At 71.9% G+C, this 192,962-nt stretch carries 190 protein-coding genes, 1 tRNA gene, 2 pseudogenes and 1 riboswitch; of the genes and pseudogenes, 101 read left to right on the forward strand and 92 right to left on the reverse strand.

The window, feature by feature from the left end:
• Nucleotides 1-122: 122 nt before the first annotated feature.
• Genes ACF07V_RS31650 through ACF07V_RS31665 form a run of 4 tightly spaced genes read right to left on the reverse strand, consistent with a single transcriptional unit; the run spans nucleotide 123 to nucleotide 3,670 of the window.
• Nucleotides 123-800, reverse strand: a complete 678-nt coding sequence (locus tag ACF07V_RS31650) for a response regulator (RefSeq protein WP_392159131.1) — start codon at nucleotides 798-800, stop codon at nucleotides 123-125.
• Complete coding sequence (locus ACF07V_RS31655) at nucleotides 797-1,969, reverse strand: sensor histidine kinase (protein WP_392159132.1); 1,173 nt, start codon at nucleotides 1,967-1,969, stop codon at nucleotides 797-799. Before ACF07V_RS31655 ends, ACF07V_RS31650 begins: the two co-directional genes overlap by 4 nt.
• Nucleotides 1,970-1,982: 13 nt before the next feature.
• On the reverse strand, nucleotides 1,983-2,771 hold the full coding sequence (locus ACF07V_RS31660) for an ABC transporter permease (RefSeq protein ID WP_392159133.1): 789 nt from the start codon (nucleotides 2,769-2,771) through the stop codon (nucleotides 1,983-1,985).
• The gene (locus ACF07V_RS31665) at nucleotides 2,768-3,670 is read right to left on the reverse strand and encodes an ABC transporter ATP-binding protein (protein WP_392159134.1); all 903 of its coding nucleotides are present in this window, start codon (nucleotides 3,668-3,670) and stop codon (nucleotides 2,768-2,770) included. The genes ACF07V_RS31660 and ACF07V_RS31665 overlap by 4 nt, the downstream gene beginning before the upstream one ends.
• A gap of 150 nt (nucleotides 3,671-3,820) precedes the next feature.
• Between ACF07V_RS31665 and ACF07V_RS31670 the strand changes: the two genes are divergently transcribed.
• On the forward strand, nucleotides 3,821-4,387 hold the full coding sequence (locus ACF07V_RS31670; protein WP_392159135.1) for a GNAT family N-acetyltransferase: 567 nt from the start codon (nucleotides 3,821-3,823) through the stop codon (nucleotides 4,385-4,387).
• 38 nt (nucleotides 4,388-4,425) lie between these two features.
• Here ACF07V_RS31670 and ACF07V_RS31675 read toward each other — a convergent pair whose 3' ends face one another.
• The 6 genes from ACF07V_RS31675 to ACF07V_RS31700 all read right to left on the reverse strand — a co-directional run bounded on the left by ACF07V_RS31675 (nucleotide 4,426) and on the right by ACF07V_RS31700 (nucleotide 11,579).
• A complete protein-coding gene (locus ACF07V_RS31675; protein WP_392159136.1) occupies nucleotides 4,426-6,054 on the reverse strand; it encodes a type VI secretion protein in 1,629 nt (542 codons plus the stop codon).
• Entirely contained in the window at nucleotides 6,055-7,449 is a 1,395-nt protein-coding gene (locus tag ACF07V_RS31680) for an ATP-binding protein (RefSeq protein ID WP_351193516.1), read from the reverse strand. It abuts the gene before it with no gap.
• 20 nt (nucleotides 7,450-7,469) lie between these two features.
• Entirely contained in the window at nucleotides 7,470-9,023 is a 1,554-nt protein-coding gene (locus tag ACF07V_RS31685) for an SCO6880 family protein (protein WP_392159137.1), read from the reverse strand.
• On the reverse strand, nucleotides 9,020-10,342 hold the full coding sequence (locus ACF07V_RS31690; protein ID WP_392159138.1) for a hypothetical protein: 1,323 nt from the start codon (nucleotides 10,340-10,342) through the stop codon (nucleotides 9,020-9,022). Before ACF07V_RS31690 ends, ACF07V_RS31685 begins: the two co-directional genes overlap by 4 nt.
• Nucleotides 10,332-11,171 (reverse strand): hypothetical protein, encoded by an 840-nt coding sequence (locus tag ACF07V_RS31695; RefSeq protein ID WP_392159139.1) that lies wholly within the window; start codon nucleotides 11,169-11,171, stop codon nucleotides 10,332-10,334. Before ACF07V_RS31695 ends, ACF07V_RS31690 begins: the two co-directional genes overlap by 11 nt.
• A 99-nt stretch (nucleotides 11,172-11,270) precedes the next feature.
• Nucleotides 11,271-11,579, reverse strand: a complete 309-nt coding sequence (locus tag ACF07V_RS31700; RefSeq protein WP_024757447.1) for a hypothetical protein — start codon at nucleotides 11,577-11,579, stop codon at nucleotides 11,271-11,273.
• A gap of 345 nt (nucleotides 11,580-11,924) precedes the next feature.
• On the opposite strand from ACF07V_RS31700, the gene ACF07V_RS31705 reads away from it, so the two are divergent.
• The 4 genes from ACF07V_RS31705 (at nucleotide 11,925) to ACF07V_RS31720 (ending at nucleotide 15,303) form a co-directional block, all read left to right on the forward strand.
• Nucleotides 11,925-12,923, forward strand: coding sequence for an NlpC/P60 family protein (locus tag ACF07V_RS31705; protein ID WP_392159140.1), 999 nt, complete (start codon nucleotides 11,925-11,927; stop codon nucleotides 12,921-12,923).
• A gap of 223 nt (nucleotides 12,924-13,146) precedes the next feature.
• On the forward strand, nucleotides 13,147-13,869 hold the full coding sequence (locus ACF07V_RS31710) for a phosphatase PAP2 family protein (protein ID WP_392159141.1): 723 nt from the start codon (nucleotides 13,147-13,149) through the stop codon (nucleotides 13,867-13,869).
• Between the two features lie 281 nt (nucleotides 13,870-14,150).
• Nucleotides 14,151-14,993 carry a hypothetical protein gene (locus tag ACF07V_RS31715; RefSeq protein WP_392159142.1) on the forward strand — a complete coding sequence of 281 codons (843 nt, stop codon included), beginning with the start codon at nucleotides 14,151-14,153 and terminating at the stop codon, nucleotides 14,991-14,993.
• Between the two features lie 118 nt (nucleotides 14,994-15,111).
• Nucleotides 15,112-15,303, forward strand: a complete 192-nt coding sequence (locus tag ACF07V_RS31720; protein WP_392159143.1) for a hypothetical protein — start codon at nucleotides 15,112-15,114, stop codon at nucleotides 15,301-15,303.
• Between the two features lie 90 nt (nucleotides 15,304-15,393).
• Here the strand turns inward: ACF07V_RS31720 and ACF07V_RS31725 are convergent, their stop codons facing one another.
• Complete coding sequence (locus ACF07V_RS31725; protein ID WP_392159144.1) at nucleotides 15,394-15,756, reverse strand: metal-sensitive transcriptional regulator; 363 nt, start codon at nucleotides 15,754-15,756, stop codon at nucleotides 15,394-15,396.
• 192 nt (nucleotides 15,757-15,948) lie between these two features.
• Here ACF07V_RS31725 and ACF07V_RS31730 point away from each other — a divergent pair, with 192 nt between their 5' ends.
• Together ACF07V_RS31730 and ACF07V_RS31735 are read left to right on the forward strand one after the other, a co-directional pair.
• Nucleotides 15,949-16,569, forward strand: coding sequence for a DUF47 domain-containing protein (locus ACF07V_RS31730; protein WP_116159771.1), 621 nt, complete (start codon nucleotides 15,949-15,951; stop codon nucleotides 16,567-16,569).
• A 5-nt stretch (nucleotides 16,570-16,574) separates the two neighbouring features.
• Nucleotides 16,575-17,573, forward strand: coding sequence for an anion permease (locus ACF07V_RS31735; RefSeq protein WP_392159145.1), 999 nt, complete (start codon nucleotides 16,575-16,577; stop codon nucleotides 17,571-17,573).
• 94 nt (nucleotides 17,574-17,667) lie between these two features.
• Here the strand turns inward: ACF07V_RS31735 and pstB are convergent, their stop codons facing one another.
• The 11 genes from pstB to mshD all read right to left on the reverse strand — a co-directional run bounded on the left by pstB (nucleotide 17,668) and on the right by mshD (nucleotide 29,367).
• A complete protein-coding gene (gene pstB / locus ACF07V_RS31740; protein WP_189806743.1) occupies nucleotides 17,668-18,444 on the reverse strand; it encodes a phosphate ABC transporter ATP-binding protein PstB in 777 nt (258 codons plus the stop codon).
• Between the two features lie 25 nt (nucleotides 18,445-18,469).
• Complete coding sequence (gene pstA / locus ACF07V_RS31745) at nucleotides 18,470-19,546, reverse strand: phosphate ABC transporter permease PstA (protein WP_392159146.1); 1,077 nt, start codon at nucleotides 19,544-19,546, stop codon at nucleotides 18,470-18,472.
• The gene (pstC, locus tag ACF07V_RS31750; RefSeq protein ID WP_392159147.1) at nucleotides 19,543-20,517 is read right to left on the reverse strand and encodes a phosphate ABC transporter permease subunit PstC; all 975 of its coding nucleotides are present in this window, start codon (nucleotides 20,515-20,517) and stop codon (nucleotides 19,543-19,545) included. The genes pstA and pstC overlap by 4 nt, the downstream gene beginning before the upstream one ends.
• Before the next feature lie 114 nt (nucleotides 20,518-20,631).
• Nucleotides 20,632-21,774: a phosphate ABC transporter substrate-binding protein PstS gene (gene pstS / locus ACF07V_RS31755; RefSeq protein WP_392159148.1), complete on the reverse strand. Its 1,143-nt coding sequence runs from the start codon at nucleotides 21,772-21,774 to the stop codon at nucleotides 20,632-20,634.
• A gap of 535 nt (nucleotides 21,775-22,309) precedes the next feature.
• Nucleotides 22,310-22,717 (reverse strand): NUDIX hydrolase, encoded by a 408-nt coding sequence (locus ACF07V_RS31760; RefSeq protein WP_392159149.1) that lies wholly within the window; start codon nucleotides 22,715-22,717, stop codon nucleotides 22,310-22,312.
• Nucleotides 22,714-23,700: a CHAD domain-containing protein gene (locus tag ACF07V_RS31765; RefSeq protein WP_392159150.1), complete on the reverse strand. Its 987-nt coding sequence runs from the start codon at nucleotides 23,698-23,700 to the stop codon at nucleotides 22,714-22,716. Before ACF07V_RS31765 ends, ACF07V_RS31760 begins: the two co-directional genes overlap by 4 nt.
• Nucleotides 23,687-25,942, reverse strand: coding sequence for an RNA degradosome polyphosphate kinase (locus tag ACF07V_RS31770; RefSeq protein ID WP_392159151.1), 2,256 nt, complete (start codon nucleotides 25,940-25,942; stop codon nucleotides 23,687-23,689). Before ACF07V_RS31770 ends, ACF07V_RS31765 begins: the two co-directional genes overlap by 14 nt.
• Nucleotides 25,943-26,157: 215 nt before the next feature.
• Nucleotides 26,158-27,126, reverse strand: coding sequence for a hypothetical protein (locus ACF07V_RS31775; RefSeq protein WP_392159152.1), 969 nt, complete (start codon nucleotides 27,124-27,126; stop codon nucleotides 26,158-26,160).
• Entirely contained in the window at nucleotides 27,123-27,971 is an 849-nt protein-coding gene (locus tag ACF07V_RS31780; RefSeq protein ID WP_392159153.1) for an ABC transporter ATP-binding protein, read from the reverse strand. The genes ACF07V_RS31775 and ACF07V_RS31780 overlap by 4 nt, the downstream gene beginning before the upstream one ends.
• Nucleotides 27,968-28,351 carry a GntR family transcriptional regulator gene (locus tag ACF07V_RS31785; RefSeq protein ID WP_030693659.1) on the reverse strand — a complete coding sequence of 128 codons (384 nt, stop codon included), beginning with the start codon at nucleotides 28,349-28,351 and terminating at the stop codon, nucleotides 27,968-27,970. Before ACF07V_RS31785 ends, ACF07V_RS31780 begins: the two co-directional genes overlap by 4 nt.
• 89 nt (nucleotides 28,352-28,440) lie before the next feature.
• Nucleotides 28,441-29,367 carry a mycothiol synthase gene (gene mshD / locus ACF07V_RS31790; RefSeq protein WP_392159154.1) on the reverse strand — a complete coding sequence of 309 codons (927 nt, stop codon included), beginning with the start codon at nucleotides 29,365-29,367 and terminating at the stop codon, nucleotides 28,441-28,443.
• Nucleotides 29,368-29,519: 152 nt separating this feature from the next.
• On the opposite strand from mshD, the gene ACF07V_RS31795 reads away from it, so the two are divergent.
• From ACF07V_RS31795 to ACF07V_RS31810, 4 genes are all read left to right on the forward strand, one after another.
• The gene (locus ACF07V_RS31795) at nucleotides 29,520-31,364 is read left to right on the forward strand and encodes a bifunctional metallophosphatase/5'-nucleotidase (protein ID WP_392159155.1); all 1,845 of its coding nucleotides are present in this window, start codon (nucleotides 29,520-29,522) and stop codon (nucleotides 31,362-31,364) included.
• Between the two features lie 210 nt (nucleotides 31,365-31,574).
• Nucleotides 31,575-33,200, forward strand: coding sequence for a vanadium-dependent haloperoxidase (locus ACF07V_RS31800; protein WP_392159156.1), 1,626 nt, complete (start codon nucleotides 31,575-31,577; stop codon nucleotides 33,198-33,200).
• Nucleotides 33,201-33,222: 22 nt separating this feature from the next.
• Nucleotides 33,223-33,702 (forward strand): hypothetical protein, encoded by a 480-nt coding sequence (locus ACF07V_RS31805; protein ID WP_392159157.1) that lies wholly within the window; start codon nucleotides 33,223-33,225, stop codon nucleotides 33,700-33,702.
• A gap of 108 nt (nucleotides 33,703-33,810) precedes the next feature.
• The gene (locus ACF07V_RS31810) at nucleotides 33,811-34,665 is read left to right on the forward strand and encodes a phosphatidylinositol-specific phospholipase C (protein ID WP_392159158.1); all 855 of its coding nucleotides are present in this window, start codon (nucleotides 33,811-33,813) and stop codon (nucleotides 34,663-34,665) included.
• On the opposite strand, the gene ACF07V_RS31815 is transcribed toward ACF07V_RS31810, so the two are convergent.
• From ACF07V_RS31815 to ACF07V_RS31840, 6 genes are all read right to left on the reverse strand, one after another.
• Nucleotides 34,662-35,456 carry a nucleotidyltransferase gene (locus ACF07V_RS31815; protein ID WP_392159159.1) on the reverse strand — a complete coding sequence of 265 codons (795 nt, stop codon included), beginning with the start codon at nucleotides 35,454-35,456 and terminating at the stop codon, nucleotides 34,662-34,664. The genes ACF07V_RS31810 and ACF07V_RS31815 overlap by 4 nt on opposite strands.
• A gap of 43 nt (nucleotides 35,457-35,499) precedes the next feature.
• Nucleotides 35,500-36,900: a sensor histidine kinase gene (locus ACF07V_RS31820; RefSeq protein WP_392159160.1), complete on the reverse strand. Its 1,401-nt coding sequence runs from the start codon at nucleotides 36,898-36,900 to the stop codon at nucleotides 35,500-35,502.
• On the reverse strand, nucleotides 36,897-37,622 hold the full coding sequence (locus ACF07V_RS31825) for a response regulator transcription factor (protein WP_392159293.1): 726 nt from the start codon (nucleotides 37,620-37,622) through the stop codon (nucleotides 36,897-36,899). The genes ACF07V_RS31820 and ACF07V_RS31825 overlap by 4 nt, the downstream gene beginning before the upstream one ends.
• A 35-nt stretch (nucleotides 37,623-37,657) precedes the next feature.
• Complete coding sequence (locus tag ACF07V_RS31830) at nucleotides 37,658-38,827, reverse strand: S1C family serine protease (protein ID WP_392159161.1); 1,170 nt, start codon at nucleotides 38,825-38,827, stop codon at nucleotides 37,658-37,660.
• Nucleotides 38,828-38,939: 112 nt separating this feature from the next.
• Nucleotides 38,940-39,965, reverse strand: coding sequence for a LacI family DNA-binding transcriptional regulator (locus ACF07V_RS31835; protein ID WP_392159162.1), 1,026 nt, complete (start codon nucleotides 39,963-39,965; stop codon nucleotides 38,940-38,942).
• A gap of 24 nt (nucleotides 39,966-39,989) precedes the next feature.
• On the reverse strand, nucleotides 39,990-40,796 hold the full coding sequence (locus ACF07V_RS31840; RefSeq protein WP_392159163.1) for a response regulator transcription factor: 807 nt from the start codon (nucleotides 40,794-40,796) through the stop codon (nucleotides 39,990-39,992).
• 240 nt (nucleotides 40,797-41,036) lie between these two features.
• Between ACF07V_RS31840 and ACF07V_RS31845 the strand changes: the two genes are divergently transcribed.
• The 8 genes from ACF07V_RS31845 to ACF07V_RS31880 all read left to right on the forward strand — a co-directional run bounded on the left by ACF07V_RS31845 (nucleotide 41,037) and on the right by ACF07V_RS31880 (nucleotide 46,266).
• Nucleotides 41,037-41,843, forward strand: coding sequence for an alpha/beta hydrolase (locus ACF07V_RS31845; RefSeq protein WP_392159164.1), 807 nt, complete (start codon nucleotides 41,037-41,039; stop codon nucleotides 41,841-41,843).
• A 194-nt stretch (nucleotides 41,844-42,037) separates the two neighbouring features.
• Nucleotides 42,038-42,292, forward strand: coding sequence for a MoaD/ThiS family protein (locus ACF07V_RS31850; RefSeq protein WP_389236980.1), 255 nt, complete (start codon nucleotides 42,038-42,040; stop codon nucleotides 42,290-42,292).
• Nucleotides 42,293-42,302: 10 nt separating this feature from the next.
• Nucleotides 42,303-43,403, forward strand: coding sequence for a hypothetical protein (locus tag ACF07V_RS31855; RefSeq protein WP_392159165.1), 1,101 nt, complete (start codon nucleotides 42,303-42,305; stop codon nucleotides 43,401-43,403).
• Between the two features lie 131 nt (nucleotides 43,404-43,534).
• Nucleotides 43,535-44,221 carry a DUF2993 domain-containing protein gene (locus ACF07V_RS31860; protein WP_392159166.1) on the forward strand — a complete coding sequence of 229 codons (687 nt, stop codon included), beginning with the start codon at nucleotides 43,535-43,537 and terminating at the stop codon, nucleotides 44,219-44,221.
• 196 nt (nucleotides 44,222-44,417) lie between these two features.
• On the forward strand, nucleotides 44,418-44,498 hold the full coding sequence (locus tag ACF07V_RS31865; RefSeq protein ID WP_350497993.1) for a putative leader peptide: 81 nt from the start codon (nucleotides 44,418-44,420) through the stop codon (nucleotides 44,496-44,498).
• A 164-nt stretch (nucleotides 44,499-44,662) separates the two neighbouring features.
• Complete coding sequence (locus ACF07V_RS31870) at nucleotides 44,663-45,502, forward strand: sulfurtransferase (protein WP_189806763.1); 840 nt, start codon at nucleotides 44,663-44,665, stop codon at nucleotides 45,500-45,502.
• Nucleotides 45,503-45,554: 52 nt separating this feature from the next.
• On the forward strand, nucleotides 45,555-45,842 hold the full coding sequence (locus ACF07V_RS31875) for a DUF1416 domain-containing protein (RefSeq protein WP_030220952.1): 288 nt from the start codon (nucleotides 45,555-45,557) through the stop codon (nucleotides 45,840-45,842).
• Nucleotides 45,843-46,002: 160 nt separating this feature from the next.
• The gene (locus tag ACF07V_RS31880) at nucleotides 46,003-46,266 is read left to right on the forward strand and encodes a DUF3099 domain-containing protein (protein ID WP_392159167.1); all 264 of its coding nucleotides are present in this window, start codon (nucleotides 46,003-46,005) and stop codon (nucleotides 46,264-46,266) included.
• Between the two features lie 86 nt (nucleotides 46,267-46,352).
• On the opposite strand, the gene ACF07V_RS31885 is transcribed toward ACF07V_RS31880, so the two are convergent.
• Complete coding sequence (locus ACF07V_RS31885) at nucleotides 46,353-46,715, reverse strand: DsrE family protein (protein ID WP_392159168.1); 363 nt, start codon at nucleotides 46,713-46,715, stop codon at nucleotides 46,353-46,355.
• Between the two features lie 157 nt (nucleotides 46,716-46,872).
• Between ACF07V_RS31885 and ACF07V_RS31890 the strand changes: the two genes are divergently transcribed.
• The 6 genes from ACF07V_RS31890 (at nucleotide 46,873) to ACF07V_RS31915 (ending at nucleotide 51,709) form a co-directional block, all read left to right on the forward strand.
• Complete coding sequence (locus ACF07V_RS31890) at nucleotides 46,873-47,634, forward strand: hypothetical protein (protein ID WP_392159169.1); 762 nt, start codon at nucleotides 46,873-46,875, stop codon at nucleotides 47,632-47,634.
• 17 nt (nucleotides 47,635-47,651) lie between these two features.
• Nucleotides 47,652-48,452, forward strand: coding sequence for a hypothetical protein (locus tag ACF07V_RS31895; RefSeq protein ID WP_392159170.1), 801 nt, complete (start codon nucleotides 47,652-47,654; stop codon nucleotides 48,450-48,452).
• Nucleotides 48,449-49,453: a hypothetical protein gene (locus ACF07V_RS31900; protein ID WP_392159171.1), complete on the forward strand. Its 1,005-nt coding sequence runs from the start codon at nucleotides 48,449-48,451 to the stop codon at nucleotides 49,451-49,453. Before ACF07V_RS31895 ends, ACF07V_RS31900 begins: the two co-directional genes overlap by 4 nt.
• Before the next feature lie 228 nt (nucleotides 49,454-49,681).
• Nucleotides 49,682-50,254: an FABP family protein gene (locus ACF07V_RS31905; RefSeq protein WP_392159172.1), complete on the forward strand. Its 573-nt coding sequence runs from the start codon at nucleotides 49,682-49,684 to the stop codon at nucleotides 50,252-50,254.
• Nucleotides 50,255-50,295: 41 nt separating this feature from the next.
• Nucleotides 50,296-50,733: a Fur family transcriptional regulator gene (locus tag ACF07V_RS31910; protein WP_392159173.1), complete on the forward strand. Its 438-nt coding sequence runs from the start codon at nucleotides 50,296-50,298 to the stop codon at nucleotides 50,731-50,733.
• Between the two features lie 10 nt (nucleotides 50,734-50,743).
• Entirely contained in the window at nucleotides 50,744-51,709 is a 966-nt protein-coding gene (locus ACF07V_RS31915) for a YgfZ/GcvT domain-containing protein (protein ID WP_392159174.1), read from the forward strand.
• Here the strand turns inward: ACF07V_RS31915 and dtd are convergent, their stop codons facing one another.
• The gene (gene dtd / locus ACF07V_RS31920; protein WP_392159175.1) at nucleotides 51,710-52,135 is read right to left on the reverse strand and encodes a D-aminoacyl-tRNA deacylase; all 426 of its coding nucleotides are present in this window, start codon (nucleotides 52,133-52,135) and stop codon (nucleotides 51,710-51,712) included.
• 128 nt (nucleotides 52,136-52,263) lie between these two features.
• Here dtd and ACF07V_RS31925 point away from each other — a divergent pair, with 128 nt between their 5' ends.
• Genes ACF07V_RS31925 through ACF07V_RS31940 form a run of 4 tightly spaced genes read left to right on the forward strand, consistent with a single transcriptional unit; the run spans nucleotide 52,264 to nucleotide 56,943 of the window.
• Nucleotides 52,264-52,878, forward strand: coding sequence for an ABC transporter substrate-binding protein (locus ACF07V_RS31925; protein ID WP_392159176.1), 615 nt, complete (start codon nucleotides 52,264-52,266; stop codon nucleotides 52,876-52,878).
• A gap of 52 nt (nucleotides 52,879-52,930) precedes the next feature.
• The gene (locus ACF07V_RS31930; RefSeq protein WP_392159177.1) at nucleotides 52,931-54,175 is read left to right on the forward strand and encodes a GNAT family N-acetyltransferase; all 1,245 of its coding nucleotides are present in this window, start codon (nucleotides 52,931-52,933) and stop codon (nucleotides 54,173-54,175) included.
• Between the two features lie 27 nt (nucleotides 54,176-54,202).
• Nucleotides 54,203-54,853 carry a TetR/AcrR family transcriptional regulator gene (locus ACF07V_RS31935; RefSeq protein ID WP_392159178.1) on the forward strand — a complete coding sequence of 217 codons (651 nt, stop codon included), beginning with the start codon at nucleotides 54,203-54,205 and terminating at the stop codon, nucleotides 54,851-54,853.
• Between the two features lie 59 nt (nucleotides 54,854-54,912).
• Nucleotides 54,913-56,943, forward strand: coding sequence for a HelD family protein (locus tag ACF07V_RS31940; RefSeq protein ID WP_392159179.1), 2,031 nt, complete (start codon nucleotides 54,913-54,915; stop codon nucleotides 56,941-56,943).
• Here the strand turns inward: ACF07V_RS31940 and ACF07V_RS31945 are convergent.
• The 3 genes from ACF07V_RS31945 to ACF07V_RS31955 all read right to left on the reverse strand — a co-directional run bounded on the left by ACF07V_RS31945 (nucleotide 56,870) and on the right by ACF07V_RS31955 (nucleotide 59,903).
• Nucleotides 56,870-57,865, reverse strand: a complete 996-nt coding sequence (locus ACF07V_RS31945; RefSeq protein WP_392159180.1) for a helix-turn-helix transcriptional regulator — start codon at nucleotides 57,863-57,865, stop codon at nucleotides 56,870-56,872. The two genes, ACF07V_RS31940 and ACF07V_RS31945, sit on opposite strands and share 74 nt — an antisense overlap.
• The gene (locus tag ACF07V_RS31950) at nucleotides 57,862-59,286 is read right to left on the reverse strand and encodes an MFS transporter (RefSeq protein ID WP_392159181.1); all 1,425 of its coding nucleotides are present in this window, start codon (nucleotides 59,284-59,286) and stop codon (nucleotides 57,862-57,864) included. Before ACF07V_RS31950 ends, ACF07V_RS31945 begins: the two co-directional genes overlap by 4 nt.
• Nucleotides 59,287-59,417: 131 nt before the next feature.
• A complete protein-coding gene (locus ACF07V_RS31955) occupies nucleotides 59,418-59,903 on the reverse strand; it encodes a MarR family winged helix-turn-helix transcriptional regulator (RefSeq protein WP_392159182.1) in 486 nt (161 codons plus the stop codon).
• A gap of 79 nt (nucleotides 59,904-59,982) precedes the next feature.
• On the opposite strand from ACF07V_RS31955, the gene ACF07V_RS31960 reads away from it, so the two are divergent.
• A complete protein-coding gene (locus ACF07V_RS31960; protein WP_392159183.1) occupies nucleotides 59,983-60,489 on the forward strand; it encodes a hypothetical protein in 507 nt (168 codons plus the stop codon).
• Here the strand turns inward: ACF07V_RS31960 and ACF07V_RS31965 are convergent, their stop codons facing one another.
• The 4 genes from ACF07V_RS31965 to ACF07V_RS31980 are packed head-to-tail and all read right to left on the reverse strand — an operon-like array spanning nucleotide 60,490 to nucleotide 62,781.
• The gene (locus ACF07V_RS31965; RefSeq protein ID WP_392159184.1) at nucleotides 60,490-61,074 is read right to left on the reverse strand and encodes a DinB family protein; all 585 of its coding nucleotides are present in this window, start codon (nucleotides 61,072-61,074) and stop codon (nucleotides 60,490-60,492) included. It lies immediately after the preceding gene.
• Nucleotides 61,075-61,109: 35 nt separating this feature from the next.
• Complete coding sequence (locus tag ACF07V_RS31970; protein ID WP_392159185.1) at nucleotides 61,110-61,526, reverse strand: VOC family protein; 417 nt, start codon at nucleotides 61,524-61,526, stop codon at nucleotides 61,110-61,112.
• Nucleotides 61,527-61,536: 10 nt separating this feature from the next.
• Complete coding sequence (locus tag ACF07V_RS31975; protein ID WP_392159186.1) at nucleotides 61,537-61,992, reverse strand: helix-turn-helix transcriptional regulator; 456 nt, start codon at nucleotides 61,990-61,992, stop codon at nucleotides 61,537-61,539.
• A 57-nt stretch (nucleotides 61,993-62,049) separates the two neighbouring features.
• Nucleotides 62,050-62,781, reverse strand: coding sequence for a Clp protease N-terminal domain-containing protein (locus ACF07V_RS31980; RefSeq protein ID WP_392159187.1), 732 nt, complete (start codon nucleotides 62,779-62,781; stop codon nucleotides 62,050-62,052).
• Between the two features lie 134 nt (nucleotides 62,782-62,915).
• Between ACF07V_RS31980 and ACF07V_RS31985 the strand changes: the two genes are divergently transcribed.
• The 3 genes from ACF07V_RS31985 (at nucleotide 62,916) to ACF07V_RS31995 (ending at nucleotide 64,411) form a co-directional block, all read left to right on the forward strand.
• Nucleotides 62,916-63,323 carry a helix-turn-helix domain-containing protein gene (locus ACF07V_RS31985; RefSeq protein WP_392159188.1) on the forward strand — a complete coding sequence of 136 codons (408 nt, stop codon included), beginning with the start codon at nucleotides 62,916-62,918 and terminating at the stop codon, nucleotides 63,321-63,323.
• 68 nt (nucleotides 63,324-63,391) lie between these two features.
• A complete protein-coding gene (locus ACF07V_RS31990; RefSeq protein ID WP_392159189.1) occupies nucleotides 63,392-63,973 on the forward strand; it encodes a hypothetical protein in 582 nt (193 codons plus the stop codon).
• 90 nt (nucleotides 63,974-64,063) lie between these two features.
• Nucleotides 64,064-64,411 carry a DUF2516 family protein gene (locus tag ACF07V_RS31995; protein WP_351180359.1) on the forward strand — a complete coding sequence of 116 codons (348 nt, stop codon included), beginning with the start codon at nucleotides 64,064-64,066 and terminating at the stop codon, nucleotides 64,409-64,411.
• Between the two features lie 16 nt (nucleotides 64,412-64,427).
• Here ACF07V_RS31995 and ACF07V_RS32000 read toward each other — a convergent pair whose 3' ends face one another.
• The 3 genes from ACF07V_RS32000 to ACF07V_RS32010 all read right to left on the reverse strand — a co-directional run bounded on the left by ACF07V_RS32000 (nucleotide 64,428) and on the right by ACF07V_RS32010 (nucleotide 68,255).
• On the reverse strand, nucleotides 64,428-65,681 hold the full coding sequence (locus tag ACF07V_RS32000; protein ID WP_392159190.1) for a PP2C family protein-serine/threonine phosphatase: 1,254 nt from the start codon (nucleotides 65,679-65,681) through the stop codon (nucleotides 64,428-64,430).
• Nucleotides 65,682-66,165: 484 nt separating this feature from the next.
• Nucleotides 66,166-67,215 carry an NlpC/P60 family protein gene (locus ACF07V_RS32005; RefSeq protein WP_392159191.1) on the reverse strand — a complete coding sequence of 350 codons (1,050 nt, stop codon included), beginning with the start codon at nucleotides 67,213-67,215 and terminating at the stop codon, nucleotides 66,166-66,168.
• Between the two features lie 245 nt (nucleotides 67,216-67,460).
• Nucleotides 67,461-68,255, reverse strand: coding sequence for a class I SAM-dependent methyltransferase (locus ACF07V_RS32010; protein WP_392159192.1), 795 nt, complete (start codon nucleotides 68,253-68,255; stop codon nucleotides 67,461-67,463).
• A gap of 414 nt (nucleotides 68,256-68,669) precedes the next feature.
• On the opposite strand from ACF07V_RS32010, the gene mshA reads away from it, so the two are divergent.
• The 3 genes from mshA to ACF07V_RS32025 all read left to right on the forward strand — a co-directional run bounded on the left by mshA (nucleotide 68,670) and on the right by ACF07V_RS32025 (nucleotide 72,268).
• A complete protein-coding gene (gene mshA, locus ACF07V_RS32015) occupies nucleotides 68,670-70,037 on the forward strand; it encodes a D-inositol-3-phosphate glycosyltransferase (RefSeq protein WP_392159193.1) in 1,368 nt (455 codons plus the stop codon).
• A complete protein-coding gene (locus ACF07V_RS32020; RefSeq protein ID WP_392159194.1) occupies nucleotides 70,030-70,530 on the forward strand; it encodes a YbjN domain-containing protein in 501 nt (166 codons plus the stop codon). Before mshA ends, ACF07V_RS32020 begins: the two co-directional genes overlap by 8 nt.
• Nucleotides 70,531-70,627: 97 nt before the next feature.
• The gene (locus ACF07V_RS32025; protein ID WP_392159195.1) at nucleotides 70,628-72,268 is read left to right on the forward strand and encodes a glycosyl hydrolase family 28-related protein; all 1,641 of its coding nucleotides are present in this window, start codon (nucleotides 70,628-70,630) and stop codon (nucleotides 72,266-72,268) included.
• Here the strand turns inward: ACF07V_RS32025 and ACF07V_RS32030 are convergent.
• Nucleotides 72,255-73,181 carry an AraC family transcriptional regulator gene (locus tag ACF07V_RS32030; protein ID WP_392159196.1) on the reverse strand — a complete coding sequence of 309 codons (927 nt, stop codon included), beginning with the start codon at nucleotides 73,179-73,181 and terminating at the stop codon, nucleotides 72,255-72,257. The genes ACF07V_RS32025 and ACF07V_RS32030 overlap by 14 nt on opposite strands.
• A gap of 98 nt (nucleotides 73,182-73,279) precedes the next feature.
• On the opposite strand from ACF07V_RS32030, the gene ACF07V_RS32035 reads away from it, so the two are divergent.
• On the forward strand, nucleotides 73,280-74,209 hold the full coding sequence (locus ACF07V_RS32035; protein WP_392159197.1) for an MBL fold metallo-hydrolase: 930 nt from the start codon (nucleotides 73,280-73,282) through the stop codon (nucleotides 74,207-74,209).
• On the opposite strand, the gene ACF07V_RS32040 is transcribed toward ACF07V_RS32035, so the two are convergent.
• Nucleotides 74,199-75,554, reverse strand: a complete 1,356-nt coding sequence (locus ACF07V_RS32040; protein WP_392159198.1) for an MDR family MFS transporter — start codon at nucleotides 75,552-75,554, stop codon at nucleotides 74,199-74,201. The genes ACF07V_RS32035 and ACF07V_RS32040 overlap by 11 nt on opposite strands.
• 125 nt (nucleotides 75,555-75,679) lie before the next feature.
• On the opposite strand from ACF07V_RS32040, the gene ACF07V_RS32045 reads away from it, so the two are divergent.
• The 3 genes from ACF07V_RS32045 (at nucleotide 75,680) to ACF07V_RS32055 (ending at nucleotide 77,819) form a co-directional block, all read left to right on the forward strand.
• Nucleotides 75,680-76,438 (forward strand): phosphoglyceromutase, encoded by a 759-nt coding sequence (locus ACF07V_RS32045; protein WP_392159199.1) that lies wholly within the window; start codon nucleotides 75,680-75,682, stop codon nucleotides 76,436-76,438.
• Between the two features lie 239 nt (nucleotides 76,439-76,677).
• Nucleotides 76,678-77,346 (forward strand): hypothetical protein, encoded by a 669-nt coding sequence (locus ACF07V_RS32050; RefSeq protein WP_392159200.1) that lies wholly within the window; start codon nucleotides 76,678-76,680, stop codon nucleotides 77,344-77,346.
• 119 nt (nucleotides 77,347-77,465) lie between these two features.
• Complete coding sequence (locus ACF07V_RS32055; protein WP_392159201.1) at nucleotides 77,466-77,819, forward strand: hypothetical protein; 354 nt, start codon at nucleotides 77,466-77,468, stop codon at nucleotides 77,817-77,819.
• 20 nt (nucleotides 77,820-77,839) lie between these two features.
• Here the strand turns inward: ACF07V_RS32055 and ACF07V_RS32060 are convergent, their stop codons facing one another.
• Complete coding sequence (locus ACF07V_RS32060; RefSeq protein ID WP_392159202.1) at nucleotides 77,840-78,403, reverse strand: hypothetical protein; 564 nt, start codon at nucleotides 78,401-78,403, stop codon at nucleotides 77,840-77,842.
• A 67-nt stretch (nucleotides 78,404-78,470) separates the two neighbouring features.
• Here ACF07V_RS32060 and ACF07V_RS32065 point away from each other — a divergent pair, with 67 nt between their 5' ends.
• Entirely contained in the window at nucleotides 78,471-78,938 is a 468-nt protein-coding gene (locus tag ACF07V_RS32065) for a GNAT family N-acetyltransferase (protein WP_392159203.1), read from the forward strand.
• 57 nt (nucleotides 78,939-78,995) lie between these two features.
• Here ACF07V_RS32065 and ACF07V_RS32070 read toward each other — a convergent pair whose 3' ends face one another.
• Both ACF07V_RS32070 and phoU read right to left on the reverse strand, forming a co-directional pair.
• The gene (locus tag ACF07V_RS32070; RefSeq protein ID WP_352028959.1) at nucleotides 78,996-79,148 is read right to left on the reverse strand and encodes a hypothetical protein; all 153 of its coding nucleotides are present in this window, start codon (nucleotides 79,146-79,148) and stop codon (nucleotides 78,996-78,998) included.
• A gap of 90 nt (nucleotides 79,149-79,238) precedes the next feature.
• The gene (gene phoU / locus ACF07V_RS32075) at nucleotides 79,239-79,919 is read right to left on the reverse strand and encodes a phosphate signaling complex protein PhoU (protein WP_093874867.1); all 681 of its coding nucleotides are present in this window, start codon (nucleotides 79,917-79,919) and stop codon (nucleotides 79,239-79,241) included.
• Nucleotides 79,920-80,183: 264 nt separating this feature from the next.
• Here phoU and ACF07V_RS32080 point away from each other — a divergent pair, with 264 nt between their 5' ends.
• Nucleotides 80,184-81,413 (forward strand): sensor histidine kinase, encoded by a 1,230-nt coding sequence (locus ACF07V_RS32080; RefSeq protein ID WP_392159204.1) that lies wholly within the window; start codon nucleotides 80,184-80,186, stop codon nucleotides 81,411-81,413.
• Nucleotides 81,410-82,090 (forward strand): response regulator transcription factor, encoded by a 681-nt coding sequence (locus ACF07V_RS32085; RefSeq protein ID WP_017242433.1) that lies wholly within the window; start codon nucleotides 81,410-81,412, stop codon nucleotides 82,088-82,090. Before ACF07V_RS32080 ends, ACF07V_RS32085 begins: the two co-directional genes overlap by 4 nt.
• 123 nt (nucleotides 82,091-82,213) lie before the next feature.
• Here ACF07V_RS32085 and ACF07V_RS32090 read toward each other — a convergent pair whose 3' ends face one another.
• Nucleotides 82,214-82,849 (reverse strand): DUF461 domain-containing protein, encoded by a 636-nt coding sequence (locus ACF07V_RS32090; protein WP_392159205.1) that lies wholly within the window; start codon nucleotides 82,847-82,849, stop codon nucleotides 82,214-82,216.
• Nucleotides 82,850-83,488: 639 nt separating this feature from the next.
• On the opposite strand from ACF07V_RS32090, the gene ACF07V_RS32095 reads away from it, so the two are divergent.
• From ACF07V_RS32095 to ACF07V_RS32120, 6 genes are all read left to right on the forward strand, one after another.
• On the forward strand, nucleotides 83,489-83,971 hold the full coding sequence (locus ACF07V_RS32095; protein WP_003953493.1) for a CarD family transcriptional regulator: 483 nt from the start codon (nucleotides 83,489-83,491) through the stop codon (nucleotides 83,969-83,971).
• Nucleotides 83,972-84,283: 312 nt separating this feature from the next.
• The gene (gene ispD / locus ACF07V_RS32100; protein WP_392159206.1) at nucleotides 84,284-85,033 is read left to right on the forward strand and encodes a 2-C-methyl-D-erythritol 4-phosphate cytidylyltransferase; all 750 of its coding nucleotides are present in this window, start codon (nucleotides 84,284-84,286) and stop codon (nucleotides 85,031-85,033) included.
• Complete coding sequence (gene ispF / locus ACF07V_RS32105) at nucleotides 85,023-85,577, forward strand: 2-C-methyl-D-erythritol 2,4-cyclodiphosphate synthase (RefSeq protein WP_392159207.1); 555 nt, start codon at nucleotides 85,023-85,025, stop codon at nucleotides 85,575-85,577. The genes ispD and ispF overlap by 11 nt, the downstream gene beginning before the upstream one ends.
• A gap of 64 nt (nucleotides 85,578-85,641) precedes the next feature.
• Entirely contained in the window at nucleotides 85,642-87,042 is a 1,401-nt protein-coding gene (gene cysS / locus ACF07V_RS32110; protein WP_392159208.1) for a cysteine--tRNA ligase, read from the forward strand.
• A 98-nt stretch (nucleotides 87,043-87,140) separates the two neighbouring features.
• The gene (gene rlmB / locus ACF07V_RS32115; RefSeq protein WP_392159209.1) at nucleotides 87,141-88,100 is read left to right on the forward strand and encodes a 23S rRNA (guanosine(2251)-2'-O)-methyltransferase RlmB; all 960 of its coding nucleotides are present in this window, start codon (nucleotides 87,141-87,143) and stop codon (nucleotides 88,098-88,100) included.
• A 95-nt stretch (nucleotides 88,101-88,195) separates the two neighbouring features.
• Entirely contained in the window at nucleotides 88,196-89,740 is a 1,545-nt protein-coding gene (locus ACF07V_RS32120) for a DoxX family membrane protein (protein WP_392159210.1), read from the forward strand.
• Nucleotides 89,741-89,813: 73 nt separating this feature from the next.
• Here the strand turns inward: ACF07V_RS32120 and ACF07V_RS32125 are convergent, their stop codons facing one another.
• The 3 genes from ACF07V_RS32125 to ACF07V_RS32135 form a co-directional block, all read right to left on the reverse strand.
• On the reverse strand, nucleotides 89,814-90,530 hold the full coding sequence (locus ACF07V_RS32125) for an NDP-sugar synthase (protein ID WP_392159211.1): 717 nt from the start codon (nucleotides 90,528-90,530) through the stop codon (nucleotides 89,814-89,816).
• Between the two features lie 46 nt (nucleotides 90,531-90,576).
• Nucleotides 90,577-90,987, reverse strand: a complete 411-nt coding sequence (locus ACF07V_RS32130; protein WP_392159212.1) for a hypothetical protein — start codon at nucleotides 90,985-90,987, stop codon at nucleotides 90,577-90,579.
• Nucleotides 90,988-91,216: 229 nt separating this feature from the next.
• Entirely contained in the window at nucleotides 91,217-92,314 is a 1,098-nt protein-coding gene (locus ACF07V_RS32135; protein WP_352021573.1) for a sn-glycerol-3-phosphate ABC transporter ATP-binding protein UgpC, read from the reverse strand.
• 182 nt (nucleotides 92,315-92,496) lie between these two features.
• Between ACF07V_RS32135 and ACF07V_RS32140 the strand changes: the two genes are divergently transcribed.
• The 3 genes from ACF07V_RS32140 (at nucleotide 92,497) to ACF07V_RS32150 (ending at nucleotide 96,780) form a co-directional block, all read left to right on the forward strand.
• A tRNA-Thr gene (locus ACF07V_RS32140) sits at nucleotides 92,497-92,570 on the forward strand.
• A 223-nt stretch (nucleotides 92,571-92,793) separates the two neighbouring features.
• Nucleotides 92,794-94,521 carry an FG-GAP repeat domain-containing protein gene (locus ACF07V_RS32145; protein WP_392159213.1) on the forward strand — a complete coding sequence of 576 codons (1,728 nt, stop codon included), beginning with the start codon at nucleotides 92,794-92,796 and terminating at the stop codon, nucleotides 94,519-94,521.
• A gap of 165 nt (nucleotides 94,522-94,686) precedes the next feature.
• Nucleotides 94,687-96,780 carry a restriction endonuclease gene (locus ACF07V_RS32150; RefSeq protein WP_392159214.1) on the forward strand — a complete coding sequence of 698 codons (2,094 nt, stop codon included), beginning with the start codon at nucleotides 94,687-94,689 and terminating at the stop codon, nucleotides 96,778-96,780.
• A gap of 48 nt (nucleotides 96,781-96,828) precedes the next feature.
• On the opposite strand, the gene ACF07V_RS32155 is transcribed toward ACF07V_RS32150, so the two are convergent.
• A complete protein-coding gene (locus ACF07V_RS32155; protein WP_392159215.1) occupies nucleotides 96,829-98,229 on the reverse strand; it encodes an NAD(P)/FAD-dependent oxidoreductase in 1,401 nt (466 codons plus the stop codon).
• A gap of 107 nt (nucleotides 98,230-98,336) precedes the next feature.
• Between ACF07V_RS32155 and ACF07V_RS32160 the strand changes: the two genes are divergently transcribed.
• From ACF07V_RS32160 to ACF07V_RS32170, 3 genes are read left to right on the forward strand one after another with little or no spacing between them, the layout of a single operon-like run.
• Nucleotides 98,337-99,218, forward strand: a complete 882-nt coding sequence (locus ACF07V_RS32160; protein WP_392159216.1) for an aminoglycoside phosphotransferase family protein — start codon at nucleotides 98,337-98,339, stop codon at nucleotides 99,216-99,218.
• 20 nt (nucleotides 99,219-99,238) lie between these two features.
• Nucleotides 99,239-99,718: a GNAT family N-acetyltransferase gene (locus ACF07V_RS32165; RefSeq protein WP_392159217.1), complete on the forward strand. Its 480-nt coding sequence runs from the start codon at nucleotides 99,239-99,241 to the stop codon at nucleotides 99,716-99,718.
• Between the two features lie 9 nt (nucleotides 99,719-99,727).
• The gene (locus ACF07V_RS32170; protein ID WP_030691147.1) at nucleotides 99,728-100,057 is read left to right on the forward strand and encodes a hypothetical protein; all 330 of its coding nucleotides are present in this window, start codon (nucleotides 99,728-99,730) and stop codon (nucleotides 100,055-100,057) included.
• Between the two features lie 4 nt (nucleotides 100,058-100,061).
• Here the strand turns inward: ACF07V_RS32170 and ACF07V_RS32175 are convergent, their stop codons facing one another.
• Nucleotides 100,062-101,060 (reverse strand): zinc-binding dehydrogenase, encoded by a 999-nt coding sequence (locus ACF07V_RS32175; protein WP_392159218.1) that lies wholly within the window; start codon nucleotides 101,058-101,060, stop codon nucleotides 100,062-100,064.
• 51 nt (nucleotides 101,061-101,111) lie between these two features.
• Nucleotides 101,112-102,290, reverse strand: coding sequence for an FAD-dependent oxidoreductase (locus tag ACF07V_RS32180; RefSeq protein WP_392159219.1), 1,179 nt, complete (start codon nucleotides 102,288-102,290; stop codon nucleotides 101,112-101,114).
• A gap of 108 nt (nucleotides 102,291-102,398) precedes the next feature.
• On the opposite strand from ACF07V_RS32180, the gene ACF07V_RS32185 reads away from it, so the two are divergent.
• Nucleotides 102,399-103,070, forward strand: a complete 672-nt coding sequence (locus tag ACF07V_RS32185) for a pentapeptide repeat-containing protein (RefSeq protein WP_392159220.1) — start codon at nucleotides 102,399-102,401, stop codon at nucleotides 103,068-103,070.
• Between the two features lie 203 nt (nucleotides 103,071-103,273).
• Here the strand turns inward: ACF07V_RS32185 and ACF07V_RS32190 are convergent, their stop codons facing one another.
• From ACF07V_RS32190 to ACF07V_RS32200, 3 genes are all read right to left on the reverse strand, one after another.
• The gene (locus ACF07V_RS32190; protein ID WP_392159221.1) at nucleotides 103,274-103,774 is read right to left on the reverse strand and encodes a hypothetical protein; all 501 of its coding nucleotides are present in this window, start codon (nucleotides 103,772-103,774) and stop codon (nucleotides 103,274-103,276) included.
• Nucleotides 103,775-103,914: 140 nt separating this feature from the next.
• Nucleotides 103,915-104,571, reverse strand: a complete 657-nt coding sequence (locus ACF07V_RS32195; RefSeq protein ID WP_392159222.1) for a response regulator — start codon at nucleotides 104,569-104,571, stop codon at nucleotides 103,915-103,917.
• On the reverse strand, nucleotides 104,568-105,749 hold the full coding sequence (locus tag ACF07V_RS32200; protein WP_392159223.1) for a sensor histidine kinase: 1,182 nt from the start codon (nucleotides 105,747-105,749) through the stop codon (nucleotides 104,568-104,570). Before ACF07V_RS32200 ends, ACF07V_RS32195 begins: the two co-directional genes overlap by 4 nt.
• Before the next feature lie 133 nt (nucleotides 105,750-105,882).
• Here ACF07V_RS32200 and ACF07V_RS32205 point away from each other — a divergent pair, with 133 nt between their 5' ends.
• The 5 genes from ACF07V_RS32205 (at nucleotide 105,883) to ACF07V_RS32225 (ending at nucleotide 111,468) form a co-directional block, all read left to right on the forward strand.
• A complete protein-coding gene (locus ACF07V_RS32205) occupies nucleotides 105,883-106,971 on the forward strand; it encodes an ATP-binding cassette domain-containing protein (protein WP_392159224.1) in 1,089 nt (362 codons plus the stop codon).
• Nucleotides 106,971-107,777, forward strand: a complete 807-nt coding sequence (locus ACF07V_RS32210; RefSeq protein WP_392159225.1) for an ABC transporter permease subunit — start codon at nucleotides 106,971-106,973, stop codon at nucleotides 107,775-107,777. Before ACF07V_RS32205 ends, ACF07V_RS32210 begins: the two co-directional genes overlap by 1 nt.
• A 158-nt stretch (nucleotides 107,778-107,935) precedes the next feature.
• Nucleotides 107,936-110,176, forward strand: a complete 2,241-nt coding sequence (locus tag ACF07V_RS32215; RefSeq protein WP_392159226.1) for a glycoside hydrolase domain-containing protein — start codon at nucleotides 107,936-107,938, stop codon at nucleotides 110,174-110,176.
• A 6-nt stretch (nucleotides 110,177-110,182) separates the two neighbouring features.
• A complete protein-coding gene (locus tag ACF07V_RS32220) occupies nucleotides 110,183-110,695 on the forward strand; it encodes a hypothetical protein (RefSeq protein WP_392159227.1) in 513 nt (170 codons plus the stop codon).
• A complete protein-coding gene (locus ACF07V_RS32225) occupies nucleotides 110,692-111,468 on the forward strand; it encodes a hypothetical protein (protein WP_392159228.1) in 777 nt (258 codons plus the stop codon). The genes ACF07V_RS32220 and ACF07V_RS32225 overlap by 4 nt, the downstream gene beginning before the upstream one ends.
• Before the next feature lie 61 nt (nucleotides 111,469-111,529).
• Here ACF07V_RS32225 and ACF07V_RS32230 read toward each other — a convergent pair whose 3' ends face one another.
• The 3 genes from ACF07V_RS32230 to ACF07V_RS32240 all read right to left on the reverse strand — a co-directional run bounded on the left by ACF07V_RS32230 (nucleotide 111,530) and on the right by ACF07V_RS32240 (nucleotide 114,678).
• Complete coding sequence (locus ACF07V_RS32230) at nucleotides 111,530-112,735, reverse strand: FAD-dependent monooxygenase (RefSeq protein ID WP_392159229.1); 1,206 nt, start codon at nucleotides 112,733-112,735, stop codon at nucleotides 111,530-111,532.
• 156 nt (nucleotides 112,736-112,891) lie between these two features.
• On the reverse strand, nucleotides 112,892-113,512 hold the full coding sequence (locus tag ACF07V_RS32235; protein WP_392159230.1) for a response regulator: 621 nt from the start codon (nucleotides 113,510-113,512) through the stop codon (nucleotides 112,892-112,894).
• Complete coding sequence (locus ACF07V_RS32240) at nucleotides 113,512-114,678, reverse strand: sensor histidine kinase (RefSeq protein WP_392159231.1); 1,167 nt, start codon at nucleotides 114,676-114,678, stop codon at nucleotides 113,512-113,514. The genes ACF07V_RS32235 and ACF07V_RS32240 overlap by 1 nt, the downstream gene beginning before the upstream one ends.
• Before the next feature lie 251 nt (nucleotides 114,679-114,929).
• On the opposite strand from ACF07V_RS32240, the gene ACF07V_RS32245 reads away from it, so the two are divergent.
• Nucleotides 114,930-115,466: a heme-binding protein gene (locus tag ACF07V_RS32245; RefSeq protein ID WP_392159232.1), complete on the forward strand. Its 537-nt coding sequence runs from the start codon at nucleotides 114,930-114,932 to the stop codon at nucleotides 115,464-115,466.
• 83 nt (nucleotides 115,467-115,549) lie between these two features.
• On the forward strand, nucleotides 115,550-116,941 hold the full coding sequence (locus tag ACF07V_RS32250) for a M1 family metallopeptidase (protein WP_392159233.1): 1,392 nt from the start codon (nucleotides 115,550-115,552) through the stop codon (nucleotides 116,939-116,941).
• Between the two features lie 14 nt (nucleotides 116,942-116,955).
• Here ACF07V_RS32250 and ACF07V_RS32255 read toward each other — a convergent pair whose 3' ends face one another.
• Both ACF07V_RS32255 and ACF07V_RS32260 read right to left on the reverse strand, forming a co-directional pair.
• Nucleotides 116,956-117,492, reverse strand: coding sequence for a GNAT family N-acetyltransferase (locus ACF07V_RS32255; RefSeq protein WP_392159234.1), 537 nt, complete (start codon nucleotides 117,490-117,492; stop codon nucleotides 116,956-116,958).
• 62 nt (nucleotides 117,493-117,554) lie between these two features.
• Complete coding sequence (locus tag ACF07V_RS32260) at nucleotides 117,555-118,130, reverse strand: TerD family protein (RefSeq protein WP_351180223.1); 576 nt, start codon at nucleotides 118,128-118,130, stop codon at nucleotides 117,555-117,557.
• Between the two features lie 120 nt (nucleotides 118,131-118,250).
• On the opposite strand from ACF07V_RS32260, the gene arfB reads away from it, so the two are divergent.
• On the forward strand, nucleotides 118,251-118,688 hold the full coding sequence (gene arfB, locus ACF07V_RS32265) for an alternative ribosome rescue aminoacyl-tRNA hydrolase ArfB (protein WP_382869558.1): 438 nt from the start codon (nucleotides 118,251-118,253) through the stop codon (nucleotides 118,686-118,688).
• 6 nt (nucleotides 118,689-118,694) lie between these two features.
• On the opposite strand, the gene ACF07V_RS32270 is transcribed toward arfB, so the two are convergent.
• Entirely contained in the window at nucleotides 118,695-119,249 is a 555-nt protein-coding gene (locus tag ACF07V_RS32270; protein WP_392159294.1) for a flavin reductase family protein, read from the reverse strand.
• A gap of 270 nt (nucleotides 119,250-119,519) precedes the next feature.
• On the opposite strand from ACF07V_RS32270, the gene cdgB reads away from it, so the two are divergent.
• Complete coding sequence (cdgB, locus tag ACF07V_RS32275) at nucleotides 119,520-121,247, forward strand: diguanylate cyclase CdgB (protein WP_392159235.1); 1,728 nt, start codon at nucleotides 119,520-119,522, stop codon at nucleotides 121,245-121,247.
• Between the two features lie 73 nt (nucleotides 121,248-121,320).
• Complete coding sequence (locus ACF07V_RS32280; RefSeq protein WP_392159236.1) at nucleotides 121,321-122,286, forward strand: carbohydrate-binding protein; 966 nt, start codon at nucleotides 121,321-121,323, stop codon at nucleotides 122,284-122,286.
• 22 nt (nucleotides 122,287-122,308) lie between these two features.
• Here ACF07V_RS32280 and ACF07V_RS32285 read toward each other — a convergent pair whose 3' ends face one another.
• The 3 genes from ACF07V_RS32285 to ACF07V_RS32295 all read right to left on the reverse strand — a co-directional run bounded on the left by ACF07V_RS32285 (nucleotide 122,309) and on the right by ACF07V_RS32295 (nucleotide 125,455).
• Nucleotides 122,309-123,235, reverse strand: coding sequence for a 1-phosphofructokinase family hexose kinase (locus tag ACF07V_RS32285; RefSeq protein WP_392159237.1), 927 nt, complete (start codon nucleotides 123,233-123,235; stop codon nucleotides 122,309-122,311).
• 127 nt (nucleotides 123,236-123,362) lie between these two features.
• Nucleotides 123,363-124,517, reverse strand: a complete 1,155-nt coding sequence (nagA, locus tag ACF07V_RS32290; RefSeq protein ID WP_392159238.1) for an N-acetylglucosamine-6-phosphate deacetylase — start codon at nucleotides 124,515-124,517, stop codon at nucleotides 123,363-123,365.
• Nucleotides 124,517-125,455 carry an ROK family protein gene (locus tag ACF07V_RS32295; RefSeq protein WP_392159239.1) on the reverse strand — a complete coding sequence of 313 codons (939 nt, stop codon included), beginning with the start codon at nucleotides 125,453-125,455 and terminating at the stop codon, nucleotides 124,517-124,519. The genes nagA and ACF07V_RS32295 overlap by 1 nt, the downstream gene beginning before the upstream one ends.
• 230 nt (nucleotides 125,456-125,685) lie before the next feature.
• Between ACF07V_RS32295 and ACF07V_RS32300 the strand changes: the two genes are divergently transcribed.
• Genes ACF07V_RS32300 through otsB form a run of 3 tightly spaced genes read left to right on the forward strand, consistent with a single transcriptional unit; the run spans nucleotide 125,686 to nucleotide 128,142 of the window.
• Nucleotides 125,686-126,969 carry an extracellular solute-binding protein gene (locus tag ACF07V_RS32300; RefSeq protein ID WP_392159240.1) on the forward strand — a complete coding sequence of 428 codons (1,284 nt, stop codon included), beginning with the start codon at nucleotides 125,686-125,688 and terminating at the stop codon, nucleotides 126,967-126,969.
• Between the two features lie 12 nt (nucleotides 126,970-126,981).
• Nucleotides 126,982-127,239, forward strand: a complete 258-nt coding sequence (locus ACF07V_RS32305) for a DUF3263 domain-containing protein (protein WP_392159241.1) — start codon at nucleotides 126,982-126,984, stop codon at nucleotides 127,237-127,239.
• Nucleotides 127,240-127,299: 60 nt separating this feature from the next.
• A complete protein-coding gene (gene otsB, locus ACF07V_RS32310; protein WP_392159242.1) occupies nucleotides 127,300-128,142 on the forward strand; it encodes a trehalose-phosphatase in 843 nt (280 codons plus the stop codon).
• Nucleotides 128,143-128,221: 79 nt separating this feature from the next.
• On the opposite strand, the gene ACF07V_RS32315 is transcribed toward otsB, so the two are convergent.
• Together ACF07V_RS32315 and ACF07V_RS32320 are read right to left on the reverse strand one after the other, a co-directional pair.
• Nucleotides 128,222-130,528 carry an immune inhibitor A domain-containing protein gene (locus ACF07V_RS32315; RefSeq protein ID WP_392159243.1) on the reverse strand — a complete coding sequence of 769 codons (2,307 nt, stop codon included), beginning with the start codon at nucleotides 130,526-130,528 and terminating at the stop codon, nucleotides 128,222-128,224.
• Nucleotides 130,529-130,663: 135 nt separating this feature from the next.
• A pseudogene (locus tag ACF07V_RS32320) lies at nucleotides 130,664-131,062 on the reverse strand (NAD(P)-dependent oxidoreductase); the annotation flags it as partial.
• On the opposite strand from ACF07V_RS32320, the gene ACF07V_RS32325 reads away from it, so the two are divergent.
• Nucleotides 131,004-131,477 (forward strand): hypothetical protein, encoded by a 474-nt coding sequence (locus ACF07V_RS32325; protein ID WP_392159244.1) that lies wholly within the window; start codon nucleotides 131,004-131,006, stop codon nucleotides 131,475-131,477. The pseudogene ACF07V_RS32320 and the gene ACF07V_RS32325 overlap by 59 nt on opposite strands.
• Here ACF07V_RS32325 and ACF07V_RS32330 read toward each other — a convergent pair.
• Nucleotides 131,440-132,351 (reverse strand): serine/threonine-protein kinase, encoded by a 912-nt coding sequence (locus ACF07V_RS32330; protein WP_392159245.1) that lies wholly within the window; start codon nucleotides 132,349-132,351, stop codon nucleotides 131,440-131,442. The genes ACF07V_RS32325 and ACF07V_RS32330 overlap by 38 nt on opposite strands.
• Before the next feature lie 88 nt (nucleotides 132,352-132,439).
• Between ACF07V_RS32330 and ACF07V_RS32335 the strand changes: the two genes are divergently transcribed.
• The 3 genes from ACF07V_RS32335 (at nucleotide 132,440) to ACF07V_RS32345 (ending at nucleotide 134,618) form a co-directional block, all read left to right on the forward strand.
• Nucleotides 132,440-132,985 (forward strand): RNA polymerase sigma factor, encoded by a 546-nt coding sequence (locus ACF07V_RS32335; protein WP_392159246.1) that lies wholly within the window; start codon nucleotides 132,440-132,442, stop codon nucleotides 132,983-132,985.
• A 182-nt stretch (nucleotides 132,986-133,167) separates the two neighbouring features.
• Nucleotides 133,168-133,830, forward strand: a complete 663-nt coding sequence (locus ACF07V_RS32340; protein ID WP_392159247.1) for a hypothetical protein — start codon at nucleotides 133,168-133,170, stop codon at nucleotides 133,828-133,830.
• A gap of 95 nt (nucleotides 133,831-133,925) precedes the next feature.
• Nucleotides 133,926-134,618 (forward strand): hypothetical protein, encoded by a 693-nt coding sequence (locus tag ACF07V_RS32345; RefSeq protein ID WP_392159248.1) that lies wholly within the window; start codon nucleotides 133,926-133,928, stop codon nucleotides 134,616-134,618.
• Between the two features lie 186 nt (nucleotides 134,619-134,804).
• On the opposite strand, the gene ACF07V_RS32350 is transcribed toward ACF07V_RS32345, so the two are convergent.
• From ACF07V_RS32350 to ACF07V_RS32360, 3 genes are all read right to left on the reverse strand, one after another.
• Entirely contained in the window at nucleotides 134,805-136,160 is a 1,356-nt protein-coding gene (locus ACF07V_RS32350; RefSeq protein WP_392159249.1) for a trehalose-6-phosphate synthase, read from the reverse strand.
• 82 nt (nucleotides 136,161-136,242) lie between these two features.
• On the reverse strand, nucleotides 136,243-136,965 hold the full coding sequence (locus ACF07V_RS32355; protein ID WP_392159250.1) for a hypothetical protein: 723 nt from the start codon (nucleotides 136,963-136,965) through the stop codon (nucleotides 136,243-136,245).
• A 68-nt stretch (nucleotides 136,966-137,033) separates the two neighbouring features.
• On the reverse strand, nucleotides 137,034-137,975 hold the full coding sequence (locus ACF07V_RS32360; protein ID WP_392159251.1) for a glucosyl-3-phosphoglycerate synthase: 942 nt from the start codon (nucleotides 137,973-137,975) through the stop codon (nucleotides 137,034-137,036).
• 153 nt (nucleotides 137,976-138,128) lie between these two features.
• A riboswitch (SAM riboswitch) is annotated at nucleotides 138,129-138,273 on the forward strand.
• On the opposite strand from ACF07V_RS32360, the gene thrC reads away from it, so the two are divergent.
• From thrC to groL, 4 genes are all read left to right on the forward strand, one after another.
• Nucleotides 138,267-139,574, forward strand: coding sequence for a threonine synthase (gene thrC / locus ACF07V_RS32365; RefSeq protein ID WP_392159295.1), 1,308 nt, complete (start codon nucleotides 138,267-138,269; stop codon nucleotides 139,572-139,574). (Overlaps the previous riboswitch by 7 nt.)
• Before the next feature lie 41 nt (nucleotides 139,575-139,615).
• Nucleotides 139,616-139,894 (forward strand): MoaD/ThiS family protein, encoded by a 279-nt coding sequence (locus tag ACF07V_RS32370; RefSeq protein ID WP_017238235.1) that lies wholly within the window; start codon nucleotides 139,616-139,618, stop codon nucleotides 139,892-139,894.
• 406 nt (nucleotides 139,895-140,300) lie between these two features.
• Entirely contained in the window at nucleotides 140,301-140,504 is a 204-nt protein-coding gene (locus ACF07V_RS32375) for a cold-shock protein (RefSeq protein WP_015035246.1), read from the forward strand.
• 315 nt (nucleotides 140,505-140,819) lie between these two features.
• Nucleotides 140,820-142,448 (forward strand): chaperonin GroEL, encoded by a 1,629-nt coding sequence (gene groL, locus ACF07V_RS32380; RefSeq protein ID WP_351180160.1) that lies wholly within the window; start codon nucleotides 140,820-140,822, stop codon nucleotides 142,446-142,448.
• A gap of 107 nt (nucleotides 142,449-142,555) precedes the next feature.
• On the opposite strand, the gene ACF07V_RS32385 is transcribed toward groL, so the two are convergent.
• Entirely contained in the window at nucleotides 142,556-143,947 is a 1,392-nt protein-coding gene (locus ACF07V_RS32385) for a hypothetical protein (RefSeq protein WP_392159252.1), read from the reverse strand.
• Between the two features lie 314 nt (nucleotides 143,948-144,261).
• Entirely contained in the window at nucleotides 144,262-144,606 is a 345-nt protein-coding gene (locus tag ACF07V_RS32390) for a hypothetical protein (RefSeq protein WP_392159253.1), read from the reverse strand.
• 176 nt (nucleotides 144,607-144,782) lie between these two features.
• Here ACF07V_RS32390 and ACF07V_RS32395 point away from each other — a divergent pair, with 176 nt between their 5' ends.
• Nucleotides 144,783-145,256, forward strand: coding sequence for an SRPBCC domain-containing protein (locus tag ACF07V_RS32395; protein WP_392159254.1), 474 nt, complete (start codon nucleotides 144,783-144,785; stop codon nucleotides 145,254-145,256).
• A 10-nt stretch (nucleotides 145,257-145,266) separates the two neighbouring features.
• Here the strand turns inward: ACF07V_RS32395 and ACF07V_RS32400 are convergent, their stop codons facing one another.
• Nucleotides 145,267-146,007 (reverse strand): class I SAM-dependent methyltransferase, encoded by a 741-nt coding sequence (locus ACF07V_RS32400; protein WP_392159255.1) that lies wholly within the window; start codon nucleotides 146,005-146,007, stop codon nucleotides 145,267-145,269.
• Nucleotides 146,008-146,372: 365 nt separating this feature from the next.
• Here ACF07V_RS32400 and ACF07V_RS32405 point away from each other — a divergent pair, with 365 nt between their 5' ends.
• The gene (locus tag ACF07V_RS32405) at nucleotides 146,373-149,462 is read left to right on the forward strand and encodes an FG-GAP-like repeat-containing protein (protein WP_392159256.1); all 3,090 of its coding nucleotides are present in this window, start codon (nucleotides 146,373-146,375) and stop codon (nucleotides 149,460-149,462) included.
• Nucleotides 149,463-149,526: 64 nt separating this feature from the next.
• Here ACF07V_RS32405 and ACF07V_RS32410 read toward each other — a convergent pair whose 3' ends face one another.
• From ACF07V_RS32410 to ACF07V_RS32430, 5 genes are all read right to left on the reverse strand, one after another.
• Nucleotides 149,527-150,243: a transporter substrate-binding domain-containing protein gene (locus ACF07V_RS32410; protein ID WP_392159257.1), complete on the reverse strand. Its 717-nt coding sequence runs from the start codon at nucleotides 150,241-150,243 to the stop codon at nucleotides 149,527-149,529.
• Between the two features lie 11 nt (nucleotides 150,244-150,254).
• A complete protein-coding gene (locus ACF07V_RS32415; protein ID WP_392159258.1) occupies nucleotides 150,255-151,001 on the reverse strand; it encodes an ABC transporter ATP-binding protein in 747 nt (248 codons plus the stop codon).
• Between the two features lie 10 nt (nucleotides 151,002-151,011).
• Nucleotides 151,012-151,596, reverse strand: a complete 585-nt coding sequence (locus tag ACF07V_RS32420) for a hypothetical protein (RefSeq protein ID WP_392159259.1) — start codon at nucleotides 151,594-151,596, stop codon at nucleotides 151,012-151,014.
• The gene (locus ACF07V_RS32425) at nucleotides 151,593-152,981 is read right to left on the reverse strand and encodes a hypothetical protein (RefSeq protein ID WP_392159260.1); all 1,389 of its coding nucleotides are present in this window, start codon (nucleotides 152,979-152,981) and stop codon (nucleotides 151,593-151,595) included. Before ACF07V_RS32425 ends, ACF07V_RS32420 begins: the two co-directional genes overlap by 4 nt.
• An 81-nt stretch (nucleotides 152,982-153,062) precedes the next feature.
• Entirely contained in the window at nucleotides 153,063-153,611 is a 549-nt protein-coding gene (locus ACF07V_RS32430; protein ID WP_392159261.1) for a hypothetical protein, read from the reverse strand.
• 570 nt (nucleotides 153,612-154,181) lie between these two features.
• On the opposite strand from ACF07V_RS32430, the gene ACF07V_RS32435 reads away from it, so the two are divergent.
• Nucleotides 154,182-155,681: an alpha/beta hydrolase gene (locus tag ACF07V_RS32435; RefSeq protein WP_392159262.1), complete on the forward strand. Its 1,500-nt coding sequence runs from the start codon at nucleotides 154,182-154,184 to the stop codon at nucleotides 155,679-155,681.
• Nucleotides 155,682-155,752: 71 nt separating this feature from the next.
• On the opposite strand, the gene murQ is transcribed toward ACF07V_RS32435, so the two are convergent.
• Both murQ and ACF07V_RS32445 read right to left on the reverse strand, forming a co-directional pair.
• Nucleotides 155,753-156,673, reverse strand: a complete 921-nt coding sequence (gene murQ / locus ACF07V_RS32440) for an N-acetylmuramic acid 6-phosphate etherase (protein WP_392159263.1) — start codon at nucleotides 156,671-156,673, stop codon at nucleotides 155,753-155,755.
• 53 nt (nucleotides 156,674-156,726) lie between these two features.
• Complete coding sequence (locus tag ACF07V_RS32445; protein WP_392159264.1) at nucleotides 156,727-157,644, reverse strand: MurR/RpiR family transcriptional regulator; 918 nt, start codon at nucleotides 157,642-157,644, stop codon at nucleotides 156,727-156,729.
• A gap of 124 nt (nucleotides 157,645-157,768) precedes the next feature.
• On the opposite strand from ACF07V_RS32445, the gene ACF07V_RS32450 reads away from it, so the two are divergent.
• Both ACF07V_RS32450 and ACF07V_RS32455 read left to right on the forward strand, forming a co-directional pair.
• A complete protein-coding gene (locus tag ACF07V_RS32450) occupies nucleotides 157,769-158,125 on the forward strand; it encodes a hypothetical protein (RefSeq protein ID WP_041130492.1) in 357 nt (118 codons plus the stop codon).
• A 13-nt stretch (nucleotides 158,126-158,138) separates the two neighbouring features.
• Entirely contained in the window at nucleotides 158,139-158,408 is a 270-nt protein-coding gene (locus ACF07V_RS32455) for a DUF4031 domain-containing protein (protein WP_392159265.1), read from the forward strand.
• A gap of 19 nt (nucleotides 158,409-158,427) precedes the next feature.
• Here ACF07V_RS32455 and ACF07V_RS32460 read toward each other — a convergent pair whose 3' ends face one another.
• From ACF07V_RS32460 to ACF07V_RS32485, 6 genes are all read right to left on the reverse strand, one after another.
• The gene (locus ACF07V_RS32460) at nucleotides 158,428-159,777 is read right to left on the reverse strand and encodes a hemopexin repeat-containing protein (RefSeq protein WP_392159266.1); all 1,350 of its coding nucleotides are present in this window, start codon (nucleotides 159,775-159,777) and stop codon (nucleotides 158,428-158,430) included.
• Nucleotides 159,778-159,863: 86 nt separating this feature from the next.
• The gene (locus tag ACF07V_RS32465) at nucleotides 159,864-160,100 is read right to left on the reverse strand and encodes a hypothetical protein (RefSeq protein WP_392159267.1); all 237 of its coding nucleotides are present in this window, start codon (nucleotides 160,098-160,100) and stop codon (nucleotides 159,864-159,866) included.
• 75 nt (nucleotides 160,101-160,175) lie between these two features.
• Nucleotides 160,176-160,376, reverse strand: coding sequence for a hypothetical protein (locus ACF07V_RS32470; protein WP_392159268.1), 201 nt, complete (start codon nucleotides 160,374-160,376; stop codon nucleotides 160,176-160,178).
• Nucleotides 160,377-160,434: 58 nt separating this feature from the next.
• Nucleotides 160,435-160,635, reverse strand: a complete 201-nt coding sequence (locus ACF07V_RS32475; protein WP_392159269.1) for a hypothetical protein — start codon at nucleotides 160,633-160,635, stop codon at nucleotides 160,435-160,437.
• A 47-nt stretch (nucleotides 160,636-160,682) separates the two neighbouring features.
• Nucleotides 160,683-160,865, reverse strand: a complete 183-nt coding sequence (locus ACF07V_RS32480; RefSeq protein WP_392159270.1) for a hypothetical protein — start codon at nucleotides 160,863-160,865, stop codon at nucleotides 160,683-160,685.
• 45 nt (nucleotides 160,866-160,910) lie between these two features.
• Nucleotides 160,911-163,199, reverse strand: coding sequence for a S8 family serine peptidase (locus tag ACF07V_RS32485; RefSeq protein WP_392159271.1), 2,289 nt, complete (start codon nucleotides 163,197-163,199; stop codon nucleotides 160,911-160,913).
• A gap of 622 nt (nucleotides 163,200-163,821) precedes the next feature.
• On the opposite strand from ACF07V_RS32485, the gene ACF07V_RS32490 reads away from it, so the two are divergent.
• Complete coding sequence (locus tag ACF07V_RS32490; protein ID WP_392159272.1) at nucleotides 163,822-164,283, forward strand: BTAD domain-containing putative transcriptional regulator; 462 nt, start codon at nucleotides 163,822-163,824, stop codon at nucleotides 164,281-164,283.
• Between the two features lie 3 nt (nucleotides 164,284-164,286).
• On the opposite strand, the gene cpt is transcribed toward ACF07V_RS32490, so the two are convergent.
• The 5 genes from cpt to ACF07V_RS32515 all read right to left on the reverse strand — a co-directional run bounded on the left by cpt (nucleotide 164,287) and on the right by ACF07V_RS32515 (nucleotide 169,517).
• Nucleotides 164,287-164,808 (reverse strand): chloramphenicol phosphotransferase CPT, encoded by a 522-nt coding sequence (cpt, locus tag ACF07V_RS32495; protein ID WP_392159296.1) that lies wholly within the window; start codon nucleotides 164,806-164,808, stop codon nucleotides 164,287-164,289.
• Between the two features lie 53 nt (nucleotides 164,809-164,861).
• On the reverse strand, nucleotides 164,862-165,170 hold the full coding sequence (locus ACF07V_RS32500; RefSeq protein WP_392159273.1) for a putative quinol monooxygenase: 309 nt from the start codon (nucleotides 165,168-165,170) through the stop codon (nucleotides 164,862-164,864).
• A gap of 32 nt (nucleotides 165,171-165,202) precedes the next feature.
• Nucleotides 165,203-166,405 carry a Cmx/CmrA family chloramphenicol efflux MFS transporter gene (locus ACF07V_RS32505; RefSeq protein WP_392159274.1) on the reverse strand — a complete coding sequence of 401 codons (1,203 nt, stop codon included), beginning with the start codon at nucleotides 166,403-166,405 and terminating at the stop codon, nucleotides 165,203-165,205.
• Nucleotides 166,406-166,578: 173 nt separating this feature from the next.
• The gene (locus ACF07V_RS32510) at nucleotides 166,579-168,690 is read right to left on the reverse strand and encodes a LamG-like jellyroll fold domain-containing protein (RefSeq protein WP_392159297.1); all 2,112 of its coding nucleotides are present in this window, start codon (nucleotides 168,688-168,690) and stop codon (nucleotides 166,579-166,581) included.
• A 128-nt stretch (nucleotides 168,691-168,818) separates the two neighbouring features.
• Nucleotides 168,819-169,517, reverse strand: coding sequence for a hypothetical protein (locus ACF07V_RS32515; protein WP_392159275.1), 699 nt, complete (start codon nucleotides 169,515-169,517; stop codon nucleotides 168,819-168,821).
• 145 nt (nucleotides 169,518-169,662) lie between these two features.
• Between ACF07V_RS32515 and ACF07V_RS32520 the strand changes: the two genes are divergently transcribed.
• The 16 genes from ACF07V_RS32520 to ACF07V_RS32595 all read left to right on the forward strand — a co-directional run bounded on the left by ACF07V_RS32520 (nucleotide 169,663) and on the right by ACF07V_RS32595 (nucleotide 190,308).
• Complete coding sequence (locus ACF07V_RS32520; protein ID WP_392159276.1) at nucleotides 169,663-171,099, forward strand: MFS transporter; 1,437 nt, start codon at nucleotides 169,663-169,665, stop codon at nucleotides 171,097-171,099.
• Nucleotides 171,100-171,211: 112 nt separating this feature from the next.
• Complete coding sequence (locus ACF07V_RS32525; RefSeq protein WP_392159277.1) at nucleotides 171,212-172,378, forward strand: trans-sulfuration enzyme family protein; 1,167 nt, start codon at nucleotides 171,212-171,214, stop codon at nucleotides 172,376-172,378.
• A 105-nt stretch (nucleotides 172,379-172,483) separates the two neighbouring features.
• A complete protein-coding gene (locus ACF07V_RS32530; RefSeq protein ID WP_041130499.1) occupies nucleotides 172,484-173,023 on the forward strand; it encodes a MaoC family dehydratase in 540 nt (179 codons plus the stop codon).
• Between the two features lie 96 nt (nucleotides 173,024-173,119).
• Nucleotides 173,120-173,962 carry a class I SAM-dependent methyltransferase gene (locus ACF07V_RS32535; RefSeq protein WP_392159278.1) on the forward strand — a complete coding sequence of 281 codons (843 nt, stop codon included), beginning with the start codon at nucleotides 173,120-173,122 and terminating at the stop codon, nucleotides 173,960-173,962.
• Nucleotides 173,959-175,002, forward strand: a complete 1,044-nt coding sequence (locus ACF07V_RS32540; RefSeq protein ID WP_392159279.1) for a methyltransferase domain-containing protein — start codon at nucleotides 173,959-173,961, stop codon at nucleotides 175,000-175,002. Before ACF07V_RS32535 ends, ACF07V_RS32540 begins: the two co-directional genes overlap by 4 nt.
• Nucleotides 175,003-175,029: 27 nt before the next feature.
• Nucleotides 175,030-175,920, forward strand: a complete 891-nt coding sequence (locus ACF07V_RS32545) for a diiron oxygenase (protein ID WP_392159280.1) — start codon at nucleotides 175,030-175,032, stop codon at nucleotides 175,918-175,920.
• A 52-nt stretch (nucleotides 175,921-175,972) separates the two neighbouring features.
• Nucleotides 175,973-176,845, forward strand: coding sequence for a hypothetical protein (locus tag ACF07V_RS32550; RefSeq protein ID WP_392159281.1), 873 nt, complete (start codon nucleotides 175,973-175,975; stop codon nucleotides 176,843-176,845).
• Nucleotide 176,846: 1 nt separating this feature from the next.
• Nucleotides 176,847-177,302, forward strand: a complete 456-nt coding sequence (gene acpS / locus ACF07V_RS32555) for a holo-ACP synthase (RefSeq protein WP_392159282.1) — start codon at nucleotides 176,847-176,849, stop codon at nucleotides 177,300-177,302.
• Nucleotides 177,303-177,320: 18 nt separating this feature from the next.
• Entirely contained in the window at nucleotides 177,321-177,572 is a 252-nt protein-coding gene (locus ACF07V_RS32560; RefSeq protein WP_392159283.1) for a phosphopantetheine-binding protein, read from the forward strand.
• Nucleotides 177,569-178,777, forward strand: coding sequence for a methionine adenosyltransferase (metK, locus tag ACF07V_RS32565; RefSeq protein ID WP_392159284.1), 1,209 nt, complete (start codon nucleotides 177,569-177,571; stop codon nucleotides 178,775-178,777). Before ACF07V_RS32560 ends, metK begins: the two co-directional genes overlap by 4 nt.
• 5 nt (nucleotides 178,778-178,782) lie before the next feature.
• Nucleotides 178,783-179,766 (forward strand): carbohydrate kinase family protein, encoded by a 984-nt coding sequence (locus ACF07V_RS32570; protein WP_392159285.1) that lies wholly within the window; start codon nucleotides 178,783-178,785, stop codon nucleotides 179,764-179,766.
• Between the two features lie 10 nt (nucleotides 179,767-179,776).
• On the forward strand, nucleotides 179,777-183,232 hold the full coding sequence (gene metH / locus ACF07V_RS32575; protein ID WP_392159286.1) for a methionine synthase: 3,456 nt from the start codon (nucleotides 179,777-179,779) through the stop codon (nucleotides 183,230-183,232).
• Complete coding sequence (metF, locus tag ACF07V_RS32580) at nucleotides 183,229-184,092, forward strand: methylenetetrahydrofolate reductase [NAD(P)H] (RefSeq protein ID WP_392159287.1); 864 nt, start codon at nucleotides 183,229-183,231, stop codon at nucleotides 184,090-184,092. Before metH ends, metF begins: the two co-directional genes overlap by 4 nt.
• A complete protein-coding gene (gene ahcY, locus ACF07V_RS32585; RefSeq protein WP_392159288.1) occupies nucleotides 184,085-185,494 on the forward strand; it encodes an adenosylhomocysteinase in 1,410 nt (469 codons plus the stop codon). Before metF ends, ahcY begins: the two co-directional genes overlap by 8 nt.
• Complete coding sequence (locus tag ACF07V_RS32590; protein WP_392159289.1) at nucleotides 185,494-186,153, forward strand: maleylpyruvate isomerase family mycothiol-dependent enzyme; 660 nt, start codon at nucleotides 185,494-185,496, stop codon at nucleotides 186,151-186,153. Before ahcY ends, ACF07V_RS32590 begins: the two co-directional genes overlap by 1 nt.
• Nucleotides 186,154-186,636: 483 nt before the next feature.
• Nucleotides 186,637-190,308 carry an amino acid adenylation domain-containing protein gene (locus ACF07V_RS32595; protein WP_392159290.1) on the forward strand — a complete coding sequence of 1,224 codons (3,672 nt, stop codon included), beginning with the start codon at nucleotides 186,637-186,639 and terminating at the stop codon, nucleotides 190,306-190,308.
• Here the strand turns inward: ACF07V_RS32595 and ACF07V_RS32600 are convergent.
• A complete protein-coding gene (locus tag ACF07V_RS32600; protein ID WP_392159291.1) occupies nucleotides 190,277-191,047 on the reverse strand; it encodes a helix-turn-helix domain-containing protein in 771 nt (256 codons plus the stop codon). The two genes, ACF07V_RS32595 and ACF07V_RS32600, sit on opposite strands and share 32 nt — an antisense overlap.
• Before the next feature lie 253 nt (nucleotides 191,048-191,300).
• Between ACF07V_RS32600 and ACF07V_RS32605 the strand changes: the two genes are divergently transcribed.
• Together ACF07V_RS32605 and ACF07V_RS32610 are read left to right on the forward strand one after the other, a co-directional pair.
• Entirely contained in the window at nucleotides 191,301-191,966 is a 666-nt protein-coding gene (locus ACF07V_RS32605; RefSeq protein WP_392159292.1) for a DUF4097 family beta strand repeat-containing protein, read from the forward strand.
• A gap of 30 nt (nucleotides 191,967-191,996) precedes the next feature.
• Nucleotides 191,997-192,954, forward strand: a pseudogene (locus tag ACF07V_RS32610) (ATP-binding cassette domain-containing protein).
• The last annotated feature ends 8 nt before the right edge of the window (nucleotides 192,955-192,962 follow it).

Here is a 192,962-nt window from a genome sequence, read left to right on the forward strand (position 1 = left end):
TGGTACTGCAGGGGGGACCCTGTGGGAGAGTAGGACGCCGCCGAACAATCATTGTGGGAAAGCCCCGCACCTCTGGTGCGGGGCTTTTCTGCGTTCCGGACCCATTCCAGGCCGGCGCGTCCTCAGGTCGGGGTGACCAGGTGGGTGTCGTAGGCCAGGATCACTGCCTGGACGCGGTCTCGGGCGCCCGTTTTCGCGAGGATGCGGCCCACGTGGGTTTTGACCGTGGATTCCGCCACGTGAAGGCGTTCCGCGATTTCCGTGTTGCTCCAGCCCTGCCCGATGACCGTGAGGATTTCGCGTTCCCGGTCCGTGAGGGGGGCGAGGCGGGGGTCTTCCTCCGGGGCCGGGGCTGCGGCCTTGGCTTTTGCCGGCGGGAGGTGGTGGATGTACGCGTCCAGGAGACGGCGGGTCAGGCTCGGGGCCACGACCGCGTCGCCGGCGGCCACCGCGCGGATGCCCGCGAGGAGTTCCTCCGGCTGGGCGTCCTTCACCAGGAAGCCGCTCGCGCCGGCGCGAAGCCCGTCGTACGCGTACTCGTCGAGGTCGAAGGTCGTGACGATGAGGATCCGGGTGCGGGCGCCCGCCGCGATGATCCGGCGCGTGGCCTCGATGCCGTCCAGGCCGGGCATCCGGATGTCCATCAGGACGACGTCGGGGTGGTGCCGGTCGACCAGGCGGATCGCCTCGGTGCCGTTCGACGCCTCGCCGACGACCGTCATGTCGTCCTGGCTCTCCAGCAGCATGCGGAAGCCGAAGCGCTGCATCGGCTGGTCGTCCGCGATGAGAACGGTCGTCACGAGGGGGAGTCCTCCAGGGGAAGTCGGAGCCGTACGCGCCAGCCGCCGCCGGTCGGCAGCGGGCCGGTTTCGAGTGTGCCGTCGTAGCGGGCCGCGCGCTCGTGCATTCCGGTGAGGCCGTGGCCCCGGTCGGCGGCCGGCGACGTCGTGCCCGTGTCGGTGACGACCAGCTCCAGGGCCGCGGGGCCGTACGCGAGGCGCACGGTCGCCTCCGCGCCGGGGCCCGCGTGCTTCAGGGTGTTCGTCAGGGCCTCCTGGAGCACGCGGTAGACCGTCAGTTGTGCGCCGGCCGAGAGCGCCGGGTCGGTGGCGGGCAGGTCGGCCCGGACCGGCAGACCTGCTCTCCGTACGCCCTCGATGAGGGGCTCCAGGTCGGTCAGCGACGGCTGGGGCGCGCGGTCCGCCGTGCCCTCGTCCTCGTGCAGGACGCTCAGGAGACGGCGGAGTTCGGCGAGGGCCTGGCGGCTCGTCGTCCCGATGGCGTCGAGGGCCTGGGCGGCGCGCTCCGGGTTCTTGGCCGCCGCGTACCGGCCGCCGTCCGCCAGGCCGGTGATGACGGACAGGTTGTGGCCGATGATGTCGTGCATCTCCCGGGCGATCCTCGCGCGTTCGGCGGTGGCGGCGAGCCGGACCTCGTGGGCGCGGTCGTCCCTGCGGGAGCGGACCGCGATGCCGAGGAGGGCGACCAGTGCGTATGCCCACAGGGTGGGGACAACGCGCTGGTCCCAGGACTCCGACTGGAAGCGGAGGGCGCCGGTGACCAGGGGCGGGGTGATCAGGGCCAGGGACCACAGGAGTGCGCGGGGCGGGCGGCTGAGTGCCAGGTGGTAGACCGGGAGCATCTGGAGGTACGAGGCCTGGAGGAAGGCGCCCGAGGCGTCGCTGACGAGGGCCGCGGCGGCCATCACCGCCAGGGCTGTCAGGGGGTGGCGGCGGCGCCAGTAGAGGGGGACGGAGAGCGCCAGGGTCAGGGTGACCACGAGCCAGACGGGGACGGACGGGTCCCGGGCGGTGTTCCGCCAGCCGCCGGCCGCGTCCACCAGTGCCGCGGCCGTCCACACGGTGGTGAGTGTGGCGTCCCAGACCCAGGGGCGGGCCGCGTCGAAGGCCCGGACCCGGGCCATGAGCTGCCGGGTGTATCGGCTGGGGCCTGTCGTCTCCGTCGTCACTCCGTCATCATCCCTATACGTCGCGGCGCTTGAGCAGCAGCGCGGGGACGGCGAGTGCCGCGGCCGCCCACAGGAGCAGGGCCAGGAGGGCCGCGCCGGGCGAGGCCGCGCCGGGGAGCGGGGTCGCGGAGCCGAGGGCGCCGGCCGCCTGCGTGGGGAAGTACCGGACGACCGTGTCCATCACCTCGTACGGGAGCATCCCGAGGATCTCGGGGACGATCAGGACCCCGCCGACGAAGGCGCCGATCGCGCCCGGCACCGAGCGGAGGGCGCCGCCGAGGCCGAGGGCGATCAGGCCGAGGAGGGTGACGCCGGCGGCGTTGCCCGCGACGGCGGCGAGGACGCCGTCGTCGGTGAGGGAGGCGGCCTGGTCGGTGTCGGAGAGGAAGACCTGGGCGGTGAGGAAGGTCAGCAGGGCGGTGAGGAACGAGAGCGTGAAGACCGTGGCCGTGTAGACCGTCGCCTTCGCCCACAGGACCGGGAGCCGGCTCGGGACGGCGGTGAGGGTCGCGCGGATCAGGCCCGTCGCGTACTCGCCGGCGGTGACCAGGATGCCGAGGACGGCGAGGGCGATGCCGCCGAGCTGGGAGCCGTACAGGGTGAGGACGACGGTGTCGACGTCGGAGTCGCCGCCGTCGGAGGTGTACGTGGCGCCCATGAGGATGCCGACGCCGAGGAGGAGCGCGGCGGAGGTGAGGCCGGTGATCCAGGTGGAGCGGACCGTCCACAGCTTGTGCCACTCCGAGCGGAGGACCCGGGACGGGGTGATCGTGGTCCCGGGGGTGGTCGTGGGCGTGGTCATGCGGGGGCTCCCTGGTATTCGACGGAGTCGCGGGTGAGGTCCATGAACGCCTGCTCCAGGGACGGGGCCTGTGGGGTGAGTTCGTGGAGGGGGACGGCGTGGGCCGCCGCCGCGCGGCCGATCTCCGGTGCTTCCAGGCCGGTGACGAGGAGGGTGTCCGGGGCCTGCGTGGTGATGCGGGCGTCGGGGAGGAGCGTGCGCAGGCGGTCCGCCTCCGGGGTGACGACCTTGACGCTCGCGCCGCCCGAGGCCCGTACGAGTTCGTCGACCGTGGTGTCCGCGAGGAGCCGGCCCTTGCCGATGACGATCAGGTGGTCGGCGGTGAGTGCCATCTCGCTCATCAGGTGCGAGGAGACGAGGACGGTGCGGCCCTCGGCCGCCAGGTTTCTGAGGAGGGTGCGGATCCAGAGGACGCCCTCCGGGTCGAGGCCGTTGACCGGTTCGTCGAGGACGACGGTCGCCGGGTCGCCGAGGAGCGCGGCGGCGATGCCGAGGCGCTGGCCCATGCCGAGGGAGAAGCCCTTCACCCGCTTGTGGGCGACGTGGGTGAGGCCCGTGAGGGCGAGAACCCGGTCCACGCGGGCGCGTGGGATGCCGTGCGTGTGGGCCAGTGCCATGAGGTGGTGGTGGGCGGAGCGGCCGGGGTGCACGGAGCCGGCTTCCAGGAGGGCGCCGACGTGGGTGAGCGGGGCGCGGTGGGCGGCGTAGGGGCGGCCGTCGACGGTGGCGTGGCCGCGGGTGGGGGCGTCGAGACCGAGGATCATGCGGAGGGTGGTGGACTTTCCGGCGCCGTTGGGGCCGAGGAAGCCGGTGACGGAGCCCGGGTGGACGGTGAAGCTGAGGTCCTGGACGACGGTGGTGTCCCCGTACCGCTTGGTGAGGTTCTCTGCTCGGATCATGCCTTCGACGCTAGGGAGCGGGCGGGGGACGGGCGTCGGACCCGGGGTGGGTGTGCCGGGGCACCCGTCGTACCGGGGTACGACGGGGTGGCCATGGTCTCGGGGAAATGCCCTTGTCAGAGGGGGTCGTGGGTCGTCAGGATCGGCGGCATGGACTATTCGATACGCACCATCCGCGCCGACGAGTGGGAGAAGACCCGCGAGATCCGGCTGGCCGCTCTCCAGGACCCGGTCGCGCACCTGGCGTTCCTCGACACGTATGAGGACGCGGTCGAGCGGCCCGACGCCTTCTGGAAGGACCGGGCGGAGGGCGCGTCCGAGACGGGCGAGGGGAAGGTGCGGCAGTTCGTGGCCGAGGGCCCGGACGGGAGCTGGGCGGGCACGATCTCGCTGCTCGTGGAGCGGCCGTCGGACGAGGTGCGGTTCGGCGAGGCGGCGAAGGTCGACCAGACGCACATCGTCGGCGTGTACGTACGTCCCGAGGCGCGGGGGACCGGTGTGATCGACGCGCTGTTCCGGGCCGGCGTGGAGTGGTCCTGGACGCTGCCGGAGCCGGCGGTGGCGCGGGTGCGGCTGTACGTGCACGAGGAGAACGCGCGGGCCGCGGCGTTCTATCGGCGGTTCGGGTTCGCGGCGACGGGTGAGCGGGTGGCGGTGCCGGGGGACGACTCGGCCCAGGAGCTGGAGTACGAGTTGGTGCGGCCGACCGGTCGCTAGCAGCGGCGCCCTTGTGGTGCGGGTCAGGGCGCGGGAGCCTAGGCCCGGCCAGGGGCGCCGTCCGTTGTGCCCACCCGTCCCGCTCCGGCAGGACGATTGCCCACAACGGGGTTCGGCCAGCGGGACTTGAACTGTTCCTCCGAGCGCAGCAGGGCCAGCGTCGGGAGGCCCTGGTGGTGGCCGGTGGCCAGGAGGTCCGGGAGTTGGGGGAGCGGGGCCACTGCGGCTACGTCTTCGAGGACGAGGGTCAGTGGTGGGTCGAGCCGACCGTCGGATGACCGTGCGGCCATGCGGCGGCCGTGCTCGACCACGCTTGCGGCGAGGGCCGTGAGGAGCGGCATCGCGCCGGGGTGGGTGCGGGGATCCTCGATCGCCTCGCCCACCACGTAGAGCGTGCCCTGTTCGGCCGGGAAAGATGCGAGTGCCAGCGAATCAGTTCGATTCGGTACGCACGCCTCCCGGATGTGGATCGAGGAGAGCGACGCCAGCGCACGGGCCGTCACTTCCTGCGCCAGGCGGCGGGTTTCCGGGTGCGCCGTCAGTGCCGACTCCAGGAGGCCGGCCAGGCCCGAGGCGGCCTTCGGGTGGCTGCGGAGGATGCGTACGGGCTCGTGGGCGCCCGCGCCCTGCGCCCAGCGGTGCACCTGCCGGAAGGGGCGGCCGTCGACGGCGGCGGCGTGCAGCCAGCAGCGCAGGAGCGTCTCCGCGGTGTCGGCGGTGGCCGCGTCGAGGCGGGACTGCGGGCGTACGGGGGCGAGCAGGGCGGTCGCGCGTTCCTGCGCCACCGCCGGGTCCTCGCAGCGCTCGGAGGGCGACCAGTGGAGCCGGGCGGGGGTGTCGCAGAGGTGGCCGGGGTCGTGGACCAGGACCGGGCCGAGTTTGCCGCGGGCGTCCTTGGTCGAGGACCAGACGTCGGGGTCGGAGGTGACGACCAGGACGGGGCCTTCCGCGTCCCGGATCGCCTGGATCGCTGCCGGGCGGCGGGTTTCCGGGGGGCCGTAGAGCGTGCGGGGGGTGGTTATGGGGGTGGGCGTGGAGGCGGTGGGGGTCGGGGTGACCGGTGGTGCCTCCGGTGCGGGCGTCCGTGCCGGGGGCGGTGGGCGCTCCTCCGTCGGGCGGCGCGGGGGCGGGGGCGCGGTGCGTTCCTCCCGTACCTCCGAGTCTGCCCGTACCTCCGAGCCTCCCCGTACCTCCGAGTCTGCCCGTACTTCCGAGCCTCCCCGTACCTCCGAGTCCCCTCGTACCTCCGCGTCCTTCCGTCCTTCCGAGTTCTTCCGTACCCGTGCCGGAGTCGTCCGGTACGCACCCGCCTTCCGGTGCGCGCGGACCGCGCGCCAGCGGGTCACCGTGCCGAGGACGAAGATCGCGAGGACCATCAGGATCATCGCCTCACCGATCAGCAGGCCCCAGAAGAGGCCGTACCCGGAGAGCTGGGTCGGCGGGGTGGCCGGCCAGGCGGACGGGAGGTCCGTCGGGGCCGTCGCCAGGGCGCGCATGGCCGAGGGGGTGGCCGTGAAGGCGACCCCCTGCGGCCAGGCGCCGTGGGCGAACAGGCCCGCCAGGCCCGTCGCCGTCCACACCAGGACCGTGAGGCAGAGGAGGAGGGCGAACAGGCTGAGGAGCAGCCCGTCGGAGATCCCTCCGCCTCCCTTCCGTGCCGGTTCCATCTAGGCCACCGTCGACTGCGAAGTGCCGTTCATCTGCTGCTCGATGAGGATCGCCCGCTGCTCGGTCTCCCACTCCAGCTCCGGGTCCGTGACGGAGGACTCCGTCATGGCGCGGTCGGTGTAGACGAGGGGGCGTTCCTTCTCGGTGATGAGGTGTTTGACCACCTGCACGTTGCCGTTGACGTCCCAGACCGCGATGCCGGGGGTGAGGGTCGGGATGATCTCGACTGCCCAGCGGGGCAGGCCGAGGACGCGGCCCGTGTTGCGTGCCTCGTCGGCTTTCTGGGCGTAGATGGTCCGGGTGGAGGCCATCTTGAGGATCGCCGCCGCTTCCTTCGCCGCCGCTCCGTCGACGACGTCGGAGAGGTGGTGGACGACGGCGACGAAGGACAGGCCGAGGCGGCGGCCGAACTTGAGGAGGCGCTGGAACAGCTGGGCCACGAAGGGGCTGTTGATGATGTGCCAGGCCTCCTCGACCAGGAAGATGCGCTTCTTCCGGTCGGGGCGGATCCAGGTGTGTTCCAGCCAGACGCCGACGATCGCCATGAGGATCGGCATGGCGATGGAGTTGCGGTCGATGTGGGACAGGTCGAACACGATGAGCGGGGCGTCCAGGTCGATGCCGACCGTGGTCGGGCCGTCGAACATGCCGCGCAGGTCGCCGTCGACGAGGCGGTCCAGGACGAGGGCGACGTCCAGGCCCCAGGCCCGTACATCGTCTATGTCGACGTTCATCGCCTCCGCCGATTCGGCCTCCGGGTGGCGGAGGCGTTCGACGATGTCGGTGAGGATCGGCTGCCGGTCGGTGGTGTGCTCGGTGACGTAGGCGTGGGCGACCTTGAGCGCGAAGCCGGAGCGCTCGTCGAGGCCGTGGCCCATCGCCACCTCGATGATCGTGCGGAGCAGCGCGAGCTGGCCCGTCGTGGTGATCGAGGGGTCGAGGGGGTTGAGGCGGATCCCGGCGTCGTTGGCGACCATCGGGTCCAGGCGGATGGGAGTTATCCCCAGCTCCTGGGCGATGAGGTTCCATTCGCCGACGCCGTCCTCGCCCTGGGCGTCGAGGACGACGACCTGCCGGTCGCGGAAGCGGAGCTGGCGGAGCACGTACGTCTTCTCCAGCGCCGACTTGCCGTTGCCGGACTCGCCCAGGACCAGCCAGTGCGGGGCGGGGAGCTGCTGCCCGTACAGCTGGAAGGGGTCGTAGATGTAGCCCTTGCCGCTGTAGACCTCGCGGCCGATGATGACGCCGGAGTCGCCGAGGCCGGGTGCGGCGGTCGGCAGGTAGACGGCCTGGGCCTGCCCGGTGGAGGTGCGGACGGGCAGGCGGGTCGTCTCCACCTTCCCGAAGAGGAAGGCGGTGAAGGCTTCGGTGAGGACGGACAGCGGATCTCGCATGGGTCTGTGCCCCTTCGGCCCTAGCGGCGGATGCCGGTCGCGAACGGCAGGGTGTTCACAAAGGCCCGGTGGTGCTCGCGGTCGCACCACTCCAGCTTCAGATACGACTTGCCGGCGGAGGCCCTGATCGTGCGCTTGTCCCGGGCGAGGGCCTCGGGCGAACGCGACGACACCGTGATGTACCCGACGAGGTTCACTCCTGCCGCGCCGCTGGCGAGATCTTCACCCCGCTGGTCGAGCCGGCCGTGGGCGGCGATGTCGCGGGGGTCGACCGTGCGGTTCATCTTGGCCTGGCGGGACGCCTCGGCCTCGTCGTTGGTCTTCTCGGTGAGCATGCGCTCGATGGCGACCTCGGTGGGCTCCAGGTCCATGGTGACGGCGACCGTGCGGATGACGTCCGGGGTGTGGACGAGGAGCGGGGCGAGGAAGTTCACGCCGACCGGGGTCATCGGCCACTCCTTCACCCAGGCCGTGGCGTGGCACCAGGGGGCGCGGGTGGAGGACTCGCGGGTCTTGGCCTGGAGGTAGGTCGGTTCCATCGCGTCGAGTTCGGCCGGCCAAGCGTTTCGTTTCGTCATGGCCTGGATGTGGTCGATGGGGTGGTCCGGGTCGTACATGGAGTGCACGAGGGACGCGAGCCGGGACTGGCCGAGGGGCTGGCGGACGCGGATGTCGGCCTCGGCGAGGCGGGCGCAGATGTCGGTGAGCTCGCGGGCCATGACGACGGCGAGGCCGGCGTCGCGGTCGAGCTTGCGGGCGCCGGAGGCGTGGCGGGCGGCGCGGGCCATGGTGTTGGCCTCGGCGGCGAGCTCGCGGGTGTAGTGCATGCAGGCGACGAGGTAGGCGCGGTGCTGCTCGCTGGAGGTGGAGACCATCGACTGGAGCTGGTCGTACGACTCCTGGAGCCACGCGGGCGCGTGCGGGTCGCCGCGCTGGCCGACGTCCTTGGCGTGCGCGTCGGGGTCGGCCGGGAGCGTACGGGCGAGCATCTGCAGGCGGGTCACGAAGCCGTCGCCGTTGGCGACGTGCTTGAGGAGGGTGCCGAAGCGGTCGACCAGGGCCTCCTGGTCCTCGCTGTCGCGCAGGCCGACGCCGGGGCCCTCGATCTCGATGGCGGCGGTGACGGTGCGGCGGTCGGCGTGCAGGAGGACGGCGATCTCGTCCGGGCCGAAGGGGGCGGCGAGCCAGCCGACGCGGCCGATGCCGGGGGGCGGGCCGACCTCGACCTCGCGGCCGTCGAGGCGGGTGCCGGCCTCGTAGGCGACGGAACGGTAGGCGGTGCCGCGCTTGAGCATCCGCTTGTAGCTGCGGTTGATCTCGAACCACTTGTAGAACGTGCGGTGCTTGTACGGGAGGTACACGGCGGCGATCGCGAGCATGGGCAGACCCGCGAGGAGCGCGATCCGCAGGGGGAGGGCGGGGACGAGGAGTCCGCTCATCATGCCGAGGAAGGCGCCGACGATGATCAGGGCGATCTCGCCGGTCTCGCGGTTCTTGCCGACGATCGCGTTCGGCCGGGCACGGCCGACGAGATACGTGCGACGGGGCGCGACCGGCTGGGACTGGGTCGTCAACGCCCTGCACCTCCAGAGTTCTTGCGGTTGCTGTGCGGGGTACCCGCGGTGGGACTGCTGCTACGGGGCGGGGGCGTCGAGCCGCCGGTGGAACCGCCTCCGCCGCCTCCGCCGCGGCTGCTGTGCGCGGCCATGCCGCCGGACACGGCGTTGGCGGGGCGGGGCGCGGAGCCCTGGGAGCCGCCTCCGCCGCTGTCGCGGGTGCTGTGGGTCTTGATGCCCTGGGAGACGAGGGACGCGGGGGAGGAGATGACGGCCGCGGCCGCGTTCTCGCCGGCGCGGTGGAGGCGGTTGTTGCGGGAGGCGGCGATCTCGTCGCCGAAGCCGGGGACGAAGCGGTAGATCATCGCGGAGGCGAAGATGGCGAGCAGGATGATCGAGAGGCCGGAGACGACGGCGGAGACGGAGTTGGGGCCGTCGTCGGAGGAGAGCGCGCCGGCCAGGCCGAGGACGATCACGATGACCGGTTTGACCAGGATGATCGCGATCATGATGCCGGCCCAGCGGCGGACGTGGCCCCACATGTTCTTGTCGACGAGGCCGGAGTAGACGACGACGCCGAGGAGGGCGCCGACGTACAGCAGGACGGCGCGGAGGAACAGCTCCAGGTAGAGCACGCCGGCCGCGAGGACGGTCACCAGGGACACGATGATCAGCATGATGGGGCCGCCACCGATGCTGTCGCCCTTCTGCAGGGCCTCCTTGAAGCTGCCGAAGAAGATGTCGGTCTGCTTGCCGGTGCCGGAGGCGATGACCTCGGTGATGGCGTCGGTGGCGTTGACGACGGTGTAGAGGATCAGGGGCGTGAACGCGGAGGCGAGGACCGTCAGCCAGAGGAAGCCGATGGCCTCGGAGAGGGCCGTGGTGAGGGGGACGCCACGGACGGCCCGCTTGGCGACGGCGAGGAGCCAGAGGAGGAGGGTGAGGAAGGTGGCGGCGGCGAAGACGATGGCGTAGCGGCCGAGGAACTGCATGTTGGTGAAGTCGACGTCGGCGGTGGCCTTGACGGCCTTGGAGAGCTCGTCGATGACCTTGATGGCGGCGTCGGCGAAGCCGCGGGCGAGGGAGGAGAGGGGGTCGAGGGCGGTGGGGTCGGCGACGGGAGCCTTGTCGGCTGCGCCTCCGGTTCCGGCACGGCCGTTCTCGCAGTACTCCCGTGCGGGGCCGCGGATCAGGTCGCAGGGGTTGTTGCTGCCGTTCGGGCTGGGCGTGGGCGTGGGTGCGGCGAGGGCACGGCCGGCGAAGAGCACGACGGCCGTCTGTGCCGCGCCGAGTGCGGCGGCGATCCTGGTGCCGCGCGGGAGGCGCTTACCGGGCATAGGTGAAGCCTCCGAACTGACCGACCGCGTCGCTCATCTCCTCCGCCGTGGACGCCTGCTGGTCCCGGCCGACGGGCACCGGGCCGTCCTTCTGGTCGAAGCCGGTGACCTTCCAGTCGCCGTCGACCCACTGCAGTTCGTACGATCCGGTGTACCAGGCTTCGGAGACGGGGTTCTTGGATCCCTCGCCGGCCATGCCGAACAGGGACGAGTACCAGACCGACACCGTGGCCCTGTCGTCCGCGTAGCTCTCGACCTTCGAGCCCACGGGGACGATGCGGGAGATGAACGTCATGCCCTGCGGGGCGGTGCCGTCCTCCTGGAGACCGATCCGGGCGAGGAAGCCCTTGTCGGCGTAGACCTTGTCGAGGTCGCCCTGGCGTGCGGCGGCGACGGCCGGCGCGTAGACGGCGTGGACGATCTCGCTCCGTGCCACGCTCGAGAACATGTCCGCCGACCCCAGCGCCACCGCGTAGTTCGTCGCCGCGCTCTGTGCGCCCTGGTCGTCGTGGGCGTAGCCCGTGGGGATCTGGCCGTTTTTGCCGGTGACCGGGCGGACGCCCGTCGCCGAGGTGGGGGCCGTTCTGCCCGGGGTGCCGGCGCGGGCGCCGGACGCGTCGGCCGGTTCGCCGCCGCCGCGGTTGGCGAAGGCGATGGCGGCGACGAGGAGGACCACCACGCCCACGACCGTGATGAGGGATCGGGAGCTGCGGACGGGGCGGCGGGCGCCGCCGTAGACGTCGCCGCTGTTGCCCTCGGGCAGGCGGGTCCGGGTCTGGCCCGAGCCGCCCACGCCGCCGAAGCTGTCGTGCTCGTCGCCGGGACTCATGCCGGGTACGCCCCCTCACTCGTTCGCGGGTACGGCCGTGCTTCAACATGACTGGGCATCAGGGAACGCATTCTCAGGAGGGTCGGGTCCGACGGGAGATCAGACGGCCATCCCGTACACGATGGTGAACAGCGTCCCCAGCGATCCGATGATGAAGACGCCGGTCAGACCGGCGACGATCAGGCCCTTGCCCTGTTCCGCGCTGAACGTGTCACGGAGGGCGGTCGCGCCGATGCGCTGCTTGGCCGCTCCCCAGATGGCGATGCCGAGGCAGAGCAGGATGGCCACGGCCATCACGACCTCGATCATCACCTTGGCCTCGTTGCCCAGGCTCCCGAAAGGTCCCCAGTTGGGGGCGATTCCACCGATGATGGTGGTGATGTCGCCCTTTTCGGCCGCCAGGTACATGTAACTCACCGCCCCTGTTGGGTACTTGGTTCCCCCTGCCGGACGGCATGGGTCATCGCCCTATCTTCGCTGATGAAACCGCTCACGTGTGACGGCTTGGCGGCTCTCTTTACCCGATCCCCGCACACTTGACCGATCTGACCGTCTTGACCTGCGGCGGTATGGCCGGTTTCCATGCGAAGAAGCGTATGGTCACTCTGTGTATCACGGAGAGTGACTCCGGGCAATGATTGTCGTTGTTGCACTCTTGGGGCGGCGTCGGCCGCCACCTAGACTGGCGGCCCTGGCGTACTGCCATGAGCCGAGGGGTGGTTGACGGTGCGTAGGGCTGGCAAGGCGTGGCTGATGGCCGGTGGGGCCCTCGGGGTCTGTCTCGGCTTCGTCGCGCTGCTCGTCATCGGCACGTACTCCGCCGCCGCCGGGATCGCCGGCGCGAGCGGCGCCAAGGGCGGTGCCGTCGCCCTCGCCAAGGGATCCGTCCCCGCCCTCTACCAGGGGCTCGTGCAGCGGTGGGGGAATCTGTGCCCCGCCATCAACCCGGCCCTGCTCGCCGCCCAGCTCTACCAGGAGAGCGGCTGGAACCCACGGGCGATCTCCCCGGCCGATGCCCGCGGCATCGCCCAGTTCATCCCCGGCACCTGGGCCGGACACGGCATCGACGGCGACGGGGACGGCGACCGGGACATCTGGGACCCGCAGGACGCGATTCCGTCCGCCGCCTCGTACGACTGCGAGCTCGCCGGATACGTGAAGGACGTGCCCGGCGACCCGGCGAACAACATGCTGGCCGCGTACAACGCGGGCGCGTACCGGGTGATCAAGCACGGCGGGGTGCCGCCCATCAGCGAGACGCAGAACTACGTGCGCATCATCCGGTCCCTGGAGAAGAGCTTCGCGCGGCCGGTGGGCCGCGTCGCGCCCTCGCAGCAGGCCGCCGCCGCCATCCACTACGCGCAGCAGAAGCTGGGCACCCCGTACCTCTGGGGCGGTACGGGCACGGCCGCGCAGAACGGCCGCTTCGACTGCTCCGGGCTCACCCAGGCCGCGTACGACAGCGTCGGCGTGCAGCTGCCGCGCGTCGCCAACGACCAGTACAACGCCGGACCGCACCCGAGCCGGAGCGAGCTGCTGCCGGGCGACCTCGTGTTCTTCTCGGACGACCTGACCAACTCCCGGGCGATCCGGCACGTCGGCATCTACGTCGGCGGCGGCTACATGATCGACGCCCCGCGCACCGGTGCGGTGATCCGCTTCGACCGGATCGACACCCCCGACTACTTCGGTGCCACCCGGGTCACCAAGGAGGGCGCGGCGGCGCTGCCCACCCATCTTCCGCAGTCCTGAGCGAAGCAGACGGGCTGTCGGGTCGTCTTCGGGGCGTATCGGGCATGGCTGGAACTCTCCGTCATGCACAGGCCCTGAGCTGCGGTGAACCGTCACTCTTCGATAACGTCGTCATGATCCACCGGAGAGAGCGGAACGTGCGCCTCAGGCGGTTCGTTCCCTGATCCGACCACTCTGACCACGGGGGTTGGAAACCAGACACGAGAGCAAGGGGCCGCAGCAGATGGCTGGACTCGCATCGGACGGCGTGAACCCCGATGTCGGCCTGCTCTACGACATCAACGGACTGGCCAAGGCCGCGCCGCCGTGGTTCGACCGCGTCATGGAGTTCGTCGGCGAGTACGGCATCGTCCTCGCGATGGTCCTCGTCGTGCTCTGGTGCTGGTGGAGCGTCCGCCGGCGCGGCAGCCTCAACGACTCCGTCTCGGCCGTCGCCGGACTCGTCTGGGCCCCGCTGGCCGCCGGCATCGCCCTGCTGGTCAACATTCCCATTCGCGGCTTCGTCGAGCGCCCCAGACCCTTCAAGGACCACGAGGGCCTCGAAGTCCTCGTCGACGGGAAGACCGACTTCTCCTTCGTCAGCGACCACGCCACCCTCGCGATGGCGCTCGGCGTCGGACTCTTCGTCGCCCACCGCAAGTTCGGCCTCGCCGCCATCGCCCTCGCCCTCGCCGAGGGCTTCGCCCGCGTCTACATGGGCGTCCACTACCCGACCGACGTCATCGGCGGCTTCGCCCTCGGCACGGCCGTGGCGCTGCTCCTCGCCCCCGTCGCGCTCGCCCTGCTCACGCCCGTCGTCTCCGCCGTCGCCCGCTCCGGCCGCGGCGCCCGGCTCGTCCGCTCCCGCCGGGCCGACGCGGCGCGCCACCCCGAGGCCGTCGGCATCCCCGAGTCCCGCCTCGGTGGCCCCGCCGCCGGTGGCGGCCAGAACGACCTGGCCGCCTAGGCGCCGTTCGTACGGAGGTGCTCCGCCGCGTCCGTACGGGCCCTGTCGCGGGATCTGCGGGCCGGGCCCGCCCAGCCACAGCTGCACCGTGCCAGCGCGAACGAACCGCGCTCCGTCGTCGTCGTGGTGTGAGTGGATCCCTGCGCCTGCACCCCACCACCGTACTGCGCGTGACGGCACGCCCCGACCGTCGTTATGCGGATCGGGTGTCCCCGGGCCCGAGGGCCCGGGGAAGGGCGGGTCCCGGGCAAACAGCGGTGAGGCGTTGGGGGTTGGCGGCGATGATGGTGCAGCGGTACGGGCGTCCGCACGGTCTCGGTCGCGGGGCGGTCACCGTCACCGCCGTCCTGGTCGGGTCCCTCGTCGGGGCGGCCGCGCTCTCCGGGTGCGCCGCCCCCGACGACGCGAAGCCGGCGGCCGACCCCGCCCTCGCCGTACGGAACGCCGCCGACGTCCTCGCGAAGGCCGGCACCTCCAAGGCGAGCACCTCCATGGAGATGGCCGCCGGCGGGACCCGGGTCACCATCCGGGGTGAGGGCGGCTACGACTTCCGGCGCCGCACCGGACGCCTCCAGGTCATGCTGCCGAAGGACCCGGCGGGGGCGAGCGAACACCGGCCGATCACCGAGCTCCTCACGCCCGGCGCGCTCTACATGAAGAACCGGGGCGCCGGTGTCCCCGCCGACAAGTGGGTGCGGGTCGACACGACGACCCTCGACGACGGGAACCTCGTCACCAACGGCGCCACCGATCCGGCCGCCGCGGCCGAGCTGCTGCGGGGCGCCCGCGAGGTCACGTACCTCGGCGAGGTCGAGCTCGCAGGGGTGAAAGTCGGCCACTACCGGGGGGTCGCCGACATCGCCCGCGCCGCCCGCGCCGCCTCGCCGCAGCTGCGCGGGGCACTCGCCGCCGCGGCGAAAGGGTTCGCCAAGGACACCGTGCCCTTCGACGCGTACCTCGACGCGGAGGGGCGGCTGCGGAAGGTGCGCCACCAGTTCAGCTTCAGCAACCAGGGCCGGACGGTCGCGGTCGCCTCGACGACCCTGCTGTACGGCTTCGGGATCCCCGTCGAGGTGACGCTCCCGGACCGCCGGGACATCTACGCCGGGAAGATCAAGGCCTGACCCGGCCCGGTGGCGGCGCGGACCATCGGCAAATGGTCCGGACGTGTCATGCGCGACGCGTGGCCCCGTCCCTACGCTGGGAGACCGCTGGGAGACCGACGCCGGCAGGAAGAGGTGGATGCGCGTGGCCCCGCCCGGTACAGCAACCGTGCCCGCAGACCCGGACTGCGTCGCCCTCGCCGAGATCGAGCTCTGCGGCGAACTGATCATCGCGGCGTCGGCCGCGGACGGGGAACGTCTCAGCGCCGACCGGATCGACGAGGTACTGCGGGTGGCGGGGGAAAGGGCCGCGTCCGGACACGAGGCCTGAGGGGCCGGGCCGTGCGGGGCGCCTCGCGGGCGGGCCGTACGGGATCCTCCGTACAACGGCCCCGGAGGCACGGCCCCGCACCGGGCCCGCTCAGGTGCGCATCATGCGGGCGATGGCCTTCGTGGCCTCCTCGACCTTCTCGTCGATGCCCGCGCCCGTCGCCGCCGCGTCCGCGACACAGTGCCGCAGGTGCTCCTCCAGGAGCTGGAGGGCGAAGGACTGCAGCGCCTTCGTCGAGGCGGAGACCTGCGTGAGTATGTCGATGCAGTAGACGTCCTCGTCGACCATCCGCTGCAGACCCCGGATCTGGCCCTCGATCCGGCGGAGCCGCTTGAGGTGCTCGTCCTTCTGCTTGTGGTAGCCGTGCACGCCGTGCCCGTGGTCGGCCGCCTCGACGGCCTCGACGGTCTCGACGGCCTGGGGGGTGACCTGGTCCGCCTCGGTGGTCGTCATCGCGTCCTCCCGTTGTCCATTAAGGGGGTGTATACCCCTCGTGGGTATATGGTACCGATCCCCGCCGATCCGGGCGGGGGCCCGTGCAGTTCACTGTGCCTGATGGGCGACACTGAGATACGCCGGTTAGCCGTGGCCGGATGATGCGCCTAGCATCAGCCTGACCGAAACCCAGCACCCCGAGGACCTCACGTGCGATTTCGTCTGACCCCCAGGGAGACGAGCTTCTACGACATGTTTGCCGCGTCCGCGGACAACATCGTCACGGGCTCCAAGCTCCTGATGGAACTGCTCGGAGCGGAGCCTTCCGCCCGGGCCGAGATCGCGGAGCGGATGCGGGCAGCGGAGCACGCCGGTGACGACGCCACCCACGCGATCTTCCACCAGCTCAACTCCTCCTTCATCACGCCGTTCGACCGCGAGGACATCTACTCCCTCGCTTCGTCCCTCGACGACATCATGGACTTCATGGAAGAGGCCGTCGACCTGGTCGTCCTCTACAACATCGAAGAGCTCCCCAAGGGTGTCGAGCAGCAGATCGAGGTCCTGGCCCGGGCGGCCGAGCTGACCGCCGAGGCCATGCCGAACCTGCGGACGATGGCGAACCTCACGGAGTACTGGATCGAGGTCAACCGACTCGAGAACCAGGCGGACCAGATCCACCGCAAGCTGCTCGCCCACCTCTTCAACGGCAAGTACGACGCCATCGAGGTGCTGAAGCTCAAGCAGGTCGTGGATGTGCTGGAAGAGGCGGCCGACGCCTTCGAGCACGTGGCCAACACCGTGGAGACCATCGCGGTCAAGGAGTCCTGAGCTTCGTGGACACCTTCGCTCTGATCGTGACCATCGGTGTCGCGCTCGGCTTCACGTATACGAACGGCTTCCACGATTCCGCCAACGCCATCGCCACCTCGGTGTCCACCCGCGCGCTGACCCCCCGGGCGGCGCTCGCTATGGCGGCGGTCATGAACCTCGCCGGTGCCTTCCTCGGCCAGGGGGTCGCGCACACCGTCAGCAGCGGCCTCATCGAGACGCCCACCGGTGAGAAGGGGATGGGCATCCTCTTCGCCGCCCTGCTCGGCGCGATCGTCTGGAACCTGGTCACCTGGTACTTCGGTCTTCCCTCGTCCTCCTCGCACGCGCTGTTCGGCGGCATGGTGGGCGCGGCGCTCGCGGGCGGCACGGAGGTCATCTGGTCGGGCGTGCTCGACAAGGTCGTCATCCCGATGTTCGTCTCGCCGGTCATCGGCCTGATCGCCGGTTACCTGGTGATGACCGCGATCCTGTGGATGTTCCGCAGGTCCAACCCGCACAAGGCCAAGCGGGGCTTCCGTATCGCGCAGACCGTGTCGGCCGCCGGCATGGCGCTCGGCCACGGTCTCCAGGACGCCCAGAAGACGATGGGCATCGTCGTGATGGCCCTGGTCATCGCGGACGTCCAGGGTGCCGACGACCCGATCCCGGTGTGGGTGAAGATCGTCTGTGCCGTGATGCTCTCCCTCGGCACGTACGCGGGTGGCTGGCGGATCATGCGGACCCTCGGCCGCAAGATCATCGAGCTGGACCCGCCGCAGGGCTTCGCCGCCGAGACCACCGGCGCTTCGATCATGTTCGGCGCGGGCCTGATGTTCGGCGCGCCGATCTCCACGACCCACGTCATCACCTCCGCGATCATGGGTGTGGGCGCCACCAAGCGCGTCAACGCGGTCCGCTGGGGCGTCGCCAAGAACATCGTCCTCGGCTGGTTCATCACCATGCCGGCGGCGGCGCTGGTCGCCGCCGGGAGCTACTACGTGGTGCAGCTGATCTTCGGCTGAGAGTCCCGGAACGTGGTTGGGCCCGGCTCCCCTGTGGGGGAGCCGGGCCCTTCGTCATTACGGTGGCACCGCCATGCAGCACCGTAAGACGGCTTTATCCGAAGCGGCCGGAGATGTAGTCCTCGGTCGCCTGGACGCTCGGGTTGGAGAAGATGCGCTCGGTGTCGTCCAGCTCGATCAGCTTGCCGGGCTGGCCGACGGCCGCCAGGTTGAAGAAGGCCGTACGGTCCGAGACGCGGGCGGCCTGCTGCATGTTGTGCGTCACGATGACGATGGTGAAGCGCTCCTTCAGCTCGCCGATCAGGTCCTCGATGGCGAGGGTGGAGATCGGGTCGAGGGCGGAGCAGGGCTCGTCCATGAGGAGGACGTCGGGCTCGACGGCGATGGCTCGGGCGATGCACAGACGCTGCTGCTGGCCGCCGGAGAGGCCGGAGCCCGGCTTGTTCAGGCGGTCCTTGACCTCGTTCCAGAGGTTGGCGCCCTTGAGGGACCGCTCGACGATGTCGCTCAGCTGGGACTTCTTGTAGCTGCCGTTGAGGCGCAGGCCCGCCGCCACGTTGTCGAAGATCGACATGGTGGGGAAGGGGTTCGGGCGCTGGAAGACCATGCCGACGGTGCGGCGGACGGCGACCGGGTCGACGTTCGTCCCGTACAGGTTCTCGTCGTCCAGCATCACCTTGCCCTCGACGCGGCCGCCGGGGGTGACCTCGTGCATGCGGTTCAGGGTGCGCAGGAAGGTGGACTTGCCGCAGCCGGAGGGGCCGATGAAGGCCGTCACGGAGCGGGGCTCGACGGTCATCGAGATGTCGTCGATCGCCTTGTGGGCGCCGTAGTAGGCGGAGAGGCCGCTGACGTCGATTCGCTTGGCCATGTGAATCACTTCCAATTGCCGCTGGTCAGCGGCCGGTCTTCGGGGCCTTCCAGCGGGCGATGCCGCGGGCCACCAGGTTGAGGATCATGACGAAGGCGATCAGGACGAGCGCGGCGGCCCAGGCGCGGGCCACGGCGGCGTCGGTGCCGACCGCGTACTGCTCGTACACGTAGAGCGGCAGGGAGGACTGGGCGCCTTCGAAGGGGTTCGGGTTGATGAGCTTCGTACCGAACACGAGGAGCAGGACCGGGGCCGTCTCACCGGTGATGCGGGCGACCGCGAGCATGACGCCCGTGGTGATGCCGCCGATCGCGGTGGGCAGGACCACCTTCAGGATGGTGCGCCACTTGGGGATGCCGAGGGCGAGGGAGGCCTCGCGGAGCTCGTTCGGGACGAGCTTGAGCATCTCCTCGGTGGAGCGGACCACGACCGGCATCATCAGGATGGCGAGGGCCATCGCGCCGGCGAAACCGGAGGGGCCGAAGCCGAGGATCAGGTTCCAGGTGGCGAGGATGAAGAGGCCGGCGACGATCGACGGGATGCCCGTCATGACGTCGACGAAGAAGGTGACGGCCTGGGCGAGCTTGCTGCCGCTGCCGTACTCGACGAGGTAGACGGCGGTCAGCAGACCGATCGGCGCGGCGATCAGGGTCGCGATGCCGACCTGCTCGATGGTGCCGAGCAGCGCGTGGTAGACGCCGCCGCCGGCCTCGGCGTCGAGGACGCCGTTCATCGAGTGGGTCAGGAAGTAGAGGTCGAGGACTTCCATTCCCTTGCTGATCGTGACCCAGGCGAGGGAGAGCAGCGGGATGACGGCGAGGACGAAGCAGACCCAGACGAGGCTGGTGGCGACGCGGTCCTTGGCCTGGCGGCGCCCCTCGACCTTGGTGGTCACGGCGAAGGTGACGAGGACGAAGAGCAGCGCGGCGATCAGGCCCCACTGGACCTTGCTGTGCCAGCCGGCGGCGAGGCCGATGCCGATGCCTCCGGCGATCGAGCCGGCGGCGACGGCGGCCGGGGTCCAGCGCGGGAGCCGGGCGTGGGAGAGGGGCTGGCGGCGCGGGGTGGCCGCGACCGGACGATCCTGTATGGCGTGGCTCATGCCGCGGCCCCCGAGTACTCCTTGCGGCGGCCGATGATCCAGCGGGCGGCGCCGTTGACCAGCAGGGTGATGACGAAGAGGACGAGACCGGAGGCGATCAGGGCGTCGCGGCCGAACTCGTTGGCCTCGTTGAACTTGGCGGCGATGTTCTGCGCGAAGGTGCCGCCGCCCGGGTCGAGCAGGTGGCCCGAGAGGACGAAGCTGGGGGAGAGGACGACGGCGACGGCCATCGTCTCGCCGAGTGCGCGGCCGAGGCCCAGCATGGAGGCGGAGATGATGCCGGAGCGGCCGAAGGGCAGCACCGACATGCGGATGACCTCCCAGCGCGTGGCGCCGAGGGCGAGGGCGGCTTCCTCGTGCATCTTCGGGACCTGGAGGAAGACCTCGCGGGTCACGTTGGTGATGATCGGAAGGATCATGATCGCCAGCAGGATGCCCACGGTGAAGAGGTTGCGGGCGACGCCGTCGCTGGACTTGTCGAAGATGTACGTCCAGCCCAGGTACTGGTCGAGCCACTTGTTGAGGCCGTCCAGGTACGGGACGAGGAAGATCGCGCCCCACAGGCCGTAGATGATGCTGGGCACGGCGGCGAGCAGGTCGACGACGTACGCGAGCGGCTTGGCCAGCTTGCGCGGGGCGTAGTGCGAGATGAAGAGCGCGATGCCGATCGCGACGGGCACCGCGATGAGCATCGCGATGATCGAGGAGACGATCGTGCCGAAGGCGAGGACGGCGATGCCGAAGACCGGCGGGGTGTTCGCCGGCATCCACTCGAAGGTGGTGAAGAAGTTCGTGCTGTCCTTCGAGATGGCGAGGGCGGCACGGTAGGTGAGGAAGACCGCGATCGCGGCCATGATCACGAGGAGGGTGATGCCGGAGCCGCGGGACAGACCGCTGAAGATGCGGTCCCCGGGGCGGGTCGCGCTCTTGGCGCGCCGGCTCCTCTGTATGTCGGGTGAGGTGGTAGCCATCGGTTTTCTCCGGTCTGCGGGTCCTGTACGGGGAGTACGGGGCCCTGGCGGCGGTGCACCGGATGCCGGGGCCGGCCCCTCCACGGGAAGTGAGGGGCCGGGCCCGGCCGGGGGTCAGGACAGGGTGGGAACGATCTCGCGGACCTTGGCCGCGATCTCGGCCGGGAGCGGGGCGTAGCCGGCGTCGGAGAGGACCTTCTGGCCCTCCTCGCTGGCGGTGTAGGTGAGGAAGGCCTTCAGGGTCGGCAGGGTCTCCGCCTTGTTGCCCTTGTCGCAGGCGATCTCGTACGTGACCAGGGTGATCGGGTAGGCGCCCTCGGCCTTGGTCGTGTAGTCGAGGGAGAGGGCCAGGTCGCTGCCGGTGCCCTTGACCTTGGCGGCGGCGATGGCCTTGGAGGCGTTCTCGGTGGTGGCGGCGACCGGGGCGGAGGCGCCGGTGTTGATGCTGACCGTGGAGATCTTGTTGGCCGTCGCGTAGGAGAGCTCGAAGTAGCCGATGGAGCCCTCGGCGTCCTTGACCGCGGTGGCGACACCGGAGGAGCCGTTGGCGGCCTGGCCGCCCGGGGCGGGCCACGACTTCGTCTTCGGGTCGTACTTCCAGTCGGCCTTCGCGGTGGCCGAGAGGTACTTGCCGAGGTTCTGGGTGGTGCCCGACTCGTCCGAGCGGTGGAAGGCCTGGATCGTGGTGTCGGGGAGCTTGGCGCCCGGGTTCAGCTTGACGATGGCCGGGTCGTTCCACTTGGTGATCTTCGTGTCGAAGATCTTGGCCAGCGTGGGGGCGTCCAGGACCAGATTGTCCACGCCGTCCAGCTTATAGCCGATGGCGATCGGGCCCCCGACCATGGGCAGGTTGACGCCCTTGCCGCCCTTGCAGATCTTCTGCGACTCGGCGACCTCTTCGTCCTTGAGGGCGGAGTCGGAGCCGGCGAAGGTCACCTGGCCCTGGTTGAACTTGGTGATGCCGCCGCCGGAACCGATGGCCTGGTAGTTGACCTCGACGCCGGAGCACGCGGCCTGGAAGTTCTTGACCCACAGGTCCATCGCGTTCTTCTGGGCGCTGGAGCCGGCGGCCAGGAGCTGGCCCTTCGCACCGTCACACGCGATGTTCGACGCGGCGGCGGAGGTCTTGGTGCCGCCGTCCTTGGTCGGGGTCTCCGTGTTGTTGTCCGAGCCACACGCCGAGAGGACGAGCGCACCGGAGACGACGAGGGCACCGATCGCGGAGGCGCGAAGCCCGTTCTTGCGCGAAAGCTTCACTTTCGGGTGTTCCTTCCAGAAGCCGCCCTGTCGCGGACCTTGCGTGTCCTGACTGTTCTACGGCGGCGTGTGTCGGTTGGTGGGTGCGCGCTGTGCTCCGTGCACCGTGTACGGCCGAAATTAGGCAGAACAGGTGAAGCCGTCGGCGGGGGAGGGTGAACGGGAAGTGAACCGTGCCGGAAGGGCGGGTGCGGGGGGCTCGGGCGGTGCCCGCCCTCGTTGTGGGCAGGCGTTCCGCAAGGGGCGATGGGGGCCCCTGCTCGAGCGGAGCCGAGAGATTGGGGGAGGGTGGGCACAACGGACCCGCGCCCTGCCGGCGCCAGAGGCTTCTGTGCCTGGACCCGCACCACGTTGTGCGCCGCCGCTGGGGGTGCGGGTCGGGGCGCGGAGCGCGGAGGCGCCGCTGGGGGCGCCGTCCCGTGTGCCCACCCGTCCCGCCCCAGCGGGACGATTGCCCACACGGGGGTGGGCGAGGGGTGCCGTCCCGTGGGTCCGTGGCCACACGGGGGTGGGGCCCGGCGGTGTGCGGGGGTCGTCAGGGGTGGGTGGTTGTCATTGCTGCGTCCAGGAGGTCGCGGTCTCTTGGTTGGGTCAGGCGGTGGCGGGCCGCGGACGGCGGCAGCCAGACCAGGGCGTCGATCTCCCGCGTGGGGACGAAGCCGCCCTCCAGCGCCCGGGCCGACCAGTACGCGACCTCCTTGGGACGGCCGTCCACCGTGTAGTGGGCGGTCGGCAGGCGGGGGCCGAGTGCGCAGCGGCGGCCCGTCTCCTCCAGGACCTCGCGCAGCGCGCACGCCTCCGCCGTCTCGCCGCGCTTCCGCTTGCCCTTCGGGTGCGACCAGTCGTCCCACTTCGGCCGGTGGACCAGGGCGATCTCGATGCCATGGCCGGAAATCGCCGGACGCCACAGGACGCAGCCCGCGGCCAGGATCGGGGTGGTCATGGGACCGGGGCCGTCGTGCACCGCCACGCGTGCTGGAAGGCGAAGCGTGCCGCCTCCACCTCGTGGCGCTGGTCGGCGTGGAGGACGCCCAGGGCGTAGGCGGTGGCCGGGGCGATCCGGGGGGTGCGGGCGGCGGTGGCGGCGGCCGCCGCGGCCTCGGCCGCGTCGCGGTGCCGGTCCAGGGCCCTGGCCGCCTCGTACAGGACGGAGTCCGGTTCGCCGCCGGTGTGCAGGGCCTCGGTGGCGTACCGGTGCAGCCGCAGCAGGAGCCGGGTCTGGTGCCAGGGCGCGTCCTGGCTCTCGGCGGCGGCGAGCGCGAGGGCGTCCGCGTTGTACGGGTGGGCCGCCCGGGTGAGGGGGAGCGCCGCGACCGCTTCCTGGAGGCGCCGCTCGGCGAGCTCGGCGGGCGCGTCGATGACCTCGACGGCCGGGGCCGCGCCCGCCGGCCCGAGCGGCACCTCGGAGGCCAGCAGCGCCACGGCGTCCGCGACCGCGTGGAAGCGGGCGGAGCCGAGCGCCTGGAGGGAGGCCGAGTGGGCGCGCGTACGGGCCAGGGTCAGCTGGCGTTCGAGGAGGGCGCCCGCCCGGGCCGCGCCCACCGTGAGGCCGGTGCCGCCCTCCGTACCCCTGGCCGCGGGCACCGGCCCCCCGCCGCTCGACAGGCGGGACAGCGCGTCCACCAGGCGGACGAGCCGGGACGTACAGGCCTGCTCCAGGGCCAGCGTTCCGGAGAGCCAGGCGAGCTCGGTGCGCAGCTGGTCGGCCCAGGCCGTGTCGAGCAGCGGCCGGAAGGTGTGGAGGGTGCCGCTGATCCGGCGGGCCGCGCCCCGCAGCGTACGGGCTGCCTCCTCCGCCCCGGCGGTGTCGGAGCCGCTCTCGCGGTGCAGCCGCAGGCCGCGGAGGAAGTCCGAGGCCCGGGCGTGCAGGTAGGGGGCCAGGACCTCGCCCGCCGTGACGTCCTGCGAGTGGTCAGGGTTGTGCACGCCGGCGCCTCCGCGCGTCGATGAGCATCTCCTGGACGTGCCGCAGGGGCCGGCCCTCGGGGTCGGTCGCGTGCCGCGTCCAGTTCCCGTCGGGGCCGAGGTGCCAGGAGGAGGTGGTGTCGGACATCCCGGTCTCCAGGAGCCGGGTGAGAGCGGCCCGGTGCGCCGGGTCGGAGACCCGTACGAGGGCCTCGATCCGGCGGTCCAGGTTGCGGTGCATCATGTCGGCGCTGCCGAGCCAGACCTCGGGTTCGCCGCCGTTGCCGAAGGCGAAGACCCGGGAGTGCTCCAGGAAGCGGCCGAGGATCGAGCGGACCCGGATGTTCTCCGAGAGGCCGGTGACCCCGGGGCGTACGGCGCAGATGCCGCGGACCCAGATGTCGACCGGGACGCCGGCCCGCGAGGCCTGGTAGCAGGCGTCGATGACGGCCTCGTCGACCATCGAGTTGACCTTGATGCGGACGTACGCGGGCCGCCCGGCGCGGTGGTGCGCGATCTCCTTGGTGATCCGGGAGACCAGCCCGTCGCGCAGCGACTTCGGGGCGGTGAGCAGGCGGCGGTACGTCTCGCGGCGGGAGTAGCCGGAGAGCCGGTTGAACAGGTCGGAGAGGTCCGCGCCGACCTGCGGGTCTGCGGTGAGCAGGCCCAGGTCCTCGTAGAGCCGGGCCGTCTTCGGGTGGTAGTTGCCGGTGCCGACGTGCGAGTAGCGGCGGAGGAGTTCGCCTTCCTGGCGGACGACGAGGCTCAGCTTGCAGTGCGTCTTGAGGCCGACGAGGCCGTACACGACGTGGCAGCCGGCCTCCTCCAGCTTGCGCGCCCACTTGATGTTGGCCTGCTCGTCGAAGCGGGCCTTGATCTCGACGAGGACGAGGACCTGCTTGCCGGACTCGGCGGCGTCGATGAGGGCGTCGACTATCGGGGAGTCGCCGGAGGTGCGGTACAGCGTCTGCTTGATCGCGAGGACGTCCGGGTCGGCGGCCGCCTGCTCCAGGAAGGCCTGGACGGAGGTGGAGAAGCTGTCGTACGGGTGGTGGAGGAGGACGTCGCGTTCGCGCAGCGCCGCGAAGATGTCCGGCGCGGACGCCGACTCGACCTCCGCGAGGTCACGGTGGGTGCCGGCGACGAACTTCGGGTACTTCAGCTCGGGCCGGTCCTGCCCGGCGATGCCGAAGAGCCCGGTGAGGTCGAGCGGGCCGGGCAGCGGGTACACCTCGGCGTCGGAGATCTTCAGCTCGCGGACGAGCAGGTCGAGGACGTACGGGTCGATGGACTCCTCGACCTCCAGGCGCACCGGCGGCCCGAAGCGGCGCCGCATGAGCTCCTTCTCCAGGGCCTGGAGCAGGTTCTCGGCGTCGTCCTCCTCGACCTCCAGGTCCTCGTTCCTGGTCACCCGGAACATGTGGTGCGCGAGCACCTCCATGCCGGGGAACAGCTCCTCCAGGTGCGCCGCGATGACGTCCTCCAGCGGGACGTACCGCTGCGGGGAGGCCTCGAGGAAGCGGGAGAGCAGCGGCGGCACCTTGACGCGGGCGAAGTGGCGGTGGCCGCTGACCGGGTTGCGTACGACCACGGCGAGGTTGAGGCTCAGGCCGGAGATGTACGGGAAGGGGTGCGCCGGGTCCACGGCCAGCGGGGTGAGGACCGGGAAGATCTGCTGGCGGAACAGGGTGAAGAGGCGGGCCTGCTCCTTCTCCGTGAGCTCGGGCCAGCGGATGAGGTGGATGCCCTCGTCGGCGAGGGCCGGGGCGACGTCCTGCTGGTAGCAGGCGGCGTGCCGGGCCATGAGCTCGCGCGAGCGCGTCCAGATCAGGTCCAGGACCTCGCGGGGCTGGAGGCCGGAGGCGGAGCGGGTGGCGACGCCGGTGGCGATGCGGCGCTTGAGGCCGGCGACCCGGACCATGAAGAACTCGTCGAGGTTCGAGGCGAAGATCGCGAGGAAGTTCGCCCGTTCGAGGAGGGGGGTCGTCGGGTCCTCGGCGAGTTCGAGGACCCGCTCGTTGAAGGCGAGCCAGCTGCGCTCGCGGTCGAGGAAGCGCCCCTGCGGCAGCTCGTCGCCGAGCGAGCCGTCGTCCTTGTAGGTGTCGGGATCCGCGTCGAGATCGGCTTCGATGTCGGTGACGACGGCCCCGTTGACCACGTGCGCGCGGTGCGCGGTTATGGAACCGAAGGACGACGTTCCGGACGTCGGGGCGGACGGCGTGGCGGAGGACTGGACCGGGACCTCGGCGGGCTGCTGGCTCATGGCCCCATTCTTCCGCGCGAAGGGGTGGTCGGGCGCGTCGGAGCGGGCCGTGGGGGAGGGAAGTCTCCCTTTGGGGAGGACCACCCTGCCGGGTGTGGGCACGGAGCGCTTCATTGCGTGAGCGTCGCAAGCGCGTCTGAATGGCCGGTAACGACGACATGTCGTACGGGAATCGGGGGCGGGGCCCTTGTCGGGCCCCTGCCCCCGGTTCGTCCTTACGGGTGTCGGGTGCGCAGGACGCGGAAGGCGGCGAAGAGGGCGAGGGCGGCGAGGGCGAGGCAGATGCCGGTCTCGACGAGCTGGAGAGGCCAGTAGTGCGCGTGGGGGTGGACGTCGATGAAGTCGACGACCCCGCCCCGGTCGGTCATGCACTGTCCGGCGTTCTGCGGCTGGGTCACGAAGCAGTCGGACCAGGACAGGCGCTCGCCGGATGCCGTGAGCATGCCATGGTCCAGCTGCCAGACGACACCTCGGGGCGACAGATCCTTGCCGGTCAGGGTCTGGATCGGCCAGAGGCCGTCGCGCAGCCTGGCGAGGGCCGCCAGGGCCACCCCGATGACCAGAGCGGCGACGCCCATCGCGACGACGGTGCGCCGGACGAGGAGGCCGACGACCGTACCCAGGGCCAGCCCCAGGAGGGCGTGCGCCACCGGCACGGTGCCGAACGACACGAACATCGTCGGCTCGTACCAGTACGTGGGGAAGTCGTTGGTGGGGCCTGTCGACCAGGACCAGTAGAAGACCAGGCTGAGCAGGGTGACGACCACGAGGGTGAGGGCGGCCGGGACGGCGACCTTGGCAGCCAGCCAGCGCGCCGGGCTGACGGCTTGCGTCCACGCCAGCTTGTACGTTCCGGATTCCAGTTCGCGGGCGAGCATCGGGCCCGCGACGAATGCCCCGAGCAGGCCGGGGAGGACGAGCATGCCCAGGGCGGCGTACGTGAGGAGGTTGCGGGCGAACCACTGGTCGTCCGCGTAGTCGCGAGAGCTCTGGAAGCAGGACCTGTCCACGCTGTCGGCGGCGCAGCCTGCCGCCCGCAGCGCGGCCACGGCGCTGTCGGACCACATGCGTGAGGTGACCATCACCACCGCCGCGACGGCCGCGAGGGCGAGCGACCACCACAGCGCCCGTCGGTGCTGGCGGGTCGTCACCCAGTGCGGGCCCTTGAGGGCGAGGGCGGTCATGCGGAGGCTCCTTCCGGGGTGCGGGATGCGCGGAGGTGGGCGAGGAGGAGCTCCTCCAGGGAGGGCTCGGCCGCTTGCCATGGGCCTTCGACCGGGCCCTCCTTGCGTACCAGCGCCGTGAGCTGACGACCCGTCGTGCGGGAGTCGACGACGGTGTGCGGTGCGAGATCGGCGACGGGGCCGGTCAGCAGGGTGTGCGAGGCGAGCAGGTCGTCTATCGCGCCGTCGAGGCGGATCCGGCCGTTCTGCACCAGGAGCAGGTGGTCGCAGGCGCCTTCCAGCTCGGTGAGGATGTGCGACGACATGACGACGGTCGTGCCGTGTTCGGCGGCGTCAGCCATGAGGGCGCCCATGAGTTCGTGCCGGGCGAGCGGGTCGAGGTCCGCCATCGGTTCGTCGAGGAGCAGGACCTCGGGCCGCTTGCCGAGGGCCAGGGCGAGCGCGAGGCGCGTGCGCTGCCCGCCGGAGAGGGAGCGGACCCGGGCGTTCCCGGGCAGGGGGCCGGCTGCGACGACGCTCTCGGCGACGGCCGGGTCCCAGCGGTCCGGGTTGAGCTCGCGTCCCAGTCGCAGCGTCTCGGCGACGGTGAGCTGCCCGTACAAGGGCTTGTCCTGGGCGACGTACGCGAGCCGGTCCCGTGCGGGTGCCGTGATCCGGCCCTCCGTGGGCCGCAACAGGCCTGCGGCCAGCGTGAGGAGAGTCGATTTGCCCGCCCCGTTGGGGCCGACGACGGCGACGACCCGGCCGGCAGGCAGGGCGAATGTGCAGTCCTTCAGGGCCCAGGCCCCGCCACGCCGTCGGTAATGCAGGCCGAGGTCCTCGGCCTCGATGACCGGGTCGGTCATTCGTCCCCCTCGAAGTGTTCCTTCAGTACGGATGTGAAGAGCGCGGCCACGTCCTCCCTCTCCAGGCCCGCGGCGCGTGCGCGGCGGGCCCAGTCGGTGAGTTCGCCGCGGAGCGGTGAGTCGGCGGGGCCGGTGCCGAGGGTGGCGCGGACGAAGGTGCCGAGGCCTCGGCGGGCCTCGACGAGGCCTTCGCGTTCGAGCTCTCGGTAGGCCTTGAGGACCGTGTTGGGGTTGATGGCCGTCGCTTCGACGACCTCGCGTGCGGTGGGCAGTCGGTCGCCCGGCTCCAGGAGGCCCATCCGGAGGGCCTGTTTCGTCTGCTGGACGATCTGGAGGTAGGTGGCGACGCCACTGCGCCGGTCGATGCGGTACTCGACCACGATCCCTTCCACCACCCTTTCACTAATCAAGTAGTGAAAGGGTGGTGGAAAGAAGGGGGCGGTGTCAACCGCCCCCTTCCCGGAGGGACTTAGGACTCCGTGCGGTACATCAGGTCCACCTCGTGCGTCGTGAACCCGAGCCGCTCGTACACCGTCACCGCCGCCGTGTTGTCCGCGTCCACGTACAGCATCGCCGTCGGCAGTCCCTGCGCCGCCAGGTGCCGCAGGCCGATCGCGGTCAGCGCCTTGCCGAGGCCGCCGCCCTGGGCGTCCGGCAGGATGCCCACCACGTACACCTCGCCGAGCTGCTCCTCGGCGTGCGTCTTCGTCCAGTGGAAGCCGATCAGGCGACCGTCCTTCTCCGCCAGGAAGAAGCCCTTCGGGTCGAACCACGGCTCGGCGATCCGGTCGTCCAGGTCCCGCTGCGTGAGCGAGCCCTGCTCCGGGTGGTGCGCGAACGCGGCGGCGTTGACGGCGAGCCAGGCCGCGTCGTCGACTCCGGGCGTGAAGGTCCGGACGGTGACGCCCTCGGGCAGCACCGGCTCCGGGATGTCGAGCGGCACCAGGGGCCGGCGCAGCTGGCGCAGCTCGCGGAAGAGCGTCAGGCCGAGGACCTGGGCGAGGTGCCGGGCCGCCGACTTGCCGCCGTGCGCCCAGACCCGCAGCCGCTTGCCGGAGGCGGAGAGCAGGGCGGTGCCGAGCGCCCGGCCGTGGCCGCGCCCCCGGTGGGAGGGGTGGACGACCAGCTCGGCGGCCGGGGCCTCGATCGGGTCGGTCTCCTCCAGCTGGGCGTAGCCGTAGAGGTGGGAGCCGACGGTGAGGAGGAAGTGGCGCACGCCCTCGCGCCGGCCGTGGCGCAGGTACAGCCGTCCCTGCTCGGACACGGCGTGCAGGCCGTCGGCGTGGTCGGCGGCCTCGAGCAGCTCCAGTACGTCCTGGATCTGCTCGGGCGTGAGCTCGTCATACGTGTGGATCTGCCGTCCCGGTTCGAGGGCCGGTGCCGTGTCGGAAGTCATGGTTACGAGCCTACGGCGACACCTCGTCAGCCATCGGCAACTGTCTTGTAACCAGCCACCCCCTGTTGCGCTACGCGCGTTGACTCTAGGCTGCACGCGCAACGGGGGAGTAGATCAAGGCCGCGAAACGGGGCAAGGGGACTAGGGGAGAGATGGCAGCGACACCGAGGAAGAACAAGACGGCACGGCGAATTCTCGCCGCCGGGGCGGGACTTGTGACCGTCGGGGCGCTCGTCGCCGCGATGCCGTCGGCCGGTGCGGCCGGGGACGAGTACGCCGCCGGGCAGGGGACGAACGGCAAGGGATGGGGCCGGATGGTCGACGTCCAGCTGCTGTCCTTCAACGACCTGCACGGCAACCTGGAGCCGCCGGCCGGTTCGTCCGGGCAGGTCATCCGGGTCAAGGAGGACGGCACCACCGAGAAGATCGACGCGGGCGGCGTCGAGTACCTGGCCACGCACCTGCGCCAGGCCCGTCAGGGGAACCGTTACTCCATCACCGCCGCCGCCGGTGACATGATCGGCGCCTCGCCGCTCCTGTCCGGTCTCTTCCACGACGAGCCCACCATCGAGGCGCTCAACGAGCTGGACCTCGACGTCACCTCGGTCGGCAACCACGAGTTCGACGAGGGCGCGCGCGAGCTGGCCCGGATGCAGAACGGCGGCTGTCACCCGACCGACGGCTGCTACGTCGACGGCAAGACCTTCCAGGGCGCGGACTTCCCGTACCTCGCGGCCAACGTGACGGACGAGAAGACGGGCAAGCCGATCCTCGACCCCACCTTCATCTGGGAGAAGGACGGCGTCCGGATCGGCTTCATCGGTGTGACCCTGGAAGGCACCCCGAACGTCGTCACCGCCGCGGGCGTCAAGGGCCTCAAGTTCGGTGACGAGGTCGAGACGATCAACAAGTACACCAAGATCCTGGAGCGCAAGGGCGTCAAGTCCATCGTCGCCCTGGTCCACGAGGGCGGCATGCCGGCCTCGGACGCGTTCAACTACAACTGTGACGGGGACGGCGACGGGGACGGCGAGGGCGTGTCCGGCGCGATCGTCGACATCGCCAAGAACGTCTCGCCGCAGGTCGACGCGCTGGTCACCGGCCACACCCACCAGGCGTACGTGTGCAGCATCCCGGACCCGGCGGGCAACCCGCGCCTGGTCACCTCGGCGTCCTCGATCGGCAAGCTGTACACGGACACCACGCTGACCTACGACCGCGCCACCAAGGACATCGTGCGCACCGCGGTCGCCTCGGCCAACCACGTCGTCTCGCGCGACGTGCCGAAGGCCGACGACATGACCGAGCTCATCCAGGACTGGAACACGCTGGCGGCCCCGATCGCCAACCGTCCGCAGGGCTGGATCGCCGCCGACATCAACGGCCGCGGCTCCACGGCGTACGAGAAGCCGCTCGGCGACGTGATCGCCGACGCACAGCTGGAGGGCCTCGCGCCGGCCGACAAGGGCGGCGCGCAGCTGGCCCTGATGAATCCGGGCGGCATCCGCAGCGACCTCGTCTACAAGGCGTCCGGCGCCGAGGGTGACGGCGTGGTGACCTATCGTGAGTCCTTCACGGTCCAGCCCTTCACCAACATGATGAACGTGGTCGACCTGACCGGCGCGAACCTCATCACCGCGCTCAAGCAGCAGGTCAGCGGCTCGAACCTGAAGTCGGTGAAGATTCTCCAGGTCTCCAGGGGTCTGACCTACACCCTCGACATGACCAAGACGGGCGCGGACCGCGTCGTCGACGGCACGATCAAGCTGAACGGCGAGGCGATCGACCCGTCGAAGACCTACCGCGTCGCGATGAACGAGTTCCTCGCGGGCGGCGGCGACGGTTTCGCGGCCCTGGCGACCGGCACCAACAAGCTGGTCGGCGCCTCGGACCTCGACCTCTTCAACGGCTACCTGGCGGCCCACTCCTCGGCGGCGGCCCCGCTCCAGGTGCCGGCGGCGGACCGCATCACCGTGGTGAACCCCCCCAAGCCGTAACCGGCCTCCGGGCGCAGCGCAGGGACCCCGCCGGGCCGTCAGGGCCGGCGGGGTCCCGTGCGTCCTGCACGAAAGCCGACCCCCGGAGCGGGCCGCATGGTTCACGGGCATTTCACTCCGAACCCGGGACCCGGGCGGAGGACGCCCCTATGCTGCTGGTGATCTTGTCAGTGCACGATCAACTTATGTGATCTCTGGAGGGGCAAGACCGTGAGACATCCCGTCGGACGCTCCATCGTCGTCGTCCTGGCCCTGTTACTGGCATCCGCGGGCGTATCGACTCCCGCGTACGCCAGTTCGACCGTGGGCGACCGGGCCCTGTACTGGAACGACGTGCTGCTCGACGCCTACGTCGCCGTGGGCGGCTCCCCTGGCCCCCTCGCACGGGCCGGGGCCATGATGCATCTGGCCATGTACGACGCCGCGAACGCAAGCCGATGTCACAGCAGCGGCGGATTCAAGCCGGAGAACTGCATCGGGGCGCTCTACACCCCCGGCATCAGCGTGAAGGCCGGCGTCGCCCCCAACGTCGACGCGGCCCTGGACCACGCCGCCTACAACGTCCTCAAGTCCACCTTCCCCGCGCTGGACTTCACTCCGTACCTCACGGCGGCCCGCACGGGCGAGCCGGTCGACGCCACCACCACCGAGGGCAAGAGCGTCGGCGAGAAGGCCGCCGCGGCGATGATCGCCCGCCGCACCGGTGACGGATCGCAGGACACCACGCCGTACACCCCGAGCACCGCACCCGGCCAGTGGCGGCCGACGGGCTCCGGTCCCGCGGCGGATCCGAACTGGGGCAAGGTCAAGAAGTTCGTCGACTACGGCGACTACCCGTGGACGCACACCAAGACCACGGCGGCCGACCTGCGTCCGCAGCCGCCCGCCGGGATCGCGACGATGCCCGAGCTGCTGAAGAGCCCGGCCTACACGGCCCAGTTCAAGGAGGTCGCCGAGCTCGGCGCCGCCAACAGCACGACGCGGACCCCGGAGCAGACGCAGATCGCATGGTTCTGGGCCAACGACCTGAACGGCACCTACAAGCCGCCGGGTCAGCTCTTCACCCACACCCGGATCGTCTCCACGCAGCGCGGACTCGACCAGATCGCCAACGTCCAGCTCTTCGCGCTGATCGCGGGCGCGATGGCGGACGCGGGGATCTCCGCCTGGGACCAGAAGTACCAGACCGCCATCGATCTGTGGCGGCCCGAGAGCGCCGTCAGGCTGGCGGATTCGGACGGCAACCCGGACACCGTGCAGAACAGCTCCTGGCAGCCGCTCTCGGCCGACGCGGCCGGGAACCACTTCAGCCCGCCGTTCCCCGCGTACGTCTCCGGGCACGCGACCTTCGCCGGAGCCTGGGCCGAGTCGATGAAGCAGTTCTTCGGCACGGACGACATCTCCTTCACCGGCACCACCGAGGACCCGCACGCGGTCGGGGTCACCCGTACCTTCGCCAACTTCAGCGCGGCGGCCACCGAGAACGCCCGGAGCCGGGTCTACCTCGGGGTGCACTACCAGTGGGACGGCGACCTCGGCGTCGCGACGGGCCGAAAGGCCGCCGGCCAGATCCTCAACAACTCGTACGGCCCCACGAGTTACAGCGACAAGACACCCGTGTACGGCAGCACCAGCGTCGCCACGGTGGGCAAGCAGTGGCTGATCAAGCCCATGGGTGCCACGTCCGTCGGGAACTTCTACGACGGCGCCCACGCCTCCTGGTACTACTGCGACGACTACGGGGCGGAGAACGTCTACAACCAGCTCATCTGGAACTCCTACGGATGCGCGAACGGCTACGACGGCTCCACGCACCTCTACTACGCCCCGCGCTAGTCCCGGAAAGGATGGTCCTCCCGTGAACAGAAAGCACCTCCGACGCATCGGCGCGACCGCCGGTGTGGTCGCCGCGCTCGTCTCCGTCGCGGTCGTCAGCGCGACGAACGCGACGGGATCGCAGGTCGAGCCCACCGTGCCGGGAACCCTCCGGGTCTTCGCCGGACCCTACGAGCAGGCACAGTTCTGCGAGAACGGCCCGGCACCGGTGATCTCGGGCGCGAGCGGCGGGGCGCTCGCCGCCTCGCCCGTGAAGTTCGGCAAGGACGCGGGCAAGAACAGGAGCTACCACTCCCTGAAGGCCACGTTCGAGGTCGGCAGGCCCGGCGAGGCCGCGCTCATCACCAAGACCGAGAAGATCTGGCCGAACGGCATGGTCTTCAACCTCGCTCTCGGCGCGGATGAACTGAAGCCGGGCGCGTACCAGTTCCGGCTGCGCACCATCGGCGGCAACCAGGCCTCGGACTGGACGCCGTGGTGTGGATTCACCGTGACCAAGTGACCCCGTAGGGTCCACAGGGGGCGGCGGTACCGCTTCGGCGGACCGCCGCCCCTTCTGTCGTGTTCGCGCTCTGGTGGTGTTGTTGTGGACCTGTCATAGTCCGGGTTCATGGACCGACGACGATTCCTCGTGGGGGCCGCGGGCGCCGGAGCCGCTCTGTTCGTGGGAGCGCCCGCCGCCTCGGCCGTGGACGCGCGCGCGTGGATGGGGGTGCACGGGGACGGGACCGATCTGCGGCGGCTGACCATCCCAGGGACCCATGACTCCGGGGCCCGGTTCGGCGGGGCCTGGAGCGAGTGCCAGAACACCACCATCGCCCAGCAGCTGGACAGCGGTGTCCGGTTCCTGGACGTGCGGTGCCGGGTGACCGGCGGGTCGTTCGCCATCCACCACGGCGCCTCCTACCAGAACATGATGTTCGGGGACGTCCTCGTCGCCTGCCGCGACTTCCTCGCCGCACACCCCTCCGAGACCGTCCTCATGCGGGTCAAGCAGGAGTACTCCGAGGAGTCCGACGCCGTCTTCCGCTCCGTCTTCGACGACTACCTCGACCGGCGGGGCTGGCGGTCCCTCTTCCGGATCGGGGACGCTCTGCCGCTGCTCGGCGAGGCCCGCGGGCGGGTCGTGCTCCTCGCCGACAACGGCGGGCTGCCCGGACTCCGGTGGGCCGACCCCGCCGTCTTCGCCGTCCAGGACGACTGGAACGCCCTCCCCGACGCCAAGTACCCCAAGATCCAGGCCCACTTCCGCGCCGCCGTCTCCCAGCCCGGCCGGCTCTACGTGAACTTCGTCAGCACCTCCGCCTACCTCCCGCCCCGCTGGAACTCCGACCGGCTGAACCCCTGGGTGCACGGCTTCCTCGACAGCGCCGAGCTCGCCGGGAAGACCGGGCTCGGGATCGTGCCCATGGACTTCCCCAACACCCGGGCCGGGCTCGTCGAGGCCCTCCTCCGGCACAACTAACGCGGAGCCTTCACGCCGTGCACGGCGGTGTACTCGGCCGCCAGCCACGGGGCCAGGTCCCCGATGAGCAGATCCAGGACCTCCGGATCCGGGGAGGGTGACCTGCCGGCCGTCACCGCCAGGCGCATCTGCTCCGCCCGCTCCGGGTAGAAGCCGCCGAAGACCGCCGCCGAACGGTCCAGGTCGCTCGTCCAGCCGCCCCACCGCGGCATGACCAGGGTGAAGCCCGTACGGACCAGGCGGCGGCCGACGTTCCGGCCGAGCAGCCGGAGGTCCGTGCCCTCGGCCGCGCGGGCCCGCCAGCCCGGCAGGAGCAGCGCCAGGTCGCCGTTCGTCTCGCGCGCGACGAGGGACGTGGGGCGGTACGGGGGCAGCTCGGCGGCCAGGTCGGGGCCCAGGAGCGGGGTGCACAGGCAGGCCACGAAGAAGCCCAGGTCGTGGCGTTCCAGCGCGCTGAGGAGCGTCCCGGTGCTGCTCAGCAGGATCCCGGCCCCGTCGATCTGCGGCAGCTCCCGGTCGAGCGCCGCCTCCGCCTCCCGCGCGGCGGCGCGGTCCGCCTCCGTGGGCTCCCCGTGCAGCGCCAGCTGCACGTCCAGGTCGGAGACGCCGGCCACCGCCGTGCCCCGGGGCACGCTCCCGTACAGGTACGCGCTGTGCAGCCGGTCCGGGCCGAACGCCTCCGAGATCCGGGCCCGCGCCGCCTCGACGACCGGCGCGAACTCCGCCGGCACGCGGTCCAGGGCGCCCTCGCGCGCAATCGTTCCGTCGGGGTTCAGACCGTGGTCGTCCATGCGCCCACTCTGGACCGCGGGCCGCCCGACGGCGAACCCGTTTTCACAGCTCCGGCGGCGGCGTCGGGGCCCCCGGCAGCCGGAGCGTGGCCACCGTGCCGCCGCCCTCCGCCGCGGCGAGCGACACCGTGCCGCCCGCCTGCTGCACCGTACGCGCCACGATCGACAGGCCGAGGCCCGAGCCCGGCAGGCTGCGGGCCGACGGGGAGCGCCAGAAGCGGTCGAAGACGTGCGGGAGTTCCTCCGGGGCGATGCCGGGGCCCTGGTCGCGGACGGTCAGCTCGCCCCGCATCAGGGTCACCTCGACCGTGCCCCGGGGCGGCGAGAACTTCACCGCGTTGTCCAGGACGTTCACCAGGGCCCGTTCGAGCGCCGGCGTCTCCGCCCGTACGTACCAGGGCGCCAGGTCCGTGACGAACGTGAGTTCCGGGCCCCGCAGCCGCGCCCGGTCCAGGGCGTTCCGCAGGATCGTGTGCAGCGGCACCACTTCCAGCGGACCCGGCTGCACCGCGTCCGGGCGGGCCAGCTCCTGGAGGTCGCCGATGAGCGCGGCCAGCTCCGTCATCTGCGCCTTCACCGAGGCCATCAGGGCCCGCCGGTCGTCCGGCGGGATCGCCCGGCCGGTCTCCTCGCTGCGCGCGAGCAGTTCGACGTTGGTACGGAGGGAGGTCAGCGGCGTCCGCAGCTCGTGACCCGCGTCCGCGATGAGCTGCGCCTGCCGGTCCCGGGAGCTCGCGAGCGCCGCCGTCATCGCGTTGAACGAGCGGGACAGGCGGGCGATCTCGTCCTCGCCCTCCACCGGGATGCGGACGGTCAGGTCCTCGGTCGCGGCGACGTGCTCGACCGCGTCCGTCAGTCGGTTCACCGGCTCCAGACCGGTCCGCGCGACCCACAGACCGGCCGCGCCCGCGCCGACGACACCGATCCCGGAGACCAGGAGCAGCACCCAGCGGAGCGTGGACATCGAGTTGTCGATCTCGGAGAGGGGGCGGGCGAGGGAGACGGCGAGCCCGATCGGCCCGTCCTGCCGGTACGTGTAGACCCGCATCTCGCGCCCGGAGTCGTCCTTCACCGTGTGCAGGGCGTCGTCCAGCTGGTTCCGGGCCACCGCGAGGTCGGCGGCGCCGACCGGGATCGCGGCCTGGCCGGAGGTGCACACGCTGCCGTCGGCGAGGATCACCTGCACCGTGTACGAGCCCACCGGCGGCGGCGTCGTGCCCTGGCGGCACATCGTGAGCAGTTGCTGCACGCCGTTCTCGTTCAGCCGCGTGCTCCGCAGCGAGGAGTCCAGCTCGGCCTCCAGCTGCGCCCGCGTCACGAACCAGCACGCCAGCGACACGGCCGCCACCGCGAACGCCACCGCGGCCGCGGTCAGCAGCGCGAGCCGCGAGCGCAGCGGCCGCGAGCGGAACCAGGCCAGCGGTTTCCTCAGGGGGCCCGTCACTCCCCGCCTCCTCCCCGCAGCGCGTAGCCCACGCCCCGTACGGTGTGGACGAGGCGCGGTTCGCCGCCGGCCTCGGTCTTGCGCCGCAGATACATCACGTACACGTCCAGCGAGTTGGAACTGGGTTCGAAGTCGAAGCCCCACACGGCCTTCAGGATCTGCTCCCGGGTCAGGACCTGGCGCGGGTGCGCGAGGAACATCTCCAGGAGGGTGAACTCGGTCCGGGTCAGCTCCACGGTCCGCCCGCCCCGGGTCACCTCGCGGGTGGCCAGGTTCATCCGCAGGTCCTCGAAGGCCAGGACGTCGTCCTCGGCGGGGGCGGCGGCGGTCGCGGCGGCGTAGGAGCTGCGGCGGAGCAGGGCCCGGATGCGGGCGAACAGCTCGTCCAGCTCGAAGGGCTTCACCAGGTAGTCGTCCGCGCCGGCGTCGAGGCCGGTGACCCGGTCGCCGACCGTGTCGCGGGCGGTGAGCATGAGGATCGGCACGGTCGAGCCGGCGGCCCGGATCCGGCGGGCCGCCGTGAGCCCGTCCATGCGGGGCATCTGGACGTCGAGGACGACGAGATCGGGGGCGTACGACTCCATCGCGGCGAGCGCGTCGAGGCCGTCGACGGCGTCCTTCGTCGCGTACCCCTCGAAGGCGAGGCTGCGGCGCAGGGCCTCCCGCACGGCGGGCTCGTCGTCGACGATGAGGATGCGCTCGGCTTCGTTCTGCTGTCCCATGGGCTGTCTCGTCATGGGGGCAGCGTCCCACGTGTTCAGTTGTCGCCGCCCGAGCGGAGGCTGTCCAGGTCGGCCTTCACGGTGTCGACCGGGATCGCGAATCCGAGGCCGACGCTTCCGGCGGTGGAGCCGCTCGAAGAACTGGGCGAATACATGGCCGAATTGATTCCGATGATCTCGCCGTTCATATTGATCAACGCGCCGCCGGAATTCCCGGGATTGAGCGAGGCGTCGGTCTGGATCGCCTTGTACGTGGTCTTCGACGAGCCGGTGTCGCCGTTGAACTGCTGTCCGCCGAACTCGAACGGCCAGCCCTGCCGGGGGTCGTACTGCTGCTGTTCCTGCTGCTGGTCCTGGCCGCTGTCGTCCTTGGCGACGGTCACGTCCCGGTCGAGCGCGGAGACGATGCCGCTGGTGACGGTGCCGGTCAGGCCCTCGGGGGAGCCGATCGCGACGACCTCCTCGCCGACCTTCACCTTCGAGGAGTCGCCGAGCGTGGCGGCCTTGAGCCCGGAGGCGCCCTTGAGCTTGATCAGGGCGAGGTCCTTGTCGGGGTCCGTGCCGACGACCTCGGCCTCGTACGTCTTGCCGTCGCTGAGCTGGACGGTGACAGAGGAGGCGCCGGAGATCACGTGGTTGTTGGTGACGATCTCGCCGTCGGAGGTGATGATCACGCCCGAGCCGGTGGACTTGCCGGAGGTCGAGGTCGCGGCGATCTCCACGATGGAGGGGGAGACCGCCTCGGCGACCCCGGCGACCGTGCCCTTGCTTCCGGTGGAGACGTTGGTGCCGCTCACGACGGGGGAGGAGGCGGTCGCGACCGGGTCGGAGGTGAGCTGCTGCACGAGCGTCGCCGTGCCGCCGCCGACCGCCGCGGCCGCGATGGCGACGGCCGCCATGAGCCCGACCCCGCGCTTGGCGCGGCGGCGCGGCGAGGGGACGGGGGCGGGGACGGTGGCGACGAGGGGCGGGTCCACCGGCGGCGGCACGTGACCGCCCGAGGGCCAGATGGTCGTGCCCGGCTCGGTGGTGATCGGCCGGGTCGACTCGTACGGGGCGTGCGTCTGCTGCGTCTGCTCGTAGGCCCGCGTCGGCTGCGTCTGCTGCGTCTGCTCGTACGGGGCCCGCGTCGGCTGCGTCGGCTCGTACGGCGGCCTCGGCGGGTAGTACGGCTGCTGCGGCTGCTGCTCCTGGAAGTCCGTCATGGCAATGACTCTCGGAGCCGTACATGAAAACCGTCTGAGGAGCGGCTGAGAAGCCCGACAGAACCCTGTATGTCCCGTATAAAGACGGGTCTCGAAGGGCGGTCTCGCGGGCCTACTCGTGGCAGCCGCAGGAGCGGCGGACGACCAGGGCCGACGGGAAGAGCTTCACCCGCTCGCGGCGCGAGCCCGCCACGCGGATCGAGTCGTCGAGGACCAGGTCCACGGCCGCCCGGGCCATCGCGGGGCGGTCAGAGGAGACCGTGGTCAGCGGCGGATCGGTGAGCGCCGCCTCCTTCACGTCGTCGAAGCCCGCGACCGCCAGCTCCGTCGGCACCTCGATGCGCAGCTCGCGGGCGGCGCGGAGGACACCGAAGGCCTGGTCGTCGGTGGAGCAGAAGATGGCCGGCGGCCGGTCGGGTCCGGACAGCAGCTTCAGCGCGACCTGGTAGGCGTCGTAGCGGTTGTACGGCGCCTGGAAGAGCCGGCCCTCGATCGAGAGGCCCGCTTCCAGCATGGCCCGCCGCCAGCCCTCCTCGTGGTCCGCGACGGGGTCGCCGACGGCCGGGGTGTTCGGGATGCCGCCGAGGCACGCCACGTACGGGTGGCCGTGCTCCAGGAGGTGCCGGGTGGCGAGCTGGGCGCCGCCGATGTCGTCGGTCACGACGGCCACGTCGTCGATCGCCTCGGGCCGCTCGTGCAGCAGCACCACGCGCGCGTCCCAGGCCTCGATCTCGCTCGCGGCCTGCTCGCTCATGCCCTGGCTGACCAGGATCAGCCCGGAGACCCGCATCCCGAGGAAGGCCCGCAGATAGTGGACCTCGCGCTCGGTCCGGTAGTCGGAGTTCCCGACGAGGACCATCTTTCCGCGCTCGGCGGCGGCCTGCTCGACCGCGTGCGCCATCTCGGCGAAGAACGGCTGCCGGGCGTCCGGGACGATCATGCCTATGAGGTCGGTGCGCCGCGAGGCCATCGCCTGGGCCACCCGGTCGGGCCGGTAGCCCAGCTCCTTGATGGCGGCGAGGACACGCTCGCGCGTGGCCGGGGCGACCGGCCTGGGTCCGTTGTTGATGACGTAGCTCACGACCGCGGTAGAAGTACCTGCAAGTCGCGCTACGTCATCCCGCGTCACCTTGGCCACGCGCGGCAGTCTACGCGGGGGGACCTACCTACCGGCAGGTCGCACTGTGGCATCTGCCACGTTCCTGTCCTCCGACAGGGTGACGGCCTCCGTGGCTCCCTTGACGCGGGCGCTCGTACGGGCCTCCTCCTTGCGGGCCTCCTCGGCCGCCCGCTCCACCTTCTCGGGCGTGACGAAGCGGTAGCCGACGTTCCGGACGGTGCCGATGAGCGACTCGTGCTCGGGGCCGAGCTTGGCCCGCAGCCGCCGTACGTGGACGTCGACCGTACGGGTGCCGCCGAAGTAGTCGTACCCCCACACCTCCTGCAGGAGCTGCGCGCGGGTGAAGACCCGGCCCGGATGCTGGGCCAGGTACTTGAGCAGCTCGAACTCCTTGAAGGTCAGGTCCAGGACCCGGCCCTTCAGCTTCGCGCTGTACGTCGCCTCGTCGACCGACAGGTCGCCGTTGCGGATCTCCATCGGGGAGTCGTCCGAGACGATCTGCTGGCGGCCCATCGCCAGCCGGAGCCGCGCCTCGACCTCGGCGGGCCCCGCCGTGTCGAGGAGGACGTCGTCGATGCCCCAGTCGGCGGTGACGGCCGCGAGACCGCCCTCCGTGACGACGAGGATCAGCGGACAGCCGGGCCCCGTGGAGCGCAGCAGCTGGCAGAGCGAGCGGACCTGCGGGAGGTCCCGCCGGCCGTCGACGAGGATCACGTCCGCGCCGGGGGTGTCGACGAGCGCGGGGCCCTCGGCGGGGGCCACGCGCACGTTGTGCAGCAGCAGGCCGAGTGCCGGAAGCACCTCGGTCGACGGCTGGAGGGCGTTGGTCAGGAGCAGCAGTGAACTCATCGCGCCGCACCTTCTTCGGTCGTCGGTACGCCGTGCGTCGTCGGTCCGTCGTGCGTCGTCGTCGTTCGCTCGTCCATGACGTCGGTTCCTCCTCGGTCCCTGCGAGGACGTCTATGTGTGCTCACGTGTCGCTCTCGCGCCCTGAGAGCTTTTGTTCATCCGTCCGTAACAACGGTCGGAAAACACAAAAGGACCCGGGGGCTGCGTTGCCCGGATCCTCTGGCAAGCAGAATAGCCCACATGAGTTCCGAGGCAGAGGGTCGATTTCACATCCTGGATGTTTCCTCGCTCACTTCCCGTCCCATACGGTCAATGCTGCGTACCGATGACGGTGTCCGGATCGAGGCGGTTTACGAACCCTCACGGGCAAGTGTCACCGATACGGCGGTCGTCCTCGCCCACGGCTTCACCGGGTCGGCCGACCGGCCCGCCGTCCGGCGCGCCGCCCACGCCCTCGCGGAGCGCGGCGCGGCCGTCGTCACCTTCTCCTTCCGCGGGCACGGCCGCTCGGGTGGCCGCTCCACCGTCGGCGACCGGGAGGTCCTCGATCTGACCGCGGCCGTCCGCTGGGCCCGTGAGCTCGGCCACGCGCGCGTGGCGACGGTCGGCTTCTCCATGGGCGGCTCCGTCGTCCTGCGCCACGCGGCCCTGGAGCGGGGGACGGAGGGCCGCGCCGAAGCGGTCGCCGCCGTGTCCGCGCCCGCCCGCTGGTACTACCGGGGTACGGCCCCGATGCGCCGCGTCCACTGGGTGGTCACCCGGCCGGCGGGCCGGCTCGTCGGGCGGTACGGACTCGGCACCCGGATCGACAGCAGGGCCTGGGACCCCGTGCCCCTGTCTCCCGTGGAGGCGGTCCCGCTGATCGCGCCGACCCCGCTCCTCATCGTGCACGGCGACCGGGACCCGTACTTCCCGCTCGACCACCCGCGGATGCTGGCCGCCGCGGGTGCGGCGGAACTCTGGCTGGAGCCCGGCATGGGCCACGCCGAGAACGCCGCCGACGAGAAGCTGCTCGCCCGCCTCGGCGACTGGCTCACGCGCGCGTAGGGCAGGACCGGCTCACGCGCGTAGGGCAGGACCGGCTCACGCGCGTAGGGCAGGACCGGCTCACGCGCGTAGGGCAGGACCGGCTCACGCGCGCGGGGACGGGGCGGCTCACGCGCACCCCGCCCTGGAACGGGCCCACGCGCGCATAGCCCATGATGGGGGGCGGCGCGCACACGAACGAAGGGAGCGCCGCTATGGCAGCGGGAACCATCCGCTACTGGGCCGCGGCCAAGGCCGCCGCCGGTGTCGCCGAGGAGCCGTACACCGCCGGGACCCTGGCCGAGGCCCTCGACGCCGCCCGCGCGAAGCACCCGGGCGAGCTCGTCCAGGTGCTCAAGCGGTGCTCGTTCCTGGTCGACGGCGACCCCGTCGGGACCCGGAGCCATGAGACGGTACGGCTTGCCGAGGGCGGCACGGTCGAGGTGCTCCCCCCGTTCGCAGGAGGGTGAACCCCAGAGCATGAGCAACGACCAGTACTACGGCGGGCAGCAGTACGACCCGTACGCCGACGCCAACGCGAACGGGCCCCAGAACCCCGCCGACGTCACGCAGACGTGGGAGGGCCAGACCTGGGACACCTCGTACCAGCCGGCCGTCTCGTACGAGCAGATCCGGGCCGCCCAGGCGCAGGCCCCCGTGAGCCACGGGGCTCAGGAGGCGTACCAGCAGCAGCCGTACCAGCAGCCGCACGAGCAGGCGTACTACGTGGAGCCCGTGGCCGCGCCCCCGGCCGCGCCGGTCCCCGCTCCGGCTCCGGAGGCCGGGCCCGTCTACTCCTCGCCCACCACCTCGGGGAACGCCCGCATCACCGACGCCCAGCGCGCCCGCGCCGAAGGCCGCTCGCCGATCATCGAGCCCGGGATGCAGCCGGCCGCCCTCACCGCCGTCCTCGGCCTGCTGCTCGCCGGCGGCGCCTCCCTCGGCTCGTACGGGCTGCTCGTCCCGCTCGTCCTGCTCCAGGGCCTCACCGCCGCCGGCTGGTTCCGGCTCAACGGCATGTGGCCCGCCCGGCAGGGCATCGCCCTGGCCTTCCTCGGCGGCCTCGTCGCCGACGCCGCCCTCCTCGCCACCGGCCGCGAGCACGCGGCCGCCGCGATCCTGGGCACGCTCGGCGTCTGGGTGCTGCTCTGCCTCGTCCTCCAGCTGCGCAGCCACGCCGACCCCGACGAGCGCATGTACGGCCTGATGGCCACCATCGCCTCCGCCGCCCTGACCGTCGTCGCCACCGGGCATCTCGGCGCCGCCCCGGACGCGGTGGTCGTCGGCGGGATCGCGGTCGCCGCCACCGTCCTCGCCCGGGCGCTGCCGCTGCCCGGACCGGTCTCCCTGATCGCCGCGCTGCTCGCCGCGGCGGGCGCCGGGATCGCGGCGGGCGGCCTCACCGAGCTGGGCACCTCCGGGGCGCTCCTCGGCCTCGGCGTCGGGGTCTGTGCGCTGGTCGGCCTGCGGGCCGCCAGCTACGACTACCCCTCGCGCTTCGTGCACATGACCGCGGGCGTCGCGCTGCCGCTCACCGCCGCCGCGCCCGCCGTCTACCTGCTGGGCCGCGCCCTGGCCTGACCTGCGGCCCGTACCTCTGTCCGTACCGCCGCCGGTTCGGGCACGGGAACCAACCGGCCCCCCGACACGTCGATCTTCGTGTCGGGGGGCCGGAACTTTTGGTGGAACGAAAACGGGGGGACGCTCAGCCCATGCGAGCACTGCGGATTCTGTTGATCGTGGCCGTCGTGCTGGGCGGGGTCCTCGTCGGGATCGACCGGCTGGCCGTGTCGTACGCCGAGTCGGAGGCGTCGAGCCGGGTGAAGCTCTCGGCCGCGAAGAGCGACTCCATCGAGGTCGACATCAAGGGCTTCCCGTTCCTCACCCAGGTCGCCGACAAGCGGTTCGACGAGGTCGACGTGAAGGCGACCGGCGTCACGGCGACGGCGGGCGACAAGGACATCCGGGTCGGCGAGCTGACCGTGGCCCTGCGGGACGTGGCCGTGACCGGCGACTGGGCGGGCGCGAAGGCGGGTTCCGCGAGCGGCACGGCCCTCATCTCGTACGCGGACCTCACCGCCGCCTCCGACCGCGAGGCCACCGTCGCCTACGGCGGGAACGGCAAGGTGAAGGTCACCGGCAGCGTGAAGATCATGGGCCGCAGCCTGACCCGCTCGGTCCTCTCCACGGTCACCGTCGTGAACGGGGACACCATCAAGGTCCGCGCCGACGAGGTGCCGGGCGGCGGCATCCCGGGCCTGGAGGACCTGGTCCGGGCCCGCACCGACTTCGAGCGCCCGATCGGCCTGATCGCCGGCATGAAGGTGGAGAAGGTCGAGCCGCGCCCGGACGGCCTGGCGGTCATGGTGACCGGCAAGGACGTCGTCCTGGCGGGCTGAGCACCGCCCGTTCCGGGGCCGTTTTTCACATGCTGAGACACGGCCGTCCGATCCGCAGATGGCGAAGCGGACACCTCGTCCCGGAGGCGTCCGCAGCCGACTCGTACCGAGATCACGTCTCGCATCTCGGACGATCGCGTCTCAAAATACGACACACCGGTGACACGGCCGCCTGTCCGTCCCTACGATCGAGGGCATGAAGCGACAGGCGGATCTCACGAAGCGGCGGGCAGTAGACCTGTGCCGCGTCGCCGCCATGCTCTGTCGCTCAGTCTGAGCGGGACGCCAACTCCCGTATCCCTGAGGCCCGTTGACTGACGTCGGGGCCGCCCTGTGCAGAGCCGTACGCACGTCCGCTGTCCGTACGCCGCGACGACGCGTACCGCACCACACCCGCACCACCGCAGCACACCCCCGCACACTGCCCCGGAGGAGAACAGCATGGCTCGCAGCGACGTCCTGGTCGACGCGGACTGGGTCGAGGCCAACCTCGACAACCCGCAGGTGGCCATCGTCGAGGTCGACGAGGACACCTCGGCCTACGAGAAGAACCACATCCGCAACGCCATCCGCATCGACTGGACCAAGGACCTGCAGGACCCGGTCCGCCGCGACTTCATCGACCAGGAGGGCTTCGAGAAGCTCCTCTCGGCCAAGGGCATCGCGAACGACACCACGGTCGTCCTCTACGGCGGCAACAACAACTGGTTCGCCTCCTACGCCTACTGGTACTTCAAGCTCTACGGTCACCAGGACGTCAAGCTCCTCGACGGCGGCCGCAAGAAGTGGGAGCTCGACTCCCGCGACCTCGTCGCCGAGGTGCCGGCCCGCCCGGCCACCGAGTACAAGGCCAAGGCCCAGGACGCCTCGATCCGCGCCTTCCGCGACGACGTCGTGGCCGCGATCGGCGCCCAGAACCTGGTCGACGTCCGCTCGCCCGACGAGTTCTCCGGCAAGCTGCTCGCCCCGGCGCACCTCCCGCAGGAGCAGTCGCAGCGCCCCGGTCACGTGCCGAGCGCCCGCAACATCCCGTGGTCGAAGAACGCCAACGACGACGGCACCTTCAAGTCGGACGACGAGCTCAAGGCCCTCTACGAGGACGAGCAGGTCGACCTGGCGAAGGACACCATCGCGTACTGCCGCATCGGCGAGCGCTCCGCGCTGACCTGGTTCGTCCTGCACGAGCTGCTCGAGGTCCCGAACGTCAAGAACTACGACGGCTCCTGGACCGAGTACGGCTCCCTCGTCGGCGTGCCGATCGAGCTCGGCGCCAACAAGTAATCCTCCGGACCCTCCCCTTCTCCGGACCCCTCGACCGTAAGGACAGAACGACATGTGTGGAGCGCAGCCCGGCGGCCCCGACGCCTCGACGATCAAGCCCGGTGAGACCACGATCCAGGGCTTCGTGACCAAGGACGGCGAGCCCGTCACCGGTTACGTCCGCCTCCTGGACTCGACCGGCGAGTTCACGGCCGAGGTTCCGACCTCCGCCACCGGCCAGTTCCGCTTCTACGCGGCCGAGGGCACCTGGACCGTCCGCGCCCTGGTCCCCGGCGGCACCGCCGACCGCAAGGTCGTCGCCCAGAAGGGCGGCCTGGCGGAGGTCGCCATCGCGGTCTGATCCGCGACGAATGAACGGCCGGAGGGCCGTGCCTCCTGGGGGGTTGGACGCCTATTCCAGGACTTGAGGCACGGCCCTCCGGCTCCTTTTCCTTCCGCGCTCCCCGCACCGCGCCGCGCAGGCCGGTGACGGGCGGCGGGCCCGGCCGTACGCTGAAGGTGTGTACGCGCGACGTCGGCACGTCTACTTCTGGATGATGGGCGTCTGCCTGGTGCTTTTCGTGGGCGCCTGGGCCGTCGTGCGGCTGTTCTCGATGCCGGTCGCCATCGGCATGTGCGTCGTCGCCATGGTCATTCCCCCGCTCGCCGCGATGGTCGCGAACCGCCGGGGTCCGGAGGACCGCTGGTGGGACGCCCCTTCGGGCGACCCGAAGTCCGACGAGTGGTGGGACGAGCTGGACGGCAAGAAGCGCCGCGAGCCCTGAGGGCACGGGTGCGCCCGGAGCCGACGGACGCCCGCCGCGGTGCGGCTGATGTCAGTACACGAGTGCCTGCGTCTCGTGGGCTGATGTCAGTACACGAGTGCCTGGGTCTCGTCGGACATGGCTTCCTGGACGAAGACCTGTGCGCCGGCGATGCGGACGCCTTCCAGGACGTCCTTCTCCGTGATCTCACGGCGGGCGGCGCACTGCGTGCAGAGCGTGACGCGCCCGGCCGCCAGGATCGAGTCGATCAGATCCGGCAGCGGCGCGGCGTGCGGGAGTTCGAACTCCGCCGCGCGGCCGGGGAGGGCGAACCAGGACGACTCGCCGGTCAGCCAGAGCGAGACCTCGACGCCGCTGGCGACGGCGACGGCGGCCACCGTGAAGGCCTGGGAGCAGCGTTCGGGGGCGTCGGCCCCTGCGGTCACCTTGATCACGAGCTTCTTCGCCATATACCGAACTGTAATGCGAGGCGGTGCAACCTCATGCACCTCTCACGTGTCAGCTGTGTGCGCGGATGACGGAATCCGCGCTTCAGGTCTCGTGGGGGGACTCTTGAGTATCGAAGAAAGTATCCAAAATACGGATACAGCATCACCGCCCGAACCAGTGCAGGCCACGGAAACCGCCCCTCCGGTAGATAAGCCGCGCCGCCGCGTCCTCCGTACCGTCGGGCTGATCACCGTCGCCGCCGTCATCGGCCTCGTCGGCGGCACCGCCGTCGGCTACGGCATCCAGGCCGACCGCGAGCCCACCGCGCTCCCGCCGCTGAACCAGCCGGGCCTCGCGTACCCGGCGAAGCCGCTGCCCAAGGGGCAGACGCCGAAGCCGCTCGCGGCGTCCGAGGACCGCCAGGCCAAGGCCCAGGGCGACCTGCGGAAGCTGCTGCTGCCGAAGCCCGCCGGAGCGAAGAAGGCCGCGTTCGGCCCCAGCGACGGCTGGATGCCGGTGTACGAGTTCGCCGGGCAGTTCAACGAGCCCGGCAACGCCCTCGACAACCAGCTGGACCTGGGCATCCGCCGGGTCGCGGCCGCGTCGTGGACGGCCGGCAAGTTCAAGACGACCGAGATCCGACTGGTCCAGTACCGCGCGAACGACACCCTCGGCGCGCAGGAGTACATCGAGAACCAGCAGCGCTACATGCCGGACGAGGACTACGCCGACAACGGGGGCAAGGAGCTCAAGGGCTCCACCGACGGCCGCTACTACCTCTTCCCCGCGCAGCGGAAGGCCGGCTACCTGGACATCTACGAGGCCAGGGCCTACTTCCACCGCGGTGACATCGCCGTCGAGATCTTCGTCGTCGACACCAAGAAGATCTCCGAGAAGGAGATCCGTTCGCTGGCCGAGCGACAGCTGGGGCGCCTGTGAGTGAGGACCGGAACGACGTGACCGAGCCCGTGGTGGACCAGGAGCCGAAGAAGCGGGGTGCGCGGCGGGTCCTGCTCGGCGTCGTCCTCCCCTCCGTGCTCGTCCTCGGCCTGATCGGCGGCGGCGTCACGTACACCGCCGTCACCGTCTCCTCCGCCGACCGCACCGCGGCGACGCAGGTGTGGGGCGAGACGGACGAGAACGCGCGCGACGACGAGGACCCGGCCGCCGCCCTGGCCCGCGGCAAGGCCGGCACGCCCCTGAGCAAGCTGCTGCTGCCGCTGCCCGAGGGGTACGAGTTCGGCCCCGACGAGGAGCTGTACGGGAACGACGGCGAGCTCGGCGCCGCGCAGGCCACCGCGCTGATGAAGCAGGCGGGCGAGAGGCTCTCCGGGAAGAAGCGGCGCGCGTTCGAGAAGGACGTCGAGAAGCTCGGCATCCAGGGCATCGGGGTCCGCTCCTTCGCCGACCTGAACAGCGACGTCGTCGTCACCTTCGAGCTCGCGAGCATGAAGGACAAGAAGCAGATCAGGAACAGCTACCGGATCCGCAAGGAGGTCATGGACGTCCTGGAGTTCCCGAAGGGACCCAAGGTGAAGGACCACAAGAACGCCGTCTGCTACCTGGCGCCCGAGGACGACTCCCTCGACAAGAAGGAGCGGGCCGCGGCGCTGGACGAGATGATCTGCCTCGCGTACGACTCCGAGGTCCTCGTCACGATGAAGGCGGCGGGCGCCAAGCCGTTCGACAAGGCGGCCGTGGCCAAGCTGCTGACGCAGCAGCTCGACCACATCGCATCCCCGGGGGAGTACGTATGACCGAGCAGACGGAAACGCAGACGGAGGCGCTGATCCCGGCGCCGACGCAGCCGGTGGATGCAGAGCCGGTGGCCGCGCAGCCGGTGGCCGCGCAGCCGGTGGCCGCGCAGCCGGCGGCCGCGCAGCCGGCGGCCGCGCAGCCCGTGGCCGCACCGGCGCTGGACGCGCCCTCCCCGGCCGAGCCCTCCCCGGCCGCGCCCTCCCCGGCCGAGCCCTCCCCGGCCGCGCCCCCCGCCCCCAGGAAGTCCCGGAAGCCGCTGCTCTGGGGCATCGCCCGCTGGACCGCGGCCGTCCTCGTCTGCGGCGGGGTCGGCGCCGGTACGGCCATGGGGATCACCGCCATGGAGCGCACCGACGTGCCGGGGCTCGCGACCGAGTCCGACGGGCGCTGGGAGTACCCGAAGCTCGCGCTCCCGGCGCTGCCGGAGGGGGCCCCGCGTCCGTACAGCGACGGCAACGCCGGCGAGATCCACCACGCCGACCTGCGGAAACTGCTGCTGCCCGCCCCGGCGGGCGCGACGGTCGACCCGAAGCTGAACGGCGGCTGGGTCGGGCTCGACTCCTACCTCGCGCTCCTCAAGGAGAAGGACCGGGGCGAGGTGAAGACGGAGCTGACCGACTCGGCGCTCCGGCACGTCGCCGCCCGCGGCTGGACCATGCCGGACGGCACGACCACCCGGATCCACCTGCTGCGGTTCTCGTCGGTGGCGTTCTCCGAGGCGTTCAAGGACAAGACGATGGAGGAGGTCTCGTCGCAGCTCGGCCGGCTGCCCGTCGGGGTCGACACGTCGGAGATCGACACCTCCGTGCAGAACATCGACGTGCCGAACCAGGCGCTCTACGCCTACGTGGAGGACGAGCCGTACGGCCCCGAGCAGACCCGTTGGGCCTACATCCAGGCCGGGGACACCTTCGCGGTGGTCACCCAGACGCGGAAGGGCGGGGCGCTCACGGTGCCGTTCCAGCAGACGGTCGCGCTCCAGGCGCAGCTGCTCGGCTAGTCACCCACCGCTAGACCCACCTCACAGGGTGGGCCGGACCCCCGCCCACTAAGCTGGGGTCCGGCCCGTTCCGCCTTCACCGCTCAGTCGAGGAGCACCCCGTGATCGTTTTCTTCGAAACTCTCCTGGTCCTGGTCGCCGTCGGCGTGATCGCCTTCGCCGGTCTGACCGTGAAGAAGCTGTACCAGGGCCAGCGGTAACCACTTCTAGAGAACGCCAGAGCTGCTCATGATCGAGATCCCGTCCGACCTCAACCCGGACCTCGTCCCCCTCGCGTTCCTGCTCGGTACGTGGGAGGGCGCGGGCGTGTCCGACTTCCCCGGCGCCGAGAAGTGCAACTTCGGCCAGTCCGTGACGTTCAGCCACGACGGCCGGGACTTCATCGAGTACCACTCGCACTCCTGGGTCCTGGACAACGAGGGCAACAAGGTCCGCCCGCTGGAGAGCGAGAGCGGCTACTGGCGGATCGACAAGGACCGCAAGGTCGAGATCGTCATGGTCCGTGACCAGGGCATCGTCGAGATCTGGTACGGCGAGCTGGCCCACCAGAAGCCGCAGATCGACCTGGCGACGGACGCCGTCGCCCGGACCGCGGCCTCGGGCCCGTACAGCGGTGGCAAGCGGCTCTACGGCTACGTCAACAGCGACCTGATGTGGGTGGGCGAGAAGGCGACCCCGGAGGTCCCGCTCCGCCCGTACATGTCGGCGCACCTGAAGAAGGTCGTGACGCCGGAGGAGGTCGCGGAGATGGCCCGCAACCTGCCCGACATGCCGGACGACGGCATCGCCTTCTTCCGCTAGACACTCCGGGGTGCGCGCCGCGCCCTCCTACACTGGGGGGCGTGGTGAGCACCGACTGGAAGAGCGATCTGCGGCAGCGCGGCTACCGGCTGACGCCGCAGCGTCAGCTTGTCCTGGAGGCCGTGGACAAGCTGGAGCACGCGACGCCCGACGACATCCTCGTGGAGGTCCGCAGGACGGCCTCCGGGGTGAACATCTCCACCGTGTACCGGACCCTGGAGCTCCTGGAGGAGCTCGGGCTCGTGAGTCACGCGCATCTGGGGCACGGTGCCCCGACCTATCACCTGGCCGACCGGCACCATCATCTGCACCTGGTCTGCCGGGACTGCTCCGAGGTGATCGAGGCGGACGTCGAGGTGGCCGCCGAGTTCACCGGGAAGCTCCGCGAGACCTTCGGGTTCGAGACGGACATGAAGCACTTCGCGATCTTCGGCCTGTGCAGGGACTGCTCGAACAAGGACGCCGCGGCCGAGTCGTAGGCTCTAGTACATGAAGAGCCCTCTGTTGTCCCTGCCCGGCGCCGTCCCCGCCGAAGGCCGCGACGAAGGCGTCGCCGCGCACTACGGCGACCTGTTCCGCGAGCAGCGCGCCCTCGCCGAAGGCAACGGCTTCGTCGACCTCTCGCACCGGGGGGTCATCGCCGTCTCCGGCGACGACCGGCTGAGCTGGCTGCACCTGCTCGTCACCCAGCACATGACCGAGCTGCCGCCCGGGCAGGCCACCGAGGCGCTGATCCTGTCCGCGAACGGGCACATCGAGCACGCCCTGTACCTCGTCGACGACGGCGAGACGGTGTGGGCGCACATCGAGCCGGGGACGCGCGAGGAGCTCGTCGCGTACCTGGAGTCGATGAAGTTCTTCTACCGGGTGGAGGTCGCCGACCGGACCGACGACCTCGCCGTCGTCCACCTTCCGGCCGGGTCCATCGCCGAGGTGCCCGAGGGCGTCGTCGTACGGGAGACCCCGCACGGCCGCGATCTGTTCCTGCCCCGCGCCGACCTGGAGTCCTTCGCGGCCTCGCACGGGCCGGCCGCCGGGATCCTCGCCTACGAGGCGCTGCGGGTCGAGGCGCACCGGCCGCGGCTCGGCTTCGAGACCGACCACCGGACCATCCCGCACGAGGTCGGCCTCATCGGCAGCGCCGTCCACCTGCAGAAGGGCTGCTACCGGGGCCAGGAGACCGTCGCCCGGGTGCAGAACCTGGGGAAGCCGCCGCGCCGTCTGGTCTTCCTGCACCTGGACGGCAGCGAGGTGCTGCTGCCCGCCCACGGCACCCCGCTCCGGCTCGCGGCCGACGGCGAGGAGGGCCGCCAGCTGGGCTTCGTCACGACGGCCGTCCGCCACCACGAGCTCGGGCCGATCGCCCTCGCCCTGGTCAAGCGGAACGTGCCGGTGGACGCCCCCCTGATCGCCGGCACGACGGCGGCCGCGCAGGAGGTCGTGGTCGAGCCCTGATCACACGTCGAGCAGCACCGTGAACGGGCCGTGGTTCGTGAGCGAGACGCGCATGTCCGCTCCGAAGCGGCCCGTTTCCACGTGGGCGCCGAGGGCGCGGAGCTGGGCGACGACCTCGTCGACGAGGGGTTCGGCGACGGGGCCGGGGGCCGCGGCGTTCCAGGTGGGGCGGCGGCCCTTGCGGGCGTCTCCGTAGAGGGTGAACTGGGAGATGACGAGCAGCGGCGCGTTCACGTCGGAGCACGACTTCTCGCCGTCCAGTACCCGGACGGACCAGAGCTTTCTGGCCAATTGGGCGGCCTTCTCCCGGGTGTCGTCATGGGTCACCCCGACCAGGACGCACAGCCCCTCGCCCGTGATCTCACCGACGGTCTCCCCTGCGACGACGACGCTCGCGCCGTCGACCCTCTGCACCACTGCTCGCATGCGCACCAACCTACCGACCCGGTACGGAAGAGGGCCGAACGGGTGCAGAGCGCCTGCACGTGCACATGCAGGAGTGGCACCATGCGGGGAGGCGGTGCGGTTCCGCACCGGTCGAGGGGACGATTCTCATGAGTGCACATGGCACCGGGCCGACGCCGTCCGGCCCCGTACCGCTGATCCGCTCCGGAACGGGCGGCGGAGGACCGGGTGGAGGACCCGTGACGCGCCCACCCGTGCAGCGGACCGCCGAGCCGGCGGACCGGACACAGCCCGACCTGGGTGCCCTGCGGCTGCCCGAGCTGCGCGCGCTGCGCCGGGACGCGCAGAGCGACGAGGCCGACCTGAGTTATGTACGCCGGATGCTCCAGGGGCGGATCGACATCCTGCGGGCCGAGCTGGCGAGGCGGACCGATCCCGAGGCCCCGGTCCTGGACCGGCTCTCCGAGATCCTCGCCGACGTGCCCTCACGGCATCGCAGTTCGGCGCGGCACGTGACGCTGTCGACGCCGCGCGGCGAGGAGTACCGGCGGCTCGCGACCGAGATGCTGTCGGAGGTCGAGCTCTCGGACCTGACGGCCCGGACCGATGACGAACTGCACGCGGCGATGGGCAGGCTCGCGGGGTACGAGCAGCAGATCTCGCGGCGCCGGCAGCGCCTCCAGCGGACCGCCGACGACTGCAGCGCGGAGATCGCCCGACGCTACCGGGAGGGCGAGGCACAGGTCGACGACCTGCTCGCCTGAGCACGGGGAAAGTCGGGTGCGGGGGCGTACGGGACGGTCGTAGGGTCGGGGGATGACCTTCGACGTGCGTGCCGTGACGGAGTCCGAGTTCCGTGAGTGGCAGCGGGCGCTGCGCACCGGCTTCCTCCGGACGCCGGTCGTCTCCGACGAGGAGTTCGCCGACCGGCTGGCCCACGCGGATCTCGCGCGGACGCTCGGGGTCTTCGACCGGGACCGGGTCGTCGCCACCCTCCGGTCCTTCCGGCAGGAGGTCAGCACGGTCGGCGGGGGCAGCCTCGTCGCCGATGCGATCACCCAGGTCACGGTCGCGCCGACGCACCGCAGGCGCGGGCTGCTGAGCCGGATGATGGCCGTCGACCTGGCCGCCGCGAAGGAGCGGGGCGACGCGCTCGCGACCCTGATCGCCGCCGAGTACCCGATCTACGGGCGGTTCGGCTTCGGTGTGGCGAGCTGGACCGCCGAGTGGAGCGTGGACGTGCGGCGGGCCGGTCTCGACCCGCGCCGCTCGGGGCGCCCGGAGGACGGCGGCCGGATCGACCTGACGGACGGCGACGAGATCCGGAAGCTCGGGCCGGGGGTGCATCGCCGGCTGGCCGGCGTCCGTGCCGGGGTCACGAACCGCGAGACGCGGGACTGGGAGCGCGGTACCGGGCTCGGCTACCAGAGCGATCCGTGGCGGGAGCCGTACTACGCCCTGTACCGGTCGGCCTCCGGCGAGGTCGAGGGGTACGCCGCGTACACCGCCGACGACAAGTGGGACGACGCGAAGCAGCCCATGAACACGGCGACCGTGCGCGACTTCGTCGCGGTCACCCCGGCCGCCGAGCGCGCCCTGTGGCACTACCTCTGCTCGATCGACTGGATCGCCACGGTCCGCTCCGGCTACCGGGCGCCCGACGACCCGCTGCCGCTGCTCCTGCCCGACCCGCGCGCGGCCAGGATGGTGACGTACGCGGACATGCTGTGGGTCCGGGTCCTGGATGTGGTCCGGGTCCTGGAGGGCCGGACGTATCCGGTGGAGGAGAGCCTCGTCCTGGAGGTGCGGGACGCCGACGGGTTCGCCGGCGGGCGGTTCCGGCTCGACGCCTCCGCGGCGGGCGCGGCCTGTGCCCGTACCGCCGGGTCCGCCGATCTCGCCTTCGACGTGGCCGAGTTGGGCACGCTCGCGTTCGGTGACGAGTCGGCCGTACGGCTGTCCCGGCTCGGGCGGGTCGAGGAGCTGACGCCCGGTGCGGCGGGCCGCGCCGACCTGCTGTTCCGTACTCCGCTGAGGCCCTTCTCGCCGGACATCTTCTGAGTCCTGCCCCGGCCCGGCCTCACTAGGATGGACGTCTCTCAAAGGAGATGTCTGGTGAAGCCGGAGTACCCGACCGGGTTGCGTGAGCGGAAGAAGGCGCGCACCCGGCAAGCCCTGTCGGACGCCGCCATCGCGCTCTTCATGGAGAAGGGTTTCGACGGGGTCTCCGTCGCGGAGGTGGCCGCCGCCGCCGAGGTCTCGAAGCCGACGCTCTTCCGGTACTTCCCCGCCAAGGAGGACCTGGTCCTCCACCGTTTCGCCGACCACGAGGACGAGTCCGCGCGCGTGGTGGAGGCCGGGCGGGCGCGGGGCACGGCGCCGCTCGACGCGCTGTACGGGCACCTCCTCGACGGTCTTGGGCGGCGCGATCCGGTCACCGGGCTGTGCGATGTGCCGGCGGTCCTCGCGTACCACCGGCTGCTGTACGGGACTCCCGCCCTGCTCGCCGCGATCCACGGCTACCAGCAGCGGTCGGAGGAGGTCCTCGCGCGGGCGCTGGGCGGTGACCCCCTGGTGGCGCGGCTCGCGGCCGGGCAGATCGTGGCCGTGCTGCGGATCCTGGCGAACGAGAACGTGGCCCGGCTGATGGCCGGCGATCCGATCGAGGAGGTGGGGCGGGACGCGGTGGCGGGGGCGGAGGCGGCGTTCCGGTCGCTGCGGCAGGGGCTGCCGTACTGAACTCGTTGTGACTCGATTAAAAATGTAACCCGGTAACGTTTTCCGCTAGGCTTGTCGGAATGACGTCACTGGACCTCGAGCTCGCCCGCGAACGCTCCCACCACGACGCCTGCCGCGCCGCCCTGATCCGCATGACCGAGGACATCGCCGACCAGGTCGTCATCGGCGAGGACGTCGCCGCCTCCGGCGCCGACGCCGAGGTGCTCGGCCACCACCTCCGCAGCCGCGCCAAGGAGATGGGCGAACAGCCGCCCGGACCGCTGTTCTTCGGCCGCCTCGACCGCGAGGACGGCCAGATCCACCACATCGGCCGCCGCCGGATCGCCGAGCACCCGGCCGCCCCGCCGCTCGTCGTCGACTGGCGCGCGCCCGTCTCCCGCGCCTACTACCAGGCCGGCGCGCACGACCCGCAGGGCGTCCTCCGGCGCCGCCGCTTCGGCTGGGCCGCGCACAGCGAGGGGGCCACCGAGGACCTGACCGCCCTGGAGGACGAGCGCCTCACGGACGGCGGCGGGGCGGGGACCGTGAGCGCCCTCGTCACCGGGGAGATCGAGCGCCCCCGGGTCGGCCCCATGCGGGACATCGCCGCGACCATCCAGCCCGAACAGGACGACCTCGTGCGCTCCGAGCCCGCCGCCTCCCTGTGCGTGCAGGGCGCCCCCGGCACCGGCAAGACCGCGGTGGGCCTGCACCGGGCCGCGTACCTCCTCTACTCGCATCCGCAGCGGATCCGCCGCTCCGGCCTCCTCGTCCTCGGCCCCCACCGGGCCTTCCTCTCGTACATCTCCGAGGTGCTGCCCTCGCTCGGCGAGACCGGCATCCGGCAGGCCACCCTCGACGAGGAGATCGCCCGCCACCCGGTCCGGGCCGAGGACGGCGAGGCGGCGGCCCGGGTCAAGCACGACGCCCGGATGGCGGAGGTGCTGCACCGGGCGCTGTACGGCAGGGTCGACCCGGCCCCCGCGGAGGACCTGGCCGTCCCGGACGGCTCGTACCACTGGCGGCTCCCGGCGGCGGAGCTCGCCGCGATCGTCTCGGCGGTACGGGAGGAGGCGCCGCCCTACGCGACCGGCCGCGAGCGGGTCCGCGCCCGGGTCGTCCGCGCCCTCCAGCTCCGGGCCGAACGCCGCTCGGGGCCCATGGGCGCGGCCTGGGCCCGGAGGATCGAGCGGGCGCGGGCGGTGATGGCGTTCCTCGACCGGTGCTGGCCGAGGACGACGCCGGAGGAGGTACTGGCGGAGGTCCTGACGGATCCCGCGGTGTTCGGGGAGGGGCTCGCGGAGTGGGGAGAGGGTCTTGCGGGGTGGGGAGAGGGGCTCGCGGAGTGGGGAGAGGGGCTCGCGGCGATCCGCTGGGCGCGGCCGCCCCGCTCGTACCGCTCGGCGCGCTGGACCGCCGCCGACCTCGTCCTCCTCGACGAGCTCGCCGGCCTGATCGAACGCCCCGAGAGCTACGGGCACGTCGTCGTCGACGAGGCCCAGGACCTCTCGCCCATGCAGTGCCGGGCCATCGCCCGCCGCACCGAGTTCGGCTCGCTCACCGTCCTCGGGGACCTCGCCCAGGGCACCACCCCGTGGGCGGCCCGCGACTGGCACGAGCAGCTGGCCCACCTGGGCAAGCCCGGGACGCCCGTCGTGCCGCTGACCCTCGGCTACCGGGTGCCGGCGGCGATCGTCGACCTCGCCAACCGGGTCCTGCCCCGGCTCGGCGCCGACGTGCCCGCCGGGCGTTCGGTGCGCCGGGACGGTGAGGTGACGGTCCACCGGACGACGGACCTGGCCGCCGGGGTGCGCGAGGCGGTGCGGGCCGCGCTCGCGGCGGAGGGCTCGGTGGGGGTGATCACGGCCGACCACCTCGTCGACACGGTGGCCGAGGAGCTGAGGGGGTGCGGGGAACGGGTGACCGTGCTGCCCGCGACCCTCGTCAAGGGCCTGGAGTTCGACCACGTCGTGGTCGTCGAACCGGCGGCGATCGTGGCGGCCGAGGCGCGCGGTCTGAACCGGCTGTACGTGGTGCTCACCCGGGCCGTGTCGCGCCTCTCGCTGGTGCACGAGGGGGAGCTGCCGGAGTGGCTCCGTACAACTCCGTGAGTGCGGCGCCGATCCGGGCCAGGGCCGTGCGCGCCTCGGGCGGGTCGAGGAGCTCCAGGCGGGCGCCGAGGCCGGCCAGCCGGGCGGCGATCACCTCGGGGGAGGGGCCGTCCGCCTCGAAGGGCGTCCAGCCGTCCGGGGCCCGCTCCCCGTACCGTATCCGCCCTCCGAGGAGGCCCTCCAGGACGGACTCGGTGCCGGGGGCGGCCCGGCCCCGGACCGTCGCCGCGACCAGCCGGTCCTCCATGCGGGCGGCGAGCGTGCGCCAGGCGGTGGCGAGATCGAAGCCCTCGGGCCGTACGGCGGGGGCGCCGGTCTCGGTCACCGAGGTGACGCGGGCGACGCGGTAGGTGCGCAGACCGTCCGCCGTGTCCGCGAGGAGGTAGCGGACCCCGGACTTCACGGCGATGCCGAGCGGCTGGACGGTCCGCTCGCGCGGCGCACGGCCGGGGCGGGCGTACCCGATGCGCAGCTCCCGGGCGTCGACCACCGCCCGCTGGAGCGCGGCCAGTTGGGCTTCCTCGGGCTCCGCTCCCGTCCAGTCGGCGCCGTCGGTGATCCCGGCTCGGGCGGCGGCCTCTGCGCCCTCGCGGAGGGGCGCGGGGAGGGCCCGTACGAGCTTGCGGAGGGCGGTCCGGGTGTGCGGGCTCGCCTCGGCGTCCGGTCCGGTGAGGAGGAACAGCTCGCGGATCTCGGGGGCCGTCAGGCCGGTCAGATCGGTACGGGCTCCTCCGACGAGCGACCAGCCGCCGCCCTGCCCGGCCTGGGAGTACACCGGGATCCCGGCGCTCGCGAGCGCTTCGAGGTCCCGGCGGGCCGTGCGCTCGGACACGCCGAGTTCGGTGGCGAGTTCGGCGGCGGTGACCCGTCGCCGCGTCGTCTGGAGGAAGAGCAGGGCGGCGACGAGTCGGTCGGCTCTCATGCCGCCATTGTCATCCGGCGGTGCTGGGCGGTGGCGGCCGGGCGCAGGACGGTGAGGGCGACGGTCAGGGCGAGGAGGAGGAGCCCGGCGCCGACGCCGAAGGCGAGGTGGTAACCGCCGGTCAGTGCCTCGGCGTGGGGCTTTCCGGCCGCGGTGAGGGTCTCGGTGCGGGCGGCGGCCAGGGTGGAGAGGACCGCGACGCCGAGGGCCATGCCGATCTGCTGCGTGGTGTTGAAGAGACCGGAGGCCAGGCCCGCGTCCGCCTCCTCCGCGCCGGACATGGCGAGCGCGGTGAGGGAGGGCAGTGCGAGGCCGAAGCCGGCGGCGAGCAGCATCACGGGGAGCAGGTCGGTGGCGTACGAGGCGTGGACGGGGACGCGGGTCAGCAGGCCCAGGACGCCGACGAGCAGGACGAGGCCGGTGAGCAGGACGTTCCGCTCGCCGAAGCGGGCGATGAGGGGCGCCGAGACGCCGAGGGAGACGGCGCCGATGATCAGCGCGGCGGGCAGCATCGCGAGGCCGGTCTCGGCGGCCCCGTACCCGAGGACCTTCTGCAGGTAGAGGGCGACGAGGACCTGGAAGGAGAAGAGCGCGGCGACCATCAGCATCTGGACGGCGTTCGCGCCGGCGACGGCGCGGGAGCGGAGGATCCGCAGCGGCATGAGGGGGTGCGCGGCCTTCGCCTGGCGGACCAGGAAGCCGGCGAGGAGGGCGAGGGCGAGGGCCCCGAAGCCGAGGGTGTGCGCCGAACCGGCCCCGTACTCCTCGATCTTGACGACGGCGTAGATCCCGGCCATCAGGCCGCCGGTCACGAGCAGCGCGCCGGTGACGTCGGCGCCGGCCCGCAGCCCGAGGCTGCGGTCGGCGGGCAGGGCGCGGAGGGCGACGAGGAGGGTGGCGACGCCGATGGGCAGGTTGATGAAGAAGATCCAGTTCCAGGCGAGGGCGTCGGTGAGGACACCGCCGAGGACCTGGCCGAGGGAGGCTCCCGCGGCGCCGGTGAAGCTGAACACGGCGATGGCGCGGGCGCGTTCGCGGGGTGCGGTGAAGAGGGTGACGAGGATGCCGAGGCCGACGGCGGAGGACAGCGCGCTGCCGACGCCCTGGAGGAAGCGGGCGGCGATGAGGAGGGCGGGGGAGGCGGCGACGCCGGCGAGGAGGGAGGCGGCGGTGAAGATCGCGGTGCCCGCGAGGAACATCCGCTTGCGGCCGACGAGGTCGCCGAGCCGGCCGGCGAGGAGGAGCAGCGAGCCGAAGGCGATGAGGTAGGCGTTGACGACCCAGCTGAGGCCGACGGGGGTGAAGCCCAGGTCGCCCTGGATGGCGGGCATGGCGACGGTGACGATGCTGCCGTCGAGGACGGTCATCAGCATGCCGGTGGCGAGGACGCCGAGGGCGAGGCGGGGGCTGGAGGCAGACATGGGGACATCTCCTGTTCGTCGGAGGCGACAGGAGTGACGTTAGCAGAAGGTTTTGTTGCAGACTATTTTTTACGGAACGAGTGCCGGGTTCGTGTACGACTGTCGGGTTCGCGTGGCGGCCGGCGGTGGCCCTATCCGCGCTGACGGGCCCGGCGGGCGGGCGTCGGGCTCTCCACCGGGGCCTCCAGATGGCCGGTGGCCAGCCGGTTCAGGGCACGCAGCAGGACGGTGCGCTCCTCGTCGGGGAGCGAGGCGAGGGCGCTCTCGTGCACGCCGTCGACGATCTTCTGGCTCTGCCGGGCGACCTCGGCCCCCGCCTCGGTGACGGCGATGATCCGCGCCCGCCGATCGGTGCTGGACGGCCTGCGCTCGGCGAGCCCGGCCTTCTCCAGGGCGTCGACGGTCACGACCATGGTGGTCTTGTCCATGTCGCCGATCTCCGCGAGCTGCGCCTGCGTCCGCTCCTCCTCCAGGGCGTGCACCAGCACGCAGTGCATCCGCGCGGTGAGCCCGATGGCGTGGAGCGCGGCGGCCATCCGGGTCCGCAGGACGTGACTGGTGTGGTCGAGCAGGTAGGAGAGGTCGGGCTCGGTGCGGGTGGGTGCCATGGCTGTCATGTCTGCCAGGGTACCGAGCATCGATCCGTCGCGGATTATCGAGAAGCGGACAAATGTCGGGGACGGGCAGGATGGAGTCATGACGGCCGCGCTGCTCTTCCTCGACGTGGACGGACCGCTGATCCCCTTCGGTGCGGGGGGAGGGGGCGGTGGCGGGGCCGGTGGCGGGGCGTACCCGGCGTACCCGCCCGTGCCGCCGCCGTCCGTGAGCCCGCTCCTCGCGCGGCTCGATCCCGCGCTGGGACCCCGGCTCGCGGCGCTGCCGTACGAGCTGGTGTGGGCGACCACCTGGGAGGCGGACGCCAACACCTGGGTCGCGCCGCGCCTCGGCCTGCCCGCCCTGCCGCTGGTCCCCTGGCCCGAGGGCCCCGAGGAGCCCGGCCTCCACCGGCCCGGCCTCCACTGGAAGACGCCGGCCCTCGTGGCCTGGGCCGCCGGGCGGCCCTTCGCCTGGGTGGACGACGAGATCGGCCCGGCGGACCGCGCCTGGGTCGCCGCCCATCACCCGGGCCGGGCGCTCCTCCACCGGGTGGACGCCAGGACCGGCCTCACCACCGCCGACTTCGAGGCACTCGCGGCCTGGTGATCACACGCCCCGCGCGCCGTCGATGCGTTCCCGGATGAGGTCCGCGTGGCCGTTGTGGCGGGCGTACTCCTCGATCATGTGGATCAGGACCCAGCGGAGCGAGACCGTCCCGCGCCACCCGTCCTCGCCCTGGACGTCCAGGTCCGGCGCCTCCGCCGTGAAGCGGTCCGCGAAGTCCACCGCCGCACGCCAGGCCTCCCAGGCCTCCGCGACGGCCGCCGGTCCGGGTGCGGCCTCGTCGAAGTCCCCGTCGGGGGAGGCCGGGGAGGAGAAGAGCGGGCGCGCGTCCTTCTGACCGGCGAGGATCTCGCGGAACCAGTGGCGCTCGACATCGGCCAGGTGCCTGACCAGGCCGAGGAGGGACAGCGTCGACGGTTCCACGGACCTGGTCGCCAGCTGCTCCTCCAGGCCCGCGCACTTCAGGACCAGCGTCGCCCGCTGGTCCGCCAGGAACCCGGCGAGCATCGGCAGCTCGTCCCCCGTCGCGGGACCGGCGAACCGCCCCGGCCCCGCGACCCCCGCCTCGTCGAGGACGTCCGCGCGCCGCCTGGGCACCGCCACGTCGTTCCGCTCGTCAACTGTCATGCCGTCCCTCCCCGTTGGGCCTTCGGCCCATACTGTCAGGACTTCGGCTGGGCGAAGCGGATCATGTTGCCGGCCGGGTCGCGGAAGGCGCAGTCGCGGACGCCGTAGTGCTGGTCGACCGGCTCCTGGAGGACCTCGGCGCCGGCCGCCCGGACGCGTTCGAAGGTGGCGTCGACGTCCTCCGTGGAGAAGATCACGCCGCGCAGCAGGCCCTTGCCGAGGAGGTCCGTGACCGCCTTCCGGTCGGCCTCCGAGGCGCTGGGGTCGGGGAGCGGCGTCTCCAGGACGACCGCCACCTCCGGCTGCGCGGGCGACCCGAGGGTCACCCAGCGCATCCCCTCGTAGCCGACGTCGTTGCGGACCTCGAGGCCGAGGGCGTCCCGGTAGAAACCGAGCGCCGCGTCGGCGTCGTCGACGGTGATGAAGCACTGGGAGAGCTTGATGTTGTCCATGCCGTCGACGCTACGGGGAGGCGGTCGATCCCGCTTCTCCGATCCTGATCGCTTCGGCCGGGCCGGCGGGCCCGCCGTTCTTCACCGGCCGCGTCAGCACCTTCGCGACGCAGGCCGGCATCTCCGCGCCCTCCTCGTGGCTGCGCGCCCGGTACGCGCTCGGCGTCTCGCCGACCAGCTCCGTGAACCGCGAGCTGAACGAGCCGAGCGACGTACAGCCCACCTCGAAGCAGACCTCCGTCACGCTCAGGTCCCCCCGCCGCAGCAGCGCCTTCGCCCGCTCGACGCGGCGGGTCATCAGATAGCTGTACGGCGTCTCGCCGAACGCGCTGCGGAAGCTGCGGGCGAAGTGCCCCGTCGACATCAGCGCGACCCTCGCCAGGGCCGGTACGTCGAGCGGCGAGGCGTAGTCGCGGTCCATGGTGTCCCGCGCGCGGCGCAGTCGTTTCAGGTCCTCGAGGTCCACCTCCCCAGTATGGAGTCCTGCCTCGGGCGCAGTCAGGGCATCGGCGTCACGAGGGGCTCAGGCGTCGGTGGCGGTGGCGGTGGCGGTGGCGGTGGCGTCGGTGGCGGCGGCGTCGGGGGCGGCCGGGTCGAAGCCGGTCTCGGTCAGGACGTCGGCGGCGACTCCCCGGCCGACCCGGGCGAGGCCGATCAGCAGGTCGTCGCAGTCGATGCGGTCGGAGCCGTGCTGCTCGGACCGCGCCTCGGCGAGGGCGATGGCCTTGCGGGAGTAGGGCGTCCAGGCGATGCGCTCGGCCGCCTGGGAGGCGCCCATGCTCAGCCTGGTGCCGACGGACCGGTGGACCGTCTCCGGGGAGAGCCCGGCGGCCCGCAGGAGCCGGGTGGCGCTGTTGTCCTCCGCGGTCAGTCCCCAGAGCAGGTGCTCGGTGCCGATGTAGTTGTTGCGATGGTGCACCGCCGCTCGCTTGACGTGGACCATCGCCTGGCGGAGGCCGTCGGTCATCGTCTCGGGGCTGTAGCGCTTGTGCGGCGCGTGGAATCGCTGCTGGACCGCCTGCCGGGTGACGCCCAGGGCGGTGCCGATGTCGGTCCACGAGGAGCCGTGCATCCTGCAGTGCTCCACGTAGTCCTCGACCAGATCGTCCGCGAGTGCCTGCATCTGTCCCGCGAGCTGGGCGGCGACGGTCAGCAGGGCGAGCCAGTCGGGCTGTTCCTGTCCGCCGGGCCGGTGCGCCGTGTCGCACCTCCGGTCGACTTCCGCGATGAGGTCGTCCAGGTCTGGAAGGGCCATGAGGCAAGTGCGCCTTGACAGTTCGAGATTGTCAAGGCGCACTTGCCTTTTCCTGTGACCCGCCCGCCCCGCCCGGATGTGACTCTTGCAAGCAGCTGCTTGCAATAGTTAGCAAAGGCTGGCATGGTCGGGGCATGGCATCGCTCAACGTCGGCAATCTCGGTGAGTACCTCCGCGAACAGCGGCGGACCGCGCAGCTCTCCCTGCGGCAGCTCGCCGACGCCGCCGGGGTGTCGAACCCGTACCTCAGCCAGATCGAGCGCGGGCTGCGCAAGCCCAGCGCCGAGGTCCTGCAGCAGGTCGCGAAGGCGCTGCGGATCTCCGCCGAGACGCTCTACGTACGGGCCGGGATCCTCGACGAGAAGGAGCGGGAGGAGCTGGAGACGCGCGCCGTCATCCTGGCCGATCCTTCGATCAACGAGCGGCAGAAGCAGGTGCTGCTCCAGATCTACGACTCCTTCCGCAAGGAGAACGCCGCCGAGGCCGCCGCAGCCGCAGCCGCGGCCGCCGCGCCCGATGCCGATCAGGCTTCGAGCCAGTAGCCAGTAGCCAGTAGCCCGTAGCCCGTAGCCAGTAGTCACATCGCGTCACGTCCGGGAGGAACACCAGCATGGCCATCATCGACGAACTGCGTACCCCTCTCTACTTCGCCGCCGGCACCGCCGACCTCGCCGTCCAGCAGGCCAAGAAGGTTCCCGGCCTGATCGAGCAGCTCGCCGCCGAGGCGCCCGCGCGCATCGACGCCGTGCGGAAGACCGACCCGAAGGTCGTGCAGGAGAAGGTGTCCACGCAGGCCAAGGAGGCCCAGGCCACCGTGCAGTCGAAGTTCGCCGAGGTCGTCGGCGCCCTCGACACCGACCTCAAGAAGCTCGGCGAGACCGCCCAGGACCTGGCCCTGCGCGGGGTCGGCGTCGCCGCCGAGTACGCGGTCAAGGCGCGCGAGAAGTACGAGGAGGTCGCCGCCCACGGCGAGGAGGCCGTCCGCGCCTGGCGTGGCGAGGTCGCCGAGGAGATCACCGAGATCGCCGTCGTCGTCGAGCCGGAGCCGGAGGCGAAGGCGGACGAGGACGCGAAGGCGGAGACCCCGGCCGCCGAGGCCGAGACCGGGCCCGAGGCCAAGAAGGCGCCCGCGCGGAAGACCACCGCCCGCAAGGCCCCCGCCAAGAAGACGGTCGCCGCCGAGAAGGAGTAGGGCCGGGCACCAATTCGGGTACCCGGTGCGTTGTACCGGGTACCTTGACCGCGAGGCGCTCTTTCTCCATCCCCATAGGCGGTGCTCAGCATGTTGCGCGCGGGATTCGACTCCCTTCTCTCCCTGGTGATCTTCCTGGTCTTCACCGGCTTCGCCGTCGCCGCGCTCGTCTTCGCCGCCATGGCGCGCGAGGACGCCTACCGGGCCGCCGACAAGCAGACGAAGAAGTTCTGGCTGATCATCCTGGGCATCAACCTCGCCCTGAACCTGCTGCTGCCGATGCTGTTCCTGCAGATCGCCGGGCTGATCGCCGCCATCGTCTTCATGGTGGACGTGCGCCCCGCGCTCGCGCAGGTCTCCGGCGGAGGCCGGGGCGGCCGCCGAGGCGGCGGCTCCAGCAGCGACGGACCGTACGGTCCCTACAACGGCGGCCGGTAGCCGCGCCGGACATCGGTCACAGGACCCGGGAGGACTGCCCCCGGGTCCTGTCCCTTTCCAGGGCCAGGACCGCGACGTCGTCCGTCAGCTCGCCGCCGTTCAGGGACCGGACCTCCGTCACGGCCGCCTCCAGTAGCCCCTCGCCCCGCAGGCCGGAGGCCAGCTGGCGGTTGATCATCTCGACCATCCCGTCCTGGCCGAGCCGTGGCGAGTCGGGGCCCGCCGAGCGGCCCTCGATGAGCCCGTCCGTGTACATGAGCAGGCTCCACGCCCCGCCCAGCTCGACCTGCCGGCGCGGCCAGCGGGCGCGCGGAAGCAGTCCGAGGGCAGGGCCGCCGTCCTCGTACGGGAGGAGGCGTGCCGTCCGCCCCTGCCGGGCGATCAGCGGCGAGGGATGCCCGGCGAGGCAGAGGCCGGCCCGGCGCCCGTCGGGCGCGATGTCGACGGTGCAGAGGGTCGCGAAGATCTCCTCGCTCTCCCGCTCGTGCTCCAGGACCTGCTGCATCGTCGAGAGCAGTTCGTCCCCGCAGAGGCCCGCGAAGGTCAGGGCCCGCCAGGCGATCCGCAGCTCGACGCCGAGCGCGGCCTCGTCGGGGCCGTGGCCGCAGACGTCGCCGATCATGGCGTGGACGGTGCCGTCGGGGGTGCGGACGACGTCGTAGAAGTCGCCGCCGAGCAGGGCGCGGGACCGGCCGGGCCGGTAGTGGGCGGCGAACCGCAGGTCGGAACCCTCCAGGAGAGGGGTGGGGAGCAGTCCGCGTTCCAGGCGGGCGTTCTCCTGGGCGCGGAGGCGGGACTCGGCCAGCTTCACCTGCACGGCGTCGGCCCGCTTGCGCTCGACGGCGTACCGGATGGCCCGGCTGAGCAGCCGCCCGTCGAGCTCCTCGCGGAAGAGGTGGTCCTGGGCCCCGACGCGTACGGCCTCGGCCGCCAGCTCGGCGTCGGCGGAGCCCGCGAGCGCGAGGACGGCGTGGCGCGGGGCGAGGCGCAGGATGTGCCGCAGCGGGGCGAGCGGGTCGTCGCCGGCGGCGGCGCGGGGGCCGGGCAGGGAGAGGTCGACGAGGACGCAGTGGACGTCGTCGGTGAGGAGCCGCTCGGCCTCGGTGAGGTTCCGGGCGGTGCGGATGCGGACCCGGGTGCCGGCGGCGTCCGCCGCGTCGAGCAGTTCGGGTACGGCGAGGGCACCCGCCGGGTCGTCCTCGACGACCAGGAGAGTGAGATCGGTGCGGTCGGTTCCTGTGACTGTGCCTGTCATGGGAGTGGCGTCCATTGGGGTGGTTTCGCCGGGCCCCGCAGCGGCAGAGACGTTTCTCTGGCGCGGTACGGATACGGGCATCGGTCCGGGTTTCCTTCCCTCCCCCCGAGGGTGCGCAGGGCGCCGGGTGGCGTCCCGCCCGTCCCGGACCATAGCGGTAGGGCGGTGTGCAGCGGAATGGTGATCAGCCTGTGAGAGCGCGCGCCGTCCTTGGCATATGCCGCGGAAGGGGAGGTACTTGCCCCCGGACGGTCCGCACGGGGGTCCGGATCCCATGAGAAACGTCACGCGCCCGGAGCCGCCCCCGGAGCCGGGAAAGTGGCTCGTGTCACGAAGGGCGGGCCGCGCCCCTTGTGTCGGGAAGAGCGACCCACGCCCCTTGTGTCACGAAGGGCGGACCCGCGCCTCGTCTCGCGAAGAGCGGACGACACCCCCTCGTGTCACGAAGGGCGAAGAACGCCCCCCTCGTGTCACGAAGGGCGAAGGACGCCCCCTCGTGTCACGAAGGGCGGACCACTCCGAGGATCTCCATCGAGCCCGCGCCCGCGAGGGTCACGTTCCGTCCCGGGCGCGGCGCGTGCACGATCATGCCCTTCCCGACGTACATCCCGATGTGGCTCGCGTCCTTGAAGTAGACGATCAGGTCGCCGGGCCGCATGTCCTTGATGTCCACGTGCGGAAGCAGTCGCCACTGCTCCTGCGAGGTGCGCGGGATCCCCCGGCCCGCCGCGCCCCAGGCGCGCTGGGTGAGACCGGAGCAGTCGTACGAGCCCGGTCCCTCCGCGCCCCAGACGTACGGCTTGCCGATCTGCGCCGTCGCGAAGTCGACCGCCCTCTTGCCCTGCGCGGTCGCGCCCGCCGCCGGGCCGTCGAGGACGCCGGTGTCGAGCCAGGTCGTCTGGGCCCGGAGCTGGGCCTGCTCCTCCAGGATCCGCAGCCGCTCGCGCTCCTCGGCGGCGAGCTCGGACTCCAGCTTCTTCGCGGCGTCGATCTTGTCGTTGATCTCCTTCTTCGCCTTGGCCTGCTTGACGCGGATGGCTTCCAGCTTGGTCCAGTTGGTGCTGGCGTCCTTCGCATACGTGTCCAACTCGGCCTGGGTGCGGGTCATCTCGCCCAGCAGGTCGGTGGTGGCCTTGGCCCCGGACTTGAGCCGTCCGGCGGCGTCGAGGAAGAGCTGCGGGTCGTTCGTGAGGACGAGCTGCGCTCCGTCCGGGAGTCCGCCGTTGCGGTACTGGGCGCGGGCCTGGGCGCCGGCCTTGGACTTGAGGTCCTCGATCTTCTCGCGGCCGTCCACGATCATCCGGGCGAGCCGGACGATCTCGGCGGACTGCTCCTTGGTCTTCTCCTCGGCGAGGTTGTACGCGTCGGTGGCGACGGCGGCCTTTCGGTACAGCTCGTCGATCTCCTTGCGCACCTCCTCCAGGCTCTTCTTCGGCGGCGGAGGGGGGAGCGGCGCGGCGGAGGCCTGGAGGGTCAGTGCGGGAGAGGCCAGCACGGTCAGGGCGCAGATCACGGTGATCGCGGCAGTGGCGTGGCGGCGTCGGTTCACGAGCTCCCCCTCGAGTGACCCATATCTGATTTACCGTCAGTAACTTGGTGGTGACCTTGGCGATAGTGCCATGCGAAACCGCAAAGCAACAGGGGAAACCGGGGCCTGTCGGGCCTGCTTCCCCCACGGGGGACGAGTGAGGTGCGTGTGGCGTTCCCTGGGCACGGGAAATTCATGGGGAGTTGGGGGAAGCAGGGGAAGACCCCCAGGGGCGCCCGATCACCCGAGTGGCCCCCGACACCCCGTCAGTTCCTCGGCGCCAGCGCCTCCCACCGCACCGTCACCTCGCCCTGGCGCCACCGGCGCGGACCGTCCGTCAGCGGCCAGTCCGCCGCCAGGTCGCGGACGGAGCGGATCCACCGCTGCCGGGCGCCCAGGGAGGCGTACGGGGCGGCCGCCGCCCAGGCCCGGTCGAAGTCCCGCAGGAAGGCGTGCACCGGCTCGCCCGGCACGTTCCGGTGGATCAGCGCCTTCGGCAGCCGTTCCGCGAGGTCCGAGGGCCGGTCGAGCGAGCCGAGCCGGGTCGCGAAGGTCACCGTGCGCGGCCCGTCCGCGTCGAGCGCCACCCACACGTGCCGGCGCCCGATCTCGTCGCAGGTGCCCTCCACGAGCAGCCCGCCGGGCGCGAGCCGCCCGCGGAGCCGCGCCCAGACGGCGGCGACCTGGTCCTCGTCGTACTGGCGCAGCACGTTCGCGGCCCGGATCAGGGCGACCCGGCCGGGGACCGGCACCTCGAAGCCGCCGTGCAGGAAGGCGAGGCCGTCCCGCTCGTAGGGCTTCGCGGCCTCGACGCGGGCGGGCTCGATCTCGATCCCGTACAGGAGGGTGCGGGGATCGGCGGTGCGGAGCCGGGCCAGGAGCTCCACGGCGGTCCAGGGGGCGGCCCCGTACCCGAGGTCGACGGCGAGCGGCGGCTCGGGGGAGCGGCGCAGGGCGGGGCCGTGGACGGCGGCGATCCAGCGGTCCATGCGGCGCAGCCGGTTCGGGTTGGTGGTCCCGCGGGTCGGGGTGCCGACGGGGCGGGTGGTGCGCGGGGCCATGTCATGAGCGTAAGGGGTGCGCAAGGCGGACCTGCCTGGGCGGCAGGGGCGGGCGAGGCGGGCCCGCCCGGGCGGCAGGGGTGCGAGAGGTGGGCCCGCCCGGGCGGCAGGGGTGCGAGAGGTGGGCCCGCCTGGGCGGCAGGGGTGCGAGAGGTGGGCCCGCCCGGGCGGCAGGGGTGCGCAAGTCGGGCCCGCCCGGGCAGCGGACGGACTGAGCCCCCCGCACCGAACGGAGCCTCCCGCACCGAACCGAGCGAGCCCCCGGCAACGAATTGGCAAAGCAGCGGCCCCACCGGAAATGAAAGGGGTGATTCCGGTGTTGTGAGGCCGTGAGGACGTCCGCGCCCTCCAGCAGTCATGCCCGACGGGCTCAGCCGCCCAGCTCAGCCACCCCCGAGCGGAAGGACCGCCGACGTGAGCCAGTACGTGTCCCGGTTCGCCGGTACCCGGCACCGGCACCCGGCGCCGGCCAGGCTCCGGCTCCCCGGCCGGCACCGCACCCCCCGGCGGGTGGCCATGCTCAGCGTCCACACCTCGCCGCTGCACCAGCCCGGCACGGGCGACGCGGGCGGTATGAACGTCTACATCGTCGAGCTGGCGAAGCGACTCGCCGCCATCGACATCGAGGTGGAGATCTTCACCCGGGCCACGACCGGTGGTCTCCCCCCGGTCGTGGAGCTCACCCCGGGGGTGCTCGTACGCCATGTGGACGCGGGCCCGTACGAGGGTCTGGCGAAGGAGGAGCTGCCGGCGCAGCTCTGCGCCTTCACGCACGGCGTGATGCAGGCGTGGGCGGGTCACCGCCCCGGCCACTACGACCTCGTCCACTCCCACTACTGGCTCTCCGGCCACGTCGGCTGGCTGGCCGCCGAGCGCTGGGGCGTCCCGCTCGTGCACGCCATGCACACCATGGCGAAGGTCAAGAACGCGGCGCTCGCCGAGGGCGACACGCCCGAGCCCGCGGCCCGGGTGATCGGCGAGACGCAGATCGTCGCGGCCGCCGACCGGCTGATCGCGAACACGGCCGAGGAGGCCGACGAGCTGGCCCGCTTCTACGAGGCGGACCCGGGCAAGGTCGCGGTGGTGCACCCGGGCGTCAACCTCGACCACTTCCGCCCGGCCGACGGCCGCGCGGCCGCGCGTGCCCGGCTCGGGCTGCCGCAGGACGCGTTCATACCGGTCTTCGCCGGCCGGATACAGCCGCTGAAGGCCCCGGACATCCTGCTCAGCGCCGCCGCGCGGCTCCTGGAGCAGGATCCCTCGCTCCGCGGCCGGATGGTCGTCCCGGTGGTCGGCGGCCCGAGCGGCAGCGGCCTCGCCAAGCCGGAGCAGCTGCAGAAGCTGGCGGCCCGGCTCGGGATCTCGGACGTCGTGCGCTTCCATCCGCCGGTGGGGCAGGACCGTCTCGCGGACTGGTTCCGCGCGGCCAGCGTGCTCGTCATGCCCTCGTACAGCGAGTCCTTCGGCCTGGTCGCGATCGAGGCGCAGGCGGCGGGCACGCCGGTCGTCGCGGCGGCGGTCGGCGGTCTGCCGGTGGCCGTACGGGACGAGGTGACCGGTTTCCTCGTGCAGGGGCACGACCCGGCGGACTACGCCAGGGCGCTCGGCCGTTTCGTGGCGGACCCGTCGCTGTCGGCACGGATGGGCGAGGCGGCGGCGCTGCACGCGGGTTCCTTCGGCTGGGACACGGCCGCCTCGGGCACGGCGGACGTGTACACGGCCGCCATGCACGACCACCGGCTGCGGGAGAACCGCCGTCGCGTACGCTCGCACCATGGCTGAGACCGAGGTCGTCCGGCGGATCGTCGAGGACACGTTCAAGGACGCGGAGCTGGACTGGGAGTCCCCGGAGCCCGGTTCGTACGTCGTGAAGCTCCCGGGCACGCGGAAGCTGTTCACCACCCTGTCGCTGCGGGTGGGCCGCCACTCCGTCTCCCTCAACGCCTTCGTCATCCGGCACCCGGACGAGAACGAGGCGGGGGTCCACCGCTGGCTCCTGGAGCGCAACCTCAAGCTGTACGGGGTGAGTTACGCGGTCGACGCCCTCGGCGACGTCTATCTCGCCGGCAAGCTTCCCCTGGCCGCCGTCACCCCGGAGGAGCTGGACCGGCTGCTCGGCTCGGTCCTGGAGGCGGCGGACGGCGACTTCAACACCCTCCTGGAGCTGGGCTTCGCGTCGGCGATCCGGCGGGAGTACGAGTGGCGGGTCTCGCGCGGCGAGTCGACCCGCAACCTGGACGCGTTCAAGAACCTGACGCAGAAGCCCGGGAACTGACCCCTCCTCACCCCCTTCCCGTACGGGCCGGGGAGTGCCATGCTCGCGCCCGACAGAGATCTGAACACCGTTCATGCATATGAAAGGTCTCAGGGGTATGGCACTCAGCAGAAGGCAGTTCGTCGGCAGCGCCGCCGTGGCGGTGGCCGCCGCCACCACCGGATTCACCGTCCGACCCACCGCCTCCCTCTGGGAGGAGTTCGAGGCAGCCCCCTACACCCACCCCCAGATCCCCTACGTGGGCCGGGCCGGCGCCCACGCGGGCGCCCGCCGCGCGCCCCGCCCCCCGGTCGTGGCGAACGCCGTCACCCACGGGGCGACCCCGGACGCGTCCAAGGACTCCGCCCCCGCGATCAACCGGGCCCTCGCGGAGGCCGGGGAGCGCGGCGGCGGAACGGTCCTGCTGCCGCCGGGGACGTACCGGATCGACGACTACCTCCGGATCGGCCACAGCGGTGTGGTCCTCCGCGGCGCGGGCTCCGGCCGTACGACCCTGCTCGCCACCCGGAACCTGACCGAGCTGATCGGCCCGTACGGCTCACGCTACGGCGGCGACAAGTCCTCCTGGTCCTGGGCCGGCGGCCTCATTTGGCTCTCCCCGCACGCCCGGCACGCCTCCCTCACCGCCGCGATACGCGACCGGGCCTGGCCCTTCGAGGGCTGGACCGGGAACCGCCGCGACGAGTGGACCACGCTCACCGCCCTCCGCCCGGCCCGCCGGGGCGACCGGAGCGTCACCGCCGAAGACCCCTCCGGGCTCGGGCGCGGACAGCTGGTCGTCCTCCGCCTCGCCGACGACTCCGGCCACACCCTCCTGGAGCACATCGCGGGCGGCGGGCCGGGCCCGGAGGCGTACAGCTGGGACGACAGGACGAAGCTGACGAGCTACGTCCCCTACGAGTGGCCCGTACGGATCACAGGCGTGCGGGGCCGCGAGGTCACCCTCGAACGCCCCCTGCCCCTGGACCTCCGCCCCGAGTGGGACCCCCGGCTGATCTCGGGGGCCGAGCCGCTGACCGACGCGGGGGTGGCCGGTCTGACCCTGGAGGCGCCGCCGCTCGCGCAGTCCCCGCACCTGCTCGACGAGGGCTACAACGGCGTCACTTTCCAGTGCGCGTACGACTGCTGGGCGGAGGACGTGGTCGTCCGCCACGTCGACAACGGCTTCGGGCTCGTCGCCGCCTCCGCCTGCACCCTGCGCCGCACGCGCGTGGAGGGGCGCGGCTCCCACCACCCGTACTTCTGCCGGGAGGGCGCACACGACAACCTCGTCGAGGACTTCCACATCGCCGCCCGTACCGTCCCCGCCCCGGCCGGCACCCAGCTCCACGGCATCAACGTCGAAGGCCTGTCCAGCCACAACGTCTGGTCGCGCGGGGTCATGGAGATGGGCACCTTCGACACCCACCGGGGGATGCCCTTCGCCAACGTCCGCACCGGGATCACCGTCGAGAACAACGGCCGCCACGGCGGTGACGCCTCCGCCGGACCGCTCTACGGGGCCCGGTTCACCCACTGGAACGTGACGGTCACCAACGGCCGGGCCGGCCTGGTGAAGATCGACACCATCGCCCCGTACAGCGCCACGGTCGGCATCAGCGAAGTCCGTGAATTCGACCAGACCGACGTCCCGGACTTCACGGGCGACCTCCACGCGCGCGTAGAGGCCTACGGCACCCCGGACGCCGTCCGCCCCGGGAACCTGTACGAGGCCCAGCGGGCGCTCAGCCCGGAGTGACGGCGGCGTTCCGGTAGCGCCCCGGTGTCGTGCCGAACTCGCGGCGGAAGGCATGGGACAGGGCGTACGGCGTTGCGTAGCCGACGTGGCGGGCGACGGCGGCCAGCGGGTCGCCGGTGTCCCGGAGCAGGGTGGCGGCGAGGGTCAGCCGCCACCAGGTGAGGTACGCCATCGGGGGCCGGCCCACGAGAGCGGTGAAGCGGCGGGCGAGGGTGGGCCGGGAGACGCCCGCCTCGGCCGCGAGCCGGTCGACGGTCCACGGCGCGGCCGGGTCGGAGTGCAGCGCGCGCAGCGCGGCGGCGGTCACCGGGTCCCCGAGGACCGCCGGCCAGACTCCGGCGGTGCTCTCGGCCAGCCAGGACCGGATCATGTACACGAGCAGCAGGTCGAGCAGGCTGGGCAGGGCCGCACAGGCGCCGGGGTGCCGCTCGTCCAGCTCGCCGCCGAGCAGGGTGATCGCCGCGCGGAGCTCGGGCCGCCCGCCGGCCCGGTCCGGCAGGTGGACGAGCGGCGGGAGTTCGGCGAGGAGCGGGTGGACGTGGCTGCGGTCGAGCCGGTACTTGCCGCAGACCATCTCGACCTCGCGCTCGCCGGATTCGGTACGGGGCGGGCGCGGCAGGCTCCCGTCGGCCCACCGGTCGAAGGGCACCGCCCGCGCCACCCGCTCCGCGTCGGCGGGCGCGTCGGCGATGACGTGCCCGGTGCCGTGCGGGAGCAGCACCGCGTCCCCGGCGCCGAGGGCGACCGGCTCGCCGCCGTCGGGCAGCAGCCAGCAGCTGCCCCGCAGGACGACGTGGAAGCCAGCCCCGTCGTACGGATCGAGCCGCGCGCACCAGCGGCCGCCGACCCTGACCCGGTCGGAGGAGGGCCGCCCGGCACGTACGGTCGAGATCGCGTCGCTCACCACGTCCATGGGGCGGCAGCGTACTCCCGGCGCATGAGCCTTCCGCGTATCCGAATGAGCTGATCGCGCATTGAGAGGCTCACCGTCCCCTCCGTACCGTCGACGGCATGACGAACGAGAGCGCACAGAGCATCGTCCTGGGGGACGTCGAGATCGTCCGGATCGTCGAGTGGCGGGGCCCGTTCGGCCCGCCCGGAGTCCTCGTCCCGGACGCCGGGGCCGAGCTGTGGAAGGACAACGAGGAGTGGCTGGCGCCCGACCACTGGACGCCGGAAGCCGACAGCACGGTCATGGCGCTGCAGAGCTGGGTGCTGCGCAGCGGGGGCCGGACGGTCCTGGTCGACACGGGGGTGGGCGACGGGCGCGAGCGCCCGCACTCGCCGCACTTCCACCACCGGCAGGACGGTTTCCTCGGCCGCCTGGAGCGGGCCGGGATCCGCCCGGAGGACGTCGACGTCGTCGTCAACACCCATCTGCACGCCGACCACGTCGGCTGGAACACGTATGACGCGGGAGGGGAGTGGATGCCGGCCTTCCCGAACGCCGAGTACCTCGTCCCGGCCGCCGACGACGTCCACTTCGGCCCGGGGAACGCGTACGGCGGCGGGCTCCAGGAGGAGGACCGGCTGGTGTACGAGGACAGCGTGGCGCCCGTGCACCGCGCGGGTCTGGTCCGGCTCTGGGACGGGTCGCACCGCATCGACGAGAACCTCGTCCTGGAGTCCGCGCCCGGCCACACGCCCGGCTCCGCCGTGCTGCGGCTCGCCTCGGGCACCGACCGCGCGGTCTTCGTCGGCGACCTCCTGCACAGCCCGGTGCAGTTCGCCGCCCCCGGCTGCTCCAGTTGCTTCTGCGTGGACCCGGCGGGTGCGGCGGCCAGCCGCCGGCGGATCCTCGAACGGGCGGCGGACGAGCGGGAACTGGTCGTCCCCGCGCACTTCGCCGGGGCGGGGGCGGCGGAAGTGCGCAGGGACGGGACGGGTTTCGCGCCGGTGCGGTGGGCGGCGTACGACGACCCGGAGCGGGTCAGCCGCTGACGGAGGAGGAAGAGGAGGCGACGGGCTCGGCGGGGGCGACGGGGGTGCCTCCGCCGACCTGGCCGGACCCCTCGAACTCCTGGGAGTCGTCGGACTTCTCGAACGTCTCGGACTTCCCGAACTCCTCGGGGTCCTCGGCGAGGGCCTTCCGGAGTCGGACGAAGTACCCGACCGCGGCGATCGCACCGATCGCCGTCGTCGCGGCCCACAGCACGTCCGGCCCGGGCCCGTCGACGATCGCACCGGCGCCGATCGGGGCGACGAAGCCGGCGACGGCCCAGGACATGCCCATCACGCCCTGGTAGCGGCCCCGGGCGTGCTCGGGGGCGAGGCGGGCGGTGGCGGCGGCGTTCGTCGGGACGTGGATCATCTCGCCGACCGTCCAGACGACCACGGTCGCGGCGAAGGCGACGGGGGAGCCGGCGAGGGCGGTGGCGCCGGTGCCGAGGGCGAAGAGGAGGGCGGAGAGGGTGAGCAGCAGGACGGGGGAGCGCTTGTCGGTCAGCTTGTTGACGAGCAGCTGGAAGCCGACGATCACGATGCCGTTGACGGCGATGACGACGCCGTACGAGGAGGGGGAGAGCCCCTGGTGCGCCATGGTGAGCGGCAGGCCGATCCAGGGGGCGGTGAAGACGAGGCAGACGAGGAGGTTGAGCAGGACGAGGGTGCGGAAGGGCGCGTCGCGCAGCACGGTGAGCATGCTGACCTTCTCCTCGGCGACCGGCGTGCCCTCCGTCCCGACACGGGCCTCGGGCCGGGTCTCGGGGAGCCGGAGGAAGACGATGACGGCGCAGAGGGTGGTGGCGACGGCGTCGACGACGAAGAGGGTGCGGTAGCCGAGGAAGGCGGCGGCGCCGCCGCCGATGGAGGCGATGGCGAAGCCGAGGTTGAGGGCCCAGTAGTTGAGGGCGTACGCCCGGCGCACGTCGTGGGCGGGGACCATGTCGGCGATGGTCGCGTTGATGGAGGGGCGGACGGCCTGCATGGCGACGCCCATGAGGAGCACGACGAGGGCGATGCCCCAGGCGCTGGTGACGAAGGCGAGCAGCAGGGCGCAGGCGGCGGCCGCGAGGTGCATGGTGACCATGGTGGGGCGGCGGCCCCAGCGGTCGGTCAGCAGACCGCCGAGCGGGGAACCGGCGACACCGCCGAGCCCGTGGAGGGCGACGACGAGTCCGGCGAACCAGGCGGAGTGCCCGAGCTCGACGGTCAGGTAGAGGGACAGGAAGGTCAGGACGAAGGCGCCGGTCCGGTTGACCAGGGTCGACAGCCACAACCACCAGAAGCCTTGGGGGAGGCCGGAGACCGTCTCGCGGGCTGATCGTCTGAGCGAATCGATGGACATGTGTGGCGGCCCCCTGTGGTGCGTAAGCCCTGCTTCCGGGTCTCGTAACTTACGCATCTCATACGTCGGACGCCAGCGAATTGACGACGCGCGTCAATCGTCAGCGGTCGATTAGGCTCGTACGCATGGCCGACGCACCGTACAAGCTGATCCTCCTCCGCCACGGCGAGAGCGAGTGGAACGAGAAGAATCTGTTCACCGGATGGGTGGACGTGAACCTCACCGCCAAGGGCGAGAAGGAGGCGACGCGCGGCGGCGAGCTGATCAAGGACGCCGGCCTGCTGCCCGACGTGCTCCACACCTCGCTCCAGAAGCGCGCCATCCGCACCGCGCAGCTCGCCCTCGAGGCCGCCGACCGCCACTGGATCCCGGTCAGCCGCTCGTGGCGCCTGAACGAGCGCCACTACGGCGCCCTCCAGGGCAAGGACAAGGCGCAGACCCTCGCCGAGTTCGGCGAGGAGCAGTTCATGCTGTGGCGCCGCTCGTACGACACCCCGCCGCCGGCGCTCTCGGACGACAGCGAGTACTCGCAGGCCCACGACGCCCGCTACCAGACGATCCCGCCGGAGCTGCGCCCGCAGACCGAGTGCCTCAAGGACGTCGTCGAGCGGATGCTCCCGTACTGGTACGACAACATCGTCCCGGACCTCCTCGCCGGCCGCACGGTCCTGATCGCCGCCCACGGCAACAGCCTCCGCGCCCTGGTGAAGCACCTGGACGGCATCTCGGACGCCGACATCGCGGGCCTGAACATCCCGACGGGCATCCCGCTCTCCTACGAGCTGGACGAGAACTTCAAGCCCCTCAACCCGGGCGGCACCTACCTCGACCCGGAGGCCGCGGCGGCCGCCATCGAGGCCGTCAAGAACCAGGGCAAGAAGTAGCCCTTACCCCCGAAAGAGCCCCCGACCTGCGGTTTCCCCGCCGGGAGGGGGCTTCTTCGTGCTTGTGTTCCGTCGGTTTTCCGGGGAGTTGGTGGATTCGTCTTGTTCGGGTGGTGTCCTGTGGGGGTTCCAGGTGTGTGACAGGGCAGGGGCGGCGCTTTCGCGGTGGTGGGGGCGTTGCTACGTTCCGGGGCAAGGGCGCGGCCGCGGTGGTCGCCCGTGAAGAGGGGGACTTCCCGATGAATGCCGACCGTCTCAGACCCGCCGCTCTCGCCTTCGCCGCCGTCGCGCTGACCGCCGTGCTCACCGGATGCCAGGGCAACGGTTCCGCTGCCGCGCCCGCCGCGCCGAGTACGCCGAGTACGCCGAGTGCTCCTGCGGCGAGCAGTGCCGCTCCCGCCGCTCCCGGGGACGGCGCCGGGTCGGCCGGTGTTCCGAGCGCCGTGCCCGCCGTGAAGAAGCCCTCCGCCCCGAAGACCTCCGCCCCGAAGACCTCCGCGCCCAAGCCGAAGCCCACCGCCGCGCCCGCCCCCGCCGGCTGTGTCGACTCGGCTCCCGGGCCCGACGACGTCGACCCCGACGAGTTCGCGCTCTACCGGATCGAGGAGCTCGACCCCAGCACCGGGAAGGTGAACCTCGTCGTCCAGCACGGGGCCTGGGGCTGCGGATCGCCCGACTCCGACGGAGGGCCGTTCGTCGTCACCGGCGAGGAGAGCCGCATGGCCCTCGACCAGGCCGCGTACGTCACCGCCACCAACCCCGTCGTCACCAGCACCGAGAACCAGCGCATCGGCGTGCAGGAGCTGATCGACTGGGTGAACGCCCACCCCGACTCGGGGCTCGTCTTCCGGTACGAGACCGGGGACGACGGCGCGATCCACCGCCTCGAGGAGGTCTTCACCCCATAGGCCCCTGTCGGCCGGTCGGGTGAGGGCGAATCCTTCCGCCTGCGGTGCGCCGCTTACCGGGTGGCGCACGCGGCTAGGGGTGGGGTGACCTTGGTCGTCCTCACCGAAACGAGAACCCCGTGCGTCTCCGCCACTCCGTCGCCTCCGTCTGCGGCGCCCTCGCCCTCACCGCCGCCCTGGCCTCCCCCGCCCACGCCGCCACCGGCGACTTCGGCTACTCCTTCGTCGGCATCAGCGGCGACACCCAGCGGGCCACGCTGCACGACCCGGCGAGCGGCGAGTGCATCACGATCCCCGAGGCCGCCGACCCGGACGCCTCCGAGCCCGCCTTCGCGCCGCACAACGACACGGACGACTACGCGATGGTCTTCACCGAGACCGACTGCTCCGGTGACTCCTGGACCCTCCGGCCCCACGGCCGGCCGGCCACCGAGCGGCTGAAGCTGCGTTCGGTGATCTTCTTCCGGCCGTAGCGGGCCCGGCGGGCTTCCGCTCAGAACCCCTCGCACGCGTGCGCGCGGAAGTCCGCCACCGTCGTCGTCCGGACCGTGTCGCCGACCGAGTACGAGACCTGGTCCGGCGTCAGCTTCTTCAGGTCCGCCGGCGTGAAGGAGTGATGGCCCGTCGCCCACGAGCTGTCCTGGGTCGTGCCGTAGAGGGTGTAGAGCCGACCCGGCTTCAGGGCGTGCGGGGGCGCGTCCGGGGTCCAGAAGTTGGTGGCGGTCTCGAAGCCGGGCGGGGTGGTCAGGGGCCAGGTCGCGTATCCGGTGACGGGTACGGCCGAGGTCCAGCCGTCCGTGTACTCCGGTTCCCCCGCGTCCGCCGTGGCCTCCGCGCCCGGGTCGGTGACCGGCTCGTCCGGGTACAGCACCGCCGCGTCGACCTGGTCGTGGCACACCAGGATCACGCCCAGCGGCTCCCCCTCGGCGGTCACGGTCACACCCGTGAGGCCCGCGACCGGGACGGTGCAGCCGGCCAGCGTGGGCAGCAACGCGGCGAGGACGGCGGCGGTCGTGAGCGTGCGGCGCGGCCGGTGCGTGCGCGTCATGGGCGTCATGGGCGTCATTCTGGGGCGGCCCGATAAACGCGGGCGGAGATCCCGCCCAATCGTTACTGTCCAGAACATGAGCACGTCACTCCGTCTGGAGCAGATCACCCCCGCCACCGTCGACGCGGCACTCGCCCTGCGCGTCCACCCGCACCAGGAGCGCAACGTCGCCCCCGTCGTGAAGTCCCTCGCGGAGGCGTACGCCTTCGGGGAGAACGCCTGGCCGCGCCTGATCTTCGACGGCGACGAGCTCGTCGGCTTCCTGATGGCCTTCCTCGACATCGCGTGGAACGAGGAGAAGGATCCGGACGACCGGCGCAGTGGGCTCTGGCGGCTCAACATCTCCGCCGACGCACAGGGCAAGGGGTACGGACGCTTCGCCGTCGACGCCCTGCGCGAGGAGCTGCGCCGTCGCGGCGCATCGCGGCTGTACGTCACCTGGGAGCCCGGCCCGGACGGGCCCGGCGCCTTCTACGAGCGGCTGGGATTCCGTACGACCGGTGAGGCCAGCGGCGGCCAGACCGTCGGCGTGCTCGACATATAGCGCGCTCGGTACAGAGAGGAGAGGGGGTGGGGTGTTCGCACCCCACCCCCTCACCGATCAGCCCGAGCAGCCACCGCACTGGCACGGGGAGCCCGACTGGCAGCCGCAGCCGCAGCCCGAGCCGCAGCCGCAGGCGCCGAGTACGGGCAGGAACACCGCCTCACGCGGCGCCTCCGGCGTGGAGTCCGTCGTCATGGGGGATTCGGCCATGGGGTCCCTCCCTTTCGAGGCGTGCATCGCCTCCCCCCATTGCATGCCCACTCGGACCGGCGCATCAACGGCGCACCGGAGTGCGCGCGCCTACGCGCCCTCCACCGGCGCGTCCGCCGCCTGCAGCTCGTCCGCGTGCTCACCCGTCACCAGGTACACGACACGCTTCGCCACCGACACCGCGTGGTCCGCGAACCGCTCGTAGTACCGGCCGAGCAGCGTCACGTCCACGGCCGTCTCGATGCCGTGCTTCCAGCGGTCGTCCATCAGGTGCTGGAAGAGCGCCCGGTGCAGCAGGTCCATCTCGTCGTCGTCCTGCTCCAGCTGGAGCGCCAGGTCGACGTCCTTCGTGATGATGACCTCCGCCGCCTTCGCCATCAGGCGCTGCGCCAGCTGACCCATCTCCAGGATGGTCGCGTGCAGGTCACGCGGCACCGCGGTGTCCGGGAACCGCAGCCGCGCCAGCTTCGCCACGTGCTGCGCCAGGTCGCCGGAGCGCTCCAGGTCGGCGCTCATCCGCAGCGAGGTCACCACGATCCGCAGATCCGTCGCCACCGGCTGCTGCCGTGCGAGCAGCGCTATCGCCCGCGCCTCCAGGTCGTGCTGGAGGTCGTCGACCTTCTGGTCCGCCGCGATCACGCTCTCCGCGAGCTTGAGATCCGCGTCGAGCATCGCCGTCGTGGCGCGCCCGATCGCCGACCCGACGAGCCGGGCCATCTCGACCAGGCCTTCGCCGATCGAGTCCAGTTCCTCGTGGTACGCGTCCCGCATGGATGTCCCTCTCTACGCAAAGCTCCGGGGTCCGGGTGGGGCTCGGACCCCCACGTTCCCACGTTCGGCCCCCTACGCGTCCGGATTCACCCCCTGATGTGAACCGGCACTTTCCCCCAGGTGAACTCTGGGCGACACACGCCACTCCGGTCGCCGGGGCAAATGAACCACCCGCATCTCCATGGTGAACTCTGGGCGACGACTGTTCGAGCAGCCACTCGGACGGCTGGGAGAGTGTCCGCGCACCCGCATAACCTTGGGGGCATGGACGTGAACGCGGCGGTCGCCGCATTGGCAGCGATCGCCGGAGTGTGCACCGGCGTGATCGCCATGCTGGCGTTCCGCTGGAGCGAACGCGACCAGGCGCGCCCGACCCGTACCTCGCTGCACACCGACGCCGTGCTCCCGCCCGGCGTCGACACCGTGCTTTCCGTGCTGCGCTCCTCCGCGGTCGTTCTCGACGAGAGCGACTCCGTGGTGAAGGCCAGCTCGGCGGCGTACGCGCTCGGCCTGGTCCGGGGCGGCAAGCTGGCCATCGAACCCATGCTCAACATGGCCCGTGACACCCGCCGCGACGGGGAGATACGGCAGGTCGAGCTGGACCTGGCCCGGCGCGGCACCGGACGCGGCGAGGCCCTCGCCGTCTCCGCCCGGGTCGCCCCGCTGGGCTCGCGGCTGGTGCTGCTCCTGGTCGAGGACCTCACCGAGGCCCGTCGTATCGAAGCGGTACGGCGCGACTTCGTCGCCAACGTGAGCCATGAGCTCAAGACTCCCGTCGGCGCGCTCTCCCTGCTCTCCGAGGCGGTCATGGACGCCTCGGACGACCCCGAGGCGGTCACCCGCTTCGCCGGCCGGATGCAGATCGAGGCGACCCGCCTCACCAACCTCGTACAGGAGCTGATCGACCTCTCCCGCGTGCAGAACGACGACCCGCTGGAGGACTCCGAGCCGGTGTCCGTGGACGAGCTCGTCGCCGAGGCGATCGACCGCTCACGGCAGCCGGCCTCCACCAAGCAGATCACCATGGTCTCCGGGGGCGCCGCCGATCTGTACGTGTGGGGCAGCCGGGGTCAGCTCGCCGCGGCCCTCGGCAACCTCGTCGAGAACGCCGTCAACTACTCACCGGCCCGTACGCGGGTGGGCATCGCCGCCCGCCGTGTCGCCGCGCCCGCCGGCGACGTGATCGAGATAGCCGTGACCGACCAGGGCATCGGCATTCCCGACAAGGACAAGGAGCGCGTCTTCGAGCGCTTCTACCGCGTCGACCCGGCCCGCTCCCGTGCCACCGGCGGTACGGGGCTCGGCCTGGCCATCGTCAAGCACGTGGCCGCCTCGCACGGCGGGGAGGTCACCGTCTGGAGCACCGAGGGTCAGGGCTCCACCTTCACCCTGCGGCTGCCCGAGGCGGGCGCCGCACGGGACCGCCGGCCCGCCTCGTCCTCCACCCCAGATCTCATGACCGAACCGCTTCCCGCCCCGGAGGTCCTTCCGTGACCCGAGTGCTCGTCGTCGAGGATGAGGAATCCTTCAGCGACGCCCTGTCGTACATGCTCCGCAAGGAGGGCTTCGAGGTCGCCGTCGCGGCGACCGGGCCCGACGGCCTCGACGAGTTCGAGCGCAACGGAGCCGACCTCGTCCTCCTCGACCTGATGCTTCCGGGTCTGCCCGGTACCGAGGTGTGCCGCCAGCTGCGCGGCCGCTCGAACGTCCCGGTGATCATGGTGACCGCCAAGGACAGCGAGATCGACAAGGTCGTCGGCCTGGAGATAGGAGCCGACGACTACGTGACCAAGCCCTTCTCCTCGCGGGAGCTGGTCGCCCGCATCCGCGCGGTGCTGCGCCGCCGCGGCGAGCCGGAGGAGGTCACCCCGGCGGCCCTGGAGGCCGGCCCGGTCCGCATGGACGTCGACCGCCACGTGGTGACGGTCTCCGGCGGCAAGGTCGACCTGCCGCTGAAGGAGTTCGACCTCCTGGAGATGCTGCTGCGCAACGCGGGCCGCGTGCTGACCCGTATGCAGCTCATCGACCGGGTCTGGGGCGCGGACTACGTCGGCGACACCAAGACCCTCGACGTCCACGTCAAGCGCCTCCGCGCCAAGATCGAGCCGGACCCGGGTGCGCCCCGGTACCTGGTGACGGTCCGCGGCCTGGGCTACAAGTTCGAGCCGTAAAGAGCCGTAAAGAGCCGTAAAGCTGTAGAGAGCTGTGAAGAGCCGTAACGGTCGGCAGCAGCTGTGAACTACGTGAAAGGGCGCCCCCTCAGGGGGCGCCCTTTCACGTAGGACTGCCTGGCGTCAGTGGCCGGCCGTCGTCGGCTCGCCCGAGGCCGGGGTCTCGGCGCCGTGCGAGGCCTCGCCCGAGGGCGACGTGGAGGCGGTCGGCGAGGCGCTGGCGGCCTCCGCCGGGAGGCCCGGGACCACGGTCGGGCCGTACTCCTTGAAGTAGCTCTTCGACGGGACGACGAAGGCGCTCAGGCCGACGTCGCCGGTCTTGCTGAGCTTGAAGACGACCTTCTGCGCGTCGCCGTCACGGGCGGCCTCGGAGCCGTTCTCGATCAGCGCGGAGGCGTTGCCCTCGCCGCCGATGACGACGGAGCCGTGGGCCGGGACGACGATCGGGCCGGCGCCCTCGGCCGCCTTCAGCTTCACGACGGCGGCCGTGCCGGGCAGGCGGATCGCGTCGATCGTCTGCGGCAGGCTGCCGTTGTTGAAGACGGTGGCGGAGACGGCGGCCGGGCCCTTGGTGCCGGGCAGCGGCTGGGTGATGACCAGCGCGTTCTGGATCTTGACGTCGTCGACCGTGACGGCGGCGTTGTCCGGCCGCACTTCCAGCGTCTGCGCGTCGTTGCCCGCACCACAGGCGGACAGCGCGGCGACGGAGAACACGATGGCGGTGGCGGCGAGGGCGCCGCGTCGAAGGCTGCGGCTCACGGCGGCGGCATCTCCTAGGACGTACGGACAGGCGTGGAACTAAGGGACAGCTAAAGGTGTGTCAGCGCGCTTAGGTTACCGAGCCTCACTCCGCGTCCCGCACCCGACCCGCCCCTAACCGGTCACAGCCGTCCCCGGGACCGGCCACGACGCCCGTCCCGTCGCGCGCCGTGCGCTCCTGGGGCGTCACCCCGCGTGGCCGGATCACGACCCATTGACCTGCCGTTCACATAACCGCCTTGATCAATTCGACGGCCGCCGCGCATTCCCCCGAGCCGGCCCTCGGGGAAATCCCGTACCGATGTCGCTTGATGTCCACTGATCAATTTCAGGAATCACTCCGGCACGCCTCCGTACGGGTGGTCGATCCTCGAACGGAGTAGGCGAAGAAGCCCACTCCGAACCCGACAAAACCGGACATCGCTCCTCCCTCGGGGGCCTCCAGGTGTGTGTAACGTGCGCGTTTCTCTCCGTCCACGCAGCCGCTCCGACCTGCGAATACCGCCTTCCGGAAGCCCTCCGCAGCACGTTCGTGTCACCGTTGTCAAGCCCCGAGATATGCCCTGACCTGCGAAAACGCCATTCAGAAGAAGCCGAATCCGTGTTACCCTGGATAGCCACGGAAGGGGTACCTGTCACATGACGTTCAAGGTTGGCGACACCGTGGTCTATCCCCATCACGGGGCCGCGCTGATCGAGGCCATCGAAACTCGCCAGATCAAAGGCGTGGACAAGACCTACTTGGTGCTCAAGGTCGCGCAGGGCGACCTGACGGTTCGTGTACCGGCGGACAATGCGGAGTTCGTCGGTGTTCGCGACGTGGTCGGTCAGGACGGGCTGGACCGGGTCTTCGAGGTGCTGCGTGCACCGTACGCCGAAGAGCCGACGAACTGGTCCCGTCGCTACAAGGCAAATCTCGAGAAGCTCGCCTCCGGCGATGTCATCAAGGTCGCCGAAGTAGTGCGCGACCTGTGGCGTCGTGAGCGCGAGCGCGGACTTTCCGCAGGTGAGAAGCGCATGCTCGCCAAGGCTCGTCAGATCCTGGTGAGCGAGCTGGCCCTCGCGGAGAACACGAACGAGGACAAGGCCGAGGCCCTCCTCGACGAGGTCCTCGCGTCCTGAGCCGCGTTCCCAAGTGAAGCAGTGAAGCGATGCCGCGGTGCCCGCTGGCGTGCTGTGATCCACACAGTGCTGCCGTCGGGCGCTGCGGCATGTTCGCGTGCGTCCCATGTTCGCGTACGTTAGCGGTGCGTACGCGTCACAGCACCGCTGAAGTAACCCGCACCCCCTGAACTTCTCTACGCCCGAACCCCTGTGCCCACGCGGCCACGCCTCGACCGTCGTCACGGAAAGGGCCCGGTCAAGGCGGTGCGTCCGGCACGGTGAGGCCATACCCATGTCGGCCGCGGAAACAAACCTGCCGGAGTGCAACCGATGTCAGACGAAGTGCGTCCCAGTCGTACCGCCGTGGTGATCCCGGCCGCAGGGCGGGGCGTACGCCTCGGCCCGGGCGCCCCCAAGGCGCTCCGCGCGCTGAACGGCACCCCCATGCTCATCCACGCCGTCCGCGCGATGGCCGCCTCCCGCGCGGTCTCGCTCGTCGTCGTGGTCGCGCCGTCCGACGGCGCCGCCGAGGTCAAGAACCTCCTCGACGCCCACGCCCTGCCCGAGCGGACCGACTATCTCGTCGTCCCCGGCGGCGACACCCGCCAGGAGTCCGTCCACCTCGGCCTCAAGGCGCTCCCCGAGGGCGTGACCACCGTCCTCGTCCACGACGCGGCCCGCCCGCTGGTCCCCGTCGAGACCGTGGACGCCGTCATCGAGGCCGTACGGGACGGGGCCGTCGCCGTCGTCCCCGCGCTGCCCGTCGCCGACACCGTCAAGGAGGTCGAGCCGGCCGAGAAGCCCGGCGACCCCGAGCAGGTCGTCGCCACCCCGGTCCGCGCCCGCCTCCGCGCCGTCCAGACCCCGCAGGGCTTCGACCACGACACCCTGGTCAACGCCCACGCCACCATCGCCCTCACCGGCGAGGGCGCCACCGACGACGCCGGCATGGTCGAGCGGCTCGGCGCGCCCGTCGTCGTCGTGCCCGGCCACGAAGAGGCCTTCAAGGTGACCCGACCCCTCGACCTCGTCCTCGCCGAGGCCGTACTCGCCCGCAGGAGGGCCAACGATGGCTTCTGAGCTCCCCCAAGTTCTCGGCTCCGCTCGAACAGGGGGTACCCCCATGCTCCTTCCCCGTACCGGCATCGGCACGGACGTCCACGCCTTCGAGAAGGGCCGCGAGCTCTGGTGCGCCGGGCTCCTGTGGGAAGGCCCCGACAGCGACGGGTACGGGCTCGCCGGGCACTCCGACGGTGACGTCGCCGCCCACGCCGCCTGCGACGCGCTCTTCTCCGCCGCCGGCATCGGCGATCTCGGCGCCCACTTCGGCACCTCGCGCCCCGAGTGGTCCGGCGCCTCCGGCGTCACCCTGCTCGCCGAGGCCGCGCGGATCGTCCGGGCCGAGGGGTACGAGATCGGGAACATCGCCGTGCAGGTCGTCGGCGTCCGCCCCAAGGTCGGCAAGCGGCGCGACGAGGCGCAGAAGGCGCTGAGCGAGGCGGCGGGCGCCCCCGTCTCCGTCTCGGGCACGACCACGGACGGGCTCGGTCTCACCGGCCGCGCCGAGGGCCTGGCCGCGCTCGCGACCGCCCTCGTCTACCCCGTATCGCCCCGGCAGCAGTGAAAATCGTGCCCCGCCGCCGGGAATCGGTCGCAGGGCACTACCACACGCCCACTACCCTGGAGTGGTGACTATTCGCCTGTACGACACCAGCGCCCGGCAGATCCGTGACTTCACCCCGCTCACGCCGGGCTGCGTCTCGATCTACCTCTGTGGTGCCACCGTGCAGGCGGCCCCGCACATCGGCCACATCCGGTCGGGGCTGAACTTCGACATCATGCGCCGCTGGTTCGCCTACCGCGGCTACGACGTCACGTTCATCCGCAACGTCACCGACATCGACGACAAGATCATCAGGAAGGGCTCCGAGCAGGGGCGCCCCTGGTGGTCCATCGGCTACGAGAACGAGCGCGCGTTCAACGACGGCTACCACGCCCTCGGTTGCCTGCCGCCGACCTACGAGCCCCGCGCCACCGGTCACGTCCCCGAGATGATCGAGATGATGCGGGGTCTGATCGAGCGCGGCCACGCCTACGAGGCCGACGGCAGCGTCTACTTCGACGTGCGCTCCTTCCCGGGGTACCTGGAGCTCTCCAACCAGGACATCGACGACCTCCGCCAGCCCTCCGAGGAGGGCATCACCGGCAAGCGCGACCCGCGCGACTTCGCCATGTGGAAGGCGACCAAGCCGGGCGAGCCCGACTGGGAGACCCCGTGGGGCCGCGGCCGTCCCGGCTGGCACCTGGAGTGCTCGGCCATGGCCCACAAGTACCTGGGCTCCGCCTTCGACATCCACGGCGGCGGCCTCGACCTGATCTTCCCGCACCACGAGAACGAGATCGCCCAGGCCAAGGCCTTCGGCGACGAGTTCGCCCAGTACTGGGTGCACAACGCCTGGGTCACCATGAGCGGCGAGAAGATGTCGAAGTCGCTCGGCAACAGCGTGCTGGTGTCCGAGATGGTGAAGAACTGGCGCCCGATCGTCCTGCGCTACTACCTGGGCACCCCGCACTACCGCTCGATGATCGAGTACAGCGAGGAGTCCCTGCGCGAGGCCGAGTCGGCCTTCGCCCGCATCGAGGGCTTCGTCCAGCGCGCCACCGAGAAGGCCGGGACGACCGTCGCCCCCGCCGCCGAGGTGCCGCCGGCCTTCGCCGAGGCCATGGACGACGACCTGGGCGTCCCGCACGCGCTCGCGATCATCCACACCACCGTCCGCCAGGGCAACAGCGCCCTCGCCGCGGACGACAAGGACGAGGCCATCGCCCGCCTCGCCGAGGTCCGCGCCATGCTCGGCGTCCTCGGCCTGGACCCGCTCGACCCGCACTGGGCCGAGGAGACCGGTGGCGGCGAGGAGCTCCACGGCGTCGTCGACACCCTCGTACGCCTCGTGCTCCAGCAGCGCGAGTCGGCGCGCGAGCGCAAGGACTGGGCGACCGCGGACGCGATCCGCGACCACCTCAACCAGTCCGGCCTCGCCATCGAGGACAGCCCCGACGGCCCCCGCTGGACGCTGGGCAACCGTTAGAAGACGTGCCGCTCGGGCCTCCGGGCGGCACACTTCAGTTACAGACCTACGTGCGCGCGTCACCGACCTGCGTACGCAACACCGAGGATTAGGTAGTCATGGCCGGGAACAGCCAGCGCAGGAACCGTCGTACGTCCAACAAGAAGGGTGCGACGGTCGGCAGCGGTGGCCAGCGGCGCAAGGGCCTCGAAGGCAAGGGCCCGACGCCCAAGGCCGAGGACCGCAAGGGCCACAAGGCGTACCGCGTCTCCAACGCGATGGCCCGGCAGGCGGCCAAGCGCCGTCCCGCGCCCCGCCGCGGCGGCCCCAAGGGCGCCAGCGAGATGGTCGTCGGCCGCAACCCGGTCTTCGAGGCGCTGCGCGACGGCGTGCCCGCCACCACGCTGTACGTGCAGCAGTTCATCGACAACGACGAGCGCGTGCGCGAGGCCCTCCAGCTCGCCGGCGCGCGCGGCAACATCAACCTGATGGAAGCCCCGCGCCCCGAGCTCGACCGGATGACCAACGGACTGAACCACCAGGGCCTGGTCCTCGTGGTCCCGCCGTACGAGTACGCGCACCCCGAGGACCTCACCGCCGCGGCCTACGACGACGGCGAGGAGCCGCTGATCGTCGCCCTCGACGGCGTCACCGACCCGCGCAACCTCGGCGCGATCGTCCGCTCCGTCTCCGCCTTCGCGGGCCACGGCGTGGTCATCCCCGAGCGCCGGGCCGCCGGCATGACCGCCGGTGCCTGGAAGACCTCCGCCGGCACCGCCGCGCGCACCCCGGTCGCCCGCGTCACCAACCTGACCCGCGCCCTGCAGGAGTACAAGAAGGCCGGCATCGCCGTCGTCGGCCTCGCCGCCGAGGGCACGCACGAGGTGCAGGACCTGGAGGCGCTCGGCGGCCCGGTCGTCATCGTCGTCGGCTCCGAGGGCAAGGGCCTCTCCCGGCTCGTCGGCGAGACCTGCGACTTCCTCGTCCGCATCCCGATGCCGGGCGGCGCCGAGTCGCTCAACGCCGGTGTCGCCGCCGGTGTCGTGCTCTACGAGGCGGCCCGCCGCCGCATGCGCTGACCCGAACGAGGGAACCGCCCCGGCCGTGATCTTGACGGGCCTCGGACATTTGGCAACCGTCAAGGCAGTGTCCTAACCGCACATCACTCGGTTAGATGAGTGTGGACACCAGAACGCCCCGGCCGGGGTTCGACGATCAGCCCGCGCTGAGCATGGTCAAGGTGGATTCCGATCCCGCCCAGGTGATCGTGAACCACGCCAGCTTCCGTGTGCGGCTCGCGCCGGCCCCGCAGCCGAAGTTCGCGGCTCGTACCGCCGCCCTGTCCGGAGTGGGAGGGGGCGGCCCGCGCCGTCGCCCCGTCGTGTGGACCGGAAAGTCCGCGCCGGGCGCGACCGGCCTCCTCCAGGCCGTGCGCGAGTCGTCCGTCTCCACGCTCGAACCCGTCGGACACGGCAGGCACGGCGTCGGCGACACCCAGGCCATCCCGCGCATCGACACCACCATGCCCACCCCCGTGGTGCCCGCCGAGGCCGCGCCCCTGCTGCCGCCGATGCGCCGCGCCGAGGGCGCCTACGACGAGGTGTACGACCTCGGGCCCGAGCCCGCCGAGCCGTACGAGCCCGACGCGCCGCACGCCCGGACCGCCCAGCGCCACGGCCAGGACAACGTCCGGCACGCCTACTACCCCGGCCGCCGGATGAACCTCGGCGTGGTCCTCCTCCCGCTCCGCGTCTTCCTCGGCTTCATCTCCATCTACGCGGGCATGGGCAAGCTCTGCGACCCCGTCTACTTCGACGGCGGCGAGCGCGGCTCCATGGTGAAGTGGCTCAACTCCCTCCACCCCTGGGCCCTCGCCGAACCGCTGCGCGACTTCGCCCTCCAGCACCCCGTCGGCGCCGGACTCACCGTCGCCTTCCTCCAGGTCGTCGTCGGCGTCCTCACCGTCCTCGGACTCTGGCAGCGCGTCGCCGCCGTCGTCGGCGGCCTGCTCTCCGCCGCGCTCCTGCTGACCGTCAGCTGGAAGACTGTCCCGGTCTACGACTCCGCCGACATCATCTACCTGGCCGCCTGGTCCCCGCTGATCATCGCCGGCGCCCCCGTCTACTCCCTCGACGGCCGCCTCGCCGGCGAGGCCTGGCGCACCCTCGGCCCCCGCGCCGAACTCTGGGACCTCCGCCGCCGCGTCACCCGCCGCAGCACCCTCCTCGCGGCCGTCGTCGTCGGCCTCACCCTCCTCGTCGGCTCCGTCCTCGGCGGCGCCGTCCGCTCCACCGAGATGGTCACCGTCCCGGGCCCCAACGACGACCCGATCAACCACCTCCCCGGCCGGCCGCTCCCGCAGGAGCCGACGAGCAACGCCCCCTCGAAGGCCGCCTCCACGGCGCCCGAGCCCGCCGCGACCACCGAGGCCCCGGCCCGCAGCGAGGAGACCGAGGAGGCCGCCCGGCCCACCGAGACGACCCGCGAGTCCACCCGGACCCAGGAGCAGCGCCCGACCGCCACGCAGGGCACGAGCACCGGCACCACCAGCCGTACGCCCACGCAGTCGAAGCCGGCGCCCCCGCCGTCCACCAGCGACACCCCGAGCACCAGCGGCGGCACGTCGAGCGGCGGCTCGACCGGCTCGACCAGCACCCCGTCCGACGGCGGCTCGACGTCGGGCGGCGCGCAGAACCCGATCGGCGGCCTGCTGGGCTGACGTACGGACGCACACGGAAGGGGCGGCACCGCGGGATGCGGTGCCGCCCCTTCTCGTTCCGTACGCCGGTCCGTCAGGTCTTCTGGGCGGCCAGCTCCTTCGCGGCCTCCGTCAGGTCCTTGGCGGTGTCGATGGCCCTCCAGTACGCGCCCTGGGGCAGCGGGAAGCCCGCCAGGCGCCGCTCGCGGGCGAGGCGGGGGAAGGTGGTGCGCTCGTGGTCGCCGAGGTCGGGGAGGAGGTCCGTGAAGGCCGCGGCGAAGACGTACACGCCGGCGTTGATGAGGAACGGCGACGGGGGCGCCTCGATGAAGTCGGTGACGTTCCCGAAGGTGTCGGTCTCGACGGCGCCCCACGGGATCCGGGGGCGGGCCAGGGCGAGCGTCGCGAGGGCGTCGCGCTCGGCGTGGAAGGCGGCCATCTCGCGCAGCGAGAAGCGGGTCCAGATGTCGCCGTTGGTGGCGTACCAGGGCTGGTCCGGGGCCGGCAGGTGCGCGGCGGCGTACTTGAGGCCGCCGCCGCGGCCGAGGGGCTCGGTCTCGACGACCGTCGTCACCTTCAGCGGCAGGTCAGCGGAGGCCAGCCACTCCTGGAGCACCTCGGCGAGATGGCCGCAGGAGACGACGGCGTCGGTGACGCCCTCGGCGGCCAGCCAGGACAGCTGATGGCCGATGATCGGGGTCCCGGTGCCCGGGATCTCGACCATCGGCTTGGGGCGGTCGTCGGTGTACGGGCGGAGCCGTGTGCCCTGGCCGCCCGCCAGGACCACGGCCTGCGTCGGAGAGGTGTGCATACGGGGAACGATAGGCGCCCCGTATGTCCGATGTGCGTGACGACGCTCAGCTCGCGCGCATCACGCCGGTCGCGTACGAGGTGTCGCAGACCGGGCGGGAGTAGGCCTGGGCGCGCGAGGGGCCGTAGTGCTCGACGGCGGCGCGGCCGAGGGCGCGGGCGATGGAGAAGCAGTGCTGGGCGAGGGAGGGCCGGTTCTCCACCTCGCGCTGGAGGTGGGTGAGGGCGGTGCCGGGGTCCTTCTCCTGAAGCTCTGCGAGGAGCTGGTCGCGGAGAATATCCTGCGGGGCACGGGACTTGGCCCGGGTGGAGACGTCCGTGGAGGACGCCGTGAGCTGGGTCCCGGAGTCCTGGCCGGCCCACGGAACGGCGGACACCGCGAGCGTTCCCGAGAGCACCAGGACGACGGGCAGGACGAGGGCGAGAGAGCGGCCGATTCGGCGGGCAGTGTGCGTCACGCAGGCGAGCGTAGCGGCCGGTAGTGATATGGCGACATTTAGTCACTCTCGCGAGGGATGGTTCGAGGCGGCTTTTCGAATCCCGTGTTGACGCGGAGGGTCGGGCGAGGCCCTGAATGCCGGGGTTTTCCGGGGTAAGCCCGTTGTACACCCGTGGTGCGCCCGTTTAAACGAACGGCCCCGCGTCTGCAACAGACGCGGGGCCGTACGGCAGTGCTCGCGGGCGGTCTCAGTCGCTGAGGCGGGCGCCCGTGGAGGTCGAGAAGACGTGCAGCTCGTCGGCGCGCGGCACGACGTGCAGCGTGGAGCCCTTGGCGGGCACGTCACGGCCGCCGACGCGGACCACCAGGTCCTTGTCCTCGCCGCCGACGCGGGTGGAGCCGTACACGAAGCCGTCCGAGCCGAGCTCCTCGACGACGTTGACGGTGACGGCCAGGCCGTCCTTCGAGGTCGCGCTCTGCACGTCGAAGTGCTCCGGGCGGACGCCGACGGTGACGGTGGTGTCGCCGGCGGCGGAGGCCGCGGCGATGGCGTCGCGGGTCACCGGGACGACGCTCGTGCCGAACTTCACGCCGCCGTCGACGATCGGGACCTCGACCAGGTTCATGGCCGGGGAGCCGATGAAGCCGGCGACGAAGAGGTTGGCGGGCTTGTCGTACATGTTGCGCGGCGAGTCGACCTGCTGGAGCAGACCGTCCTTCAGCACGGCGACGCGGTCGCCCATGGTGAGGGCCTCGGTCTGGTCGTGGGTGACGTAGACCGTGGTGATGCCCAGACGGCGCTGGAGGCCGGCGATCTGCGTACGGGTCGAGACGCGGAGCTTGGCGTCGAGGTTCGACAGCGGCTCGTCCATGAGGAAGACCTGCGGCTCGCGGACGATGGCGCGGCCCATGGCGACGCGCTGGCGCTGACCGCCGGAGAGCGCCTTCGGCTTGCGGTCGAGGTACTCGGTGAGGTCGAGGATCTTCGCCGCCTCCTCGACCTTGGCGCGGATCTCCGACTTGTTCACGCCGGCGATCTTGAGGGCGAAGCCCATGTTGTCGGCGACGGTCATGTGCGGGTACAGCGCGTAGTTCTGGAACACCATCGCGATGTCCCGGTCCTTCGGCGGCAGGTGCGTGACGTCGCGGTCGCCGATGCGGATGGAGCCGGCGTTGACGTCCTCGAGACCCGCGAGCATGCGCAGGGAGGTCGACTTGCCGCAGCCGGAGGGGCCGACGAGGACGAGGAACTCGCCGTCCGCGATCTCGATGTCGAGCTGGTCGACGGAGGGCTTGGTGGCACCCGGGTAGACCCGGGTGGCCTTGTCGAACGTGACGGAAGCCATGGTGATGTGTCCCTTCACCGGCAGGAACGTGCCGGACGATCCGAGTAAAGGAAGGATTGAGGTCTAGTCCACCTGGGTGAACCGCAAGTGACGCTACCCGGCGGTGCCCGATCTGTCAGCACTCACGGGCCCGTGAGATTTCCGACCGTCGCCGGGGCCGGGTTGGTTACACTTCACTCGCTGCCGCCTTAGCTCAGTTGGCTAGAGCGCTTGACTTGTAATCTTGAGGTCGTCGGTTCGATTCCGACAGGCGGCTCTGTGGAAGCCGGAGGGCCCCGGACGCGTGACGCGTCCGGGGCCCTCCGTCGTCTCCCGGGAAACCCGGATGCGCCGGGACCGGGGGTGTGGGGTACCTTGCGCGAGCGCCCAGGGGGGAGGGGTCTTTGCCTGGCGTAGCCGCGGGGGGTCGACGACCGCCCGTGTGCGCTCCCGTAGTCTCCCGTGCCCGCGGTACGGGAATGCACAGAGGAACTTCATTCGTGCGAAGAATCGTCGCGCTCGGGGGGACGGCCGCCCTGCTGGTGGCCGGAATCGTGACCGGGGCCGGTGCGGCTTCCGCCGCCGGCCAGGAAGTGGTCGACTTCGAGCTGGAGAACCGGGTGCTGCAGCCCGGTGAGGGCTGGACCGAGCTGTCCCCGACCAGCCTCGGGGGCATCCCCGACGGCACCCTGGTGTACGCCCTGAGCAAGGCCCCGCTGACCGACCCGGCCTGGACGAAGGCGGGTCTGCCCAGCGGGATGAGCCTGGAGCCGTCCGACACCTGCACGCCCCGCGCGGGCGTCGTCGGCGTGTACACCTGCCCGATCAACGAGGACAACCCGTTCCCCTCGCTGGAGATCAAGGCCGCGGCGTCGACCGCCGACGGCACCACGCTCCACTACGGGGCCGTCTACGCCCCGCGGGGCACGGACCTCGCCAAGGCCGTCAAGGACGCGCAGATCGTCGGCAGCCTGCCGGAGGACGGCACGCACGCCGCCCGCACGGTGACGGCGAAGACGCTGGAGCACGTCGCCCAGAACAAGCTGACCCTGAACACCCCGGCCCTGCCGGCGGGCTCCACGGTCACCCAGACCCTCACCCTGCACGCGGTGGACGAGGGCACGCTGGACATCTCGTTCATGCCGGCCGACGGCCAGCGGTACTGGGAGGAGGGCGAGACGCAGGTGTCCATCACCGGCGTCACCGCCAGCTCCCCGATCGCCGACTGCGACCACAGCACCGACCTCGACTACGGCGGCGTGTACTGCGAGATCGACCCGGGCCAGTCCGGGCCGACCGACGTCACCGTCTCGTACACCCTGAGCGCCGGCGCCACCGCCGCCGCGTGGAACATCGAGGCCTACGCCACCTACGAGGTCTACGACTTCGGCGTCGGCAACCCCGAGAAGTCCTCGACCTTCCCGATCGTCAGCTCCCGCCCGGTGCCCACGCACTACGCGATGCTCGCCCGGGACAAGAGCGGCAACCTGCTGTGGCACCACGGCACCGGCAAGGCCACGGCCCCCTTCCGGGACTGGGCCGAGCACGTCGGCTACGGCTGGGGCATCTACAACTCCCTCGCCAAGCTCTCGCCGATCACGGTCGAGGCCAAGGGCGGCGGTGTCGTCGGCCGGGACTCCGCCGGTGTCCTCTGGTACTACCGGACGACCGGGGACGCGTGGGAGCCGCTCACCGCGCGGACGAAGGTCGGCGCCGGCTGGGGCATCTACAACAACCTGACGGGCGTCGGCGACGTGACGGGCGACGCCCGGGCGGACCTGATCGCCCGTGACACGGCGGGCGTGCTGTGGCTGTACAAGGGCACCGGCACCACGACGGCGCCGTTCGCCCCCCGTACGAAGATCGGCGCCGGCTGGGGCATCTACAACCAGCTCACCGGCCCCGGCGACTTCACCGGCGACCGCAAGGCGGACCTGATCGCCCGTGACACGGCCGGCGTGCTGTGGCTGTACAAGGGCACGGGCAGCGCGACCGCGCCGTTCGCGCCCCGCGTCAAGATCGGCACGGGCTGGGGCGGCTACCCGCAGCTGACCGGCCCGGGCGACCTCACCGACGACGGCCGGGCGGACCTGGTGGCCCGCGACTCGGCCGGCGCGTTCTGGCTGTACAAGGGCACGGGCGTCGCGACGGCCCCGTACGCCTCCCGCGTGAAGATCGGCACGGGCTGGGGCGACATCCCGGGCACCTCGTACAACTACCTGTTCTGACCGGCCCTTTCGTCCGGCTCCTCGGGGCCCGGCCCGGCGCATCTCGCCGGGGCGGGCCCCTTCGGCTTGTTCCGGCGACTCTGTGGGCAGGGGCTCCGCGGTCCGGGACACTTGTGCGTCAGGGGGGCGAACAGGTGTGTCGGGGTGGTGGGGAGGGGTGCGCGAATGAGTCGGCGTTCCGGTGGGCTGATCGGCGTGTGGGCCGAGCAGCAGCGGGTGGCGCAGCGGCAGCGGGAAGGGCAGCACCAGGCGGTGCTGCGGCAGCAACGGGACGCCGAGCGGGCGCAGCGGGCGTACGAGCGGGACGTCGCCCGGATGCAGCGGGAGCAGCGGGCCGCCTATCGGCAGCAGCGGGACGCCGACGCCCTGCGGCGGACGCAGGAGCTCGATCAGCGGGTCGCGCTGCTGGAGTCACTGCTCGCGACGGGCTGCCGGGCGCCCGCCTTCGCCGTGGAGTCGCTGCGGCGGGAGGAGCACGTCGAGCCGTTCGCGCCCGGGCCGCTCGCGGAGCCCGTCGCCATGCCCGACCAGCGGTTCTACCGGCCGCAGGGCGGCGCCTGGACCGCGTCAGGGCGTGCCCAGGCCGAGCGGGACGCGCGGGCCCGGTTCGAGCACGACTGGTACGCGGCGCAGGCCGCCGAGGCGCGGCGGACCGAGCAACTGGCGGCGTACCGGCGGGAGTACGACGCCTGGGCGGCCGCCCGGCGGGCCGAGATACGCGCCCACAACAGCGGGGTCGACGGGACCGTCGCGGCCCTGCGGGACGGGGAGGCCGACACCGTCGTCGAGTTCTTCTCGGCCGTGCTCTTCGCGTCCACCGCCTGGCCCGAGGGCTTCCCCCGGGAGGTGTCGGCCGCCTACGACCGGGCCGGCCGGGGGCTCGTACTGGACTGGGACCTGCCCGGATACGAGGTCGTTCCCGAGGCCAAGGGCGTCAAGTACCTGCCGAGCACCGACCAGGAGAAGGAGGTCCCGCGGCCGGTGACGCAGCGGCGGGCGCTGTACCGGGACGTGCTGGCGCAGAGCGTGCTTCTCGCGGTGCGGGAGCTGTTCGCGGCGGACCGGTTCGGGGTGCTCGACGGGGTGGCGCTGAACGGGTACGTCGGTGGGGTCGATCCCGCCACCGGGCGTGCTTCACGCGTGTGCGTGGCGTCGGTGGTGGTGGAGCGGCCGGTCTTCGACCGGCTGAATCTGGAGTTCGTGGGGGCCGTGGAGTGCCTCACCGGGGCCCTGGCCGGGCGACTTTCGGCCAAACCGGAGGAGCGGGTGGCGGTGGCGCCGCTGCGGGAGCCGGGTCAGGTGGGCTCCGACGTGGTCGTGCAGGGGGACGGGGAGGAGCCCGACCTGCTCGCGATGGACCCGATCGCCTTCGAGGGGCTCGTGGCCGAGCTGTTCCGGGCGCGGGGGCTCCAGGCGGTGACGACGCAGCGGTCGGGTGACGGTGGGGTCGACGTGGAGGCGCTGGATCCCGATCCGATCAGCGGCGGGTCGATCGTGGTGCAGGTCAAGCGGTACCGGAACACCGTGCCGCCGTCCGCCGTACGGGATCTGTTCGGGACCGTGCAGGACAAGGGGGCCAACAAGGGCGTCCTCGTCACCACCTCGAAGTTCGGGCCCGGCTCGTACACCTTCGCCAACGGGAAGCCGCTGACGCTGATTTCGGGGACCGAGCTCGTGGACCTGCTGCACCAGCACGGTCTGCGGGGCCGGCTGGGCGGGTCCGCGCCCTCGCCGGCGCGGACCCCGCCCGCGTCCGCTCCCGCCGAGGCCGCCGAGGACTTCAACCTGCTCGGAATGGTGTGGTCGGGGTCCGCCGCCCTGGACGTGTGCGCGCTGGTCTGTGCCGGGAACCGGGTCCTCGGCGACGAGTGGTTCGTCTTCTTCAACAACCCGGCGACGCCCGACGGTTCGGTGGCCGTGGTGGCGGCGGCGCCCGGTGACCGGGCGGCCGTGCGGGTCGGCTTCGACGCGCTGCCCGCACGGGCGGACCGGCTGGTCCTGGTGGCGGCCGTGGACCCGGAGGTGAACCCCGAGGCGGATCTGGGCGGGTTCACGGAGGCCGGGATCCGGCTGCGGGACGACGCGGGTGCCGAGCTCGACCGTCTGGAGGTGTCCGACGGGCGGCCGGGGGAGACGGCGCTCGTCCTCGGGTCGTTCCGGCGGCGGGCCGGCGGGGACTGGGACTTCGTCCTCGGCGGGAAGGGCTACCGCGGCGGGCTCGAAGAGCTGGTGGGGGATTTCGGTATCGAGGTGGAGTAGCCCCGGGAGGGTGGGGCCGGCCCGGGTGCCCGGGCCGGCCCCGTGCTCTCAGCGGCCGCTGAGGCGGTTCGCGAGGACGGCCACGCGGTCCGTGGCCGTGGTGGGGGCGGTGGCCTCGCGGCGGTCGGCGCCGCGGAAGGCGGCGTACATGGTCTGGACGCCGAGCCAGCGCAGCGGTTCCGGCTCCCACTTGCGGACCTTGTGGTTCACCCAGGGGAGGGCCGTGAGGTCGGTGGGGCCCGACTGGCCGGAGTCCTGCTGGATCAGGTCGCGGAGGGTGCGGGCGGCGAGGTTGGCGGTGGCGACGCCGGAGCCGACGTAGCCGCCGGCCCAGCCGAGGCCGGTGGAGCGGTCCAGGGTGACGGTGGCGCACCAGTCGCGGGGGACGCCGAGGACGCCGGACCAGGCGTGGTCGACCCGTACGCCCGCCAGCTGCGGGAAGAAGCGGACCAGGATCTCGCGGAGCGCCTCGATCGTCTGCGGCTGGGTGCGGCCGTCGTTGTCGGTCTTCGAGCCGAAGCGGTACGGGACGCCCCGGCCGCCCAGCGCGATGCGGCCGTCGGCGGTGCGCTGGGCGTACATGTAGGCGTGGGCCATGTCGCCGAGGGTCTCGCGGCCGGCCCAGCCGATGGACTCCCACTGGGCGTCGGTGAGGGGCTCGGTGGCGATCATCGAGGAGTTCATGGGGAGCCAGGTGCGGCGCTGGCCGGCGAGGGAGGCCGTGAAGCCCTCGGTGCAGCGCAGCACGTACGGGGCGCGGACGGTCCCGTACGGGGTGATCGCGTGCTTCGGCTTGATCTCCGTGACGGGCGTCGACTCGTGGATGGTGACGCCGAGCGCCTCGACGGCCGCCGCGAGGCCCTTGACCAGCTTGACCGGGTGGAGGCGGGCGCCGTGCGGGGTCCAGGACGAGCCGACGGCTCCGGCGACGCGGATGCGGTCCGCGGTCTCCCGGGCGCCGTACAGCTCGCGGTCCGTCTCGCCGAAGGCGAGCTCGGCGGCGTGGAAGGCCTTCAGGCGGGCGAGCTGCGCGGGGGAGAGGGCCACCTCCAGGACGCCGCCGCGGTGGACGTCCGCGTCGATCTTCTCCTGCTCGCAGACGTCGACGACCTCGGTGACCGTGGCGTTCATGGCCTGCTGGAGCCGGACGGCGGCCTCGTGGCCGTGCAGCTCGGCGTAGCGGTCGCGGCCGGCGATGCCGTTGTAGAGCCAGCCGCCGTTGCGCCCGGAGGCGCCGTAGCCGCAGAACTTGGCTTCGAGGACGGTGATGTTGAGGAAGGGGACGGCCTTCTTCAGGTAGTAGGCGGTCCACAGGCCGGTGTATCCGCCGCCGACGATGCAGACGTCGGCGGTGGTGTCGCCGGGGAGCGGTTCGCGGGGCGCGGGGGCGCCCTCCTGCGCGTACCAGAACGATATGCCGCCGTTGACGGTGCCGTTGACCGTGCTCATCTCTATCCCTCTTCCGGGTGCGTGGCCGGAGGTTACCGCTGGCCAGGGGTCTGTGGATACGGGGAAACCGGAGGCGCGGGGCGGGGGCCGGTCACTACGCTCGCCGGGTGATTCACGTACCGGAGGAACTGGCGGCGTCGCAGGCGAAGTTCAACGGCGGGGCGGGGCGGGCGTTCGTGGCCGCGCTGCCGGGGCGGGCGGAGGAGTTCCTCGGGCGGTGGGGGCTGCGGGTCACCGGGCCCTCGATGCACGGGGTGGCCTCGCTGGTGCTGCCGGTGGAGCGGGACGGTCTGCCGGCCGCCCTCAAGATGCAGCTCCTCGACAAGGAGACGGAGGGGGAGCCGCTCGGCCTGCGGACGTGGGGCGGAGCGGGGGCGGTACGGCTGCTCGACCACGACGCGGCGACCGGGACGATGCTCCTGGAGCGGCTCGACGAGGCCCGGCCGCTGTCCACGGTCGAGGACACCCGCGAGGCGCTGGAGATCGTCGCCGGGCTGCTCGCCCGGCTGGTCGCCGTCCCTGCGCCGGAGGGCCTGCGGACGCTCGGGGACATCGCCGCCGGGATGCTCGCCGAGGTCCCGGAGGCCGCGGCGCGGCTCGGTGCCGACGACGCGGCCGTACTGCGGGACTGCGCGGCGGCCGTACGGGAGGTGGCGGGCGAGCCCGGGGACCGGCTGCTCCACTGGGACCTGCACTTCGGGAACGTCCTGGCGGGCGAGCGGGAACCCTGGCTGGCCATCGACCCGAAGCCGCTGGCAGGGGACCCGGGCTTCGAACTGCTCCCGGCCCTGATGGCCCGCTTCGATCCCGACGGGTTCCTGTGGGGGTTCGACCTGCTCGCCGAGGTCGTCGGCGACCAGGGACGGGCGGTCGCGTGGACGCTGGGCCGGGTCCTGCAGAACGGCCTGTGGGACGTCGAGGACGGCGAGCCGGCCCTCGCCCCCGAGCAGGTGGCCGCCGCGCGGATCCTGTTGGCCAGGAGGGCCTGATCCGGGGCAGGCTGGGCGCCATGATCCGTACAGCCACGCCTGCCGACGTCCCCGTCGTCCACGCCCTGATCCGCGACCTCGCCGCGTACGAGAAGGCCCTCCACGAGGTCCGCGCGACCCCCGAGATGCTGCACGAGGCCCTGTTCGGCGAGCGGCCCGCCGCCTTCGCGCACATCGCCGAGGACGAGACGGGCGAGCCGGTGGGCTTCGCGCTCTGGTTCCTCAACTTCTCGACCTGGCGCGGGGTCCACGGCATCTACCTGGAGGACCTGTACGTCCGCCCGGAGGCCCGCGGCGGCGGCCACGGCAAGGCGCTGCTGCGCGAGCTGGCCCGCATCTGCGTCGAGCGCGGCTACGAGCGCCTGGAGTGGTCCGTACTGAACTGGAACCAGCCGTCCATCGACTTCTACGAGTCCATGGGCGCCCGCCCGCAGGACGAGTGGAGCGTGTACCGCCTGACGGACGGGGCCCTGGCGAAGCTGGGCGCGGCGACGGTGTAGGAAGGGGGCATGGACATTGAGCAGCGGTTCCAGCGGATCACCGGCTTCATCGAGGCACGCCTGACGCCCCTCTTCGACCCGGCCAACGGCAGCGACCACGGGTTCGGCATGGACGACACGTCGAGGGCGCTGCGGGCCCTGCGCTACACCGTGCAGGCCGCGTCGGCGGTGAACGGCCTCGTGGAGAAGCGGGAGACGGCACCGGAGCTGCGGCAGGTCGTCGACCAGGCTCTGGAGCACAACTGGGACGTGCTGCGCTCCATCGCCCGGATGTGGGAGGACCACCCGGACTTCACGAAGGAGTTCAAGGCGCACTCCTGGGACGTGCTCGGCGTCTGACCCCCTACGGGATCAGCACCACCTTGCCCGTCGTGCCCCGGTTCTCCAGGGCGCGATGGGCCTCCGCCGCCTCCGCGAGGGGGAAGCGGTGGACCGCCGGGCGCAGCGTGCCGGTGGCCGCGGCGTCGAGGGCGGCGAGTTCGAGCGTGCGGATGTCGCCGCCCGCCTTCTGGATCATGACGGGGCCGAGGACGGACTCCGAGGTGATCCCGCGCGCGGTGAGCTCCTCCTCGGTGAAGGCGAGCGGTTCGCCGTCGTGGAGTCCGGCGCCCGACCAGCCGAAGACCAGGTGCTGTCCGCCCTTGCCGAGCAGGTCGACGGCGGCGCGCCCGGTGTCGCCGCCGACCGAGTCGAAGACGACGGTCGCCGAGCCGTTCCCCAGGTACGCGCGGACCTTCTCCGGCCAGTCGGGCCGCTTGTAGTCGACGGCCAGGTCCGCGCCGTTCGCCTCGACGAGGGCGACCTTCGCGGGGCCGCCGGCGAGGCCGATGACGGTGGCGCCGGCGTTCTTGGCGTACTGGACGAGCAGGGTGCCGATGCCGCCGGCGGCGGCCGGGACGATCGCGACCGAGTCGGGTCCGAGTTCGGTGAACCCCAGGATGCCCAGGGTCGTGCGGCCGGTGCCGATCATGGCGACGGCCTCCGCCTCGCCGAGGTGGTCGGGCAGGGCGTGCAGGCGGGCGGCGTCGGTGACGGCGAGTTCGGCGTAGCCGCCGGGGTTCATGCCGAGGTGGGCGACGACCCGCCGGCCGAGCCAGGACGGGTCGGTGCCCTCGCCGAGGGCGTCGACGGTGCCGGCGACCTCGCGGCCGGGGATCGTGGGGAGCGCGGCGGGCGCGGGGAAGGGGCCCGTGGCGCCCTCGCGGAGGGCGGTGTCGAGGAGGTGCACGCCGGCCGCCGCGACCCGGACGCGGACCTGGCCGGGGCCCGGCAGGGGGTCGGGCGCCTCCTCGTAGGTGAGGTTCTCGGCGGGGCCGAAGGCGTGGAGGCGGATGGCGTGCATGACGGATCCCCTGTCGTCGTACGGGTGCGGTGACAGGGCCAGCCTCCAACCTCAAGCGTGCTTGAGGTCAAGCCGGTCCTTGCCGCGGAGCGTCGCGCGCAGGGCCAGCGACACCGCCTCGACCGCGCTCGTGAACGACACCTCCGCCAGCACGCCCGGCGCCGCCACCTGATCGCCCACCAGGTACACCCCGTCGCCCCGGTCGACGGCCGGCCGGTCGCGCCAGGTCGTGCCCGGGCGGTCCACCGCGCCCGTGCGGCCCTGGGAGACGGACTCCCGCCGCCACACCGTCCGCTCGCGCCAGCCCGGGAAACCGAGGTCGAGCAGCCGCTCGCCATGGGCGACACCGTCCGCCTTCGACGCCTCGGGGCCGATCGGCAGCTGCGCCTGGATCAGCTGCTGCCCGGCCGGGGCCAGCGAATCGTCCTGCGCCGTGTACCGCTCGATCCAGCCGGGCGCGTCCAGGTCCGAGATCACGAACGGATCGCCCTTCCGCGTGCGCAGCGCCAGATCGAACAGGACCGTACGGCCGCTCTCCCAGGTCAACGACGGGTCGCCGAGGAGCCGGGCTGCGGCGGGCAGGGCGGTCGCGACGATCACCGGCCCTCCGCCGAGCGGCAGGGTGTCGACCCGGGACGAGGTCTCGATCCGTACGCCCAGCTCACGCGCGCGCGTGGCCATCCGCTCGATCAGCTCCCCCCAGCCGCCCCGGACGTAGTGCGCCTCGGGCGGCAGGGTGGTGGACCGGTGCAGCCGCTCCTGCACGAAGCGGGCCGAGAGGGAGCCGGGGTCGTGGTGGAAGAGCGCGACCCCGCTGTACGCCGCGGCCACGCGCGCGGTGCGCTCGCCCGCGAGACCGGTGGCCCAGGTGCGGAAGTCGACGTCGACGGGCGCCTGTTCGGGGACGCGGCGGGCCTGACGGAACAGGCCCAGCGGCGGCGTGCGGCGCAGGGCGCCGTCGCGGTGCACGCGGAAGCGGACGGCCTCGCGGGGCGGCAGCGAGGCGAGGGCTCCGATGAGGCCGCGCTGCTCCAGCCAGGTCCAGTGCGGGCCGCCGTTGTAGAGGGCGTGCGGGCCCTCGTTGGTGCGGTACGGGCCCTCGGCCGTGCGGCCCCGGCCGCCGAGCGTCCGGTGCGCCTCGTGGAGGGTCACCTCGGTGCCGGCCTCGGCGGCCGTGATCGCGGCGGTCAGTCCGGCGAAACCGCCGCCGATGATCGTGAGCTTCCGCATGTCCGTCTCCTTCGTGAGGGTCGTGAAGGTCTCGTACGAGGGACGGGGAGCGGGGCGGCGGATGTGACATCGGGGGCGTTGTCAGTGGCGTACCTCACGATGGGGTGCATGGCGACGATCGGGAACCGGAAGAAGAAGGTGGCGGGAGCACGGCGGCCGGAGGTCCGGTTGCCTCCGCTGGAGGCGTACGGGGGCGGGCTCGAACCGGACGGGGACTACGACGGCCTCGAACTGGCCGGACTCGACCTGACGGGCCAGTCGGGCGAGGGGGCCCGGTTCCTGGACTGCGTGCTGCGCGAGTGCGGGCTCGACGGGGCACGGCTCACGGCGGCGCGGTTCCTGGACTCGGTGCTCACGGGGGTACGGGGGGTGGGCACGGAGCTCGCCGGGGCGCAGCTGCGGGACGTGGAGCTCGTGGAGGCGCGGCTCGGCGGGACACAGCTGCACGGGGCGGTCCTGGAGCGGGTCGTCGTCCGGGGCGGCAAGATCGACTACCTGAACCTGCGGGCGTCGAAGCTGACGGACGTCGTCTTCGAGGGCTGCGTCCTGAACGAACCGGACTTCGGGGGCGCGACCCTGCTGCGGGTCGAGTTCGTGGACTGCACGATCACGGGCATGGACTTCACGGGGGCGCGACTCACGGACGTGGACCTGCGGGGTGCGCAGCGGCTGGAGATCGCGGGGGGTGTGGAGTCGCTGTCGGGCGCGGTGATCTCCCCGGCGCAGCTGCTCGACCTGGCGCCGGTGCTGGCGGCGCGGTTGGGGGTGCGGGTGGAGTGACCCCGTGCTGGGCGGTGCCCACCCGCCGCCCCGTGTGGGCATGCGTTCCGCCGGGGCGGTGCGCCCGCCCACAACGGTGTGGGCGGGCGCACCGCCCCAGCGGGACGATTGCCCACACGGGGGTGGGCGGGGGCATCGCCCCGCGTGGAGCGGGCGCACACGGGGATGGGCCGGGGTGCCGTCCCGCGCGGCGCGGGTGGGGGCTACTTCGTTCTCGGGAAGCGGGACTGGAGGGTCCAGATCGTGGGGTTGTCGGCCAGGCCCTCGTGCATGTCCGTGAGGTCCGCGATCAGGTCGTGCAGAAAGTCCCGCGCCTCGCGCCGCAGTTCCGCGTGGTTGAACGTGACCGGCGGCTCGTCCCCCGGCATCCAGTCCGCCTCGACGTCCACCCACCCGAAGCGGCGCTCGAAGAGCATCCGGTCCGTGGACTCGGTGAAGTCGAGCTCCGCGTACTGCGGCTGCGCGGCGCGGCTGCCCCGCGGGTCCTGGTCGAGCTGCTCGACGATGTCGCACAGCGCCCACGCGAAGTCGAGCACCGGCACCCATCCCCAGGCTGTGGACACCTCGCGGTCCGTCTCGGTGTCGGCGAGGTACACGTCCCCGCAGAAGAGGTCGTGGCGCAGCGCGTGGACGTCCGCGCGCCGGTAGTCGGTCTGCGGAGGGTCGGGGAAGCGACGCGAGAGGGAGTAGCCGATGTCGAGCACGTGATTGATGGTGTCACGGCGGCGGGCCGGTCCTGCACGCGAGCGGTACCGGGCGCCACGCGGTCGAGGGCGTCACGCGGCCGACGGCGCCACGCGGTCGAGGGCGTCACGCGGCCGACGGCGTCACGCGGCCGACGGCGTCACGGCACCAGGCCCGTCTCGTACGCGACGATCACCAGCTGCACCCGGTCGCGCGCGTTCAGCTTCGTGAAGAGCCGTGCCACGTGCGCCTTCGCGGTCGCCGTGCTGATGTGGAGCCGTTCCGCGATCTCGCCGTTCGACAGGCCCCGGCCGACCAGGGTGAGCACTTCCCGTTCGCGCTCGGTGACCGCGTCGAGGCCGTGGGACGGCCGGCGCGCGGGCTCCGGGCGCGCCGCGAACTCCTCGATCAGCCGGCGCGTCACGCCCGGGGCGATCAGGGCGTCCCCGGAGGCCACCACCCGGATCGCGGCGAGGATGTCGTCGAGGGCCATGTCCTTGACGAGGAAGCCGCTCGCGCCGGAGCGCAGCGCCCCGTACACGTACTCGTCGTCGTCGAAGGTCGTGAGGACGAGGACCCGCGGCGCGCCGGGGCCCGCGGTGACGATCCGGGTGGCCTCGATGCCGTCCATCCCGGGCATCCGGACGTCCATCACCACCACGTCGGGCCCGAGCTCCCGGGCCAGGGCGACCGCCTCCGTGCCGGTGCCCGCCTCCCCGGCGACCTCGATGTCGGGGGTGTCGGCCATGAGGACGCGCAGCCCGGCCCGTACGAGGGGCTGGTCGTCGACGAGGAGGACACGGATCGCTTGGTTCATGCGGTGGGGGTTCCTTCCCGTGGGGCGCCGGCCGGGAGCGGCAGCACCGCGGTCACGTGGAAGCCGCCGCCGGGCCGAGGCCCCGCGGAGAGGCTGCCGCCGAGGAGTTCGGCGCGCTCGCGCATCCCGACGAGGCCGTAGCCGCCCGCGGGGTCCGCGCCGGGCGTGCCGCGGCCGTCGTCGGCGATCTCGACGAGCAGCGTGTCGGTGCGCCGCTCCACCGTCACCCGGCAGGTGGGGGTGGCCGCGTGGCGGACGACGTTGGTGAGGGACTCCTGCACGATCCGGTACGCGGCGAGGTCGACCTCCGGCGGGAGCGCCGTGTCCGGGTCGCCGAGGCGCCGCAGTTCGACCCGTACCCCCGCGTCCGCCGTCGACGCGGTGAGCCGTTCCAGGTCGGCGAGGCCCGGCGCCGGGTCGCGCGGTGCCGGGCGGCCGTCGTCGGCGGCGCCCCGCAGCGCGCCCAGGGTGCGGCGCAGACCGGCGAGGGTCTCCCGGCTGGTGGTCTCGATGGTGGCGAGCGCGTTCCGGGCCTCGGCCGGCTGGGTCTCGATGACCCGGCGGCCGACGCCCGCCTGGATGGCGATGACGCCGATGCTGTGCGCGACGACGTCGTGCAGCTCGCGGGCGATCCGGAGCCGTTCGGCGGCGACGGCCTCGGCGGTGGTCGCGGCACGCAGCTGCGCCGTGTGGCTGCGCCGTTCGCTGACGGACCGGCCGAGGAGCGCGGCGGTGAGCAGGGCGAGCGCGAGGGCCGTGATCGTGCTGACGAAGACGTCCTGCCCGGAGGTCGTGTACGTCGCGGCCGCGATCTGCACGAGGAGTGCGGCGAGGGCCGCGGGCAGCAGGACCCGGAGCGGGCGCGTGGCGGCGATCACGCCGACGACGGCGTCGGCGGCGAGCACGGGGAGGTAGAGGAGTGCGGCTTCGGGGCGGGTGGTGGCCGCCGCGAACAGGCTCGCGAGCAGCAGCCCGAGGGCCGCGGGCGGGTTGCGGCGGGCCAGCGGCAGGGTGAGGCCCACGGTGACGGAGGTGAGGAAGAACCGCAGCTCGGTGGAGCGGTACGGGCCGGCCCGCAGGGCCATGAGGAGCAGGAAGGGGTGGGCGACGGCCGCGCCCCAGGCGAGGGCCGCCGGTGTCCGCCCGGGGGAGGGGCGGTCGGTGGTGGTGGCGGGCATGGTCGTGATCGTAGGCGCGGCCGCGCGGCGGGACATCGGCCCGGGGGAGTACGCCCCCGGGCCACCCCCGGTCCCCGGGGTGTGGCCGCCGAGCCGATGTGCCGGGGGGTGCGGGCCCGCGACCGTGGGTCGCATGATCGAAGTCCATGAACTGACCAAGCACTACGGCCGCCCGACCCGGTCCCGGCCGGCGGCCCGGTTCCGCGCGGCGACCCGGTCCCGAGCGGCGTCCCGGTCCCGTCTGGCGGCCCGGGACGGCCTGACGGGCCGCCCCGCCGCCGACCGCCCTGCCGTCGGCCACCCCGCCGCCGACCGCCTTGCCGTCGGCCACCCCGCCGCCGATCACCTCGCCGCCGACCGCCCCGCCGTCGACCGTCTCGGCTTCGTCGTGCGGCCCGGTCGGGTGACCGGGTTCCTCGGGCCCAACGGTGCCGGGAAGTCGACGACCCTGCGGCTGATCCTGGGGCTGAACGAGCCGACCTCCGGGACCGCCACCGTCCGCGGGCGGCGGTTCCGGGACCTGCCGCGCGGGCTGCGGGACGTCGGGGCGCTGCTCGACGCGCACGACGTGCACGGCGGCCGGACCGCCGAGGCGCACCTCGCCGCGCTCGCCCGCACCAACGGCATCCCGCGCCGCCGGGCCGTCGAGGTCCTGGAGGAGGTCGGCCTCGCCGAGGCGGGACGGCGACGGATCGGCGGCTACTCGCTGGGCATGAAGCAGCGCCTCGGCATCGCCGCCGCGCTGCTCGGCGATCCTCCCGTGCTGCTCTTCGACGAGCCGGTCAACGGCCTGGATCCGGAGGGCGTGCTGTGGGCGCGGGGGCTGTTCCGGCGGCTCGCCGCCGAGGGCCGGACGGTGTTCGTCTCCAGCCATCTGATGAGCGAGATGGAGCACACGGCCGACGATCTCGTCGTCATCGGCCGCGGCCGGCTCATCGCCGCCGAGAGCGTGGCGGACTTCGCCGCGCGCGGCACCCGCCGGAGCGTGCGCGTACGGGCCGCGGAACCGGCCGCCGCCGCGGGCCTCGCCGATGCCCTGAGGGCCGAGGGCGCCACCGTACGGACGGAGGAGGCGGCGCTCGTCGTGACCGGGACCGACGCGGACCGGATCGGTCTCCTCGCCTTCCGGTGCGGCGTCCCGCTCGCCGAACTGACCCCGCGCGCCTCCTCCCTCGAAGAGGCGTTCATGGAGCTCACCGCCGACAGTGTGGAGTACCGCTGATGCCGAAGGCCCGTTTCCGTGACCTGCTCGCCGCGGAGTGGATGAAGCTGTGGTCGCTCCGCTCCACCCCGTGGGCCTTCGCCGTCGGCGCGGTCGCCGCCCTCGGCGTCAACCTCAACGCGACCCTCGCCGACTACCGCAACTACCCGCACTACCCGGACGGCATCAAGGAACTGTTCGTGCCGATCTGGGCGATGCGGGACGCGTTCACGCTCGGCGGGGCCATGGTGTTCGTCCTCGCGACCGGCTCCATCGGCGCGCTGATGATCGTCGGCGAGTACGGCACGGGGCAGATCCGTACGACCTTCGCGGCCGTCCCGGCCCGCCGGGCCGTCGTCGCCGCGAAGACGCTCGTCCTCGCCGCCGTGATGCTGGTGTACGGGGTGCTGGTCGCCGCGGTCTCGTTCGCCGCCACGCAGGCCGTGCTCGACGGCCGGGGCGTCGGCATGGCGTTCGGCGACGAGGGCGTGCTCCGGGCCGTCGCCGCGTCGGCGCTCCTGGCACCGGTGTGCGCGCTCGCCGGCTTCGGTCTCGGGGCGCTGCTGCGGCACACCGCGACGACGATCGTCTCCCTCACCGGGGTGCTGCTCCTGCTGCCGGCCCTGATGGACGAGCGGAACCGCTGGGGCGCGACGTTTCTGCACGCGCTGCCGCAGGGCGCGTGGAAGCGGCTCACGGAGGTGGGGGTGTCGCCGGTCCCGGTGGAGTACCCGTGGACCGCGGGAGGGGCGTGGACGGTGTACGCGGCCTGGGCGGCGGGGGCCGTGCTGGTGTCCTTCCTCGCCGTTCACCGTCGGGACGTGTGAACGGGCCTGTGGGTTCCGGGAAGTGAGAGATCTTCGTCTCGTCTTCGGGGGCGGGCAGGCCGGGACGTCCCTGGGACGGGTGGGACGTGGGAGCGGCGGGGGCCGACCCTAGGTTCGAGGGGTTCCCGCGCTTTCCGCACCCTGGAGCAAGGAGTCCGATGGCCGACGAAATGGTGCTGCGCGCCCAGCGATTCATCAACCTGACCTACCAGGACGGCGCCCTCCTCGGCATTCCCAAGCTGGAGGAGAACGGCCGCACGGGGTGGGTCGTCATGTACGCCCTCACCCGCGCCCTCCAGTACGAGATGGGCATCACCGCGCTCTCCAACAGCTTCGGCCCGACGACGCTCTCCACGCTCCAGACCAAGTACGGCCAGATCGACGAGACGACGGTTCCGTCGGCGAACTTCTGCCGGATCATCCAGTCGGCGCTGTACTGCAAGGGCTACGACGGCGGCGAGATCGACGGCCAGTACAACTCCCGCGTGAAGGACGCGGTGGCCAGGCTGAAGGACCACATGGGCGTCGCCTTCGCCTTCCCCGGCACCTCGCTCCAGCCGAAGGTGATCAAGGGCCTGTTCAACATGGACGCGTACGTCGGCGTCAACGGCGGCTCCGACACCATCCGCGCGATCCAGCGCTGGCTGAACGGCCAGTACGTCCAGCGCAAGGACTTCTTCATCATCCCCTGCGACGGTCACCACTCGCGTGACGTCGCCAAGTCGATGCTGTTCGCCATCCAATTCGAGACAGGCATGGCCGACGGCGTCGCGAACGGCGCCTTCGGGCCGGGCACCCAGGCCGGCCTGAAGCAGCACACCGTGTCGGTCGGCTCGTCCGGCGTGTGGGTGCAGCTGTTCTGCGCGGCCATGGTGCTCAACCGCCGCTACCTCTTCTTCGAGAGCACGTTCACCGACTCCCTGGCCTTCAGCGTCCGCGCCTTCCAGGAGTTCATGGAGCTGGAGATCACCGGTCTCGCCGACTACCGGACCTGGGCCTCGCTCCTCGTCTCGTACGGCGACCAGACCCGCCCCGGCACGGCCTGCGACGGCGTCACTAAGATCACCCCGGCCCGCGCGCAGGCCCTCAGGGACGCCGGCTACATCTACGTCGGCCGCTACCTGTACAACGCCTCCACCACCTCCCTGCCGGAGAAGGAGATCCAGCCCGGCGAGCTGGACACCATCAAGGCGTACGGGCTGCGCTGCTTCCCGATCTACCAGACGTGGGCCCGCTCGGTCGACTACTACAGCCCCGCGCAGGGCGCCTCCGACGTGCGGACCGCCGTCTACAAGGCGCAGGAGCACGGCTTCAGGAACGGCGCGCGGATCTACTTCGCCGTCGACTACGACGCCGTCGACGAAGAGGTCACCTCGAACGTCCTGCCGTACTTCCAGAGCGTCCGGGCGGAGATGACCCGGCTCGGCAGCCCGTACAGGATCGGCGTCTACGGCCCGCGCAACGTGTGCTCCCGGGTGGTCGGGAAGGACTACGCGGACTCCTGCTTCGTCTCGGACATGTCCTCCGGCTTCTCCGGCAACCTCGGCTATCCGATGCCGGACAAGTGGGCCTTCGACCAGATCGTCACCAAGAAGATCGGCTCCGGCGACGGTCTCATCGAGATCGACAACAACATCGCCTCGGGCTGGGACAACGCCCAGGGCGACTTCCTGCCCCGGCCCACGGAGAAGCAGGACATCGGCTTCAGCCTGACCTACTGGGACTCGCTCCTGGCGGAGGTCACGGCGTACATGGCGTCGATCGGCCGGCCCGGCGGCGAGCGGATGTACACGCTCCAGCAGTGCCTGGAGGCGATCATCAGCCACGACACCACGGTCAGCTCCTCGGCGCGGGCCTTCCGCATGCGCAAGGCCCTCATCCAGACCACGGCCTTCTGGGAGTTCGCCCACTACAGCCAGAAGGACCTGATCGAGGACGCCGGCGTCTGGTACTACCACGAGGGCTTCATCCCGGACTGGGCCAAGGACCTCCCCGGCATCAACAAGCTCGTCGACTCCAGCACCGGCATGGCCAAGATCTCCGGGCGCACCTGCATCCTGTCCCGGAACAACGCGATCGGCACCGGGATCCTGGAGGGCGACCTCATGGACTCCACCAGCGACACCGACCGCTGGACCATGTGGAAGAAGGTCAACCAGGACAACCCGTTCAACCTGAGCACCGTCCCGTACCTGCACATCTGGGGTGCCGACGGCAAGCCGGGCGACCACCCGGAGACCCCGATCCGCCGCCCCGCCCTCGACTACGACGAGACCGAGATCTTCGAGGTCCTCCGCCGCTACCAGGGCTTCGGCGACGAGGCGGTGGCCGACAACCAGCTGCGGATGCCGCTGTACGCGATCTTCGAGAAGTACAACCGCATCATCCGGGAGTCCTGACGACCCGTGGTCACCGCCGCCCTCCCTCCCGACCCCTGGCAGGAACACGACTTCGGCGTCCTGCTCGCCGTCGTGCTCTGCGGGGCGGCGACCCTGGCGGGCCTCGCCGCCTACCTGGGGTCGCGGCTGACCCCACGCGCCCGGCGCCGGTACACCCCGGCCCGGGTGTGGCGGGACGCGTCCCTCGCCGCGGCGGGCGCCGGCGTCGCCGTCTACCTCTGGGGCTGCCTCCACGTCCTGTTCCTGGACGACCGGGCGCAGGCAGAGGCGTGCGAGATCCACAAACCCCCGGGCGTGCCCGCCCTCGTGGGCCGCAGGGGGGACTTCCTTCCCCTGCGGCTCGTCTGCGAGGCCTCGGACGGCCGCGACTACACCGTCGTCATCCCCGCCTCCGTCAACCCGACCGTCACCGTCCTGCTGCTGCTCGCGCTCCTCGGCGCCGCGACCGCCGGCCTCCTGCACCGCAGGCGGCGCGGCTCCGTCCGGCGCCTCCCCACGGAAGAAAGGCCGACCCGTTGACCCACACCGGCATCACCCGTAGGCGCACCCTCGTCGCCACCGCAGGCGTCACCGCCGCCGTGAGCCTCGCCTCCGCCGGGCTCCTCGCCCCGTCCGCGGCCGCCGCCACCCCGGCCGCCCCCGCCGTGCCGCCGCAGCCCGCCGGGAACGACGCGCTCAAGGAGGCGCTGCGGCGCGCCCGGGAACGCAACCGCCGCATCTTCACCGGCCGCCCGTCCGCCAACGGCTGGGAGATGCAGAAGGTCGTCGACGTCGACGGCGGCGACATGGCCACCCGCTCCGTGCCCGGCACCGGGCTGCGCGTCGCCGTCCGCACCGGCGCGCCCGAGACCCTCCTGCTCCACGTCGTGCGCCGCTTCCACTACGAGGTCGACGCCCTCGGCCGGGACGGCGAGCCCGACGCGCTCTCGGGCTGGGTGCCGCCCGCCACCGTCCGGGACGGCCGTCTTCCCGAGTCGAACCTCGCCTCCGGCACCGCCGTCGTCATCCGCCCCGGCTCCTACCCGCCGGGCGTACGGGGCGGGTTCACGGCCGGACAGCAGCTGGTCATCCGCGACATCCTCGCCGACACCGAGGGCCTCGTCCGCTGGGGCGGCGACGACCGTCGCGCCTACGAGGGCCTCTTCCACCTCGCCGTACGGCCCGGCGAAGCCCGCCTGGAGCGGGTCGCGGACCGGCTGCGGGCCTGGGACGAGGCCCCGGGCCTCGGCGCCGGGGTGGTCCCCGACGTGACGGAGCCGGCCCGCCGCCGCCGGGCCGCCTTCTTCCACTGACGGCCCGGCCGCGCACGGCCGCCGGGCCCGGACGGGGCCGGCCGTCTCCGTGCGTACGGGCTCAGCGGCGGCCGTGCACCGCCCGTGCCACCCGCGGTCCGAGCCAGCGCTTGAGCCGTCGCAGCGCCTCCAGCTGTTCGGCGGCCCGGTCGATCCGGTAGTACAGCTGCGGCGGGACGTGCGGAAGCAGCGGCGAGTGGCGCTGGCCGAGGAGCGCGAACATCTTGGCCGGCTCCAGGCTCATGTAGCGCGGCAGGTTCTCGTACCACTGGGCGCTGTAGCGGGCGGCGCTCTGCGCGGAGACGAGCTCGGCGCGCCGCCGTTTCCCGTACGCGGTGAGCGCGGCGTCCAGCTCGCCGGGGGCGCGCAGGGCGTCCGCGAGGGCGAGCGCGTCCTCCAGGGCCAGGGTGGTTCCCGCGCCGATCGAGTAGTGCGTGGTGTGGGCGGCGTCGCCGAGGAGGACGAGGTTGCCGCGGTGCCAGACCCGGTTGGTGAGGGTGCGGAAGGTCAGCCACTGGGCGGCGCCGTCGGCGCGCTCGCGGCCGATCAGCTCGTGCCCGTCGAGGAGGTCGTGGAAGAGCTTCTCCAGGAGGTTCAGGCTGTCGGCCTCGCCGAGCGTGTCGAGGCCGAGGCCGGTGAAGGTCTCCGGGGAGCACTCGACGACACAGGTGGAGCGCTCGCCGCTGAAGCCGTAGGCGTAACACCAGATCCAGCCGTGCTCGGTCTCCTTGAAGGCGAAGCTGAAGGAGTCGAAGACCTTGGTGGTGCCGAGCCAGATGTACTGGTTGCGGCCGCTCGTGACCTCGCTGCCGAAGTGGCCGGCGTGGGCCTCGCGGAGCGCGCTGTTGACGCCGTCGGCGGCGACGACCAGGTCCGCGCCGGCCAGCTCGGGCGCGTCCGGGCCGGGGATGTCGTGCTCGAACTCGACCCGTACGCCGAGCTCCTCGGCGCGGTCGGCGAGCAGCGCGAGCATCCGCCGCCGTCCGATGCCGAAGCCCGCGTCGCCGCGGTGGACGGTCCGCTCGTCGCGGACGATGGCGACGCCGTCGGTCCAGGTCACGGAGGCCTCGACGACGGCCGCCGCGGACTCGGGGTCGCCCGCGCGCAGCTTGTCGAGCAGCCCCGCCCAGTACGTCACGCCCCAGCCGTACGTGGACCCCTCGGGGTTCCGCTCGTACACGGCGATGTCGTGGGACGGGTCCTGCCGCTTCAGCAGGATCGAGAGGTAGAGGCCGGCGGGGCCGCCGCCGACGATCGCGAACTTCACTTGCGCTCCCACTGGGACATGACACCGTGCGGTTGAACGGCAACGCACGGTAGCAGTGGGGGCGGGCCGGTGCCCGGGAACGGCACCCAGGACCAGCCGTACGACGTACCTACGGCGTCCCTGCGGCCTGCGGTGTCCCTGCGGCCTATGGCGTCCCTACGGCAGCAGGCGCCGCTCCTTCGCTACCGCCACCGCGCCCGCGCGGGTGTCGACGCCGAGCTTGGCGTAGATCCGGCCCAGGTGCGTCTTCACCGTCGCCTCGCTGATGAACAGGGCCCGCGCGATCTCCCGGTTGCCGAGGCCCCGCCCCAGCTGGCCGAGGATGTCCCGCTCCCGGTCCGTCAGCGAAGGCCCCGCCGCCCCCCGCATGCGGTCCATGACCCGGCTGGCGACCGGCGGGGAGAGGGCCGTGCGGCCCTGGGCGGCGGAGTGGATCGCGGCGAACAGCTCCTCGGGCCGCTCGGCCTTCAGGAGATAGCCCGTCGCGCCCGCCTCGATCGCCCGCGTGATGTCCGCGTCCGTGTCGTACGTCGTGAGGACCAGGACGTGGACGCCGGTGGGCGCGATCCGCCGCGTCGCCTCCACGCCGTCGATGCCCGCGCCGAGCTGGAGGTCCATGAGGACCACGTCCGGCTTCAGCTTCGCGGCCAGGGCGACGGCCTCCTCGCCACTGCCCGCCTCGCCGACCACCTCGATGTCGGGGGTGCTCCCGAGCAGCGCGAGCAGACCGGCGCGGACGACGACGTGGTCGTCGCAGAGGAGGATCCGTACGGACATCAGGACTCCAGGGAGAGCGGGATCGCGGCCGAGAGCACCGTGCCCTCGCCCGGGGTGGACTCGACCGTCAGGGTGCCACCCAGCTGCTGGGCGCGCACCCGCATCGCGGGCAGACCGTGCCCGCGTTCGGCCTGCTCGCGCGCGAGCGCCGGGTCGAAGCCGCGGCCGTCGTCGGCGATGTCCAGGACGATCTGGTCGTCGAGGTAGGTGAGGGTCAGGGCGGCGGAGTCGGCGCCGGCGTGCTCGCGGATGTTGGCGAGGGCGCCCTGCGCGATCCGCAGCAGCGCCGCCTGCACGCGGTCGGGCAGCGGCACCGCGGTGCCGTCGACCCGGAAGGCCGCCGACTCACGGCCGGCGAGACCGCGCAGGGCCTCCTCCAGGCCGCCGCCCCCGGCGAGGTCGGCGGGGGCGAGGTCCTGCACGAAGCGGCGGGCCTCGGCGAGGTTCCGTTCGGCGATGGACTCGGCGGTGCGGACGTGCCGGCGGGCGGTGACCGGGTCGCTGTCCCAGGTGCGGTCGGCGGCCTGGAGCAGCATCTGCTGGCTCGACAGTCCCTGCGCGAGGGTGTCGTGGATCTCCATGGACAGCCGCTGACGCTCGGCGAGCGTGCCCTCGCGGCGTTCGATCGCGGCGAGTTCGCGCCGGGTGCGGATCAGGTCGTCGATCAGTGCCCGCTGCCGGGCGGCCTGCCGGTCGGAGTACACGAAGACGCCGGTGGCGAGGGCGGCGACGGCCGGCGGGGCGACGATCAGGTTCGGGTCCCAGCCGCCGTGCGAGAGCTGCACCTGCGCGAAGACCACGAAGGCGGTGAGCAGGGCGACCAGGCCGAGGGCGGCGCGCGGCGGGAGGGTCCGCAGGCCCGTGTAGAAGAGCGGCACCGCGCACCAGGCGAAGCTGGGCGCGAGGACGACGAGGACGACCCAGACGGCGACGACCGTGCCCAGCCAGGCGATCCGGCGCGGGGTGGCGCGGGTGCCGAGCACCGGACCGAGCAGATAGAGGGAGGCGAGCGCGCCGGTGAGGGCGATGATCCAGGGGCTGCGGGCCTCCCAGTCGTGCCGCAGCAGGAAGCGGGCGAGGGAGGCGCCGAGCAGCAGGAAGAACGCGATGTGCATGACCCGCGCCAGCCAGCGGGCGTCCGGGTCGTGTTCCGTGGGCCGGGTCACCGTGCCGCCTCCTGTCTTCTGACCTGGATGGCCTTCCTGACCTGCGTGTATCTGTCCATGGTGACCCGGAGGGACCAGCGGGGCATCAACCGATCGGCTGACAGAGCCGTCGTCCGGTGTGCGCGCGGAGGGCAGCCGGACCGTGGACCGGTGGGCGCCGGTTCCGGCCGGAGGATTGAGGCAGAGCGAAGGAACGAACCGCTCGACAGCTTCTCCTCTCCCTTCTCCTCCTCACCTCCACGGAGTCCCTCATGAAGAAGATCCTCCTCGGTGCCACCGCCGCCGCTGTCGTCGCCGCCGGTACCTTCGGCGTGGTCTCCGCGAACGCCGCCGCCCCGGCCGCCGCTCCCGCCGCCGTCATGGCCGACGCGGACAACGGCAACACCCTGCAGACGACGCACCTGACGATCGCGGCCGCCACGAAGGCCGCGCAGGCGACCCTGGACGCCGCCGAGAAGGAGAACCAGCGGGTCTCCGTCGCGGTCGTCGACCGCAACGGCAACACCCTCGTCACCCTGCGCGGCGACGGCGCGGGCCCGCAGTCCTACGAGTCGGCCCAGAAGAAGGCGTACACCGCCGTGTCCTGGAACGCCCCGACCTCCGTCCTCGCCGGCCGTCTCGCCAACGCGCCGACCCTGAAGGACATCCCCGGCACCCTCTTCCTCGCCGGTGGCGCCCCGGTGACCGCCAAGGGCGCGCCGATCGCGGGCATCGGTGTCGCGGGTGCTCCCTCGGGCGACCTCGACGAGAAGTTCGCCCAGGCCGGCGTCGCCGCCCTCGCGAACTGACGTCCCCCAGTCGGCGGTGGCGCCCGGATCCCCCGACCGGGCGCCACCGCCTTTTTTCGTTTTTGACCTCTTAAGATCGATACGTGTCGCAACGCAGCCGGATCGGAGCCCTCGCCCTCGCCGCCCTCGCCCTCCTGGTCGGCGGCTGCACCGAGGCCGGCGGCGGCGTCCGGGGCACCCCCGGCGCGGCCGGGCTGCGCGACCCGCTCTTCCCGAAACTCGGCAACGGTGGCTACGACGTCGGCCACTACGACCTCACCCTCGCCTACGACCCGGCCTCCGGCCGCCTCGACGGCACCGCCGAGATCACCGCCCGCGCCACCCAGGACCTCAGCGCCTTCAACCTTGACTTCGCCGGACTCACCGTGCGCCGCGCCACCGTCGACGGCGCCCCCGCCGCGTACAACCGCGCCGGGAACGAGCTCACCCTCCGCCCCCGCGAGGAGCTCCCCGAGGGCAAGGAGTTCACGGCCACCGTCACCTACACGGGCGTGCCCGAGCCGCTCACCGACGCCGACGGCTCCAAGGAGGGCTGGCTGCGCACCGCCGACGGGGCCATCGCGGTCGGCGAACCGGCCGGCTCCATGACCTGGTTCCCCGGCAACAACCACCCCTCCGACAAGGCCACCTACACCCTCGCGCTCACCCTGCCCGCCGGACTCGACGGCTTCTCCAACGGCGTCAGGACCGAGCGGCGGACGGAGCCGGACGGCCGCGTCACCACCGTGTGGCACACCGCCGAGCCCATGGCGAGCTACCTCGCGACCGTCGCCATCGGCCGGTACGAGACGAGGACGGCGACCGCCCTCGGCACCGTGCCCGTCCTCACTGCCGCCGAAGCCCCCGTCGCGGCGGGCAGCGCCGCGCTGCGGGCCGAGATCCCCGAGCTCCTCGCCCGCCAGGTCAAGAGCTTCGGCCCGTACCCCTTCTCCGCCGCCGGGGCCCTCGTCACCAAGGACGGGACCCTCGGCTACGCCCTGGAGACCCAGACCCGGCCCGTCTTCCCGGCCGCCTCCTTCGACCGGGCGACCCTCCTCCACGAGCAGGCCCACGAGTGGTTCGGCAACTCGGTGACGCCCGAGACCTGGCGGGACATCTGGCTGAACGAGGGCTTCGCGACCTACGGGGAGTGGCTGTATGCCGAGGAGTACGAGCACGTCCCGGCCTCGACGCACTTCGCGCGCGCCTTCGCCCAGGACGCCAACTGGGCCTTCCCGCCCGCCGCCCCGCCCGCCGCCGAGAACCTCTTCGACCCGCCCGTGTACCAGCGGGGCGCGATGGTCCTGCACAAGCTGCGCGAGACGGTCGGCGACCGCGTCTTCGACGAGATCCTGCGCGGCTGGGCCGCGAAGTACCACCACGCCAACGCCACCACGGACGACTTCACGGCCTACGCGGAGAGCGTGGCGGGCCGCGACCTCGACGCGCTGTGGGACGTCTGGCTGTACGGCGACGAGAAGCCGGACAAGCCCTAGGGTTCGCCGGCGGATCAGGTGTTGCCGGACAGGCCCCGGCCCAGGCTCTTCCTCATCACGATGCACGCCCGGCCGTGCGCGAGGTCCGGGCGGCGGGCCGTCTCCTCGTAGCCGAGCGCCGTCCAGAAGGCCAGCGCCTTCGGGTTGTTCTCCAGGACGGCGAGCCGCAGCCCCGTACGGCCGTCGGCGCGGAAACGGTCCTCGACGTACGCGGCGAGCCGGCGCCCGTGCCCCGCGCGCCGCTCGTCCCCGTGGACCATGAGCAGCCCCAGCCACGGATCGGGATCGGCCGGGTCCGGGTGGCGGCCCAGGGTGATGGCGACGGCCACGAGCCGGCCCCCGGAGCGGGCGAGGAGCACCTCGGCCGTCGGCTGCGCGAGCTCGTCGGCGAGAGCGGCGGCGACCTGCTCGGGCCGGATGTCGGACGGATCCGGGAAGTCACCGCTGAGCTGCTGGAACTCCTCGTTGGAGGCGTAGAGCGCGGTGAGCTCGGTGAGCAGCGCGCCGGGGAGGGCGTGCGCCTCCGTGCGCGGGAGGGGTTCGACGATCACGCGGAAAAGGGTAGGGCCCCGGCGTGGATCCCGCCGGGGCCCTCACTGGTGCGTGGCGTCCGTCAGAGGTTGACGCCGAAGTCGCGGGCGATGCCCTCAAGGCCCGAGGCGTAGCCCTGGCCCACGGCGCGGAACTTCCACTCGGCGCCGTTGCGGTACAGCTCGCCGAAGATCATGGCCGTCTCGACGGCGGCGTCCTCGGAGAGGTCGTAGCGGGCGATCTCGGTGCCGCCGGCCTGGTTCACGATGCGGATGTACGCGTTGCGCACCTGGCCGAAGTTCTGCGAGCGGGACACCGCGTCGTAGATGGAGACCGGGAAGACGATCTTGTCGACGGTCGCCGGGAGGGCCGCGAGGTTGACGTTGATCTGCTCGTCGTCGCCGCCGCCCTCACCGGTGCGGTTGTCACCGGTGTGCACGATGGTCTGGTCCGGCGTCGACTTGTTGTTGAAGAAGACGAAGTGGGCGTCCGAGGCGACCCGCCCGGCGGCGTCCACGCCGATCGCCGAGGCGTCGAGGTCGAAGTCGGTGCCGGTGGTGGTGCGGACGTCCCAGCCGAGGCCCACGGTGACGGCGGCGAGGCCCGGGGCCTCCTTGGTCAGGGAGACGTTGCCGCCCTTGGACAGGCTCACAGCCATGGAAAGTCCCTTTCATCGTGATGTCGTCGCTCGCCTGGAGAAACGCGCTGCGGCGGCCGGCGGTTCCCGGCCGGCCGTGGTGCGAAAACAGGATGACTCCTCCGGCCCCCTGCGGGGAACATGGAGGGCATGTCCGGTCCGTATCCCATCCGCGGCTCCGTCTCGCTGCCCGAGGCCGAGCTCCAGTGGCGTTTCTCGCGGTCGTCGGGGCCGGGCGGTCAGCACGTCAACACCAGCGACTCGCAGGTGGAGCTCCGCTTCGACCTCGCGGCCACCGACGCGCTCCCCGAGGTGTGGAAGGCCCGCGCCCTGGAGCGGCTCGCCTCCCGCCTGGTCAACGGCGTCGTGACGGTCCGCGCCTCGGAGCACCGCTCCCAGTGGCGCAACCGCGAGACGGCCGCCGTCCGCCTGGCCGCCCTCCTCGCCGAGGCGACGGCCCCACCGCCGAAGCCCCGCCGTCCGACGAAGATCCCGCGCGGGATCAACGAGCGCCGGCTGCGCGAGAAGAAGCAGCGCTCGGAGACGAAGCGCACCCGCCAGTCCCGCGACTGGGGCTGACGCGGGTCAGCCGAGGCGGCGGTACTTCCCCTGGAAGTACGTCAGGGGCCCGCCGCCCGACGAGGGCAGACCGACCGTCAGGACCCGGCCCACCACCAGCGTGTGGTCGCCGGCCACGACCCGGTTCTCCGTACGGCACTCCAGGACCGACAGGGCGCCGTCCATGAGCGGGGCGCCGCTCTCCTCGCCGCGCGTGTACGGCAGGTCGGCGAAGAGGAGCCGGTCGCTGACGCGGTTCTTCATGGCGAAGCGCCCGGCGACGTGCCGCTGGTCGTCGGCGAGGATCGACACCGCCCACACCGGGACGTCGGTGAGCAGGTCGTCCATGCGGGAGCCGTTGCGGAGGCTGACGAGGACCAGGGGCGGGTCGAGGGAGACCGACATGAAGGCGGTGGCCGTCATGCCGACGTCCTCGCCGCGCGGGCCGTCGTCGGGGTCGTGCGCGGTCACCAGGACCACGCCCGCCGCGAGGCGTGACATCGCCGCCCGGAACTCGTCGTTGCTCACCCCCTCAGCATGAGGGATGGCCAGATCGGACACGGGGGGTGAGGGTGAGGTCATCTGGAGCACGCTCGCACGCTAGTCCGCGCTCCTCCCGCCCCGCATCGGGCCCGGGGACCAGCCGGTGACGGCCGCCGGACCTAGGTCCTGTCATATGCGCGGGGCCGTTGCGACCCGCCATCATCTGCTGTGACTTGAGTCACAGAGGGCAGTATTTGCTGACCCTGTGTACCTGGGGCGCAGCTCGCTGTGATTCAGTGGCGGTGACAGTGCAACACGAAGCCGATGAGAACCCTGGAGTTGCTGTCGAGGTCTCGGGGAGAGCGAGCGATGGAGACCGAGTCGGAGCCTTACGTCCGTCTCTCGACCCTGCGGCAGCTGCATCAGGTCGTGGCGGACCTCAATACTGCCCGCAGCCTGGCGGACACCCTGCAGACCGTCGCCGACGGCGTGGTCGCCGGTCTCAACTACGAGCTGGCCTGCGTCAACCTCGTCCGCCCCGACGGTGACCTCGTCGTCGCCGCCTTCGCCGGAAGCTCCGCCGCGGAGGCCCTGATCACCGGCCGTGTCGGCTCCCGCTCCTCCTGGGAGCGGCGTCTGTCCATGGGCGTCCCCTGGGGCGACCTGCGGTTCATCCCGCACACCGAGGGCTGGGTCCTCATGGAGGACGACGTCCCCCAGTGGCACACCGACGGGCCCGCGCCCCGCTTCGAGGACGAGTGGCACCCGCACGACCGGCTCTACGCCCCGATGTACGCCTCGGGCTCCGGCCGTGAGCTCCTCGGCGTCATATCCGTCGACCGCCCGCGCAACGGCCGGCACCCCGGCCCCTGGGGCCAGGAAGCGCTCCAGATGTACGCCTCGCAGTCCGCGATCGCCATCAGCAACGCCCGCCTCCGCTCCAACATGCAGCGCGCCCTGGTCCGCCTGGAGCGCGAGCAGCAGGCACTGCGGGCCTCCGAGGAGTCCTTCCGGCAGGCCTTCGAGTACGCCCCCTCCGGCATGGCCATCGCCGAGATGGGCGGCGACCAGCACGGCCGCCTCCTGCGCACCAACGACGCCCTGTGCCGGCTCCTCGGCCGCCCCGCCTCCGTGATGCGGCGCTACTCCTTCGCCGACCTCGTCCACCCCGAGGACATCGGCACCCTGCTCCGCACCTCCGCCGAGGGCGGCCGGGCCGAGCTGCGGCTCGGGCGCCGGGACGGCACGTACGTCTGGGTCTCCCTCCGGAACTCGGTGGTCGCCGACACCGCCGACGGGCCCCGCTTCCTCCTCACCCACGTCGAGGACATCGAGGAGCGCAAGCGGCACGAGCTCCAGCTCGCGCACCGCGCCTCGCACGACGCCCTCACCGGCCTCCCCAACAGTGCCGAGCTGCGCTCCCGGCTCTCCGCCCGGCTCTGTGAGCGCCCGGCGGCGCCGGGGAGCGAGCCCGCGTACGGGGCGTACGACTCCCAGCGGGACGGCGGCTACGGAACGGGTCACGACGGCGGCGGCTACGAGCCCGCGTACGACCCGGCGTACGACTCCGGTCACGAGCCGCAGTCGTACGAGCACGAGCACGAGCACGGCTTCGGTTTCGAGCCGGCGGGCGGCGCCGGCCCGTACGACCACCATGTGCACATCGTGGCGCCCACGGGCGGCGAGGTCGACGACGGCACCAAGGGGCTCGCCGTCCTCTTCTGCGACCTCGACGGCTTCAAGTCGATCAACGACCGCTTCGGTCACCACACCGGCGACGCCGTCCTCATCGAGGTCGCGCGCCGGCTCACCACCGGTGTGCGGGACGGCGACACCGTCGCCCGGCTCGGCGGTGACGAGTTCGTCGTCCTCGCCGACGGACTGGGCTCCGCAGACGCCGCCGACCTGGCCGTACGCCTGCGGAACGCGATCATCCCGCCGATCCGGGTGGACGGTCGGGCGGTCCGTGTCGGCGCGAGTTTCGGCATCGGCTGGGCCGAGTGCGGGATGACCGTGGAAGAGGTCCTGAACTCGGCGGACCAGCGGATGTACGTGGAGAAGCGTTCCCGCGCCAAGGTCCACCGGCGGGCGGGCTGAGTCGCGCGCTGGTCCGTTCGGGGTAGGCTCGGCCGGTCGGCGACGGCTGGCGAGCATGGAGAGGATGACCCGGATGGCTGCCGGAAACGACGGCGCGAAGACGCCCGAGGACGACGATCCGTTCGGCTACCTCTACGAGGACGGCCAGGCAGCGGGTGCCCGGCCCCCGCAGGGCGGCGGCTACGGCTACCCCGGCCCCGCTCCCGCGCAGCCGGGCGTGCCCCGGACCTCGTACAACCAGGTCAGGACGGTCGGCGAGCGCAAGTACGGCCACCAGCAGCAGCAGCCGTACGTGCCGCCGCAGCAGCAGGCCCCGTACGGCCGGCCGCAGGCGCAGTACGCCGCGCCGGAGACCTACGGCGCCCAGCCGCAGACCCGCCCGATCCCGCCCCAGCGCGGCGGCGGCTCCGGCCGCGGCCCCAACACCAAGGGCCTCCTGATCGGCGCGGTCGCGGTCGTCGCGGTCGTCGTGATCGGCATCGCGGCCGCGGTGATCTCCAACTCGGGCAACGAGAAGGACAAGGACGACAAGGCCGGCGGGAACACCCCGTCGACCGCGCCGTCCCAGGTCTCGGAGACGCCGAGCACCGAGCCGAGTGCCGAGAAGACCCCGGGGGAGCTCCCCAAGCAGGACGCGGCGACGCTGACGCTGGGCGGCTCGGCCACCACGGGGACGGCCGTGAAGGGTGCGAAGGGCACGAACGGCGCCTACGTGACCCTGACCGGTGTGGGCAGCTCCGCGAGCTGGTCGGTGGACGTGCCGGACTCCGGCGAGTACACCCTCCGCATCACGTACAGCGTGCCCGGCAAGGACGCCAAGACGTCCCTGACGGTCAACAGCGAGACGCCGCGCGCGCTGAACATGTCCAACTTCGCGAAGTCCGCCGAGGGCGACTGGGAGAAGGGCTGGACGTACACGTACGCCTACGTGAACCTCAACAAGGGTTCCAACGCGCTCAAGATCTCCTGCGAGCAGGGTGACCAGTGCGAGGCGATCCTCGACCAGGTCTACCTGGAGGCCGGTCACACCGGCAGCTGACGTGGGGGGCCGGGCGCGGCTTTCAGGCCGCGCCGCCCGCCTCCGTCACCTTCACCCGCGTCAGCAGCTCCTGGTACGCCGTCGCGTCGAACTCGCCGGCCACCGGGGAGAGGACCGTCGCCGCCGACAGGGCCACCGCGCGGGTGAGGCGGTCCGGCCAGGGGGTGTCGTCGACCAGGCCCGAGAGGAGGCCGGCGACGGCGGAGTCGCCCGCGCCCGTGGGGTTGCCCTTCACCGGGGCCGGCGGGGTCGCGCGCCACAGGCCCTCCGGGGTGGCGGCGAGCATGCCCTCGGGGCCGAGTGAGGAGATCACCGCGTGGGCGCCGCGGCGGCGTGCGTCGCGGGTGGCCCGGTGGGGTTCGCGGGAGCCCGTCAGCTGGGCGAGTTCCTCGGCGTTCGGCTTGACCAGGTCGGGGCGGGCGGCGATGCCGCGGCGGAGGGGTTCGCCGCTGGTGTCCAGGAGGACGGGGATTCCGGCCGTGCGGGCGAGGCGGACGAGTTCCGCGTACGCGCCGACGTGGATGCCGGGCGGGAGGCTGCCGCAGAGGGCGACCGCCCGGGCCCCGTCGAGGAGTTCCGTGAAGCGGGTGCGGAAGGCGGCCCATTCCGCGGCGGTGACGGCCGGGCCCGGTTCGTTGAGCTGGGTGGTGTCCCCGCTCGCCGTGTCGACGATCGCGACCGTGCGGCGGGTGGGTCCGGCGGTCTCGACGAGCTCGTCGCGGACCGGCGTCGCCGCGAGCTGGTCCCGCAGTGTCGCGCCGGTCGCGCCGCCCGCGAAGCCGGTGGCGACCGTCTCGTACCCGAGGGCGGCGAGGACGCGGGCGACGTTGAGTCCCTTGCCGCCGGGCCGCTCGATGACCTGGGTGACGCGGTGGGAGGCGTGCGGGGTGAGGGCGGGGACCCGGTAGGTCAGGTCCAGTGCCGTGTTGAGGGTGACCGTGAGGATCAAGACCCGTCCACCCCCCGTACTCCGTGTGAAGTCTTGTGGAACGCTCGTTCCGACGGGCACCGATCATGCCAAAGGAAAGGCGGTTGGCCCAGACCCACGGCCAACCGCCTTCGAGAGTGACACCTGATCAGGCGGCTTTGTCCGCCGTCGGGTCGACGATCCACTCGCCCTTGCGCATGACGCCCCTGAGGTTGAACTCCTCGTCGAGGACGACGATGTCGGCGTCCTTGCCGGGCTCCAGGGAGCCCACCCGGTCGTACACGCCGAGCAGCCGGGCCGGGTTGGCGGAGATGGCCTGGACGACCGACTCGACGGGCAGGCCGTCGATGGTGGCGGCGCGCTTGAAGGCGCGGTCCAGGGTGAGGGTGGAGCCGGCGATGGAGCCGCCCTCGACGAGGCGGGCGACGCTGTCCTTCACCTCGACGGCCAGCGGGCCGAGCATGTAGCGGCCGTCGCCGAAACCGGCGGCGTCCATGGCGTCGGTGATGAAGGCGACGCGCTCGGGTCCGGCGTGGTGGAAGGCGAGCTCCAGGGCGGCGGGGTGGAGGTGGGTGCCGTCGTTGATGAGCTCGACGGTGATCCGCTCGTCCTCCAGGAGCGCGGCGATCGGGCCGGGGGAGCGGTGGCCGAGCGCGGGCATGGCGTTGTAGAGGTGGGTGGCGACGGTGGCGCCCGCGTCGATGGCCGCCTGCGTCTGCTCGTACGTGGCGTCGGTGTGGCCGATGGCGGCGATCACGCCGTGCTCGGCGAGGAGCCGTACGGAGTCGAGGCCGCCGGGCAGTTCGGTGGCGAGGGTGACCATCCGGGCCTGGCCGCGGCCGGCGTCGAGCAGCTTGCGGACCTCGGCCGGGTCGGGGTCGCGGAGCAGCGTCTCGTCGTGGGCGCCCTTGCGGCAGGGGGAGATGAACGGGCCCTCGAAGTGCAGGCCGGCGATCTCGCCCTGCTCGGCGAGCTCGGAGAGCAGGCCCGCGCGGCGGCCGAGGAAGTCCATGTCGCCGGTGACGAAGGAGGCGACGACGGTGGTGGTGCCGTGGAGGCGGTGGGTGTGGACGCCCTTGAGGACCTCGTCGACGGTGCCGGAGGTGAAGGACGCGCCGCCGCCGCCGTGGTTGTGCATGTCGACGAAGCCGGGGACGAGCCAGTGCCCGGTGAGGTCGAGGGTGGGGGCGTTCTCGGGGGCGGAGCCCACGATGCGGTCGCCGTCGACGATCACGCGTCCGTTCTCGACCGTTCCGGTGGGCAGCACGACGTGCGCGCCGGCGAGAACCTGGTGATCGGCCATCAGGCGGAAACCTCCGAGTCGAGGGAGAGAAGGTCCCAGGCGAGGAGGCCCGCGCCCAGGCATCCGGCGGTGTCCCCGAGGGCCGCCGGGACGATGGCGGGCAGCTTCTGGAACGTGACGCGTTCCTCCACGGCGGCCCGGAGGGGTGTGAACAAGGTTTCCCCGGCCTCGGCGAGACCGCCACCGATGATGAGCGTGCGGGGGTCGAGGAGGGTGAGCGCGGTGACGAGTCCGTCGGCGAGGGCGTCGACGGCGTCCTGCCAGACCCGTACGGCGGTCTCGTCGCCGGACTCGACGGCCTTGGCGCAGTCGGCGGCGTCCGCGTCCGGGTCGCCGCTGGCCTCGGCCCAGGCGAGGGAGACGGCGGAGGCGGAGGCGTACCGCTCCAGGCAGCCGCGCTGGCCGCAGCCGCAGTCGGTGCCGCCGGGGCGGACGACGATGTGGCCGATCTCGCCGGCGTAGCCGTGGGCGCCGGCCTCGATGCGGTCGCCGATGCCGATGGCTCCGGCGATGCCGGTGCCGAGGGGCACGAAGAGGAAGCGGTCGGCGCCGTTGCCCGCGCCGATACGGCCTTCGGCGAGGCCGCCGGTGCGGACGTCGTGGCCGAGGGCGACGGGGACGCCGTCGAGCCGGCGGCTGAGGAGTTCGCGCATGGGAACGTCGCGCCAGCCGAGGTTGGCGGCGTAGACGGCGATGCCGTTCTCCGCGTCGACGATGCCGGGGACGGCGACTCCGGCCGCGGCGGCGGGCTCTCCGTACCGCTCCTGGCCGAGGGTGCGGAGCTCTTCGGCGAAGCCGAGGATCGTCTCGACCACGGCCTCGGGGCCGCGCTCGCGCCCGGTGGCGCGGCGGGCCTCGTGCAGCAGGGTGCCGTCCGCCCCGACGAGGGCGGCCTTCATGCCGGTGCCGCCCACATCCAGGGCGATGACGTGTCTCACGGGGGACATTCTGGCGCGGGAGGACCTAACAGGTCTAGTCCACTGGGCAGGATTGTTGCGCTCGGATACAAATTCGGGGCCGGCCATGCCCCCATGGTCCCGCCGCAGTTGCGGAAGTGATACCCAAGTGGTGTAGACCTCATGCCCGGGGGCGGGGCACACTTACGGCCCTGAGAAGTGCAAACACGCAGCTCAGTACAGATGGACGACAGCTCAACGACGAGCAAAAGGTGGATGAAGCCGTGGAGCGGCGACGATTTCTCGGACTGACCGCGGCCGCCGCCGCCCTCGGACTGGCCACGACGGTCGCCGGCTGCGGCACCCTCGGCGGCGACTCCGGCGACGTGACCCTGAAGCTGGTCGCCGCCGACTACGACCTCAACGGCGGCGACACCACCAGGAAGTACTGGGCCGACCTCGTCGCCGCCTTCGAGGCGAAGCACCCCGGGGTCAAGGTCGAGGTCCAGGTCCTGTCCTGGGACGACGTCGACCGCAAGGTCGCCGAGATGGTCAAGGCCGGCCAGGCCCCCGACATCGCGCAGATCGGCGCCTACGCCGACTACGCGGCCGCCGGGCAGCTCTACGCCGCCGACGAACTCCTCTCCATCCCCGTCCAGGCCAACTTCCTCGGCCCGCTCGTCTCCGCGGGCGAGTACAAGCGCACCCAGTACGGCCTGCCGTTCGTCGCCTCCACCCGGCCGCTCTTCTACAACAAGGGGCTCTTCCGGGAGGCCGGCGCCAAGGCCCCCACCACCTGGGACGAGCTCGTCGAGGCCGCCGAGAAGCTCAAGGCCAAGGGCGTCACCACCCCCTTCGCGCTGCCGCTCGGCCCCGAGGAGGCCCAGGCCGAGGCCCTCATGTGGCTGCTCAGCGGCGGCGGCGGCTGGACCGACGCGTCCGACCGCTACGCCATCGACTCCGAGGCCAACGTGCGCACCTTCGAGTGGCTCCGCACCAACCTGGTCGGCAAGGACCTCACCGGCCCCGTCGCCCCCGGCAAGCTCAACCGCAAGGCCGCCTTCGCCGCCTTCGCGAACGGCGAGGTCGGCATGCTCAACGGCCACCCCTCGCTCCTCAAGGAGGCCGCGAAGAAGGGCGTCCAGGTCGGCCAGGTCCCCCTCCCCGGCGCCGAGGGCACGCCCAGGACCTCCATGGGCGTGGCCGACTGGATCATGGGCTTCCGGCAGAACGGCCACCACAAGGAGATCGGCGAGTTCCTGAACTTCGTCTTCAGCGACGAGAACGTCCTGAAGTTCGCCGGGGACAACGACCTGCTGCCGGTCACCGTCACGGCCTCCACCCGCATGGAGACCGACCCCGCCCACGCCAACCTGCGCGTATTCCTCAAGGTCCTGCCCGACGCCCAGCTCCCGCCGGTCGGCAAGACCTCCTGGGCCAAGGTCAGCGAGAACGTCAAGCAGAACATTGGCAAGGCCGTCACCCCCGGCGGCAAGCCGTCCGACGTCCTCGGCCGGATCGGCCGGGAGGCGACGGCGGCCGAGAACGCCGAGTAATAGGTTGGTCGTATGACCGAAGAGACGGTGGACGGCGAGAGCGGCCTCGGGGAGCGCGAGCGGGCCCTTCTCGCCGTCGAGCGGCGCTCCTGGCCCGGGCCCGGTGCCAAGGAGCGGGCCGTCCGCGAGCGGCTCGGCCTCTCGCCGACCCGCTACTACCAGCTCCTCAACGCCCTCCTCGACGACCCGCGCGCCCTCGCCCACGACCCCGTCACGGTCAACCGGCTGCGCCGGGTCCGCGAGGAGAAGCAGCGCCGCCGCGAAGGGTGACCCCGGCCGGTGACCCCGGCCACGCTGACGTGACCCCCGTACGTCGGTAGGGTCGGAAGCATGGTCAGCAGCCTTCCGCACCCGGCCACACCCGCCGGCCGCGACGGCCTGGCCGCGCTTCTCGCGCGGCCCGCGAACGCCGTCGTCGCCCTCGACTTCGACGGCACCCTCGCCGACATCGTCCCCGACCCCGAGCAGGCCCGCGCCCACCCCGGCGCGGTGGCCGCCCTCGCCGCCCTCGCCCCCCGGGTGGCCTCGATCGCCGTCGTGACCGGCCGCCCCGCCGGGGTCGCCGTCCGCTACGGCGGCTTCGCCGGCGTCCCCGGCCTGGAGCACCTCGTCGTCCTCGGCCACTACGGCGCCGAACGCTGGGACGCCGTCACCGGCACCGTGCAGGCCGCCGCCCCGCACCCGGGCGTCGCCTCCGTCCGCGCCGAGCTCCCCGGATTCCTCGACCGGGCCGGGGCCTGGCCGGGCGTCTGGATCGAGGAGAAGGGCCGCGCGGTCGCCGTCCACACCCGCCGCGCCCTGGAACCCGAGGGCGCCTTCGAGGCCCTCAAGGGCCCGCTCGGCGATCTGGCCGTCGCCCACGGCCTGGTCCTGGAGCCCGGCCGCATGGTCCTGGAGCTGCGGCCCCCGGGCATGGACAAGGGCGTGGCCCTCGCGGAGTACGTACGGGAGGTCGGAGCCGGGTCCGTGCTCTACGCGGGTGACGACCTGGGCGACCTGCCGGCCTTCGCGGCGGTCGAGAAGCTCCGCTCCGACGGCACCCCGGGCGTCCTGGTGTGCAGCGGCTCCACGGAGGTCCCCGAGCTGGCCGGCCGCGCGGACCTCTCGGTGGCGGGCCCGCCGGGCGTGGTGGAGTTCCTGACGGAGCTGGCGGAGGCGGTACGGGAGGGCTGACCGGCCCCGGAAACGCCGCGAGGGCGGTACGGAGGAGGCCTGAGCCCCTCCGTACCGCCCTCGCGTCTTCTCGTGCGGATCAGTGCGCGGCCGGGTTGGCGACGCTGATCGTCAGGTCGTCGCCGGCGTCACCGGTGACCGTGACGCGCACGCCGTGACCGGCGACCTTCACGCTGGCCTGCGGGGCCGTCGTGTCGTAGTACGCGTTCGGGTCGGTGTCGTCGAAGACCGGGATGCCCGGGACGGAGGGGGCGCAGGCCGCCAGCGTCTCGACGGTCTGGTTCGGGCCCTTGCCGGTCAGGACCTCCTTGTGGAGGCAGGTCGCGTCGGTGGCCTCCAGGCCGAAGGTCGCGTCGAAGGGCTGGCGCCGGTTGCTGGGCGCGGTCCCGTCGGCGTACCGGAACGGGGCCGGACGGGCGTCGACGGGCATCGCCGAGCCGCCACCGGGGTGGTTGCTGACGTTGTTGTCGTCGAAGGACCGGTCGACGTACCAGACGAGCATGCCGTTCTGGTACTTGAAGAACTCGACCCAGTCGGGCGCCGTGATGCCCTTGCTGAACTGGTACGGGCCCTCGGCGAGGAGCGCGTCGGAGCCGACGTACTCGCGGTTCTCCAGGAGGTAGTACCGCGGGGAGGTGGCCGTCTCGGTGCCGGTGGAGATCTTCCAGCGGCCCTGCGCGGTCCAGCCGCCCACGCCCTGCTCGACGTCGTCCGCCGCCAGGGTCGTCCCGCCGGAGCTCAGCGAGATGTCGTCCAGGAACGCGCCGGCGAAGTGCACGCCGCCGTCGCTCTGGTAGCGGAAGCGGAAGAGGGACGGCTTGCCGGCGGAGTCGTACGAGTAGCGCAGCGTCGTCCACTTGCCGCCCGAGGAGCCGGAGACGGACTCACCCGCGCGGGCCCAGGTGGCGCCGCCGTCGAGGGAGTACTCGGCGAAGAGGTAGTCGAAGTCGGCCTCGATCTCGTACCAGGCGCTCGCCTTGACGGTCACGCGCGGGGCGGCCGGGACGGAGCGGGTGAGGGACTGGTTGAGGCCGTCGGCCGAGCCGGTCCACCAGGCGTGGGTGCCCGAGGTGGGCGTCGCGTAGGTGGTGCTGCTCGTCTTGCCCGGGAGCGCGACGCGGACCGCCTGGGCCTTGCCGCGGACCTGGAGCGCGGCCGGGCTCAGGGTGTACGAGCCGGTGGCGCCGAGCGGTGCGTCGGTGTAGTCGAGCCAGCCGAGGAAGAGCTTCTCCTCGGCGCCCATGAGGCCGGGGTGGGTGCCGATGCCGGCGTTGGCGGCGGCGCCGTGGCTCAGCCAGGAGCCGGAGCTCATCAGGGTCCAGAAGGCGGTGGAGTTCTCGCCGCCGTCGGTGTCGTAGAAGTCCGGCAGGCCGAGGTCGTGGCCGAACTCGTGGCAGAAGACGCCGAGTCCGCCGTTCTCGCCCTCGGTGGTGTAGTCGCCGAGCCAGTACTTGGACTGGCCGATGCGGGCGCCGCCGGCCTTGTTCTGGGTGCCGGAGACGGCCGGGCCCGTGAGGCCGTAGTCGTCGCCGTTCACGTACCAGCGGTGGGACCAGATGGCGTCCTCGCCCTGTGCGCCGCCGCCCGCGTCCTCGCCCATGCCGGCGTGCACGGCCTGGAAGTGGTCGATGTAGCCGTCGGGCTCGTCGAAGTTGCCGTCGTGGTCCCAGTCGTTGCGGTCCCAGACGTCGAACTGGGCGAGGTACGCGTCGATCTCGGCGGGCGTCTTGCCGGCCGCGAGCTGGGCGTTCCACCAGGCGTCGCCGGTGTCCTGGATGAAGGCCCAGGAGCCGCCGGTGTCCTCGACGGCGTTGTCGCCGTAGGTGGAGGCGTTGCCGGGGACCTTGACCCAGTCCTCGACGGTGTTGGAGACGGAGTAGGCGCCGCTGGACAGCTTCTCGTAGAAGGTCTTCATGGACTCGCCGGAGCCGTTGAAGAGTTCCTCGTAGTGGGCCTTGGAGAAGTCCGCGGTCCAGGCGTTGGAGTTGTCGGTGCTGCGGTCCGGCTGGGGTATCTGGTTGTGCAGCGGGCCGGGGACGGTGCCGAGCTTGCCGGAGCTCTGGTCGCCGAACTCGGAGAGGATCGTGAAGATCTTCTCCTGGCGGGTGGCGGTGGTGGTCTTGGTCTCGGCGAACTTGCCGGGCGCGACCTCGACGACGCCCTTGGCGTTCGCCTTGGCCTTGCCCTTGGCGACCAGGTCGATCGCCTGCTCGCGCAGCTGGGTGCGCTGCTTCGTGAGCGGTCCGGGACGGTTGTCGGTCCGGTGGGCGTTGGCACCCGCCGGTGCGGCGTCCCGTGCTTCCTGCGCGGCGGCGGGGGTGAGCCCCGCGGCGAGGAGTGCGGTGAGCGCCGACCCAAGGGTCATGCCCACGACAATCTTCTTCACGTGTCTTGCGATCCTTCCGCTTTGCCTCTGGGGTGGGGAAAACGGATCGCCTGGGGGAACGATCGCCGCAGAGTCTGACACGAGAGGACCCCTCAGGAGGAGGGGTCGCACCGAATAGCGACGACGGATTCCCGCTCAACGAAGCAACAGGTCCACCACGCCGGTCAGGTCCTCCTCCCCACTGCCCTTGTCGAGCCGCCGCCGCATCAGCTCGAAGTAGGGCCGCAGCAGCTCCGGACTGACGCCCTGTCCCTCGGCCGTGGCCAGGAACGTCGGCGTGCCCGCCACCTGCATGGCGAGGTTCGAGACCACGCCGGCGGTGTAGTCGCCGCTCTTGAGCTGGGCGGCGGTCCCGTGGACGCCCTGGGCCATGGCGGTGAGCCAGTCGGCGAGCAGCGGGGCGAAGGCCACGGGGTCGATGTCCTCCCGCCGAATCAGGGCGAAGGCGTGCGCCGCCCCGGCGAACATCCCGTACATGGCGCTGAGCAGGGCGACGTCGTGCAGGGCGGCGAACCCGGCGTCCTCACCGACGGAGCGGTTCGCCGACGAGGTCGAGGAGGTGGACGGCCGCGTCGGTCAACAGCGCCGGGTCACCTGTCCCGCACAGATGCCGGTGCCCGCGCAGAAGGGCTCCGCCCCGCTCCTCCTCGGCCTCAAGGAGCCGCCTGGGCAGCCACTTTCCGCAGCCCGGCCACGCGCGGTGGTGGTCGAGGAGCGGGTCGGCGGCACCGCTGAGGACGACCCCGGCCACCCCCAGGCGCTCGAAGGGATCGTCCGCGTCCGCCAGATCGTCCAGAGCATCCGTCAGCCCGTACCGCTTGGTCTCGACGGTCTCCGGCTCAAGCGCCGGCGGCCCACTGCGGAGGTCGGCCTCGGCCAGGGCCCCGGCACGCCCGGCCTCCCTGTGGGGTTCAACGCCGCAGCCAGCTCAGGAGGGTCGTCGCCGTGAACACCGCGCCCGACGCCAGACAGACCGCGCGCGGGGTCAGCCATCTGGGGCCCTCCGGGGGCTGGGACTGCGGGACGGGAGCCAGCAGCGCGTCTGCGAAGGCCTGGGCGGTCGGCGGTCGATCCGCCGGCTCGACGGACATCGCGGCCCGTAGCAGCAGGGCGACGTTCGGTGGAAGCTCCGCTTCGGCGGGGAGCGCCGGCAGCGTCGAGGCGGTCGGCTGGTTGGTCATCAGGGCTGTCGCGCGCCCGCCCGGGCCGAACGGCTTCTGCCCGGTCAGCAGCTCGTAGGCCACGACGGCCAGCGCGTACACATCGGCCCTTCCGTCGAACCCGCCGGTGTGGAAGGCCTGTTCCGGTGCCATGTACGCGGGCGTGCCCGTGGTCACCGTCAGCCCGGACGCGTCGGCCAGTTGCTTCGCGCTGCCCAGATCCGCGACGAGCACCGCGGCGGGCGCGGGGCCGGTGGCGAGCAGCATGTTTGACGGCTTGACGTCGCGGTGCACCACACCCGCCTCGTGCAGGACCTGGACCGCGTAGCCCGCCTCCGCGGCCAGCCGCAGCGCCTCCTGCGGGTCGCACCGGCCGACCCGGTCCTCCAGGGTGCCGCCGCGTACGTAGTCCATGACGAAGTAGGGCCGGTCCTCCTGCACCCCGACGTCGTGCACGCGGACCACCCGCGGGCTGGCGATCCGGCGCAGCAGCCTCGCCTCCGCCAGGAACCGCTCGCGCACATCGGCGTTGGCGGCCCAGTTGTCGGCCAGCACCTTCACCGCGACCTCGGTGTCGAGCTCCGGATCGTAGGCCTTCCAGACCGTCGCGAAGGAGCCGGCTCCGAGCCGGTCCAGGAGGAGGTAACGGCCGAGCTTGCGCATGTGGCAGCATTCTGCCGGAGTCGAGGGGGAGTGGGGAACTCCCGTTCGGCGGGCGGGATGCCAGGCGGAACGAAACGGGGGGATCCGGGTGTTCGAGGAAGGCGAGCTGGAACGGCTCGTGGCGGCTGCCCGGGCGGGGGACCCGGGGGCGATGGAGTACCTGCTGGCCAAGCTGCGGCCGATGGTGCTGCGACGCTGCTCGCGCTTCCTGCCCCACCACGCCGACGCGGAGGAGGCCGCGCAGGACGCCCTCCTGTCCATCAGCACGCACCTGGGTGAGTACGGCGGCCACGGTTCCTTCCTGGGCTGGGTGACGGTGATCGCCTCGAACGCCGCCCGGTCCACCTACCGCTCGATGCGCCGACGCGCCGAGGACAGCCACGCCGACCTCCCCGAGTCCGTCGACCCGCGCACCACCAGCGTCATCGCCGGGAGTCGGCTCGACCTGATGGAGGCGTTGGCCGCGCTGGAACAGCAGCACCCCACCCTGGTGGAGTCCTTCGTGCTGCGCGACCTGGGCGACCTGACCTACGGCCAGGTGGCCGAGCAGCTGGACGCCCCGTTGGGCACGGTCAAGGACCGCATCCACCAGGCCCGCCGCTTCATGCGCGAGCGCCTGGTCACCGGTCCGTGAGCGGCGGTCCCGCGACGGGCGGCGGCCACGCCGTCGTCCGGCCCCGGTCCGCCGTCGCCGCCCTGGTGGCCGCCGCCGCGCTCGGGCTGGCGACCGGCCGATTCATCTTGCCCTCGCCCCCCGGCGCCGATGCGCACCCGCCAGAGCGGTCGGTTGCCGCGGCCGGCGGGGCATCTCAGGGCGTGTCCGCTCCCGCGACGCCCGGCGTGTCCGCCCCGACGCCCGCGCCCTCGGCCTCCGGCTCCGGCTCGCCGACCGGTGCGACCGGTCCGGTGACGAAGGCGAACCTTCTGGAACCCGCTGCGTTCGGCCCGGACGACGGCATCGGGAAGATCCACGTCACCGACCGGTACGGCGACGGGCATTACGCCAACTCGGCCTGCACCGGGGAGAAGACCCTCACGGAGACCCTGGGCGGGCCCGGTGCCCACTTCCGCGGACTGATGACCAGCCCCCGCACCAACCCGAGCGACCCCACACTGGCCTTGGACGGTGCCGACCAGGTCGCCCGCGAGGTCGCCGCCGAGGCCCGGAGCCCTTCCCTGGCGCAGAACTTCGCCGAGCGCCTGCTGCTGGAGCAGGTGCCCTGCCAGGAGGAAGCGCCAGGGCACTGGGTCTACGGAAGGACCACGACGCTGCGGCTCGCCCCGGACGTCACCGCGAGCTGGATGGGCGTCTACCAGGGATCCCTCAACACCACCGGCACAGCGCCCGAGGGCGAGGAGCCCTGCGGCGGCATCGCCGTGCTGCGCAGCGGCACCCACTACGGGGTGCTCGAAGTCGACGCCTGCCTGGGGACGGCCGCGATGGACCGCGTCGTCAGGACCGCTCTGTCACAGCTGTGAAACAGCCGGTCAGAGCTCCAACTTTCCCTCCTCCGGCGGCATCTCCCCCGGTTGTACGAGGACGCAGCAGGCGTCCCGACCAGCAGGGGGACCAGATGACCGAGAACCGGACCGTCCAGCAGAAGTCCGTTCGCCGCAACCGGGTCGCCGCCGCGGCCTGCTTCGCCGCCGCACTGATCACGGCCACCGTCGTCGGCACCCAGTCGGCCACCGCCCACGGGGCCGCGCACCGCACCGCGGCCGCCGCCGCCCGCTCGGCTGTGGTCGCCGCGCCCGGACTCGGCTCCGCCCACCTCGTCCAGAGCGAGGACTACTTCCAGAAGGGCCTGAACCCGGTCGGCGCGACCGTTGCGCTGACCGGACGCCAGGCGCTGTCCGCGTGCTCCGGAGAGGAGACGATGCGCGACCTGACCAAGGGCAACGCCACCGCGTACGCGTCCGTGAACTGGACCTTCGCCACCGACAGCATGCTGACCGAGTCGGCCGCGAGCGCCCCCACCGGGACCGCGGCCGCCACCTGGGAGAAGCAGCTCGTCGCGCTCGTTCAGGACTGCCAGGACGAGCCGGCCGGCCACTGGCGCTACGGCGCGGCCCACACCCTGACCACCACCGGCGGCACCGCCCGCTGGTACCCGGCCTACAACGGCGACGGAACCGCCACCGGCGGGGTCGCGGTCCTGCGCAGCGGCACCAGGGTCGCCATCGTCGAGCTCACCGGTCGGCCCGCCCACGCCCCGGCCTACGTCGAAGGCATCGCCACCGCGGCACTGAAGCGCCTCTCCTCCTGAACGGCAGCCCCGCTCCGCCCGCGCCGTCGGGCGGAGCCGGCCCCGAACCACCCGGCACGGCACGTACTACAGCGCCGTCGAGGCCAGTAGCGGCCCCGGCCGCAAGCAGGTCGACGTGATCAGACGGTTCCGTCAGCCGGGTCGACACGCTCTCCCCTCGCCTCGACCGTCCGCCGGGCCACCGGCTCACCGCTCCCGCAGGGCCTCCAGCTGGTCCAGGAACCACCGTTGTGGGGGGAGGGCGGTGGCCGCGGCGGCCAGGCGTTTGGTGCGGTCCGCTCGTTCCGTGGGGGGCATCGTCAGGGCCGTGTGCAGGGCCTGGGCCGTCTCCGTCACGTCGAAGGGGTTCACCGTGAGCGCGTCCTCCTTCAGTTCCTCGTACGCGCCCGCGCCCGTCGACAGGACGAGGGCGCAGCCCGACTCCGAGACGACCGGTATCTCCTTCGCGACCAGGTTCATGCCGTCGCGCACGGGGTTCACCAGGGCCACGTCCGCCAGGCGGTAGGCGGCCAGGGAGCGGGTGAAGTCGTCCTTCACCGAGACCAGGACCGGCTGCCAGTCCGCCGTGCCGAACTCGGTGTTGATCTCCTCCGCCAGTTCCTTCACCGCCGCCGTGTACGCGCGGTACGACTCCAGGTCCTGGCGGGAGGGGTAGGCGGACGCCAGGTGGACCACCCGGTTCCGCCATTCCGGGTGGGTGGTCAGGAGTTCGCGGTAGGCCTGCAGGCCTCGCAGGATGTTCTTCGAGAGTTCCGTGCGGTCCACCCGGACGATGGTCTTGCGGTCGCCGATCTCCTCGCGGAGGCGGGCCAGGCGGTCGTCCACCTCCGGGCGGTACGCCAGTGCCCTCAGGTCGTCGGCGTCGACTCCCAGCGGGTACGCCGCCACCCGCGTGCGTCCCGGGTCGCCCGCGCCGTTCTCGAAGGCCTCCGCCCACGCGCGCGTGTGGAAGCCCAGCCGGTCCGCGCCGAGCATCCCGCGCAGGAGCTCCTCGCGGATGTCGGTCGGCAGCATGCGCAGGTACGCGGGCGATGCCCAGGGGGTATGGGTGAAGTGGGCGATGCGGAGGTCCGGGCGCAGGTCCCGGAGCTGTCCCGGAACCAGCGCCAGGTGGTAGTCCTGCACCAGGACCGCCCCGCCCTCCGCCGCCTCCGCCGCCAGGGCCTCCGCGAACGCGCGGTTGTAGCTCCGGTACGACTCCCAGCGGCGGCGGAACTCCGCGTCGAAGACCGGCTCGCGCGGGATGTCGTACAGGTGGTGGTGGAGGAACCACAGCACCGAGTTCGCGATGCCGTTGTACGCGTCCGCGTAGACCCCCGGGTCGATGTCCAGCATCCGCACGCCCGGCTCGCCGGTCCCGCGTCGCACCGCCTCCCGGTCGCCCTCGCCGAGCGCCGCGCACACCCAGAGGCTCTCGCGGGAGTCGATGGTGCTCAGGGCCGACGCCAGGCCGCCGCCGCCCTTGCGGGCGTCCAGCGAACCGTCCTCGCCCAGCACGTACGAGACCGGGCCCCGGTTGGATGCCACCAGCACAGTTGCCATGTGGCGAACCTAGCCCGTCCGGTAAACGCTCAAACGTACGTATACGAGACGAGCCGATTCGGCCACAGGGAGTTGCCGCAGGTCAGTCGCGTCGGCCGCGCATCGCCGCCTTCACCGGGTCCGGGCCGGGGAACCTGTGGACGACCGTCAGGGACCAGCCGGCCACACAGCCCTTGCCGTCCGGGGCCCACAGGCTGCCGACCGCCACCTGTGCGTCCGTCCCCGAGACGCCCGCGAAGGCGGCGGTCACGTCGGATTCGCCCGTGTAGTAGTGCGGGCCGCTGGTGTCGGCCGGGTCCGCGACCATGCTGTCGATCGAGACCGGGGTGGCGGGACCCGCCCCGACCTTGATCACCGGGGCCGTCGTCGTCGGGTCGCCGGGGGAGCGCCCGACGTCCGCGCCCGAGATGTCGCAGCGCTTCAGCAGGGCGCCGCTCGGGCCCTTGTACGTGCCGTCGTTCCCGCCCCAGAAGAGGCGGGCGTACGCGACCTCGGCGCCCGCCGGGATCTTCACGTGGCCGGTGCTGGAGCCGTACCCGGCGTCCCCGACGCCGCCCGCGCCGACCCGCCGCATCACGAAGGTGTTGTTGTTGTCCGAGCCCTGGCCCGAGGCCGCCGTCGCGCAGGGGGCCGCCAGGTCCGCCGGGGCGGTCGGGCAGCCCATGACCGTGTTGCCGATCGTGGCGAAGTCGCCGTACAGCGACTCGTCGTACCGCTTGCCGAAGGGCTCGACCACGTCCGCGGCGGCCGGACCGGCCGCCGTGAACGCGATCGGGCCCGCTGTGAGCCCGAGGACCGCGAGCACCCTGCCCAGGTGAAGTTGCGTGAAGCGGATAAATGGGCAATGTATGCAAAACGGATCATCGTGAGCCGTTACGCCACGCGGCGGTGCGCGTACTCCGCGATCTCGGCCATCGGCGGCCGCTCCTCCGTGTCCACCGCGTACGTCCGCGGCTCGAAGCCCTTCTCGCCCCGCTCGAACTGCGTCAGCCGCGGCCGCACCAGGTGCCCCCGCGAGAGCCGCAGCTGCGCCGTCCGGTAGATCGCCGCCGCCATCCGGCCCAGCGCCTGCCCGTCCTGGTGCCGGTGCTTGCGCACCCCCACGTCCACCTGTGCGAGCGCGTCCAGGCCCACCGTGTGCAGGGCGTCCACGAGCAGCCCCAGCTCCACTCCGTAACCGACCGGGAACGGCAGCCGTTCGAGCAGCGAGCGCCGCGCCGCGTACTCGCCGCCCAGCGGCTGCACGAAACCGGCCAGCTGCGGCCAGTGGAGGTTGAGGAGGGGGCGCGCCACCAGTTCGGTGACCCTGCCGCCCTGACCGGGGGTGTCTCCGAACGGGCGGTCGTACATCGCCTTCACGAAGTCCACGTCCGGGTCCGTGAGCAGCGGGCCCACGATCCCCGTCACGAAGTCCGCCGAGAAGTCCCGCAGGTCCGCGTCCACGAAGCAGACCACGTCCCCGCTCGTCACCATCAGCGACCGCCAGAGCACCTCGCCCTTGCCGGGGACCGCCGGTATGCGGGGGAGTATCGCGTCCCGCGCGACAACCCGCGCGCCGGCCGCCGCGGCCACCTCCGCCGTACGGTCCGTGGAACCCGAGTCGATCACCACCAGCTCGTCCACGAGGGGGACGGACTCGGTCATCAGCTCGCGCCGGATCACGGAGACGATGTCCCCGACCGTCGCCTCCTCGTTCAGCGCGGGCAGGACGACGCTGACCTTCGTGTTCCGCTTGGCGGCGAGGATTCGCTCCAGCGGCCGGTCCGTCACGGACCAGGACCGCCGGTCCAGCCAGCGCTCCACCTCTTCCAGCACGTGATCTCTCTCCATCTCGCGGTTCGGACGGCCGGTCCAAGCGTCCGGGCCTTCGGTTACAGTCTTGAACAACGCGGATGCCCGATGCACGTCGGGGTGCCGCCCGCGTCGGAGTGCAGGAACGAAAGTCCACCGCACTTCACAATCGAATACCGCTCATCCAGAGGGGCAGAGGGAAACGGCCCGTTGAAGCCCCGGCAACCCTCCAGTCGGTTACTCGTCCTCCAGCGAGGCTCCCGGCTAGGGAAGGTGCCAAATCCGTCTCATGGCGAAAAATTCGTCATGGGAAAGATGAGGAGAAAGGGCCTCGCCTCCATGGCTGTTCAGACCGTCGCACCCACCACCGTCGACCTCGGTCCCGCGTCCGGACTTTCCTGTCGCGAATGTGGTGAATCCTTCCCGCTCGGACCGATCTTCGCCTGCGAACTCTGTTTCGGACCGCTCGAGGTCGCGTACGACCTTCCCACCGGTGACCCCGAGGCGCTGCGCAAGCAGATCGAGGCCGGCCCCGCCAACATCTGGCGCTACGCCCCCCTCCTGCCCGTCCCCGCGGACGTCGCCGAGAAGCCCAACCTGAACCCCGGCTGGACCAAGCTCGTCCAGGCCGACAACCTCGCCCGCGAGATCGGCGTCGCCCCCGGCAAGCTCTTCGTCAAGGACGACTCCGGCAACCCGACCCACTCCTTCAAGGACCGGGTCGTCGCCCAGGCCCTCGAAGCCGCCCGCGCCTTCGGCTTCACCACCCTCTCCTGCTCCTCCACCGGCAACCTGGCCGGCGCCGTCGGCGCCGCCGCCGCCCGCGCCGGCTTCCGCTCCTGCGTGTTCATCCCGCACGACCTGGAGCAGGGCAAGGTCGTCATGGCCGGTGTCTACGGCGGTGACCTCGTCGCCATCGAGGGCAACTACGACGACGTCAACCGCTTCTGCTCGGAGCTCATCGGCGACCCGCTCGGCGAGGGCTGGGGCTTCGTGAACGTCAACCTCCGTCCGTACTACGGCGAGGGCTCCAAGACGCTCGCGTACGAGATCTGCGAGCAGCTCGGCTGGCAGCTGCCCGACCAGATCGTCATCCCGATCGCCTCCGGCTCGCAGCTCACGAAGATCGACAAGGGTCTGCAGGAGCTCATCAAGCTGGGCCTCGTCGAGGACAAGCCGTACAAGATCTTCGGTGCCCAGGCCGAGGGCTGCTCCCCGGTGTCGGCGGCCTTCAAGGCCGGCCACGACGTCGTACGGCCCCAGAAGCCGAACACCATCGCCAAGTCCCTCGCCATCGGCAACCCGGCCGACGGCCCGTACGTCCTCGACATCGCCCGCCGGACCGGCGGCGCCGTGGAGGACGTCAACGACGAGCAGGTCGTCGACGCCATCAAGCTCCTCGCGCAGACCGAGGGCGTCTTCGCCGAGACCGCGGGCGGCGTGACCGTCGGCGTGACGAAGAAGCTCGTCGAGGCCGGTCTCATCGACCCGAACCTCACCACCGTCGTCCTCAACACCGGCGACGGACTCAAGACCCTGGACGCGGTGGCCGACACCTCTCAGGCGACCGCCACCATCCGCCCGAGCCTGGACGCGTTCCGCGAAGCCGGCCTGGCGCTCTGAGCCGGCCCGCCCTCCTGGCCCACTGAAAGGTTTACGAAGACATGGCCGTGAACGTCCGCATCCCCACCATCCTCCGCACCTACACGGGCGGCCAGTCCGAGGTCCAGGCCGAGGGCGCGACCCTCGCCGAGGTCATCGCGGACCTGGAGAAGAACCACACGGGTATCGCCGCCCGTGTCCTGGACGACCAGGGCAAGCTGCGCCGCTTCGTCAACGTCTACGTGAACGACGACGACGTGCGCTTCGAGCAGGGCCTGGAGACGGCCACCCCGGCCGGCGCGGGCGTCTCGATCATTCCGGCCGTCGCAGGCGGCTGCTGAGCCGCAACGGGCCCATTGCGCCTTACCGGTCAGTACGAATTGCCCCTTCCGCGCGATAAGCGGAAGGGGCAATTCTGCATGGTTGAGCGCGGTAGAGTTGGGGAAGTCCCCTCCGCTGCTCATGCCAAGCGCATATGAGAATGCGTCCCCGCACGACAAGAAGCAGCCAAAGTGTGTGCGCGTTGTGTACCTTCTGCGCGCTTTGCCGGGCCCGACTTGCCCCGTCATCCAGGGGATTATCCCCAATTCCCCTTTCCAGGGCGCCCAGAATTCCCGGTCGAATGACCTGTTGCAGAGGGCAGTTGGGCAGATACATTCAGCCGCGGTCGACGCGTTCCGGCGCAGGGTCTGACCCGGGTCCGCGAAGTGCGGTCCCGCGCAAGGGCCAGTAATAGGGGAGTTAGGCATGGCTCAGGGCACCGTCAAGTGGTTCAACGCGGAGAAGGGCTACGGCTTCATCGCGGTAGACGGTGGTGCGGATGTTTTCGTCCACTACAGCGCGATCCAGATGGATGGCTACCGCAGCCTCGAAGAAGGCCAGCGGGTCGAGTTCGAGATCTCGCAGGGCCAGAAGGGTCCGCAGGCGGACATGGTCAAGCTCGCCGTCTGAGCGCGGCGCGATCGGCCACCGACGCAACGCCGTCGAGGGGTCCGCATCCCTGAGGGGATGCGGACCCCTCGCGCGTTCCCGGTCCGGCCACCCCCCGGTCACCTCCCGAAACGCGAGAGTCGCTTGCACTCTCCTAGGGCGAGTGCTAATCATTGGCGTTAGCACTCGGAAGGTGAGAGTGCTACGAGGATCGGGCAGACGAGGCCGCCGGCCGGGTGGGGCAAGGAACCACGCGGAGTCGCGGAGGCCGTCCGTCGCGGGCGTCGGCGCGGTCCTGGAGCGTTATCCACCCCATGTCCGGGAGGACCACTTCACATGGCCAAGATCATCGCGTTCGACGAGGAGGCCCGGCGCGGTCTCGAGCGCGGCATGAACCAGCTCGCTGACGCCGTCAAGGTCACCCTCGGCCCCAAGGGCCGCAACGTCGTCCTCGAGAAGAAGTGGGGCGCCCCCACGATCACCAACGATGGTGTCTCCATCGCCAAGGAGATCGAGCTCGAGGACCCGTACGAGAAGATCGGCGCCGAGCTGGTCAAGGAAGTCGCCAAGAAGACGGACGACGTCGCCGGCGACGGTACGACCACCGCCACCGTCCTCGCCCAGGCGCTCGTCCGCGAGGGTCTCCGCAACGTCGCCGCCGGTGCCAACCCGATGGCCCTCAAGCGCGGCATCGAGAAGGCCGTCGAGGCCGTCTCCGGCGCCCTGCTCGAGCAGGCGAAGGATGTCGAGACCAAGGAGCAGATCGCTTCCACGGCCTCCATCTCCGCCGCCGACACCCAGATCGGCGAGCTCATCGCCGAGGCGATGGACAAGGTCGGCAAGGAAGGCGTCATCACCGTCGAGGAGTCCCAGACCTTCGGTCTGGAGCTGGAGCTCACCGAGGGTATGCGCTTCGACAAGGGCTACATCTCGGCGTACTTCGCGACCGACATGGAGCGCATGGAGGCGTCGCTCGACGACCCGTACCTCCTGATCGTCAACTCCAAGATCTCCTCCGTGAAGGACCTCCTTCCGCTCCTGGAGAAGGTCATGCAGTCGGGCAAGCCGCTGCTGATCATCGCCGAGGACGTCGAGGGCGAGGCCCTGTCGACCCTGGTCGTCAACAAGATCCGCGGCACCTTCAAGTCCGTCGCCGTCAAGGCCCCGGGCTTCGGCGACCGCCGCAAGGCCATGCTGAACGACATCGCCATCCTCACGGGCGGCACGGTCATCTCCGAGGAGGTCGGCCTCAAGCTCGAGAACGCGGGCCTCGACCTGCTCGGCCGCGCCCGCAAGGTCGTCATCACCAAGGACGAGACCACCATCGTCGACGGTGCCGGTGACAGCGAGCAGGTCGCGGGTCGCGTGAACCAGATCCGCGCCGAGATCGAGAACTCCGACTCGGACTACGACCGCGAGAAGCTCCAGGAGCGCCTCGCGAAGCTGGCCGGCGGCGTGGCCGTCATCAAGGCCGGTGCCGCGACCGAGGTCGAGCTCAAGGAGCGCAAGCACCGCATCGAGGACGCCGTTCGCAACGCGAAGGCGGCCGTCGAGGAGGGCATCGTCGCCGGCGGTGGCGTGGCCCTGCTCCAGGCGTCGAACGTCTTCGAGAAGCTCGAGGCCGACCTGTCGGGCGACGAGGCCACCGGTGCCAACATCGTCAAGCTGGCCCTTGAGGCCCCGCTGAAGCAGATCGCGGTCAACGCCGGTCTCGAGGGCGGCGTCGTGGCGGAGAAGGTCCGCAACCTGCCCGTCGGCCACGGCCTCAACGCCGCGACCAACGAGTACGTCGACCTCATCGCCGAGGGCATCATCGACCCGGCGAAGGTCACGCGCTCCGCGCTGCAGAACGCCGCGTCGATCGCCGCGCTGTTCCTCACCACCGAGGCCGTCATCGCCGACAAGCCGGAGAAGGCCGCTGCGCCGGCCGGCGGCGGCATGCCGGGCGGTGACATGGACTTCTGATCCTGACGGATCGGCAGTTCATCGCTGAACGCGCACCTCGCGAACGCGAACGAGGGCGGCACCCCCTGGTGGGGGTGCCGCCCTCGGGCGTTTCTCGGTGACGTCGGTCAGCGCACGTCGACGTAGTCCCCGCCGGCCGAGGCCGGGGAGTGGAAGTGCAGGTGGTCGGCGGAGTAGTGGCGGATCCGCCAGGTGCCGTCGGCGGTCGCCTTCACCTTGAGGGAGACGTTGCCGCTCGCGTTGGACCGGCCCGTCGCCATCTGCCTCCAGGCCGTCGTGCCCTTCGCCTGGAACTGCAGGACGACCGGCGCGTTCCCGTACGCCCGCCAGGCGCCGTTCCAGTAGTGCTGGAGTCCGCCGGTGACGGTCACGTACCCGCCCTTGGTGACCGGCTCGGGGCCGGCGTTCAGGGAGACGATCCGGGTGTCGCTGCGGACGAGCCGGAAGGAGTACGTGGCGGACTCGGCGAGCTCGTCGGTCGTCAGGTGACGGACCCGGTACCAGCCGCCCCGGCCGGCCGCGTTGAGGGTGATCTCGTTCCCGCCGTAGATCATCTCCCTGGGCGTGACCCGCTTCCAGCCGCCGACGACGGACTGCTCCAGCTGGACGGTCTGCTCGGAGAAGTACATGTCCGGCGCGTACACGGCGCGGAGGGAGACGGTCACCGAGACGCTGCCGTCGGCGGAGAGCGAGGCGGCCAGGAGGTCGGTGCGGGAGTCCAGGGGGACGGCGAGCGGGCCCGAGAGCCGGTCGAAGCTCAGGAACGGGTCGCCCGAGGTGACCTCCCACTCGTACTGGCCCGCTCCGGCCGAGGCGAGGAGTTGCGCGCTGAACCTGCCGGTGGCGTCCGTGAGTACGGTCTTGCTCCGCGGGCCGAAGGCCACCCGGACGGGCTGCTCGGCGAGCGGCGCTCCGGCGGCGGCCGGGTCGGTGAGGAGGCCGCTGACGGTGACGGTCTCGCCGTCGAACGCCCGCTTCCTGTCGGCTGCCGCGGTGGCCGTGACGCGGCGGGGCTTGTACTCCCACACGTCGCGGGAGGCGTGCACGGTGCCGTGCACCTCGGTGCTGTCCTCGGCGAACGAGGCCGTGAACGTGTCGCCGGGACCGGCGACGGCGTACGGCTCGCCGGTGAAGTCGCCGGTGGCGGAGGTGACGAGGGTCCGGGGGGCCTCGACGGCCGCCCCGTCGCGCCGGACGGAGACCTGGCGCTCGGGCAGCGGCACCACGTCCCCGGAGCCGGGCTGGACACCGGTCAGGGTGCCCTGGGGGCGGGCGTTGCGGTCGTCCCAGGCGGGGACGCCGACGCCGAACGCGAGCTCGGGCCGCAGCCGGAAGTCGAGCCGGCCGGCGTCGGTGCGGGTCAGCTTGTTGCCGAGCGAGTCGGTGGCCGTGACGTCGATGGCGTACGTCCCCAGGGACGGGATGCCGCCGCCGTCCTCGACGAGCTTGAGGGTGGCCTCGGAGGGCAGTTGGAAGGTGTTCGGGTCCCAGGCGGACACGGGGGCGAGCGCCGGGATGTCGGCGAGGACGGTAAGAAGGTGCCGTCGGCGCCGACGGTCGCGGTGCCCGTGCGGTCGGTGTAGCCGCTGTTGGCGGCGTAGATCTGGAACCAGAACTTCACCTGCGTCCCCGCGGGCGCGGTGGAGCGCTCGCCGGTGGCCGGGTTCCAGCTGGTCGTGGTGCCGGAGAGGACGACCTGGCGGTGGTCCCAGCTGGTGGTGGTCCGGTCGGCGGTGACCTTGGAGACGCCGAGGTGCGGCTTGTGGCTGTAGAGCGCGCCCGCCCGGTAGGTGGTGGTGCGGCCGGGCACGCGCTAGTCGATGCGCACCGGGTAGTCGCCGAGGGCGGTGCCCTCGGGCAGGGTGAGGGGCGCGTCGGTGGTCCAGTACCCGTAGAGCTGGGTCAGCTCCTCGGTGGAGGCGAGCACCGGCGCGTCCGGGGCGGTGGAGGCCAGCACCGTGACCTTCATCCAGAGCGCGTCGCCGAGCATGCCGACGCGGTAGCGCCCGTCGTCGAGCGTGGCGTCGTAGGCGGAGCCCGTGTCCGCGTGTGCGGCCGGGGCGTGGACGACGGCGGGCGCGATGACGCCCGCCGCGAGAGCGAAGACGGCGGCCGCACGGACAAAGGCGTGCGGAAGCCTGCGCGTTGAGCGCGGCAAAGGGACCCCCCACAGGTCTGAGATCGCGGCCACGCCCTCATCCGGGCGGCCGCGTGGCAGAACTTTAGCGCTCACCTGTTGAACATGTTCATTCCCTTGACGGGGACGGCGGACGGGATGCCGGGGCGGGGTGCCGGGGTGATCCTGGAATGGGCCCCTTGTGAAGGGAGATCGCGATGGTCACCCTCCTGACGACGCCGGCCGACCGCGAACTGGTGGTCACGCGCACCTTCGACGCCCCGCCGGCCCGCGTCTGGGAGGCCTGGACGCGGCCCGAGCACGTACGGGAGTGGTACGGGGCGGCCGGGCTGACCACGTCGGTCGTCGACATCGACCTGCGGGCGGGCGGGGCGTGGCGCTGGGGGCAGACCGGTCCGGACGGTCAGGAGATCGTCTTCTCGGGCACGTACGAGGACGTCGTCCCGGTGGAGCGGCTCGACTACACGGAGGTGTTCGAGCAGATGCCGGGCGCCGAACCGGTCCGCGTGACCCTCACCTTCGACGCGACTCCGGACGGCGGCACGGCCCTGACCAGCACGTCGCTCTGGCCCTCGAACGAGATCAGGGACCAGGCGCTGGCGGCGGGCATGGAGGCGGGGGTGAGGGAGCAGTACGACCGGCTGGCGGCGCATCTGGAGGCGATGGGGTGAGCCGCTGTTGTCACTGTCGGCGGAAGAGACCGGTCCAGAGGAAGGACTCGCCGAAGGCGGGGGACGCGGCGGACAGGGAGTGCATGCGGCGGAGTTCGATCTCGGTGAGGTCGGCGAAGATCGCGCGGAGGGCGACGTCGGTGTACGCGAGCCCGCCGTGCAGCTTCCCCTCCCGGTAGAAGTCGGCGTCCGGAAGCTCCGAGCCCATGCCGCCCTCGCCCGCCGCGAAAGCGGTGAGCGCGAAGTGCCCGCCGGGGGCGAGGGTACGGTCGAGGAGGGCGAGGTAGCTGACGCGGCGGTGCGGGGGCAGGTGGTGGAAGCAGCCGGAGTCGTAGACGAGGTCGTACGGGCCGTCGAGGACGGCCGTGAAGGCGTCCCCGCACACGAACCGGACGCCCTCGGCGCTCGTGTCCCGGGCCCGTTCCTCCGCCCAGGCGATGGCGGTGGGCGAGAGGTCGACGGCGGTCACGTCGAAGCCGGCCGAGGCGAGGTACAGGGCGTTCCGGCCGGGCCCGCAGCCGAGGTCGAGGACCTTGCCGCCGGCCGGGAGCAGACCCTGCTCGACGTACGACACCAGGTTCTCGTCGGGCTTCGCGACGAAGAACGGCACGGGCTTGTCGCGGTCGGCGTAGAACCCGTCCCACCAGTCGGCGCCGTTCTCGGTCCAGCGGTCGGCAGCGGGTGAGAACAGGCCGTCGAGCAGGGTGAGGACGTCGTCGACGGTGCGGATGGTACGGGCGGTCTCGCTCATGTGGATCTCCCCTCCGAGTCCCTCAAGAATAAGGGTAGTTGAAGAAAAAGCCCAGGTCAGGGCTGGTGTGCGGAGCTGCTGTGCGGGGGCTGGGCGGCCCGTGGCGGGGACGCGGACCCGAGGGGGAGGAGTGGGGCGGCGGACCCCCGGAAGGGCGCCTCAAGGCCCGGGAAGGGGCCTTCCAGCGGTCCGCCGGGCGGTCTTTCTGGCGACTTCGATTCGCTTGAATGTACGATCCGCCTGCCGACAGGGGGGGTCCCGCCGGCCCCTCGGCCGCGCGGTCCGCTCCGCCCTGCCGTCCTGCCTGTCGCGCGCCCGCCCCCCTCGTCGTACCCGTCTTCACACCCGTACGAGGGGACACGTACTTGTCCGTCCGAAGAGCCGTCGCGCTCGCACTGAGCGCGGCCCTGGGCATCACCGGCCTGACGGCCGCCACACCTTCCGCCACGGCGGCGACCGCGTCCGACGCGCCGTACGACGTGACGGTCCCGGCGCCCGTGGACCCCGCCGGAACGAACGGGATGGCCCTCGTCGCGGCCGGGACCGGCGTCCAGATGGTGCGCGGGGGAGAGATCATGTCCCCCATCTGGCAGAGCCTGAAGGACGGGCGGATCGACCGCGGTCCGTTCTGCGACACGGGGGACTCGTTCTCCCGCGGTGACCGGGTCGCCTGCGTCGGGTACGAGGAGGTCGCCGTCCACGACTTCGCGACCGGTGCCGACGTCACCCGGCCCTTCGCGTTCGAGCAGTGGTACCCCGTCCTGGCCCCGAACCGGCTGCTCGCCGCCGACACGGGGACCGACGGAACCGTCCTGCACCTCCTCGGCTACGGCCCGGACGCCCCCGAGGACCTGGACGTGCCCCTGCCGGGCGACACGATGCCCTCCGTCCTGGGCTACGACGACGCCGGCGTGCTCATCCGCCACGGCGCCACCACCACGCTCGTCGACTTCGCCACGGGCACGCTCACGCCCGTGCCCGCCCTCCCGATCGCCACGAACTCCCCCCGTGCCGTCCTCAGCGCCGACTGGATCGTCCAGTACAGCGAGTCGGGCACGCGCAGCGCGTTCGTCGTGTCCCGTACGGACCACGGCGACCCCGGGCGGACGGTGAAGCTGCCGAACGACGACGTCGACGCCGAAGGGCGGATCGGCCTTGTCGGCGACTGGATCGTGGGTCACTACGGTCGGCCGTACGGCGAGGGGTCGGTCCCGGCGTACGGCACGCCGATCGCCGGGGGCGGCGCGCGCGATCTCGGTATCGCCGCCCTGCCGTCCGAGGGGGTCGAGACGGGGACGGACGGCGCCCTGTACCTGATGGGCGTCGACGGGGGCGTGCGGCGGGTCTCGCCGGGCGCCGACGGAGCCCCGGTCGCCTCCCAGGTGCTCGCCGTTCCCCCGACCCTTCCGTACACCGGGCTGACCATGGCCAACGGCAGGGTCGTGACGGAGACGCAGGGGACGACCCACACCCTCCGGGGCTTCGACGTGTCCCTCTCCGGCGCGCGCACGGCCACGCAGACGTGGACCTGTGACGCGTTCGAAGCCCCCGGCCCGAACTGCCCGTCGCTCCTCGCCTCGGACGCCTGGGGCCCCGGGATGTGGTGGAGCGAGACCGGAGACGGCCGCCTGGTCGTCCTGCAGAACGGGAACCGTCCGGCGTCCGGCGGGCAGCCGGCCTGCTACGACTGCGCCGTCCTGGCGCGGGTGACCACCCCCGGAGCCGCGGGCGTCACGCGTACGGTCACGCTCGCCCACCCGGGCACGCTCCAGGTGGACCTGATCCGCGGCGTCTCCGGCCGGTACGTGCACTTCCGCGGCACCACGGCTGCCGGGAAGCGCTTGATCGTCGCGGACATCGAGACGGGGAAGATCCTCCGCGACACCGCCGTGGCCGGGCAGGCGCTGCAGGGCGACCGGCTCTGGACGGCGTCCGCGACGGACGACACCGTCTCCGCCGTCGACCTGCGGACGGGCGCGACCGTCGAGACGCACAAGCTCGGGACGAACTGCGTCACGTACACCCTTGAGGCCGTCGGCAAGTGGCTCTACGGGAAGTGTCCGGGCTCGACGTCCGCGATCGTGTACGACCGTGAGAAGAAGATGTCGACCAAGATCCTGGTCGACAACGGCACCACGCCGCATCTGGGCGACGGCTTCCTCGCCTCCACCTTCGACGGCTCCATGGGCTACACGCTGATGGTGAGCGACCTCCGGTCCGGCACGCGGGTGGACACGCTCTACGGCCCCCTCGGGTACGACGACATCGAGGACCCCCTGACCTGGACCGTCGACCGCTTCGGCGGAGGCTTCGCCTACATCGACTCCTGGCGGGCCGTCCGCGTCGTCGGCCTCGGCGGCGCCACGAGCCCCCTGACCGCCCTCGACGCGGACGTCCCCGCCGCCAACCTCAAGTCCGCCCCCTGGAAGCCCCGCTGGTGGCTGTCCAAGCCGGGTGCCTCCTGGACGCTGGTGCTCAAGCACAAGGCGACCGGCAAGGTCGTCCGTACCCTCACCGGCGGTGAGGCCCGGGGCATCGTCGCGCCCTCCTGGGACGGGAAGGACGCGGTCGGCAAGTACGTCGCCAACGGCGCCTACACCTGGGCGCTGACCGTGAAGCCCGCCGACGGGCAGGGCGCGGACCTCGCCGTCTCCGGGGCCGTCTCCGTCACCGGCGGCGCCGCCGTGTGGCGGGACCTCCTCGGGGACGACGGGTTCGGGGACCTGCTGGTGATGGACACCGCCGGGCTCGTCTCGATGTACCGGGGAACCGGTACGGGCGCGGTGTCCGCGCGGATCGCCGGTACGGGGAGCGCGTTCGCGACGACCTCCGTCTTCGTGCCGACGGGTGACCTGAACGGCGACCGGTGCGCCGACGTCTACGTCCGGGTCGGCGACCAGCTGCGCGCCTACCGGCCCGGCTGCGGCAAGGTCCTCTCGGCCTCCTCGCCGTACAAGCTGGTCGGCTCCGGCTGGGGACAGTACGACGTGATCACGTCCTCGGGTGACGTCGACGGCGACGGGTACGCCGACCTGGTCGTCCGTCAGGCGTCCACCGGCGACATGTACTTCTACGGCGGCACGGCCGACCACCGGGTGAAGGCCCGCGTGCGCATCGGCACCAACTGGAAGCTGTACAAGAAGATCGTCGGCGCCGGGGACCTCAACGGCGACGGCCGCGGCGACCTCCTCGGCGTCGACGCCTCGGGCGTGCTGTGGCGGTACTACGGCACGGCGACCGGCGGCGTCACGGCGCGCGTGCAGGTCGGCGGCGGCTGGGGCGTCTACTCGTCCCTGGTCGGGACCGGCGACCTCTCCGGCGACGGGCGCGCGGACCTGGTGGCCCGCGACACGGCGGGCAAGCTGTGGCGCTACAGCGGCACGGGGACCGGGCTCTACGGCACCCGGGTCATGATCGGCTCGGGCGGCTGGAACGGCTTCAAGGGCCTGTACTGACCGTCTGCGCACCGATCACCCGAGGGCCCGGTCCTCCCGACCGGGCCCTCGGGCGTTCACGCCGTCACGCGGGCGGGGCGAGCAGGCCGGCGTCCTGGCCCGAGCGCCGCAGCGACTCCGCGACGAAGCCGTTCGCCTTCAGCTCCTCGACCGTGTCGCGGAGGAAGGCGACGGTCTCGGGCCGGCGGCCGACCGTCGTCCCGACGGCCTGCCGGATCTCCATGAACCGGCCCTCGATCAGCCGCACTTCGGGGTGCTCGCCGGCGTACGCGGTGAGCGGCTGCCGGATCCCCGCGCCCACCTCAAGGCCCTCGGTCCGGAACACGTCGACGCCCTCCTCGCCCCGCACGACCGTGGCGCGGGCCAGCGAGCGCGACAGGAACAGGTCGTACGCGGAACCCTTCTTGACCCCGATCCGCACGCCCGGCGCGTCCACCTCCTCGACGGTGGTGAGCGCCGAACCGCGCGGCACGGCGTACACGCCCTCGATGACGACGTACGGGGCGGTGAACGCGACCTCGGTCTCCCGGGCCGGGTCCACGGCGAGGAAGCAGAGGTCGGCCCGGCCGTCCGCCATCGCGTCGAAGGACTTCCGCGCCGCGTCGAAACAGAGCAGCTCGACCCCGACACCGAGCCGCGCCGCGATCTCCCGCGCCAGATCCACGGTGATCCCGGCCGGCGCCTCGGGCGTGCCCTGGGCGAGCACGGGATTCCCGAGGTTGATGGAGGCCCGGAGGGTGCCGGTGGGGGCGAGGTCCTGGGAGATCGTGTGCGTCGTCATGGGGATGGAGTTTAGGCAGCGGTGCCGGCGGCCGAGGTGAGTGCCGTGTAGGCGGCTTCGGCCCTCCGCCCCTCCGGGACCTGGGCTGGGGCGTGGCCGAGGAACTCCGCGGTGGAGCCGGAGAAGGTGATCCGCCCGGCCGTGAGGGTGGTGACGTGGTCGGACTCCTCCGCGAGGTCGGCGACGTCGTGTGTGGACAGCAGGACCCCTACGTCGTCGGTGACGAGCCGGAGGACCAGGTCGCGGAAGACGCGCCGCTGGGTGGGGTCCATTCCGGCGGTGGGTTCGTCGAGCAGGAGAACCTCGGCGCCGTGCACGAGGGCGGAGGCGACGCCCACGCGGCGGAGCTGTCCCCCGGAGAGCTGCTTCGTCCGTACGTCGGCGTGGTCGCCCATCTGGACCCGCTCCAGCGCGGCGGCCGCCGCGTCCCAGGCGTCGCGGCGGTTCATTCCTTTCAACCAGCCGGTGTAGGCGACCTGTTCGCGTGCCGTCAGGCCGGTCATGGCGGTGATGGACTGGGGCATCCATGCCACCTTCTGCCGGTACTCCTTCGAGCGGGATGCCAGGTGGCCCAGGCGTACGGTGCCGGCCGTGGGCTGGTTCACTCCGGCGGCGAGCTTCAACAGGGTCGTCTTGCCAGCCCCGTTGGGGCCGAGCAGGACAGTGAGGCCGGCCGGGACGGTGTAGCTGAGGCCGGAGAGGATACGGCGCGTTCGGCGTCCGTACGCGTAGGAGACGGCTTCGAGTGCGAGGGACACGGGCGGCCTTTCAGACGGGACGGCGAGTGCGGGTCAGTGCGGCCAGGCCGCCGGCGAAGACCGCGAGGCAGAGGAGGAAGGTGGGCAGGTAGCCGGCCGGGTGGAGGGTGACCGCCCACGGCCACGGCCGCCGGAAGTCGCGGTAGCCGGCGAACGCGGTGACGAAGACCCAGGCGACGGGGGCCACTGTCGCGAGCTGGGGGCTGATGGCGCCGCCGAGCAGTGCGAGACCCGCGAGGAAGAAGGTGTTGCGGGCAGCCTCGGTCGCGACCGGCGAGTACGCGAAAAGGCCGACGGTCCAAGCAGCCGCCGCACTCGCGGTGACCGTGAGGAGCGCGAACGCCATGTCGTACCGGTGGACCGCCCGTACCCCCAGGTCCTCGGCCTCGGGGAGACGCTGGGCGAGGCAGTGGGTGAGCGTGCCCGTCACGATCAGCGGGGCGATCTGCATGAGGAAGAAGAGGCTGCTGCCCGCGCCGAGCAGGGCGGGCAGGGCGACGACCTGGTCGTGAGCGAGTGCGGTGAGCAGAGCGAACGCGGCAAGGCCGGGCAGGACGACGGTCGTCGCCCGCCGACCCTTGAACCACCAGATCACGAGCCACCCGCTCGGGACGGCGGCACGAGACGGCAGGCCTTCGCCTGCTCCTGCTCGAACCAGGCCGCACGCTGCTCGGCGGTGGGGAGCGCGCGGCCCTTCGCGGCGCGCTCCCGCACCTTCGCCAGGACGGCGTCCTTGTTCGCGATCTGCGCGTACTCACTCTTCCGCCACGCGAGGTAGGGCTCCTGGACGCCCACCTCGTACGCGGCCCACAGGACGGCTGCGTCGTGGTTGACGACCCAGTCGGCGGAGACGCCGGGGACGAAGCGTGTGGGGAACTGGCAGGGGAACGTCACGGAGCGGAGCATCGCCTCGTAGCGGACGCCGGTCAGGTCACCGTCCGGCCGGTCGGCCCGCTCGGTGAGCGCCATCCACCAGGTGGAGGCGGTCGCCGGGGGGCGGGTGGTATCGCGGTCGTACAGAAGGGCGTCATTGACGGTGGTGGGCACGGTGACGTCCACCCCGGCGGCCTTGAGACGCCGGACGGTGCTCGCGACCTCGCGCTGTACGGCGTCCAGCTTCTCGATGGCCCCACCGGCCTCGGCCATGCAGATCCGCGGGGTGGTCCCGAGGCAGCGGGCGGGGGCGTGCCCGGCGGTGACGGGCCCTTCGGCGATGCCCCATCCGGAGGCGATCCGTACGCACAGGGTCATGGCGACGAGCGCGGTCACCGCGGCGCCCGCCCGCCACAGCATCCGGTGGGCGCCGCCGATCCACCAGGCGGCGACGGCCACGGCGACCGAGGCGGCGAACAGGAAGGGGACGAGGACGGTGGGGGCGGCGTAGTACTCCCCGAAGACCACGCTCGTGCCCAGTTGGCCGGATACGTGCCTGGGCCAGCTTGGATCGCTGTACGCGATGGTCTTGGAGACCATGTAGAACGCGGCGACGGCGGAGAGGGGCGCGGCGACCAGTCGTGGCGCGATGTGACCGAGCGCGCAGCCGACGACGGCGTACGCGCACACGATGCCCATGTCCATGAGGAGTGGCAGCAGGGACATCGGGGTCGGGACGAGCCGGGTCTCGACGAGCCGCATGGTCACGGGCAGGAGCACGATCGCCCATCCGGCGCCGATGGCGGGCAGGAGGGTCCGGGCGGCGACGCAGTAGCGGGAACGGCTCGGGGCGAGCTCCCAAACACGGTCCGCCTTGAGCCGGCCGCCGTCCCAGGTCGCGAGGCCGAGGGTGATGGCGTACGCGAAGGAGTGGAAGTACAGCAGCGCGATCGCCACTTGCTGAGGCACCCAAAGAGGGCCGTCGATGAGCTCTGCGTACGGATAGACGATGTGCAGGGCCTGAAAGAAGTAGAAGACGACGATGCCGACCCAGACCGGAGCGGTCCAGAGGGCGGCGGAGGAGCGGAGAAGGGCTCGTAGATTCAAGGCGGCGCCGATCGGTCTCGCATGAGGCGGGTCGGAAGGCGAAGAGATGGCTTCCGACCCGCGGTACTTCGGACGGAGTGTTCAGTCGGCGGCAGAGGTGTCTACGTACACGGTTCTCACCGAGACCCTGGACTGGGTGTAGATCGAGCCGTTCAGAGCAGGGATCGTGAAGTACCGACTTGTGCCACCTGCGACGTTCACATTCCACGTGCCGATCGAGGTGTTGTTAGCGCCCTTTAGGCACCAGGTGAGCGTGTTCACACCCAAGTCCGCGTCGAAGCTGTAGGGGATTTCCTGCCAGAGCTTCAGCATGATGGACGTCACGGGCTCGCCCTCCCAAGAGCACCCGGTGAACATGACCTCCGTGTATTGGTTGTCCTCCCAATGGCGGGACTCGTTGTTCCCGGGGGCCCAGCCGCTCAGATAGCCATCCCAGTTCATGGGCTGAATCTGTCCCGGCTCCGGGGTGGTGTAGAGCGGGAACAGCCCTTTCTCGTTGGGCTTGATGGTGTAGGCGTCGCTGTCGACCGGGCGATGTGTATCGGCGTGGGCCGACGGCACGGCGCCGAGCAAGGTTGCGGCGGCGACTGTGGCGATCAGTGAGGTGCGCAAAGCAGCTGCGTGAGGCATGGGCTGTTCCCCCCCCAGGGTCGAGTGTTTGCCCTGCGGACATTTGACCTTCACTGATCGCCATGGTCTGTGATGGAGGCCACAATTCCGAGGCTGGATGGAGGTCGTGACGGAAATGTCTACGGGGTGGCGAGAATTCGTCCGCCCCATTCGTGCTTGCCGTTATGGCGCTTCCTGACTGATGGCGGTCGAATGATCGAAATTCCGCAGTATGTGCGGCCGTGCAACCCGTGGGGTGTTTGACGGCGCTGTGGGTTGTCGACGGTTCGTGTGGTGGAGGTCGTTGAGGGCGGTCAGGTCCTCCTCCGTGAGGCGGGATGCCGGCGGCGATGTCGGCCGTCAGGCGGGTGGGGGCGCCGGTGCCGGGGACGGCCAGGAGGTGGGGGCCGCCGAGGGCCCAGGTGTCGGAGGCGGAGGTGTGAGCGTGGTGGGTCCGTGGAGCGTCGGCCCGTGGCGGTCGTGGGCTCATGCCGTGGGTCAACCCGCTCCGGCTGTACGGGGGTTGGCCCCACCCCCGGCCCGCCTGCCTGCCGGATGGGGTGGGGAGGCCCGGTCCGCGAGGCTGTGCGCATGACAACGAATCGTGGACGCAAGGCCCTGATGCTCGCCCTCTCCGTCGCCGCCGTCGCCGGGGTCGGACTCGTGGGCGGCGGGGTCGCGCCCGCCGCCGCGGCCTCCGGTCTCGAGTGGCACGACTGCGACCCCGCCGTGAAGCCGCTGCCGGGGCAGCAGTGCGCCACGCTCTCCGTGCCCCTCGACTACGCCGATCCCGAGGGCGAGCAGATCGGGCTCGCCGTCGCCCGGCTGCCCAGCACCCGTCCCGAGGCGCGCCGCGGGACGCTCATGGTCATTCCCGGCGGGCCGGGGAGCTCCGGTGTGCAGCGGCTCGGGCAGAAGGGCGCCGCCCTCGCCAAGGAGATGAACGGCGCCTACGACCTGGTGGCCTTCGACCCGCGCGGCGTCGGCGGTTCCGCCAAGGCCCGCTGCGGCTTCGACGAGGGCGACCGGCGGCTCGTGACCCTGCGGTCCTGGCCCGCCGCCGACGGCGGCATCGGCGAGAACGTGGACCGCTCGCGCCGGATGGCCGAGGCCTGTGCCCGCAACGGCGGTGCGATGGTCCGCGGTCTCACGACCGCCAATCAGGTGCGGGACCTCGACCGGCTGCGGCAGGCGCTCGGCGAGCGGAAGCTGTCCGCGTGGAGCGTCTCGTACGGGACGTACGTCGCCGCCGTCTACGCCCAGAAGTTCCCCGAGCGCACCGACCGCTGGGTCCTCGACAGCAGCTCCGACCCCGACCCGAAGCGCGTCGCCCGCGGCTGGCTCGCGGGCATGTCGCGCGGCGCCGAGGACCGCTTCCCCGACTTCGCCGCCTGGGCCGCCCACCCCGACCGGGCGGGCGAAGGGCTGCGGCTCGCCGAACGGCCCGAGGACGTACGGCCCTTGTTCCTCGACCTCGCCGCCCGGCTCGACCGCGCGCCGCGCGCCTCGACGACCCCGGGCGTACCGCTGACCGGCACCGTGCTGCGCCAAGCCCTTCAGCAGGCCCTCTACTCCGACGCCTCCTTCCCGGCCCTCGCCCGTCTCATGTCCCAGGCCCTCGACCCGGCGGGCGTGCCCGTGCTGCCGCCCGAGCTGGCCGGGCCCATGCCCGACGAGGCGGCGACGGTCAGCGTCGGGGTGATCTGCAACGACGTGGACTGGCCCCGTTCCGTACCGGCGTACGAGCGGGCCGTCGCCGCCGACCGGGAGCGCTACCCGCTGACCGCCGGCATGCCCGCCAACATCACGCCGTGCGCCTTCTGGAAGGGCGGCGCGGTGGAGAAGCCGACCCGGATCACCGACCGTGGCCCGTCGAACGTCCTCATGATCCAGAACCTGCGCGACCCCTCGACCCCGCACTCCGTCGGGATGAAGATGCGCGAGGCCTTCGGCGACCGGGCGCGCCTCGTCTCGGTCGACAAGGGCGGCCACGGCGTCTACCTCGGCAACGGGAACGCGTGCGGCGACCGGGCCGTGACCCGCTTCCTCACGGAGGGCGTGCGGCCGGAGGGGGATGTCCTCTGTCGGTGAGTCTCCTGCCGGTGAGTCGTCTGCCGTGAGGTCGGCCGACAGCGCCGGGGGGCGTCGCCGTGAGGCGCTCGTTACGCGTGCAGCGCCGTACGCAGGTGACCCTGGGACGCGGTCAGCCGCTGCTCGGCGGTCTTGGCATCGATGTCGGCGAGGAGCATGAGGATCGCGGTCTTCACCTCGCCGTCGGCGGCGGCGAGTGCCGTCTCGATCTGCTCGTCCGGCGCGCCGGTGGCCAGGGCGACGATCCGCCGCGAGCGGGCCTGGAGCTTCTCGTTGGAGGCGCGGACGTCGACCATCAGGTTTCCGTAGGTCTTGCCGAGGCGGATCATCGTGATGGTCGAGATCATGTTGAGGACGAGCTTCTGGGCGGTGCCGGCCTTGAGCCGGGTGGAGCCGGTGAGGAGCTCGGGCCCGGGGACGACCTCGATGCCGTGCTCGGCGGCGGCGGCGAGCGCGCTGTCCTCGTTGCAGGAGAGGCCGATGGTGAGCGCGCCGAGGGCGCGGGCGTGCTCGACGGCGCCGATGGCGTACGGCGTGCGGCCGGAGGCGGAGATGCCGACGACGGTGTCGTCGGCGGTGAGCCCGAGGGCGTCCAGGTCGGCGGCGGCGAGTTCGCGCGAGTCCTCCGCGCCCTCGACGGCCTTGACCATGGCGGACGGGCCGCCGGCGATGAGGCCGACGACCTGCGACGGGTCGGTGTTGAAGGTGGGCGGGCATTCGCTGGCGTCGAGGACGCCGAGACGGCCTGCGGTGCCGGCGCCCAGGTAGATGAGGCGTCCGCCGCGGGCCATCCGCTCGGCGGTGGCGTCGATGGCGGCGGCGATGGCGGGGAGCTGTCGGGCGACGGCCTCGGGAACGGTCCGGTCCTCGCCGTTCATGGTGCGGGCGATGTCCAGGGTGGGCAGCTGGTCGATCTCGGCGAGCTCGGGGCGGAAGGCCTCGGTGGTGAGGGTGGCCAGCTGGGCGCGGAGTTCGGAGTACGTGGTGGGCACGGGGGCTCTTTCGGGACGGCGGCGTCGTCGGCGCCGGTTCTGGCGGGTGGTGGTCAGCGGGTCCGGGGGGAGTGGCGGTGGGCGAGGGCTTCGTACGAGGCGGCGAGGGCAGGGGCCGCCGTCTCGTACGTGCGCTGTGTGACGCAGGTGAACAGGCAGTCCACGACCAGGAGTTGGCTGGTGCGGGACGACATGGCCGCGGGGCGCAGTTCGCTCTCGCGGGCGGTGGAGGTGGTCAGTACGTGGTCGGCGTACTGGGTGACGGGGCCGTCCGGGCGGCCGGTGATGGCGACCGTGGTGGCGCCGTGGTCGAAGGCCACCCGGAGCGGTTCTATGACGTCGCCGGTGGAGCCGGAGTGGGTGATGGCGATGGCGACGTCGCCGGAGCGGAGCTGCACGGCGTTGGTGACGGCGAGGTGCGGGTCGCTGTGGGCGTGCGCGATCAGGCCGATCCGGAGCAGCTTCTGGCCGAGGTCCTGGGCGACGAGGCCGGAGGCGCCGACGCCGTAGATGTCGACGCGGCGGGCGGTGGCGAGGGCGGCGACGGCGGCGCCGAGCTGGACGGTGTCGAGGCCGGCGGCGGTGTCGGCGAGGGTCTGCTGCTCGTCGTAGGCCAGCTTGGCGACGACGTCGGCGATCGGGTCGTCGACGGCGATGTCGGCGGTGACGGCGGGGGCGCGGCCGGACTGCTGCTGGGCGGCGAGGCCGGCGAGGGCGAGGCGGAGGTCGCGGTAGCCGGGGTAGCCGAGGAGCCGGGCGGTGCGGACGACGGTCGCCTCGCTGGTGCCGGTGAGCTCGGCGAGGCCGGTGACCGTGAGCGCGGCGCAGCCGGCGGGGTCTCCGGCGACGGCCTCGGCGACCCGCTGCATGGAGCGGGTCATGGACGGCGCGAGGGTGCGCACCTTGGCGGCGAGGGCGGCGGGGGCGGGGGGTGCGTCGCTGGTGAAACTTTCCTTCACGTCATTGGTCACAAGTGAAAGATACTTTCGGCGGGTGGGGCCCGACAAGACCCCGTGGGTCCTCTCCCGTCCCGGATCCGGAGGGGACCTTCGCCCTTTTCCTTGTCGGGGGCGCGCGCCGGGTGACAATGAGTGCATGGACGACATCGACCCCGTGGAGCAGGCGCTGCACGCTGCCCGCGCGCTGGTTCTGGCCGACCTGGTGGCCCGGGAGGTGGCCGCCGCAGAGGTCGTGTCGATGGTGGAGGACGCGGTGACCCACCGGCGCTGGTGGGTCGAGCAGTGGCCCGAGGGGGTGTCGTACGTCGCCGGGCTCGTCGCCCAGGACGTGCAGGACGCCCTGCTCGAACGGTACGGACGCTGGCCGCTCTGCCCCGTCTGCGCCTCGGGCGACCCGCACGCCCTCGACGTGGAGCCGGAACTCGGCCCGGACCCGCACTGGGTCTGCGGCAAGCAGGGCGTGGTGGTGGCCCCGGTGGGCGGCCTGACGTGACGGGAGTGACGGCGTGAGCCTCTACATCGACCCGCCGACCTGGCCGGGTCACGGCCGCATGTGGTCGCACCTGGTCAGCGACGTCTCCTTCGAGGAGCTGCACGCCTTCGCGGCCTCGATAGGGGCGCCGCCGCGCGCCTTCGAGCGGGACCACTACGACATCCCCTCCGACCGGTACGCGGACGCGGTGGCGGCGGGCGCGATCGAGGTCGGCTCGAAGGAGCTGCTCCGGCACCTCACGGGGGCGGGGCTGCGCCGGCCGAAGGGGCGGCCGGTCGGCTGACCGACCGGGGGCCCGGGCCTCAGCTGAAGGTCACGCCGACCTGGAGGTGGAAGTGGTTCTGGTGGTCGGCCCGCAGTTTGGCGTTCTGGGTGCCGGGGGCGGCGTCCGGGGCGTAGTCCGGGTAGATCACGAAGCCGGTGCCGCCGAGTTCCGGCATGGGCCACTTGTTGGCGGCGCCGAACGCGGTCGCCTCGCATTCGTGTGTCCCGAACCGGAAGACGGTCGTGAAGAGGCCGAACCCGAGGGCGTCCGTGGTGGGGCTGATGCGGACCTTCACGCCGGCGGGGCGGGGCAGGTCGCCCCAGTCCTTCTTCACCGACCGGCTGAACGCGGTTCCGTTCAGCGTGCCGACGATGCCGGAGAGGTCGAGCGCCCTTCCCTCGTTGTGGCAGTCGTTGGCAGGGCCGTTCCCGTGGCCGATGCCCAGGTGGAGGAGTTCGGCGACGTCGGGCGCCGAGTTGTTGACCCAGCGGGTCAGCCGGTACAGCGCGATCAGCATGCGCTGGTCGAGGTTGTCGATGACCGTGGCCGTCGGAGAGATCTGGTTCGTGAAGCGCAAGCCGTCGAACGCGGGCGGGCTCACCACGACCCGCTGGCCGGGCCTCGGTGACACGATCCCGGCCGGCCCGTCCACGAACGCCGGGCTCTTCAGGGCGAGTTTGCCCCGCCGGATCAGGTCGGCCATGAGCTGGTTCGCCTGGGCGGGGGTCAGCATGCGGGCCGGGGTCACGCCCCCGGAGGGGGTGGGCGCGAGACGGAAGGAGGCGTCGAGGGGACCGCTCGCGTCCACCCGGTCGGCGTCCACGTCGAAGCGCTGGAACTGCCCGCCGCGGAAGAAGTAGGCGAACCGGCCACCCGGATACGCGGCCGCGTCCACGCCGTCGGGGGTGAGCCCGGTCCAGTTGCCCGCGATGGTCCGGGGGTAGCCGGGGTCCACCCGGTCGGTGGTGATGTCGTACCGCACGTACGAGTCGCCCTTGAAGAGGTACACCTTGCCGTTGCCCCAGTTCAGGGCCGCGTCGATGCCGTTGCGCCAGTCGGGACCGCCGCCGTCTCCGGTGGGCAGGCCGGGCCAGTTGTCCGCCAGGGTGAAGTGCGGCGGCAGGTACTCGGCCTCCACGCCGTCCGCGCTGTCGTCCGTCGGCTGGTCGTAGCGGACGTACGTGCTCCCCAGGAAGGCGTACGCCTTGCCCGCGCCCCACCAGACGAAGGCGTCGGGGGAGCGTGGGAGGCCGGGCCAGTTGGCGAGGGGCAGTCCCGAGTCCTCACGGACCCCGGTGACCGAGTCGTACCGGTCGTAGGTGTCGTCGGCGTGGAAGAGATACGTCTTGTCGTTCGGCCAGGAGACGGCCGACCTCACTGTGGTCATGGTGGCCTCGGTTCCTTCCTGCGGGGACGGGCCGCTCGGCGGGCGACCCGTCCCCTTCCCTTTCCCTTTCCCTCACGAAGGTCTCGTCACAGGACGCCGGTCCACCGGCAGCCCGTCGGTGCGCAGTTCCAGCCGCGGCCGTAGCCGTGGACGACCGCCGGGGGGTCCGCCGGCAGCGGCCCGTAGTTGCCTCTCGGCTGCTGGTGCACGCGTTCCTCCTCGCCGTCGGCGTCCTGGTCCGGGAACGTGAAGACGATGCGATACGGCGGGTAGTGCTCCCGCCGGTCCACCGCCGGCACCTGTTTCGGCAGATCGAGTCGCATGGTTCTTCCTCGGATCGGGCGGGACCGGACCGGTCACGGGGGCCGCGGCGGCCGGTCCCGCCGATGACGCCGGACTCAGAACGGCAGGACCTCGCTGAGCAGGCCGCCGAGGAACCCGCTGGCCGCCGCACCGCCGTTGGCGTCCCAGCCCTCGGGGTGCTTGCCGCGCTGGACGGGTGCGGACTGCTGGGGCATCTGGAGCCGGAGCTGTCCGGCCGTGGACCGGCGGGGCGTGTCGGCGCCGCCGTCCTGGTGGGCTTGGGTCTCCTTGAACATCGTGTGCTCCTTTCCTTACGTCTCCCGCTTCGGGGCGTGAGGTCCTCGGACGAGGTCCTCAGATCGGGATGATGTCGCCGAGCAGGCTGCCCAGCAGGCCGCTGGCCGCCGCACCGCCGTTGGCGTCCCAGCCCTCGGGGTGCTTGCCGCGCTGGACGGGTGCGGACTGCTGCGGCAGCTGGAGCCGGAGCTGTCCGGCGGTGGACCGGCGGGGCGTGTCGCCACCGGTCTCCTCTGTGGTGTGGGTCTCGTCGAACATGACGGTTTCCTTTCTTCTTCGGAGCGGTTACGGGGTCCTGTTGCCCGTCAGACGTAGACGCCGTGGCCGGCGTAGCACATCTGCCGGGCGGGGCCGGTCATGCCGGCGCAGGAGGACTTGGCGGGCTCGACGCCGGTACGGGTGCTCCCGGCCTCGGCCGCAGGGCCGTCGCGTTGGACGGGACGGGCCTGGAGCGGCACGGCTCCCGGGCGGTTTCGGCGGGTGTCCATGGAGGTTGCTCCTCTCGGTGGAGGGGGTGTCCGGTCGGCTCCGCTTCACTTGGAGTCGAGGAACGTGTGGACCGGGGCGAGGGTGACCGGCAGCTCGTCGCTCACGTCGATGGTGAACAGGTACGAGAGCCGGGACCTGCGCTCGTCCTCGGGGTCGTAGAAGGTCACGGTCACGTCCTGGCAGTCCGAACCGACCCTGCAGTAGGGGCTCTTGGTGACGGTGATGGTGTCGAGCGCGTACAGGTTCATGGTGGAACCCGGCACCTTGCTCGCGGACAGCAGCCCGTCCTTGATCTTGTCGCCGAACAGGAAGGCGTTGGTGCCCATGAAGTTGAGCGCGCGGTCGGCCGAGGTCTGGCCGAGGTTGCGGAACTGGTAGTAGACCTTGTCGAGGAACGCGCGGATCGTCAGATGCAGCTGGGCGTCGTCGCGGACCTGCACCCTGGACTGCTGCCTCTTGTCCTCGGGCTGCTTCACGTCGGCCTCCTTCGCGACCTCCTTGAAGACGGCGTCGACGAGCGCGGCTTCGTTCCACGTCCACAGGCCGCGGCTCTTCACCTCGACCACCGGCACGATCTGGCCGGAGTAGAGGCGCGTGGTGCGGTCGGTGAGGACGCCGGGAACGGAGACGCGGGAGATGTATCCGTGGCGCTCCTCCTCGTCGTCCGGGTCGAGGGCCTGGCCCGCGATGGCGTCGCGGAAGACCCGGTAGACGGTCGACACCGGCGGATTGGCGAACGGGTTGACGTCCTTCTTGGCCTTCGCGGCGCCTGCCCGTGAAGGCTTCTTGCGGTTGAGCTGGGCTTCCTCCGGCGTGACGGGCGGCATGCTCCAGTCCATGCCGACGGAGGCCTCGGCTTCCAAGGCGTACACCGTGGCGCCGTCCATGGTGAGGGTCCAGGTGAGCTTGTCGGAGGCCCAGGGGGCACCCGCGAGGTAGTCGCGGAGCTGACGGGGGCTGTACGGGTCGGGTGCCTGCTCGACAACCCTGCCGTCGACCGTCGCGTCGACGTACGGCATCTGCTGCCGGAAGCTGTCGCGGCGCGCCTCGGTCGGGTAGTCGAAGCCGATGGTGCCGATGGCGTAGATCAACTGCCGTGGTGACCCACTGCCACTGCTGGAGCAGCTGCACGCGGCCGGGTCGCCGCCGCAGCCGCACGCAGGGCGTACTCCGGCGCTTGTGGTGGCGTGGGGGGCGTGAACTGGGGGCGCAGCGGGGGCCGGTGGGGCGGGTGCCTGGGCCGGGGGCGCTGTCGGCGGGGCGGCCGGGGGCGGGGGAGGCGCGCCACCGTCGGCGGCGACGCCCGCCGGTACGGGCGGGGCCGTCGGTACGGGGGGCGCGGGCTGGGCGGGTGCGGCGGGTGTCCCGTACGGCGCGGGCGCCGCGGGTGTCCCGTACGGTGCGGGAGTCTCGTGGGACGCGGGAGTCTCGTACCCGGCCGGGGCGACGCTCGGCGCCGGGGCTTCGGACGGCGTGGGGGCGGCTGCGGGAGTGGTCACGGCTGTCTCCTCTTTCCTGGTGGTGATGAGGGCGTACGCCCGAGGGGCGTCGAGGCTGCCGCCGAGTCCGCGCCGGCAGGCCGGGGCGTCCGGGTCGGCGCAGTCCGCGGGGGCGGTGGCGGTCGCGAGCAGTGCCTGCCCCGCGGCCTTCGGGTCCGCCGCGCCGCCGCCGGCCACCTGGGCCGCGACGAGCAGGGCCGCCGTACCGGCCACGAGCGGGGTGGCGAAGCTGCTCCCCGTCAGGGCGGCGAGGCGGCCGCCGGGAGCGGCGCCCTCGATGTCCTGTCCGGGCGCGAGGATCCCGTGGGTCCGGTAGGCGCCGCCCCAGTTGCTGATGTCGAGCGGGGAGCCGTCGGCCGCGGCGGCGCCGACGGCCAGGACGGAGGGGACGGCGGCCGGGACCTGGAGGGTGTCGGCCCCGTCGTTCCCGGCGGCGGACACGACCAGCACGCCCTGGTCCTCGCAGAGCCGCAGGGCCCGTTCGAGGAGGGCGTCGGCCTGCCCGGCGTCGGCCCGTTCGCCGCCGCTGATGTTGATGACGTGCGCACCCTCCTCGACGGCGCGCTCGATGGCACGGGCCAGGTCCATCTGGGGGACCCGGCCGTCTCCGCCGTCGCGGAAGACGGGGAGGACCAGGCCGCGGCAGTGCGGGGCGATCCCGGTGACCGGGGTGCCGGGCATGCCGAACAGAAGGCTCGCCACGTGGGTGCCGTGCAGCGACATCGGGCCGGGGCCCGCGGGCTCCTGCACCAGCGTGGCCAGGCGCGTGAGATCCGCGCCGGCGAAGCAGGGGTGGGACAGGTCCACGGGTCCGTCGAGCAGGGCGACGCACACCCGTGGGTCACCGTACGGCTCGTCCGGCCGTGGACGGAGTTCTCCCAGGACTGCCCGAGGCTTCATCTCGGACCTGCCTTCCGTGCCCGAGGGCACCGTGTGCGGAAAGGCTTCTCGGTCCGACTCTCGGACGCCGTTGTCGGCGCTTCGTCACCCGGAATGTGCAAGCCGCGTCCCCGGAGCGTTTCGGGGGCGTTGCCGGTCCGTTCGAGGATCCGTTTGGCCGCCGGTCAACACCGGTGGGAGAGCGGCCCGGGACGCGTTCCGGAATCCCGAAGGACAGGTCGGCGCGGAGCGGAAGGCCCGTACGGCGCGGCGGCGGCGCGCGGATGCGCGGATGCGTGATCCACCGGCCGGTTGCACAGTGAGGGATGTGTCATCGAACGGCGTATATCTCGAACTGCTCGGGGCTTTCGAGCTCTCTTACGCCGGATGCCGTATCCCCCTCCCCTCGGGAGCGCAGCGCCTGTTGGCGCTTCTCGCCGTTCACACGGCCGGCGTGTACCGGGGTGCGGCAGCCGAGCGGCTCTGGCCCGACTGCAGCCCGACCCGGGCTTCGGCGAACCTCAGGACCGCCCTGTGCCACGGGCGGCGGGCGGGTCCGCTGCCGACGGTGGAGTGCGTGGACCGACGGCTGCGGCTCGCACCGGTGGTGGACGTGGACCTGCACCGTGCGCGGTGCCGGGCCCAGGACGCGATAGGCGACCGCCGGCCGCCCGAGGATCCCGAAGACCTCTCGGCCACGCTCGGGGAGGAGCTGCTGCCGCAATGGCCGGACGAGTGGCTCGTCCTGGAGCGGGAGCGCTGGGACCAGCTGCGGCTGCACGCCCTCGAAGGGCTGGCGCGGCGGCTGCGGAGGGACGGGGAGTATCTGGCGGCGCTGCAGACGGCGCTGACGGCCACCGAGATCGACCCGATCCGGGAGACGGCACACCGCATCCTCATAGAGATTCACATCGCGGAGGGCAACACGGCCTGCGCGGTGAAGCGCTACAAGGACTACCAGCGGTTACTGCGGCGGGAGTTGGAGGTGGAACCGTCTCCGCTCATGACGAAACTGGTCCAGGACCTCACCTCGGCATGACCGTCAGCCGAGCTCGGCCGCGATGACGCGGGCGCACTCCAGGGACTCGGCGCGTGTGGTGTCGACCTCGATGTCGTACTCCACACCCTCGTGCACGATCCGCGCCTGCTGCGCGGCCATCCCGGCGGTCCGGTCCCCGCGGGCGATCTCCCGCCCCTCGGCGACGGCGCCCTCGCACCGGACGCCGACCCACAGCACGGGCAGGTCGCCGAGGGCCTCGCGCCAGCGCTGCTGGGAGGCGGCCCCGCCGAGGAAGACGTCGTCGACGACGATCCTGGCGCCGGCGCGGGCCATCGCCACGATCCCTCCGGCCCAGGCGGCTTCGAGTGCGCGGAAACCGGCCCCGACACCGACGCCGCCGTCCGCGTCGAACACGATCCCGTCGTCGGAGTCCTGCATCTTCGCGGGCAGGGCGTCGACGAACGAGTCGACGCCGAACGCCAGCCAGGGCTCGGGGAGTACGGCCTGCAGGCACCGTACGATCCCGGACTTCCCCGAGCTGGACCCACCGTTGAGAATGATCATCCGCGTCGTCACCGCGCCACCCTAGGCGGCTCGGCCGGGCCCCGCACCGTGTTTCAGCCGACCCGCACGAGCACCGTCTCCTCGGGCGGGCCGCTGAGCAGCTCCGGCCCGGCGGCCATCGCCGCGGCGAGGTGAGGGCTCCTCAGGTGCGCCTCGAAGGCCTCGCGGTCCGCCCATTCCTCGACGACGATCCAGGAGCCGGGCTCGACCGGGTCCTGGTACGGCCGGTACGAGAGGCACCCCGGCTCGGCCAGCGTCGGCTCGACGAGCGACAGCGCCATCTCCCGTACGGCCTGCTCCTTGCCGTCCGCGGCCCGGAGGCGTGCGATGAGGGTGATGGCGGTGCTGCTGCTGGTGGTCATGGTTCCCCCGATGGATGTGGTGTGCGGGCGGTTCAGCGGGACGATACGACCTTCTGTTCCTGCGGCACGCCCGAAGTGACCACGCGGGACGGGGACTTGTGGAGCTTGAGGGCCACTGCCGCCGTTCCCAGGCCCAGGGCCGTCATGGCGGCGCCCGCCCAGGCCGTGGAGGCGTAGCCGAGACCGGCGTCGATGACGGTGCCGCCGAGCCAGGGGCCGCCGGTGTTGCCCAGGTTGAAGGCGGCGGTGGTGGTGGCGCCCGCGAGGGTGGGGGCGGCGCCGGCGACGTTGAACATGCGGGCGTTGAGGGCCGGGGCGGTGTAGAAGGCGGAGACGCCGAGGAGGAAGGCGAGCAGGACCGTGACGACGGGGCTGGACGCGAAGACGGCCAGGACGATCAGGAAGACGGTCGAGGCGGCGATGCCGCTGAGCAGCACCCCGAAGAGGTGGGCGTCGGCGACGCGGCCGCCGATCGTCGTACCGACCAGGGCGCCGATGCCGAAGAGCCCGAGGACGGCCGAGACCCAGCTCTCGTCGAGGCCGGAGACGCCGGTGAGCAGCGGGGCGAGGTAGGAGAAGGCGCAGAAGACGCCGCCGGCGGCGAGCGCGGTGGTGACGACGGAGAGCAGCACCTGCCGGTCCCGGTAGATGACCAGCTCGCTCTTGAGCCGGGGCTTGGTCGCGGGGAGCGGGATGTGCGGGATGCGGGTGACCACGCCGACGAGCGCGATCGCGGAGGCGGCGCCGACCGCCCAGAACGCGGAGCGCCAGCCGAGGTGCTCGCCGAGGAACGCGCCGGCGGGGACGCCGAGGACGTTGGCGATGGACAGTCCGCCGATCATGACCGCCATCGCCTTGGCCCGGGAGCCGACCGGGACCATCGCGATGGCGACGGCCGCGCCGACCGCCCAGAACCCCGCGCAGGCGAGCGCGCTCACCACGCGGGAGGCGAAGAGGACGGCGTAGTTCGGGGCCAGTGCTCCCGCGATCTGGCCGAGGCCGAAGACCGTGATGAGGGCGATCAGCGTGGTCTTGCGGGGAAGCCGGAGCGTCGCCACGGCGAGCAGCGGCGCGCCGACGACCATGCCGATCGCGAACGCGGAGATGAGCAGCCCGGCGCGGGGGATGGAGACGTTCATGTCCTCCGCGATGGGCGGCAGGAGCCCGGACAGCATGAACTCGCTCGTGCCGAGCGCGAAGACCGAGAGGCCGAGGATGTAGACGGCCAGCGGCATACGGGTGGGGGGTATCACTTGGGTGGGGGCGGTGGCGGCGGGTGTCGTGTGCCCGGCTGAGGGAGACGGCATGACATGCGTCAACCTGTGATTCGTTCCTGTCATTCCGGCTCGCGCGGCCGTCTTGCCATGCGGACGGGGCCGCCCGTCTCCGGGCGGCCCCGCCGAGCACGTCAGCAGAAGCAGGGGTCGGTGCCGCCGTGGCCGAGCATGGCGATGTCCCGGTCCCTCAGCGCGCCGGCGTACACCTGGACCTCGTCCACGTCGCCGCGCAGGTACTCGCCGGGGCCTTCGGCGGTGAGGCCGCGCCCGATCTGGAGCGGGCCGGTGGCGGGCAGGCTCCGCGGGAGGTCCGCGGTCGCTCCCGCGTTGGTGTAGCCGTCGACGTACAGCTTGACCGTGTCGCTCGCGTCGTCGTAGACGACCGCCAGATGGTGTCCCTGGCCCTCGCCGCCGTCCGCGGGGACGATCTGCGAGACGACCCGCTCGGGCGCGCCGGCCTCGTCACGCTCCGGCACGACGAGCTGCCAGGAGTGTGCCGCCGGCTCGTAGCGCACCTTGAAGGCGTCGGTGTGCTGCCCCGGCACGGAGAGCACGGTCATCGGGCGGGCCGGTTCGCTGTCCGCGAGCCGTACGAGCACGCCGAGCGTGAAGCTGTCCGAGGTGTCGAGGACGGTCCCGTCGGCGACCGCGTGCCCGCTCTCGCCGTCGAGGACCAGGTGGCCGTCGCCGTCGAGGGCGTACGGGACGACCGGGCAGTCGGGGTCGAGGTCGGGGATGCAGGAGTTGTCGGGGCCGCGGTGGATCGTCGCCCCCGGGGAGAGCCGGAGCGGCGCGCCGCCGTTCTGCTCGGGGCTGACGCCGTCCGTCGCGGTCTCGAGGGACCAGTGGCCGAGCCGTCGCGGCTGCCGGTGGGCGAGCGCGGTCACCTCGTCGGCGACGACGACGCGGTCGTGGACCCGGACGTCGCCGATGTCGCCCTGCCAGCGGTGGCCGTAACCGACGCCGTGGCGGGCGCGGCCGATCTGGAAGGCGCCGTTCGCCTCGACGGGTGCGGCCTGGACCTCCGTGCCGACCTCGTGCCCGTTGACATACAGGCGGGCGCGGCCGGTCTCGGTGTCGTAGAGCCCCAGAAGGTGGGCCCATTCGCCCGTCTCGGGGGCTCCGCCCGACACGCGGGCGTCGCCGAGGGCGAAGGACCAGGCGGCACCGGCGTCCACTGCCTGGAGGCCGAGGGTGAAGCCGGCTCCGTTCGCGGTGTCCTGGCTCGCGACCGCCATGGTGCGGTCGGTGCGTGCCGGGCGGACCCAGGCGCTGACGGCGAAGGTCTTGCGGATGTCGGCGGCGGGGGTGCCGGTGGTGAGGAAGCCCTCGGCGCCGCCGTCGAGCGCGGCCGTGGTCGTGAGGCCGGTGCCGGCGGGCGCCGGACCGCCGAAGGTCACCCCGGGGCTGGCCTGGGCGGCGGGGCCCGCCTCGGCGGTGGCGCTCGTGGATCCGGCGGCGTCGGCGAGCCGCCAGTGGGCGACGGGGGCGCGGCCCGCGTTCACGGCGAACCGGTACGTGGTGGTGGTGCTGCTGCGGCCCGCCCGGTCGATGGCCCGGACGCTCAGGTAGTCGGGGCCGTTCCGCTGGGGCAGGAACCGGATGGTGGCGTCGCCGCCCGGCTCGGCGGGACGGGCGGTCCCGTTGGGGCCGCCGATGAAGTTGTACTGGTACGCGACGACGTCGGGCGACGGGGAGCCCACGTGGAAGGAGCCGTAGACGCCGACGCCGTCCCGCCACTGGTTCTCCGGGTACTCCGGCGAGGTGACGGTCGGCTGGTCGGGGTTCACGCGGTCGATCACGAACCGGCAGGCCGCGCCGGTGCCTTCCGAGCTCCATGCGGAGACGGCGGTCCCGTCGGTGGCGCGCACGTGCCAGGAGACGACGGTGTCCGCCGGTACGTCGGAGGGGAGCTGCCAGCGCTGTGCGGTGCCGGAGGGCAGCTGGTACGAGGAGGTGTACGTGCGGCGCTGCTCGGCTCCGGACGCGTCCGTCCACCAGGCCTCGAACTCGCCGCCGACCATGTTGGCCTCGACGGGCTGGTTGTCCTCCTCCGGGTCGTACAGCACGGCGGTGACCGCGGGCACGACCGGGACGTATGTGGGTGCGTCACCGGTCGCGCAGGCCTTGAAGTTCGTCTGCAGGTCCTGGACGAGCGGCTGTTTCGGCGGCAGGTTCTCCAGCGCGTGTGCCGTGCCCGGCACTGCGGTGACGACGGCGGCCGCGCAGCACCCGGCCGCCAGCGTTCTCGCCGTGGTTCTCAGTCGGTTGAACAAAGGTTCCCTCCCCTGGTCGGCCGTGTGATCCGTGGATCACACGGCCGCCGGAGGCTAACAGGGGCCGCTGACACCGACGAAGCGCTTTTCGGTCGTCAGTGAGCCGTCAGCTCCGCCAGTTCCCGTTCCAGGTTTTCCCGGGCCTTCTCCTCCCAGGCCGCCGCCCCGTAGGGGGTGCGGAAGAGGCGGGGGAGGTCCAGGAGGTGGCGGAGGATGGTGGCGCGGCCTTCGCGGAAGGCCGGTTCCGGGACGAAGGCGTACTCCTCGCGGACCGCGGCCGTATACCCCTGGTAGGTATCACGGGCGGTGGCCAGGATCGCGAGGTCCGCGTCGCAGAGGGTCTCGCCGTTGAGGTCGCCCGTGGCCGGGTCGTGGGTGGTCGTGAGGCGGACCAGGCGGGCCACCTCCGTCACCTCGTGCGCGGTGAGGCCCGCTTCGGCGAGGGCCTTTTCGGCCAGGGCCGCCGAGCGTTCCTCGTTCTCCGAACGGTCCGGGCGGTAGACGGCGTCGTGGAACCAGGCGGCGAGCCGTACGAGCTCCAGCTCGCCGCCCTCCCCTCCCTGGTCGGCGAGCTCGTCGATGCGGTCGAGGACCGCGGCCAGGTGGGTGACCGTGTGGTAGCGGCGCTGCGGTTCGGCCCAGCGGGACAGCAGGTTCCGGCCGTACGGGGTGGGGTCGGGGCCCTCCCGGCCGGCGCGGGCGGCGAGCAGGGTGCGGTTCCAGCGTCGGAGCAGATCCCGGTCGCGCTCTTCGTCGGCGATGGTCCTGTGCTGTGGCTCTTCCTCGGCGGTCATGGGGGCATTCTGCCCGGCCGGGGGTGCGGAGGGAGTGCTTCCCACGCGCCCTCATCTCACTCTTACATACCCCCCACGGGTATGCTACGGTGCTCCGCACAGGTACCCCCTAGGGGTATGCAGCAGCGAGTGAAGGGTCAGGGCAATGTCAACCGTCAATCCCCGGCGCTGGTGGGCACTTGTCGTGCTCGCCGCCGCTCAGTTCATGGTCATCATGGACACCTCGATCATCGGAGTCGCGCTCCCCGAGATGCAGAAGGACCTGGGCTTCTCGCAGAGCGAGCTCCAGTGGATCTTCAACGCGTACGTGATCGTCTTCGGTGGGCTGCTGCTCCTCGGCGGCCGGCTCTCCGACCTCGTCGGAGCCCGCAAGATCTTCGTCTCCGGCTGGGTCGTCATGATCGCCGGTTCGGTCGTGGCCGCCGCCGCGCAGACCGCCTGGGTCGAGATCGTCGGCCGCGCCGTCCAGGGCGTCGGCGGCGCGCTCATCGCGCCCTCCGCCATGACCCTGCTCATGATGCTCTTCATGCACGACCCGAAGGAGCTCGGCAAGGCGATGGCGCTCTACGGCGCCGCGGCCCCCGCCGGCGGTACCGCGGGCGTGTTCCTCGGTGGTGTCTTCACCGAGTGGGTGAGCTGGCAGTGGGTCTTCATCATCTACATCCCGATCGGCCTCGCGACCCTCGCCGCGACCAAGCTCCTCCCGAACGTCGAGTCCCGCCGCGGCTCCGTCGACATCCTCGGCGCCGTCGCCGTCACCGCCGGTCTCGCGCTCGCCGTCTTCGCCGTCGTCCGTGCCCCCGAGGTCGGCTGGGGCGCCACCGCCACCATCCTGGAGCTGGCCGGCGCCGCCGTCCTCCTGATCCTCTTCCTCGTCATCCAGAAGAGCATCCGCGAGCCCCTCATGCCGCTCAGCGTCTGGCGGGTCCCGCGTCTGGGCTCGGCCAACCTGGCCATGACGCTGCTCGGCGCCGCGTGGATCCCCATGTGGTACTTCCTCAACCTGTACCTCCAGCAGGTGCTGGGCTTCGGCGCCTTCGAGTCCGGTGCCGCGCTGCTCCCGATGACCGTGCTCCTCATGATCTTCATGACGGCCATCACGGCCCGGCTCATGATGAAGGTCGGCGCCAAGCCGCTCATCGCGGGCGGTCTGCTGGTCCTCGCGGCCGGTCTGCTCTGGCTCGCGGCCGTCGAGCCGACCGGCACCTTCCTCGTCGACGTCCTGCCGGCCTCGCTGGTCGCCGCGCTCGGCATGTCCCTCGCCTACATCCCGACGATGATGAGCGCGATGGCCAACGCCCCGCAGGAGCAGGCGGGTCTCGCCTCCGGCATCGTCAACACCACCTACAACGTCGGCTCCGCGCTCGGCCTGGCCGCGCTCACCGCCGTCGCCATGTCCCAGGGCGCCGACCAGCTCGGCAACCTCCCGAAGCTGACCGAAGGCTTCTCCTCCGCCTTCATCGGCGCCGCGATCATCGCCGCGGTCGGCGGTGTCGTCACCCTCCTCGTCATGAAGAGCGACAAGGCGGTCGCGGCCGAGGCCGCCGCCCCCGCGCCGCAGGGCGAGAAGGTCTCCGTCTGATCCCGCCCCGCCCGGAAGGGGCCGCCCGATGTCCTGCCCCGGACGTCGGGCGGCCCCTTTTCCGTCCCCCTTTGTCCGTCCCCCTTCTTCCGTCCTCGGAAAGGAAACCTCCGTGGAGTTGAACACCCGGGCCGTGCACGTCCTCAATGAGCCCCTTCCCAGCGGCAGCCGGCCGCTCTCCGTGCCCCTCGTGCAGTCCTCCGCCTTCGCCTTCGACTCCGCCGCCGAGCTCGCCGACGCCATGGCGGACCCCGACGGCCGGTACGTCTACAGCCGCCGCGGCAATCCGACCGTCCGCGCCCTGGAGCAGACCCTCGCCGGCCTGGAGAAGGGGGCGGGGGCCATCGCCTTCGCCTCCGGGATGGGTGCCCTCAGCGGCGTGCTCCTCGCCCTGCTCAAGCCCGGCGACCGGGTGGTCGCCCAGCGCTGTCTGTACGGGGGCACGCACGCCGTCCTGGCGGACCTGGCCGAGCGGTACGGGATGGAGGTCGTACGGATATCGGGCGACGACCCGGCCGAGTTCGAGGCCGCCGCCGTGCACCCCGCCACCCGGCTCCTCGTCCTGGAGACGATCGCCAACCCCACCGGCCGGGTCCCGGACCTCCCCGGCCTGCTCGCCGCGGCCCGCGCCCTCGGGGTGACGAGCCTGGTCGACAACTCGCTCGCCTCGCCCGTCCTGTGCCGCCCCCTGGAGCTCGGCGCCGACATCGTCGTGCACTCCACCACCAAGTACCTCTCGGGGCACTCCGACGTCCTCGGCGGTGCCGCCGTCTTCGCCGACGACGCGCTGCGCCGCAAGGTGTGGCCCCGCACGGTCGAACTCGGCGCCTGCGCCGACCCGTTCGCCGCCTGGCTCACCCTGCGCGGGATCCCCACGCTGCCCCTGCGGATGCGCGAGCACTGCGCCAACGCCGCCGCCCTCGCCGAGCTGCTCGCGGCCCGCGCCGGCGTCACGGCCGTCCACTACCCCTGGCGCCCGGACCACCCCTCGTACGACACGGCCCGGAAGGTCCTCGCCGGCGGCGGCGGGCTGCTCTCCTTCGAGCTCGCCGGGGGCCGGGAGGCGGGCCGGGCCTTCATCGAGCGCGTACGGCTCGCGAAGCTCGCGCTCTCCCTCGGCGGCGTGGAGACGCTCGTCGCCCATCCGGCGTCCACCTCCCACCGCGAGCTGGACGAGGGCGAGTTGACGGCCGCGGGGATCGCTCCGGGTCTGGTGCGGATGTCCGTGGGAATCGAGGACGCCGAGGACCTGTGGGCGGATGTGGAGCAAGCCTTGTGATGAAGGGCCCTTCGGGCCCTTCTTTTGGGTTGACAAAATAAATGGTTGATTCGTAGATTGGGTGATGCCAGGAAACGTAGACTCCTAGGTCAAGGGGGGCGCGCGATGCGCTACTTCGAGGACTTCCGACCCGGCGACGTCCATGAGCTGGGCACCGTCACCGTCACGGCGGAGGAGGTGCTGGAGTTCGGCAGGCGCTTCGACCCGCAGCCCTTCCACACGGACCCCGAGCTCGCCAAGGACTCCCCGTTCGGCGGCCTGATCGCGAGCGGGTTCCACACCCAGGCGATGTTCATGCGGCGCTACGTCGACGGACTGCTCGCCTACAGCGCCTGTACGGGCTCGCCCGGCATCGACGAGGTCCGCTATCTGCGGCCCGTCCGCCCGGGAGACGTCCTCACCGCGCGCGTCGAGATCCTCGGCTCCACCCCGTCGCCGTTCAATCCCGCCACCGGCACCGTCAAGCCGCGGTGCACGCTCGTGGCCGCAGACGGGACGGCCGTGTTCAGCATGATCCTGCACAGCATCTTCCGCCGGCGCCCCGCCGACTCCGAGGCCGACCATCTGTCGTCGATGCCCGCGGCCGAGGACCCCGTCGCCTGTGTGCGACCGGCCAAGACCTGTGTCCCGGCCATGAGCGCCTGACGAACCGTCCGACGAACCGTCCTTCGTCGCACGACCCGTCGGGCCCCTGAACACGGCCGTCCGAATCACCAGACATCAACCGAAGGGGGACCTCCTGTGGAGGCCGTATCCCGCACCGCCCAGTGGACCGCCGCCGCGCGCGCCCTGGAGACCGAGCGCGAGGACCGGCTGTTCGCCGATCCCTACGCGCGCACCGTCGCCGACGAGACCGGCTTCGAACTGCTCGCGCGCTACGACGGGGGCGGCATCGTGCCGTTCCTCGCCATCCGCACCACCTACCTCGACCGGGCCGTCGTGAAGGCGGTGGAGGAGCGCGGCATCCGCCAGGTCGTCTTCCTCGCCGCCGGCATGGACACCCGCTTCTTCCGGCTGCCCTGGCCCGACGGCGTCACCGTCTACGAGCTCGACCGCCCGGCTCTCCTGGAGACCAAGGCCGAGATGCTCAAGGACGAGCCGCAGCCCGCGGGCCGCACGCGCGTCGCCGTCCCCGTGGACCTCACCCAGGACTGGACCGGCCCCCTGAAGGAGGCCGGCTGGAAGAGCGAGGAGCCGGTCCTGTGGGTGGTCGAGGGCCTGCTGTTCTTCCTGCCCGAGCAGGCCGTACGGACCCTGATCTCGACCCTCTCCGCGCACGCCGCGCCCGGCTCCGTGCTGCTCGGCGACGTCATCTCGAAGTCCGCCCTGGAGAACCCCCTCGCCCGCACCTTCATGAGCGCGCTCAAGGAGGACGGCAACCCGTGGCTCTTCGGCACCGAGGAGCCCGAGGAGCTGCTCGCCGACTGCGGCTGGGCCGTGCGGGAGGTCAAGCAGCCCGGTGAGCCCGGCGCCCACTTCGACCGCTGGCCCTACCCGGTGCCGGCCCGCTCCGTGCCGCGCGTCCCCCGCTCCTTCCTGTTCACCTGCGATCTCCCCACGTACGAGGAGGAGAAGGCCGCATGAGCGCCCACGACTTCCACCAGAGGGTCATCACCGACGCCGGCGCGGCCGTCCGCGGACTGACCGTCGCCCTCGGCGAGCGCCTCGGGCTCTACAAGGCCCTCGCCGAGCACGGTCCGCTCACCGCCGCCGCCCTCGCCGAGAGGACGGGCACGAACGAGCGGTACATCGAGGAGTGGCTGCACGCCCAGCTCTCCGCCGGGTACGTCGAGCGGCACCCCAGCTCCCGCACGTACACCCTCCCCGCCGACCACGTCGAGGTCCTCGCCGACCCGAAGGCCGTGACGTACGCCGCCGGGTTCTTCACCGCCCTCAAGGCGCTGTACGCCACCGAGGACCTGCTCGTCGAGGCGTACCGCACCGGTGACGGCGTCGGCTGGGCCGAGCACGACGCGGCCCTCGACACCGGCATGGGCTCCTTCTTCCAGCCCACGTACGAGCACAAGCTCGTCCCGGACTGGCTGCCCGCCCTCCACGAGGTCACCGGCAAGCTGGACGCCGGCGGCACCGTCGCCGACGTCGGCTGCGGCGTCGGCCACACCACCCTGCTCATCGCGAAGGCCTTCCCGAACGCCACCGTCCACGGCTTCGACTACTCCGAGGAGGCCATCTCGATCGCGCGGGAGCTCGCCGAGGAGGCCGGTCTCTCCGACCGGGTCGTCTTCGAGGTCGCCTCCGCCGACGACTACCCCGGCTCCGGCTACGACCTGGTGTGCTTCTTCAACGCCCTGCACGACATGGGCGACCCGGTCGCCGCCGCCCAGCACGTCCACAAGTCCCTCGACGCGGACGGCACCTGGATGCTCGTCGAGTCCAACGTCTCCCCGCAGGACATCGACACCCAGACCCCCGCCGCCCGCATGTTCATGGCCCTGTCCGCCGTGATGTGCCTGCCCGTGGCCGTCGCGCAGCGCGGCCCGCACGCCCTCGGCAACCACTCCGGCGAGAAGGCCTTCCGCGCCATCGCCGAGGAGGCCGGCTTCACCCGCTGGCGGCGCGCCACGGAGACCCCGGTCAACGCGGTCTACGAAGTCCGCCCGTAACCCCCGAAGCCAGCGAGGAGTCCCATCATGGGCGTTGCCGCCCTGCCCGTCACCGATCGCTTCATGGAAGTCCTGGAGCGCCTCAGCGAGCGTTCCGTCGAGGACTACTACAACCCGTACCAGACCTTCCAGTGGCCCGAGACGCTGGAGGAGAACCGCTTCTGGATGACGCCGGAGCTGCTCACCGTCTACGGCACCGAGCACTACGACACCCTCGGTGAGGAAACGCTTCAGCGCCTGTCGAAGTGGGAGTCCGTCAACTTCTACAGCCTCAATGTGCACGGCATCCGCGAGCTCCTCATCGAGGTCGTCGGCCGCATCCACATGCCCGGCTTCGAGGTCCCCTCGGACTTCTTCCACCACTTCATCGGCGAGGAGAACGAACACATGTGGTTCTTCTCCGAGTTCTGCCGGCGCTACGGCCACAAGATCTACGGCTCCACCGCCATGCGCGCCGACGCCGCCTGGGAGCCCGAGGTCGAGAACTTCCTCGTCTTCACCCGCATCCTCTTCTTCGAGGAGCTCGTCGACCACTACAACTCCCGGATGGCGAAGGACACCTCCCTCTGCCACACCATCCGCGAGGTCAACCGCATCCACCACCAGGACGAGTCCCGCCACATCGCCTTCGGGCGCGAGCTGGTCTCCCTGCTGTACCAGCGGATGTGCCAGGCCGTGAGCGCCGAACGGGTCCGCGAGGTCGAGGCGTACCTCAAGCGGTACGTCGTCTACAGCATCAACTCCCTCTACAACCCCCACGTGTACAAGGACGCCGGCATCGCCGACCCGCTCGGCCTGCGCAACGCGCTGATCGCCGACGGGTCCCGTCGCGCCCACGAGCGCAAGGCGATCCGCAAGCCGCTCGCCTTCTTCCTGAAGACCGGCATCTTCTCCGACGACACCCTGCCCGTTCTCTGAGCGACACCCCGCCTGTTCTGAGCGACACCCTCACCCGAGAGGTGCACCGACCATGACCTTGACGACCACCGAGAAAGGCGTCGGGTCCGCCACGGGCCTGCCCTCGCTCGGCCCGGAGGGGACCCGCCTGCTGCGGCTCCTCGACGACACCTTCGAGGGCTGGGGGGTGGCCGCGGGCGCCCGCCCCATGACCATGCCCCCGCTCCTCCCGGCCGCCGACCTGGCCAAGCTCGACTACTACGACAACTTCCCCCACCAGGCCGTCGTCGCCGCCCCGCTCGACCTGGAGCGCCGCGCGACCACGCCCTTCGACGCCACCGCCGGCCGCTTTCCGAGCGACGCACTCGAACCCGCCGCGCTCGGACTGCCCTCGGCGTCCTGCTACGCCGTCTACCTGACCCACCAGGGCACCCAGGTCGCCGACGACACCCTCGTCACGATCTGCTCCTGGTGCTTCCGCAAGGAGACGCACTACGAGGGCATGCGGCGCCAGCTCGGCTTCCGCATGCGGGAGATCGTCGCCCTCGGCGGCCGTGAGCACGCCGAGAACCACCTCGCCGAGTTCACCACCCGCATCCAGTCCTTCGCGAAGGCGCTCGACCTGCCGCTGCGCAGGGAGGCCGCCTGCGACCCCTTCTTCGACAAGGGCAGCTCCAAGGCGGTCCTCCAGCGGCTCACCCCGGTGAAGTACGAGTTCCTGTACGAGGACCTGGCGATCGCCTCGGTCAACACGCACCGGAACTTCTTCGGCGAGCGCTGCGACATCACCCTGGAGTCGACCGGCGGACCGGCCTTCACCAGCTGTGTCGCCTTCGGCCTGGAGCGCTGGCTGTCGGCGCTGACCCGGCGCCACGGCAGCTGGGAGTCCGCCGAGCGGGCCGTCCTCGACGCCGGTGCGAGTGGCGCGGCCGGGCCGGTGATCTGACGTGCCGGCCCGTCCCGCCGCCCCGCCGGCGGGCGGCCTGGGGTGGGCGAACCTCGGCATGGACATCGTGTCCGTCAACCGTGTCCGCAGGCTCCTCGCCCAGTACGGGGAGCGGTTCTTCGAGCGGATGCTCACTCCCGGCGAGCTCGCCGACTGCCGCACCTCCTCCGGGCTCGACGTCCTGAGCCTGTGCGGGCGGATCGCGGCGAAGGAAGCGGCGTTCAAGACCTTACGGGTCCGAGGCAGGTTCCTGCCGTGGCCGGACATCGTCGTGCGGCGCTCCGAGGGCGGCTGGCCGCTCGTGGAGCTGCACCGGGCGGCCGCCGAGATGGCCGCCCAGTCCGGCATCACCGAGATCACCGTGTCCATCAGCCACGACGTGGACTACGCGGTGGCCGTGGCCGCCCCGATCATCGCCCCCACCCCTTCCGTATCCAGCACCTCAATCGAGCAGTAGCTAACAAGGAGAGCAACCATGGCCGACGGCCTGCAGACGGTGAAGAACTGGATCCTCGAGCGTCACCCCGAGCGCGACGACATCGCCGCCGACCTCGACCTGATCGAGAACCGGCTCATCGACTCGCTGTCCTTCGTCGAGTTCGTCTTCCTCCTGGAGCAGGAGAGCGGCACCGCCATCCAGATGGAGACCCTGGAGGTCGACTCCATCCGGACCCTCGGCGCCATCGAGCAGCACTTCTTCAAGACCCCGGCGGAGGTCCAGGCATGAGCCGTCGCCTCTTCACCTCGGAGTCCGTGACCGAGGGCCACCCCGACAAGATCGCCGACCGGATCAGCGACACCATTCTCGACGCGCTGCTCGCCCAGGACCCCCACTCCCGGGTCGCCGTCGAGACGCTGATCACCACCGGCCAGGTCCACATCGCCGGCGAGGTCACCACCTCCGCGTACGCGCCGATAGCCCAGCTGGTGCGCGACGCCGTCCTCGACATCGGCTACGACTCCTCCGCGAAGGGCTTCGACGGCGCCTCCTGCGGTGTGTCGGTGTCCATCGGCGCCCAGTCGCCGGACATCGCGCAGGGCGTCGACACCGCGCACGAGGCGCGCGTCGAGGGCGTGGAGGACGAGCTGGCGGCCCAGGGCGCCGGCGACCAGGGCCTGATGTTCGGCTACGCCTGCGACGACACGGCCGAGCTGATGCCGCTGCCGATCGCGCTCGCCCACCGCCTGTCGCGCCGGCTCACCGAGGTCCGCAAGGACGGCACCGTGCCGTACCTGCGCCCGGACGGCAAGACGCAGGTCACCATCGAGTACGACGGGGACCGCCCGGTCCGCCTCGACACGGTCGTCGTCTCCTCGCAGCACGCGGCGGACATCTCCGTGGAGGGCCTGCTCACCCCCGACGTCCGCGAGTACGTGGTCGAGCACGTCCTCAAGCAGCTCGTCGAGGAGGGCGTCAGCCTGGAGTCCGACGGCTACCGGCTCCTGGTCAACCCGACCGGGCGCTTCGAGGTCGGCGGCCCGATGGGCGACGCCGGACTCACCGGCCGGAAGATCATCATCGACACGTACGGCGGGATGGCGCGGCACGGCGGCGGCGCCTTCTCCGGCAAGGACCCGTCGAAGGTGGACCGCTCGGCGGCGTACGCGATGCGCTGGGTCGCGAAGAACGTCGTCGCGGCCGGTCTGGCGAAGCGCTGCGAGGTGCAGGTCGCCTACGCGATCGGCAAGGCGGAGCCCGTCGGCCTCTTCGTGGAGACCTTCGGCACCGGCACCCTCCCGGACGGGAAGATCCAGGAGGCCGTGAGCGAGGTCTTCGACCTGCGGCCGGCGGCGATCATCCGCGACCTGGACCTCAAGCGGCCGGTCTACGCGGCGACGGCGGCGTACGGCCACTTCGGACGCGAGCTCCCCGAGTTCACCTGGGAGCGCACGGACCGCGTGGAGCGGTTGAAGAAGGCAGCGGGGGTCTGAGGGAGATGCGTATCGCTGTCACGGGATCCATCGCGACCGACCATCTGATGACCTTCCCCGGCTGGTTCAGCGAGCAGCTGCTCGCCGACCGGCTCGACCGGGTCTCCCTGTCGTTCCTCGCCGACAACCTGGAGGTCAGGCGCGGCGGAGTGGCAGCGAACATCGCCTTCGGACTCGGTGTCCTCGGCCTGCGGCCCGCCCTCGTGGGGGCGGTCGGCGCCGACTTCGAGCCGTACCGGGTCTGGCTCAAGGACCACGGCGTGGACACCGACTCGGTGCGCGTCAGCGAGTCGCTCCACACCGCCCGCTTCGTCTGTACCACCGACCGGGCCCAGAACCAGATCGCCACCTTCTACGCCGGTGCGATGGCCGAGGCGCGCGAGATCGACCTCCGTGAGGTCGTCGCGCGCACCGGCCGCCTGGAACTGGTCCTGGTCTCCCCGGACGACCCCGAGGCCATGCTCCGGCACACCCGCACCTGCCGTGACCTGGGGATCCCCTTCGCCGCCGATCCGTCGCAGCAGCTGGCGCGGCTCGACGGGGAACAGGTGCGGGAGCTGGTGGACGGGGCACGGTTCCTGTTCACCAACGAGTACGAGACGGCCCTCCTCCTGGAGAAGTCGGGCTGGACGGAGGCGGAGGTGCTGCGCCGGGTCACCACCTGGGTCACCACCCACGGCGAGGCCGGCGTCCGCATCCGCGGCGAGGGCCGCGACCCGCTCGCCGTGCCGGCCGTGGAGGTCCCGGCGGTCGTGGACCCGACCGGTGTCGGGGACGCCTTCCGGGCCGGGTTCCTCGCGGGCTGGCTGTGGGGCGTGCCGGAGCGGTGCGCGGCGCAGCTGGGCTGCGCGGTCGCGGCGACCGTCCTCGACTACGTGGGGACGCAGGAGTACCGGCTGCACCGGGACTCCCTCCTGGACCGGATCCGCACGACGTACGGCGTCGGCTGCACGGCGACGCTCGTCACCCATCTGAGGGGGCTGTCATGAGGGGGCTGACATGAGGCGTTCCCTGCGGGAGGAGTTCGCGACGCGGGTCGTCGTCGCCGACGGCGCGATGGGCACCATGCTCCAGGCCGCCGACCCGTCGATGGACGACTTCCGGAACCTGGAGGGCTGCAACGAGATCCTCAACCTCACGCGCCCCGACATCGTCGCCTCCGTCCACGACGCCTACTTCTCGGTGGGCGTGGACTGCGTCGAGACCAACACCTTCGGGGCGAACCTGGCCGCGCTCGCCGAGTACGGCATCGAGAACCAGGTGTACGAACTGTCCGAGGCCGGCGCCCGGATCGCCCGCGCCTCCGCCGACGCCCACACGGCCCTCGACGGCCGCCCCCGCTGGGTCCTCGGCTCCATGGGGCCCGGCACGAAACTGCCGACCCTCGGCCACGTCACGTACGAGCCCCTCCGCGAGGCCTTCCAGCAGAACGCCGAGGGCCTGATCCGCGGCGGCGCCGACGCCCTGCTCATCGAGACCTCGCAGGACCTGCTCCAGACGAAGGCGGCCGTCATCGGCGCCCGCCGGGCCCTGGACTGGGTCGGCGTGGACCTGCCGGTGATCGTGCAGGTCACGGTGGAGACGACCGGCACGATGCTGCTCGGCTCGGAGATCGGCGCGGCACTGACGGCCCTGGAGCCGCTCGGCATCGACATGATCGGCCTGAACTGCGCGACGGGCCCCGTGGAGATGGCCGAGCATCTTCGGCACCTCTCCCGGCACGCCCGGATCCCGATCTCGGTCATGCCGAACGCGGGCCTGCCGGTGCTGACCTCCGACGGCGCCCACTACCCGCTGTCGCCGGCCGAACTGGCGGACGCCCAGGAGCAGTTCGTACGGGAGTACGGCCCGGCCCTGGTCGGCGGCTGCTGCGGTACGACCCCGGAGCACCTGCGGGAGATCGTGGAACGGGTGCGGGGCGCGGCCGTCCTCGACCGGCACCCGGTCGCCGAGCCCGGCGCGTCGTCCCTCTACAGCCATGTGCCGTTCCGCCAGGACACCTCGTACCTGGCGATCGGCGAGCGGACCAACGCCAACGGCTCGAAGAAGTTCCGCGAGGCCATGCTCGAAGGCCGCTGGGACGACTGCGTGGAGATGGCCCGCGACCAGATCCGCGAGGGCGCGCACATGCTCGACCTGTGCGTGGACTACGTGGGCCGCGACGGCGCCGCGGACATGGCGGAGCTGGCGGGGCGGTTCGCGACCGCGTCGACGCTGCCGATCGTGCTCGACTCCACCGAGGTGGGGGTGCTGCGGGCCGGCCTGGAGAAGCTGGGCGGCCGGGCGGTCATCAACTCGGTGAACTACGAGGACGGCGACGGACCCGAGTCGCGGTTCGCGCAGGTCACGGCGCTCGCGAAGGAACACGGCGCGGCGCTGATGGCGCTGACCATCGACGAGGAGGGGCAGGCGCGGACGGCCGAGCACAAGGTCGCGATCGCCGAGCGGCTCATCCAGGACCTCACCGGCACCTGGGGGATCAGGGAGTCGGACATCCTGATCGACGCCCTCACCTTCACGATCTGCACGGGCCAGGAGGAGTCGCGGAAGGACGGCATCGCGACGATCGAGGCGATCCGCGAGCTGAAGCGCCGCCACCCGGACGTCCAGACGACGCTGGGTCTGTCGAACATCTCCTTCGGTCTGAACCCGGCGGCGCGGATCGTCCTCAACTCGGTCTTCCTCGACGAGTGCGTCAAGGCGGGCCTGGACTCGGCGATCGTCCACGCGTCGAAGATCCTGCCGATCGCCCGCCTGGAGCCGGAGCAGGTCGAGGTCGCGCTCGACCTGATTCACGACCGCCGGCGGGAGGGCTACGACCCGCTTCAGCGGCTCCTGGAGCTGTTCGAGGGCGCCACGGCGAAGTCCCTGAAGGCGGGGAAGGCGGAGGAGCTGCTCGCGCTGCCGCTGGAGGAGCGCCTCAAGCGGCGGATCGTCGACGGCGAGAAGAACGGCCTGGAGGCCGACCTCGACGAGGCGCTGGGCGAGCGGCCGGCCCTCGAGATCGTCAACGACGTGCTCCTGGACGGCATGAAGACCGTCGGTGAGCTCTTCGGCTCCGGCCGGATGCAGCTGCCGTTCGTGCTCCAGTCCGCCGAGGTCATGAAGACGGCGGTCGCCCACCTCGAACCGCACATGGAGAAGTCCGAGGCCGAGGGCAAGGGCACGATCGTGCTCGCCACCGTCCGCGGCGACGTCCACGACATCGGCAAGAACCTCGTCGACATCATCCTCTCCAACAACGGCTACAACGTCGTCAACATCGGCATCAAGCAGCCGGTCTCCGCGATCCTGGAGGCCGCCGAGGAGCACAACGCCGACGTCATCGGCATGTCCGGCCTCCTCGTGAAGTCCACGGTGATCATGAAGGAGAACCTGGAGGAGCTGAACGGCCGGGGACTGGCCGCCACCTACCCCGTGATCCTCGGCGGCGCCGCCCTCACCCGCGCCTACGTCGAGCAGGACCTCCACGAGATCTACCAGGGCGAGGTCCGCTACGCCCGCGACGCCTTCGAGGGCCTGCGCCTCATGGACGCCCTCATGGGCGTGAAGCGGGGCGTCCCCGGAGCCGTACTGCCCCCGCTCAAGCAGCGGCGGGTGCCTCGTCAGCCTCTCGTGACGGAGGTCCGGGAGCCCGAACCGGCCGGCCGCTCCGACGTCGCCGCCGACAACCCCGTACCCGAGCCCCCCTTCCTCGGGACCAGGGTCGTCACCGGCATCCCGCTCGCCGAGTACGCCCCCTGGCTCGACGAGACCGCCCTCTTCAAGGGCCAGTGGGGACTCAAGGACGCCGCGACCATCGAGACGGAGGGCCGGCCGCGGCTGCGTGCCCTGCTCGACCGGATCGAACGCGAGGGCCTGGTCGAAGCAGCCGTCGTCCACGGCTGGTTCCCCTGTGTGTCCAAGGGCGACGACCTGATCGTCCTGGACGAGGACGGAGGCGAGCGGACCCGCTTCTCCTTCCCCCGCCAGCAGCGGGGCCGCCGCCTCTGCCTGGCCGACTTCCACCGCGCCGAGGACTCCGGCGAGGTCGACGCGGTCGCCCTCCAGGTCGTCACCGTCGGATCGAGGATCGGGGAGGAGACGGCCCGGCTCTTCGCCGCCGACGCCTACCGCGACTACCTCGAACTCCACGGCCTCTCCGTCCAGCTGGCGGAGGCCCTCGCCGAGTACTGGCACGCGCGGGTGCGCGCCGACTGGGGGATCGGTGCCGCCGACCCCGCCGGCATGGAGGGCATGTTCCGCACCGAGTACCAGGGCTGCCGCTACTCCCTCGGCTACCCGGCCTGCCCCGACCTGGAGGACCGGGCGAAGATCGCGGACCTGCTCCGGCCGGAGCGGATCGGGGTCGTCCTGTCGGAGGAGTACCAGCTGCACCCCGAGCAGTCGACGGACGCGATCGTCGTCCACCACCCGGAGGCGAGCTACTTCAACGCGGGAGGCCGACGCCTGTGACCCCCACCTATTCGTTCGAGTTCTTCCCGCCGAAGACGGACAAGGGCGAGCAGACCCTGTGGGACGCGATCCGGCGGGTCGAGGCCCTGAAGCCGGACTTCGTGTCCGTGACGTACGGCGCGGGCGGCTCGTCCCGCGACCGGACCATCGACGTGACCAAGCGGATCGTGACGGAGACGACGCTCCGGCCGGTCGCGCACCTGACGGCCGTCGGCCACTCGGTCGCCGAGCTGCGGGCCATCATCGGCGCCTACGCGGACGCCGGCGTCCGGGACGTGCTCGTGCTGCGCGGCGACCCGCCGGGCGACCCGCGGGGGGAGTGGACCCCGCACCCGGACGGCTTCCGTTACGCGTACGAACTCGTCGAACTGGTCCGCTCGCTGGGCGAGTTCCGGATCGGGGTGGCGGCCTTCCCGGAAGGCCATCCCCGCTCCGAGAGCGCCTCCACCGACCTCGCGCACTTCGTGGCGAAGTGCGGGGCGGGGGCGGACTACGCCATCACGCAGATGTTCTTCGACCCCGAGGACTACCTGCGGCTACGGGACCGGGTCGCCGCCGCCGGCTGCGACACCCCGATCATCCCGGAGATCATGCCGGCCACCGACGTCCGCCAGATCCGGCGCTTCGCCGAGCTGAGCGACGCGGCCTTCCCCGAGGACCTGGCGCACCGCCTGGAGGCGGCGAAGGACGACCCGGCGGCCTCGTACCGCATCGGGGTCGAGTACGCGACGGCGATGGGCCTGCGGCTGCTCGACGAGGGCGCGCCGGGCCTGCACTACATCACGCTCAACAAGTCGACGGCGGCCCTGGAAATCCACCGAACCATCATGAGTGCAAGGAGAGTTGCAGCGCATGTCTGACGTCACCGACACCGCATTTTCCGACTACAAGGTCGCCGACATCTCCCTGGCCGCGTTCGGCCGCAAGGAGATCACCCTCGCCGAGCACGAGATGCCGGGCCTGATGGCGATCCGCCGCGAGTACGCGGAGACGCAGCCGCTGGCGGGAGCCCGCATCACCGGCTCCCTCCACATGACGGTGCAGACGGCCGTCCTCATCGAGACGCTCGTCGCGCTCGGCGCCGAGGTCCGCTGGGTGTCCTGCAACATCTACTCGACCCAGGACCACGCGGCCGCCGCGATCGCCGCCGCCGGGATCCCCGTCTTCGCCTGGAAGGGCGAGACCCTGGAGGAGTACTGGTGGTGCACGGAGCAGGCCCTGACCTGGCCGGGCGCCGACGGCCCCAACATGATCCTCGACGACGGCGGCGACGCGACGCTGCTCGTCCACAAGGGTGTGGAGTACCAGAAGACGGGTGAGCTGCCCGAGGCCTCCAACGAGGAGCTGGCGGTCGTACGGGCCCTGCTGGAGACCACGACCCTGGACTGGTCGACGATCGCCGGGGGCATCCGGGGCGTCACGGAGGAGACCACGACGGGCGTCCACCGCCTGTACGAGATGCACCGCGAGGGAGCGCTGCTCTTCCCCGCGATCAACGTGAACGACGCCGTGACGAAGTCGAAGTTCGACAACAAGTACGGCTGTCGGCACTCGCTCGTCGACGGGATCAACCGCGCCACGGACGTCCTCATCGGCGGCAAGACCGCCGTCGTCTGCGGCTACGGCGACGTCGGCAAGGGCTCGGCGGAGTCGCTGCGCGGCCAGGGCGCCCGCGTCATCGTCACGGAGATCGACCCGATCTGCGCGCTCCAGGCGGCGATGGACGGCTACCAGGTCGCCACGCTGGAGGACGTGGTGGAGACGGCCGACATCTTCATCACCACCACGGGCAACAAGGACATCATCATGGCGTCCGACATCGCCCGCATGAAGCACCAGGCGATCGTCGGGAACATCGGCCACTTCGACAACGAGATCGACATGGCGGGTCTCGCGCAGATCCCCGGGATCGTGAAGGACGAGGTCAAGCCGCAGGTCCACACGTGGACGTTCCCCGACGGCAAGGTCGTCATCGTCCTCTCCGAGGGCCGGCTGCTGAACCTCGGCAACGCGACCGGCCACCCCTCCTTCGTGATGTCGAACTCCTTCGCGGACCAGACCCTGGCCCAGATCGAACTCTTCACGAAGACGGAGGAGTACCCGACGGACGTGTACGTGCTCCCCAAGCACCTGGACGAGAAGGTCGCCCGCCTCCACCTCGACGCCCTCGGCGTCCGCCTGACGACCCTCCGCCCCGAGCAGGCGTCGTACATCGGGGTCCCGGTGGAGGGCCCGTACAAGCCGGACCACTACCGCTACTGATGTGTACGGAACGTGACCCCTGGCTCCCGGACCGGCTCCTCCGCACGGAACGGGACCTGCTGATGCCGCTCCTCCGGCGGACCCCGGAAGAGGCGTACGAGCTCCGCACCGCGTGCCCCGGCTGGACCGCCCGGCAGGTCCTCGCCCACTGCGGGGCGGCGCTCGTCCGGATCGTCGAGGACCGCCTGGAGGAAGGCGTCTTCCTGCCCGAGGCCAACGCCTGCGACGTCGCCGAACGCGAGGACTGGCCCATCGGCCGGATCCTCGACGAACTCGAACGCGGCCTCACCGAGGCGGGCCCGGTGATCGCGGTCCGCGAGGACGGCCGGCTCGACGCGGTGGCCCTGGGGGAGTGGGTCCACGCCGGAGACGTACGGGAGGCCTTCGGCGAGCCCGGCGCGTACTGCGGCGCGGCCCTCGACCTGGCGCTTCCGCTCCTGTCGGTGACGAGCCGGCGCCGGGAGACGCCGCGCCTGATCGGCGACCTCGCCGGGCGCGAGGGCGAGGTGGCCCTCGGCAACGAGATCGAGGGGCGGCCGGCGGCGCGGTTCCAGGGGGACGCGGCGACGTTGATCCGGATCTATTCGGGGCGGCCGCTGGTGCGGACGCGCTACGAACTGACAGGCGCCACAGAACACGAACTCCTCATCTACCGCTGAGCCCGCCCAGGCGGCACCCGCGCCCCGCCCGTCGCACCCGCGCCCGGCGGGGCGGTGCCCCCCACCCACCCGCCGCGCAGGGCCCGCGCCTTCACGGGGCGGTGCCCCCGCCCACTCCCGTGTGGTCCCACGCCCGCGCGTGGCGGTGCCCCCGCCCACCCACCCCCGTGTGGGCAATCGTCCCGCTGGGGCGGGACGGGTGGGCACACGGGACGGCGGCCCCAGCGGCGCCTCCGCGTTCCGCGCCCTGGCCCGCACCACAAGCGGCGGTGCACATCGTGGTGCGGGTTCAGGCTCGGGAGCCTCTGGCGCCGGCAGGGCGCGGGTCCGTTGTGTCCACCCTCCCCCAAGCTCTCGGCTTCGCTCGAGCAGGGGGGACCCCCATCGCCCCGGCGGAACGCATGCCCACAACGGGGGCGGGGGGCACCGCCCCGGTGGGACGTCCACAACGGCCGGCGGGGCCCATCAACCGAAGGGACCTTCATGGCCACGCTCGACCGGCTGCTCCGTACGCACGTCGCCGCGACGCCCCACCACCCCGCCGTCGCCTTCGGCGAAGAAGCGCTCACCTTAGGGGAGTTGCACGACGCGGCGGCGCACCTCGCCGCCCACCTCCGCACCCTCGGCATCGGCCCCGACGCCCGCGTAGGCGTCTTCGTCGAGCCCTCGCTCGACCTGATGACCGGCATCTGGGGCGTCGTGTTCTCCGGCGGCGCCTACGTCCCGCTCTCGCCCGAGTACCCCGAGGAGCGCCTGCGCTACATGATCGAGGACAGCGGCTCCCGGGTCGTCGTCACCCAGCCGCGTTTCCGGGACCGCGTCACGGACCTCGCCCCGCCCGGCACGACGGTCGTCACGCTCGGGGACGTACCGGCGGCTCCCGCGCCCGCCCCGTACGAGATCCGCGCCAGCGACCTCGCCTATGTCATCTACACCTCCGGCTCCACCGGCAGGCCCAAGGGCGTGATGGTCGAGCACGGTTCGATCGTCGCCCAGATGCGCTGGATGGCGGCGGAGCATCACCTCGGCCCGGACGCCGTCGTCCTCCAGAAGACCCCGATGAGTTTCGACGCCGCGCAGTGGGAGATCCTCGCCCCGGCCGTCGGCGCCCGCGTCGCCGTCGGTCCGCCCGGGGTCTACCGCGATCCCGAGGGCCTGGTCGACGCCGTCCGCGCGCACGGCGCGACCACGCTCCAGGGCGTGCCGACCCTCCTCCAGGCCCTCGTCGACACCGAGCGCCTCGGGACCTGCGGCAGCCTCCGGAGGGTGTACTCGGGCGGCGAGATCCTCTCCCGCAACCTCGCCGTGCAGCTCCTCGCCGAGCTCCCGGACGCCGCGCTGATCAACCTCTACGGCCCCACCGAGTGCACCATCAACGCCTCCTCGTTCACGGTGGACCGTGCGACGGTCGCCGACGGTCCGGCCGCGATACCGATCGGCAGACCGGCGTACGAGACGACCTTCCACATACGCGACGGCGAGCTGTGCATCGGAGGGGTCCAGGTCGCGCGGGGGTACCTGGACCGTCCCGAGCTCACCGCGGAACGCTTCGTCACCACCGACGACGGCGAGCGTCTCTACCGCACCGGCGACCTCGCCCACTGGAACGAGGACGGCACCGTCCAGTTCGCCGGCCGCGCCGACAACCAGATCAAGCTGCGCGGCTTCCGCGTCGAGCTGGACGAGATCGCGCTCGCCATCGAGAACCACGACTGGGTCAAGAACGCGGCGGTGATCGTCAAGGACGAGCCCCGCACCGGCTTCCAGAACCTGGTCGCCTGCGTGGAGCTGTCGCCGAAGGAGGCGGCCCTGATGGACCAGGGCAACCACGGCGCCCACCACCAGTCCAAGGAGTCGAAGCTCCAGGTGAAGGCCCAGCTCTCGAACGCCGGCACCCGTGAGGACGCCGAGCTCGCGGGCTGCCCGGTGGTGCAGCTCCCGGGCGCGACACCGACCGCGCGGATGCGCCGTACGGTCTTCGCCCGCAAGACGTACCGCTTCTACGAGGGCGGCGAGGTCACCCGCGCCGACGTCCTGGCGGCCCTGGCCCGCCGCCCCGAGGGGATCGGCTCCCGGCCGGTCGGCAGCCTCACCGCGGCCGATCTGGGGGAACTCCTGCGCTGGTTCGGGCAGTTCACGAGCGAGGAGCGGCTCCTCCCGAAGTACGGCTACGCCTCACCCGGCGCGCTGTACGCGACGCAGCTGTACGTGGAGGCGCGCGGCGTCGCGGGCCTCGACCCGGGCGCGTACTACTACCATCCGGTCCGCCACCGCCTGTACCTGACCGGTCCACTGCCGGAGGCCGGCGAACCGTCCCTCCGCTTCCGCTTCCTCGGCAAGCGGTCCGCCATCGAGCCCGTCTACCGGAACAACATCCAGGAGGTCCTGGAGATCGAGGCCGGCCACATGGTCGGTCTCTTCGAGGAGATCCTGCCCGGGTACGGCCTCGACGTCAGACCGTGCGGGGACGCGCGCTGGGAGGTGGTCCCGTACGACGAGGGGGCGCGGACCGACCCCGAGGTCGACGTCTACGTCCAGGCCCACGGCGACCGCGTCACGGGTCTCCCGGAGGCCCAGTACGTGCACACGGACGGCGACCTGGCCCCGGTCTCCCCCTCCCTCGTCGAGAAGAAGCACGTCATCGCGATCAACCAGGCGGTGTACGAGCGGGCCTCGCTCGGCATCACCGTCGTGAGCCGGACGGCGGACACGGACCGCGCCTACGTCGACCTCGGCCGCACCCTGCAGCGTCTCCAACTCGGCGCCCACGGACTCGGGTTCATGTCCTCCGGCTACAGCTCCGAGTCCGGCCACCCGCTCCCCGCCGCCCGGCGCGTGGACGAGATCCTGACGGCGGCGGGGCGGCCGACCGGCCCGTCGTACTTCTTCGTCGGCGGCCGGGTCAGCCAGGAGCAGCGGCTGAGCGAGGGCATGTACGAGGACACGGTCCACATGAGGGGCCCGGCGGAGATGATCCGTGACGACCTCGCGCAGCACCTGCCGGACTACATGATCCCGAACCGGGTCGTCGTCCTGGACCGACTGCCGCTCTCGGCGAACGGCAAGGTGGACGCGAAGGCGCTCGCCGACCTGGCCGTGGTCAATGCCGGTCTGCACGGCCGCCCGCACGTCCTGCCCCGTACGCGGACGGAGAGCAGGCTCGTGGAGATCTGGGCGTCGGCGCTCAAGTACGAGGACGCCGGCGCGGTCTCCGTCCTGGACGACTTCTTCGAGTCCGGCGGCAACTCGCTGATCGCGGTCGCGCTGGTCACCCGCATCAACCGCGCGTTCGGCGCCTCGCTCCCGCTCCAGATCCTCTTCGAGCGGCCGACGATCGAGAAGCTCGCCCACCAGCTGGACGGCGCCGCCGCCACGCCCGCGTCCCGTCTCGTACGGCTCCACGCGGCCGGCGCGCAGTCGCCCGTGTACTGCTGGCCGGGGCTCGGCGGCTACACGATGAACCTGCGGCACCTGGCCGAGGAGGTCGGCATCGACCGCCCCTTCTACGGCGTCCAGGCCCACGGCATCAACCGGGGCGAGGAGCCGTACGCCACGATCCGCGAGATGGCCGCCGCCGACGTGGCCGCGATCCGCCGCCGCCAGCCCAGCGGTCCGTACACCCTGTGGGGCTACTCCTTCGGTGCCCGTGTCGCCTTCGAGTCGGCGCACCTCCTGGAGGCAGCGGGGGAGCAGGTGGAGAACCTCTTCCTGATCGCCCCGGGCTCCCCGAAGGTCCGGTCGTCGGAGACCGGCGGCGCGTCGTACGACAACCCGGCGTTCGTGACGATCCTGTACTCGGTCTTCGCGGGCGTCATCGACGCGGGCGTGACGGCGGAGGACCGGGGGGCCTTCGTGGCGTACGTCGCGGAGAGGTTCCCGGCCCTGGACCCGGACCTGATCGGCCGGATCGTCGCGATCGTCGAGGAGACCTTCGAGTTCACGTACACCTTCCGCGAGTTGACGGAGCGGCAGGTGAGGTGCCCGGTGACGCTCTTCAAGGCGGAGGGGGACGACTACTCGTTCCTTGAGGGCGCCACGGGCTGGTCGACGCGTCCGCCGACGGTCGTGGAGCTCGACGCGGACCACTACAGCCTGCTGCGTCAGCCCGACCTGACGGAGCTGGTCAAGAAGATCCGCTACCGCCTGGGGCTGTAGCGGTCCCGTCGGAGGCCTCGTCCGTCGTCGGGGCCTTCGTGTGGAGGATGGCCCGGGCCTGTTCTGCGGCCCGGGTCGTCGTCTCGGAGACGAAGTCGAGGAAGCGGGCGACGTTCTCCAGGCGGTTGCCGGTCGGGGTCCGGGCGCCGAAGACGGTGACGCCCTCGCGTGCGGTCTCGACGATCTGCGCCAGGGCCCGGGCGGAGGCCATCATCGACTGGTACCAGACGTCGTCGTCGACGCTGTAGCGCTCGCGGCGGCGGTCGTCGCGCTCCCGGCGGACGAGGTCCTGGCTGTCGAGGAACGAGACCGCCTTGGAGATGGACGCCGGGCTGACCTGGAGGCGCTCGGCGAGTTCGGACGCGGTGAGGCTGCCCGCGTCGGCGAGCGTGAGGGCGGCCATGACGCGGGCCATCATCTTGGGCATGCCCGAGGCCATCATGACGGTCGTGAACGTCTCCTCGTACGCGCGCACGGCCTCGGCGTCGCGCCCGTGCGGCTGCGGGGCGGCGGAGGTTCCCCGGGGGGCGGCCGGCTTGCGGCGGTGGGCGCGGTGCTCGGTGGCGCGGTGGGCGAGGTCGGCGCGGTAGCCGGTGGGGCCGCCGTTGCGCATGACCTCCCGCGTGATGGTCGAGGTCGGGCGTTCGAGGCGGCGGGCGATCTCCGCGTACGCGAGGCCGTCGGCCAACCCCAGGGCGATCTGCTGGCGTTCGGGCTGGGTGAGTCTGCCTCCCGGCATCGCGGTCTCCTTCGTGGGCGGGTGGGCGCGTCGTGGCGTCAGCATAGCGTTCACTCTCATTTCATTGCAACGAACCCTGGGTGGGTTGTTGCGTTAGATCCAGAACCATTGCAATGAAATCCTGCAACTGACCTGCGATGATGGGCTTTTCTCGCAACGAACTGCTTGCCGGGTTGTCGAACGCAACGTAGCTTTTCCTTCATCGGAAAGAGCGCGGCGAGCAAGCGCCGGCTCTCCAAGAAGGAGAATCACCATGCAGAAGTTCGACACCGCCGCCGCCATCGTCGCCATCCTCGCCGTCCCCGCCGGACGCATCCGGCTCGTCGCCGCCGACCGGACCGACACCACCGTCGAGGTCCTGCCGGCCGACCCCTCCAAGGGCCGTGACGTGAAGACGGCCGAGCGGACCGAAGTCGCCTACGCCGACGGCGTCCTGCGCATCGAGGTGCCGAAGGCGAAGAACGGCATCCTCGGCGACACCGGCTCCGTCGAGGTGACGGTCCAGCTGCCCGCCGGCTCCCGCGTCGAGGCGCAGGCCGCCGCCGCCGAGTTCCGCGCCGTCGGCCGGCTCGGCGACGTCGCCTTCGAGGGCGCGTACCGGGAGATCAAGGTCGACGAGGCCGCGAACCTCCGCCTCGCCGCCACCGACGGCGACATCGAGGTCGGCCGGATCACCGGTTCCGCCGACATCAGCACCGCGCGGGGCGACATCCGCATCGCCGAGGCCGTGAGCGGCACCGTGAACCTGAGCACCCAGAAGGGTGACATCTCGGTCACCGCGGCGGCCGGTGTCTCCGCCTCCCTGGACGCCGGCACCGCGTACGGCCGCGTCAGCAACTCCCTGAAGAACGACGGCACGTCCGGCCTGAGCATCCGGGCCACGACCGCGTACGGCGACATCGCCGCCCGCAGCCTCTGATCCACCCCCTGCCTTCGAGGAGCAATCACCATGACCACCCCGGCGATCGCGGCGAACGGGCTGCGCAAGTCCTACGGCGAGAAGACCGTCCTGGACGGCATCGACCTGACCGTCCCCGACCGGCACGGTCTTCGCGCTGCTCGGCCCGAACGGCGCGGGCAAGACGACGGCCGTGAAGATCCTGTCCACGCTGATCACCGCCGACGGCGGGCAGGCCCGGGTGGCGGGCCACGAGCTCGCCACCGCCGCGCAGTCGGTGCGTGCCGCGATCGGTGTCACCGGGCAGTTCTCCGCGGTCGACGGTCTGATCACGGGCGAGGAGAACATGCTCCTGATGGCGGACCTGCACCACCTGTCCAGGCAGGAGGGCCGGCGGGTCACCGCCGAACTCCTGGCACGCTTCGACCTGACGGAGGCGGCGAGGAAGCCGGCCTCCACCTACTCCGGCGGCATGAAGCGCCGCCTGGACATCGCGATGACGCTGGTCGGCAGCCCGCGGATCATCTTCCTGGACGAGCCGACCACCGGCCTGGACCCGCGCTCCCGCCACAACATGTGGCAGATCATCCGCGAGCTGGTCGCGGACGGGGTCACGGTCTTCCTCACCACCCAGTACCTGGAGGAGGCCGACCAGCTCGCCGACCGCATCGCGGTCCTGAACGACGGAAAGATCGCCGCGGAAGGCACCGCGGAGGAGCTGAAGCGCCTGATCCCGGGCGGCCACATCCGCCTCCGCTTCTCCGACCCCGCCGCCTACCGCACCGCCGCGACCACCCTCACCGGGGCCACGAGAGACGACGAGGCACTGGCCCTGCAGCTCCCCAGCGACGGCAGCCAGCGTGAACTGCGGTCCATCCTCGACCGGTTGGACACGGCAAACATCGAAGCCGACGAACTCACGGTCCACACCCCCGACCTGGACGACGTCTTCTTCGCCCTCACCGCCACCGCCACCGTCCCCGCCCAGTCCAAGGAGTCCGCCCGATGAGCACCCTG

It is taken from the genome of Streptomyces sp. NPDC015661, from assembly GCF_043077765.1.
Lineage (GTDB): Bacteria > Actinomycetota > Actinomycetes > Streptomycetales > Streptomycetaceae > Streptomyces.

Excerpts from the sequence above, each read along its gene's own strand:
- ACF07V_RS31660 (WP_392159133.1), bottom strand. The coding sequence starts at position 2,771 with ATGACCACGCCCACGACCACCCCCGGGACCACGATCACCCCGTCCCGG.
- ACF07V_RS31665 (WP_392159134.1), bottom strand. The coding sequence starts at position 3,670 with ATGATCCGAGCAGAGAACCTCACCAAGCGGTACGGGGACACCACCGTC.
- ACF07V_RS31670 (WP_392159135.1), top strand. The coding sequence starts at position 3,821 with ATGGACTATTCGATACGCACCATCCGCGCCGACGAGTGGGAGAAGACC.
- ACF07V_RS31675 (WP_392159136.1), bottom strand. The coding sequence starts at position 6,054 with ATGGAACCGGCACGGAAGGGAGGCGGAGGGATCTCCGACGGGCTGCTC.
- ACF07V_RS31680 (WP_351193516.1), bottom strand. The coding sequence starts at position 7,449 with ATGCGAGATCCGCTGTCCGTCCTCACCGAAGCCTTCACCGCCTTCCTC.
- ACF07V_RS31690 (WP_392159138.1), bottom strand. The coding sequence starts at position 10,342 with ATGCCCGGTAAGCGCCTCCCGCGCGGCACCAGGATCGCCGCCGCACTC.
- ACF07V_RS31695 (WP_392159139.1), bottom strand. The coding sequence starts at position 11,171 with ATGAGTCCCGGCGACGAGCACGACAGCTTCGGCGGCGTGGGCGGCTCG.
- ACF07V_RS31700 (WP_024757447.1), bottom strand. The coding sequence starts at position 11,579 with ATGTACCTGGCGGCCGAAAAGGGCGACATCACCACCATCATCGGTGGA.
- ACF07V_RS31705 (WP_392159140.1), top strand. The coding sequence starts at position 11,925 with ATGGCCGGTGGGGCCCTCGGGGTCTGTCTCGGCTTCGTCGCGCTGCTC.
- ACF07V_RS31710 (WP_392159141.1), top strand. The coding sequence starts at position 13,147 with ATGGCTGGACTCGCATCGGACGGCGTGAACCCCGATGTCGGCCTGCTC.
- ACF07V_RS31715 (WP_392159142.1), top strand. The coding sequence starts at position 14,151 with ATGATGGTGCAGCGGTACGGGCGTCCGCACGGTCTCGGTCGCGGGGCG.
- ACF07V_RS31720 (WP_392159143.1), top strand. The coding sequence starts at position 15,112 with ATGCGCGTGGCCCCGCCCGGTACAGCAACCGTGCCCGCAGACCCGGAC.
- ACF07V_RS31725 (WP_392159144.1), bottom strand. The coding sequence starts at position 15,756 with ATGACGACCACCGAGGCGGACCAGGTCACCCCCCAGGCCGTCGAGACC.
- pstB (WP_189806743.1), bottom strand. The coding sequence starts at position 18,444 with ATGGCCAAGCGAATCGACGTCAGCGGCCTCTCCGCCTACTACGGCGCC.
- pstA (WP_392159146.1), bottom strand. The coding sequence starts at position 19,546 with ATGAGCCACGCCATACAGGATCGTCCGGTCGCGGCCACCCCGCGCCGC.
- pstC (WP_392159147.1), bottom strand. The coding sequence starts at position 20,517 with ATGGCTACCACCTCACCCGACATACAGAGGAGCCGGCGCGCCAAGAGC.
- ACF07V_RS31760 (WP_392159149.1), bottom strand. The coding sequence starts at position 22,717 with ATGACCACCCCGATCCTGGCCGCGGGCTGCGTCCTGTGGCGTCCGGCG.
- ACF07V_RS31770 (WP_392159151.1), bottom strand. The coding sequence starts at position 25,942 with ATGAGCCAGCAGCCCGCCGAGGTCCCGGTCCAGTCCTCCGCCACGCCG.
- ACF07V_RS31775 (WP_392159152.1), bottom strand. The coding sequence starts at position 27,126 with ATGACCGCCCTCGCCCTCAAGGGCCCGCACTGGGTGACGACCCGCCAG.
- ACF07V_RS31780 (WP_392159153.1), bottom strand. The coding sequence starts at position 27,971 with ATGACCGACCCGGTCATCGAGGCCGAGGACCTCGGCCTGCATTACCGA.
- mshD (WP_392159154.1), bottom strand. The coding sequence starts at position 29,367 with ATGACTTCCGACACGGCACCGGCCCTCGAACCGGGACGGCAGATCCAC.
- ACF07V_RS31795 (WP_392159155.1), top strand. The coding sequence starts at position 29,520 with ATGGCAGCGACACCGAGGAAGAACAAGACGGCACGGCGAATTCTCGCC.
- ACF07V_RS31810 (WP_392159158.1), top strand. The coding sequence starts at position 33,811 with ATGGACCGACGACGATTCCTCGTGGGGGCCGCGGGCGCCGGAGCCGCT.
- ACF07V_RS31815 (WP_392159159.1), bottom strand. The coding sequence starts at position 35,456 with ATGGACGACCACGGTCTGAACCCCGACGGAACGATTGCGCGCGAGGGC.
- ACF07V_RS31825 (WP_392159293.1), bottom strand. The coding sequence starts at position 37,622 with ATGGGACAGCAGAACGAAGCCGAGCGCATCCTCATCGTCGACGACGAG.
- ACF07V_RS31830 (WP_392159161.1), bottom strand. The coding sequence starts at position 38,827 with ATGACGGACTTCCAGGAGCAGCAGCCGCAGCAGCCGTACTACCCGCCG.
- ACF07V_RS31840 (WP_392159163.1), bottom strand. The coding sequence starts at position 40,796 with ATGAGTTCACTGCTGCTCCTGACCAACGCCCTCCAGCCGTCGACCGAG.
- ACF07V_RS31845 (WP_392159164.1), top strand. The coding sequence starts at position 41,037 with ATGAGTTCCGAGGCAGAGGGTCGATTTCACATCCTGGATGTTTCCTCG.
- ACF07V_RS31850 (WP_389236980.1), top strand. The coding sequence starts at position 42,038 with ATGGCAGCGGGAACCATCCGCTACTGGGCCGCGGCCAAGGCCGCCGCC.
- ACF07V_RS31855 (WP_392159165.1), top strand. The coding sequence starts at position 42,303 with ATGAGCAACGACCAGTACTACGGCGGGCAGCAGTACGACCCGTACGCC.
- ACF07V_RS31860 (WP_392159166.1), top strand. The coding sequence starts at position 43,535 with ATGCGAGCACTGCGGATTCTGTTGATCGTGGCCGTCGTGCTGGGCGGG.
- ACF07V_RS31865 (WP_350497993.1), top strand. The coding sequence starts at position 44,418 with ATGAAGCGACAGGCGGATCTCACGAAGCGGCGGGCAGTAGACCTGTGC.
- ACF07V_RS31870 (WP_189806763.1), top strand. The coding sequence starts at position 44,663 with ATGGCTCGCAGCGACGTCCTGGTCGACGCGGACTGGGTCGAGGCCAAC.
- ACF07V_RS31875 (WP_030220952.1), top strand. The coding sequence starts at position 45,555 with ATGTGTGGAGCGCAGCCCGGCGGCCCCGACGCCTCGACGATCAAGCCC.
- ACF07V_RS31885 (WP_392159168.1), bottom strand. The coding sequence starts at position 46,715 with ATGGCGAAGAAGCTCGTGATCAAGGTGACCGCAGGGGCCGACGCCCCC.
- ACF07V_RS31900 (WP_392159171.1), top strand. The coding sequence starts at position 48,449 with ATGACCGAGCAGACGGAAACGCAGACGGAGGCGCTGATCCCGGCGCCG.
- ACF07V_RS31905 (WP_392159172.1), top strand. The coding sequence starts at position 49,682 with ATGATCGAGATCCCGTCCGACCTCAACCCGGACCTCGTCCCCCTCGCG.
- ACF07V_RS31915 (WP_392159174.1), top strand. The coding sequence starts at position 50,744 with ATGAAGAGCCCTCTGTTGTCCCTGCCCGGCGCCGTCCCCGCCGAAGGC.
- dtd (WP_392159175.1), bottom strand. The coding sequence starts at position 52,135 with ATGCGAGCAGTGGTGCAGAGGGTCGACGGCGCGAGCGTCGTCGTCGCA.
- ACF07V_RS31925 (WP_392159176.1), top strand. The coding sequence starts at position 52,264 with ATGAGTGCACATGGCACCGGGCCGACGCCGTCCGGCCCCGTACCGCTG.
- ACF07V_RS31930 (WP_392159177.1), top strand. The coding sequence starts at position 52,931 with ATGACCTTCGACGTGCGTGCCGTGACGGAGTCCGAGTTCCGTGAGTGG.
- ACF07V_RS31935 (WP_392159178.1), top strand. The coding sequence starts at position 54,203 with ATGGACGTCTCTCAAAGGAGATGTCTGGTGAAGCCGGAGTACCCGACC.
- ACF07V_RS31940 (WP_392159179.1), top strand. The coding sequence starts at position 54,913 with ATGACGTCACTGGACCTCGAGCTCGCCCGCGAACGCTCCCACCACGAC.
- ACF07V_RS31945 (WP_392159180.1), bottom strand. The coding sequence starts at position 57,865 with ATGAGAGCCGACCGACTCGTCGCCGCCCTGCTCTTCCTCCAGACGACG.
- ACF07V_RS31950 (WP_392159181.1), bottom strand. The coding sequence starts at position 59,286 with ATGTCTGCCTCCAGCCCCCGCCTCGCCCTCGGCGTCCTCGCCACCGGC.
- ACF07V_RS31955 (WP_392159182.1), bottom strand. The coding sequence starts at position 59,903 with ATGACAGCCATGGCACCCACCCGCACCGAGCCCGACCTCTCCTACCTG.
- ACF07V_RS31960 (WP_392159183.1), top strand. The coding sequence starts at position 59,983 with ATGACGGCCGCGCTGCTCTTCCTCGACGTGGACGGACCGCTGATCCCC.
- ACF07V_RS31965 (WP_392159184.1), bottom strand. The coding sequence starts at position 61,074 with ATGACAGTTGACGAGCGGAACGACGTGGCGGTGCCCAGGCGGCGCGCG.
- ACF07V_RS31970 (WP_392159185.1), bottom strand. The coding sequence starts at position 61,526 with ATGGACAACATCAAGCTCTCCCAGTGCTTCATCACCGTCGACGACGCC.
- ACF07V_RS31980 (WP_392159187.1), bottom strand. The coding sequence starts at position 62,781 with ATGGCCCTTCCAGACCTGGACGACCTCATCGCGGAAGTCGACCGGAGG.
- ACF07V_RS31985 (WP_392159188.1), top strand. The coding sequence starts at position 62,916 with ATGGCATCGCTCAACGTCGGCAATCTCGGTGAGTACCTCCGCGAACAG.
- ACF07V_RS31990 (WP_392159189.1), top strand. The coding sequence starts at position 63,392 with ATGGCCATCATCGACGAACTGCGTACCCCTCTCTACTTCGCCGCCGGC.
- ACF07V_RS31995 (WP_351180359.1), top strand. The coding sequence starts at position 64,064 with ATGTTGCGCGCGGGATTCGACTCCCTTCTCTCCCTGGTGATCTTCCTG.
- ACF07V_RS32000 (WP_392159190.1), bottom strand. The coding sequence starts at position 65,681 with ATGGACGCCACTCCCATGACAGGCACAGTCACAGGAACCGACCGCACC.
- ACF07V_RS32010 (WP_392159192.1), bottom strand. The coding sequence starts at position 68,255 with ATGGCCCCGCGCACCACCCGCCCCGTCGGCACCCCGACCCGCGGGACC.
- ACF07V_RS32020 (WP_392159194.1), top strand. The coding sequence starts at position 70,030 with ATGGCTGAGACCGAGGTCGTCCGGCGGATCGTCGAGGACACGTTCAAG.
- ACF07V_RS32025 (WP_392159195.1), top strand. The coding sequence starts at position 70,628 with ATGGCACTCAGCAGAAGGCAGTTCGTCGGCAGCGCCGCCGTGGCGGTG.
- ACF07V_RS32030 (WP_392159196.1), bottom strand. The coding sequence starts at position 73,181 with ATGGACGTGGTGAGCGACGCGATCTCGACCGTACGTGCCGGGCGGCCC.
- ACF07V_RS32035 (WP_392159197.1), top strand. The coding sequence starts at position 73,280 with ATGACGAACGAGAGCGCACAGAGCATCGTCCTGGGGGACGTCGAGATC.
- ACF07V_RS32040 (WP_392159198.1), bottom strand. The coding sequence starts at position 75,554 with ATGTCCATCGATTCGCTCAGACGATCAGCCCGCGAGACGGTCTCCGGC.
- ACF07V_RS32045 (WP_392159199.1), top strand. The coding sequence starts at position 75,680 with ATGGCCGACGCACCGTACAAGCTGATCCTCCTCCGCCACGGCGAGAGC.
- ACF07V_RS32050 (WP_392159200.1), top strand. The coding sequence starts at position 76,678 with ATGAATGCCGACCGTCTCAGACCCGCCGCTCTCGCCTTCGCCGCCGTC.
- ACF07V_RS32060 (WP_392159202.1), bottom strand. The coding sequence starts at position 78,403 with ATGACGCCCATGACGCGCACGCACCGGCCGCGCCGCACGCTCACGACC.
- ACF07V_RS32065 (WP_392159203.1), top strand. The coding sequence starts at position 78,471 with ATGAGCACGTCACTCCGTCTGGAGCAGATCACCCCCGCCACCGTCGAC.
- ACF07V_RS32070 (WP_352028959.1), bottom strand. The coding sequence starts at position 79,148 with ATGGCCGAATCCCCCATGACGACGGACTCCACGCCGGAGGCGCCGCGT.
- phoU (WP_093874867.1), bottom strand. The coding sequence starts at position 79,919 with ATGCGGGACGCGTACCACGAGGAACTGGACTCGATCGGCGAAGGCCTG.
- ACF07V_RS32080 (WP_392159204.1), top strand. The coding sequence starts at position 80,184 with ATGGACGTGAACGCGGCGGTCGCCGCATTGGCAGCGATCGCCGGAGTG.
- ACF07V_RS32095 (WP_003953493.1), top strand. The coding sequence starts at position 83,489 with ATGACGTTCAAGGTTGGCGACACCGTGGTCTATCCCCATCACGGGGCC.
- ispD (WP_392159206.1), top strand. The coding sequence starts at position 84,284 with ATGTCAGACGAAGTGCGTCCCAGTCGTACCGCCGTGGTGATCCCGGCC.
- ispF (WP_392159207.1), top strand. The coding sequence starts at position 85,023 with ATGGCTTCTGAGCTCCCCCAAGTTCTCGGCTCCGCTCGAACAGGGGGT.
- rlmB (WP_392159209.1), top strand. The coding sequence starts at position 87,141 with ATGGCCGGGAACAGCCAGCGCAGGAACCGTCGTACGTCCAACAAGAAG.
- ACF07V_RS32120 (WP_392159210.1), top strand. The coding sequence starts at position 88,196 with ATGAGTGTGGACACCAGAACGCCCCGGCCGGGGTTCGACGATCAGCCC.
- ACF07V_RS32125 (WP_392159211.1), bottom strand. The coding sequence starts at position 90,530 with ATGCACACCTCTCCGACGCAGGCCGTGGTCCTGGCGGGCGGCCAGGGC.
- ACF07V_RS32135 (WP_352021573.1), bottom strand. The coding sequence starts at position 92,314 with ATGGCTTCCGTCACGTTCGACAAGGCCACCCGGGTCTACCCGGGTGCC.
- ACF07V_RS32150 (WP_392159214.1), top strand. The coding sequence starts at position 94,687 with ATGAGTCGGCGTTCCGGTGGGCTGATCGGCGTGTGGGCCGAGCAGCAG.
- ACF07V_RS32155 (WP_392159215.1), bottom strand. The coding sequence starts at position 98,229 with ATGAGCACGGTCAACGGCACCGTCAACGGCGGCATATCGTTCTGGTAC.
- ACF07V_RS32165 (WP_392159217.1), top strand. The coding sequence starts at position 99,239 with ATGATCCGTACAGCCACGCCTGCCGACGTCCCCGTCGTCCACGCCCTG.
- ACF07V_RS32170 (WP_030691147.1), top strand. The coding sequence starts at position 99,728 with ATGGACATTGAGCAGCGGTTCCAGCGGATCACCGGCTTCATCGAGGCA.
- ACF07V_RS32175 (WP_392159218.1), bottom strand. The coding sequence starts at position 101,060 with ATGCACGCCATCCGCCTCCACGCCTTCGGCCCCGCCGAGAACCTCACC.
- ACF07V_RS32180 (WP_392159219.1), bottom strand. The coding sequence starts at position 102,290 with ATGCGGAAGCTCACGATCATCGGCGGCGGTTTCGCCGGACTGACCGCC.
- ACF07V_RS32185 (WP_392159220.1), top strand. The coding sequence starts at position 102,399 with ATGGCGACGATCGGGAACCGGAAGAAGAAGGTGGCGGGAGCACGGCGG.
- ACF07V_RS32195 (WP_392159222.1), bottom strand. The coding sequence starts at position 104,571 with ATGAACCAAGCGATCCGTGTCCTCCTCGTCGACGACCAGCCCCTCGTA.
- ACF07V_RS32200 (WP_392159223.1), bottom strand. The coding sequence starts at position 105,749 with ATGCCCGCCACCACCACCGACCGCCCCTCCCCCGGGCGGACACCGGCG.
- ACF07V_RS32205 (WP_392159224.1), top strand. The coding sequence starts at position 105,883 with ATGATCGAAGTCCATGAACTGACCAAGCACTACGGCCGCCCGACCCGG.
- ACF07V_RS32210 (WP_392159225.1), top strand. The coding sequence starts at position 106,971 with ATGCCGAAGGCCCGTTTCCGTGACCTGCTCGCCGCGGAGTGGATGAAG.
- ACF07V_RS32215 (WP_392159226.1), top strand. The coding sequence starts at position 107,936 with ATGGCCGACGAAATGGTGCTGCGCGCCCAGCGATTCATCAACCTGACC.
- ACF07V_RS32235 (WP_392159230.1), bottom strand. The coding sequence starts at position 113,512 with ATGTCCGTACGGATCCTCCTCTGCGACGACCACGTCGTCGTCCGCGCC.
- ACF07V_RS32245 (WP_392159232.1), top strand. The coding sequence starts at position 114,930 with ATGAAGAAGATCCTCCTCGGTGCCACCGCCGCCGCTGTCGTCGCCGCC.
- ACF07V_RS32260 (WP_351180223.1), bottom strand. The coding sequence starts at position 118,130 with ATGGCTGTGAGCCTGTCCAAGGGCGGCAACGTCTCCCTGACCAAGGAG.
- arfB (WP_382869558.1), top strand. The coding sequence starts at position 118,251 with ATGGAGGGCATGTCCGGTCCGTATCCCATCCGCGGCTCCGTCTCGCTG.
- ACF07V_RS32270 (WP_392159294.1), bottom strand. The coding sequence starts at position 119,249 with ATGACCTCACCCTCACCCCCCGTGTCCGATCTGGCCATCCCTCATGCT.
- cdgB (WP_392159235.1), top strand. The coding sequence starts at position 119,520 with ATGGAGACCGAGTCGGAGCCTTACGTCCGTCTCTCGACCCTGCGGCAG.
- ACF07V_RS32280 (WP_392159236.1), top strand. The coding sequence starts at position 121,321 with ATGGCTGCCGGAAACGACGGCGCGAAGACGCCCGAGGACGACGATCCG.
- nagA (WP_392159238.1), bottom strand. The coding sequence starts at position 124,517 with ATGGCCGATCACCAGGTTCTCGCCGGCGCGCACGTCGTGCTGCCCACC.
- ACF07V_RS32305 (WP_392159241.1), top strand. The coding sequence starts at position 126,982 with ATGACCGAAGAGACGGTGGACGGCGAGAGCGGCCTCGGGGAGCGCGAG.
- otsB (WP_392159242.1), top strand. The coding sequence starts at position 127,300 with ATGGTCAGCAGCCTTCCGCACCCGGCCACACCCGCCGGCCGCGACGGC.
- ACF07V_RS32325 (WP_392159244.1), top strand. The coding sequence starts at position 131,004 with ATGGCGCTGAGCAGGGCGACGTCGTGCAGGGCGGCGAACCCGGCGTCC.
- ACF07V_RS32330 (WP_392159245.1), bottom strand. The coding sequence starts at position 132,351 with ATGCGCAAGCTCGGCCGTTACCTCCTCCTGGACCGGCTCGGAGCCGGC.
- ACF07V_RS32345 (WP_392159248.1), top strand. The coding sequence starts at position 133,926 with ATGACCGAGAACCGGACCGTCCAGCAGAAGTCCGTTCGCCGCAACCGG.
- ACF07V_RS32350 (WP_392159249.1), bottom strand. The coding sequence starts at position 136,160 with ATGGCAACTGTGCTGGTGGCATCCAACCGGGGCCCGGTCTCGTACGTG.
- thrC (WP_392159295.1), top strand. The coding sequence starts at position 138,267 with ATGAGGAGAAAGGGCCTCGCCTCCATGGCTGTTCAGACCGTCGCACCC.
- ACF07V_RS32370 (WP_017238235.1), top strand. The coding sequence starts at position 139,616 with ATGGCCGTGAACGTCCGCATCCCCACCATCCTCCGCACCTACACGGGC.
- ACF07V_RS32375 (WP_015035246.1), top strand. The coding sequence starts at position 140,301 with ATGGCTCAGGGCACCGTCAAGTGGTTCAACGCGGAGAAGGGCTACGGC.
- groL (WP_351180160.1), top strand. The coding sequence starts at position 140,820 with ATGGCCAAGATCATCGCGTTCGACGAGGAGGCCCGGCGCGGTCTCGAG.
- ACF07V_RS32395 (WP_392159254.1), top strand. The coding sequence starts at position 144,783 with ATGGTCACCCTCCTGACGACGCCGGCCGACCGCGAACTGGTGGTCACG.
- ACF07V_RS32400 (WP_392159255.1), bottom strand. The coding sequence starts at position 146,007 with ATGAGCGAGACCGCCCGTACCATCCGCACCGTCGACGACGTCCTCACC.
- ACF07V_RS32410 (WP_392159257.1), bottom strand. The coding sequence starts at position 150,243 with ATGACGACGCACACGATCTCCCAGGACCTCGCCCCCACCGGCACCCTC.
- ACF07V_RS32430 (WP_392159261.1), bottom strand. The coding sequence starts at position 153,611 with ATGCCTCACGCAGCTGCTTTGCGCACCTCACTGATCGCCACAGTCGCC.
- ACF07V_RS32435 (WP_392159262.1), top strand. The coding sequence starts at position 154,182 with ATGACAACGAATCGTGGACGCAAGGCCCTGATGCTCGCCCTCTCCGTC.
- ACF07V_RS32450 (WP_041130492.1), top strand. The coding sequence starts at position 157,769 with ATGGACGACATCGACCCCGTGGAGCAGGCGCTGCACGCTGCCCGCGCG.
- ACF07V_RS32460 (WP_392159266.1), bottom strand. The coding sequence starts at position 159,777 with ATGACCACAGTGAGGTCGGCCGTCTCCTGGCCGAACGACAAGACGTAT.
- ACF07V_RS32465 (WP_392159267.1), bottom strand. The coding sequence starts at position 160,100 with ATGCGACTCGATCTGCCGAAACAGGTGCCGGCGGTGGACCGGCGGGAG.
- ACF07V_RS32470 (WP_392159268.1), bottom strand. The coding sequence starts at position 160,376 with ATGTTCAAGGAGACCCAAGCCCACCAGGACGGCGGCGCCGACACGCCC.
- ACF07V_RS32475 (WP_392159269.1), bottom strand. The coding sequence starts at position 160,635 with ATGTTCGACGAGACCCACACCACAGAGGAGACCGGTGGCGACACGCCC.
- ACF07V_RS32480 (WP_392159270.1), bottom strand. The coding sequence starts at position 160,865 with ATGGACACCCGCCGAAACCGCCCGGGAGCCGTGCCGCTCCAGGCCCGT.
- cpt (WP_392159296.1), bottom strand. The coding sequence starts at position 164,808 with ATGATCATTCTCAACGGTGGGTCCAGCTCGGGGAAGTCCGGGATCGTA.
- ACF07V_RS32500 (WP_392159273.1), bottom strand. The coding sequence starts at position 165,170 with ATGACCACCAGCAGCAGCACCGCCATCACCCTCATCGCACGCCTCCGG.
- ACF07V_RS32505 (WP_392159274.1), bottom strand. The coding sequence starts at position 166,405 with ATGCCGCTGGCCGTCTACATCCTCGGCCTCTCGGTCTTCGCGCTCGGC.
- ACF07V_RS32515 (WP_392159275.1), bottom strand. The coding sequence starts at position 169,517 with ATGACCGCCGAGGAAGAGCCACAGCACAGGACCATCGCCGACGAAGAG.
- ACF07V_RS32520 (WP_392159276.1), top strand. The coding sequence starts at position 169,663 with ATGTCAACCGTCAATCCCCGGCGCTGGTGGGCACTTGTCGTGCTCGCC.
- ACF07V_RS32530 (WP_041130499.1), top strand. The coding sequence starts at position 172,484 with ATGCGCTACTTCGAGGACTTCCGACCCGGCGACGTCCATGAGCTGGGC.
- ACF07V_RS32540 (WP_392159279.1), top strand. The coding sequence starts at position 173,959 with ATGAGCGCCCACGACTTCCACCAGAGGGTCATCACCGACGCCGGCGCG.
- ACF07V_RS32545 (WP_392159280.1), top strand. The coding sequence starts at position 175,030 with ATGGGCGTTGCCGCCCTGCCCGTCACCGATCGCTTCATGGAAGTCCTG.
- ACF07V_RS32550 (WP_392159281.1), top strand. The coding sequence starts at position 175,973 with ATGACCTTGACGACCACCGAGAAAGGCGTCGGGTCCGCCACGGGCCTG.
- ACF07V_RS32560 (WP_392159283.1), top strand. The coding sequence starts at position 177,321 with ATGGCCGACGGCCTGCAGACGGTGAAGAACTGGATCCTCGAGCGTCAC.
- metK (WP_392159284.1), top strand. The coding sequence starts at position 177,569 with ATGAGCCGTCGCCTCTTCACCTCGGAGTCCGTGACCGAGGGCCACCCC.
- ACF07V_RS32570 (WP_392159285.1), top strand. The coding sequence starts at position 178,783 with ATGCGTATCGCTGTCACGGGATCCATCGCGACCGACCATCTGATGACC.
- metH (WP_392159286.1), top strand. The coding sequence starts at position 179,777 with ATGAGGCGTTCCCTGCGGGAGGAGTTCGCGACGCGGGTCGTCGTCGCC.
- ahcY (WP_392159288.1), top strand. The coding sequence starts at position 184,085 with ATGTCTGACGTCACCGACACCGCATTTTCCGACTACAAGGTCGCCGAC.
- ACF07V_RS32590 (WP_392159289.1), top strand. The coding sequence starts at position 185,494 with ATGTGTACGGAACGTGACCCCTGGCTCCCGGACCGGCTCCTCCGCACG.
- ACF07V_RS32595 (WP_392159290.1), top strand. The coding sequence starts at position 186,637 with ATGGCCACGCTCGACCGGCTGCTCCGTACGCACGTCGCCGCGACGCCC.
- ACF07V_RS32600 (WP_392159291.1), bottom strand. The coding sequence starts at position 191,047 with ATGCCGGGAGGCAGACTCACCCAGCCCGAACGCCAGCAGATCGCCCTG.
- ACF07V_RS32605 (WP_392159292.1), top strand. The coding sequence starts at position 191,301 with ATGCAGAAGTTCGACACCGCCGCCGCCATCGTCGCCATCCTCGCCGTC.